This is a genomic window from Terriglobia bacterium, from assembly GCA_020073085.1.
Taxonomy (GTDB): domain Bacteria; phylum Acidobacteriota; class Terriglobia; order JAIQFV01; family JAIQFV01; genus JAIQFV01.
Window position 1 is genome coordinate 66,692 of sequence record JAIQFV010000002.1, and the last position, 230,686, is coordinate 297,377.

201 protein-coding genes and 1 pseudogene (1 of these 202 only partly in view) are annotated in these 230,686 nt (G+C 57.0%); 88 read left to right on the forward strand and 114 right to left on the reverse strand.

Annotated elements, in window-relative coordinates:
- Positions 1-124 precede the first annotated feature (124 nt).
- The 5 genes from LAO21_02700 (at position 125) to LAO21_02720 (ending at position 8,604) form a co-directional block, all read left to right on the forward strand.
- Complete coding sequence (locus tag LAO21_02700; GenBank protein ID MBZ5551602.1) at positions 125-2,302, forward strand: histidine kinase; 2,178 nt, start codon at positions 125-127, stop codon at positions 2,300-2,302.
- Between the two features lie 162 nt (positions 2,303-2,464).
- Positions 2,465-3,226, forward strand: a complete 762-nt coding sequence (locus tag LAO21_02705; GenBank protein MBZ5551603.1) for a response regulator — start codon at positions 2,465-2,467, stop codon at positions 3,224-3,226.
- Between the two features lie 215 nt (positions 3,227-3,441).
- The gene (locus LAO21_02710; GenBank protein ID MBZ5551604.1) at positions 3,442-5,673 is read left to right on the forward strand and encodes an insulinase family protein; all 2,232 of its coding nucleotides are present in this window, start codon (positions 3,442-3,444) and stop codon (positions 5,671-5,673) included.
- Between the two features lie 145 nt (positions 5,674-5,818).
- Positions 5,819-7,300, forward strand: coding sequence for an insulinase family protein (locus LAO21_02715; protein ID MBZ5551605.1), 1,482 nt, complete (start codon positions 5,819-5,821; stop codon positions 7,298-7,300).
- A gap of 401 nt (positions 7,301-7,701) precedes the next feature.
- Positions 7,702-8,604 (forward strand): hypothetical protein, encoded by a 903-nt coding sequence (locus LAO21_02720; GenBank protein ID MBZ5551606.1) that lies wholly within the window; start codon positions 7,702-7,704, stop codon positions 8,602-8,604.
- Between the two features lie 111 nt (positions 8,605-8,715).
- Here LAO21_02720 and rsmI read toward each other — a convergent pair whose 3' ends face one another.
- The 3 genes from rsmI to LAO21_02735 all read right to left on the reverse strand — a co-directional run bounded on the left by rsmI (position 8,716) and on the right by LAO21_02735 (position 11,465).
- The gene (rsmI, locus tag LAO21_02725) at positions 8,716-9,606 is read right to left on the reverse strand and encodes a 16S rRNA (cytidine(1402)-2'-O)-methyltransferase (GenBank protein MBZ5551607.1); all 891 of its coding nucleotides are present in this window, start codon (positions 9,604-9,606) and stop codon (positions 8,716-8,718) included.
- Between the two features lie 64 nt (positions 9,607-9,670).
- A complete protein-coding gene (locus tag LAO21_02730) occupies positions 9,671-10,516 on the reverse strand; it encodes an NAD+ synthase (GenBank protein ID MBZ5551608.1) in 846 nt (281 codons plus the stop codon).
- Between the two features lie 85 nt (positions 10,517-10,601).
- A complete protein-coding gene (locus tag LAO21_02735; protein MBZ5551609.1) occupies positions 10,602-11,465 on the reverse strand; it encodes a carbon-nitrogen hydrolase in 864 nt (287 codons plus the stop codon).
- 250 nt (positions 11,466-11,715) lie between these two features.
- Between LAO21_02735 and LAO21_02740 the strand changes: the two genes are divergently transcribed.
- The 6 genes from LAO21_02740 (at position 11,716) to LAO21_02765 (ending at position 19,190) form a co-directional block, all read left to right on the forward strand.
- Positions 11,716-12,573 (forward strand): hypothetical protein, encoded by an 858-nt coding sequence (locus LAO21_02740; protein ID MBZ5551610.1) that lies wholly within the window; start codon positions 11,716-11,718, stop codon positions 12,571-12,573.
- A 129-nt stretch (positions 12,574-12,702) separates the two neighbouring features.
- Entirely contained in the window at positions 12,703-15,666 is a 2,964-nt protein-coding gene (gene ileS, locus LAO21_02745; GenBank protein MBZ5551611.1) for an isoleucine--tRNA ligase, read from the forward strand.
- Entirely contained in the window at positions 15,666-16,184 is a 519-nt protein-coding gene (gene lspA, locus LAO21_02750; GenBank protein ID MBZ5551612.1) for a signal peptidase II, read from the forward strand. The genes ileS and lspA overlap by 1 nt, the downstream gene beginning before the upstream one ends.
- 203 nt (positions 16,185-16,387) lie before the next feature.
- On the forward strand, positions 16,388-17,200 hold the full coding sequence (gene lgt / locus LAO21_02755) for a prolipoprotein diacylglyceryl transferase (GenBank protein MBZ5551613.1): 813 nt from the start codon (positions 16,388-16,390) through the stop codon (positions 17,198-17,200).
- Positions 17,178-18,140 carry an RluA family pseudouridine synthase gene (locus LAO21_02760; protein ID MBZ5551614.1) on the forward strand — a complete coding sequence of 321 codons (963 nt, stop codon included), beginning with the start codon at positions 17,178-17,180 and terminating at the stop codon, positions 18,138-18,140. The genes lgt and LAO21_02760 overlap by 23 nt, the downstream gene beginning before the upstream one ends.
- A gap of 78 nt (positions 18,141-18,218) precedes the next feature.
- Positions 18,219-19,190 (forward strand): VWA domain-containing protein, encoded by a 972-nt coding sequence (locus tag LAO21_02765; protein ID MBZ5551615.1) that lies wholly within the window; start codon positions 18,219-18,221, stop codon positions 19,188-19,190.
- Positions 19,191-19,435: 245 nt separating this feature from the next.
- Here LAO21_02765 and LAO21_02770 read toward each other — a convergent pair whose 3' ends face one another.
- Together LAO21_02770 and LAO21_02775 are read right to left on the reverse strand one after the other, a co-directional pair.
- On the reverse strand, positions 19,436-19,693 hold the full coding sequence (locus LAO21_02770; protein MBZ5551616.1) for a type II toxin-antitoxin system RelE/ParE family toxin: 258 nt from the start codon (positions 19,691-19,693) through the stop codon (positions 19,436-19,438).
- Complete coding sequence (locus LAO21_02775) at positions 19,632-19,937, reverse strand: ribbon-helix-helix domain-containing protein (GenBank protein MBZ5551617.1); 306 nt, start codon at positions 19,935-19,937, stop codon at positions 19,632-19,634. The genes LAO21_02770 and LAO21_02775 overlap by 62 nt, the downstream gene beginning before the upstream one ends.
- A gap of 753 nt (positions 19,938-20,690) precedes the next feature.
- Between LAO21_02775 and LAO21_02780 the strand changes: the two genes are divergently transcribed.
- Both LAO21_02780 and LAO21_02785 read left to right on the forward strand, forming a co-directional pair.
- On the forward strand, positions 20,691-22,370 hold the full coding sequence (locus tag LAO21_02780; protein MBZ5551618.1) for a B12-binding domain-containing radical SAM protein: 1,680 nt from the start codon (positions 20,691-20,693) through the stop codon (positions 22,368-22,370).
- A 451-nt stretch (positions 22,371-22,821) separates the two neighbouring features.
- Positions 22,822-23,373 (forward strand): YceI family protein, encoded by a 552-nt coding sequence (locus LAO21_02785; protein MBZ5551619.1) that lies wholly within the window; start codon positions 22,822-22,824, stop codon positions 23,371-23,373.
- Positions 23,374-24,631: 1,258 nt separating this feature from the next.
- On the opposite strand, the gene LAO21_02790 is transcribed toward LAO21_02785, so the two are convergent.
- On the reverse strand, positions 24,632-24,823 hold the full coding sequence (locus LAO21_02790) for a hypothetical protein (GenBank protein ID MBZ5551620.1): 192 nt from the start codon (positions 24,821-24,823) through the stop codon (positions 24,632-24,634).
- A gap of 64 nt (positions 24,824-24,887) precedes the next feature.
- Here LAO21_02790 and LAO21_02795 point away from each other — a divergent pair, with 64 nt between their 5' ends.
- Both LAO21_02795 and LAO21_02800 read left to right on the forward strand, forming a co-directional pair.
- Positions 24,888-25,235: a type II toxin-antitoxin system RelE/ParE family toxin gene (locus tag LAO21_02795; protein MBZ5551621.1), complete on the forward strand. Its 348-nt coding sequence runs from the start codon at positions 24,888-24,890 to the stop codon at positions 25,233-25,235.
- 3 nt (positions 25,236-25,238) lie between these two features.
- A complete protein-coding gene (locus LAO21_02800) occupies positions 25,239-25,601 on the forward strand; it encodes a helix-turn-helix domain-containing protein (GenBank protein MBZ5551622.1) in 363 nt (120 codons plus the stop codon).
- A 60-nt stretch (positions 25,602-25,661) separates the two neighbouring features.
- On the opposite strand, the gene LAO21_02805 is transcribed toward LAO21_02800, so the two are convergent.
- Positions 25,662-26,831, reverse strand: a complete 1,170-nt coding sequence (locus tag LAO21_02805; protein MBZ5551623.1) for a hypothetical protein — start codon at positions 26,829-26,831, stop codon at positions 25,662-25,664.
- 386 nt (positions 26,832-27,217) lie between these two features.
- Between LAO21_02805 and LAO21_02810 the strand changes: the two genes are divergently transcribed.
- The 18 genes from LAO21_02810 (at position 27,218) to LAO21_02895 (ending at position 49,702) form a co-directional block, all read left to right on the forward strand.
- Complete coding sequence (locus LAO21_02810) at positions 27,218-27,895, forward strand: phosphoribosylanthranilate isomerase (protein MBZ5551624.1); 678 nt, start codon at positions 27,218-27,220, stop codon at positions 27,893-27,895.
- Positions 27,896-27,899: 4 nt separating this feature from the next.
- On the forward strand, positions 27,900-28,634 hold the full coding sequence (locus tag LAO21_02815; GenBank protein ID MBZ5551625.1) for a hypothetical protein: 735 nt from the start codon (positions 27,900-27,902) through the stop codon (positions 28,632-28,634).
- A gap of 605 nt (positions 28,635-29,239) precedes the next feature.
- Positions 29,240-30,427, forward strand: a complete 1,188-nt coding sequence (locus LAO21_02820) for a Fic family protein (protein MBZ5551626.1) — start codon at positions 29,240-29,242, stop codon at positions 30,425-30,427.
- Between the two features lie 161 nt (positions 30,428-30,588).
- A complete protein-coding gene (locus LAO21_02825; GenBank protein MBZ5551627.1) occupies positions 30,589-32,043 on the forward strand; it encodes a serine/threonine protein kinase in 1,455 nt (484 codons plus the stop codon).
- Positions 32,044-32,123: 80 nt separating this feature from the next.
- Positions 32,124-32,318 carry a hypothetical protein gene (locus tag LAO21_02830; protein ID MBZ5551628.1) on the forward strand — a complete coding sequence of 65 codons (195 nt, stop codon included), beginning with the start codon at positions 32,124-32,126 and terminating at the stop codon, positions 32,316-32,318.
- A gap of 485 nt (positions 32,319-32,803) precedes the next feature.
- Entirely contained in the window at positions 32,804-33,436 is a 633-nt protein-coding gene (locus tag LAO21_02835; GenBank protein MBZ5551629.1) for a redox-sensing transcriptional repressor Rex, read from the forward strand.
- Positions 33,437-33,463: 27 nt separating this feature from the next.
- On the forward strand, positions 33,464-33,937 hold the full coding sequence (locus LAO21_02840; protein MBZ5551630.1) for an NAD(P)H-dependent oxidoreductase subunit E: 474 nt from the start codon (positions 33,464-33,466) through the stop codon (positions 33,935-33,937).
- Positions 33,927-37,199, forward strand: a complete 3,273-nt coding sequence (locus tag LAO21_02845; GenBank protein MBZ5551631.1) for an FAD-dependent oxidoreductase — start codon at positions 33,927-33,929, stop codon at positions 37,197-37,199. Before LAO21_02840 ends, LAO21_02845 begins: the two co-directional genes overlap by 11 nt.
- 88 nt (positions 37,200-37,287) lie before the next feature.
- Positions 37,288-39,009, forward strand: coding sequence for a [FeFe] hydrogenase, group A (locus LAO21_02850; GenBank protein ID MBZ5551632.1), 1,722 nt, complete (start codon positions 37,288-37,290; stop codon positions 39,007-39,009).
- A gap of 85 nt (positions 39,010-39,094) precedes the next feature.
- Positions 39,095-39,517, forward strand: a complete 423-nt coding sequence (locus LAO21_02855) for a response regulator (protein ID MBZ5551633.1) — start codon at positions 39,095-39,097, stop codon at positions 39,515-39,517.
- Between the two features lie 27 nt (positions 39,518-39,544).
- Entirely contained in the window at positions 39,545-41,548 is a 2,004-nt protein-coding gene (locus LAO21_02860; GenBank protein ID MBZ5551634.1) for a 4Fe-4S binding protein, read from the forward strand.
- Between the two features lie 19 nt (positions 41,549-41,567).
- A complete protein-coding gene (locus LAO21_02865) occupies positions 41,568-41,957 on the forward strand; it encodes a response regulator (GenBank protein ID MBZ5551635.1) in 390 nt (129 codons plus the stop codon).
- A 35-nt stretch (positions 41,958-41,992) separates the two neighbouring features.
- Complete coding sequence (locus LAO21_02870; protein MBZ5551636.1) at positions 41,993-43,147, forward strand: response regulator; 1,155 nt, start codon at positions 41,993-41,995, stop codon at positions 43,145-43,147.
- Between the two features lie 124 nt (positions 43,148-43,271).
- On the forward strand, positions 43,272-44,354 hold the full coding sequence (gene hydE, locus LAO21_02875) for a [FeFe] hydrogenase H-cluster radical SAM maturase HydE (GenBank protein MBZ5551637.1): 1,083 nt from the start codon (positions 43,272-43,274) through the stop codon (positions 44,352-44,354).
- The gene (gene hydG, locus LAO21_02880; protein ID MBZ5551638.1) at positions 44,355-45,779 is read left to right on the forward strand and encodes a [FeFe] hydrogenase H-cluster radical SAM maturase HydG; all 1,425 of its coding nucleotides are present in this window, start codon (positions 44,355-44,357) and stop codon (positions 45,777-45,779) included.
- Between the two features lie 37 nt (positions 45,780-45,816).
- Complete coding sequence (locus LAO21_02885) at positions 45,817-47,229, forward strand: aspartate ammonia-lyase (protein ID MBZ5551639.1); 1,413 nt, start codon at positions 45,817-45,819, stop codon at positions 47,227-47,229.
- Positions 47,226-48,449 (forward strand): [FeFe] hydrogenase H-cluster maturation GTPase HydF, encoded by a 1,224-nt coding sequence (hydF, locus tag LAO21_02890; protein MBZ5551640.1) that lies wholly within the window; start codon positions 47,226-47,228, stop codon positions 48,447-48,449. Before LAO21_02885 ends, hydF begins: the two co-directional genes overlap by 4 nt.
- 389 nt (positions 48,450-48,838) lie before the next feature.
- The gene (locus LAO21_02895; GenBank protein MBZ5551641.1) at positions 48,839-49,702 is read left to right on the forward strand and encodes a hypothetical protein; all 864 of its coding nucleotides are present in this window, start codon (positions 48,839-48,841) and stop codon (positions 49,700-49,702) included.
- A gap of 143 nt (positions 49,703-49,845) precedes the next feature.
- Here the strand turns inward: LAO21_02895 and LAO21_02900 are convergent, their stop codons facing one another.
- Positions 49,846-51,132: an amidohydrolase family protein gene (locus LAO21_02900; GenBank protein MBZ5551642.1), complete on the reverse strand. Its 1,287-nt coding sequence runs from the start codon at positions 51,130-51,132 to the stop codon at positions 49,846-49,848.
- 339 nt (positions 51,133-51,471) lie between these two features.
- Between LAO21_02900 and LAO21_02905 the strand changes: the two genes are divergently transcribed.
- The 12 genes from LAO21_02905 (at position 51,472) to LAO21_02960 (ending at position 62,351) form a co-directional block, all read left to right on the forward strand.
- Complete coding sequence (locus LAO21_02905; GenBank protein ID MBZ5551643.1) at positions 51,472-51,801, forward strand: PadR family transcriptional regulator; 330 nt, start codon at positions 51,472-51,474, stop codon at positions 51,799-51,801.
- Positions 51,802-51,973: 172 nt separating this feature from the next.
- A complete protein-coding gene (locus LAO21_02910) occupies positions 51,974-54,643 on the forward strand; it encodes an ABC transporter permease (protein MBZ5551644.1) in 2,670 nt (889 codons plus the stop codon).
- Between the two features lie 363 nt (positions 54,644-55,006).
- Positions 55,007-55,399 (forward strand): metalloregulator ArsR/SmtB family transcription factor, encoded by a 393-nt coding sequence (locus LAO21_02915; protein ID MBZ5551645.1) that lies wholly within the window; start codon positions 55,007-55,009, stop codon positions 55,397-55,399.
- A gap of 101 nt (positions 55,400-55,500) precedes the next feature.
- Positions 55,501-56,583 carry an ACR3 family arsenite efflux transporter gene (arsB, locus tag LAO21_02920; protein ID MBZ5551646.1) on the forward strand — a complete coding sequence of 361 codons (1,083 nt, stop codon included), beginning with the start codon at positions 55,501-55,503 and terminating at the stop codon, positions 56,581-56,583.
- A gap of 9 nt (positions 56,584-56,592) precedes the next feature.
- On the forward strand, positions 56,593-57,006 hold the full coding sequence (locus LAO21_02925; GenBank protein ID MBZ5551647.1) for an arsenate reductase ArsC: 414 nt from the start codon (positions 56,593-56,595) through the stop codon (positions 57,004-57,006).
- 27 nt (positions 57,007-57,033) lie between these two features.
- On the forward strand, positions 57,034-57,492 hold the full coding sequence (locus tag LAO21_02930) for a glycine cleavage system protein H (GenBank protein MBZ5551648.1): 459 nt from the start codon (positions 57,034-57,036) through the stop codon (positions 57,490-57,492).
- Positions 57,489-57,923: a putative zinc-binding protein gene (locus tag LAO21_02935; protein ID MBZ5551649.1), complete on the forward strand. Its 435-nt coding sequence runs from the start codon at positions 57,489-57,491 to the stop codon at positions 57,921-57,923. The genes LAO21_02930 and LAO21_02935 overlap by 4 nt, the downstream gene beginning before the upstream one ends.
- Positions 57,916-58,632, forward strand: coding sequence for a putative zinc-binding protein (locus tag LAO21_02940; protein ID MBZ5551650.1), 717 nt, complete (start codon positions 57,916-57,918; stop codon positions 58,630-58,632). Before LAO21_02935 ends, LAO21_02940 begins: the two co-directional genes overlap by 8 nt.
- On the forward strand, positions 58,629-59,102 hold the full coding sequence (locus LAO21_02945) for an OsmC family protein (GenBank protein MBZ5551651.1): 474 nt from the start codon (positions 58,629-58,631) through the stop codon (positions 59,100-59,102). The genes LAO21_02940 and LAO21_02945 overlap by 4 nt, the downstream gene beginning before the upstream one ends.
- Before the next feature lie 32 nt (positions 59,103-59,134).
- The gene (locus LAO21_02950) at positions 59,135-60,460 is read left to right on the forward strand and encodes an efflux RND transporter periplasmic adaptor subunit (protein MBZ5551652.1); all 1,326 of its coding nucleotides are present in this window, start codon (positions 59,135-59,137) and stop codon (positions 60,458-60,460) included.
- Positions 60,461-60,463: 3 nt separating this feature from the next.
- Positions 60,464-61,669 (forward strand): ABC transporter permease, encoded by a 1,206-nt coding sequence (locus tag LAO21_02955; protein ID MBZ5551653.1) that lies wholly within the window; start codon positions 60,464-60,466, stop codon positions 61,667-61,669.
- Positions 61,670-61,673: 4 nt separating this feature from the next.
- A complete protein-coding gene (locus tag LAO21_02960) occupies positions 61,674-62,351 on the forward strand; it encodes an ABC transporter ATP-binding protein (GenBank protein ID MBZ5551654.1) in 678 nt (225 codons plus the stop codon).
- A 132-nt stretch (positions 62,352-62,483) separates the two neighbouring features.
- On the opposite strand, the gene LAO21_02965 is transcribed toward LAO21_02960, so the two are convergent.
- From LAO21_02965 to LAO21_03000, 8 genes are all read right to left on the reverse strand, one after another.
- The gene (locus LAO21_02965) at positions 62,484-63,416 is read right to left on the reverse strand and encodes a metal ABC transporter substrate-binding protein (protein MBZ5551655.1); all 933 of its coding nucleotides are present in this window, start codon (positions 63,414-63,416) and stop codon (positions 62,484-62,486) included.
- A gap of 44 nt (positions 63,417-63,460) precedes the next feature.
- Positions 63,461-63,808 carry a metalloregulator ArsR/SmtB family transcription factor gene (locus LAO21_02970; protein MBZ5551656.1) on the reverse strand — a complete coding sequence of 116 codons (348 nt, stop codon included), beginning with the start codon at positions 63,806-63,808 and terminating at the stop codon, positions 63,461-63,463.
- A gap of 46 nt (positions 63,809-63,854) precedes the next feature.
- Positions 63,855-65,093, reverse strand: a complete 1,239-nt coding sequence (locus LAO21_02975; protein MBZ5551657.1) for a PLP-dependent aspartate aminotransferase family protein — start codon at positions 65,091-65,093, stop codon at positions 63,855-63,857.
- Between the two features lie 20 nt (positions 65,094-65,113).
- On the reverse strand, positions 65,114-65,578 hold the full coding sequence (locus LAO21_02980) for an Hsp20/alpha crystallin family protein (GenBank protein ID MBZ5551658.1): 465 nt from the start codon (positions 65,576-65,578) through the stop codon (positions 65,114-65,116).
- Between the two features lie 71 nt (positions 65,579-65,649).
- Positions 65,650-66,021, reverse strand: coding sequence for a NifB/NifX family molybdenum-iron cluster-binding protein (locus tag LAO21_02985; GenBank protein ID MBZ5551659.1), 372 nt, complete (start codon positions 66,019-66,021; stop codon positions 65,650-65,652).
- Between the two features lie 183 nt (positions 66,022-66,204).
- Positions 66,205-67,575, reverse strand: coding sequence for a sigma 54-interacting transcriptional regulator (locus tag LAO21_02990; protein MBZ5551660.1), 1,371 nt, complete (start codon positions 67,573-67,575; stop codon positions 66,205-66,207).
- Between the two features lie 211 nt (positions 67,576-67,786).
- Positions 67,787-68,668 (reverse strand): dienelactone hydrolase family protein, encoded by an 882-nt coding sequence (locus LAO21_02995; protein ID MBZ5551661.1) that lies wholly within the window; start codon positions 68,666-68,668, stop codon positions 67,787-67,789.
- 309 nt (positions 68,669-68,977) lie between these two features.
- Positions 68,978-69,961, reverse strand: coding sequence for a VWA domain-containing protein (locus LAO21_03000; protein MBZ5551662.1), 984 nt, complete (start codon positions 69,959-69,961; stop codon positions 68,978-68,980).
- 355 nt (positions 69,962-70,316) lie between these two features.
- On the opposite strand from LAO21_03000, the gene LAO21_03005 reads away from it, so the two are divergent.
- Positions 70,317-71,384, forward strand: a complete 1,068-nt coding sequence (locus LAO21_03005; GenBank protein ID MBZ5551663.1) for a VWA domain-containing protein — start codon at positions 70,317-70,319, stop codon at positions 71,382-71,384.
- A gap of 524 nt (positions 71,385-71,908) precedes the next feature.
- On the opposite strand, the gene LAO21_03010 is transcribed toward LAO21_03005, so the two are convergent.
- Positions 71,909-74,890 carry an ATP-dependent helicase gene (locus tag LAO21_03010; protein MBZ5551664.1) on the reverse strand — a complete coding sequence of 994 codons (2,982 nt, stop codon included), beginning with the start codon at positions 74,888-74,890 and terminating at the stop codon, positions 71,909-71,911.
- A 457-nt stretch (positions 74,891-75,347) separates the two neighbouring features.
- Between LAO21_03010 and LAO21_03015 the strand changes: the two genes are divergently transcribed.
- The 3 genes from LAO21_03015 (at position 75,348) to LAO21_03025 (ending at position 77,600) form a co-directional block, all read left to right on the forward strand.
- Positions 75,348-76,097, forward strand: coding sequence for a YebC/PmpR family DNA-binding transcriptional regulator (locus tag LAO21_03015; protein MBZ5551665.1), 750 nt, complete (start codon positions 75,348-75,350; stop codon positions 76,095-76,097).
- Positions 76,098-76,286: 189 nt separating this feature from the next.
- The gene (gene ruvC, locus LAO21_03020) at positions 76,287-76,808 is read left to right on the forward strand and encodes a crossover junction endodeoxyribonuclease RuvC (GenBank protein MBZ5551666.1); all 522 of its coding nucleotides are present in this window, start codon (positions 76,287-76,289) and stop codon (positions 76,806-76,808) included.
- A gap of 81 nt (positions 76,809-76,889) precedes the next feature.
- Positions 76,890-77,600: a hypothetical protein gene (locus tag LAO21_03025; protein MBZ5551667.1), complete on the forward strand. Its 711-nt coding sequence runs from the start codon at positions 76,890-76,892 to the stop codon at positions 77,598-77,600.
- A gap of 44 nt (positions 77,601-77,644) precedes the next feature.
- Here the strand turns inward: LAO21_03025 and LAO21_03030 are convergent, their stop codons facing one another.
- From LAO21_03030 to LAO21_03040, 3 genes are all read right to left on the reverse strand, one after another.
- The gene (locus tag LAO21_03030; protein MBZ5551668.1) at positions 77,645-78,070 is read right to left on the reverse strand and encodes a hypothetical protein; all 426 of its coding nucleotides are present in this window, start codon (positions 78,068-78,070) and stop codon (positions 77,645-77,647) included.
- 27 nt (positions 78,071-78,097) lie between these two features.
- Entirely contained in the window at positions 78,098-79,825 is a 1,728-nt protein-coding gene (locus LAO21_03035; GenBank protein ID MBZ5551669.1) for a proline--tRNA ligase, read from the reverse strand.
- A 266-nt stretch (positions 79,826-80,091) separates the two neighbouring features.
- Positions 80,092-80,901: a hypothetical protein gene (locus tag LAO21_03040; GenBank protein ID MBZ5551670.1), complete on the reverse strand. Its 810-nt coding sequence runs from the start codon at positions 80,899-80,901 to the stop codon at positions 80,092-80,094.
- Positions 80,902-81,155: 254 nt separating this feature from the next.
- On the opposite strand from LAO21_03040, the gene LAO21_03045 reads away from it, so the two are divergent.
- From LAO21_03045 to LAO21_03065, 5 genes are all read left to right on the forward strand, one after another.
- A complete protein-coding gene (locus tag LAO21_03045; protein MBZ5551671.1) occupies positions 81,156-81,791 on the forward strand; it encodes an RNA polymerase sigma factor in 636 nt (211 codons plus the stop codon).
- A 5-nt stretch (positions 81,792-81,796) separates the two neighbouring features.
- Positions 81,797-82,540, forward strand: coding sequence for a hypothetical protein (locus LAO21_03050; protein ID MBZ5551672.1), 744 nt, complete (start codon positions 81,797-81,799; stop codon positions 82,538-82,540).
- A complete protein-coding gene (locus tag LAO21_03055; GenBank protein MBZ5551673.1) occupies positions 82,527-84,323 on the forward strand; it encodes a hypothetical protein in 1,797 nt (598 codons plus the stop codon). Before LAO21_03050 ends, LAO21_03055 begins: the two co-directional genes overlap by 14 nt.
- A gap of 294 nt (positions 84,324-84,617) precedes the next feature.
- The gene (locus LAO21_03060; GenBank protein ID MBZ5551674.1) at positions 84,618-85,259 is read left to right on the forward strand and encodes a CDP-alcohol phosphatidyltransferase family protein; all 642 of its coding nucleotides are present in this window, start codon (positions 84,618-84,620) and stop codon (positions 85,257-85,259) included.
- A 30-nt stretch (positions 85,260-85,289) separates the two neighbouring features.
- Complete coding sequence (locus LAO21_03065) at positions 85,290-86,375, forward strand: AI-2E family transporter (protein ID MBZ5551675.1); 1,086 nt, start codon at positions 85,290-85,292, stop codon at positions 86,373-86,375.
- A 229-nt stretch (positions 86,376-86,604) separates the two neighbouring features.
- On the opposite strand, the gene LAO21_03070 is transcribed toward LAO21_03065, so the two are convergent.
- Complete coding sequence (locus LAO21_03070) at positions 86,605-87,369, reverse strand: class I SAM-dependent methyltransferase (protein MBZ5551676.1); 765 nt, start codon at positions 87,367-87,369, stop codon at positions 86,605-86,607.
- A gap of 120 nt (positions 87,370-87,489) precedes the next feature.
- Between LAO21_03070 and LAO21_03075 the strand changes: the two genes are divergently transcribed.
- Positions 87,490-88,245, forward strand: a complete 756-nt coding sequence (locus LAO21_03075) for an HAD-IA family hydrolase (protein MBZ5551677.1) — start codon at positions 87,490-87,492, stop codon at positions 88,243-88,245.
- Positions 88,246-88,264: 19 nt separating this feature from the next.
- Complete coding sequence (locus LAO21_03080) at positions 88,265-88,531, forward strand: hypothetical protein (GenBank protein ID MBZ5551678.1); 267 nt, start codon at positions 88,265-88,267, stop codon at positions 88,529-88,531.
- Positions 88,532-88,688: 157 nt separating this feature from the next.
- Here LAO21_03080 and gltX read toward each other — a convergent pair whose 3' ends face one another.
- The 10 genes from gltX to LAO21_03130 all read right to left on the reverse strand — a co-directional run bounded on the left by gltX (position 88,689) and on the right by LAO21_03130 (position 105,520).
- Positions 88,689-90,128, reverse strand: a complete 1,440-nt coding sequence (gltX, locus tag LAO21_03085) for a glutamate--tRNA ligase (protein MBZ5551679.1) — start codon at positions 90,126-90,128, stop codon at positions 88,689-88,691.
- 216 nt (positions 90,129-90,344) lie between these two features.
- On the reverse strand, positions 90,345-92,699 hold the full coding sequence (locus LAO21_03090) for a carbohydrate binding family 9 domain-containing protein (GenBank protein ID MBZ5551680.1): 2,355 nt from the start codon (positions 92,697-92,699) through the stop codon (positions 90,345-90,347).
- Between the two features lie 536 nt (positions 92,700-93,235).
- Positions 93,236-96,439 (reverse strand): choice-of-anchor D domain-containing protein, encoded by a 3,204-nt coding sequence (locus LAO21_03095; protein ID MBZ5551681.1) that lies wholly within the window; start codon positions 96,437-96,439, stop codon positions 93,236-93,238.
- Positions 96,440-97,234: 795 nt separating this feature from the next.
- On the reverse strand, positions 97,235-99,256 hold the full coding sequence (locus tag LAO21_03100) for a hypothetical protein (GenBank protein ID MBZ5551682.1): 2,022 nt from the start codon (positions 99,254-99,256) through the stop codon (positions 97,235-97,237).
- 45 nt (positions 99,257-99,301) lie between these two features.
- The gene (locus LAO21_03105) at positions 99,302-100,138 is read right to left on the reverse strand and encodes an OmpA family protein (GenBank protein MBZ5551683.1); all 837 of its coding nucleotides are present in this window, start codon (positions 100,136-100,138) and stop codon (positions 99,302-99,304) included.
- Positions 100,139-100,184: 46 nt separating this feature from the next.
- Positions 100,185-101,027, reverse strand: a complete 843-nt coding sequence (locus LAO21_03110) for an OmpA family protein (protein ID MBZ5551684.1) — start codon at positions 101,025-101,027, stop codon at positions 100,185-100,187.
- A gap of 19 nt (positions 101,028-101,046) precedes the next feature.
- Entirely contained in the window at positions 101,047-101,220 is a 174-nt protein-coding gene (locus tag LAO21_03115) for a tetratricopeptide repeat protein (GenBank protein MBZ5551685.1), read from the reverse strand.
- 81 nt (positions 101,221-101,301) lie between these two features.
- The gene (locus LAO21_03120) at positions 101,302-101,559 is read right to left on the reverse strand and encodes a hypothetical protein (protein ID MBZ5551686.1); all 258 of its coding nucleotides are present in this window, start codon (positions 101,557-101,559) and stop codon (positions 101,302-101,304) included.
- 475 nt (positions 101,560-102,034) lie between these two features.
- The gene (locus LAO21_03125) at positions 102,035-103,330 is read right to left on the reverse strand and encodes a radical SAM protein (GenBank protein ID MBZ5551687.1); all 1,296 of its coding nucleotides are present in this window, start codon (positions 103,328-103,330) and stop codon (positions 102,035-102,037) included.
- A 105-nt stretch (positions 103,331-103,435) separates the two neighbouring features.
- A complete protein-coding gene (locus LAO21_03130; protein MBZ5551688.1) occupies positions 103,436-105,520 on the reverse strand; it encodes a radical SAM protein in 2,085 nt (694 codons plus the stop codon).
- Between the two features lie 903 nt (positions 105,521-106,423).
- On the opposite strand from LAO21_03130, the gene rsgA reads away from it, so the two are divergent.
- Together rsgA and LAO21_03140 are read left to right on the forward strand one after the other, a co-directional pair.
- Entirely contained in the window at positions 106,424-107,488 is a 1,065-nt protein-coding gene (gene rsgA / locus LAO21_03135; protein ID MBZ5551689.1) for a ribosome small subunit-dependent GTPase A, read from the forward strand.
- 288 nt (positions 107,489-107,776) lie between these two features.
- On the forward strand, positions 107,777-108,406 hold the full coding sequence (locus tag LAO21_03140; GenBank protein MBZ5551690.1) for a DUF1579 domain-containing protein: 630 nt from the start codon (positions 107,777-107,779) through the stop codon (positions 108,404-108,406).
- 114 nt (positions 108,407-108,520) lie between these two features.
- Here the strand turns inward: LAO21_03140 and gyrA are convergent, their stop codons facing one another.
- The 4 genes from gyrA to dnaA form a co-directional block, all read right to left on the reverse strand.
- The gene (gene gyrA / locus LAO21_03145; GenBank protein MBZ5551691.1) at positions 108,521-111,037 is read right to left on the reverse strand and encodes a DNA gyrase subunit A; all 2,517 of its coding nucleotides are present in this window, start codon (positions 111,035-111,037) and stop codon (positions 108,521-108,523) included.
- Positions 111,038-111,114: 77 nt separating this feature from the next.
- Positions 111,115-113,592, reverse strand: coding sequence for a DNA topoisomerase (ATP-hydrolyzing) subunit B (gyrB, locus tag LAO21_03150; protein ID MBZ5551692.1), 2,478 nt, complete (start codon positions 113,590-113,592; stop codon positions 111,115-111,117).
- Positions 113,593-113,765: 173 nt separating this feature from the next.
- A complete protein-coding gene (gene dnaN, locus LAO21_03155; GenBank protein ID MBZ5551693.1) occupies positions 113,766-114,881 on the reverse strand; it encodes a DNA polymerase III subunit beta in 1,116 nt (371 codons plus the stop codon).
- Positions 114,882-115,143: 262 nt separating this feature from the next.
- On the reverse strand, positions 115,144-116,478 hold the full coding sequence (gene dnaA, locus LAO21_03160; protein MBZ5551694.1) for a chromosomal replication initiator protein DnaA: 1,335 nt from the start codon (positions 116,476-116,478) through the stop codon (positions 115,144-115,146).
- A 361-nt stretch (positions 116,479-116,839) separates the two neighbouring features.
- Here dnaA and hemE point away from each other — a divergent pair, with 361 nt between their 5' ends.
- The 7 genes from hemE to cobA all read left to right on the forward strand — a co-directional run bounded on the left by hemE (position 116,840) and on the right by cobA (position 125,775).
- A complete protein-coding gene (hemE, locus tag LAO21_03165) occupies positions 116,840-117,892 on the forward strand; it encodes a uroporphyrinogen decarboxylase (GenBank protein MBZ5551695.1) in 1,053 nt (350 codons plus the stop codon).
- A gap of 80 nt (positions 117,893-117,972) precedes the next feature.
- A complete protein-coding gene (gene hemN, locus LAO21_03170) occupies positions 117,973-119,388 on the forward strand; it encodes an oxygen-independent coproporphyrinogen III oxidase (GenBank protein MBZ5551696.1) in 1,416 nt (471 codons plus the stop codon).
- 59 nt (positions 119,389-119,447) lie between these two features.
- The gene (gene hemH, locus LAO21_03175) at positions 119,448-120,443 is read left to right on the forward strand and encodes a ferrochelatase (GenBank protein ID MBZ5551697.1); all 996 of its coding nucleotides are present in this window, start codon (positions 119,448-119,450) and stop codon (positions 120,441-120,443) included.
- A 16-nt stretch (positions 120,444-120,459) separates the two neighbouring features.
- Positions 120,460-121,923: a protoporphyrinogen oxidase gene (gene hemG, locus LAO21_03180; protein ID MBZ5551698.1), complete on the forward strand. Its 1,464-nt coding sequence runs from the start codon at positions 120,460-120,462 to the stop codon at positions 121,921-121,923.
- Positions 121,924-122,374: 451 nt separating this feature from the next.
- Positions 122,375-124,345 carry a nitrite/sulfite reductase gene (locus LAO21_03185; GenBank protein ID MBZ5551699.1) on the forward strand — a complete coding sequence of 657 codons (1,971 nt, stop codon included), beginning with the start codon at positions 122,375-122,377 and terminating at the stop codon, positions 124,343-124,345.
- A 30-nt stretch (positions 124,346-124,375) separates the two neighbouring features.
- Positions 124,376-124,954, forward strand: coding sequence for a bifunctional precorrin-2 dehydrogenase/sirohydrochlorin ferrochelatase (locus LAO21_03190; GenBank protein MBZ5551700.1), 579 nt, complete (start codon positions 124,376-124,378; stop codon positions 124,952-124,954).
- The gene (cobA, locus tag LAO21_03195) at positions 124,951-125,775 is read left to right on the forward strand and encodes a uroporphyrinogen-III C-methyltransferase (protein MBZ5551701.1); all 825 of its coding nucleotides are present in this window, start codon (positions 124,951-124,953) and stop codon (positions 125,773-125,775) included. The genes LAO21_03190 and cobA overlap by 4 nt, the downstream gene beginning before the upstream one ends.
- Here the strand turns inward: cobA and LAO21_03200 are convergent.
- The 7 genes from LAO21_03200 to LAO21_03230 all read right to left on the reverse strand — a co-directional run bounded on the left by LAO21_03200 (position 125,759) and on the right by LAO21_03230 (position 134,807).
- Entirely contained in the window at positions 125,759-126,034 is a 276-nt protein-coding gene (locus LAO21_03200; GenBank protein MBZ5551702.1) for a MoaD/ThiS family protein, read from the reverse strand. The genes cobA and LAO21_03200 overlap by 17 nt on opposite strands.
- 316 nt (positions 126,035-126,350) lie before the next feature.
- Positions 126,351-127,589, reverse strand: coding sequence for a threonine synthase (thrC, locus tag LAO21_03205; protein MBZ5551703.1), 1,239 nt, complete (start codon positions 127,587-127,589; stop codon positions 126,351-126,353).
- 381 nt (positions 127,590-127,970) lie between these two features.
- Positions 127,971-129,095 carry a hypothetical protein gene (locus LAO21_03210; GenBank protein MBZ5551704.1) on the reverse strand — a complete coding sequence of 375 codons (1,125 nt, stop codon included), beginning with the start codon at positions 129,093-129,095 and terminating at the stop codon, positions 127,971-127,973.
- A 511-nt stretch (positions 129,096-129,606) separates the two neighbouring features.
- A complete protein-coding gene (locus LAO21_03215) occupies positions 129,607-130,593 on the reverse strand; it encodes a site-specific DNA-methyltransferase (GenBank protein ID MBZ5551705.1) in 987 nt (328 codons plus the stop codon).
- Positions 130,594-130,778: 185 nt separating this feature from the next.
- Positions 130,779-131,507: a hypothetical protein gene (locus tag LAO21_03220; protein MBZ5551706.1), complete on the reverse strand. Its 729-nt coding sequence runs from the start codon at positions 131,505-131,507 to the stop codon at positions 130,779-130,781.
- A gap of 262 nt (positions 131,508-131,769) precedes the next feature.
- Positions 131,770-133,176 carry an MBL fold metallo-hydrolase gene (locus LAO21_03225; GenBank protein ID MBZ5551707.1) on the reverse strand — a complete coding sequence of 469 codons (1,407 nt, stop codon included), beginning with the start codon at positions 133,174-133,176 and terminating at the stop codon, positions 131,770-131,772.
- 254 nt (positions 133,177-133,430) lie between these two features.
- Positions 133,431-134,807, reverse strand: a complete 1,377-nt coding sequence (locus LAO21_03230) for a hypothetical protein (protein ID MBZ5551708.1) — start codon at positions 134,805-134,807, stop codon at positions 133,431-133,433.
- Positions 134,808-135,085: 278 nt separating this feature from the next.
- Between LAO21_03230 and LAO21_03235 the strand changes: the two genes are divergently transcribed.
- The gene (locus tag LAO21_03235; protein ID MBZ5551709.1) at positions 135,086-136,675 is read left to right on the forward strand and encodes a S41 family peptidase; all 1,590 of its coding nucleotides are present in this window, start codon (positions 135,086-135,088) and stop codon (positions 136,673-136,675) included.
- 233 nt (positions 136,676-136,908) lie between these two features.
- Here the strand turns inward: LAO21_03235 and LAO21_03240 are convergent, their stop codons facing one another.
- The 5 genes from LAO21_03240 to LAO21_03260 all read right to left on the reverse strand — a co-directional run bounded on the left by LAO21_03240 (position 136,909) and on the right by LAO21_03260 (position 146,060).
- On the reverse strand, positions 136,909-139,359 hold the full coding sequence (locus LAO21_03240; protein ID MBZ5551710.1) for a prolyl oligopeptidase family serine peptidase: 2,451 nt from the start codon (positions 139,357-139,359) through the stop codon (positions 136,909-136,911).
- Between the two features lie 116 nt (positions 139,360-139,475).
- The gene (locus tag LAO21_03245) at positions 139,476-142,721 is read right to left on the reverse strand and encodes a hypothetical protein (GenBank protein ID MBZ5551711.1); all 3,246 of its coding nucleotides are present in this window, start codon (positions 142,719-142,721) and stop codon (positions 139,476-139,478) included.
- A 151-nt stretch (positions 142,722-142,872) separates the two neighbouring features.
- The gene (locus tag LAO21_03250) at positions 142,873-143,343 is read right to left on the reverse strand and encodes a CoA-binding protein (protein MBZ5551712.1); all 471 of its coding nucleotides are present in this window, start codon (positions 143,341-143,343) and stop codon (positions 142,873-142,875) included.
- Positions 143,344-143,432: 89 nt separating this feature from the next.
- A complete protein-coding gene (locus LAO21_03255) occupies positions 143,433-143,852 on the reverse strand; it encodes a DUF3052 domain-containing protein (GenBank protein MBZ5551713.1) in 420 nt (139 codons plus the stop codon).
- A 240-nt stretch (positions 143,853-144,092) separates the two neighbouring features.
- Positions 144,093-146,060, reverse strand: coding sequence for a S9 family peptidase (locus LAO21_03260; protein MBZ5551714.1), 1,968 nt, complete (start codon positions 146,058-146,060; stop codon positions 144,093-144,095).
- 337 nt (positions 146,061-146,397) lie between these two features.
- Here LAO21_03260 and LAO21_03265 point away from each other — a divergent pair, with 337 nt between their 5' ends.
- Complete coding sequence (locus LAO21_03265) at positions 146,398-147,738, forward strand: amino acid permease (GenBank protein ID MBZ5551715.1); 1,341 nt, start codon at positions 146,398-146,400, stop codon at positions 147,736-147,738.
- Between the two features lie 550 nt (positions 147,739-148,288).
- On the opposite strand, the gene LAO21_03270 is transcribed toward LAO21_03265, so the two are convergent.
- From LAO21_03270 to LAO21_03285, 4 genes are all read right to left on the reverse strand, one after another.
- Positions 148,289-148,459, reverse strand: coding sequence for a hypothetical protein (locus LAO21_03270; GenBank protein MBZ5551716.1), 171 nt, complete (start codon positions 148,457-148,459; stop codon positions 148,289-148,291).
- 76 nt (positions 148,460-148,535) lie between these two features.
- Positions 148,536-149,240, reverse strand: a complete 705-nt coding sequence (locus tag LAO21_03275; GenBank protein MBZ5551717.1) for a CPBP family intramembrane metalloprotease — start codon at positions 149,238-149,240, stop codon at positions 148,536-148,538.
- Positions 149,241-149,264: 24 nt separating this feature from the next.
- On the reverse strand, positions 149,265-151,049 hold the full coding sequence (locus tag LAO21_03280; protein ID MBZ5551718.1) for a hypothetical protein: 1,785 nt from the start codon (positions 151,047-151,049) through the stop codon (positions 149,265-149,267).
- Between the two features lie 34 nt (positions 151,050-151,083).
- The gene (locus LAO21_03285; GenBank protein ID MBZ5551719.1) at positions 151,084-151,230 is read right to left on the reverse strand and encodes a hypothetical protein; all 147 of its coding nucleotides are present in this window, start codon (positions 151,228-151,230) and stop codon (positions 151,084-151,086) included.
- Positions 151,231-151,477: 247 nt separating this feature from the next.
- Between LAO21_03285 and LAO21_03290 the strand changes: the two genes are divergently transcribed.
- A complete protein-coding gene (locus LAO21_03290; protein ID MBZ5551720.1) occupies positions 151,478-152,629 on the forward strand; it encodes an AAA family ATPase in 1,152 nt (383 codons plus the stop codon).
- 179 nt (positions 152,630-152,808) lie between these two features.
- Here LAO21_03290 and LAO21_03295 read toward each other — a convergent pair whose 3' ends face one another.
- From LAO21_03295 to LAO21_03405, 23 genes are all read right to left on the reverse strand, one after another.
- Positions 152,809-153,054: a hypothetical protein gene (locus tag LAO21_03295; GenBank protein ID MBZ5551721.1), complete on the reverse strand. Its 246-nt coding sequence runs from the start codon at positions 153,052-153,054 to the stop codon at positions 152,809-152,811.
- A gap of 620 nt (positions 153,055-153,674) precedes the next feature.
- Positions 153,675-154,619 carry a hypothetical protein gene (locus LAO21_03300; GenBank protein ID MBZ5551722.1) on the reverse strand — a complete coding sequence of 315 codons (945 nt, stop codon included), beginning with the start codon at positions 154,617-154,619 and terminating at the stop codon, positions 153,675-153,677.
- Positions 154,620-154,641: 22 nt separating this feature from the next.
- Positions 154,642-155,121 (reverse strand): hypothetical protein, encoded by a 480-nt coding sequence (locus tag LAO21_03305; GenBank protein ID MBZ5551723.1) that lies wholly within the window; start codon positions 155,119-155,121, stop codon positions 154,642-154,644.
- A 131-nt stretch (positions 155,122-155,252) separates the two neighbouring features.
- Positions 155,253-156,362 carry a hypothetical protein gene (locus LAO21_03310; GenBank protein MBZ5551724.1) on the reverse strand — a complete coding sequence of 370 codons (1,110 nt, stop codon included), beginning with the start codon at positions 156,360-156,362 and terminating at the stop codon, positions 155,253-155,255.
- On the reverse strand, positions 156,359-157,006 hold the full coding sequence (locus LAO21_03315; GenBank protein ID MBZ5551725.1) for a class I SAM-dependent methyltransferase: 648 nt from the start codon (positions 157,004-157,006) through the stop codon (positions 156,359-156,361). The genes LAO21_03310 and LAO21_03315 overlap by 4 nt, the downstream gene beginning before the upstream one ends.
- 6 nt (positions 157,007-157,012) lie before the next feature.
- Positions 157,013-157,327: a hypothetical protein gene (locus LAO21_03320; protein ID MBZ5551726.1), complete on the reverse strand. Its 315-nt coding sequence runs from the start codon at positions 157,325-157,327 to the stop codon at positions 157,013-157,015.
- Positions 157,328-157,605: 278 nt separating this feature from the next.
- The gene (locus LAO21_03325) at positions 157,606-158,016 is read right to left on the reverse strand and encodes a hypothetical protein (GenBank protein ID MBZ5551727.1); all 411 of its coding nucleotides are present in this window, start codon (positions 158,014-158,016) and stop codon (positions 157,606-157,608) included.
- Between the two features lie 75 nt (positions 158,017-158,091).
- Positions 158,092-158,580 (reverse strand): YcxB family protein, encoded by a 489-nt coding sequence (locus LAO21_03330; GenBank protein ID MBZ5551728.1) that lies wholly within the window; start codon positions 158,578-158,580, stop codon positions 158,092-158,094.
- A 641-nt stretch (positions 158,581-159,221) separates the two neighbouring features.
- On the reverse strand, positions 159,222-159,374 hold the full coding sequence (locus LAO21_03335) for a hypothetical protein (GenBank protein MBZ5551729.1): 153 nt from the start codon (positions 159,372-159,374) through the stop codon (positions 159,222-159,224).
- A 23-nt stretch (positions 159,375-159,397) separates the two neighbouring features.
- Positions 159,398-160,165, reverse strand: coding sequence for a class I SAM-dependent methyltransferase (locus LAO21_03340; GenBank protein ID MBZ5551730.1), 768 nt, complete (start codon positions 160,163-160,165; stop codon positions 159,398-159,400).
- Positions 160,166-160,310: 145 nt separating this feature from the next.
- Positions 160,311-161,960 (reverse strand): hypothetical protein, encoded by a 1,650-nt coding sequence (locus tag LAO21_03345; GenBank protein MBZ5551731.1) that lies wholly within the window; start codon positions 161,958-161,960, stop codon positions 160,311-160,313.
- Between the two features lie 16 nt (positions 161,961-161,976).
- Entirely contained in the window at positions 161,977-162,414 is a 438-nt protein-coding gene (locus LAO21_03350) for an SRPBCC family protein (protein MBZ5551732.1), read from the reverse strand.
- Positions 162,415-162,558: 144 nt separating this feature from the next.
- The gene (locus tag LAO21_03355; GenBank protein ID MBZ5551733.1) at positions 162,559-162,936 is read right to left on the reverse strand and encodes a type II toxin-antitoxin system VapC family toxin; all 378 of its coding nucleotides are present in this window, start codon (positions 162,934-162,936) and stop codon (positions 162,559-162,561) included.
- The gene (locus LAO21_03360) at positions 162,933-163,139 is read right to left on the reverse strand and encodes an AbrB/MazE/SpoVT family DNA-binding domain-containing protein (protein ID MBZ5551734.1); all 207 of its coding nucleotides are present in this window, start codon (positions 163,137-163,139) and stop codon (positions 162,933-162,935) included. The genes LAO21_03355 and LAO21_03360 overlap by 4 nt, the downstream gene beginning before the upstream one ends.
- Before the next feature lie 98 nt (positions 163,140-163,237).
- Entirely contained in the window at positions 163,238-163,699 is a 462-nt protein-coding gene (locus tag LAO21_03365) for a carboxypeptidase-like regulatory domain-containing protein (protein MBZ5551735.1), read from the reverse strand.
- A gap of 164 nt (positions 163,700-163,863) precedes the next feature.
- Entirely contained in the window at positions 163,864-164,346 is a 483-nt protein-coding gene (locus LAO21_03370; protein ID MBZ5551736.1) for a VOC family protein, read from the reverse strand.
- 178 nt (positions 164,347-164,524) lie between these two features.
- Entirely contained in the window at positions 164,525-164,950 is a 426-nt protein-coding gene (locus tag LAO21_03375; protein ID MBZ5551737.1) for a DUF1801 domain-containing protein, read from the reverse strand.
- Positions 164,951-165,054: 104 nt separating this feature from the next.
- Positions 165,055-165,912: a subclass B3 metallo-beta-lactamase gene (bla, locus tag LAO21_03380; GenBank protein MBZ5551738.1), complete on the reverse strand. Its 858-nt coding sequence runs from the start codon at positions 165,910-165,912 to the stop codon at positions 165,055-165,057.
- Positions 165,913-166,108: 196 nt separating this feature from the next.
- A complete protein-coding gene (locus tag LAO21_03385; GenBank protein MBZ5551739.1) occupies positions 166,109-166,888 on the reverse strand; it encodes a class I SAM-dependent methyltransferase in 780 nt (259 codons plus the stop codon).
- A gap of 101 nt (positions 166,889-166,989) precedes the next feature.
- The gene (locus LAO21_03390) at positions 166,990-167,379 is read right to left on the reverse strand and encodes a hypothetical protein (GenBank protein MBZ5551740.1); all 390 of its coding nucleotides are present in this window, start codon (positions 167,377-167,379) and stop codon (positions 166,990-166,992) included.
- Between the two features lie 129 nt (positions 167,380-167,508).
- Positions 167,509-168,036 carry a hypothetical protein gene (locus tag LAO21_03395; protein MBZ5551741.1) on the reverse strand — a complete coding sequence of 176 codons (528 nt, stop codon included), beginning with the start codon at positions 168,034-168,036 and terminating at the stop codon, positions 167,509-167,511.
- A 100-nt stretch (positions 168,037-168,136) separates the two neighbouring features.
- A complete protein-coding gene (locus tag LAO21_03400) occupies positions 168,137-168,757 on the reverse strand; it encodes an alpha/beta hydrolase (protein MBZ5551742.1) in 621 nt (206 codons plus the stop codon).
- A 429-nt stretch (positions 168,758-169,186) separates the two neighbouring features.
- Complete coding sequence (locus LAO21_03405) at positions 169,187-169,870, reverse strand: hypothetical protein (GenBank protein MBZ5551743.1); 684 nt, start codon at positions 169,868-169,870, stop codon at positions 169,187-169,189.
- A gap of 42 nt (positions 169,871-169,912) precedes the next feature.
- Between LAO21_03405 and LAO21_03410 the strand changes: the two genes are divergently transcribed.
- On the forward strand, positions 169,913-170,131 hold the full coding sequence (locus LAO21_03410) for a type II toxin-antitoxin system RelE/ParE family toxin (GenBank protein MBZ5551744.1): 219 nt from the start codon (positions 169,913-169,915) through the stop codon (positions 170,129-170,131).
- Positions 170,132-170,209: 78 nt separating this feature from the next.
- Here the strand turns inward: LAO21_03410 and LAO21_03415 are convergent, their stop codons facing one another.
- From LAO21_03415 to LAO21_03460, 10 genes are all read right to left on the reverse strand, one after another.
- Entirely contained in the window at positions 170,210-170,575 is a 366-nt protein-coding gene (locus LAO21_03415) for a transcriptional regulator (protein ID MBZ5551745.1), read from the reverse strand.
- Between the two features lie 9 nt (positions 170,576-170,584).
- Positions 170,585-170,878, reverse strand: a complete 294-nt coding sequence (locus LAO21_03420; protein ID MBZ5551746.1) for a type II toxin-antitoxin system HigB family toxin — start codon at positions 170,876-170,878, stop codon at positions 170,585-170,587.
- Positions 170,879-170,909: 31 nt separating this feature from the next.
- Positions 170,910-171,290, reverse strand: a complete 381-nt coding sequence (locus tag LAO21_03425) for a hypothetical protein (protein ID MBZ5551747.1) — start codon at positions 171,288-171,290, stop codon at positions 170,910-170,912.
- Positions 171,291-171,618: 328 nt separating this feature from the next.
- On the reverse strand, positions 171,619-173,256 hold the full coding sequence (locus LAO21_03430) for a hypothetical protein (GenBank protein MBZ5551748.1): 1,638 nt from the start codon (positions 173,254-173,256) through the stop codon (positions 171,619-171,621).
- Positions 173,257-173,279: 23 nt separating this feature from the next.
- Positions 173,280-173,543 (reverse strand): hypothetical protein, encoded by a 264-nt coding sequence (locus LAO21_03435; GenBank protein ID MBZ5551749.1) that lies wholly within the window; start codon positions 173,541-173,543, stop codon positions 173,280-173,282.
- Positions 173,544-173,602: 59 nt separating this feature from the next.
- Positions 173,603-174,307, reverse strand: a complete 705-nt coding sequence (locus LAO21_03440; protein ID MBZ5551750.1) for an ankyrin repeat domain-containing protein — start codon at positions 174,305-174,307, stop codon at positions 173,603-173,605.
- Positions 174,308-174,504: 197 nt separating this feature from the next.
- Positions 174,505-174,951, reverse strand: a complete 447-nt coding sequence (locus tag LAO21_03445; GenBank protein MBZ5551751.1) for a hypothetical protein — start codon at positions 174,949-174,951, stop codon at positions 174,505-174,507.
- A gap of 194 nt (positions 174,952-175,145) precedes the next feature.
- Complete coding sequence (locus tag LAO21_03450; GenBank protein ID MBZ5551752.1) at positions 175,146-176,069, reverse strand: alpha/beta hydrolase; 924 nt, start codon at positions 176,067-176,069, stop codon at positions 175,146-175,148.
- A gap of 130 nt (positions 176,070-176,199) precedes the next feature.
- On the reverse strand, positions 176,200-176,559 hold the full coding sequence (gene mazF, locus LAO21_03455; GenBank protein ID MBZ5551753.1) for an endoribonuclease MazF: 360 nt from the start codon (positions 176,557-176,559) through the stop codon (positions 176,200-176,202).
- Positions 176,553-176,795, reverse strand: a complete 243-nt coding sequence (locus LAO21_03460; protein MBZ5551754.1) for an AbrB/MazE/SpoVT family DNA-binding domain-containing protein — start codon at positions 176,793-176,795, stop codon at positions 176,553-176,555. Before LAO21_03460 ends, mazF begins: the two co-directional genes overlap by 7 nt.
- 510 nt (positions 176,796-177,305) lie before the next feature.
- Between LAO21_03460 and asnA the strand changes: the two genes are divergently transcribed.
- Complete coding sequence (gene asnA / locus LAO21_03465; protein MBZ5551755.1) at positions 177,306-178,445, forward strand: aspartate--ammonia ligase; 1,140 nt, start codon at positions 177,306-177,308, stop codon at positions 178,443-178,445.
- Between the two features lie 161 nt (positions 178,446-178,606).
- A complete protein-coding gene (locus LAO21_03470) occupies positions 178,607-178,954 on the forward strand; it encodes a hypothetical protein (GenBank protein ID MBZ5551756.1) in 348 nt (115 codons plus the stop codon).
- 16 nt (positions 178,955-178,970) lie between these two features.
- Here the strand turns inward: LAO21_03470 and LAO21_03475 are convergent, their stop codons facing one another.
- Both LAO21_03475 and LAO21_03480 read right to left on the reverse strand, forming a co-directional pair.
- A complete protein-coding gene (locus tag LAO21_03475) occupies positions 178,971-180,542 on the reverse strand; it encodes a glycosyltransferase family 39 protein (protein MBZ5551757.1) in 1,572 nt (523 codons plus the stop codon).
- A complete protein-coding gene (locus tag LAO21_03480; protein MBZ5551758.1) occupies positions 180,539-182,410 on the reverse strand; it encodes a metallophosphoesterase in 1,872 nt (623 codons plus the stop codon). The genes LAO21_03475 and LAO21_03480 overlap by 4 nt, the downstream gene beginning before the upstream one ends.
- 235 nt (positions 182,411-182,645) lie before the next feature.
- Between LAO21_03480 and LAO21_03485 the strand changes: the two genes are divergently transcribed.
- Positions 182,646-183,128 (forward strand): adenosine-specific kinase, encoded by a 483-nt coding sequence (locus LAO21_03485; protein ID MBZ5551759.1) that lies wholly within the window; start codon positions 182,646-182,648, stop codon positions 183,126-183,128.
- Positions 183,129-183,215: 87 nt separating this feature from the next.
- On the opposite strand, the gene LAO21_03490 is transcribed toward LAO21_03485, so the two are convergent.
- The 7 genes from LAO21_03490 to LAO21_03520 all read right to left on the reverse strand — a co-directional run bounded on the left by LAO21_03490 (position 183,216) and on the right by LAO21_03520 (position 187,909).
- The gene (locus tag LAO21_03490; protein ID MBZ5551760.1) at positions 183,216-183,635 is read right to left on the reverse strand and encodes a hypothetical protein; all 420 of its coding nucleotides are present in this window, start codon (positions 183,633-183,635) and stop codon (positions 183,216-183,218) included.
- Positions 183,636-183,683: 48 nt separating this feature from the next.
- On the reverse strand, positions 183,684-184,091 hold the full coding sequence (locus tag LAO21_03495) for a response regulator (protein MBZ5551761.1): 408 nt from the start codon (positions 184,089-184,091) through the stop codon (positions 183,684-183,686).
- Positions 184,092-184,343: 252 nt separating this feature from the next.
- Positions 184,344-184,853: a UPF0158 family protein gene (locus tag LAO21_03500; GenBank protein MBZ5551762.1), complete on the reverse strand. Its 510-nt coding sequence runs from the start codon at positions 184,851-184,853 to the stop codon at positions 184,344-184,346.
- 160 nt (positions 184,854-185,013) lie between these two features.
- Complete coding sequence (locus tag LAO21_03505; protein ID MBZ5551763.1) at positions 185,014-186,861, reverse strand: M2 family metallopeptidase; 1,848 nt, start codon at positions 186,859-186,861, stop codon at positions 185,014-185,016.
- 302 nt (positions 186,862-187,163) lie between these two features.
- Positions 187,164-187,319: a hypothetical protein gene (locus LAO21_03510; protein MBZ5551764.1), complete on the reverse strand. Its 156-nt coding sequence runs from the start codon at positions 187,317-187,319 to the stop codon at positions 187,164-187,166.
- A gap of 33 nt (positions 187,320-187,352) precedes the next feature.
- On the reverse strand, positions 187,353-187,682 hold the full coding sequence (locus LAO21_03515; protein MBZ5551765.1) for a type II toxin-antitoxin system PemK/MazF family toxin: 330 nt from the start codon (positions 187,680-187,682) through the stop codon (positions 187,353-187,355).
- Positions 187,679-187,909 (reverse strand): ribbon-helix-helix domain-containing protein, encoded by a 231-nt coding sequence (locus LAO21_03520; GenBank protein ID MBZ5551766.1) that lies wholly within the window; start codon positions 187,907-187,909, stop codon positions 187,679-187,681. The genes LAO21_03515 and LAO21_03520 overlap by 4 nt, the downstream gene beginning before the upstream one ends.
- 349 nt (positions 187,910-188,258) lie before the next feature.
- On the opposite strand from LAO21_03520, the gene LAO21_03525 reads away from it, so the two are divergent.
- A complete protein-coding gene (locus tag LAO21_03525) occupies positions 188,259-189,263 on the forward strand; it encodes a ketoacyl-ACP synthase III (protein MBZ5551767.1) in 1,005 nt (334 codons plus the stop codon).
- 73 nt (positions 189,264-189,336) lie between these two features.
- Here LAO21_03525 and thiO read toward each other — a convergent pair whose 3' ends face one another.
- A complete protein-coding gene (gene thiO, locus LAO21_03530) occupies positions 189,337-190,491 on the reverse strand; it encodes a glycine oxidase ThiO (protein ID MBZ5551768.1) in 1,155 nt (384 codons plus the stop codon).
- 271 nt (positions 190,492-190,762) lie between these two features.
- On the opposite strand from thiO, the gene LAO21_03535 reads away from it, so the two are divergent.
- The gene (locus LAO21_03535) at positions 190,763-191,341 is read left to right on the forward strand and encodes a peptidylprolyl isomerase (GenBank protein ID MBZ5551769.1); all 579 of its coding nucleotides are present in this window, start codon (positions 190,763-190,765) and stop codon (positions 191,339-191,341) included.
- Positions 191,342-191,379: 38 nt separating this feature from the next.
- Here the strand turns inward: LAO21_03535 and LAO21_03540 are convergent, their stop codons facing one another.
- The 5 genes from LAO21_03540 to LAO21_03560 form a co-directional block, all read right to left on the reverse strand.
- Positions 191,380-192,117, reverse strand: a complete 738-nt coding sequence (locus LAO21_03540) for an HAD family hydrolase (protein MBZ5551770.1) — start codon at positions 192,115-192,117, stop codon at positions 191,380-191,382.
- A gap of 176 nt (positions 192,118-192,293) precedes the next feature.
- On the reverse strand, positions 192,294-192,608 hold the full coding sequence (locus tag LAO21_03545) for a (2Fe-2S) ferredoxin domain-containing protein (GenBank protein ID MBZ5551771.1): 315 nt from the start codon (positions 192,606-192,608) through the stop codon (positions 192,294-192,296).
- Positions 192,609-192,634: 26 nt separating this feature from the next.
- The gene (locus LAO21_03550) at positions 192,635-193,186 is read right to left on the reverse strand and encodes a hypothetical protein (protein ID MBZ5551772.1); all 552 of its coding nucleotides are present in this window, start codon (positions 193,184-193,186) and stop codon (positions 192,635-192,637) included.
- A gap of 23 nt (positions 193,187-193,209) precedes the next feature.
- Positions 193,210-194,250: an esterase family protein gene (locus LAO21_03555; GenBank protein MBZ5551773.1), complete on the reverse strand. Its 1,041-nt coding sequence runs from the start codon at positions 194,248-194,250 to the stop codon at positions 193,210-193,212.
- Between the two features lie 172 nt (positions 194,251-194,422).
- On the reverse strand, positions 194,423-195,013 hold the full coding sequence (locus LAO21_03560; protein MBZ5551774.1) for a hydrolase: 591 nt from the start codon (positions 195,011-195,013) through the stop codon (positions 194,423-194,425).
- Positions 195,014-195,202: 189 nt separating this feature from the next.
- Here LAO21_03560 and LAO21_03565 point away from each other — a divergent pair, with 189 nt between their 5' ends.
- From LAO21_03565 to LAO21_03575, 3 genes are read left to right on the forward strand one after another with little or no spacing between them, the layout of a single operon-like run.
- On the forward strand, positions 195,203-196,021 hold the full coding sequence (locus LAO21_03565) for a prephenate dehydrogenase (protein MBZ5551775.1): 819 nt from the start codon (positions 195,203-195,205) through the stop codon (positions 196,019-196,021).
- A 41-nt stretch (positions 196,022-196,062) separates the two neighbouring features.
- Complete coding sequence (locus tag LAO21_03570; GenBank protein MBZ5551776.1) at positions 196,063-196,809, forward strand: DUF2461 domain-containing protein; 747 nt, start codon at positions 196,063-196,065, stop codon at positions 196,807-196,809.
- A 29-nt stretch (positions 196,810-196,838) separates the two neighbouring features.
- Positions 196,839-198,281, forward strand: a complete 1,443-nt coding sequence (locus LAO21_03575; protein ID MBZ5551777.1) for a M20/M25/M40 family metallo-hydrolase — start codon at positions 196,839-196,841, stop codon at positions 198,279-198,281.
- A gap of 21 nt (positions 198,282-198,302) precedes the next feature.
- On the opposite strand, the gene LAO21_03580 is transcribed toward LAO21_03575, so the two are convergent.
- Positions 198,303-198,782 (reverse strand): PaaI family thioesterase, encoded by a 480-nt coding sequence (locus LAO21_03580; GenBank protein MBZ5551778.1) that lies wholly within the window; start codon positions 198,780-198,782, stop codon positions 198,303-198,305.
- Positions 198,783-198,967: 185 nt separating this feature from the next.
- On the opposite strand from LAO21_03580, the gene LAO21_03585 reads away from it, so the two are divergent.
- The 9 genes and pseudogenes from LAO21_03585 (at position 198,968) to LAO21_03625 (ending at position 208,840) form a co-directional block, all read left to right on the forward strand.
- Positions 198,968-199,963 (forward strand): TIGR01777 family oxidoreductase, encoded by a 996-nt coding sequence (locus tag LAO21_03585; GenBank protein ID MBZ5551779.1) that lies wholly within the window; start codon positions 198,968-198,970, stop codon positions 199,961-199,963.
- 51 nt (positions 199,964-200,014) lie between these two features.
- Positions 200,015-200,431 carry a thiol-disulfide oxidoreductase DCC family protein gene (locus LAO21_03590; protein ID MBZ5551780.1) on the forward strand — a complete coding sequence of 139 codons (417 nt, stop codon included), beginning with the start codon at positions 200,015-200,017 and terminating at the stop codon, positions 200,429-200,431.
- A gap of 85 nt (positions 200,432-200,516) precedes the next feature.
- Positions 200,517-201,371, forward strand: coding sequence for a CPBP family intramembrane metalloprotease (locus tag LAO21_03595; protein ID MBZ5551781.1), 855 nt, complete (start codon positions 200,517-200,519; stop codon positions 201,369-201,371).
- A 237-nt stretch (positions 201,372-201,608) separates the two neighbouring features.
- Entirely contained in the window at positions 201,609-203,669 is a 2,061-nt protein-coding gene (locus LAO21_03600) for a S9 family peptidase (GenBank protein MBZ5551782.1), read from the forward strand.
- Positions 203,670-203,691: 22 nt separating this feature from the next.
- The gene (locus LAO21_03605) at positions 203,692-205,377 is read left to right on the forward strand and encodes a D-aminoacylase (GenBank protein ID MBZ5551783.1); all 1,686 of its coding nucleotides are present in this window, start codon (positions 203,692-203,694) and stop codon (positions 205,375-205,377) included.
- A gap of 133 nt (positions 205,378-205,510) precedes the next feature.
- Positions 205,511-206,023, forward strand: a complete 513-nt coding sequence (locus LAO21_03610; GenBank protein ID MBZ5551784.1) for a DinB family protein — start codon at positions 205,511-205,513, stop codon at positions 206,021-206,023.
- Positions 206,024-206,113: 90 nt separating this feature from the next.
- A pseudogene (locus LAO21_03615) lies at positions 206,114-206,245 on the forward strand (hypothetical protein).
- Positions 206,246-206,289: 44 nt separating this feature from the next.
- Positions 206,290-207,024 (forward strand): anti-sigma factor, encoded by a 735-nt coding sequence (locus LAO21_03620; GenBank protein ID MBZ5551785.1) that lies wholly within the window; start codon positions 206,290-206,292, stop codon positions 207,022-207,024.
- 388 nt (positions 207,025-207,412) lie between these two features.
- Positions 207,413-208,840 (forward strand): hypothetical protein, encoded by a 1,428-nt coding sequence (locus LAO21_03625; protein ID MBZ5551786.1) that lies wholly within the window; start codon positions 207,413-207,415, stop codon positions 208,838-208,840.
- Positions 208,841-208,949: 109 nt separating this feature from the next.
- Here LAO21_03625 and mutY read toward each other — a convergent pair whose 3' ends face one another.
- The 3 genes from mutY to LAO21_03640 form a co-directional block, all read right to left on the reverse strand.
- A complete protein-coding gene (gene mutY, locus LAO21_03630; protein MBZ5551787.1) occupies positions 208,950-210,080 on the reverse strand; it encodes an A/G-specific adenine glycosylase in 1,131 nt (376 codons plus the stop codon).
- Between the two features lie 362 nt (positions 210,081-210,442).
- Positions 210,443-210,721 carry a hypothetical protein gene (locus tag LAO21_03635; protein ID MBZ5551788.1) on the reverse strand — a complete coding sequence of 93 codons (279 nt, stop codon included), beginning with the start codon at positions 210,719-210,721 and terminating at the stop codon, positions 210,443-210,445.
- A 792-nt stretch (positions 210,722-211,513) separates the two neighbouring features.
- Complete coding sequence (locus LAO21_03640) at positions 211,514-212,224, reverse strand: SDR family oxidoreductase (protein MBZ5551789.1); 711 nt, start codon at positions 212,222-212,224, stop codon at positions 211,514-211,516.
- Between the two features lie 560 nt (positions 212,225-212,784).
- Here LAO21_03640 and LAO21_03645 point away from each other — a divergent pair.
- Positions 212,785-213,429: an alpha/beta fold hydrolase gene (locus tag LAO21_03645; GenBank protein MBZ5551790.1), complete on the forward strand. Its 645-nt coding sequence runs from the start codon at positions 212,785-212,787 to the stop codon at positions 213,427-213,429.
- A 113-nt stretch (positions 213,430-213,542) separates the two neighbouring features.
- Here the strand turns inward: LAO21_03645 and LAO21_03650 are convergent, their stop codons facing one another.
- From LAO21_03650 to LAO21_03675, 6 genes are all read right to left on the reverse strand, one after another.
- A complete protein-coding gene (locus tag LAO21_03650) occupies positions 213,543-214,625 on the reverse strand; it encodes a hypothetical protein (GenBank protein MBZ5551791.1) in 1,083 nt (360 codons plus the stop codon).
- A gap of 267 nt (positions 214,626-214,892) precedes the next feature.
- Positions 214,893-216,095, reverse strand: a complete 1,203-nt coding sequence (locus LAO21_03655; GenBank protein MBZ5551792.1) for a hypothetical protein — start codon at positions 216,093-216,095, stop codon at positions 214,893-214,895.
- Positions 216,096-216,105: 10 nt separating this feature from the next.
- Entirely contained in the window at positions 216,106-216,447 is a 342-nt protein-coding gene (locus tag LAO21_03660; GenBank protein MBZ5551793.1) for a hypothetical protein, read from the reverse strand.
- A 497-nt stretch (positions 216,448-216,944) separates the two neighbouring features.
- Positions 216,945-218,048, reverse strand: a complete 1,104-nt coding sequence (locus LAO21_03665) for a hypothetical protein (protein MBZ5551794.1) — start codon at positions 218,046-218,048, stop codon at positions 216,945-216,947.
- 262 nt (positions 218,049-218,310) lie between these two features.
- Positions 218,311-219,522: a hypothetical protein gene (locus tag LAO21_03670; protein ID MBZ5551795.1), complete on the reverse strand. Its 1,212-nt coding sequence runs from the start codon at positions 219,520-219,522 to the stop codon at positions 218,311-218,313.
- Positions 219,523-219,540: 18 nt separating this feature from the next.
- The gene (locus LAO21_03675) at positions 219,541-224,511 is read right to left on the reverse strand and encodes a hypothetical protein (protein MBZ5551796.1); all 4,971 of its coding nucleotides are present in this window, start codon (positions 224,509-224,511) and stop codon (positions 219,541-219,543) included.
- Between the two features lie 862 nt (positions 224,512-225,373).
- Here LAO21_03675 and LAO21_03680 point away from each other — a divergent pair.
- Positions 225,374-225,955, forward strand: a complete 582-nt coding sequence (locus LAO21_03680) for a DsbA family protein (GenBank protein ID MBZ5551797.1) — start codon at positions 225,374-225,376, stop codon at positions 225,953-225,955.
- A gap of 64 nt (positions 225,956-226,019) precedes the next feature.
- Here the strand turns inward: LAO21_03680 and LAO21_03685 are convergent, their stop codons facing one another.
- From LAO21_03685 to hemC, 5 genes are all read right to left on the reverse strand, one after another.
- Positions 226,020-226,205 (reverse strand): hypothetical protein, encoded by a 186-nt coding sequence (locus tag LAO21_03685; protein MBZ5551798.1) that lies wholly within the window; start codon positions 226,203-226,205, stop codon positions 226,020-226,022.
- A 501-nt stretch (positions 226,206-226,706) separates the two neighbouring features.
- Positions 226,707-228,011 (reverse strand): glutamate-1-semialdehyde 2,1-aminomutase, encoded by a 1,305-nt coding sequence (gene hemL / locus LAO21_03690; GenBank protein ID MBZ5551799.1) that lies wholly within the window; start codon positions 228,009-228,011, stop codon positions 226,707-226,709.
- Positions 227,993-228,970, reverse strand: coding sequence for a porphobilinogen synthase (gene hemB, locus LAO21_03695; GenBank protein ID MBZ5551800.1), 978 nt, complete (start codon positions 228,968-228,970; stop codon positions 227,993-227,995). Before hemB ends, hemL begins: the two co-directional genes overlap by 19 nt.
- Before the next feature lie 18 nt (positions 228,971-228,988).
- Positions 228,989-229,789 carry a uroporphyrinogen-III synthase gene (locus LAO21_03700; GenBank protein MBZ5551801.1) on the reverse strand — a complete coding sequence of 267 codons (801 nt, stop codon included), beginning with the start codon at positions 229,787-229,789 and terminating at the stop codon, positions 228,989-228,991.
- A 69-nt stretch (positions 229,790-229,858) separates the two neighbouring features.
- Positions 229,859-230,686, reverse strand: partial view of a hydroxymethylbilane synthase gene (gene hemC / locus LAO21_03705; protein MBZ5551802.1) — the 3' portion only. Its footprint extends 123 nt past the window's final position; only the last 828 of its 951 coding nucleotides appear in the window; its start codon lies beyond the right edge, outside the window; it ends in the stop codon at positions 229,859-229,861.

Here is a 230,686-nt window from a genome sequence, read left to right on the forward strand (position 1 = left end):
GTTTGAGAAACAATTTGCCGGATTCGCCGATAAACGTCCCCTGAACGACCGGCCAGTGGTAGATTTATAATATCGGAAAAAGCGTTGCCACCCCGGCACTAGAACGACCCATGAAGGCAAACCGATGAACGAATTATCCATTCTTCCCGCAGGTTTGTTGTTTCTGGCAGCGATGGCCTGTCTTGGGCTGGGGGTGGCCATTTATCGTCGCACGGAACGAAGCACAGAGATGACCGTTCTGCTCCTCATGCTGGTCAGTCTCATCGGCCTCTATCTGACCCTCGGCACAAACAGTGTCTTGTATGGCGCATTGCGCCTCATCGACATCAAGACTCATTACGTCCTGCTCGTCTCGGGAGACCTGTGGCGCTTAGTGTTCTTTGCGCTCCTCGGTCATTTCCTCGCATTATCCTACCGGCGGCTGGTTTGCGATACGGAAGGGATTTCCCGCGGGGATTGGCCGATCCTGCAAAGCTCCCCGGATCCGCGGATGGCCTATGGTCTCTTGCTATTTTTTACTTATGGCGCCGCCCTGTTCGCCATCGCCGTCTATACCCAGTCATTCATTGAGAACTTGCGAAACTTTCAAAGCTGGCGGGGGGCCAGCCTCCCCGAACCACCCAGTTTTGTGACTGGTTTCTTCACTGGTTTCAGCAGTACCCTGTGGCTCGTTATTCAAATTCAGATCCTCTCCTCGATCTATCGGCACTTGCCGGAAGGCCATAAGAAATCGCGTTTCGCCCGCTGGATTTTTGAGGAATACGCATCCCCCACCAAGTGGGGCTTGATCCAGCTTCACCTTTCTGAACGACCCCCCACGGATTCCAAGGCCCGGGGACAGACGGACCCTGCGGCCAAAGTCTATACCAGCCCCGACGAGTGGAAGGCCTTTTTGACGCTGGTGATCGGCACTCTCGTTGGGGTGATCCTGAGTGCGTATCGAAGTGAAGGCAACCTGCTCCGTCAGAAATTCGAGCTCCTTTTCAACCTCCTGTTGCTCCTCGTGGTGTTACCCCTGATTTATTACAAGACCCGATTCATCTTCTTCGACGTCCTCATCAAGCGGGGAGTCCTCGCCGTGGTCTTGCTCGTCTCGGGCGGCTTCTACTTCATCGGGTTTCTTTATCCCCTGGCTGAGGTCATGGACACGCGGATCGCCAGGGCGGGTTCGTTCACGGTGGGGGTGGGCGGCGTTGTCTTTGTCTTGTTCTGGACCCTGCTTTCCAACCGCATGAATGCCATGATGGACCGCTGGCTCTTCCGACGGCCTGACTATCCTCAATCCATCCTTGAGATCAACACGGGGATGAGGCGGTTCACCAATCGTCACACCCTGGTCGACTATGTGACTCACCGTCTTCAAACCATCTTGAGCGCAGCGTACGTCCAACTGGTTGCTTCCTCCATCTCTGACTCCCTCAACGGCACTGACATTCCCGTTGACCCTGTGTCTAACCTGGCGGCGGCCTCCGATGAATTTCATGAGCGGGGGGCCTCGGTGGAAGTGGAGACCTCAGAACGTCATTTTGGATGTCTCATCTTCGGCAAGCGTCCGCGGGGACTACAATACCAAAGCGAGGACTTGAATTTCCTGATGACCATCAGCAGTCAGTTGGCCGGAATGCTTCAGAATCTTGAACTGCACGAGGAACAGGAGGCCCAAGCCCGCCGGGAGCAGGCATTGCGAGAGTTGGCGGCCCAGGCTGAGGTTAAGGCGTTGCGGGCCCAGATCAACCCGCATTTTCTCTTCAATGCCCTCAACACACTTGCTGAACTCGTCCAAGAGGATCCTTCCGCTGCGGAGGCCACGATTCTGAATCTTTCCAAGGTCTTTCGTTTTGCGCTCGATTCGACCCACCGCGAGAAGGTCCCCCTGGGCGAGGAGATCGAATTTGTGCAGTCCTATCTCGAGGTCGAACGTGTCCGCTTTGAGGACAAGTTGAATTACGAAATCACTGTACCGGACGAGCTGAGATCCGTTCCCATCCCTGCGATGCTCATCCAGCCTCTTGTGGAAAACGCCGTCAGGCACGGAATCTCTCACAAGCTGGATGGCGGAACCATCCGTATTGGTGCGAGCCTCCAGGAAGGTAAGATCAGGTTCGACATCGAGGACAACGGGGTGGGATTCCGGCCGGAGGTGACGCTGCGGGGAAATCATCGTAGTATAGGCCTGTCCAACGTCCGCCAGCGTCTCGAGACATTGTATGGTCCCGGCCATTTCGCGATCTCATCGACCCCGGGCGTGGGAACCACAGTCCGACTCGAGTTAGAGTTGGAAAAGCAGTTTCATCACGAGTGAGGCCTCTCCGGGGGTGGACTTGTTCCTGCGGTCTCCCCGCCCTGCCCTTGCGGCGGCCGGAAATGTCCTAGGAGGATGGAATCTTGAACTCATCCAGAGAGCGAGGGGCCGATCCCCCGTGGTGGCCTTGTCAATCGCGTCTCGTGAAGGAAGGAAAGAATCATGCGGCTCCTGTTAGTCGATGATGAAAGGAGAGCGCGCAACCGTTTGCGTCAGCTGGTGGCCGGGCTGCCCGGGGTTGAGATCATGGGGGAAGCCGGCGACGGCATTACCGCCCTGGAAATTATCGCCAGGGGAAAGCCGGATGTCGTGTTGCTGGACGTCCAAATGCCGGGACTCAACGGCATCGAGATGGTGGGCGAATTAAGGGGGCCTCATGTTCCCTTGATCATTTTTGTCACCGCTTATGACCGTTACGCCCTTCAGGCGTTTGAAGTCAGTGCCGTGGATTACCTGCTCAAGCCCGTTTCGACAGATCGGCTGCAGACGGCATTGTCGAAGGCGGGCGATCACCTGCAGGCACGGGCTCTTCCCGCTTTTGCCCTCGAGCAGATGACTCGCCTTATGACCACCCTGGAATCGAGCCGGCGGCTGTCGGTTGAACGTGTGGTGGGAAGACGCGGAGCCAAGCTCCAGGTCATCCCGGTCGAAAGCGTTCAAGCCTTCGTGGCCGACAACGAACTGGTTTTCGCACTGACTGAGAACGACCGCGTGCCCGTCAATCACACGCTCAGAGAACTCGAGGGCAGATTGGATCCGGGTCACTTTGTGCGGGTGCATAAGCAGACGATCGTCAACCTGCTCCAGATCGTGGAGGTCGAACCCATGTTCAAAGGCGGGGCGGTCGCGAGACTGCGGTCCGGCAGGCGCATCGACATCAGCCGCCGTTATGCCGCCGGATTAAGAGAGAAACTGGGCGGGTAAGAATTGCGTATAACCAGCAAGGATGCCCCTCCTCACCCGTCCTGAAAGGCCCGGCCAGGTATTTTGGAATGAGAGAGGGTCCCCCGAAGTCGACCGACTTCGGAAGTTGCGGTCCTGCTGGGGCGTCGTGAATCTGTGGCATCGTACCGAGTCAAGAGTGCACCGCACGCTGCTGGAAGCATTCTCTTGCAGTCATTCACTTTCCGGAGGGTTCTATGAAAAGGTTTTCGAGTATTACCGCGCATGCCGCCGCGACAGTTCTTGCCCTGGTGATGATCTCATCGGGGCTGGGGGCGCAAGGGCTGAAGGGGCTGGAGACACGGGTCACGAGGCATACCCTCAAGAATGGCATGAAGGTCTTGCTGATGGAACGCCACGCCAATCCGACGATCGCGTTTCATGTTTACTATGATGTGGGTTCGGTCGACGAGGAGATTGGAAAGACCGGACTGGCCCATTTGTTCGAGCACATGGCCTTCAAAGGAACCCCGACCCTGGGGACAAAGGATTACGCCAAGGAGAAGCTGCTCTTCCCCAGGATCGATGACCTGGAAGCCCGATTGACTGCCGCGCGGGACCGGGGTGAGGACGCGGCCAAGATCAAAGCGATATCCGACGAACTGGAAAAAGTCCAGAAGGAAGCCGACGCTTTCGTGGTCTCCAATGAGGTAGGCCAGCTTTATGAAAAAAATGGCGGGACCGGCCTCAATGCCAACACGGGACGCGACGCCACCGAGTATTATGTCAGTTTCCCCGCCAACAAGTCGGAACTCTGGGCGGCCGTGGAATCGGACCGCATGGCCCACACCGTCTTCCGGCAATTCTACAAGGAGCGGGACGTGGTGATGGAAGAGCGCCGACGCTCCGTGGACACCAACCCGATCGGGAAACTGTTTGAAAAGTTCCTCGTGAATTCCTTCGAAGCCCATCCTTATGGTTTGCATGCCGGTTGGGGGTGGCCTTCGGACCTGATGCACCTGACAAGGCAGGACGGGGAGGAATTCTTCCGAAAGTATTATTCCCCGTCCAGTACGACCATCGCAATTGTGGGGGACTTCCATAGCGCGGACATGATCCGCCTGGTGGAGAATTATTTCGGTTCCATCCCTTCATCCCCCAAGCCGCCGCGCATTCATACCGTGGAGTTACCCCAGCAAGGCGAGCGACGGGTCGAGGTCGAATTTGACACCAATCCTTATCTCTTTCTCGGCTGGCATCGTCCCGACGCCCGGGACAAAGACGATGTGGTCCTCGACGTTATCCAGGACCTTCTATCGTCCGGACGAACCTCGCGGTTATACCGCAGCCTCGTGCTGGAGAAGAAGATTGCCGCCGCGGCTCAGGCCCTTTCCAATACTCCTCTCATTTACGGAAAATATCCCACCCTCTTTCTGGTCGTGGGCGTTCCTTTGGCCGGCCATACCACCGGGGAGGTGGAAAAAGGGATTGAGGAGGAACTCGACAAGTTGAAGACTTCGCCCGTAACCCCCCGGGAATTGCAGAAAGTCGTCAACCAGATTGATGCGCAACTGATTCGCAACTTGCGCTCGAACTCGGGGATGGCTTCTTTGTTGGCCCAGACAGAAGTGATCCAGGGGGATTGGAAGGAGATCATTGCCTATCGAGAGAAGCTGCAGAAGGTAACCCCCGCTGACGTGCAGCGAGTCGCCCAGGACATTTTCAAGAAGGGCAACCGCACCGTCGCTTACCACGTGCCGGTAAAAGCGGAGAAGGCCGCGGAAGGACCGGCCACTCCGGCGGCTCCGGCAAGCGCTGAATCCGTGGCTCGGGCCAAGCAGATTGTTGCCGAGGTGACAAAAGCCAAAGGGGGCCTTGAGGCTTTAAAGTCAGTAAAGGATGTCTTGACCAAAGCGACTGCGAAGGTGACGTCACCCATGGGGGAACAGGAGGTGACTGTGACCGGCAGCATTCTTTATCCGGACAAATTCAGGCTGGAGATCACCGTGCCCCAGGGGACCATCACACAGGCGACCAACGGTACCATGGGGTGGATCCAGTTCGGCCCGAATACCCAGGAGATGCCACCGGCTTCATTGGCCAGCTTTAAGGATGCCCTGAAGCATGATTCCATCCAGATCATCATGAGTCTGAATGATCCCAACACGAAAGTTCAAGCCCTTGATGACGAACCCGTCGAAGAAAAACCCACCGACGTGGTCCTGGCTACCGATGCCGAGGGAGCGCAAACCAAGCTGCTCTTTGATAAGTCGAGCCACCTCCTGCTCAAAATGTCTTATTCCTCAAAAAATCAATTCGGCGCGGACGCCGCCGTTGAAGATTTTTTCTCAGACTATCGGGTGGTGAAAGGAATTGCAGTGCCGTTCCATCATGTGCAGAACCAGAACGGGAAGAAACTCAACGAATCCAGGACGACCGATTTGGAGATCAACAAGGGCATCGATGCAAAGGTATTTGAAAAACCGTAGCCCGGAGCGCCTGCAATCCGCCGCCACCGAATCCTTGCAGAATCCCTGCACAGAAAAGCGTGGCCCGGTTTGTTCGACTCAACGTTTCCAATAGGAGTCCACCCTGACTATTCGATTGGAGTTGAAACTTATGAGGAGAGATCCCATGGCATTCTTAAAGAAAGTTTTGATTGGATTCACTCTTGCCGGCCTGCTGGTTGGGGGAACGGTTCTTGCCCAGGGCAGCAAGGCTGCAGCGGCCCCCGTGGGCCAAGGCGCAAAACAGACGCCGCCGTCCACGTTTCATCGCAAGGATCCCCGCACCATGAAGTTTGGGGAATTGAAGTTTATTCCTCCCAAACCCGAGCGGGTGACCCTGGAAAACGGGATGACAGTGTTTCTGTTGGAGGATCACGAGTTGCCCACTGTGGACGCCGTTGCGGTCATTCGTACCGGGTCGATCTATGAACCCGCAGAAAAGCTGGGGTTGGCTTCGCTGACGGGGACGGTGATGCGCTCCGGAGGAACCAAAAACGTTTCCGCAGACAAGCTCGATGAAGAACTCGAGTACCTTGCCGCTTCCCTTGAGACGTCGATCTCAGCGGAAGAGGGCACAGCTTCCCTCTCCTTGATGAAAAAAGACCTCGACCGGGGGCTCCAACTCTTGGCCGATGTGCTCCGCAACCCGGCCTTCACGGAGGACCGGTTGACCGTGGCTAAGAATCAGCTCAAGGAAGCCATTCGCCGCCGAAACGACATCCCCTCACAACTGACGGGAATTGAGTTCAACAAATTGCTTTACGGGCCCGATCATCCCCTGGCCCGCATTCCCACCGCTGAAACCGTTGACCGCATTACCCGCGAGGACCTGGTCCAGTTTCATCAGAAGTATTTTCATCCCAACACGATGGTCCTGGGGGTAACCGGCGATTTCAATACCTCCGAAATGCTTGCAAAGCTCCGGGAGACATTCAAAGGCTGGGAGAAAGTGGACGTCTCCTACCCGCCGGTGGAAGCGGTAAAGCTCGGGTTCAAGAAGTCTGTCAACCTGATCGAACGTCCGATCGATCAAACGAATGTTCGCCTGGGGCAGCTGGGAATCAAATTGAACGATCCCGACTTCTTCCCGCTCAGCGTCATGAACTCCATCCTCGGCAGTGGATTCCACTCGCGGCTGGTCAACGAAATCCGAACCAAGATGGGCCTGGCTTACAGCGTGGGGAGCACCCTCAATCCGGGTGTGCGTGATTATGGCGACTTCTGGATTCAATTTGAAACCAAGCCTGAGACCACGCTCAAGGCGATGACCGCGGCGCTGCTCGAGGTTCGGAGAATACAGGAACAACCGGTCAGCCAGGAAGAGCTGGATACCGCCAAGGACATTGTGCTGAACTCCTTTGTCTTCCGATTCTCCAACAGCGCCCAGATTGTTTCCCGCCGCGTGGATTATTTCTACTATGGCTTGCCGGACGACTTCCTGGAAACCTATCGGGATAAGATCGCCCGGGTCACCCGCGAAGATGTCCAGCGTGTGGCGAGGCAGTACCTGCATCCCGATCAGTTCATTATGCTCGCCGTAGGGGATTCCAGGAAATTCGACCAGCCGCTTTCAACCTTGGGAGATGTACACACGATCGCGGTGAAGTGAATGGCGACCAGCGAACTGCGTTTGCGCTTGAATCACGGTCCAGGGGCTCAGAATTCAGATTCACGGCAAGACTTGGAGGGGCGATGCGCCGGGGCGCATGGCCCCCCTGTCGAAGCTTCGCCGGGGCGGGAGCCCCGCTTCTTTGCAGGCCACGGAATCCCGGATCACCTCGTTGGAGCGTTGTTTTGGGTTGCATCTTCACCGTCTTTTGGCTGTTCCGCCCCTCCTGACCCCTCCTTTACCTCGCCGCAATAAATCAGCGAGCTTGTGACTGCAATCACTTCCCCCAAATCGTTCCGTACTAACATAGGTATTCCACGAGGTGATTTAGGTTGCATTCAGAGGCTGGTCGCATTTGAGAAGTGTTTTGCTCCGCTTTCTTAATGGAAATGGAGGTCTCTATGAAATTCAAGCGCTGCCTGCTATTCACCGCTTGCCTGATGGGGATGGTGTGTTTTTTGTCATCGACGCTGATGGTTGGACAAACTGATCCGTCCTGGCGCCTCTGGTATCCCCAGGTTGTCAATGGTGTGATCGGAAATAACACGTATGTCACCTCACTGATTGTCTCCAACCCCTCCAACATCGGCATCGAGGTCGCCCTGGAAGATTTTGATCATAACAGTCCGGACCAGTGGCTGAGGACCTCCTATACGAGCAACTGCAAAGTGGTCGGGACCCATTTCTTCCTTCCGGCCTTTGCGACCTGCCGGTTGGACACGGATGGCGTGGGACCTTACGAAAGCGGTTGGTTGCGCATCTCCGAGGTAACAAAATCCAACAATCTCGGCGGTTATTTGAGCTATACCTATTACCAGGGGGACGCGGTCATCGGCACTCCGCTCTTCACCGTGGGAGTTTCCCCGATGCCAGCCTGCAGCCGGTTCTCCATTCCCGTATTGCGCGACGTTGCCAAGGGAGAGGACACCGCCTTCGCCGTGGTGAACCCCAATGTCTTTTCCATCAATCTGCGCGCTGATCTCTTTGATGTGAAAGGGCTTGTTGATAGCCGCCCCATTTCCCTGCTTCCCCAGGGCCACGTCGCCCAATTTGTGAGCCAGCTCTTTCCATCGGCTCTCGGGAATGCCACTAAATTTGTTGGGAACCTTCTGATTTACGGCCTCGGTGGGAACGACAGTGCCAGCGCTACTGCCTTGATCCAGCGGAAAGACCAGTATGGTGGGGCCACTACGACCTTGCAGGAAGTTCGCTATTCCAAGATGGACAGCGACTATGAAGTGGGAAAAATGGGTCCGTCTCCGGAAGGAAAGCTCATCAGCACTGCGACTGGCCCGAAATTCTGAATTGAACCCCGAGTGGAGATGGGGGAACGGAGGCGTCGAGTGAGCCCGGCCCCTTTCCCCCTCTTCCCGCTCAGATGAATCCCCCAGCGGAAGCCGGGGGGATCTTTCCAATTACTTCTGGGTTTCCAGCTGGCGATACACTTCGCTCTTGGAAATGCCATAGAGGCGGGCCAGTCGCTTCATAGCCTCACGACGTTCCACACCTCCGTTAAGCAAATCGTCAAATTCCTGTTTGAGTTTCTCCGGGGGAGCCGGGGGGAGAGTTTCCGGCAGCGGCTTATCCACGATAAGTGTGATCTCACCCCGGATGATCCGTCCCTTAAGCTGTTCCAGAACGGAAGAAATGTTTCCCCGGACAAATTCCTCATGGACTTTGGTGACTTCGCGGGCGACCACGATATTGCGATCACCCAGCACCTCCCGCATATCCCTGAGGGTGGCGATCAAGCGATGGGGGGCTTCGTAGAAAATGATGGTCCGTTGCGCGGCGCGTGCCTGCCCGAGTGTCGCCAGCCGCTCGCTGCGCTTGGAAGGCAGGAATCCGTGAAAACGGAAGGAATCACTGGGAAGTCCGGAGGCCACAAGCGCGGCGACAAAGGCGGAGACTCCCGGGACGGGGACCACGCGGATGTTGTGTCGAATGGAGAGGGACACCAGCCGATATCCGGGATCGGAGACCCCGGGATTTCCCGCATCGCTGACGAGGGCGATGTTTTCTCCTTCTTCCAGCTGCAGCACCAACTCCGGCGCCTTGGTCATTTCATTGTATTCATGATAGCTGGTGGTGGGCGTCTTAATCCGGTAGGCATTCAAAAGCTTTTGGGTCGTCCGGGTGTCCTCACAGGCGATGAGGTTCGCTTCGCCCAGGATCCGGAGGGCACGGTGGGTGATGTCTTCCAAATTTCCGATGGGTGTCCCGACGACGTAGAGCGTCCCTTTGGGGCGATCCCCATCCAGTTTCTTCGCGAGCGAATTGAGTGGGACCTTCCGGTTGTGATTCATAGGCCAAGGCCGGGGCGTGACATCCGGCGGCAGCTCAATGTCCCGGGGATGGCGTCCACAAGACCTACATTCCCCAGTCGCGCGGATAAAGAAAATCGTGGGTCACGGTCCGCGGTGACAGCTTGCACACCAGCGGGCTGCATCGCTTGAACTGATTCCGGCGCATTAGTTCCAGCACTCGCGTCACAAATTTCGAGTTGAAGCCCATTTCTACCAGCTTTTCCTGAGAAAAACCCAAGTCTACCCGATGATACAGCAATCGATCCACCTCGGCATAACTAAATCCCAGCTCTGCCTCATCGGACTGGCCGACCCACAGGTCGGCGGTCGGCGGCTTCGAAATGATTTTCTCCGGAATGTTCAGGAACGTGGCCAGTTGCCGGATCTCCGTCTTGTACAGGTCGCCGATGGGATTCAGGGCGGAAGCCAAATCGCCGTAAAGCGTCCCGTACCCCAGCAGGAGCTCGGTTTTGTTGCTGGTGCCGAGAACCAGGGCGTGAAGCTCGGCGGAAAAATCATAGAGCACAATCATCCGCGCGCGCGCCAGGACATTTCCCTTGCGGGTGTTATTCAAATCCTGCTTCAGCGACAAAAACCCATCAGCGATGGGGCTGATGTCAATCACCTCGCGCCGGATTCCGAGTTGATCGGCGAGGGCATGTGCATCCGCCAGGGAATCGGGACTGGATGTCCGATACGGCAACAGCACACCGGTCACCTGTGCGGGTCCTAGCGCATGAGCGGCCAGCGCGGCCACCACTGAGGAATCGATGCCCCCGGACAGGCCCAGGACCACGTTTTCGAAGCCGGCCTTATGGAGCTCCTCACGGATGAAGCGGGTTGTAATCTGGGAGGCGAGCGCGCTATTCAATGGGGGCAGGACCCCCACTTGATCTGTGGTGATATCCATGAAGAGTGCCTGCGGCCCACCGGCCGTGGAGCCGCCGGGTCTTGACCGTTCCAGCCTGCTTTGCGCCCCGGCGGCAGAATGCTCTTTAATCGAGCAGAAACTTTTCCCTTGAGATTCGTTCGAGTTCCCGCAATGTCAGCTCCAACTTTTCGTCACGCAACAATGGAACCTGGGCGCGGGCGCGCTTGACCAGATCCAAATCGATCTCGGCGAAAACCAGGTCTTCATCGAATACCTGCCCCCGGGCGACAATGTTCCCATATGGGTCCACGACCAGAGACCCGCCAAAGAAGTTCAGTCCATCTTCAAACCCGACGCGATTGACCGTGACAAAGAAAACCGTATTGAACTGGGCAACCGTACGTGCCAGTAGCTCCCAGCTGGTGGCACTGCCGAGCATGTCGCCGGAGCCGCGGACCCCGCGTCCGGGGCCGGCCAGCGACGCCACAATCATGAGTGCACCCTGATGCGCCAGCAAATAAGAGGTCGAGAAATGCCAGATGTCCTCGCATACGAGGAGACCCAGCCGGCCGAAGCGGGTGTCGACGGTCCTCACGGTGTCACCTGCAGCAAAGAATCTCTTCTCATCGAACATGCCATAGGTAGGCAAATAGATCTTTCGATGGACGTGCTGAACCGTGCCGGCATCCAGGTAAGCCACCGCGTTGTAGTATTTGAAGTCCTGTGACTGCTCTACAAATCCCACGACGCAGGCGGTCTGCGTTTCGTTCGCCGCCAGACGTTTGAGCGGGCCGGCGCAGGCGGGCTCCAGCGCTGCGTCGGACGTCAAATCTCTCAGAAGATAACCGGAGAGGGAGAGTTCGGGAAACACTACCAGCGACGCGCCGGCGGCCGCCGCCCGCGAAATGATCTCCTCATGCCTCCGCGTGTTGGCTTCCACATTGCCCAGCGTGGTGTTGATTTGTGCAAGCGCGATCTTAAATTTCATGTGCGCCGTTCCAAATAGGAAACAAAACTAGCAAAAATGGTAACACACGGCCCTTGGGCAAGCAAACGGGCCGCCACAGGCAGCAAAAAGCAAATTCCAAACTCCAATCCGCCGTGGCGGACAAAATCCAAATAAAGTCCAAATTCCAAACAATTCCCAGAACAGAAATCAGAACCTCATCTGCCCGATTACGTTGTCCTTTTTATTTTTGTTTCCCAAACGAGCATAGCTTTCTATAATGCCTTCCGGAATGACATCCCGTGTGCATTTGCGCTTTCGCGCCCTTTCTTGCTTTTGGATCTGGATCGCCCTCTTAGCCGGGTGGGGGTCGCCCCACCTGGCCCGGGTATGCTGGGCACAGATGATTGGCACAACGCCCAACACGTCAACCCCTGCGGGAGAAGAGGGTGACAAAACGCTTCAGTTCCTGACGCGGCTGGGGGAGCGGCTCACCTCCCAGGAATTGAACATGAAGAAGATCTCGTGTGACGAACAGGTTGCGGTTGAAAGAAGCCGGGAAAAGGGTCAACCGGCGTCAGTCAGAAATCAAAAATTTATTGTGAAGGCCGAGATAAAGCAGCACGGAGAATTTTCAATCGACACCAGCCTGGTGGAGGAGCACTCGCCGGTTGAATCCGGTGATCCGTCCGCCCACCCCGGCGATCGCGAACAGGCCGTCGATGCCTCCTTTCTTGTCCGCGACAGCCTCAGTGCGGCGCCGGAGTTCCTGGGATTGAGTCACCGTGAGATTTATTCTCAACGGTTTCTCGGAAAAGAGCCGTTGGACGGACGAGAGGCGTTCACCGTCGCGTTTCAAACTGTCAAACAGCTCGAGAGCCGGAGAATTACCCTTGCCGGCCGGTCAGTCCCCATGCGAATCGCCGGCCGGGTATGGCTCGATGCCGCGACTGGAATGCTCCTGCGCCTCGAGGTTCAACAAACCAAACTGCCGAAAGGCATCCGCGAATTTTCTTACGATGTCCGCTACGCGCTGGCCCCGGCGCAATCCGCCGCCCCCATCCTCCCCGCGACCGTTCACTTCAGACGTGTTCAAGATGGCGAAACCCTCGTCACCACGCAGACCTTTTCAAACTGCCGGGTCAATTGAAATCGAATCCTTCTCATCTCCGGCGCGATCAGGGGTTGCGCCGCGACTCCTTTTGATCCGTTGGCGGCGCCGTTGAAATCCTAGACAATTTGACATCCCCTCCCTATAATCAGGGTTTCGGCATGCGCGATGGACCAGCTCTGGGTGCAGGTTCTCTTCGGAGGGCCACGCGCAGGAAATCGCGGGATTCAGCCCCCCTTGCGGCGCAAGGGGCGTTTCGTTTATGGAGCTTCCCCATTGGAAAAAGTGCTGGAACTGAAAAAGACGGTGCACCTCCCGAAAACCCCATTTTCGATGAAGGCGAACCTTGCCCAGACAGAGCCCCTGCGTTTAAAGGAATGGGAAGAAACCCGGCTCTACGAGAGGATCCGCGCCGCACGAAAAGGGCGGCCGACCTTTGTCCTGCACGACGGCCCTCCTTACGCCAACGGGCACATCCACCTCGGGACCGCGCTCACTAAGATCATCAAGGACGTCGTCGTGAAATCGCGGACGATGATGGGATTTGACGCCGCCTACCTGCCCGGGTGGGACTGCCACGGCCTGCCTATTGAAACCCGTTTGCTTCAAGAGTATGGGCCCAAGCTCAAGCAAACCAGCACGGTTGAATTCCGCCAGGCCTGCCGGAAATACGCGGAAAAGTTCATCGATATCCAGCGGACCGAGTTCAAGCGGCTGGGGGTGCTCGGGGAATGGGATCATCCCTACAGCTCGATGTCGAATGAGTATCAATCCACCATCGTGAGGAACTTTGCCAAGTTCGTGGAGGAAGGCTTTGTTTACAAGGGGCTGCGGCCGGTCCACTGGTGCATCTATGACGAAACCGCGTTGGCGGAGGCTGAGGTTGAGTATGCCGACCATGCTTCCCCGTCTGTCTACGTGAAGTTCCCGCTCAAAAGTGACCCCGCCTTGATCTCCCCGACGCTGCGAGGCCGGACCGTTTCTGTGGTGATCTGGACGACCACCCCGTGGACCCTTCCGGCGAACATGGCTATTGCTGTCCACCGCGACTTTGAGTATGTCGCAGTTGACCCTGCCGCTGTGCCGGGAAGTTCCTCCGGAGAGGTTTTCATCCTCGCCGAGGCGCTGCTTCCCTCAGTAGCCGAAAAGGTAGGCTGGAAGGAGCCGAGAACCCTCGCAAAGTTCCGGGGTGAAAAACTCGACCATCTCGTCGCGCGCCATCCCTGGATCGACCGCGATTCGATACTGCTGCTGGCCGAACATGTGACGCTCGAAACCGGGACGGGCGCCGTGCACACCGCTCCCGGGCACGGGGAGGAGGACTTCCTGCTGGGCGTGGCCAACCACCTCGAGGTGTACAATCCGGTCGATTCCGTCGGCCGCTTCGACGAAACGGTGGAGCATTTCGCGGGGCAGCAGGTGTTCGAGGCAAACGCCCACATCGTGGAGTTCATGAAGACGCACGGCGTGCTGCTGGCCGAGGAAAAGATTACACACAGCTATCCTCACTGCTGGCGCTGCCATAATCCGGTCATTTTCCGCTCCACCCCCCAGTGGTTCATCCGGATGGATCATCCGATTCAGGGCCTCTCGCTCCGCGACCGCGCCCTGAAGGCCATTCAAGGGGTGAAATGGTATCCCTCCTGGGGCGAAGAACGCATCACCAACATGATCGCCAATCGGCCCGACTGGTGTATCTCGCGCCAGCGCAAGTGGGGCGTTCCGATCGTGGCGTTCTATTGTGGAGGGTGTGACGAAATCCTGATTGACCCGAAAGTGATTCGCCACGTTGCAGAGATCTTTTTGAAGGAAAATGCGGACGCCTGGTATGGACGCGAAGCGAAAGAGTTATTGCCACCCGGCACCCGGTGCCCCCGATGCTCGGGTTCGGACTTTCGCAAGGAAAGCGACATCCTTGACGTGTGGTTCGATTCAGGATCTTCTCATGAAGCCGTGCTGGGCCACCGCCCGGATCTCCCCTGGCCCTCTGATATTTACGCCGAGGGCAGCGATCAGTACCGCGGCTGGTTTCATTCGTCCCTGCTGATCGGCATCGGAACTCATCAAGCCAGCCCGTTCCGCGAGGTGCTCACCACCGGTTGGATGCTCGACGCCGAAGGCCGGACGATGCACAAGTCACTCGGCAACAGCATCGAACCGGATGAGGTCGTCAAGGAGTATGGCGCCGAAATGCTCCGGCTGTGGTTTACTTCGGTCGATGCCCGCGAGGACATTCGATTTTCGTTGGAGGCCGTCTCGCGGCTTGCGGAGAACTACCGGAAAGTCCGGAACACCTTCCGGTATTTCCTGGGCAACCTTTCCGATTTCAATCCGGCCACTGACGCCGTGCCCACTGAGAAGATGGAGGAAGTGGATCAGTGGGTGCTCTCGCGGGCGGCCGAAATCTGTGAGCAGGTCAGGGCGTGGTATGCGACCTATGACTTCCACAAGATTTATCATGAAACGTTTGTCTTTTTCACGGTGGACCTCAGCGCGTTTTACCTCGACATCCTCAAGGACCGCCTGTACACGTCGGCCGCCCGCTCGTTGAAGCGTCGCTCCGCGCAGACCGCCCTGTACCGGTTGGCGGACGCGCTGGCCCGGCTGCTCGCCCCCATTTTGAGTTTCACGTGCGAAGAAATCTGGCAGCACATTCCACGCGGAGACTCGAACACCCGGGACAGTGTTCACCTGCAACTTCTGCCAAGCCGCGAAGAGCTCGTGGGCGGAATCCCCCCGGAGGCCGTGACGCGGCTCAAAAACTGGGAGATGCTGCACGCGCTGCGGGACGATGTGTTGAAATCCCTGGAAGCGGCGCGGCAGTCCAAGTTCATTGGGAACTCCCTGGAAGCAAAGGTCGTGATCATTGCTCCGGACGCCAAGATGAAGGTCCTGGCGGAATACAAAAACTTTCTCCGGACCCTCTTCATCGTCTCGCAGGTTTCCCTGCGCAGTCATGATGAGGCGCCCTTGTCGTCCTTCAATGTGGATGACATCCAGATCGCCGTGGAGAAGGCGGAAGGAGCAAAATGCGAGCGATGCTGGAATTATTCTGTGGCTGTCGGGCAGTCGTCCAAGTACCCCACGGTGTGTGAACGGTGCGTGGAAGCCCTCGACGAAATGGGCTATTGATGCGTTTCCTTTACCTCTTGGTCTCGCTCCTGGTCTTCGTGCTGGACCGCTGGTCGAAGGTCCGGGTGGTCGAACAGGTTTCCCTGGGCGAATCGATCCCGATCATCCGGAATTTCATTCATCTGACTCACAGCCAGAATCCCGGAATTGCTTTCGGACTGTTCGGCCTCAACCCTTCGCCGCTTCAGAACTGGATCCTGATCGGGCTTTCGCTGGTGGCCATTGGAGTGGTCGCCACCCTGGCATGGCGCTATCCGGCTGAGAAGGCGGGGTTGCAGATCGCCTTTGCGCTGATCCTCGGCGGGGCGGCTGGCAACCTGTGGGACCGGATTTTCGACGGGCAGGTCACCGACTTTATCGATGTTTTTGTCCACGATCACCATTGGCCGGTCTTCAACGTCGCCGACAGTGCCATTACCGTCGGCGTGGTGGGGTTGGCGATTGCGCTGTTCTTCTTTGATAAGCACGAAGGCGGTGAAAAAGCGCGCGAGCTGGGAAGGCAGGCTCACCACCCCTGACTGTCCTGGGTTGAGGGGTGCATTCCCTCTGTTCCGGCGGGAATCCGCTCATCACCCAGTCGTTTGAAGGACCTGCGGGGGGGAAAAGGACGATTTGCCGCACCGCCCCGCGGCGCCGTTCGGTGACTGAGCCAACTCGAACGCGTTTCAATGAATCTATCCAACCAGACGGGCGAAGATTGAGCCCTGTCGAAAGCCGGGTCATGTTTCCGATTCTACTGAAGATTGGCAGCCTCACAATTCACACCTACGGGTTTCTTCTCTCCGTGGCGTTTATTGTGGGGTTGTACACCGCCGCCCGCTTCGGTGCGAAGGAAGGGCTCGACAAGAACAAGATAATTGACCTCGGTCTGCTGATTGCGTTTTCCGCACTTCTTGGAGCCAAGGCATTCCTGATCCTCGAGGACTGGTCGTATTACACCGCGCATCCCAGGGAGATTTTTTCACTCGCCTTCCTCCATGCGGGCGGCGTGTTCTACGGGGGATTTCTGTTGGCGGTGGCGGCCGCATTACTTTATCTGGCCCGGCAGCGACTGCGCATCCTGCCGGTGACCGATGCTTTCGCCCCGGGGATCGTGCTGGGCCATGCCATCGGTCGCCTTGGGTGCTTCAGTGCGGGCTGCTGCTGGGGCAAACCGACGCATCTCCCGTGGGCCGTCACCTTCACGAACCCTTACAGCAACGAGGTGGTCGGAGTCCCTTTGAACATCCCGCTGCATCCGACTCAACTGTATGAAGCCGCCGCCAATGTTTGCATCTTCCTGTTTCTGTGGTGGCGTTTCCGGCACAAGAAATTCGACGGCCAGATTTTTTCCCTCTATCTCCTCTGCTATTCCGTGTGGCGCTTCGTGGTGGAGTTCTGGCGCGCCCACGAGGAAACGGGATTGATGTGGGGAGGTGCGATCTCCACCGCTCAATTCATTTCCGTTCTTTGCGCCCTTGCCGCACTGCTGCTTTACTTCTTCCAACACAAGAAGGTCTATGCCCGATCCCATGTTTCAGTACTGCGTGGATGAGGCGGCCGCAGGACAACGGCTCGATAAATTCCTGGCCCTGCAGCTTCCTCATTTGTCGCGCACCAAGGTCAAGGAGGCCATCGACTCCGGCGGCGCCTTGGTGAACGGGGCGGTGGCCAAGCCGTCCCTGACCCTGAAGCCGGAAGACCGCATCTCTTTTCGCCTGGAGGTCAGGAAAGCGGGCGAGGAATCGATGCCCGAGGACCTGCCGCTGGAAATTCTTTATGAAGACGAATTTCTGGCGGTGATCGAAAAGCCGGCAGGCATGGTCGTTCATGCCGGCGCCGGGGTGCGATCGGGAACCCTCGTGAACGCGCTGCGCTTCCATCTTCGGTCGCTGAGTCAGGCCCCGGATGGCATCCGCCCGGGCATCGTCCACCGTCTCGATAAGCTGACTTCCGGCATCATGGTGGTCGCCAAAACGGATGCCGCGCACGCCGCCCTCTCCGAGCAATTCCGGGTGCGGCGAGTTGAGAAAAAGTACCTTGCGCTGGTGCACGGCCGCCTTCCAAGGCGGACGGGAGAAATTGCATTGCCTCTGGCGCGCGACCGGGTTCATCGCACACGGATGACGACGCGGCGGCAGCAGGGGCGGGAGGCGTTGACGCGTTATCGCGTTCTCCGTGAATTTGAGAAATATTCCTTGCTCGAAGTGGAAATCAAAACGGGCCGCACGCACCAGATCCGGGCACATCTCTCGGCCATCGGACATCCCGTGGTCGGCGACCGGACTTATGGCGCGCCGCACCAGATCTGGTGGCCCGGCCAGTCCACGACAACGCCCACGCTCGACCGCCATTTTCTCCATGCCGCCCACCTGGGTTTCGAACATCCCGCGGATCGGCGCCGCATGAGTTTTGACTCGCCGTTGCCACCCTTGCTGGCCGATTTTCTCGCGGCCTGTGAAAAGAGTACGGCCCCGGTCTCTGCTGTCGGTTGACAGGCTAATTTTGGGACGACTATAATCGGGTCCATTCTTAAAATACCCATTTCCATGAAGGGAAAGCCGGGAGAAATGATGACAAGGCGAGCAAGGATCCTATCGGCCATGATGCTGGGATGTCTGGGCGGGGTGATGATCCACTTCGTGTCCTCTGCGGCGGCGTCCCCTCAGGGAAAGGATCAGCCTTCGACGGTCATCAAGATTCCGGTCGACTACGTCTCGGTTTTGTTTACCGTCACCGACCGGAAGAACCATTACGTCACCAACTTGAAACAAAATGATTTCAAAGTGTATGAGGATGACAGGCCGCAGAATATTCTCATCTTCCGGAGTGAGACGGACCTGCCGTTGAAGATTGCCCTGCTGGTGGATGCCAGCGCCTCCATCACCGGAAAGTTGAAATTCGAGCAGGAGGCCGCCATCGAATTCCTTCAGTCGATCCTACGCAAGGGCAGAGATGAAGCCCTGCTCGTCACGTTTGATTCGGGCGTCGAGCTGGTGCAGGATTTCACGGACGACATTGACCTCCTCTCAAAAGGCATCCACAAGATCCGCGCGGGCGGCGGGACGGCCCTTTACGATGCCATCTACCGCACCTGCCAGGAAAAGCTGCTGACCCAGAAGGGCAATTACCGGAAGGTGATTATTGTGATTACGGACGGGGATGATAATCAGAGCAAGATTCAATCCCTCAACGAAGTCGTCGAAATGGCACAACGCGCCGAAGCCTCTGTCTATACCATCAGCACCAACGCCAGCGGCTTCGCGTTGTCGATCAAGGACAACTCGCGCAAGTACGACAAAATCCTCAAGGAGCTGTCGGAGCAATCCGGCGGACGCGCCTTCTTTCCTTTTAAGGCCCAGGACCTCTCGCAATCTTTCGAAGACATTGGCCGCGAGCTGCGCAGCCAGTACAACCTCGCCTATACCTCCACGAATGGCGTGCGGGATGGAAAGTTCCGCGCCATCCGCATTACGGCCGAACAGAAGAACCTGCATGTCCGCGCACGGCGGGGGTATTTCGCCCCCTCCGACCGAAGCAGCTAGATAGCGCGCTCTCGAATTTATATCTGTGCCTTTGCTCTGCTTTCCCCTACCACCTATCATCTATTACCTAAAACCTGCCTTTTCCGCCGGGTGCCGCAGACATGCGTTCTTTGCATGTCTGCGATCAAGACTCGCGCAGTCCTGCGGGCCATGAAATGCTCCCCCCCGCTATTCCTATCACCTACTACCTAACGCCTCCATTGAGGGGACAGTGCACGGGGACTGACCTTCCGAATTATGGATGGTCAATAAGTTGTAGAAGTTCGCCTTGTGATCTCAATAATATCAATGACTCTCCGGACTGGATCGACATCAAAAAAGATCCGGTAGTTTCCTACCCGCCGCCGCCAAGAGTTTGGCTCGCCCTTCAAGCGGGCAATATCACCCATGAACGGGTTGATCCCCATGGATTCAAGGGCGGCACAGATGCGTTCTTGATCTCTAGCGGGAATTTTTCCGAGGCTTTTTTGCGCGCGCTGTGCGATTTTGAGTCGCCAATTCATGCTTGAGTTGTTCCAAGGTTACGTACTGTCCCTTCTGGATCTCCGCCCGGCCCCGGCGAATCGCAGCCAATTCGCGCTTGCTGGGAGTTTCAATGGGGAATCGGCTGTAAAAGGTTCGCAAGTAAGTGCGCAAAGCCTCCCGCATCAGTTCGGAGCGAGTGCGGTTCTCAGCCAGCCGGACCCGCTCAAATTCCTCCAGCATGGCGGGAGGCAACGAAATTGTCATGGTTTGAGTGGTTCTCATAGGGGAGTGTTCATTAATGATTCAATTTCTCACTAAGTTCCGTGAGTATTACTGAGTAAGACTTAATGTTATTCAATTCCCAAGGCCTTGTCAAGGCAGTATGGGGATGACTTTTCCTCTGTTGTTCTTGCTTGCCAACGATGCCATCAAGGAGCCGGCATCTCACTGCGATCGAATATTGATCTGGCGAATCCAAGTCATCTGCACGTTTCAAGAGACGCGGGTGCCGCAGACCCGTGTTCTTTGCATGTCTGCATTTAAGAGTCACGCGGTCGCACTGCCCGTGAAATCCCCGACCCGCTTTTCCTATCACCTATCACCCATCACCTAAAACCTATCCCCCCCGACACTTCCTTTTTCTCCTGACTTTGTGAAATTAGGTACTGCTCCGAACTTAGCCTCGATCTGAGCAACAGCCCGTGGAACTCTGACCCCAAGCTGTGTTAGTATGCTCTTGTCTTCGTATCCTTCCTTTACAGGTCTGGCATTGACAAGGATTCGGTGACCGGATCGGTGCACTGTGGCCTTGACCCTTTTCCTTTGAAGCTATCTTCTCCGTCAGAGAGCAAATCCCTTATAATTTTTTACATCTGCACGAAGGAATTTCGCGGGTCATTGAAGGGATAATCTAGATTAAACGTGCCGAAATGAGGGGATAACGTAGCTGGTAATATTGAGCATTTCGCCCAGCTCAGCTGACCCCAGAGCAACGTTTATGAGGCGGATCCATAGGATTCGCCCAGGAAGGACTCCATGTCCCAGTTGGCTGATTTTCAGAAGCGATCCACACCAGAGGCCGCCGCTGACCCAAGCGAGCTACAAAACTTTCCCCCTCTCGGACCGGCGCTCAAGGTTCTCATGGTTTGGCCGCGCTTCCCGTCCTCGTTCTGGAGCTTTGACGGGATAATGGACCTTGTTCCCATAAAGACCGACCAGCCGCCGCTTGGTTTACTCACTGTAGCGGCGCTCTGTCCAAAGGACTGGACGCTCAGGCTGATCGACCGAAGCTTTGAGGACCTGCTCGACAAGGACATCGCTTGGGCCGACCTCGTCATGGTCAGTGGCATGCGCGTCCAGAAAGATGACATTCGCGAAACCCTGCTCAGGGCCCGGACTCTTGGCAAGCGGACGATGGTCGGGGGGCCCTTTGCGAGCAGTGAACCGGAACTCCTGCTTTCACTGGCGGACCATGTCGTTGTCGGCGAGCCCGATGAGATTTTCCACGAGATCGCCGCCGACGTTGAGCGCGGCTCCGCCAAACGGCTTTACGATATCAAGGACAAGCCGGATATCAGCAAGACGCCGGCCCCTCGATTCAATCTGCTCAAAATCGAGAACTATGCCTCCATGGCAGTTCAATTCTCCCGCGGCTGTCCCTTCCAATGCGAATTCTGCGACATCATCACCATTTACGGTAGGAAGCCCCGAACGAAGCCCTCCAGCCAGTTGCTGGCCGAGCTCGATGCGTTGTATGAACTCGGCTGGCGCGACCAGGTCTTTATCGTCGACGACAATTTTATCGGGAACCACAAACTGGCTCTCGAACTGGCCCTCAAGCTGGGAGAATGGCAGGAATCTCATGGGTATCCCCTCTTGCTATACACCGAGGCATCGATCGATCTCGCTCAGCGGCCCGAACTGATCGAAGCCATGGTGAAGGCCAACTTCTTTTATGTGTTCATCGGGATCGAGAGTCCTTCCCCGGAGTCCCTGACGGAGGTCAAGAAATTTCAAAATCTGCGACGCGATCCTCTCGAGAGCATTCGCTTCATCCAGAGCGAAGGGCTTTGGGTGACGGCGGGATTCATTATCGGTTTCGATTCCGATACCGAGGATATCTTTGAACAGCAAAGAGACTTCATTGAGTGCGCCGCCATCCCCTGGGCCATGGCCGGGTTCTTGCAGGCGCCTCCTACGACTCCGCTTTTTGATCGAATGCTGAAAGAAGGCCGATTGCTCATGGAGAGCACCGCGACGAGCAACTTCGATCCCCCCAATTTTAGAACGCTTCTCCCGTTGCCTGTTTTGGTGGAGGGGTACCGCAACCTCCTCGTCTCCCTGTACAACCCGTCCGCGTTTTACAATCGGGCTTATCGTTCGCTTCTGTACTGGAACGCCCGCAAGTCGCAGAAACCGCCGGAAATTCCGCTTCTGGTGACGCTTGGAATCATTGTTCGCTCAATCGTCCACCAGGGCATCCTCTCCTCCTATCGGAAAGCCTACTGGAAGTTCCTGTTGCGCCTCCTCGTCCGCTGGCCGCTCAACCCGCCGAAGTTCAGCCTGGGATTTGCGATGCTGCTCTCTGGCCACCACTTCATTCGTTATGCAAAGAACCTGGTGGTCCAACTGGACGCCGAACTCGGTAAACTTCGAACCGAAGAAGCAACCCCCGGGATTTCGCTTGAAGACGGTTGCCAGGATTCGTTCGCTTAACGAGCCACTCGATCCGGTGTCGGCAAGGGCCTGAAGCGGGTTGGATCAATGCAGTCGGTCAAGATTCTACAGGCCGGAATCGAGCAACGGCCCATCGAGACTTGGCCGTGGCAAACAGATCATTCAGCGGCCATCTACGGGTGCCGCAGACATGCGTTCTTTGCATGTCTGCGATTGAGAGTCCTGCGGTCTCGTGCCACATGAGAGACCGTCTCCGCTTTTCCTATCACCAATCCCCTATTACCTAAAACCTATCACCCTGACACCTGACACCCGGCACCCGACACCTTTATATTCGGTTCTTGAACTTTGATCTGCTTTTCCCTATCACCTATCCCCTATTACCTATCCCCTAATAAGCCTCCTTGAAGCTCAACTCTCGATCTGAGACAATGCTCCCCTCCTGGCGTCAATACTAAAGATCGTCTCTAATTCACGTGGAGGCTCGACAATGGCTAAGTGGACTTTTGAACCCGGACATACCGCAGCCGAATTCCATGCTCGGCACATGATGGTGACCTATGTCCGCGGACACTTCAAGGATGTGCACGGATCACTAGAATTTGATCCCGAAAATCCGCGGGTAGCTTCTGTCGAAGCCACAATAGACGCCAAAGGAATCTGGACGGGAGAGCCAGCGCGGGATGCCCATCTGCGCAGCGGGGACTTTCTTGATGTGGACCACTATCCCCACATCACTTTCAAAAGCAGTCAAATTGCGCTGGTCGGCGATCACGATTACATCGTCACGGGGGATCTGACCATCCGTGGAGTGACTCATAAAGCCACCCTGAATGTTCGTTATTTAGGTCAGTGGAAAACACCCTGGTGGGAAGATGGCGTGGACAAAGGGCCGAAGACGCGTGCGGGTTTTGTTGCAGAAACCACCATCAATCGCCATGACTTTGGTGTAAGCTGGACCAGCATGTTGGACCGAGGGGGTATCGTCGTAGGAAATGAGGTCCACATCACCATTGATGCCGAGGCAATACTGGAAAGTTAATGATTAATGTAAGGGAAAATGAAGCCATCCGGGCCAGACCGGGATCCAGAACCAACCGGAGGCATTTTGGCGAATGTCCTTTTGTCCCGATGTGCCCCCAAGAAGTCTTCTTGACCCGAATTCTGCCGATGCCAGTGGGTCGTGAGCCGCTCTGCTGAGGCGATGGTTTGCTTTGGTAGCCCCGCCGGGCGTCTTGTGCCCGGCGGGGGCTTTTGCCAGCGGATTTCTACCAGTTAGACCCCACGAACCCAAAGAAGTCGCTTGCTGGTCTCAAATCTCCAATCCCAGATCAATATCCTCTTCGACCACCTCCCTGAAAAGCCCGCGGTCATAATCCGCTCTGACAGCCCCGCTCCCTTTCAATCCCCCCGACGGGAGTTGGGGGACGATTCAATTACCGCCTACCGGGACCTCTCCCTCATTCTGTCTCAATCCTCCCGACGGCAGCCGGGAGATGATTCAGGTACAACCTCCAAAACAAAACCGCCGACCTTTTTGAAGTAGCTTCGTGGCCCTATTGCCGGGGATCAGGACATTTTTCCAAGTCAACCGCAGGCAAGCAGGGGGAATGGTCAGTCCCCGCTTTAGCGACACGCGGGATTTGAATGATCCACCAGCTGCCGTTGGTGGCATTCTCAAGTCGGACCTGGTCTGTCGGTAGGCTGAACCTGAATAATCCACTCCGCCGGGGCGGACCGGTGGTGGGATTACAATCCTCGCATGATGGGCGATTAGCGGCCTAATTTAAAGGAAAGTGGATGGGTCGCCGGGGTGCCGCAGGCATGTGTTCTGTGCATGCCTGCGTCTGCCAGAGTCCTGAAGACCGCCGCTGGGCGGAGCAGCGCCTTCAGGGACCGTTCTTCGCTGACATGAAAAAAACACATGTCCGCGGCACCCGCTGTTTTCTTGGATTGGAATTTGGAAAGGGCTGACCCGGGGTGTTTTCGTTGCCGCAGTGGTCTTTTTCGTGAGTGTGGCAGGGCTATAGATATCTTCTAAACCGCAAACAAAAGCCCCCCCCGCAAAAAACCGCGGGGAGGCTACCAAAGCTCGCTTTGATTGGGTTTTGGAATTTGGTTTTCATTTGGAATTTGGCGGTTTGGAATTTGCTTCTCAAGTTGAGCCCCCCAAACCTCCTGTGCTATCTTCTCTTCGCAACATCGGTCGGCGAACGCGTGTTTCCTCTGCACGGACCGGTACCATTCCCCTTGTCGGCCCATACCCATCAAACACTCGGTGAGGGGTACTTCTTTCCATCTCATTGGTTGAGTGTCAGTAATTCACCAATGGAGTTGTGCCCGGTAGCCTCAAGACCATGACACCCGAAGAAAAAGCCCGCGAGATCATCGACAAGCTGCCGGCAGATGCGGCGGGGCATTTCAAGATAAAGAAAACGTAAATCTCTGCGCCTCTCGCGGTGTTGCTGTGCGCGAAGCAAAGAAGCAGTCATGAAGGCGCCTGAAGTGAAAGCTCGGTTGGAAAACCCTATACATCATTTTTGATGTTGACCAAGCATGGAATTCAGCGTAGGGTTTTATGTATCCACTTCCGGAAACTGCCCCGTCCGGGATTTCCTGGAAGGTTTGAAAGCGCGTGATCCTGAGGATTTTGCAGCTGTGTTGGCTGGATTGGATAAGCTCCGTAACCGCGTCAACCATCGGCCGCCCCTGTCGAAGCCCCTGGGAGACGGTCTGTTCGAGTTGCGGCACGTGGGGAAGCTGAACACTCGGGTGATTTATTTTTTCACGAAGGGCCGGCGTATCGTAGTGGTCCATGGCATTCGCAACAAAAGGCAAGAAATTGCGATGCGGGACCGGGCCGTCGCGTTTGCGCGTATGCGCGACTGGCTGTCGAGACAGTAAACCATGAAAAAAACCAATTTCGATATCTATCTGGAAAGGCAGTTGAAAGACCGGGGGTTTGCCGAGCGCTTCCGCAGGGCAGGGGAAGCCTGGGACGTCGCCCTCCAGATTGCCTCACTTCGGAAAGGGGCCGGATTGTCACAGAAAGATCTGGCAAAGCGATTGAGGACGTCGCAGCAGCAAATCAGTCGGTTGGAGTCGCCATGCTACGAGGGACACTCGCTCAGCATGCTGCGGCGCGTTGCCACTGCACTGAGCGCCGAGCTACACGTGATTTTGAAGGCGACCGAGCCTCCGGCGGCCTTGGCAGTAGCAGAAGCGCGCGCCAGTTACGCACGACGGAGAAAGCGATCCAAGGGAATTTGATCGGAGCAGGTAGTGTCTTGTCTTGAGACTGTGAGGATTGGTGGTTTGGAATTTGGAAATCTATTTTGAATTTGGTTTTTTATTTGGAATTTGGATATTGGAATTTGCTTTTCCTTTGTGACTCCCATGAATGATGACTTGACACGAATTCTGGAGAGCAAACGCGCCTTGCGACGAAAGCTTGCTTCCCTCCCCGTGGCCGAAAAGCTGCGGATGCTCGATGACCTTCGCCAATGCACACTCATCCTTCGGCTGTTTCGTGGAGATCAAACTTTCCACCCTGGCCCACAGCTTGGACTCCTGACCCCTCAGATTGTCCAAGTGCTGTTCCCTGGCGAGGGCTGCCTCATGTTCGCGGCGAGCCTTCTCTATGGCGCGTTTGTCGGCCTCGAGTCGGCTTCTCTCCTCAAAGCAGGCCTTGGCCGATTGAAGAAGAGCGCCCACGGTTCTGCGGGGTGGTTGATCCATGAGGGCCCCCGACGAACGCTCTCGGATGAACCGCAGGAGGATTGCGGAGACCGCGGAATGATCCCCGTTCACGATCAGGGACGCGATGACTTCGTCCTTTTCCCGGGCAGGAAGGCGGGCTACCCACTCCGTGACTTCTTTCGGATGATACTCGGCTTTCCTTAACTGCGGGCTTGACTGGGCGGCGACGTCCAACAGGTCACGATCAATTCGCAGGAATTCGGCCAATGCCTCTGCCGTGGCGCTGAGTTCTCCGAGCCCCCTCGGCACGGGTGGCTCCAATTCCTCGTCATCTACTTCCCTGTTCTGGACGCAAAGCAGCCAACCCAGGTAGAGCGCCCGCAGGTCACCGCGGGCCAATTCGGCGCGCACCGCAAACAAAGCCGAGGAAGGCTCTTCCTCATCATCCCATTCGCCTCCTTCGTCGTCGGATACGAAGGAAAGGATAACTCGACCGGCCTTCTGACGAACGAATGCGCTGTCTCCAACGCAGTATTGTTGTGCGGTCTCGGGATCGAGGAGCTTGGAAGGCAGGCGCAGTTTGAGGATGTGCGTGCGCCAGTTGGCGAAGTAGAGGAACGCGTCGAAGTACTTCTCCATCCAGGCTTCTGGGTCGCCCTTGAAGTCTCCCCAATGGTATTCGTTGACGAAGCTGGTCCGGGAGATGCGAGCGCGGGTGGAATAGCATCGCAGTTTCTCCATTTCCTCGTCGCTGAGCGGCCGGTCAATGGCTTGGAATTCGTAATATTGATACTCGCTCATGAGGGTTGCCCTTCCGGTGTTTGTGACAGCCCAGGAGTGTACGAGGGTGTTAACGCAAAAACGACCCACCCCTGGGGATCAATAGATGAGTCAGCAATCCGGCGGTGTCAAGAGACCATTGTTCGTTTTGTGAAACTCTGAAGGGGTTTCGGGATCATCATCGCATTACGTAACCCCTTCAGGTTGAGACCTGCATGGAAATGAACACTGACCCAGGGTAGCCCCGAAGGTCGGGGCAACCTTGGGCTGTAGTATATAACCCCTTCGGGGTAGGGTGGCGCTTTCATTCTTGACCCTTTCATTGTTCTTACTCCACTCAACTTTGTCGCCCGCAGATAAGTATGTTATTGTTTCGGCGAACATTGGAGCCACCGAGGACGCGCGCGATGAGAGTCAAAATATGTGGAATCCGAGACCTCCAGGAGGCACGCCTGGCCCTGTCTTATGGCGCGGACGCCCTCGGATTCCTGGTTGGTCTCAGCTATCGCACTGAAGACGAACTCGAATTGCAAACAGCGCAGGACCTCATTTCAAAAACTCCCCCGTTTGTATCGACGGTCCTTGTGACGCACCAGGTGGATCTGGAATGGGTTGCTCGAGCATGCCAGCAGAGCGGATGCAGCATTGTGCAGTTGCACGGCGATTTTGCTTTGGCGCAAATTCCGGACCTGCGTCACATGGTTCCCAACGTGCGGATCATCAAGGCTGTCAATGTTGTGGACGAAAGCGCGATCACACGCGCCGTGGCGGCGGCACAGCAGGCAGATGCCGTCTTGCTAGACTCCCGCACAGCTACACGGATCGGCGGGACCGGACACACCCACGACTGGACGATCAGCGCCCGTATCGTAAAGGCTGTCGAAAAGCCTGTTATCCTGGCGGGAGGACTGAACCCGGAGAACGTCGGGAAGGCCATTGAGGTGGTTCATCCCTTTGCCGTGGATGTCAACAGCGGTGTCGAGTTTCCCGATGGCTCGAAATCCCCCCAGAAGATCGAGGACTTTATCCACATGGCGAAGAAGACCGCAACAAACGTGGGGATTCAGCCGTCATTGGAAGGTTGATTGAATGTTTAGCGCCTTCTCCTTCGGCAAAATCATCAAGACAATTCTACCCGGCGCCATCCTCACCGTGGCGCTACTGCTTCTTGCCGAGGGCGCCTGGGGACTTTTGCGGCCGGGGACCGGATTTTTACTCTGGAAAGTGCCCAAAGACTGGATCACGCCCGTGACCGCAGCGCTGATTCCATTGAGCCTGATTCTGGGGTTCTCCCTAAACACCTTTGCATGGATGACTTTGAATCGCCACATGCGTGCCCGCAGCGATGCCATGCTTCGGAATACGGTCTTTGCTGCCATGCGCAAGAAACTTTCCGAAGGGTTATGGGCGGATTCCTCGGAGTATTTTGAAAAGGTCGGCCGTCCGTTCGAAAAGGAATTGTATCCGGACAGGCCACCCTTGGAGTACTACTACCTGCCGCTGGTTTCCATTACGAATCTGAATTATTTATGGGAGAGCTATTTTTGCTGGTATGAGTTTGATATCAATACGGCCTGCGCTCTCATGGTCTCCGCCTTGGCAGCAGGATTCCTGCTCTCGGTGAAGCTCCGGCCGTCTGCTTATCTGCTTTGTGGGGTGGTCCTGCTTTTGGTGGTCGGCTGCGCCTTGTGCCTCGTGTTGACCCGTGCCGCGGTCAAGAACCTCGTTTCTTATGAGAGAAACCTGGTCCTGCTGATCACATCATCTTTGGCGAAAGCCGCGAAGAACGCTCAATCCCCGCCCACCAGTGACACGGTTGCCTGACGGCCCCGCTTTGATTGATAAAATTCTCGGGTCAGGCTTCCGCAATTACACAATAACTGCCGATCGGTCACAAAAGCTCTGGTGCGGGGAGGCGGGTGGATCGTTCTATTGGTGTTTTATCTGGCGGGGGAGTGCTGCGGCCTCACCATGAAAGAGTTGCGCGAGGCAGCGCGGCGGTTTCAGCAGCAAATGGAGAGGAATGCGGACTTGGCGGCCCGCTTCGCCCAAGCTGTCTCCACTTTGTGGAATGTGGACGGGCTGTTGCCGAAATCGAATCGCTGGGTCGGGGGACCCGGCCTACAACGCAAGATCATGGGCTTAAGTTGTAGGCCCCCCCGATGAGTCATCGGGGCCTCACTGGGTGCACACGAGTTTGAGCAACAGCCCGTGCAAGCCTGACCCTAATTTTCATGAGCCAGTGGTAGGTAATGTAGGGGAAGACTCTCTCTGCTGGGAAATGACTGGGAAATGTACTGGAAATGAAACGTGTCTTGTGGAGAGAATGTTTTTGTCCTCAGCCGCGCTAAGTACTTTATTTTAAGATAGAAAGAATAAATGTGCATTGGTGTTGACTTGGAAATGAAATTGTTTATATCCTGTATTCGATGATTCGTTACGAAATTCCAAGGCAATGGATTGCATATGACCGTGCGGCCCTCGTGACCGAGCTTGCAACGGCAAAGGCAGCCGTGCTTGCCTTGACCGCCATTCCGTTTCAAAGAAGCTGGGCTGAACAGCTCCAAGTCATCCAACTCAAGCGTGAGGTCGCCGGAACTTCCCGAATTGAAGGAGCGGAATTCACTGAGAAAGAACTGGATGAGGCGTTGAAACAAACGCCACAGCAACTCCACACGCGTTCACAGCGGCAAGCCGCCGCAGCGGTTGCGACGTATCGATGGATTGCCAAGCTGCAAAATGACCGCCCCATGGATGCGGAACTCATCTGTGAGATGCATCGCAGAATCATCACGGGGGCCGATGACGATCATTGTCCGCCCGGAAAACTACGGGGTCGGGACGAGAATGTAAATTTTGGAACCCCCAGACATCGAGGCGCAGAAGGTGGCAGTGAGTGTGAATCGGCATTCAGGGAATTCTGTCAAGCCGTGCAACACGAGTTTCGCGACCATGATCCGTTGATACAAGCCTTGGCGCTCCATTATCATTTTGCAGCGATGCATCCGTTTTTGGATGGCAATGGCCGCACCGCGCGCGCCCTGGAGGCGCTGATGCTGCAACGGGCAGGGCTGAGGGACACACTCTTTATCGCCATGTCCAATTATTACTACGAAGAAAAGAACAGCTACTTGTCGGCGCTCGCTGCCGTCCGGGCCGACGGGCACGATCTTACGGTGTTTTTGAAATTCGGTTTGCGCGGGATTGAATCTCAGTGCCAGCGGCTGATGAGGGAAATCAGAACTCACGTCCAAAAGGCGCTATTCCGTAACATGATGTTTGATTTGTTTAGACGACTCCGGACACCCCGTAGACGCGTCATGGCGGAACGGCATTTGGAGATACTCAAATTGCTGTTGGACTCCGAGTCTCTCACGCCGAGTGAATTGACGGCCAAGACTTCGTCGGTTTATCAATCGCTGGCCAATCCTGGCAAGGCACTTATCAGAGATTTGAATTATCTGATCCGTTTGGGAGCGGCAGAAGTAAAAAGGGGTGACGATAATCGCATTCACATCTCCGCTCATCTCGAATGGCCCACTGAAATCACTGAGACAGAATTCTTCGATCGCGTCAGGCACATGCCCAAGGCAAGAACGCATAGCTTTTTGGATTAGCCCTGCCCAACCACCCGAAACGAACTATCCAGAAAGATAACAGCATGGTGCCAGGCTTCAATAATCAATAAGTATAACGATGGCGCCACCTCCGGTGGTACCATCCACGCTTCCACTGAAGACGTAGAAGCCAGACAGGCCTTCGTGCGACGGGTATCCTCATGAATGATCAAGGACAATTGATCGCTGGACGATATCGGCTGCTGAGCCTTCTCGGGGAGGGGGCTTACAGCTCCGCCCATCTGGCCCAGGATACTGCCTTGAGCCGGCAGGTTATCATAAAAATTGCTACTCAACTGGATGAAACAGGCGCGGCAAAACTTCAAAAAGAGGCAGCGGCCTTGTCGAGAATTCGGCATCCCCGAGTTGCTCAAATTCTGGATTCCGGCCGCCTGGATGATGGCCGCTGCTACCTGGTCCTCGACTGGATCGAAGGGGACCCCCTCGATAAGATTCTTGTCAGGGGGACGCTGACTCTCCCGCAGGCACTCACTTTACTCCGGGCCATCACCGAGGCTCTTGCCGCAGCCCATGCCGTAGGAATCATCCACCGCGATATCAAACCCTCGAACGTCATCGTACCCGCTGGAACAGATGGACCGGCCTTCTCAGAAGCGTGTCTTGTGGATTTTGGGGCACTGGGGGAGTTGATGCGTCCCTCAGGAGGTCAGGCCCTGACACAAACGGGGCAGTTTTATGGCACTCCAACCTATATGTCGCCTGAGCAATTGCGCGCTCAACCGCAATCAGCGGCCACGGATGTCTACGGCCTGGGCGTGCTGCTTTATGAAATGCTCATTGGATATCCCCCTTTCAACCCAAAGACACAGGACACATTCGCGTTCCTGGTCAAAATCATGAATGAAGAAGTGTCCATTCCGGCGGAGAAACACATTCCCACCGAGGTGAGTTTGTTTTTGATTCGTTGCCTCAGTAAGAATCCAAGCAAAAGGCCACAGTCAGCCGCAGAAGTTCTTAGAGAAATCGAAGGCCTTCTTCAAACCAGTGGGATACCGCCGGTTGACATTGAACCACCGAGAGAAGGCCGTCCCGGTACGAGCGAAACGAGCAGCCGAAATTGGCCTGGTGTGCTTTTGGTTATCGGCATATTAATCGGGGCGCTGGGTGCTGTTGTCCTAGGATGGATGAATCGGGGAAAGTTGTCTGCCGGCTATGGGATCCTTGCCGGATTATTGATTGGATTGGGAGGACTGGCCCTCAGCTTCTTTGTCCGCAAGTCTCTTGAGCAGCGACGGCCCGAGGTAGAGCGACAGGCTACTCGAGTGCTGCTGGGAACAAAGGTCCGGAACATTCTGAGCGCCAGCCTTGCCCTGGACGTTGAGGACCTCATTTCAAAATGCCGTCGAATCGATGAAAAGATCCTGGGAGAAACGATCGTCAAGATGGTTCGAGAATACGAATCAGCCAAAGAATCAAAGGACAAACAATCCGCCCTGATGAATGTCGCTCAACTCCTCGAGAAGCTGATGCCTCGCTTATCACCCTGGTACATCCGCCATGAAAAACTCATCGCTTTTCTCATTTCCTTCGTCGGGATTGTTTCAGGACTCGTCACCGCAGCGGTCAGCCTCGCCAAGATCATCAAGGCTCCCTGACTCCGAGGGAGAGTCCCGAATTCTCTTTCTGGCCGTTCGATGGCTGGGAGATCCCAGAGGACCGATCTCTGGTGGCGGAAGTGTACCCGTCGCTTTGGATGCGGCGTTTTCCGACCGAAGATCGCAACAAAGATCAACAGGCCGCCTATGCGGTGTCGGCATGGCTGCTCCGTGCCGACCCAGATGGCTCTTTGCAGCAATTCCTCAAACCTCCGCTTAAACCGGTGGAATGCGCCGTAGCCCAAATCGAGGGTTGGATTCTGGGTGTGCTTTGAAAACAAGCGAATTCGAGAAAGGAGATGAATCCAGTGGGGGCCCCCGCCCCACAAGATTCATGAAATTCTCTATCTACCCCCCCCCCCCCCACACGGGGGTGGGTCCCTTTTCGATGATCACTGGCCCTTCAGGTGGGTCCTTTTTACATTATCAAAATCACCTTTCCGTGTTCGTGGGCATCCACAAGGATTTCAGACCCTGGGCTGTTGAAGAAATCCCTTTCAGGGATTTGGCTCATTCAGAATGATAGACCATTAACTTAGTGCCACTCGGTATTGTCCCTAACTATTACAAAGGCCTGCCTTACTGTACTTAGCCCTTCTCATGTGCGCTGGGAGGATCCTCTTCCAACCCTCAATTCAAAGCACTTGACTCACGGCTAAAACTGTATATCCATGAATATTCACATACTGAAATATTTTTGTTGCAATTAGATGTGAAATTAATCACAATGCTACGAGAGTCACGGAGGAGGCCAGGTGTTGTGAAGATCATATCCCATCGAACAGTCGGCCGGCTTATCCTCTACTCGCGCGCCTTGAAAGATCTCACCGAACAGAATCAAACACATGTGCATTCCCACGACCTGGCCAGCCGGGCACGAGTGACCGCCGCCCAGGTGCGCCGAGACCTCATGGTTCTCGGGTACACGGGTACTCCCGCTCATGGTTACGAAGTTCGAAAACTCAGTGAGCATATTGAGAGCTTCGCGTTCCCTCCCACGGAGCAGCGGGTCGCTTTGGCTGGCGTGGGCAACATCGGGAGGGCCCTGTTGAAATACTTCTCCGGCCGCCAGCACGCCCTGACGATCGCGGCCTCGTTTGAAAAGAACCCCGAAAAGTACGACCGGCTGATCGGAGGATGTCCCTGCTACTCGATCGAGAAAGCAGAGAAGGTCATTCGTGACCTGGGGATCACGGTGGGAATCATCGCCGTCCCTGCGGAGGAGGCACAGTTTGTTACCAACCTGTTTGTGGCTTCGGGGATCCGCGGAATCCTGAATTTTGCCCGCAAGCCGCTTCAGGTTCCTCTTCATGTCTATGTGGAGGACATTGATTTTGCCCTCTCCATGGACAAAGTCGCTTATTTCGCACGCCAGTCGCTCAAGTCAGACTGAGGATCTTTAGACCAAGGAGAACATCGCATGAGTGCCGTCGAGTCTGTTTTGGAAAAGCATCCCCGGGCAGGACGTGATGCCCTGATTCCCATCCTCCAGGAAGTGCAGGAGGAACAGGGGTACTTGTCGCGAGAGGCGATCGCCTGCATCAGCAAGCATCTCAAACTGCCTACCACCAAGATCTACGGGGTGGCGACCTTCTACAACCAATTCCGATTTCAGCCCAAGGGAAAGTTCCACTTCATGGTCTGCCGCGGCACCGCCTGCCATGTCAAGGGATCGGCCCGGGGGCTTGAAATGGCGCAGAAATACTTGAAATTGAAGCCGGGGCAAACCTCTCGAGACCTGCTCTTCAGCCTGGAGGTGGTCGCCTGCATGGGGGCCTGTGGCCTCTCGCCGGTGGTGAACTTGAATGGCGAGTTTTATGCCAAGGTGACCCCTCAGAAGCTCGTCAAGATCATCCATGAATGTCGAGACAGGGAGAACAGGAATGAGCGCTAATTCGGGAGATGTCACGATGAACGCACCGGGTAAGTGCTGGACTGATTTCACAGAACTCTCAAACGATCTAATGGGAGCACTGAACGCAGCGCCCTTTGCCGACGCTTGCGCCAAGGGGCCTCAGGAGTTGGCCGCTACGCTCTCCGCGTTGCGACGCGAGGTCGTCTCCAGCCCGGTCATTTTCGTGGGGGCGGGAACCTGTGGGTTAGGGGCGGGCGCGGGCAAGACCCTGGCCTCCATCCGCGAGTTCCTCGGTCAAAGCAAACTCACCGCTGAGGTGGTCGAGGTCGGGTGCAATGGGATGTGTTCCGATGAGCCCATAGTGGATATTCAGCTCCCCGGTCGCCCCCGAGTGAGCTTCGGCGGGGTCACGGCGGAGAAGGTGCGGCATTTGCTCGGGGCGATGCTCAAGGAGGGCCGAGTCCCGATGGAGCCGGTTTTGGGCCAGTACCGGGCTGCTTCCACTCAACCCTGGGAGGGAGTGCCCTTTCTCGATGAGCATCCGTTCTTGAAGCGGCAGGTCCGGGTGGTGCTGGCGTCGAGTGGGATTATCGATCCCGGAAACATCGCCGAGTACATCGCCCGCGGCGGCTACTCGGCAGCCGCCAAGGTATTGCGCATGCAGACTCCAGACCAGGTGTGTGACCTGGTCGAACGAAGCGGCCTTCGGGGGCGCGGCGGGGGGGGCTTCCCCACCGGAAAGAAATGGAAATTCGCCCGAGGCGCAGCTGCTGACCAGAAATACCTCATCTGCAATGCCGACGAAGGCGATCCCGGGGCGTTCATGGACAGGGCCGTTTGCGAAAGCGATCCGCATCGGCTGTTGGAGGGCATATTGATCGCGGCCTACGCCATTGGTGCGACCAAGGCCTATATCTACATCCGCGCAGAGTACCCGCTGGCGGTCAAGCGTCTCACGGCGGCCATCGCCCAGGCGCGCGCTCACGGGCTACTCGGCCAGGACATTTTGAAGAGTGGTGTGGATCTGGACATCCGGCTCAAGATGGGGGCCGGAGCATTTGTTTGTGGAGAAGAGACGGCGCTGATCCACTCCATCGAGGGCAAGCGTGGGATGCCCCGGCCGCGGCCGCCCTTTCCTGCGGTCCAGGGCCTGTTTGGCAAGCCCACGGTCATCAACAATGTTGAGACGCTGGCGAATCTGGCGCTCATTTTGGATCGGGGCGCCGATTGGTACGCCGCGATGGGAACCCAGGGCAGCAAGGGGACGAAGGTATTCGCGCTGTCGGGCATGGTCAGGCGGACCGGGCTGGTGGAAATCCCCATGGGCACGCCGTTGCGGGAGGTTGTCTTCGACATCGGAGGGGGCATTCCCAACCACAAGCGCTGTAAGGCGGTGCAGATTGGCGGTCCTTCAGGCGGGTGCGTGCCTGAGTCGCACCTGGACATTCCGACGGACTACGAAGCGTTGAAGAATTTTGGCACCATCATGGGCTCAGGGGGACTGGTGGTCGTCGATGAGTCTACGTGCATGGTCGATTTCGCCAAGTTTTTCATGGAATTCATTCAGAGCGAGAGTTGTGGAAAGTGTATTCCTTGTCGGGAAGGCACGCGCCGCATGCTTGAAATTCTCGAGGCGGTGACGCGACCTCGGCATAAAGAAGAGGACTTGGACGCCCTTCTGCGTATGCAGGGGATCATGCATCTCCAGAAGCTGGGTGAAACCATCAAGGCGACCAGCTTGTGCGGGCTCGGCCAGACGGCTGCGAATCCCGTACTGAGCACGCTCAAATGGTTCCGGGACGAGTATGAAGCCCATGTCTACGAGCGCCGCTGCCCATCGGGATCGTGCAAAGAGCTGGTCGGTGCACCGTGTCAGAGCGGATGTCCTGCTGGGACGGAGGTGTGGCGCTACGTGGCGCACATCGCTCGCGGAGAGTATGTCGAGGCCTACCGGACCATCCGGGAAGCCAATCCTTTCCCGTCCGCATGCGCGCGTGTTTGTGACCATCCGTGTGAATCCGTGTGCCGTGCGGGCGCCACGGGAGGACAGCCGATATCCATCCGGGCGCTCAAGCGTTTTGTGGTGGATACGGTGGATCCTGCCGACGGGAGATCAATCCCGGCAGTTCGATCTGACGCCGCCCGGATTGCCATCATCGGAGCCGGGCCGGCGGGCCTGACCGCGGCAAACTCCCTCTCACTGCTCGGGCATTATGTGACGGTGTTTGAACGCGAAGCGCATGCGGGGGGGATGTTAACGTCGGCGATTCCGGCTTATCGTTTGCCTCGCGAGGTGCTCAACAAAGAGATTGCAGCCTTAATGAATGATCACATCGAGATGCGCTATGGCCAGGCCCTGGGACGCGATTTCACCCTCGACAAGCTGTTTGAAGACGGTTTCAAGGCTGTCTTTGTGGCGACCGGTTCTCATCGCAGCAAGAAACTTGGATTGCCGGGTGAGGAAGCCGCGGGGATTCTGCCGGGGATAGGATTCCTCAAGGCGTACAACTTGCAGAACAAGTCGCTGGCCCAGGGACACGTGGGGATCGTCGGCGGTGGAAATTCCGCCATTGATGCGGCTCGTGCGGCCATCCGTCAATCGGGGGTGGAAAGCGTCACGGTCTACTATCGCCGGTCGCGTCAGGAAATGCCCGCCTATCCCTATGAGATCGAGAGCGGCATCGAGGAAGGCATCGTGATCGAGGAATTGGTGGCCCCCGTGGCCGTTCACACCAAGGACGGGCGTTTGACGGGCATGCGGTTCGTTCGCAACAAGCTCGGTGAACGCGACGATTCGGGCCGTCAGAGCCCGGTGGCTGTCCCGGGCACTGAATTCGATGTCAAGCTCGACACCCTGATCGTTGCGATCAGCGAGGAGCCGGAAAGGGCCGGACTCGAGGGGGTGGGCAAGTCTTCCCGGGGACCGGTTGCCATCAACACCGAGTCGTACACCACGGACCGGCCGGGGGTGTTCGCCGGCGGAGACATTGTGAGCGGTCCCAACACGGTGATTGCCGCCATCGCTGCAGGCAAACACGCGGCAACGATGATCGACCGCTATGTGACCGGCAAAGTGATGAAGGTAATTCTCAAGGTGAAGCTGCCCACGGTGTACGTGGAGCCGGTCGGCACCGGCGATGATGACGGCGCTGAGATTTTTCGGCTGGAGGTCCCCATGCGGCCCGTGGCTCAGCGCAAGAGATGCTTTGCTGAAGTGGAGATGTGTCCAGCCGAAAAAGACGTGTTGGTGGAAGCACGCCGCTGTTTGCGCTGCGACCTGGACTTTACTCAGCCGAATTGACCCCGGCCCCCGGCTGCGCGTTGGCCGGCAACTCCGGGCGCACAAAACCTGAACTGCACGCAACGAAGCGGTAACGACCGAGGTGACTATGATCGAATTGGAAGTGGATGGTCGAAAGATTGAAGCCAAAGAAGGAGAAACCATTCTCTCGGCTTTAAAGCGGGAAGGAATCCAGGTCCCCACCCTGTGCCATCTGGAAGGGTTGACGCCCAGCGGGGCCTGCCGCCTCTGTGTTGTCGAGCTGGAGGGAATGCCCAACTTCGTGCCCGCGTGTTCATATCCGGTGGCGGCAGGAGCGCGGATTCGGACGCGCAGCCCGAAGGTGCTGGAGGCGCGCCGCATGATCGTCGAACTGCTGCTGGGCAATCATCCGGACGACTGCCTTTACTGCGCCCGGAGTGGAAAATGCGATCTGCAGCGGTTGTCTCAGACCCTGGGCATCCAGCAACGGGTGTATCGCGGCAAGCGGATTGTCCGGGAGAAGGATGTTTCCAGTCCTTCGATTGTGCGCGACCCCGAGAAATGCATTCTCTGTGGTCGATGCGTCCGGGTCTGCGAGGAGATTCAGGGCGTTTCAGCGATCGATTTTGTGGGCCGGGGTTGCAAGACGTTTATCGGAACCGCATTCGAGCAAGGGCTGAATCTTTCCAGCTGCGTCAACTGTGGGCAGTGCATCCTGGCTTGCCCGACGGGCGCCTTGACGGAGCATTCCAGTGTACGCGAGGTCATTTCAGCCATTACCGACCCGAACCGGCTGGTGGTAGTCCAGCATGCGCCGGCGGTGTCGGTCAGTCTGGCGGAGGAGTTCGGACTCGAGGCAGGCCATGATGTCGACGGAAAAATGGTGGCGGCCCTCCGCCGCATCGGGTTTAACCGCGTGTTCGACACTTCATTTACAGCCGATCTGACCATCATGGAGGAGGCGTCGGAGTTGGCGGACCGGATCGGACACGGAGGAGTGCTTCCGATGCTGACCAGTTGTTCTCCGGGATGGATCAAGTTCGTGGAGCAGTTCTACCCGGACTTCATCCCGAACCTCTCCACCTGCAAGAGTCCGCAGCAGATGATGGGCGCGGTTGTGAAAAGCTTTTTTGCCCAGCACAAGGGCATCGATCCCTCCCGGATCGTGAGCGTCTCCATCATGCCGTGCACCGCCAAAAAGTTCGAAGCCACCCGCCCGGAAATGGCTCCGAACCTCATCCCGGATGTGGACTACGTGCTGACGACCCGGGAGCTGGGTCAGATGCTGCGCATGTTCGGCGTTGATCTGATGGCCATGAATCCCGAGGTGGCCGACACGCCGTTCGGCGAGCGCTCTTCCGCCGGGAAGATCTTCGGTGCAAGCGGCGGGGTCATGGAAGCTGCGGTCCGTACCGCCCACTACCTCTTGACCGGCCAGGAACTGGCCCGGCTGGAGGTTCAGCCCCTGCGCGGCATGAAGGGGGCGAAGGAGATCCACACCAGGATCGGAGAGTTGGAAGTCGGCGCAGCCGTTGTCAGTGGATTGGGGAATGCCCGCAAGCTGCTGGATCAAGTCCGGGCAGGACGGAAGGATCTCCAGTTTATTGAGGTCATGACCTGTCCGGGCGGATGCATCAACGGGGGAGGCCAGCCGATCGGCGCCGATCCGGACGCCATCCGCGCTCGAATGCAGGCGCTCTACAAAATTGACCAGCACGAGGAAATCCGCGTCAGCCATAAGAACCCGTGGGTGATCCGTCTGTATGACGAATTCCTCGGTAAGCCGCTCGGCGAGACGAGCCATCAGTTGCTTCACACCCATTACGCCGAGCGTGAAGTTCTGATTTAGAGGCGGGGGGCCGGTCTCTTGGGGAGGCAGCTCGCCCGGGAGTGAGGCCATCCGCTTACGAATTCAAACGATTAAGGGAGTGGTTATGAATGCCAAGAAAAGAATCCTCGTGGTGGACGATGATCCGGACACCCTTGAACAGGTCACAGCGATCCTCTCTGCCGCGGGTTACGAAATCGTGGCGGCGGAGGGTCGCGTGGCAGCGGAGGAAGCCATGCTGAAGGCCCGGCCCGACCTCGCCATTTTCGATCTGATGATGGAAGAGAAGGATTCCGGGTTCGTCCTCAGCTACCAGATCAAGAAGCTCTACCCGGACACCCCGGTCATCATGCTGACCTCGGTCACGGGAGCCACGGGACTGTCGTTCGCCACCCAGTACTCGGAGGCCCAGTCCTGGACCAAAGTGGACAAGATGCTGGACAAGCCGGTCCGCTCCGAACAATTGCAGGCGGAAGTCCGGCGCCTGCTCCATGAGGTCGACGTGGAGGAGTTTTCCACCCATCCCTAAGGATTTATTCTGGCGAGGCTCAAAAGCATGCAAACTGAGTGTTATGTACAAACCATCAAGGAACGCTGCCGGGTTTGTTATACCTGCGTGCGGGAGTGCCCAGCCAAGGCCATTGGAATCTCCGATGGCCAGGCCCGGGTGATTCCGGAACGCTGCATCGCCTGCGGCAACTGCGTCCGTGTTTGCAGCCAGGGGGCGAAGAGGGTCCTTGATCAAACGGAGCAAGTTACTCATCTGCTCGCCTCAAACCAAAAGGTCGCCGCCCTCGTGGCGCCCAGCTTCCCGGCTGAATTCGAGGAGTGCGAGTACGAAAGTGTGGTCGGGGTGTTACGGTCGCTGGGCTTCTCTTACGTCCATGAAGTGGGGTTTGGCGCAGACCTGGTTGCGCGCAGCTATCGCGAGCTGTTGGAGAGCGATCTTGACGGCCATCACATTGCCTCGACCTGCCCCGCGCTTGTCAGCTATGTGGAACGGTATTATCCCGACCTCGTACCCCGGTTGGCCCCGATTGTCTCGCCGATGCTGGCACAGGCACGAGTAATCCACCGCCTCTATGGCGAAGACGTGCCGGTGGTATTCATCGGCCCCTGCATTGCCAAGAAGGGTGAAGCGGCCATCGAGGAATTAGAAGGCGAGGTCGCCGCGGTGCTGACCTTCCATGAACTTCGCCACATGATGGCCGAAGCCGGCGTCTCCCCTGACCGGGTCGAACCGAGCGATTTTGATCCACCCTGGAGCGGTCCCGGCGGTTTGTTTCCGATCAGCCGGGGAATGCTCCAGGCGGCCGATATCACCGAAGACCTGATGCACTCAGAGATTATGTCGACCCATGGCCGGACGGAGTTCGTCGAGGCGATTCATGCGGTCGACTCGAACAGCCTGGATGTCCGTCTGCTGGAGATTCTGTGCTGCAATGGATGCATCATGGGGGCCGGCATGAGCGCCAACACGACGATGTTTCGACGCCGCAATCGTGTCGGTCGCTATGTGGAACAGCATTGGACCGACTTCCGAAAAGAACAGTGGAGCCGGGATATGGCCCGTTTTGCCGACCTCGACCTGAGCCGCGGGTTCCAGTCTTATGACCAGCGGGTTTCTCAGCCCTCCCATGAAGAGGTGGTCACCATTCTTGCCCGAATGGGCAAACTCAGGCCCGAGGACGAACTCAACTGCGGGGCATGTGGTTATGATTCCTGTGTCCAGCATGCCATTGCCATTCACCGGCGGCTGGCCGAGACGGAGATGTGCCTGCCTTACACTATTGAGAAACTGCGCTTGACGGTCAAGGAACTTGCCGTCTCGCACCAGCAGTTGATCAGCACGCAGGAGGCCTTGATGCACTCGGAGAGGCTGGCGAGCATGGGCCAGCTCGCCGCGGGAGTGGCCCACGAGGTCAACAACCCGCTGGGCGTCGTCCTCATGTATTCCCATATGTTGCTGGAGCAAGTGGAGCAGCACCCGGAATGGCGCGATGACCTGTCCATGATCGTTGAACAGGCCGACCGCTGCAAGAAGATCGTCGTCCGCCTCCTGCATTTCGCACGACAGAACAAGGTGGTACTCCGGACCGTCGATCTGTGCAAGCTGATCCAGCGCGCCGTCAAGGCTTATCCTGTTCCGGCCAACGTGCGCGTGAAGGTGGAGCCGACCGTCACTAACCCCAAGGTGGGGCTTGATCCGGACCAGATCAACCAGGTCCTCACCAATCTTTTCAGCAATGCCTGCGATGCCATGCCGGAGGGGGGGACTCTGACCATCGGCATCGACGGAAATGACGACAAGATCTGGTTTTCAGTCCGCGACACCGGGATCGGGATTCCCCGGGAAAATCTCACCAAGATTTTTGAACCTTTCTTCACCACGAAACAGATTGGCAAGGGGACGGGGCTCGGGCTCGCGGTGACCTACGGAATTGTCAAAATGCACCGGGGCGACATCGAGGCCGTCTCTAACAGCGATCCGGCGGCCGGCCCGACCGGAACGACTTTCACCGTCAGACTCCCCCGGAAGGGTCCGGAGGAGCAGCTCTGACATTTCAGACGAGAGTGCCATGGCACACATACTGTTGGTGGATGACGACGAGGACCTGATTGAAATAAACAAAATGGTGCTGGCGCGGCGAGGCCACACGGTGACGGTCGCCTACTCCGCGGAGGAGGCCCGTCAGCGTGCCCAGGCGAACCCTCCGGATGCCGCCGTGTTGGACATCGTGATGGAAGACATCGCCGTCGGGTTCGACCTGGCCCGCCACCTCCATGAGCAATACCCGCAGCTTCAAATCATCGTGCTCACCGGCATCCGCCGTGAGATGCGCCCCGGTTTTGATCTCGAACCGATGGAGCGGGGGCTGGCGGGAGTGAAGTTCCTGGAGAAGCCGGTGAAGCCGCGTGTGCTCGTCGATGAAGTGGAAAAGCTGCTGGCCGCGAAGCAGGCGGTCTAGCCCAACCTTGTGGAAAGGATGCACGACCACGAACTATGCCCGCGCTGTCGAGCAAAGAGAACAAAGTGGATGTGCTGCACATCCTCGTCGTGGATGATGAGTTCGGTATGCGTCAAGGCGCCGAGCGGGCCTTGCGCGAGCTCAGTCTGGACTTCCCGGACATCAACGGGGAGGTCCGGTTTGCCACCCGGGCGGCAGCCAACGGCAAGGAACTGGAAGAAAGACTGGCTTCCGGGCAGGTCGATATTCTGCTCCTCGATCACAAGTTGCCGGACACGACCGGACTGGAGATCCTGGAGCGGCTCCGCAAACGATCGCTCGACCTGTTGATCATCATGATCACCGCTTATGCTTCCCTGGAAACAGCAGTCGCCGCTACGCGAAGCGGCGCCTTCGACTTCCTGGCCAAGCCGTTTACCCCTGAAGAGCTGCGAGGCGCGGTTCGCAAAGCCGCCCGCCACCTCATCCTTCAACGCAAGGCCCGGCGGCTGGCTGAAGAAAAGCGGCAGGTGCGGTTCCAGTTCATCTCGGTGTTGGCCCATGAAATGAAGGCTCCGCTCGCTGCTATCGAGGGATACCTCCAGATGATTCGCGAACGCGCGGTCGGAGAGAATCTTGAATCCTATGATCGAATGCTGGATCGCTGCCTCCTGCGGACCGACGGGATGCGTAAGCTGATTGCCGATTTGCTGGACCTCACCGCGATCGAATCCGGGCAAAGGAAACGAAACCTGGCCACCGTGGCGCTTGGCGAAGTCGCCCGCCAAGCGGTGGAGAATGCCAAGGTCGAGGCGCAGCAACGGGATATCCGGATCGAGGTGGAAGTGCCGGACGGACTCACTCTCGACGCAGACCGAACAGAAATGGATATCATCTTCAACAACCTTATCTCCAACGCGGTCAAATACAACCGCGACCACGGACGTGTCAAGGTAACGGCCGGCACGGTCGCAGAGATGGTTCGCCTCCAAGTCGAAGACACCGGGATCGGAATGACCGGGGAAGAGAGCAAGCGCCTGTTCAATGATTTTGGGCGGATCAAGAATGAAAAGACGCGCCACATCCTGGGAAGCGGACTGGGTCTTTCCACCGTCAAGAAACTCGTCACATTCTATGGAGGCGAAATCGTCGTTAAAAGCCAGCCCGACGCGGGCAGCACCTTCACCGTGACGCTGCGGCGCAAACCTTAGTTTCTTCCCCGGGGCTTCGCTTCAGGGACTATTCATCCCGCGCTGGGGATGTAAGAGCGATCCCGGGGCTGCATTGAAAAAGAGCGGGCGCCCGGCCGTTCATAAAGAATTGACTGAAGAAAATATGAATCGCGACGAAATACTCCATTGGCTGCACGAACAGGATCCGGCCCAGCTGCAAATCCTCTGGGCCCGAGCCGATTCGTCGCGCCAGGAGCATGTCGGCGATGCGGTCCATCTTCGCGGACTGATCGAGTTCTCGAACTACTGCCGGAGCCGCTGCCATTATTGCGGGATGCGGGCGGATCGTCGTTCGCTCGAGCGATACCGGATGACCGCACCCGAAATCCTCGCGTCGGCCCGTGATGCGGTCGCGCGCGGATACGGGGCCATTGTGATGCAGTCGGGCGAGGACCCCGGCCTGGATGCAGAATGGCTGGCTCAAATCATCGAAACCATCAAACGCGAGACCCCGCTGGCGGTCACGTTGAGTTGTGGGGAACGATCGCACGACGAACTGGCGCGCTGGCGGAAGGCCGGGGCAGACCGCTATTTTCTCCGCTTCGAGACTTCGTCGAAAACCCTGTGGAAGTCCATTCATCCACCCCTGACCAAGGATTCGCCACACCGGTTGGAGATTCTGAGAGGGATCAAAGAGCTCGGCTACGAAACCGGGAGCGGCATCATGGTGGGAATTCCCGGACAGACATGGGCCTCCCTGGTCGAAGACATTGAGTGGTTTAGACGACTGGATCTGGACATGATCGGCAGCGGACCTTTCATTCCACACGGGGAGACTCCTTTGGGGCAAACCTCCCGTCGGGCCCCGCAGCATGTGATCTCCGATCAGGTGCCGGACACAGAACTGATGACATACAAGGTTATGGCCCTCACGCGCCTCGCTTGCCCGCGCGCCAACATTCCCACGACCACCGCCCTGGCCACCCTCAATCGCGAGCACGGATCGAAGCTTGGCCTCGAACGCGGAGCCAACGTGATGATGGTCAATCTCACGCCGCCCCGCTATCGCGCCTTTTATGAGATCTATCCTGCCAAGGCTTGCATCGGGGAGTTGCCTCAAGACCAGAACCATCGGGTGTCAACCCTGCTGGCGAGTCTGGGCCGATACGCCGGCGGCGGGCCCGGCACATCACCGAACTTTCAACTGCAGCGAAGCGCTGAAGCGCGAGCAGTCACGAGGTCATGAATGAGTGGATTGCCCGGAATGAAAACGAGTGAGGGTGCCGTTGATTTCATCAACGACAACCTCCTCACGTCTTTGCTCACCGGACCCCGCGCCGGCAGCAAAGAGGTCAAGGACACGATTGCCAAGAGCCTGGCCAAGCAGCCGCTCACCCTCGAGGAGACGGCCATCCTGCTTCGCGCCGACGAACCCGAGTTGCTCGAGGAGATTTTCCATGCCGCCCGAACACTCAAGGAAACCGTTTACGGGAACCGGGTTGTGCTCTTTGCCCCGCTCTACATTGGGAACCATTGCGTCAACGATTGTTCTTATTGCGCCTTCCAGCGCAGCAATCCCCTGGCGGTGCGACGCACGCTCACGCCGTCGGAAGTCGCGGAACAGGTTCTTTCCCTGGAGGCGAACGGTCATAAGCGCCTCATCCTCGTCTTTGGAGAACATCCCAGCTACGATGCACAGTTCATTGCCGATCAGGTCCGTACGGTTTATGCCACGCGGAACGGGCACGGGGAGATCCGCCGGGTCAATGTGAACGCCGCGCCGATGGACCATGAAGGATACCGCCTCATCAAAGCGGCGGGTATCGGCACCTATCAGGTGTTCCAGGAGACGTACCATCATGACACCTACGCCCGGGTGCACCCGCCTCACACCCGCAAAGGCAATTACCTTTACCGCCTGGACGCGCTGAGTCGGGCCTTGGAATCCGGCTGTGACGATGTGGGGATTGGAGCACTCTTTGGTTTGGATGACTGGCGGTTTGAGGTTTTGGGGTTGGTGGCGCATGCCGTTCATCTCCGCACTCGCTACGGAGTGGGCCCGCACACGATCAGCTTTCCACGATTGAGACCGGCCTGCGGAGTGACCCCGGGCGGTGTCTCGCCGGTCAGTGACGACGATTTCAAAAGAGTGATCGCTGTTCTGCGGCTGGCCGTGCCTTACACGGGACTTATTCTCACAGCCCGGGAGAATGCCGATTTACGAAGGGAGCTCCTGGCGTTTGGCGTCTCCCAGATCGACGCGGGAACCCGGATTGAGATCGGCGGCTATACGGAAACGGGCGACGCGCAGGTGATGGAACGCGAGCAGTTTGAACTGGGCGATGTCCGGCCTTTGGATGCGGTCATCCGCGAATTGTTGCAGGACGGATACCTGCCGAGCTTCTGCACGTCTTGTTACCGGCTCGGGCGGACGGGCGAGCATTTCATGGAGTTCGCGATCCCGGGATTCATCAAACAGTTCTGCACGCCGAATGCATTGACCACCCTGCAGGAGTACCTGGTGGATTATGCCTCGACCGAAACGCGCGCTGCCGGAGAGGCATTGCTCCAGCAGGAATTGTATAGGCTCGAAGAGGGTCCGCTGAAGACAACACTCATGGACCGGCTTCGACAGATCAGGGAATCTGCAAAGCGCGACCTTTACTTTTGAGGAATTCAGGAACTGTCTCCTGAATCCAGGCGGTGGTATGGGAACTTGTCGAATTGAAGAGGACTTGCTGGGGACCCGGGAAGTGCCGGGGGATGCCCTGCATGGGATTTACACCGAACGGGCGCTCGAGAACTTTCCCCTGGCGTGCCGACCGGTCAACCCGGCCCTCATCCAAGCCTACGGCGCAGTGAAACTCGCCTGCGCACGGACCAATCACGAGTTGGGCTCATGGGATGACGCCAAGGCACGCGCTATAGAGACGGCATGCAAGGAAATGATGGAGGGCCGACTGAACTGGTCGATCGTCGTCGATGCGCTTCAGGGCGGGGCGGGCACCTCGATGAACATGAATGTGAACGAGGTTCTGGCCAATCGGTCGCTGCAATTGCTGGGAAAGCCCTTGGGCGATTATCACACGGTCTCGCCGGTTGAGGACATCAACCTCCACCAATCCACCAACGATACCTTCCCCACCGCGCTGAAGGTGGCAGCCATCCGCCTTCTCCGGGGCCTTCAGACCGAGGTCATTGCCTTGCTCGAAGAGTTCCAACGCAAGGAAAAGCAACTGGCGCATGTGGTCAAAATGGGTCGGACGGAAATGCAGGATGCCGTGCTGATCACCCTGGGCCGTGAAATGGGCGCGTATGGCGAGGCGTTCGCCCGCGATCGGTGGCGCATTTACAAGTGCGAAGAACGTTTGCGCGCCGTGAATTTGGGCGGGACTGCGATTGGAACTGGGCTCTCGGCGCCGCGACAATATATTTTCCGCGTCAATGAACAGCTTCGGGAAATTACCGGCCTCGGTCTGGCGAGGGCGGATAACCTGGTCGAGTGCACGCAAAATGCCGATGTCTTCGTCGAAGTGAGCGGCATTCTGAAGGCCAACGCGACCAACTTGTTGAAGGTGGCCACGGACCTGCGCCTCCTGTCTTCGGGACCGGATGCCGGCCTAGGGGAAATCCGCCTGCCTGCACGGCAAGCCGGATCGTCCATTATGCCCGGGAAGGTCAATCCAGTTATTCCAGAAGCCGTCTCGCAGGCAGCGATCGTCGTCATGGCAAATGACCAGGCCATCGCTCACGCCTGCTCGATGGGAAATCTCGAGCTGAACGCGTTTCTGCCGTTGATCGCGGATGCCCTCCTGGGGAGCCTGGATCTGCTGCGAAACGCCTGCCGGATCTTCCGGGAATACTGCGTGGCGGGGATTGAGGCGGATGAAGCACGTTGCCGGGCTCATGTCGAAGGGGCAACGGCCACACTGACGGCGCTCGTGGAGTTGCTTGGCTATGAGCAGGCGCAGTCGGTGGCAGCGATGGCCCGCGCGGAACGCAAGGGGATTCGTGAAATTGTTCTGGAGAAGGGCCTCTTGTCATCTGAGGAATTTGATCGCCTTGTCTCGCCTCAGAGCGTGATTCGACTCGGCTCGCCACCACCCGCGGAGGCGTCATGAAAGATACGCCCAAAGGAATGCGCCTTCATATTGGCTTGTTCGGCCGGAGAAACGTCGGCAAGTCCTCGCTCCTCAACGCCCTCACCCGTCAGCATGTTTCCATCGTTTCCGACGTGCCCGGCACAACCACTGATCCAGTTGAAAAGCCGATGGAGCTTCTTCCGCTTGGGCCGGTATTGTTCATCGACACCGCCGGCATCGACGACGTTGGCGCGCTGGGGAAGATGCGCGCCGAGCGAACGCACCTTGTTTTTGAACGAACAGATTTGGGGATTCTGGTCGCTGAGGAAGACCGTTGGGGGAAATTTGAAGAGAGTATCCTGGAGGAGTTGTCCACCCGGCGGGTTCCCGTCATTGTAGTGTTCAACAAAACCGATATCGCTGTGCCGCGCCCTGACGTTCTCCATCAGCTTCGTTCCCGCAAGGTGCCTTCCATCGAGACTGTAGCAACGCAGGAAAAAGGGTTGCTGGCTCTGCGGGAAGCGTTGATCCGGTTTGCCCCCGAGGATTTCATCAACATGCCGGGGGTTCTCGGTGACCTGATTCCACCCGGTGAGTTGGTGGTGCTGGTGGTGCCGATTGACCTGGAAGCGCCGCGTGGAAGACTCATTCTTCCGCAGGTCCAGGCCATCCGCGATGTGCTCGACAACGATTCCTACTGCATGGTGGTGAAAGAGCGGGAACTTCGCGACGCGTTGGACCGTCTCAAGCGGCCGCCGGCCCTCGTGGTGACCGACTCTCAGGTCTTCTTGAAGGTGGCCGCCGACACGCCCGTCGAGGTGCCGCTGACCTCCTTTTCCATTCTGTTCGCACGGCTGAGGGGAGACCTGGATGAGTTCGTGCGGGGTGTCAAGTCCGTCGACCGGCTCCGCAACGGCGATCGCATTCTCGTTCTGGAAGCCTGCACCCATCATCCTATAGGCGAGGACATCGGACGAGTCAAGATTCCCCGGTGGCTCCGCCAATACACCGGCTTGGATCTGGAGTTTGAACATCTTCAAGGTCACGATTTTCCGCACGACTTGAGTCCCTACCGGATGGTCGTTCACTGCGGCTCCTGCATGCTGAACCGGCGCGAAGTAATGTCGCGGATTCTGCGTTGTCGCGAAGCCGGCGTTCCAATCACCAACTACGGCGTGGCCATCACCTATTCCCTGGGCGCCCTCGACCGCGCGCTCTCCCCGTTCCCTGCTTACCGGAATTTGCCTGTCTATTCTTAGTTGTGTTTTTAGATTCCAGAATCCTCTCCGAACTCCATTAGAGTGTTTCCTGATCCGGGGGTTTTGACCGCGAGGGTTTCTTGACCCGGGGTGCCGCAGGCATGTGTTCTTGGCATGCCTGCGTCGGCCAGTGCTCTGAATGCCGCCGTGGGGAATGATCCCATGTGGAATTTGCTTGCGGCTTAGCGGGGAGGAGTAGCGGTCTCAGGGGCCCGTCTTCGCAGACATACAAAAAGCGCATATCTGCGGCACCCGCGCACACCCCACCCCCCGGGGGCTGTGATCCTCCTGGGGTTGCAACCTGACTCACAGTGCCTTCGTATTATGTTATGTCAAAAATTCAGATCTGGCCTTGCTGTCCGATGGATGGCAGTTTCAGGGGAGGAGTCATGAGAAAATTGACTTTGTTACGCGTACATGTGTTTTTGGCGCTCTGCTGCGCCGCTGGCATCGCCCCGGGTGCGGGGAAACTCACGGGTGCGCCCGCAAGTCAGCAGCAAAGCGGGGTGGATCGGACTCTGCCTTCGGCAAAAGAGATTGTGGCGCGATACGACGAGGCCTTGGGCGGACGCGAGGCGATTCTGCGGCACAAGTCCAGCACGACCCGTGGCACTCTGGAGATCCACAGAGAAAATCGCGTGGTGACGGTGCCGTTCGTGTTTTACGCCCGCGCGCCCTATCTCCGGCTGGAAAAATTCACGCTGCCGGGGAACGGCGGAGAATCGCTGCACGGCTTTGACGGCGAGAACGCATGGAGCCTCGATCAGCACGGCAATGCGCAGGTTGTCACGGGAGATGAACGCGAGTCGGTCAAACGCGACGCCGACTTCTATTATCCGATCAACGAACTCGCCTGGTTCAAGTCGATGGAGACGGTCGGGACGGAGGATTTTGAGGGCCGGCCCTGCTACCGCCTGCACGGAATCAACAACTGGAACAAATCCAACGATCATTTCTATGACCGGCAGACCGGATTACTGGCGGGCTACGAATTCAATTCCGAATGGCGCGGCGGTCCGGGCCTGACGCGTAATGTATTCTCCGACTACCAAAAGGTGGACGGGGTCCTTGTCTCCATGAAACAAGTGGTCCAGGTCAAACCGAAGAGCGGGGGCGAATGGACGGTCGAGACGGTGGTGACGTTGACGTCGGTCACTTTCGATGATGTTGATCCGGGGGTTCTCACGCCCCCACAAGCGGTGCGCGATCTGCTGGCTAAAGGCAACCCCACGCCGAAGACCGAACCTGATTAATCGCCGGGGTCAGATTGAATCAGGTTGTTGTTCAAACGCAAGGACACCCGGTGGGGCACCGGGCCAACACCACAACCACAGATGGCTGAGGCTTGGCCCTCACAAATCGTTGGATCGTCAAACGGTTCCTGAGCTCTTTATCTTCACAGGCCATAAAGCCGGCGGGCATTTTCGCGCAGCACCATACGAGCGAGCTCCGTAGCGCGCTCGCGCGAAATCTCCCCATCGCGCATCATCCCCGTGAGCGCGAGGGCCAGTGCCTGCCGCCCAGTGCGCGCGGCGATCCACCCGGATTCTTCCCAACCCAACTGGTCACTGTAAGGGTAGGCATCGGTTCCGAACATGACTTTTTCCGGCACCCCCTCAAGCCAGCGGCGAATGTCGGCCGCCAACGCCGTCGGGGGCAGCTGCAGATCCTCGGCCGAGAAGTCGAGGTAGGCATTGGGCTTCTCGAGGAGAGCGGTGATTTCCCGCGTAAAGGGCCAGCCGCCATGGATCATGACAAAGTTCGTCTTTCGCAGTTCCGGATCTTCCAAGACCGATTCGAGTAGCAGCGGATTGGTTCCCGCCACTTCGAAGTAGCTCCCCCCTCCCGCCGCCGTGTGGAGGTGGACCGCCATCCCCAGCCTCCCGCACTCCGCCGCGATGTACCGGAACAGATAATCCTGAAGCGCTTTGTATTCGGTGTCCGGCGGCGTCCCCCGGCCGGCATACTGCGCGTAAATGCGCTCCGCCGCCGCCCGGTCCGCGTGGTCAAACTCGAGGGAACGCAAGTAGGCGGCCTCAAACTTCTCAGCCAGGGCCCCGCCCTGCCGCTGCCGCTCGAGGGTGGGCGTTACCACGCGCGTCAGGTACTCGGAGAGTGTCGCCGGTAGCACCTTCAACCCGGACTCCTCGAGATACCGCTGCCGCAGGACATCCTCCAGTGGAAAAAAGGCCTTGCGGTCTGGGTTTTGCTGCGCCAGGCGGGAGTTGTCGAGCGGAAAGATCAGCGCATCGGCGTAAGGCACCCAGCGGAAGCGCGGCGGCTGGATGCTGGGGCCCATCGCCACCCGGTTGGCGAACATAATGTCTACCCCGATCTGGTCCAACACCCACGCGGGATAGGATTCGCCTTTCTCGCGCATGACGGAGGCTTTACGCTCCGCAGAGCCATAGAGCTGCTTCTCGGCCTCCAGCACCGCCGGCGAGTTGGGTCGCAAATTGAGCGGGTCCGAAGAGGGCTCCAGGTTTTCAACGGGAAGCGCATCGAACTCGCGGTCCGGTGGACCGTTCCGCACCACGCGCACCGGATGGGCGTGATTATCGATCGCACGAATCTGCTGGATCTCCGCCCAGAGCGCCGGATCGGCGGCGGGCTCGTGCTCGCGATTGCATCCCGACCACAGCACGGCTCCGGCCAACAGCATCGCACTACAGACTGGTTTCATGCATGTTGGCATTGTCTGCCCTCCCATAACAAGTCGGACTGGTGGGGTAAAATCTTTTCTCTCTTCACGGGTCATAAAGCCGGACAGCCCTGGCTTTATCCAAACCAGAGAATTATAGCGCCGTGAACAAGGCCATGTCCCGCCATGTATAAGGTATCGGGCGGGATTGTCAACCCCGTGCTTTCAAGCCCCAGTCCGGCTCTGCCCTATCCTCAGGCCGGACCCCCCTTGCCTTTTACAGGATGAAAATCGGAATTCGCGCAGGGAGTTGAAAATTACCCCTTGATTACTGACAGGAGAGAGGGTAGTATGCGCCCTCGATAACTGAGGGGAGTGAAAATGAGCAAACCAACCGATTTGGTCCAGGGCACGTTGGACCTCCTGATTCTCAAGACCATCGCGCTTGAACCCATGCACGGGTGGGGAATCGCCCAGCGAATCAGGCAGGTTTCGAAGGAGGTCCTCCAAGTGAACCAGGGAGCGCTGTATCCCGCGCTCCACCGCCTGGAGCAGAGTGGGTGGATCAGGGCAAAGTGGGGTGAGTCGGACAACAATCGTCATGCCAAGTTTTATTCCCTCACGCCGGCGGGGCGCAAGTATTTGGAGTCCGAACAGGCCAATTGGGAGAGGCTCTCCACGGCTATTGGGCTTGTACTGGAAACATCGTGAGGTGGGAGGGAAGGTGTCAGGTGTCGGGTATTAGGTGATAGGTAATAGGTGGTAGGAATCAAAGAGAAGGTGCTCCGCCAAGCAATATGACTGACCGCTGACGGCTGATGCGTAGCCGCTGAGGACTGAAAGCTGATGGCTGACAGCTGAAAGGTAAGGACTCGCAACTTCTATGCGCTGGATATACAAATTGCCTCTTCGGTTCCGGTCGCTGCTGAGAAACAGACGCGTGGAGCAGGAGCTCGCGGACGAGCTCCGGTTTCACCTGGAGAATCTGATTGAGAACAAGGTTGGAAAGGGGATGGCCCCGGAGGAAGCCCGTCACTCGGCCATGCGCGAGCTGGGTGGAATCGATCAAATCAAAGAGGAGTGCCGCGACGTGCGCCGGGTGAACTATATCGAGCATTTCGTGCAGGATGTGCGCTACGGCCTTCGGATGCTGGCGAAGGATCCCGGGTTCACCGCAGTCGCAGTTTTGACCCTGGCGCTCGGCATCGGTGCCAACACGGCCATGTTCAGCGTGATAGAGGGCGCCGTGTTGGCCCCGCTCGGTTACTTCCAGCCGGACCGCCTGGTGATGGTGTGGGAGAACAATCCGCGCTTTCCACGCGTGTGGGTTTCATATCTTAACTTCCTGGATTGGCAGCGCAGTGCTCGCTCATTCCAGCAAATGGCAGCGTTCAGGGAAGAAGGGGTTGATCTCACCGCTCCCGGCACGCCTGCACATCTTAATGGTAAGGAAATCTCCTCCGGTTTCTTCAGCACGCTGGGCACGGAACTGACTCTCGGACGTGAATTCTCGCCTGAGGAAGACCGGCACGGTGGAACGCCAGTCGTCATCATCAGCAATCGTTTGTGGAGAAATCGGTTCGAGGGCAACCCTGAGGCGCTCGGCAAGTCCGTTACCCTGGATGGAGTCGATTGCACCATCGTCGGAGTCACCGCACGAGGGTTTCGTCTCGAAGGCGACGCCGATGTTTACACGCCGCTGGGTCGGAGCGACCCATTGATCCTCAACGATCGCGCGAGCCACGGCGGCATCTTCTCCGTTGCGCGCCTGGAGCCTGGGGTGACCGTGTCTCAGAGTCAGGCGGAGATGAATACGATCCAGAATGGTCTGGATCAGCTCTATCCCGATGCCAATCGAGACCTGGGGATTTACATCGAGCCCCTCAAGCAGGTAGTCGTGGGGAACGTCCGCGGAATGCTTCTGCTGTTGTCGGGAGCCGTGGGGTTGGTCTTGCTGATCGCCTGCGCCAACGTCGCCAATCTCCTGCTTGCGCGCTCGGCGGCTCGCGCGCGGGAGTTTGCGGTTCGCTCGGCGCTGGGAGCGAATCGCGCACGCTTGGTGCGGCAGCTGCTGACGGAAAGTGTGCTCCTCTCGGTCGCCGGTGCCGGCCTGGGGCTCCTGATTGCAATGGTGGGAGTGAGGTCGGGGCTGGCGGCGGTCCCGGGAATATTGCCGCGCAGCGAAAACATTGGTGTGAACGCTCGCGTCCTACTTTTTACCTTGGTTGTGTCGATTGCTGTCGGGATTCTGTTTGGCCTTGCGCCTGCGCTGAAAAGTTGGAACGCTGATCTGCAACCCTCACTGAAGGAGGGAGGCCGCGGCTCGACGATCGCACATCATCGCGCTCAAAGCAGTCTCGTGATTGTCCAAATGGCCTTGAGTCTCGTTCTGCTGGTGGGTGCGGGCCTATTGTTCCGAACGATCCGCCACTTGTGGAATGTCAATGCCGGCTTCGACACACAGCACCTCATCACGTTCAAGGTCGGAGTTTCGCCTTCGGTGACGAAGACGGCCTCAAGCACTCGAATTGCCTATCAGCAGTTGATCGATCGTATTCGGAATATTCCCGGCGTGCAGGCGGCGGATTTTACCGCCGCCGTTCCACTGAGTGGTCAGGGCGGAACTATGCCCTTCTGGATTGGCTCGCCGAAGCCCGCTTCGCTTCAGGGGGCCCCGCGGCTGGTGATGTTCCTTACGGGCCCGGATTACCTCCGAACGATGGGGATACCGCTGCTTCGAGGCCGCTCTTTCACTCCCGCAGACACCACCCAGTCCCCTTGCGTCATGGTCATCGACAGCGTTTTCGCCCACATGTATTTTCCAGATAGTGACCCGCTGGGTCAGACACTATCAGCTGGATTTTCACCTGTGGGCCCTTGCCGGATTGTCGGCGTGGTGGGCCATGTAAAACAATGGGCGCTAAACGACTCCAGTACGGACGTCCAGAATCAGGCGTACTTTCCGCTCTACCAAGATCCGGACCCGTGGGTGCCGCTCAACTATCCCGACACAACGATCATCGCTCGCACGCCGATCGAACCCGTCACTGTGATGCCCGCAATCAAGGCGGCGGTCTACGGAGCAGGCAGCGACCAGCCGGTCTTTAATGTCCAAACCATGCAACAGATTGTTTCGGAGTCGATGTCGTCGCATCGATTTCCGATGATCCTGCTCGGGCTTTTTGGGGGCTTGGCGTTGCTGCTGGCGTCCATCGGAATGTACGGCGTGATTTCCTATTCCGTCACCCTGCGTGCACACGAGATTGGGGTTCGGATGGCACTCGGCGCAGAAAAGCGGCAAATTTTCCGGATGCTCATTGGACAGGGCCTTCGGTTGGCGCTTGCCGGCCTTGCGATCGGGGCACCCGTTGCTTTGATCCTGACCCGAATCCTCTCCAGCTTCTCTCGTCTCCTCTACGGAGTAGGCGGGACCGATCCGGCGACCTATGGTGGAGTTTGTCTTGTGCTTGGAATCGCGGCCTTTTTTGCCTGCTACATACCTGCGCGACGGGCCATACGCGTCGATCCGATGGTGGCGCTGAGGGACGAATAGGGATCAGGTGTCAGGTGCTGGGTGATAGGTAATAGGTGGTAGGAAGCAATGAGAAGAGGGTCCGCCAACCATTGAGGCTGCCGGCTGAAAGCTGATGGCTGAAAACTAAAGCCTGGTGACTCCTATACGCTGAATATCACTTGCTCCGGCCATTCAGCCGAATTGAACCTCCACCACGGCGCTCACTCCGGCGAGAATGGGGCTTGATCCTCCTTCCCCCGCGTTCAATCGACAATTGAACATTTAGGCCTGATCCTGCCTTCCTGTTATTCCCTCAACAAGAGGAGAGCTGAATGGGAAACACTCTTCTTTACATTGTCTCCTTAATCTGTTATATGGATATACGTATATATGGAGATACCAATGAAAGAGACGATCAAAACCTTCAAGGCGCTTTCCGATGAGACCCGCCTGCGAATCCTGCACCTCCTGATCGAGGCCGGGGAGATTTGCGTGTGCGATATGGAGACCGTGCTGGGATGCCCCCAGGCCAAGGTGTCGCGGCACTTGACCATCCTCAAGAACGCCGGCCTCGTGGACGACCGCCGGGAAGGACTCTGGGTTTTGTACTCCTTGGTCAAACCTGCGGACTCCACCCATGCCGCCATCCTCAAAATGCTTCGAGAGACCGGCGGCGGTGAGCTTTTTTCTCTCGATAAGAAAAAATTGCTGCAAGCGATCCAACAGGGACGGTGCAAGACCTTCGGGGTGATTAAACCGGAGAAGTTGCCCAGATCTATGGCGCGACAGAACTAGAAGGAGCGCCCCCGAAGAACGGTCAACAAAATCGGTCTCAAAAAAGATTTGCCGAGCGTGCGACGCAGGGGCATGAGAAACCCATCAAGGACACATACGCTATGAAGAACGCGACAACATCTCGCCTTTCATTTCTTGATCGATATCTGACTGCCTGGATTTTTGCCGCCATGATCGTGGGAGTTTCCGCCGGGTCGGTGTTTCCCGGGATCGTACCGTTTCTGGACCGATTCAGTGTCGGAACCACGTCGATCCCCATCGCGCTGGGCCTGATTCTGATGATGTATCCGCCGTTGGCGAAAGTGCGCTACGAAGAACTCGGAGAAGTGTTTCGGAACAAGAAGATTTTAGGTCTTTCGCTCGTCCAGAACTGGTTGATCGGCCCGGTCCTGATGTTTGGGCTGGCAGTTCTCTTCCTGCGACACTATCCCGAATACATGGCCGGTCTCATCATGATTGGCCTGGCGCGCTGCATCGCCATGGTGATCGTATGGAACGAACTGGCGAAAGGCGACACGCAATACGCCGCCGGCTTGGTCGCCTTCAATTCGGTCTTCCAGGTGTTGTTCTACTCCGTGTACGCCTGGATTTTCGTCACGAAGCTGCCGGAATGGTTCGGCTTGCGCGGATCGGTCGTGAATGTCTCCATCCGCGACATCGCCCACAGCGTGTTTATCTACCTGGGCATCCCGTTCCTGGCGGGCCTGATCACACGGTTTGCCCTGGTGCGGGCGCGGGGCAAAGAGTGGTACGAGCGAAAGTTCATTCCGCGCATCAGTCCCATCACGCTCGTCGCGTTGCTGTTCACCATCGTGGTGATGTTCTCGCTGAAGGGCGAATACATCGTTCGGCTGCCTCTGGATGTTGTTCGCATTGCCATTCCGTTGCTCATCTACTTTGTGGTGATGTTTCTGGTCTCGTTTTACATGGGCCACAAGCTGGGCGCGGATTATTCCAAGACGGCCACGCTTTCCTTCACGGCCGCCAGCAACAACTTTGAGTTGGCGATCGCCGTCGCCGTGGCGGTGTTTGGCATCAACTCGGGAGCGGCGTTTGCAGCCGTGATTGGGCCGCTTGTGGAGGTGCCCGTGCTGATCAGCCTCGTAAACGTTGCGCTGTATTTCCAGCGGCGATATTACGGCGAGCCCGTGGTAAATGCTGAATCGGTTCAAGTTTCCAGGTGAGGCAGGTCAATGCGTAAAGAGAGAATCTTGTTCCTCTGCACCGGGAATTCCGCTCGCAGCCAGATGGCGGAAGGCTTGCTCCGGCACATGGCGGGTGACCGGTATGAAGTCTTCAGCGCCGGGACGCGCCCAACCGGCTTGAATCCGACCGCCCTTCAAGTGATGCGTGAAATTGGAATCGACATTTCCGGCCATCGTTCGAAACACGTCGATGAATTTTCCGGTCAAGCCTTCGATTGCGTGTTCACCGTGTGCGACAACGCCAGGGAAGCCTGCCCTTTCTTTCCCGGCGGCGGCAAACGCATTCATCACAGCTTCGAAGATCCGGCGGCCGCGCCTCCGGAGCGGCAGTTGGAAGTGTTCCGGCGGGTGCGCGATGAGATCGCCGCACGCCTGAGGGAGTTTGTTCGTGACGGCGAGTAGACCGTTAAACTGCTGGAGGGAGGCTAAATGTCAGAGTACCTTCAAACAACGGTAGATAAGTTCACATTTCGAGTGGCCAAGGATCGCCTTTACACTCCCAACGGCCTGTGGGTCATGTTTGTGCAGGCTCAAGGACCTCCTCGCCTTCGAATCGGGATTACAGATTTCCTGCAACAGCACAGTGGCGATGTGGCCTTTGTGACTGCCAGGCCGCAGGGGACGAATCTCAAAGCAGGGGATGAGTTTGCCGACATGGAGACGATGAAGATCACGCTGGGACTTCCTTCGCCCATCACCGGCACCATCGTCGAGATCAGTCCGGCCCTCGAACTCAAACCCGAGGTCGTCAACCAGGATCCCTATGGGGAAGGCTGGATGGCGGTGATCGAAGCCACGGACTGGGAGGCGGATCGGGCCCAACTGCTTGAAGCGCCGGCGTATCTCGAAGTCATGAAAGCGCTGGCGGAAAAGGAGCTGGAGTCATGAAAGATGAGAAACAACACGTGGTGGTCGTTCCATGCAGCGGCATCGGCAAATCGTTGGGCACGGTGACCCGCGAGGCGGCCTATGAGCTATGTGACACCTTGCGTCCCGTCGACACCCGCTTGGTGGCACTCTCGAAACTGGTTCTCGGAGACGAAGAAGCCCGCGAGCGCGTGCGTACCAATCCGGCCGTCACGATCGATGGCTGCAAGCAGATGTGTGCTTCGAAGCTGGTAAAACACAGTGGCGGCATGGTGGCCCAGGAAATCGCGGTGTTTGACGCTTTCCGAAACCACAAAGGTCTCAAGCCGGAAGGGATTGCCGAATTGAATGCGGAAGGCAGGCAGCTGGCGCGCATTATCGCTGAAGAGATCGCGGCCCAGGTCGATGCAATCATCCAGACAGGGAACAAAGAAGGGGGACACCATGCCTAGGCTGCCCGAGCGGAAAGTGGGAATTGTCGCCTGTTCTTGCGAAGAGCTGGCCGAGGGCACGGTAACGCGGCTGGCGGCGTTGAAAGTGCTTCACGAATTGCGTCCGGGTAAGACCGTGACGATTTGTTTGCCTTTGTTTCTCGCGGGCGGCGAGGGAGACCGGGCCTTCGCGCGATTTCATCCGACCATTACCCTCGACGGATGTGATCTTCGCTGCGCGGCTCGAGGAACTGAGATGCATTCGGGCAAACCTGCGGCGAGCATCGTGGTCAACGACATTGTCGCCGAGCATGGGCTGAGCAAGGTCGAAGGGCGTCGTCAACTGAATGCGTCCGGCAGAGAGGCAGTTAATCTGGCCGCCCAGCGACTCACGGAACTGGTCGATAAGATCCTCGGCCCCCCAGCGCTCATAGTTCTCAATAATGCCGTCGCTGAGGCGGGGCCTCAACAAGCCCAGTCTGTCGGATGCACCTGCGGATCCGGCAACCCGACCCAAAAAATCTGTATCGATGGCAAAACGGTTGAATTGCTGGCCCTGCCGCTGATCTTCAAGCATTTACATCAGATCGGACGCAGTCCCGAAGCGGCGGCGGAGGAACTGCTGGAGGCGGTGAAAATCTACAACTCTGTACCGCCTGAACAGGAGAAGGCTTACCGCGAAGCGATGGTCCGCGAGTACGCCGCGTTCTGTCAGGAGGCGAAGCCATGAGCCGGACGGCGACTTATCACACCATGGTTCAATGGACAGGCAAGCATTGGGGCCACCTGGAACTAGGGAATGGTCCGGAAATGAAGTTTTCCGCTCCTCCCGATGCGCAAGGCCATGCCGGAGTACTGACACCTGAAGATGCGTTCGTGGCCGCGGCGAACACCTGCGTGATGTTGATGTTCATCTGGGCGGCGGAGCGGTTCCATCTCAACCTGCTGTCTTACGAGTGCCGCACGGAAGGCACCAAGCTGATAGAACTCGACCGCACCGAGATTTTCACGCGTTTGCTTTTCCGGCCCGTGATTCGGGTGGCGTGTGATCCCGGCCAAAGGGAACTCATTGAGGCCAGAACACGGCGCGCGTTGCAGGCAGCACAGAAATACAGCCTGGTCGCTAATTCGGTCAAGTCCGAACTCGTTATGGATCCGGAAATCATGGTCACCGAGGGCGTCGCAGCGGAAGCTCATTGACACGCTGCTGAAATGAACGAGGGGGAAGTCCTATGGAAAAACTCGAAGTGCCGGTCAGAACACGTGCCCTTCCGGCACGGCATTTGCCGGTTGGAATTTCCGCACGAAACAGAAAACTATGGCTGCTGGGCGCGGGCGGAATTGTTTTGGTCCTCATAATTTTCGTTCTTCTTCCGCCGAAGGTGCCCGTCACCCAGATGTCCATAGAAACGGTGCGTGATGAAGCCGCCGGTACTGGTTTCGTCCGCGCTAAGGTCTCGATTGGAGTGGGTGCCAAGATCAACGGTGTTGTGCTGAAGGTGTACGTAGACCAAGGCGATGTGGTGAAGAAAGGCCAACTCCTGGCTGAGCTCCACAACCAGGACTTTCAAAGTCAGGTGGGACAGGCTGCGAGTCTGGCCCAGGTACAACAGGCCGCCGTCCGTTCTGCGCGAGCGAACCTTTCGGCCAGCCAGGCCCGCCTTCAGGCGAGCATCAGCGCTGCGGCCAGGTCTCAGGCAGGACTGCGACTCGCTGAAATCAGCTATCGCCGCACCAAGTCGCTGAACGACAGTGGCGTGGTTTCAAAGGAGTCCCTGGACTTCGCCGAAACGGCCTACGATCAAGCGAAGGAGGACGTTCGGAACTCGCAATCGCTTCAGGACTCGGCACAAGAGCTGGTGAAATCGGCAGAGGCGGATGTCGCGGCTTCCGAAGAGGGAGTTGCCGGTTCCGAAGCGGGTGTCCGCCTGCAGCGCGCAAACCTGCAGTACACCATCGTTACGAGTCCGGTGGACGGGTACGTCGTTTCCCGCGACCTGGAGGAAGGAGCGACCGTCGTCCCGGGGCTTTCAATCTTCACGGTGGCTCAGGCCGGCGTCATCTGGGTGTCGGCGAACATTGACGAACGGGAAATCGACGGACTGAAGGTCGGGCAACTGGCGGCCATCACCTTGCGTTCGGCGCCAAGCCGTAAGATTCCGGGTGTAGTTGCACGCATTGCAAAGCAGGCCGACCCGGTGACTGAGGAGGTCATAGTGGATGTTGCGTTTCTTCAGCAACCCCTCGACCTGAAACTGAATGAAACAGCCGAGGTGCACATCCTGAAGTCCGAGAAAGTTGGAGTCAGGACTCTTCCCACAACGGCGATTGTGTCCGACCGGGAGGGACCGGCTGTTTGGACTGTGACGGACGGCAAGCTTCAGCTGCGCCGCGTATCGCTCGGGACCAGGGACAAGCGCGGGCTCGTCGAGGTTCTTAACGGTCTCTCGAATTCCGACGAGGTTCTTGTTCAGCCGAACCCGGCGGGCGTTCCACCCGTGCCGGGGAAGCGCGTGCGCACAAGCCAGGTGGAAACGCCCGTTGCCGGGGTGAGGTGAGCCGTGAATCTTGCAGTTCGTGACATTCGGCGCCACAAGACGCGCTTTCTGCTGACTTGCATCGGGTTAGGACTTCTCCTCACCGTCGTGATGGCGATGAGCGGCATCTATCGCGGCCTGATTGGAGACGCCATTAAGGTGGTTAAGTCGACCCCGGCCCAGATCTGGGTCGTTCAGAAAGACACGCGCGGTCCATTCGCGGAAAGCTCGCGGTTGCCGGAAGACATCGAGCATTCCATTGCGGCTGTCAAAGGGGTCCGACGGGCGTCTCCGCTCTCGTTCCAGTACGTGCAAATTCCACGGGGAGGCAAACCCATTCGTCTGTTCCTCGTCGGGTACAAGCTCGGGGGAATTGGCGGTGCACGGGTCATCGTGGCCGGCCGCACCATCACCAAGAAACACTATGAAATCGTGACTGATCTCAAATCCGGGTATGTGGTGGGAGATACGATCCGTCTCGGACTGGAAGATTACACGGTCGTCGGCCTCACCCGAGGAATGACGTCGCCCTCCGGAGATCCCTCCGCGTTCGTTTCCTTAGCCGACGCGCAAATCATCCAGTTTCAGCTGGACAATGACGCGATACGCAACAATCGCGAGCGGGTCGTCGCGACCTACGCGCAGTTGGCCAGCATGAATCCCTTGATGCGCGACAAGGCGACCGCAAAGGCCTTGGCGGCCGCGGAGAATCCTCATTTCGCCAATGCCATCGTTGCGGAACTAGACGACCCTTCCAGGGCTTCCGAGGTCGCCAACTACGTCCGCCGGTGGAACCACTACCAAGTGTTCTCGGCTGACCAGGAACAGGAACTGCTTCTCAAGGGTTTCATCGAGAAATCTCAAAAACAGCTCTGGCTCTTTCGCACAATCCTTGTCATTGTTTCCGGCGTCATCATCGCCCTCATCATTTACACCCTGACCATGGACAAACTCCGTGAGATTGCGACGCTGAAGATTATTGGCGCCGCCGATCGCACAATCGTGAACATGATCCTGCAGCAGTCCCTGCTCCTGGGAATGATCGGTTTTGCCGTGGGCTACGCGCTGATTAGGCGCACTTACACGCTGTATCCGCGAACAGTGCTTCTCGAACCGCTCGACATGGCCGTCCTGTTTGCCATTGTAGTGGTCATTTGCGTACTGGCGAGCATCCTCGGGATATGGCGGGCGCTGAAGGTTGATCCGGCGACGGCACTGAGCGGGGGATAAGCACATGGAAGTCGTACGTATTGAGAACCTGACGAAAGTTTACGGCCACGGCGACGCTCAGACGGTCGCCCTGGTGGATGCCAATCTCAGCGTGCACAAGGGCGAACTGGTCGCCCTGCTGGGGCCCAGCGGGTCCGGCAAAACGACTCTGTTGACCTCGATTTGCTGCATCAATGAACCCACGCAGGGACGAATTGAACTTGACGGAGTTTGCGTCTACGACGACGGCTGGACGGGCGTGGACGTCCGCGCCGTTCGCCGGCAGAAGATGGGTGTCATTTTCCAGGCCTACAATCTGATCCCGTTCCTGACGGTTCTCGAGAACGTAGTCCTCATTCTTACCTTGAACGGAATCGGGCAGGACGAAGCTCAGGGCCGGGCTCTCGACCTACTCGACTACCTGGAAATCGGCCACCGCTGGCACCACTACCCGAGTGAAATTTCCGGAGGTGAGCAACAGCGCGTGGCGATTGCGCGTGCGCTGGCCAATAACCCCAAGGTTCTACTCGCCGACGAACCAACCGCAGCCCTGGACACCGAGCGGGGAAAGATCGTCATGACTTTGCTGCGCAAATTGAGTCGCGAGAAAGAAGCCGCCGTCATCGTCGTGACGCATGACGCGCGCATGATCGAAGGATTCGACCGTGTCTACCACATCGCGGACGGCAGGATACAGACCTGAAACCAGGACAGCCTGGTAATGGTGGCGTGAATTCCGGCGGACCCCGACACCCTCATCTATCTGAAGGTTGGGCTGAGTGACAGCGCCTGCGTCGGAACGCTTTTATTCTTTCCCTTTACCCCTTTTATTCGTTCAGTCTTTGGCGGTCTCCAAAAGCGCCTTGATCATATTGTCGATCAGTGATGCGTAAGTGTGGCCTCCAGGGAGCTGTTGTATCGAAGAGGGAACTTCGATGATCTTGGCTTTGACCCTCTCCCGAAAGGCACGCTCATACTCCCGGGGGGTGTTGGGGTCGATGATCACGACCTGCACTTTAGAACGAGCCATTTGGTCGGCCAGGGCCTCGGGCGAGAGCAGCTGTCCCGGGGTACCCTTGCAGGCGATAAAAGTCGGTCCACCCATCTGTGAGAAATTCTGCCAACCGCATTGGGTGGTGAACACGCGGAGGCCCTTCAAGGGCTTCATCGCTAACTGCCACTGAGCGATCTTGTCATCAAGTTCCTTGCTGAAAGCAGCGGCGTTCGCGAGGAAAAAGGCGCGATCACGAGGCCTCAGGTCAGTGAGCGCGGAGGCAACATTCTTTGCAATGACCGCTCCATTGTGCGGGTTGAGCCAGAAGAAGGGATCTCCGGGCATGAAGGAGACGTCGAAGTAGTCGAAACAGCCCGAGGTGGGCACATTGATCCGCCGGGCGCCCCGCGACACGTCAATCCAAAGCGGACGCCGGGAGGGGACTCCATGCTCCTTCTGCCAAAGCTTCACGCTGTCATAAATCGCGGCAGATTCATTAAAGAAGCCTGTCCAGACGATGGCGTCGGCCTGCATCAACCGTCGTCCCACTGCCGGTTCCACCTTGAGATCTGATCTGAGGATACAACCCTGGAAAAGGCTGAACGTATCGACGTGGTCACCCCCCACGGCCCGGACGATTGCTTCGATGTCCGCCTCCGTGATCGCCACCTGAATCCTTCCTTGCGCCGCCATCAGTGGCAGGCTGGAAATGACCAGCATCCCCGTCATAGCCACAGTGACGAGAAGAACCTGACTCCAACTGAATCGACTCATACCTTTCCTCCTCCCAGGATTAAACAACGGGTTCCAAGAGCCGCCTAAAAGGCTGCAACTCGAAAGCCCAGTCTCCCCGCTTTCGCCCTCAATTTCCTTGCCGAAGAATCGATGACGGCGTCGATCAGGATCAGAATCCCCGGGTCCAAGAGGGAATAATGAACGCTCGTACCCTCAGATTTCCTTCCCAGCACTGCGGCGTCGGCGAGGATCTTCAGGTGTTTACTGATATTGGGCTGTTTGGCGTTCAAGGCCTCCGCCACCTGCCCTACTGTTTTCTCGCCACTCCCGAGCAAGCGAAGAATCCTCAACCGCATGGGTGTGGCGAGAAGGCGCAATCGATTCGAAGCCTCCTCAATGAAATCCCCTGAAAAGGTACATTGGCTCATCATTGAATTGCCCCCCTCCTCGAGATCCGACCAGCCCTTTGCCGCTCTATTAAAGGCGGCTTCCTTGCGGTCCCAGGACAATTCCATTCAACGCCTGGTCCAAATCTTCCTTAATATCTTCAAAGTCCTCGCATCCGACCGAGATTCGCACTAACTCGTCGGTGATGCCTGCTTTCTGGCGCTCTTCTCTCGGAATGGAGGCGTGGGTCATCGAGGCCGGATGTTCGATCAGGGATTCCACCCCTCCGAGGGAAACCGCCAGTGTGAATAAGCGGACATGGTTCATCACGATCTTTCCACCTTCGAGTCCCCCCGTCACACCCATGGCGATCATGGTGCCGAACCCATCCATCTGCTTCCGGGCAATTTCGTGTTGTGGATGCTCCGGCAACCCTGGATAGCTCACCCAGCGGACCTTGGGATGTTGCTTCAGGAATGGCGCAAGCTTCATGGCATTCTCCTGCGCCCGCTCGACGCGCAATGGAAGAGTTTGGACGCCCCGCAAAACGAGCCATGCCTGATGAGGATCCATCGTCCCCCCAAACAGGTTGAGCACGGGTTTGATCTGCTTATAAAGCTCGTCATCCCGTGCAATGATCATTCCCCCCACCACATCACTGTGCCCGTTGATGAACTTCGTCAGACTATGGATCACAACCTCTGCCCCGTGCTCCAATGGGCGCTGCAGGAAAGGACTCGCGAAAGTGTTATCGACAACCAGAACGGCCCCATGGCGATGGGCGATTTCGGCGGCTCCGGCAAGATCCGTGATCTTCATGGTGGGATTGGCTGGCGTTTCAATAAAGACGACCCGGGTGTTGAAGCGAATTGCGTCGGCGAGTTCCTTTAGGTCGGAGGTGTCGACAAACGTGGATTCCACGCCAAAACGTGAGAAAACTGTCTCGAGCAAGACGCGGGTCTGGCCGTACACACTCGCCGTACTGACGACATGCGCGCCCGTCGAAGTCAGGGACGCGAAGACCGTGGCTATGGCGGCCATTCCGGTGGCGGTCGCCAACCCCTTGAATCCGTTTTCGAGAGCGCAGACATTTTCCTCGAGGGCGTTCACGGTCGGGTTTCCCATCCGGGTGTAAAAGTAACCCGGTCTCGATCCGGAGAACCGCGCTGCCCCCTCTTCGGCAGAAGGAAACGAGAATGTGGAGCTTTGAAAAATAGGGACAGAGACCTCGCCGAATTCGGAACACTTGAAATGGCCGGCATGAATGGCCTTCGTGGAGATGCGCGATGAACCTTTTTTCACTGGAGAATCTAAGATGCCAGTTTTCATTGATCGCTCCTCGTTGCAGTTTATTTGGCGATTTCCGCATGGATACGGAGCAGCCCGTTCTTATACTCGGCAGTGACGGTTTCCGGATCAATGTGTCGGGGGAATCGGACGGATTGCTCGATTGGGCCGTGCGTGAAACCATAGGAAATGGTCTTCGGACTTCCGGGCACATGACCTTCCGCGGATGCGGTTGAGATCAGGATCTGATCGGGAGATGCTTGTATGTCTAATTCCGAGGGCCTGGCTCCTGCGACGTCTGCCTCGATGACGAATTGAGAGTTCAATTCAAAGAGATTGATCGCCGGATGATTCTTCTGTTCCACAAGAGAGGAGAAGGGATCTTCCGAGCGACCAACTCGTAGACTCTTCCTGGTGAGCTGTCGATCGTCAATCGCGACGGCACTCCTGGATTCCGATCTGCTTGCTTCATCCGAAAAAGACGTGACCGTTCTGACGTTCACCCTGACTGTTGATGTGCTATTCATGAACATCTCCTCATTAAGCGCTTGAAAGGTCATTCAGGAATTTCTGCCATGAACCTGGAAGCCGAACCTCTTCAGGTGAGTTTCGGCCGGCCTTCCGGCATGGGGATGATTGGGCAAGGGCTCTGTTGCTCCCTCAAAGGATGAAAGGCGTTTTTACCAAACAGGGAAACCACGTCTGCCAGCAGCCCGGAAAAATCCGGATCCACACGGATACCCCTCCACTGCAGCAGCTGTTTCAAGTCCTTCCCGATCGCCCCGCATAACAAAACCTCCACCCGATTTGAAAGCAGGATTTGGACGCGGTCGTCCGCTCCCTGCTTCGAAAGCCACCGTTCGCCGACCTGTGAGGCCCTCTGTGCATCGACCCACCAAAAAGTGAGGTGACGACAAAAGTCGAACGTCGGGGCGACTCGGCCCTTGAACTCGGGCACAGCTAAAAGCATATGCCCTCCTCAGCATTCTTTAAGGCAAGTGCGGGGCCAATCCTGCAAAGGGGGGATTCTATTGATTTATCAAAGGTTAAAGACGAAAGGCAAGAAGGACAGGTTTGTAGAGGATTGCAAAATGCAGCTGTTGACGGGGGGACTGGGTCGCGACTTGCAATGTGGCTGAATCAAGAAGGGACTTCAGACCTTCCCACTTTGGTTCTGGCGGCGCTTCAGTTTGCGCCACAGGGTGGTCTTATGGATGCCAAGGTCGCGAGCGGCTGCCGCATGATTTCCGTTATGGCGCTTCAGTGCCTCCTGGACCAAAGACAATTCCATCTCGCGGAGATTGGCAGACCCCATTCTGGTTCCCTTTGTCATTCCTTTTCGGACACCTGATGGCAAGTCCTCCAGGCAAATGATATCGCGGCGGCAAAGGACAAAAGCATGCTCCAGGGCGTTCTGTAACTCACGAATATTTCCAGGCCATTCATAAGTCATCAGGCATCGCATCGCCTCGGTGTCCGGCGTCTGGATGTTTCTCCGGTAACGGCGATTCAACTTGTTGATAAAGTGCTGGATGAGCAGGGGGATGTCCTCTCTTCGATCCTTCAGCGGAGGCAGCGCAATCTGAACCACATCCAGCCGGTAATAAAGGTCCTCGCGAAAGTGGCCCTCCCGAACCTCATTTCGGAGATCCTTGTGCGTCGCCGCAACAAAACGCGCGTCGGTGTGGAGAGAATCGTTCGAGCCCAATGGCTCAAACGTTCTCTCCTGAAGGACTCTCAGAAGTTTCACTTGCATCGCTGGAGAGATATCGCCAATTTCGTCCAGGAACAAGGTTCCTCCCTGGGCCGCCGAAAGCCGGCCGGGTTTGTCGGCGTTTGCGCCGGTAAAGGCCCCCTCCTTGTATCCAAACAACTCGGATTCCAACAGGCTGTCGGGAAGTGCGCCACAGTTCAGGGTCACGAGCGGCCCTGTAGAGCGATGACTCAGATTGTGAAGGGCCTTCGCCAGGAGTTCTTTCCCTGTGCCGCTCTCACCCGTCAACAGGACGTTGCAGTCGCTTTGGGCAATTTGGGGGAGCAACTCAAAAATCCCCTGCATCTTGGAATTCTTGGATAACATCTCATGAAAACTATACTTATGTTCGGCTTCCCGGCGAAGCTCCTCTTCGGCCGACAGGTCTCTGAAAGTCTCCACTCCTCCAATGATGTTGCCACGTTCATTCTTCAATACCGCAGTGCTCACGCTAATGGGGACGCGCATGCCCTGGGCGGAAAGGATCTGCACGGGTTTATTCACCACAGGCCGGGCAAACCGCATGGTCTCCTTTAACGCGCATTCACCTTCACAAATCTCCGCCTTGAGTACCTCCCAGCAGGGTTTTCCCAACGCCTCCCTCTGTTTGACGCCTGTGATAATCTCAGCGGCCCGGTTAAAGGACGTAATGAGAAATTCCTTATCGACCGTGAATACCCCGTCATTAATCGAATCGAGAATGATTTTGAACCTTGAGGGATGGAAAAATTCCGTATCGGCTTGGACCTTGCCTTCGACAGATGGACTCATTCTGCAGCCTCCAGCATTGCAACATGCAACCCTTGTGAAAGAATACACGAATGGGATGAAATGCGCAAGCCAAAGGGTCGGTCATGTCGTTTCATGGCCTTAGCGGACCCTATCGAACCCCTCGCAATTCCCGAGACGCAAGGGAACGAGGGTCGCACCGGAGTTCACGTCCCGAGACCGAAACTCTTCCCAATCAAAGATGGAAACACAGTCAAGGCCGGTCCGGTTCTTTTTTATGCCCAGGTCTGACATATTCATCAAGGAACCGGAAGACATCGGACTCCCATTGGGGAACGGCGTTGTACACCAGATTGTGCCCCTCTTCCCGTGTTTGGCCGACAGGCGGGTAGATCTTCAGAGCGTAAGGTTTGTGCTGGCGTTCGAGGTCGGCGGCGAGGTCGCGGCCAGCAGCCGTGCTGTAATCGTTGGCGGCTTGAATGAGCAGGATGGGGGTGGCTGTCTTGCGGACGGCGGTCAGCAGGCGATCGCGCAGTTCGGGGGTGGCTTCCCAGGAACCCGCAGCGGCAGCGAAGGTCACCGCGGCGCGGACGGCGGGGTCGCGCTCGGCGGCGAGCAGGGTGAGTTGCCCGCCGAACGAATGCCCTGCGATGGCGATCCGGTGTGGGTCCACCGCGTGCACGGTTTTCAAGAAGGACAAAGCAGCAAGGACATCGTCGAGATGATCCGTCGTCAGTAGAATGTATTGCAGGTGCTTTCGAGCTTCGTCTCCATGCGCAGCCTTCTCACGCTGCAGCAGATCCTGAATGAAGGGTCCCTGTTCCGCAGAAAGGCCCTGCCCGCGTCGGAAGAGATAAAGGAAGGCGTACCCATGTCTGACGAAGAGGGGGCCGAGTCTTTCGGCGGCCTCCTTCATCGTGAGCCCGGCGGTATGCTCTGGGTCAGCCCCGCCAGAACCGTGATTGAACAATACAGCAGGAAATGGGCCAGGACCCGCCGGCGTCCAGAGGAAGGCCTTGAGTTGAAGAGGTCCGCTGCGGATCTCAACCGTTTGTAAAGCGATGGGCGGCGACGACTGGCCAGCCGCAACGCCCGAAAGCAGCAACGCGAACATGCAGAGCCGTAATCTTCTCATTGGCGCAGGGATCCCCCGTCGGCTTGACTATAAAATGGACGTGGAGGCCTGACAAGACATTAAGAGAGCCCGGCTGCTAAATTCCTCATCAGTCTATTTTCAGTGGTGCCGCATATCATCAATTGGACACAGATGGACGCCGATCGAAACGGAATAAACCGGGGCGGAACTTTCAAAGTACAAATTCCAGGCAAGAGTTCTTAGGCAAAGGGATTGTCCCAAGAACCTCATTGAAGGCGCAGGCAACCCGCAGGGATTGCTCGCTCCGAGCGTGGCTGGCAACGAGAGGGGGGGTCTTCGAGTGAGGGGCTAATCGCGCGAGGCGTAATAGCCCTTGCGGGCGACGATCTTCACATCACGGCGTTCGCACCGGACATTGATTTTTCGAAACGAACCGTCCCGTGAGGTGTTGGCCGGCGCGTAACCCAGCCGATATTGCTGGTGAAGCTCGGTCTTGATCTGCTCAAACGTCTTTCTCAAATCTTCCATGCTGCGCGGGTAATAGGCCTTTCCTCCGGTATCTTCCGCCAGTTTGTTCAGCACCCCCACGTTGCCGCTGAATTGTGGCTGGCCATAGCCGATGCTGAACCGCACAGAACGCGCCGGCTGAAAGTAGATGGGATAAATAATGGTGTTCGCCTTTTGGGCGGCAGCCAGCGCGTCGTTCAATTTATACCTGCTTCCCTCATCCTCCCCATCGGTCACCAGCACCATCACCTTCCGGCCGGCCTCGCTGCGAAGCTTATCATCGCCCGCCAGCACGATCGCGTCGTAGAGGTGGGTCCCTCCGACATTCGTATGGAACGGGCCGGGATAACCGCCCGATCGTATGCGCGTGCTCTTGATCGCCTTTTCCAGGACGGGCAGATTGTCCGTCAGATCCTCATCCAGGTCGACGCTCAAATCAAAATTGATGACCAGGCTTAAGTCCCCTTTGCGCATCACGGCATGAAGGAACTCGATGGCGCCCTCCTGCTCGAATGAAAGGATATTCTGGGCGTCGATGCTGCCGCTGGTGTCGATCATCATGGCTATGGTCAAAGGGACAGTGGTCTCCTTGTCGAAGAAGGTAATCTCCTGCGCCTTGCCGTCCTCCTCGACCTTGATTTCATTGCGGTTCAGATCGCTGATGAGTCCCCCATGTTTGTCCTTGGCAACAAAAAACACATTCACCACGTCCACAGGAACCTTAATGACGGGCCCCTGCATCTGATTAGGTGTGGATTTCTCCTGAGCGGTGGAGAGGTGCGCGACCGCGGCCAGGGATCCCAAAGTGAGAAGGGCAACGGCCATGGCCCCGGATGCGGTCACACGGCCTAACGTGCCTGGGGTGGGGCGAGTATTCAAAGGCAGATCCCTTCTTCCGCGGAACCTTTTTTGTTCTGCGAGCCATTAGATGGAGGTGGCGCGCAATTGGTTTGCTTATAATCTTATGCTAGCACGACCATTTGCCATTCCACACCATAAAAGTTATACTAAGAGCCAAGGCCAACGCCACCCACGCCATTGGAAATGCCACTGGCCCCTCGCTCAAAGCCCGTCGTTGCCGCGAAGACCAGGGCTCCAGTGGAAGGGCTCCGAGAACGGTGAGGTCGATATGGTGATGCGTTCTCACAGGAGTTTAAAACCCCAAACCAATCATATTTTTATGAGAAGACTAATCGGAATCCTGGCCGCCGTCCTGTTGAGTGGGATGCTGACATTTGCCCAGAGCAAGGCGCCTCCGGCCCCTGAAACGAAACCGGAGCAATTGAAGATTCCCTCGATCGTGGTCAACGTGGAGAAAGTGGTCGTCCCAGTCACGGTCAAGGACAGCAAGGGTCATTTGATCAACGACCTGAAAAAAACAGATTTTGAGGTCCTGGAGGACGGCGTGCCGCAGGAGATCTCGGATTTCACCACCGATCCCCGGGCCCTCAGCGCGGTCATCCTGGTGGACACCGCCATGACCGGACGCGCCGAACGACTCCTCGGGGAGACCCTGCGTTCGCTCACCGAATCGTTTAGCGAGTTTGATGCTCTCGCCGTGTACACCTTCGAAGACCGGGTGGACAAGCTGGTGGGATTCGGAAACAACCGAGACATCGCGTACACCAAATTGAAGAGGATCGTGGACGTGAGCGGCTCCAACCCCTCGGTTCCAGGCGGTCCCATTTTCAGCGGCGGGCCGCCCTCCATTAATGGACGCCCTATGGATGTGGGTCCCCCGCCCAACTATGGCTCCCTGAAACCCGCCCTGAAACGAATCACGGACGCCATCTTCGCTGCGGCGATGGCGCTGAAGGATCAGCCCAAAGACCGGAGAAAAATCATTCTCGTGATTTCAGACGGCAACGACACGGGAAAGAATGAGTCAAGTTATCAGGATACACTTCATCTCCTGCTGGATCGCGAGATCGCCGTCTACGGGATCAGCAACGACGAGTTTCCCCTTCTGCGTCATGCCGAAGTGACCAATGTGTTGCCGAGGTTTACCGCCGATACCGGGGGAAGCATGTTCTATTCTTTCAAACGCGAGACCCTCGAAAACATTTATCCCGCCCTTACTGAGGAGGTCCGCAACCAGTACGAGCTGACTTACTCACCCAAGCGGCACACCGATGATTCCGTCTTTAAATCAATTGAGGTCAAAGTGGATCGCCCCGGCGTCCGCGTCATCGCGAGGCAGGGTTACTACGCGGTGTCCGTCGTGCCCCTGACCCCGGAGGCCAAATAAGATTCCCTCCGACGTCACTCATGCATTTTTTAATCGCCCCATACAACGTCGTGAAGACTTGTGATTCTGTTGCACGCGAGGCATGAACCGGCAACGACGCTCGCCCTTCCCAGAGCAGTTCGAGCATGCACTTCTCAATTGAAATCGCGATAAAAAAAATTTATTTGAGTTCCGCTGCGTCCGATTTTTTTCGCGACACTCTATTTTTTTCTTGACATTGAATTGCCTAGACACTATACAATGAAGCAATTCCTGTATTTGCCGCAAGATCTAGTAAGCGGCAAGCAGGACGAATCCTAGAATTGGAGGGAATCGCATGAAGAAAAGCGCAACCAAGAAAGCACCGAAGAAAAAGGCAGCAAAAAAGAAGAAGAGATAAGCTTCTTCTCGGAAGAGTTATTGATTTGAATGTGGGGAATATCGAATGATATTCCCCATTTTTGTTTTTAGAAACGGCACGCGATCGCTCTGTGGCACGGCGGCCGGGCCTCCTCCGGCTTCCCTCTCGTTTAATGAGGGGTGAATTACCCTCCTTCAAAAGCAGGACAGACCGGCAGGAAATCACATTGAGGACAGAAAAAATTCCGACGAGGCGGAAATGAACGGCGCCGGATTTCGCGGGCGATTTCGAGGATCGCGTCTCGATCCAACTCCAACTGCGCGGCGGTGCGCTCGGTGGTGACCATCTCTCCGTTCTCGAGATTGTAGAACGACAGGCTTGCCGGCCACAGGTGAAAGGATTCGCGGCATGCCAGCGCGTACACGGAAAGCTGCAGACTTCGATCCGCTTCCTTCTGGTCTTTTGGCCGGCCTGTTTTGTAATCGACGAGCTCCAGCCGTCCTACGGCGTCTTGGTTCATCTGGTCGATCCGGCCCATGAGGATGACGTCGTCCATCGGAAACTGGAATTGCTTCTCCTGTCCCCACACGGAGACGTTCAGGTGAATGTTCTTTTCGTAAAACCGGCGTAGCTGTTCCAGTGCGCTCGATCGATACCGGCCCTCCTGGTACTCATCTTCAAAACCCACGTGTCGCCAGCGGTCGTCGAGATACTCCTCCAGCCTCTCCACCGGGAACTCCCCCTCTTCCTGTTTCCAATCGAAGAATTTCCGCACACACTCATGCAGGATGGAACCCACGGTCAACGCGGCGCTGGGTCCCCCGGAGAGCTTGTAGACGTGCCCGAACTTGTATTGCATCGGACACGTCTTATAGGTTTCCATCGAAGAGGCGCTCAGCTTCAATTCATCTCCAGAGACGCCGGGCGCGACAGCAGGAGCAGGCGCATTGCGGAGGGCCCAGAACGGAAGCCGGGAATTCGCCACCGACGCTTCCTCGGCCAGCGGGTCCAGTGAGAGTTCATTGGCCAGATCTTCCCCTGAAGGATTCACCGAGCGGACTTTCAAATCGGCGCCGGCTCCCACGCCATCGCGCTGAATGTCGCTCACGAACTCAGAGAGCTTCCACCGGGGCTTGGTGACCGCCGTTAAGATCAGGTTCTCCTGCGCGCGTGTCATGGCAACATAGCCCAGCCGACGCTCCTCGTGGATATGGGCCCCGGCTGGGAGCAGGCCTTCCTTTCTCAGAACCTCGGGGAAAGGCAGCAACGTGGACCGCTGCCTTGCCGGAAAGTAATTCTGAGTCAGGCGAAGCACGAACACGACAGGAAATTCCATTCCCTTGGCAGCATGAACGGTCATCAGGCGGACGGCGTCGGTCTCCAGGGACTTGTCTGTTTCCTCCGAAATGCCGCCGCCGGCTTCGAGGTAATAGTCGAAGTACTCCAGGAATTCCTTGAGTCGATCGCCGGGATATTTCTTCTGCCATTCTTCCACAAACTTCAGGACGCGCCGCACCGGCTTTTCCACTTCTTCCTCGCGAAAGGACTTCACATCACCCAGATCGGATTGCCGGGGCGCATCGCCTCCCTGAAGTTCCGCGGCACAGACTCTCACGGCGGACAGTGCCGTTCGCCTCAACAGGGATTTCCGCATGGATTCCACCCACGCGACAAAGGGGTCGAGTTTTGCCCTCAATCCGCCTGACGCTTCATCGTGCACGCTCGCTTGGATCGCTTCATACAGGGTCGGATGTCCGGCCCCCTCACGCCCGTTAGAGCGGGTCGTCCGGTCCGCCACCAGCATGAACTCCTCTTCCGTTAAATTCCACCTTGGCAATGCGAGCGTGCGGCCGCAGCAGATGTTGTCGCCCGGTTTTGCAAGGAAACGCATCGTCGCCAGGAGATCGCGAACTGCGGGATGCAGAAGCACCGATAAACCGACCACCCGGAAGGGGAGGCCGCGACGCCGCAATGCCTTGACCAGCAGTTCCCGATGGGCATGCGCACGATAGAGCACGGCCATGTCGTGAAATGCCCTTCCCGCGCCGTGCAACCGCTCGATTTCAGCTGCTACCGTGAGCGCCTCATCGTCCGGCTCCGGCGCAATGAGCAGCGACACCGGTTCTCCTTCCTCTTTTTCCGTCCACAGATTCTTCTCCGGGTCGAAGCGATCGGGATTGACCGCGATCAGTTGGTTGGCCCGGCGTAGAATTCGCCGCGTCGAGCGGTAATTCCGAGTCAGCTTCAACTGGCGGAATCCCGGAAATTTTCGGGCAAACAGAGTGAAGCTTTCCGAAGAGGCGCCCCGGAATCGATAAATCCCTTGATCGTCGTCGCCCACCACGGTGATGTTCTGATGCGATCGTGCGAGCAGGTGGAGCAGCTCAATCTGGGCGACGTTCGTATCCTGAAATTCATCCACCAGGATGGCGCGGTATCGATCCTCGTAGACCTGTCGGATCTCCGGAAACTCCTGCAACATCCGTACTGCCGACGCGATGACATCTCCGAACGTTTGCGCCCCGGCATCCGCAAGCAGTTGGGAAGCGACCTGGTATACCCGCGCGATTTCTCGCTCCCGTTTCAACTGGGCGTCCGCTTCAGCAGATGACACCCGGCCAGCCTCTACCTCGCCATGGAGTTGGGCCTCGAGGCGCTCCACATAAGCCTCGTAGTCCGCGACGCTCACTAGTTCATCGTGGGCCCTGGACATGAACTCAATGAGATTGTTCAGAAACTTTCCCGGCTCGGCGTTCTTCCAGAACACTTCAAGCTGAAGGCTTTCCAGGTGACGCCGCAACAGAATCCAGAAATCAATATTGTCGAGCAGTTGAGCTCTTTGGCTTTGCCGGAGTCGCACCGACTGCTCTTCAATCAACTTCAACGCAAAGGCGTGAAAGGTAAGCACCTCGACTTCCCCGCTTGACCCGTTCCCCAGGCGTTGCCGGATCCGGCTGGCCATGACCTCGGTTGCCCGTTCAGTAAAGGTGAGCGCCAACACGTTCTCAGGATGCAGCCCTGCCACGGCATGGAGCAAAAACGCGATCCGTTCGGTGATCACCCGCGTCTTTCCAGTGCCGGCGCCCGCGATGATCAGTAACGGGCCGCCCGGGTGGGTGACCGCCGCTTCTTGCTCGGAATTGAGTCGAATCTCTGGAGATGACATGTTCTCCTTGTGCCCTTCTCTTGCGGGCGTACCGGAGGACCCGGTCCTCCTGCTTCGTTCTCAAAGGAATCGAAGGTAAAATATAATCGGTTGCGCCCCGACGCACAATTCAAATATCCCTTCTGAACTCGACGCGCCGACCCCTCCACCGGGAATCTTCCCTCACGCAAGGGCTTACGGTTGCCCCTTCATTCGGCGCAGGCCGCGCTGTCTCTCCGTTTCTTTACAATGTTTCAGGGAACATGATAGAATTTCGTGTAATTTGAGCGTTGTTTTTGTTCTCATTTCCCGCATCCCGATGGATCCGCACGGACTCTCCGGATCGGAATTGGCGGATCAACTCTGCGACGTTGACACCGGATCAGCGAGTCTGAGGCAAGGAACAGTCGATCTCGCTTTCATCATCAGCACGATCAATTCGCGAAACAACCGAGAGCAGAATTAAGGAGTTTCTGTCATGTCAGGGCATTCAAAGTGGCATTCGATCAAGCATAAGAAGGGCGCCGCAGATGCCAAGCGCGGACGCATCTTTACAAAGCTCATCAAGGAAATCACTGTCGCTGCCCGTGTTGGGGGAGGCGACCCGGATGGGAACCCGCGGTTGCGCACGGCCATTCTCGCGGGAAAGGCCGAAAACATGCCCGCCGACAACATCAAGCGGGCCATCCAGAAGGGCACCGGCGAGCTGCCCGGCGCCCAGTATGAAGAAATCACTTACGAAGGATACGGCCCGGGTGGGGTTGCCATCATCGTAGACGCCATGAGTGACAATAAGAACCGGACCGTGTCGGAGATGAGACACCTCTTCAGCAAACACGGGGGAAATCTCGGTGAAGCTAATTCGGTGGCGTGGATGTTCCACAAGAAAGGCTATTTGATTGTGGAGAAGGCGAAGGCCAGCGAAGACCGCCTGATGGAGGTGGGGCTGGACGCGGGGATCGAAGATATCCGGGATGACGGTGACAACCTGGAAGTCCTGACCGCCCCCGAGAGTTTTGACGCGGTGTTGAAGGCCATCAAATCCGCGGGCATCGAGCCGGCGACGGCCGAAGTGTCAAAGGTCCCACAGAACTACATCAAGCTCGACAGCAAACACGCGGCCCAGATGCTGCGGCTCATGGAAGAGCTGGAAGACCATGAAGACGTCCAGAAGGTCTACGCGAATTTTGACATTGAAGAAAAAGACCTGGAGGCGGTGGCCGGATAGTCTCCGGAACTGAGCCCATCGGGCGGTGTATCCGGAAGGGTCGCGCTGGGGAACCTGGATCTTGAGGACCTTTCCCCTGGGCAAGTGCCGGGTGGCAACTCCCGGGAATGCCCCCGCAGAATTCCGGGGCCTCCAGCAAGGATCGGATGGATCTGCACAAAAATCCGGCGGGACGATCAGCCTGATCACATGCGAATTCTCGGCATCGATTGCGGCAGCGAACGAACCGGTTTCGGCGTTATTGATTCTGACGGGGACCTCCACCAGGTTGTTACCTTTGGTGCAGTCGAGACCTCTTCCAAACAGTCTTTTCCCAGACGCCTTCAGAAAATCCATGCGGGGCTCGCCTCGCTCATCCATCAATTTTCTCCCGATGAAGTTGCGGTCGAAGAGGTGTTCTATGCCTCCAATGTGAAGAGTGCCTTGAAGCTGGGGCACGTGCGCGGCGTTGCGCTTCTCGCCGCCACTGAGGCCGGCATTCCCATCAGCGAATACTCCGCGTTGGAAGTCAAGTCCAGCGTCGTGGGGTATGGGCGTGCGGAGAAAAGGCAAGTTCAAGAAATGGTGAAGGTCCTGCTGCGGCTCCGCGAAATCCCTCAACCGGATGATGCTGCCGACGCGCTGGCCCTCAGCATTTGCCACGTCCATCACCGTGCCACTCAAATCCGAATAGAGGAGAGTCTCGCCGCCGAGACCAAGCGGCATGGCTGAGAGGGATTGACACCAGCCAGCCTGATGGAGAAGGGACCTGCACGCTCCGGACGCATTTTGACGACCACTCTAAAACGAACCATGACCAGGATCCGGAAATATCCCCGGTTGCCATGGGTGGGGCTCCTGTTGGCTCTGGCCCTTGCGCCTGCCCTCAGGGGACGTGCCGCCGAAAAGTCCTCTCCCGACGGGCCGGAGACCTCCCCCACGTCGATTCTTTTCTCCAAAGAGCTTCAGCAAGGGCAGTATGAACGCTTCAAGATATCGATTGATCAACAGGGACGGGGAAAGTTTGAGGCCAAACCCCGCGACGGCGAGTTAATGGCGCGGGATCTGCAAGTGAGCCCGGACACGATGCGACGGCTCCTCGCCTCCTTCGAGGCCGCCCAATTCCTTTCATCGACTCGTGAGTACGAGAGCCCTGCCAAGGTGGCTGACATGGGGATGAAGACCATCGCGTTGGAGCAGAATGGACGCTCCCGGGAGGTCCGCTTCAATTATACCTTCGACAAGAACATGGCCACGATTGCGGACCTTTTTGGTGGCCTGGTGACCACGCAACTTCGCCTCGCGTCGTTGGAAAACGCCAAGAAATACGACAAGCTCGGGCTGCCCGACGAGCTCAATGCCCTGCAGGCTGAATTGAACAACCACTGGTTGGTTGACGCCGAACTGCTGATTCCTGTCCTCACCGAAATTGCAAACAACCGCGCCTTTTTCAATGTCGTACAACGCAAGGCCCACCAATTGATCCTGCAGATCGAGTCCGCCACCCCCTCGGCGAGGAAATGACCCTGCCCTCTCGTAAGAGAGCTTTCCCATGCCGTTCCAAGGCGCTACTGAAGAACGGGTTTTGTCACGCGTGGAGAGAACCGCCACAGATAGGACTTCCCCAAGGGGAAGTCCACCAGCACGGCATACTGCACCTCTATGGTGACCTGGGCCGCGGTCCTCGTAAAGTGGATGTTCGCTTCCTTCATCGGCAGTTTCAGTTCCTTGGCTTTAATCATGAGTGCCCGCCGGATCTTTCCTTCATCCCGGTTCCCGGCCCCAGCTTCCTTGGCTTCGTAATCCATGGCGTCGATAAATTCATTGGAGGAGATGTAAGGCGGAAGAAATTTCACTCCCAGATAAATGATTGCGCCTAGGACGACAACCCAAAAAATGAACGCCCCAGTTCCGCCTCGTTGGCTGCCCCTTCGTCCCATCGATGCCGTTTCCCCTTCAAATTGAAGATCGCCGGTCCGGGTTTCTGATTTCATCTCATCGGCCCTTCTTCGACCCATGGGTCATCCCTTCGTGGGGGGCATACTCGCCTCCAGCGAAGCCCGTACCGCTGTTATAACCGCATCCAACGCCACGTCGACCGATTCGCGCGTTGCCCGGGTATAGATCTCGGCTTTGCCCTCTTTGAGTTTCTTGGGCCCCAGGGTCACCCGCAAGGGGATCCCGATCAAGTCGTTGTCCTTGAATTTTACCCCGGGCCGCTCCTCCCGGTCATCAAACAGGACGTCGACTCCCGCTGCCTCCAAGGCGGCGGAAATCCGCTCCCCCGCCCGGACGGACTCCGGATCGCTCATGTTGACGACATTCACTATCACGGAGAACGGGGCGATAGAGGCGGGCAGGATCATCCCGTTCTCATCATGATTCTGTTCGATGGCCGCGGCGAGGATTCGTTCGACCCCAATGCCGTAACAGCCCATGATCATGGGGACGGCCTCCCCTTTCTCGTTCAACACGGTGGCTTTCATGGTCCGGGAGTACCGGACTCCGAGCTTGAAGATCTGGCCGACCTCGAGCCCCTTCCACATCTTGATGGGATGTCCGCAGTTGAAGCACAGATCGCCCTCCTCGACCAACCGCACCTGCTGATATTCGCCCTTGAAGTCCCGGTCCACGACGACCCCGCGAATGTGAAAATCATCGTCGTTGGCGCCCGTCGTCATATTCTTCCGGCCGCGCAGGGCCTCATCGACAATGATGCGATTCCGGCTTACCCCCACGGGACCCAGCGAGCCGGCGTTGGCGCCCATGGCCGCCAGAATTTGGCCGGGATGGGCCGGATAGAATCTCGCCTCCGGTCCAAACAACCGCGCCAGGGCAGCTTCGTTGACGGAATGGTCGCCGCGAACGCAGACCAGAACGGGTTGTTCGTCCACCATGTAAATCAGCGTCTTAATCTGCCTCCGGGCCTCGGCCCCGCCGGGATAGGCCTCTAGAGCCGCGATCGTTCGAATGCCCGGCGTCGGAAACTTCTCGGGGTGGGCGGGCGCCGCCAGATCCTCAACGACAGGAGCCTTGCTGATCGCCATTTCACGGTTGGCCCCATAATCGCAGTGCTCACAATGGACTATCAGATCTTCGCCGGCGTCGATAAGCGCCGAGAACTCGTGGGAGTCTTTGCCTCCCATCGCCCCCGTGTCGGCCTTCACCGCAATGTAGCGGAGGCCGCAGCGATCATAGATCCGGCTGTAGGCCTGGTATTGATGCTGGTAGGTCTCATCGAGAGACTCCCACGAGGTGTGGAAGGAGTAGGCGTCCTTCATGGTGAATTGCCGCACGCGCAACAGTCCGCCCTTCGGACGCGCCTCATCGCGGAACTTGGTTTGAATTTGATACCAGGTCTGCGGCAGTTGCTTGTAGCTCCGGAGCTCATGACGGGCAATATCGGTGATGACCTCCTCATGGGTCATGCCGAGACACAGGTCCCTCCCCGCGCGGTCCTTCAGGCGGAACATGTTGTCTCCCATGATCTCCCAGCGCCCGGATTCCTCCCATAGTTCACGGGGATGAAGGACCGGCAGGAAAAACTCCTGACCGCCCACGCGATTCATCTCTTCCCGGATGATTTGGGAGATTTTGAGGACCGACCGTTGCGCCAGCGGGAGGTAGGAATAAATGCCCGCAGCCAGTTGACGGATATAACCCGCCCGCAGCAGGAGTTGGTGGCTGATGCTTTCTGCTTCAGCCGGCATCTCTCTCAGTGTCGGTATAAAGGTCTCACTCCAGCGCAAGGCAGGTTTCTCCTCTCAGGCAAGAAGGATGGGCAACGGTGGAATCCGGATTCAACTTCCTCACGAAACGTCTCCACAAAAACAGGCGTCAAATGTTCAGTGAAAGGACGCCCTTTGTCAAGGCGAATTGCGGGCGGGAAATTCATCTCTGCCGTGTTACCTCAACAAATCCTCAAACTGCCTGAACAGAAGACAGTCGGGATTTGCCTGCCTCAAGACGAGTCTCTTCTTTCGCGCCTCCCCCGGCAGTCGTCCAATTGCCCCTTCTAACCGGTTTTCACTTTCATCGAAGAATAATCCAAGTGCGAGCCAAGAACACTGTGGGGGATGGAGTAGACGACCAGAAGGAGCATGGCGGCGGCTATGATCGCTCCCGTCCGCTGTTTCTTCCGATTCGCAAGCAGGGCCAGCAGCCAGCCTGCCAGGGCCAGCAAAGTTTTGTTATCGGTCAGGTCGTATCCGAATGGAACTCCCGTCCAGTACTCCCCGAAGGCGTAATGCTGTACGATAGGCCCGAGGATCATGCCCCCCAGAACAAGGAATGCCACCGTGAGCCAGGCGATCATTTTGTACCCCGCCGTCCTGTAAACGGCCTTCAATCCAGCCGCCGTCGACGTCCACATCGCCAGGAACATACAGGTCACATGTGGGATCAAGACCGTGAGTGGCACGCTCCCACGGAAACGAATCTTGATGGGGGAGTCGCTTCCGATCGTCTCCTGCCCCGTCGGTGACAACAGGGTAATGGTGTACTCCAGCCATCCCGCCGGAGGCTGGTGAGGAAGGGTGCCGATGAGATCATCCTTTTCACGCCCCATGGAAACCGTCTGCCACTTCTCGCCCGTCCCCAGCCGGCGGAAGGAAAGGCTCCCTTCGATGGAAGGATCCAATTGTTTGAGGCGAATTTCGCAGTCACCGGGTCCGCCATAACTCCTCGGCAAACGATAGGAAAAACTCTGATTTTTGAAGGTCACCTTGCCTCGCGCGGGATAGCTCGGGCCGGTCACGCGCTGGTAGTACGCGGATGCCAAGGTGATTAGCAGTGCCAGGAGGTATGGGACAGATGATCGATTCATAAAACGGAGGTGCGCATATGAGTCATAAAATCAGCAGAACATCCCCCATTCCCAGGGGATATTCCCGCCGATCCTTGAAAAAGAACACCGTGCGAGCGACTATATACGACCCTTCCTAATTCTTTAAGTTATTTTACTCTCACATTTTTCCAACGACTTGACTACCTGCTCCGTCTAAGCAATGGAAAGCAAGCAAGGCAAAGGCGAGCCGATTTGCCGGATCGAACGAACAGCAAGGCCGTGAGGAGGCTGGCTTGCTCCTGGAAAATGTGCTAAGAGTTCAGCCCTCGACAAAGGAGAGCGCCTTGCCAGGTTCTTACAACTCGGCCCTTCGAGCCGATGCCGAGCCGGATCTCGTGGAGGGTTGCAAGGACGGCAGCCTGCCAGCCTACGAGCGCCTGTACTTGTCTCACGGACCTCGCATGAAGAGCATTGCGCTAAACCTGCTTGGAAATACTTCGGATGCGGAGGATGCGGTGCAGGAGGCCTTTTTGAAGATTTATCGCAGCGTGGCGGAATTTCGTGGAAAATCCGCCTTTACCACCTGGATTTACCGCATCCTCGTCAACACCTGCCACGACATGCGGCGCTCAAGCCATTTCAAACAGGAAATGCGCAGACTGGATCCTGATACCCAGGAACCGGGGGAAGCCCTGATGCAGACCGTCGATCATCCCATGCGGCTGGCGCTGGAAAAATGCCTGGATGATCTAAGCCCGCGAAACCGCACCGTGTTTCTGCTGTTCGAAGTGGAGGGGTTCAAGCATTCGGAGATCGCTGAAATCATGGGAATCCCGGAGGGCACCTCCAAGAATTCATTGTTTGACGCCAAGCGGGAGCTCCGGCGAATGTTGAAGGATTCCCCGCGACCCTTGAGGTCCACTCTATGATTCCGATGGAATGCAGCGATTTGGAATATGTTCTGCGCCAGCAGGATCCTGAACGGATGGAAGCGTTGGTCGAACATGCCCGGCTCTGTGTTTCCTGCCGCGAAGAGCTGAACCGATGGAATGAGATTTCAGCGGCGGCAGCTTCTCTTCGAAAGAGCTGGGATTCTCCCCACTTGTGGCTGAAGATTCAGGACAGCCTGGTCGCGGAATCACAGAACGCCCCAAGCGGGTCAAAATGGCATTTCCAGGCGATTCTTCAAAGCCTCGCTGAAAACTGGCAAGCCGCCGCTGCAGTGGCAGCCCTGGTGCTGATTTCCAGCTTCAGCGTGGGTCTGCTGTGGCGACATCCACAGACCCCCGCTCCAACCTTGCTGCAACGGTCCGGGAACGTCGCGCCCCAGCCCTCTTCCGAGGAGACGCCTCCATCGGAAGGGAGTTCCACCCCGCAGAAGCGGTTGTTGACGGAACAAGCACTCATCGAGATTGAGAGCACCGAGGCCGCTTACGTCCGCTCGCTCGACAGGCTGGCGCAGCAAGTCCAACCCGAACTGCAAAGCCCGACCTCCCCGCTGATGATGAACTACCGGGAGAAGCTGCTTCTGATTGACAGCGCCATCGCTGAATGTCGCGGTCAGATTGAGATGAACCCTTACAACGGTCACTTGCGCAGGGAATTGCTCGCCATGTACCAGGAAAAACATCGCACACTTCAGGACTTGCTTACCGGGGGAACCCATGAACAGCAATAAGGTCGCACATGCAAAGACGTGTTTGAGCTCGCTCGTTCCGCACCTGGTATCCGCAGGGAAGATTTTTTTCCTGGCCGTTCTAGGAGTTCTTCTCTTCGCGCCACTCGCTCTGGCGGCCAGCCGTGAGCCCCGGGAAGAATTTTCAAGGGACTTCCAGAAGACGGTGCCGCTGCCCCCCGGACAAACCCTTCGGGTGGATCACAAGCTGGGTGATGTCCTGATCCGCACCCATCACCAGAGCGATGTGGTTATTTATGCCAGCATCCGTGTCTCGGCCAACGACCTGTCAGAAGCCACCCGCTTCGGGAATCAGATCCAGATTGACGTCGAACAGGCGCCCTCCGGTGTTTCCATCATGACCCGGTATCCCAACGAACAAGGCGGCCTTCTCTTTGGTCAACACAACGTCTCTTATTCCGTGAACTTCGATATCCTGATGCCGGATACCGCGCCACTGACCATCAAGAATCGCTTTGGAAGCGTCACGGTGTCGAACCTCAATGCCAATGCCGATATCAGCAATGCCAACGGAAAACTGCTGTTCAGTGATGGGCGAGGCACCCAGCGCCTGGAAAACTCCTTTGGAGGGGTCGAGGTGACCGGGAACAACGGAGAGGTGACCATTAACAATTCGAACGGCTATGTCACGGTGACCCGGGTGGATGGCGTGTTGACCTTGCACAACCGTTTCGGGAAGGTGACCGTCAGCGGCATCACACGCCAGTCAACCATCAGCAACAGCAATGGCAGCATTGATCTCACTGATGCGGCCGCCGCCGTGAGGATTTCCAATTCATTTGGGCGGGTCACCGTGACCCGGGCCGGCGGGGATCTGTTTGTGAGAAACCAGAATGGTGCAGTGGAAGCCCGCACGGTAGCCGGTGCAGCCGATCTCGGCACAACCTTTGGATCCATTACGGCCGACGCTGTCCGCAAGAAGCTGATCTCGAATTCGACAAACAGCAAAGTGACCGCAACGAGGATTGGTGAAACGGCCACGGTGCAGAACACCTTCGGCCTGGTTTCGCTGCAGCATATCGGCGGGCGCGCTGACGTCGAGAATTCGAATGGCGCTGTCGAGGTCAGCGACATCGGCGGTGATGCAAAGATCAAAACCAGTTTCGGTGCGCTCGGGGGCTCCTTGATTCGGGGCAATGCCACCGTCAGGAACAACAACGGATCCATCACCCTGAACGAAATCACCGGCCTGGCCGATGTGCATGGCTCATTCGGAAAAGTCACGTTGACGCACATCCACAAGGGCACCCGGCTTGTGAGCGGCAACGGCAGTGTCCTGCTGACGGATGTCGGAGGTGAAGCGTATGTCAAAACGAGCTTCGGACTAGTGAAAGCCAGTGACATCAACGGGCCGATCACCGTCGAGAATTCCAACGGCGGGGTGGAGGCCGCAACGATTAAAGGCAATGCCAGCGTGCGGTCATCCTTCTCTCCGATCATTCTCAAAGGGATCATGGGAAGCATTGAGGTTGACAATCAGAATGGTTCCGTCGAAGTGACGGCCGGTGGGCCCGGGGCCCCACATTGCAGCAACATTTCGCTCTCCACCACCTTCTCTCCGCTCCGGATAACGCTTCCCGGAACTGCCAGTTTCAAGGTTGAAGCCCGCACTTCTTTTGGAAAGGTCTCAAGCGAGCTGCCCTTGAGTGTGACCGGGAGCCTCGGCGAGAGTTCCGTGTCCGGGAAGCTGGGCAATGGAGACTGTGAGCTGAAATTGACCAACAGCAACGGAAACATTCAAATTCTGAAGTCTGCCGGAAAGTAGTGTGGGTTGTGCTGAATGAGCGCCGTTCCGGTCTTTCGGGCGCCAGGCCCGGGACCGTATGTGTCAGTCTTGGATTGAGGATCCTCCACTCCTGAGACCCCTCCTGTGACCGCCAAAGTGCTTCCGCTGTTGTGGCGCCCGAATCCCCCCTTCGGTTTCATCCTCGACCCCCGACCCGTTATCATTTGACTTTGATTTTTACACCTGTGTATATTGGCGGCGAGCGTTCCCCAGGAGGCCCCTGCCGATGGCGCTGAACGCAGCGATCCGGGTCAATCTCAAATGACAAACCGCATGAAAGCAAGACTGATCGCGTCGGAGACGGATCAGCTCTTCACGCTCTCGAATCAACTCACCGTGGCTCGGATGGCCATGGTTCCGATCTTCGTGCTGCTGGTGATGTACGGGATGATCGGGTGGGGTCTGCTCGTCTTTCTCCTTGCCGGAGTGACCGATATGTTGGACGGCTGGCTGGCGCGGTGGCTGCACCAGCGGACGGTGCTGGGCACCTATCTCGATCCCATCGCGGACAAGATGCTGCTGACCGCCTCCTTTGTCACGCTCTCAATTCAATCCGTCCCCATCAAGAATCACATCCCTTTTTGGGCCACGGCGCTCTTTATCAGCCGCGACATCATCATCGTTGTCAGCGCCCTGATCATTTACATCGCCACCGGATTCCGCAATTTTCGCCCGTCGGTATATGGAAAAATCACGACGCTCCTGCAGTTGGCCGCGGTTCTGACAACGATCGGGTTCAGTTATCTGGGCTATCGTTCTTTCATCGCCCGGGGCACGGTGTACGCGGCAGTCGCGGCCACGGCATTTTCCGGCTTTCACTACGTCATCCTCATGCGCCAGCGCCTGAGAGAAGAGAGCGCTGCAGCGGTCGCCCAGCAGCCTGAGGATGTGGAGTTGCATCGCCGTGTGAGCTAGCCCGGGAAGGATGAGCCAGACTTGACACCCTTGACGCCCCCCTCAGAAGCGCTCACCCTCACGCAGCGCGTCCTCATCGTTTTGTTGCTGATCCTGGGTTTCGGCCTGACGATCTGGCTGGTCCGTCCGGTCATTTCCCCGCTGGTGATCTCTCTGCTCCTCGCCTATGTCCTGAACCCCGTCGTGGAAAAACTGGAGGGTGTGCTGGCCTCGCGGCTCTTTGCCCTGATCTTAATGAGCTTGTTCATCATCGGGTTCGTGGCCGTGTTCGCCATTTTCCTCGTCCCGCTCTTTGCCGATCAACTCACTCTCACGGTTCAGCGGATCCCCGTCGCCCTGAACAAACTGGTGGCGCAGATCGACCCTCTCCTCAACCGGCTGCGGGCCAATTATCCTCTTTTCTTCCGGCAGTTCTTCGGCCCGTCGGTGGCTAGCGTCAAGAGTTCGATCCCCCTGCTCTCGACTCCGACTGTCAAGATTTTTTCCTCGGGCGCGACCGACCTCTTTTCGGTCTTCCTGAATGCCTTGAAACTCTTGTTTGTTCCTGTCTTCACCTTTTATCTGCTCTATGATTTCCCGAATATCGGTCACAAGATTTATCAGGCCATACCGCATCGTCGAAAGCTCTTTTTCACGGAGCGGTTCTATGAGATTGACCAGGCACTGAGGCGGTTCGTTCACGGACAACTGCTGATTGCAGTCATCTATGCCGCGATCTACTCAGTGGGCCTGACCCTGCTCAACATTCAGGTGGGGCTCTTTCTTGGCGTCCTGGCCGGTCTGGCAAACCTGGTCCCTTATCTCGGCACTGTGGTGGGGCTCTTCTTCGCCATTATTCTCTCTACCTTTGATGGTTTCAGCTGGTTGCGGATCGCCGGGATCCTGGGGGTGTTCGGTTTTGCGCAGGCCCTGGATGGCTCCGTGCTGACTCCGAAGATTCTTGGCAACAAGGTGGGACTTCATCCCCTCGTCATGTTGGTCGGCATCATCGCGTTTGGAAAACTCTTCGGCCTATTGGGGATTGCCGTCGCCGTGCCCGCCATGGCGACCTTCGCCGTGTTCCTCCGCGCTTTTTACCATGAATATCTGACCTCTGACTTCTATCATAGAACGTGAATGGTGGAAAATAGTTGTCAGTTCTCAGTTGCCCGAGGAGACAATTGGAAGTACGAAGCCAGAGGCAAGAAGCTGGAGGATACAGGAAGATCCTTAACTTTGAACCTTGAACTTTGAACCTTGGACTTTGGACCTTGGACTTTGGACCTTGGACTTGGGACCTTGGACTTGGGACCTTGGACTTGGGACCTTGGACTTTGGACCTTGGACTTGGGACTTTGAACTGCCCTTACAAATCCTTCCTCCATGCTTCGGTTTCCGAAAGGTATTCACGTCTGGCTTTGTGGGCAGCGAGAGCGGCGAAGAGCGCCTCGCGGGCCGGACGCTCAATGCCCATGTGAGAAAGGCCGCGCACGAAGATCCGTGCCGAGCCGCGTAAATCAGACTCCCGGAAAAGCTTCTGCCATTCGGAATAAGAATAGGCCGCACGGACGCTGGCGTGGAAAGTCTCCCGCATTTTTCCCGGATATTTCCTGCCAAACCAACGGCTATGCCACCAAGCCGACAGCACGGACGGTCGGCGCAGATCGCGCACCAGCAGGGCTCCATCGCTTTTCACAACACGAGCCACCTCGTTGAGCAGGGCAAGAGGATCCTCCATCCGATGCAGGACCTCATTACAGAGGACCCCATCAAAGTATTCCGATTTGAATTTGGTGTGGCGCAGGTCCGTGGCCTGAAAGAAGACACGACCCTGAAGTCCTGCTCGCTCTGCCGCCTCGGTCGCGGATGCAATCTTCTCTGCAGAACGATCGATGCTGAGAATGGTCACTTCCGGACACCGGCTTGCCAGCTCGATGGCCAGGTGCCCCTCTCCGGTCCCGATATCGAGCAGCACACCCTGATGCATTCCCAATCGGATCGCATGGTCAACGCACGGGGTATCGCGTTGGGCGAGCAATTCCTCTCCCCCCGGATCCGTGGAATCCGTGGCTTCCTCGGCCGCAATCCCGATCTCAGGCATGGGAACCCGTTGTGAATCCAGCCATGACATGTTTGGATTCTAGTTCATCGCCGAAAAAAACAGAAGGAGGCATGTGTCGCCAAGACGTTCCAACAGCACCTTCCAACGGCGCGCGTTGACGCCCGTGCTTCGGCAAGTTAAAATCACGTGATGATCTCTGTCAGGACTCCAATTGACTTTCCCCGGATCGGTCTTCTTATTTTTGATCTCGATGGCACGCTGATTGATTCCAAGGAGGACCTTGCGAACAGCGCCAACCACATGCGGGTGGCGGTGGGACTGCCTCCTTTGGATCCCGGAACCATTTTTTCCTATGTCGGGGATGGCGCGCGGTTGCTGGTCCAGCGGCTGCTGGATCACTCTGCAGACGATGCCGTTGTCGATCGCGGTTTGCAGATCTTCCTCAATTTCTATCGGGATCACATGCTCGACCATACGGTGCTCTATCCCGGAGTCCGGGAAGGACTCAAAGCCTTATCCCTCTTCTCGGACGGGGCACGACGCACTTTCGTGGTGCTCACCAATAAACCCGTCCGGTTTTCACGCCTGATTCTTGAAGGCCTGGGGGTGTCTGATTTTTTCCGGTCTATTTACGGAGGGAACAGCTTTGAGCAGAAAAAACCCGATCCGATGGGCGTCCACACGATCCTGGATGAAACCGCCCTGCCCCCGCGCGCCGCACTGATGGTGGGAGATTCGGATGTGGACGTTATGACGGGACGAAATGCCGGGGTTGCAACATGTGGTGTGACTTACGGCCTCGGTTCGGAAAAAATGATGCAGACGCCTCCCGATTTTTACGTTGACGACCTGCGTGAACTGGCCGCCTTGCTGAACGGGCAGGCCCTGCCCGCAGATCAGCACCGTGCCGGCACGTATACTCCAACCACGAATCTCGGCTTTTGATTCGAGAAAAGGCATTCTCATGGAAGAAAGGGATTTTTTCACCGAAAAGGACGAAGTCAAGCAGGCGCAGTTGAATTGTCCTTCATGCCACACGATGGAAACCTATGACATCCGCTGGAGGCGGCGCACCAAAAAGAAATCCCTCCCTCCTTATGCCAACGAAGAAGACCGGATGCGCTTCGCTAAAGCGCGGGATTACCTCGTCCGAGTGGACGACGTCCTCTCCTGCAAACGGTGCCGAAAGCGCCTGGAAATCACCAGCCTTCAGTCCGTTATTTTGCTGTAGTAACGACTTCAGTCGTTACCTCGGAGCTCGAACGAACACGTAGTAACGACTTCAGTCGTTACCTCGGAGCTTGAACGAGCACGTAGTAACGACTTCAGTCGTTACCTCGGAGCTTGAACGAGCACGTAACGACTAAAGTCGTTACTACCCCTATCTTCTAATGATGGAAGGTCAGCGTGGAGATTCTCTCGAGACGCGTAGTGGTGCGTTCTCTCCCCAGCTGGACCATGATGTGGAAAAGCGGCGGCCCCACGGCCCGGCCGGTCAGCAACACCCTGGCGGCGTTGATGAGCAATCCGGCCTTCACCTGCTTTTCTTCCGCCAGCGCCCGCAGGGCCTGTTCGCTGGTTTCCAACGTGAAGGGATCCAGGGTCTTGAGCCGGGAGGCCAGCAGCGGCATCAATTCTTTTAAGTCAGGGTCCTTCAGATTCTTCTTGGCGGCAGCCTCATCAATCTCGTATACATCCGTAAAGAACGCCTGCCCGCTCTCCGCAAAATCATTGATCGAATGCATGCGCGACTTCAGCATGTCGAGGGTGGAGAGGAAATACTGTTTTTGCACCCCGCTGAACTCCTCGCGCCAGAGATGTTTGGCTTCGAGCGCTTTTTGCGCCAGCGGGGCCAGCCGTTCGGCCGAGGACGCCCCGATGTATTGCCGGTTCAGCCAATCCAGTTTCTGGATATCGAACACGGCATTGGACTGGTTGATCTTGTCGAGCGAAAAACGCTCGATCAATTCATCGGTCGACATGACCTCGGTGTTGTCGCCGGGCGACCAGCCCAGAAGCGCCAGAAAGTTACGGAACGCTTCCGGAAGATACCCCATGTCGCGATACGCGGTCACCGAAGTGGTTCCGTGACGCTTGCTCAGCTTCGCCTTGTCCGGGCCCAGGATCAGCGGCAGGTGCGCAAATTCGGGTACCTCGGCGCCGAAAGCCCGGTAGAGGAGGATTTGCTTGGGGGTGTTTGAGACGTGGTCGGCGCCCCGCACCACATGCGTGATGCGCATCTCCATGTCGTCGACGACAACCGAAAGATGATAGGTGGGATGATTCTTTGAGTTCAGCAACACAAAATCTTCAATCTGCTCATGGGCCACTTCGATCCTTCCAAAGACGTGGTCCGGAAACTCGATACTCCCTGATTCCGGGACCTTGAATCGAAGGGCGCGGGGGACGCCCGCCGCCTCATTCGCTTCGATCTGTGCTAGCGACAGCCGGCGGCAAATTCCTTCATACTTGTAATTTCTTTTTTCCTTCATCGCCAGGTCACGGCGCTCTTTCAAACTCTCTGGCGTGCAATAGCAATAATAAGCATGGCCGCTTTCGAGAAGCTCCTGGGCCGCCTTCCGGTAGCGTTCCGTGCGCTCGGACTGAAAGAAGGGCCCTTCATCCCAATCGAGTCCCAACCACCGCATGCCCTCCAGGATGCCTTCGACCATCTCCGGAGAGCTTCGTTCAACATCCGTATCCTCGATGCGCAGGATGAACTTTCCTCCCTGGTGCCGCGCAAACAGCCAGTCGAACAGCGCGGTGCGTGCTCCCCCCACGTGCAGATAGCCGGTGGGAGATGGAGCGAATCGGACGCGCACTTCCACACCCTTCGCTGAATGTGAACTCAAAGGACTTTCTCCCTCTTGCCCGAGTGAAAACAAAAGCTCCAAATTCTACTGGAAGTTGCCCGGGAAGGCAAAATGAAAGCGCACCTCCCACCGCCGAGACGCGGGGTCGCGGAGTTGTAAGAAGGCCGAAATAAGAACCAACGCTTCAGAATTCACAAGACATATGCGCTTGGGATGTCTCCCTATTCTCAATCAAAATGAAAACAGGTATGAAAGCTTGAGGAAGATCTCTTTACCCCGGCGCGTGGGGTCGTTGGGTGTGAATCGATCGCTGTTGTATCCGATAAACAGCGCGGAGCGCGCATTGAAATCGTAGGCCAGCAGTGAATTGATCGCAAGCCGTTTCTGGCCGAACGCCAACGAAAAATCTGAAATATGGGGATCGAAGACAAAGCGTTTGGGATCAATCTCTGAGGAGTATTGCGCCAGGAGGCGCGCCCGCCACTTCCGCGTAAGATTTCCTGAAACATGCCAGATGAGGGAAGCCCGGTTCTGGAACGGCGCGCCATTCAGAAACCGCTCCTGGTACACATTGGTGCTCAGACTGGTACGGAATCGATCGCCTATCTTCCAATTGACTGTCACATACCAGTTCCGTGTTCTTCCTTGAAAGTTAAAGGGGAAGTTGACAAAGCGAAATCGATTTTCGAGCTCAAAGCTGAAGGAGAACTGACGATTCTCGTTTGAAGAGAGCTCGACGACATACTTGGGATTGACATAGATGCGCGTTGAACCGTCCGGCAAAGGGAGATGGTCCGGGGTAAATCTATTGAACCGTACCCGGTCGTAGGACCAATCGAGCCCCGCACTCCAGAAGTTCTTGAACTGGGCGCTGATACTGAAGTCTGCGCCGGAATCATCCACGCGTCCATCCTGCAGATGGGTGAAATCGTAGTTGGGCTCGATAAAGAGCTGCCGGATACCGTAGCGATTGATGAACGGCTTGTACACGATCCAGGCTGAGCCCCCCCAGCGGTTCGTTTCCGGCTCAAATCCGATCTGTTCGACGTCGAACTTCTCTCCCAGTGATTTCAGGTGCAGATGATATTCCCACTGCTTGGAGTTATAGGCGAACTGGGAGTCCTCGGCGATCCGTTTGCCCAGCGAGCCGCGAAATCGGGGAGAGGAGCTCACGGCAAGTTGTGTGCTCCAGGTGATGTGGTCTCCAAACAGAAAATTGGCGTCGACCCCGGTGGCACGCTCGGAAAACGACGCCGTGGTGTTCTGCTGGTCCCGATTGACCGTGATAAATCCAATGGATGACTTCTTGAGGATATCCCGGGCCACGCGCAAGACAAAAAAATTCGCCGCGGGGGCATCGAAATTGTTGGGAGAGGCCGGATTCGATGGATTGACATTGTCTGGGTCGAAGAAGTTCCGCTCCACCGTCCCCGCGTCAAGAAAGCCGATCTTGTAGGCTCCCATCTTCCCGGTGATCTTGGCTCCAGCCAGGATTCTCTGGGGTTCGCCATCGGGCAAAGCGGCGCCAATGCGGCGGGTAAAGAACAGGTTCAGCGGGGTTTTGAAATTGTCCATCCCCTCGTTAAAGAACTGCCGTTTCTCCGGGAAGAACAATTCGAAGCGCGAGACGGTGAGGTTGAACTCATCGGCCTCCGCCTGCGAGAAATCGGGGTTCACCGTGGCATCAAGCACCAGGTTTGAAGTCAGCCCGTATTTCACGTCGAGCCCGGCACTGCCCAACTTGGCGTAATGTCCGTCGGCCCGTCCGAAGTTGGTGAAGCGAGACGTGATCGAGGGGAGCACATCCAGGGCATGTCCTGGCTCGATATCGTGCAAGCCTTCCACAACGCCTGATTTGGAAGGTCGCATCGCTTCGTCGAATCGTGCCACGAAGACCCATCGGGAGTCCTCGTTTCTCCGGACGATGGAGCGACCGAGATTGATCCCCCACTCCTGCGTTGAAGTGCGCGGAAAACGAAGAATCTTGAAGGGAATGGCAACCTCCGCGGTCCACCCCTCCCCGTCAATCGTGGTCGCGTCCTCCCACACCGCATTCCATGTCGAATCGTACATCTCGAAACCCTTCAAACCGCTTTGTTCGAGCACGGTGGCGTCATATTGGACGCCGCGCGCGTTGATGCTGAAAAAATAACCGCTCTTGAGATCATGAAAGGTGTCCAGGAGGATATCCACGCTGTCGGAATTCGTCCGCGCATCATGGGCATCAAAGCGGGCGACGATCTTCCCCGCGTCACGATCAAAGCAACGAAAACCGAAATAGATTTTCTTGTCATCGTAGAAAATCCGGACTTCGGTGCGTTCACTCGCGGGCTTCCCTTCATCCGGATCGGTCTGCGTGAAGGAGGTGATCGGGGCGATCTGCTGCCACACCGGCTCGTCGAGCCGGCCATCGATCACCACTCTTTCATTCAGTTTTTCGATATGGATGACCGGGACCGAGGCCCGCGTTTCCTTAAGATTCTGCGGTTGAGCCAGAAACTGGGGGGAAAAGGGGACTGTACCCAGGAGGAGCAGCAAGGGGCAGAACTTCTTCACTTTCGAGTACGGGGCGATCTTGTTCAGCATGGATCGAGTGGTTTGGGTTCCGTTCTTTGCCGGAAAAGGATGACCCGCGAACTTGAACCGGCGCCATCAGGCAGAGGGGTGAAGATCAATCGTGGATACAAAAGACCAGGATTGGCGCGCGGCGATGATTTACCCCAGCGAGAACCTGAGCGGATAACCCATGGGCAGAATCGACCTCTTCCCGGGGTCTGCCTCTTGTGGTTACGCTGCGCAAGGCGGCCTCTTCAACCCGGAAGACCCCCGCAGACCGCCCATTCTACCGAAGAACTTTCGTTCTGAAAACCTTGGAGAGATTTCTTCCTGGTCGGGTTTCTCGACGCTGCAATGAAGGATTCCTGGGCAGAGTTTCCAGACGGGCGCAGATTGGAGATCCAGGATGATTGGCAGTCGCCTATGACTGGTCCTACCTATGATTGAGAATTCGTCACCGTCCCTGATGACATTGCAAGGGCGAAAGGTGGACCAGCCAAAGGCGGTCTTCGATCCAGTCCTCGACCCAAGCAACTCCCGGGTTGGGTCGACGGAGTTCATTGCCTCTAAAAGTCGATGACGATCGTGCCATCGAAGCCGCACGTGTCCACGTTGAACCAAATGACCTTGCGTTCCTCTTTACCGGCGATGGTCGCCTCGACTTTGAGCTGGTAAACGCCCGGCACCAACTGAGTCGGGTTGGACACCGCTCCCCACTCGCGATGGAACTGGAACGAGGCGCACGCCGTACCCGGCGTCGCAGTCACCGTCTGGAGGGGTACGTTCCTTGTCTCGTCCACTTCGTTGGCAAATCCAAACGCGCCTCCGAATCGCTTCAGTTCAATCTCGTGGACCTGGGGCATGGGCACGCCTCCCTGGGTCACCAGGACACGGGCTCCGGTCCGGACGCCTTCACCGCAAAGGTCGCGCGTCTGGCTGCTCGTCGCGCCGGTGGCCGGATTGGACACAAAGGTGACGGTGATGTTGGCAGTACGTTCCCGCGCTGAGGCGGTCGGTGCAAAGACCCCGTTCAGGTCACCCGAGCCGGCCTCATGTCCGGGCTCCAGCGTGATGGGAAAGGCGGGCAGTCCAGACAACGAGAAGTCGCCGGCGTTCGTGCCGCCAATGGCAATGTTGGTGATCGTAAGATTACACGTGCCCGTATTGGATATGACAAACGGCCGGGTGGAATGACAGGTTCCCAGGCTCTGGACAACGGTTGGCAAGAACCTTAGATTCGGCGACAGGCCCAAGGCGCCGGATCCACCCTGCCCCGTTGCTGGCACGGAAACCGAGGGAGTCGACGGGTCATCGCTTGGAACTGTCAGCATTGCCGTTTGAGGTCCGACACCCGTTGGGGTGAAGGTCACCTCAAAAGGAAAGCAGAAATCAGGGCTGATCACGACCGGATACCCGCCGGACGGCGTCGTGACAGCGAACTGGGGGTTCGAAGAGGTCACGGGCCCCGCCGAGAGGCTGGCATTGCCGGTATTGCAGACCTTAAGCGTCGAGCGGCCGGCACTCCCGTCACAGATGCTCCCGAAGGCCACTCCCGAAGGGATCTGGATTTGGGGGACATCGCCCACAAGAAATTTGCTGAAGAAAACATCGATCGCGGCCGACGGGGGTGTGATCTCGGGAGGGGACTTCGCAGAAGCAAATGAAGTGAAGAATCGTCCTGCGGCACATGCGTTGCCGTTGTAGTCACCATACTTCGGGGAACCTCCGCCGGTGTTGCAGGTCTCCCCTGCTGGGCACACGGTCGAAGAGAAATCACAGCGGGTTTGTGACCCCGGGCAGTTGGGCTGCGTATTGTCACAACAGACGCCGGCGAGCTGCGGCTGAGTGGAACACGACTCCGAATCACCGGTGCTCCGTGGAGCCGCGCCCCAGCCCGAGGCACACTCGGGGTCGAGGACCTTCGAGATCTTGAACTCGGGGCCGGCAACAAGGTTGCCGAGCGCGTCCAGGCGCGCCCTGCCTCCGAAGTATTCCGTCAGGTCGTTGGCCGCGGGGGTTGCGGCACGCCGGTCATACCACGACACGAATGCCTCGCCGCCAGTCGTGCTTACCCATGGCATGAACCGCCGCCCGACGGCCGTGGCATTAATGGTGACGACTCGAGCGGGCAACCACGTCCGGCCGCCATCGAGTGAATCGCGCACAAGGATGTTCTCGTTTCCGGCCACCGTGTTTTGCGCGTAAGCGACGTAGACGTGGTTCGCGTTGGTGTCATCCACTGCCACCATGTGACTGGAGAGCACATTGCCGTTATTGCATCGGTCCAGACCCGAGACCGGACACGTGACGTCAGTGACGGCAGTCACGGTCACCGGAAAGCCCAACTGGGGAGCAAGGCCGGCGCCGCAGGAACTGAATTTATGCAGGCGGATGTTGCCACCCTGACGGTAGATCACGTAGACAAACCCGTCCTGCCCGACACCAACCCGCGGCACGAAGGCGCCGATCTCGACGTCGAAAGGGGCAGTCCAGTTGGCCCCGCTGTCCTGGGAACAGATGATAGAGGGGTCCTGCCCTGTAGAGTTGAAGTTTCGCCACACCGAGTAGACCTGATCTCCTCCGCCCGGTGCGGCGTTGACGCGATCGGCAGCAATGTGCTCCTGGTCGGGAAAGCACGAGTTGACGCCGGTATTGGGGCAGCTCAGCGCGTTGGTCAGAAATGGGAAGGTCTGGCCGTTATTGGTGGACCGGTCCATTCCCGTACAGGTGGTGGTGGCGGTGCAGCCCGTGTTGATCCCGGCCAAATAGAAGTTGCCGCTCTGTCCCCAGGCGAGCGATGGATCGCCATCGCCGAACCCTGCGGCCCCGTTAAAAGCAAACGTCTGACCGCCGTCGTTTGAAGTTCTGAACAGGCGTTGTCGGGCGACCACGATGTTCCGGCCATTGGGCGAGACAGCGATTTCAAGCTCGCCATTTCCTCCCTGGAACAGGCGGGTGAGCGGCGGATCCTGGAGCGGCCACTGCGGCGCAAGGGTTGGAGTCTCCTTCGCGGCTGACTGCCGAATCCCCCCTGACGCTGCTCCCGCTGTGGAGTTGTGCGACGAGGTGAAGTCTTGCGCGTCATGGGGCGTGAGGAGCGCCGATCCGGGGGGCACGTTTGCACCCCGCCGGAGTTCTTCGAGCTCCTGCCCAGTGCGTTGGGGTGTCCCCTCGGTCTTGAACTTGAGAGACTGCCCCATGGCTTCCACTTCGCTGATGAGCGTCGCGCTGGCGGCTGAGGGCAGGAACGCCTCTGCGCGGACCACGAGATTGCCCACCGCGACGGCCGTGGTGATCCGCAGCACCACCTTGTCGGCGAACAGAGGACCTCCACTAGGCTGTTGGCGAGGCTCGGTGTGGCGTCGCTGGAGCCCTGGCCAGCCGCCGATGTCCAGGAATGTCGGCTTAGAGTTGTTTTCCGTCGCGATGTCCCGGAGCTCACGGAGCGCCTCCGCATGGTCCGTCCGAGGCACCGCAGTGATCTGGACACGGGCCGTGGGCCGGCCACGGGCATGCTCGCCGGCCGGCACATTCACCAGTTCATCCACATTCGCATATCGCTTGGGAGGGATTGACCAGCCCGCCGGGTAGCGGATGGAGATGCCCTGCGCTTTGATCTCCAATTGATTCGGGAGCGCCGGCTGGGCAAGGACGCCAGAACTCCAACCCGCCAGCATGAATCCCGCGAGGGCTGTGTACCCTAAAAATGGAACCGCGGCGCGCACCGCATGTGCCCGCCAAAGAGCACTGAATCTTTGCATCGTAGCCATTGCACACCTCCACAAGGGAATGTTTTGGTTGGGTAATTACTCAACGCGAATTTCAATTTTGGATTCTCTGCCAGGCGTCATTGTATCCACAACACAGCCTACCTCCGAACGCGGTTGCTCGGTCTTCAGCGGCTGAGCTTTCCTCCCGTGGCAGGCATCACTTAAATGCCCTGCAGGGGGTTTGCTCAATGCCGGACGTTTGTCCAACTCTCGCAACCGTAGAAGTCGACCGACAGGAGTGACCAGTGATTCTTGGAAATCGCCGTTCAAATAGGCAACGCAGGAGAGCGGGTTGGGCAATTCTCATTAATTGCCCACTGAGTCGCGCCCTCGAAGTGCCTCTATCATGTTTCGCCACGCATGGATAAAGGCGTTCGAGACCCTTTTGGGCCTCGAAAGTCAGGTTCAATTCAGTGATGCGGGTTAAGTAATCTCCCTCATGAGAAAAGTCAACACAATTTCGCTTCTTACGGTGTTTTCACAAGCTCCTGCGATATGTTTCACGATCACTTTTCGATGAACCTGCCCAAAGTTGGATCCAACGAAAGACCAAGGCTAGGCGCTGGGTGGTGGGTGGCTGGGAAAGGGAAGTCTTGTCGAGGCCTGTCTAATATCCTGACAATGAAAGCAGATAGAGATGCAGTTCGCTTGGATGGTATGATCGGTCTGCCTTTAAGCAGATGAGCGCTCGTGCGGGCTTCCTATGAAAGCCCTCGTTGTTGAGGGTTTGGAACCCGGAGTGGCAAATCGGTCGCACCCAAGGGCGCCGGGCTCACCCTTGAGGGCCACTGGACTTCATCTCCGGGCGACCTCCATGTTCAATTGCCACTGAAAGGTCTCTTCTTCAGTGGTCTTAGAGCACTTGCCCTCCCGGGTGACGGTGTGCTTCCCGTGCCCGGAGGCCGACCGTATCCCATCGCCAGAAGAATTCTCGGAATCTTTATGCCAGCCCGAACCGCCGGAAGGCGTGGTGACGCTGTCCTCGACCGGGTGAGGGGAGAAGCTGCGTTTCAAAGTGTCGCTCGTTTCTGTCGGCCCGGTGGACCGGATCTGCCTGCCAGTGGCGGTTTCGACCCCCCTTCTGGACTTGGCTGTCTTGGTCTCCTCCCAGGTCAGATCGATTCGTGGGAAGTTGAAATAGACTCGCTTGATCTTCTTCGTTTGGGCATCGAAGTAGATGACAACTTCATGCTTCTGATTGGCCTCATCGGGGTTGGGCTGTGCGCTGGTCACTGTTCTCTTCAATTCGACTTCACCTTCGGTGAGGAGGGGTGGTTTTCCTAAGTCTCCGGCGTAGTTATATGAGGTATGGTTCTCGGCCCCGGAATAGGAACCGACGCTGGTGTCTTTCACGGTGACTCGCCAGCGCAATTCCCCAGTGCTGCGGACGTAGTTCGACACAATGCTGTCTTTGTCGAGGGCGAGGTTGACCTGGACCCGGAGATCCTTCGTCCGGTTCTCTTTGGAGATCTTGGTATAACCGGGCGGAGCCTCGCGGCAGTCCTCGGTGTGCTCTTCGTGCAAAGTTCCGGTCAGCATTGCAGAAAAAGTGGGAGGCGTGACCTTCACTACCCCCTTGCCGGTGACGCCCTCGTTGTAGCCCATGGGCTGGTAGTTGGCAATGAACGTCACCGACTTGTCCTTGTTCCCGGCGTGATACGTTGTGGTGGCCTGCCCCTGCTCGTTGGTCGCGATCTCGCCCAGCGGGGTGACCTTGCCATCATTCAGCCCCTGGATGCTTAAGTGAATCTTGCGGCCGGAGAACGGTTCCTGGCCCCCGTCCGGGTCCGTCTTGAAAAGCGTGAAGCGTACCTTCGTCTCCGCTCCCGGCAGGAGCGTGGTCTGGTCGGGCTTCACCTCGAGCTTCAGACCCTTGATCTTGATGATGAGAATCTGTTCGATCCGCTTCTCGCCTCGTCCGAGCACGTGTACCGTGATCCTCTCAGAGCCCGGATCGGTTCCCTTTTCGAGTGTGTACTCGGCCTCAATTGTGCCGTCTTTCGTCGTCCTGATCTGGTCAAAACTCCCCCCGTCGATCGGCAAGTCTGCGATCCATTCGCTGGCCTTCAAGTGCCGGATCGTGCCTCGGTCTTTTGGGGACGTTTTGGCCTGGATATAGACATTTGTTCCCTCCCCACTTCGACCCCGGCAATCGGTCACCTTCGCCCAGATCTTGGCCTTGCGCTCGCCGGGCTCCGGCGATACCCATGATGGATCCACACTTGACTCGAGTTTCGGCTCCCGAAGCGTGCGAAAGTGGGTGCTCTCGTACTTCTCTATGAGTTTTGCCAGATTCCCGTACTGAAGCACGTTGATCTGGAGGGCGCTGGTGATGTTGGGCATCTCGGTGTTGTACAGGGCTGCGATCGTGCCCCCGCGGTCCGCTGCCCCGAGGTGGGAGCCGACCCAGTAGTTGGGGTGGAGGGAGGAGTCCCTCACCCCGTCGGGACCACGGGCCGTTATCACACTGACGACGATCCGGAGGCTGTACTCGCCGGGCTCATCGTAGTTGAAGCTGTTTTCTACCTTTTCCGTTTGGGGATTGTCGTCATAGAACACTGTCTTTTCATCCAGGATCAAGTCTACATCGCCGGCGAATTTACTCAGCTGATCCATGACGATCTTCGACAGTTCATCCGTCCACTGTTCGTCCGTTTGAAAATGTCCTTTGTCCTGGTTCAGCTGTTCCTCGGTGCCTTTGACAAAGGCGAACTTTATGTACACCTTCGGCTTCGAGCAGGGCTCTGCTTCAGCTGCCGTAGCAGCGCCAAGTAGAAAAAACACCATTGCCGCAAGGGCAAGCACTCGCCTCACCATACGGACCTCCCCCTTTGCACACGTCCTCTTGTGCGCCTGCTTCGTTCACCGCTCCACCAGTTCCACCCTCCGGTTTTTTGCCTTGCCTTCCTCGGTCTTGTTCGATGCCACCGGGGTAAGCGAAGCGACGCCCATCGGCTTGAGGCGCGTCCCCGCGATCCCGTGCTTGCCCACCAGCGCATTGACCACCGAGGCCGCGCGGTCCTGCGACAGCTTCATGTTGTGCTCGAAGGTGCCGGTATTGTCGGTGTGGCCGACGATGAAGACGTTGAGCGTGGTGTTGTTCTTCAGCAGCTTCGCCATCTCGCTGAGCGCCGGCTCGGACTCGGGCTTGATCTCCGACTTGTCGACGTCGAAATAGATTCCATACACGGCGGCGTGTCCGGTGGCGGTAATGTCAGTCAGCCAGGAGGCTGCATTGGCCTGGATGGTCTGATCCATGGCCTGGCGTTCGGTGATGTGTAGCGTGTAGCAGTTGCCACCATTCCAGGGCTGTGCGCGGACCCAGATTTCCTTCCCTTCCTTGATGATCTTCCCGATCGTCGAAGACTTACCGGAGGTATACAGCACTGTGCCGCCCGCCTTGCGAATGGCGTTCTCAAAGTTGCGGATGATCTCGATCTCGCTGGCACCTTCGACGCCCTTCTTATTGCAGTAACTGAGATAGTAGTACTCTCCCTCGACCATTTCCTTCTTGTCTTTCAGCTCATACGTGTAGGCGTCGAACTTCTTGTGCTCGTAGTTATCCATGTAGTACCCCGGCCAACGTGAGAACAATGGGTAATCCTTGCTCCCCTTCTTGTCCTCCTGGGCCCACATGGCCGCCGCCGCGAAAAGCAATAGCACGGTGACGGCTGCTGCAGTAAAGATGCTCCTTTTCATGACGTGGCCTCCCTTCGGCTTCATGGTTTAACCTGCCTTCAACCTCTTACCGCTTCACCAATTCCACGCGACGGTTCTTGGCCTTGCCGTCCTCGGTGTCGTTGGAAGCCACCGGGGCCAGCGAAGCAACGCCCGTCGACTTGAGGCGTGCCGCCGCGATCCCGTGCTTGGTGACCAGTGCGCTGACCACCGACGCCGCGCGATCCTGCGAGAGCTTCATGTTGTGTTCGAAGGTGCCAGTATTATCGGTGTGCCCGACGATGAATACGTTGAGCGCCGCGTTGTTCTTCAGCAGCTTCGCCATCTCGGTGAGCGCCGGCTCAGACTCGGGCTTGATCTCCGCCTTGTCCGTGTCGAAACAAATCCCATAGACCGCGGCATGCCCGGTGGCGGTAATGTCGCTGGCCAGCACCTCGGCCGTGGCCTTCATCTCCTGAGCCATTTCCTTGGCCTTAACGGTGGTGACCCAGTAACGGTCGGTGCCGGTGGTCACGAAAATCCACTGCGACCCCTTGCGCGCCGTGACCGCAGGGTCGCCGTCGTACGTCCCGGAAAACTCGATGGTGTAGCCCGCCGGCCGTAAGGCCGATTCAGCATTGCGAACCACCTTCAGGCGGCTGTACGATTCCGCGGCACACTCGTAGTAATTGTGGAGCTTCTCCCCTTCGATCATTTGAGTCTTGTTCCCGGGGCCGATCGCAATCTTTACCGCGTCCCATTCGTTCCGCTCACAGCTATAGATGTAGCAACCGGACACCCTGCTCAGAAGCGGAGAGTCGCTGCAGCCTTTTTTGTCCGGCTTCGCCGCCTGGCCCAAGAGGAGCGCTGGAGCAAGCAGCGAAATGAACACCATCACCCAACCGAGTGTGAAGCGCTTAGCCGTTTTCATGGATCCTCCTTTTCATCGTCTAACGAGTTCGAGGCGCCCACAATGAGTCGCCTAGATTCAGGTGGTTGACGGCCCTGTTCGGATCGATGGTTTTCACTTCCTCGAACGCGGTCACTGCGTCCTGATGATTCCCCGCTTGCTGCAGGAAAAACCCGTAATCGTCCAGAGCCGTGATGAAATCTTTTTTCTCCAACTCCTTGGACTTCCAGGCCCTGACCCAGATTCCGGGGCGATTGAGCTTGTGTTCTTCCCAATCTTCATAGCGATCAGCCCCCTACGATTTCCAGACAACCTGCCCGGCTTTGAGCCCGACCAACACGGGATAACCGAAGGAACCGTTCTCTTCTTTCACGCGTACGGCCAGTGTGTCTGCCCCCGCCCGCGGGAATCCAGGGCAGTCAAAGACTTTTTCATATTCGGAGTCTTCAGATTGACCCCAGGCGATTAAAGGGAGATAAAAAGCCGCCCCTGCGACGCCTGCCGTGGCGAGGACGCGGCTGCAGATCGAGAATGTGGGCCTTGGGATTGGCATCTTCGTTTGCCTGGAGTAGGCTTAAAGAAACCCCTGAGGCCTGTGAGTTGGCAACAGGGAAATCTGGCGAGTTTCAGACTCGGGGAAAATTTGGAGAGATAAAAGTCAGAATGCCCAGGATGAAATGTTTCTTGTGTTCCTGCAAAACGAGGCACACCCCGAAAGGGCATTTTGAAAACATGTGAATTATGTCACAATCAGATGATGACGGCAAGATAAAACAAACGGCTTCTGGTTCCATGAGGTATCACGACGACTCGAAAGGGGGATCGTTCCGCCAGGGCGAACGCGGCCGCTCTGGTGAGATTCTTGCATTACTTCTAATGTTTCAATAAGGTGGAGAAATCCTTCTTGCCGAGAGCTGTGAGGCAGACGTCCTCGTCTGCCTTCATGGATTTTTGGCTCGAGCAGAATTATTGGGGGTAAAAAAAGGGCAGCCCAGGGCGGGCTGCCCATTCACCTGCAAACGCCGTTTTCAGGCTTGAGCCACGGCGGTCGTCGCGCCGTTCAGGCTGAAGCCGTGCAAGGCCTGCTTGATGATCCACCGCAGGACGGTCTGGTTGTTGTAGTAATGCCCCAGGACGTACTGGCAGGTCGACAGGCAATGCTTGCCGCAGTCCTTTTTCATCTCATCGAGCTGTTTGACGTCGAACTTCTGATTTTCGACGGTTCCCCAATCGTACTGTGCAGAGTACATCGGGAAGCAGGGCGCCAGCGTGCCATCCGTCCGAATCACGCAGGAGTTGTGCCCCGCGCGACAATTCCAGGACTCAACCTTGCCCCGCATGAAATCTTTCATCCGCCCCAGGTGCGCCTTGGAATTCACCATGATGTAACCCTGCTTGTTCTTCTCGATCAAATGGTCCAGCAGGGCGTCGACCTTGGGAAAATCCTCGGGCCGCAGGTATGTTTCGTTCTCCTGCATATGCTTGAAATGCGACTGCTCCAGCATCGGGGTCTCGTTGATGTGATAATCGGTGGAGATCCCATGGTCGTGCGCAATTTCGGTCAATTCCTTGATGTCGTCCATGTTGTTCCGGCAGATGTTCATGTTGAAGACGACCATGTAGCCGTACCGCCGCTGCATCTTCACCATGTAATCGAAATTGGCTCGGATGGGCTTGAGCGCCTTGGGCAATCCCGGCTTCTCGTCGACACAATCGACCGCGAAATTGATGGCCGCGACGCCCGAATCGCCAATCCAATCGCATACCTCCGGCCTCAACAATCGACCGTTGGTGGGGAGGTAGACGAAGAATCCGCGTTTCGTTCCGTAGTACACCACCTTGTGGATGAATTGCGGACGCAGCAGCGGCTCGCCTCCCATGATGGCAATGACGCGGCAACCCACGGAATGCAGCCAATCGATGGAGCGCTTGGCGGTGTCTTCGGTCATTCCCTTGACGCTGTTGTCGAACGCCCAGCAGTAGTGGCAGTCGAGGTTGCATTTCCACTCAGTGAACAGGTACGACAATAAGGGGCGAAACTCGTCCGCCATCACGCGCGATTGAACATAGGGGACAAACCACCGGCGAAAGGCCCGGGTCCCGTTGTTGGCGTGATACACGAATCCCGACCGCTTCATGTCGGTGGTCCCTTTGGTCATGGGAAAGACCGGCTCCGGCAGGGCCTGTGGCTCCGGAGAAGGCGGCAGGAGAGTGGTCCGCACGGATGCCTTTTGCAGGAACTCCTGCAATGGCACATCAACACGAAACGCGCGTGTGGATTCGGTAAATTCGGGTGTGGATTCGATTGGGGCCGGTTGTGACATTCTGCAATCTCCTTTCCTCATTCAAAAACGAGGTTACGGGGAATCTTTAAGGATCCCGGAAAATGAAATACTGCCCGCCGTTATTGCCGTCTTTGCGGAACACGCCTACTGCGGAGGCGCGTCCTTCTGCGGCTCAATGCCATATTTGTTCAGTAACTGGACGATCTTCGGTACCTCGGGGACGGGTTCATTCAAAATGTGCTGTCGGTAGAGCTTCGCCATCCGCTCGTTTTCCTGCTGCTGTTTCAATCGCTCTCGCGCCGCCCGCAGTTTTTCTTCGCGCGCGGTCTTGGCAATTCCCCTTTCCTCGAGATCGTGCTGGACCTCGGTGGTGATGAGACCCTCTTTGAGGACAAGGGAATGGTCACTGCTGTCGAGGCTAACGCTCTTACCGCCGGCAAAGATCTCGTGGCGTCCATGTTCTTCGTACCACTTCGTCAACGTGGCCGTCATGTGCATCTTCTCCACGATATTGCGCCAGCCGACGCCGGTGTTGTAAGCACAGAACGAAATCTCGCCTTCCTGCGTCGCGTACGGAATGATGCACCGCTCCGTGCGGCGGAAGTCGTAATTGAACAGGTCCTGGAACCACATTCCGGCAATGAACAGGATGTTCCAGCGGTCCCGGCGGCGTCTTTCGATATCTTCCATGGTCCGGTCGGCTCCCACTTTGCCGTAGTCCCTTCCGCTCGCTCCAAAGCCTTTGTCGAATTTCTTCAACAGATCGAACACCGAGAAATGCGTCGTCGCTTTGAAAGGGTCGTAGTTCCGCATCACGGCGAGTGCCATTCCCAGGATTGAAACGAATTTGCTCCGCGCTCCATCGTTGACCCTGGCGACATCGCGGGCCAGGCGGTCGGTATTGAGAAACGAAGTGAGCGGGGCGGCCTCTTTTGTTTCCTTGTCAATCATCACCGCCATCCCGACGCCGCAATTGGGGTGGCAACCACAGCTCAACTGACCCCAGTCCGCCCCGGGACCGTGAACCAGATCAGCCCAATCCGCAAACGTGCTGATAAAGGAGAGCGGGAACCAGTCGCGGGTGGGCTCGCCCAGGCCCGTTTGCTTCTTCACATCGTGGGCCAGGTGCGAAAGCGTGTAACGTTGCGCCTGGCGCCGTTCATCGGAGATGTCCTCATCGCGGCCGGTGAAGGAAACCGGCTGGAAGGAGCAGAAGGAGACCCGCTTGGGGTTGTCCAGCGCGAATTGGATGATGCGTCCCACCTGTTCGTTGTTAATGCCATTGACAATGGTGGTCACGGGCACAATTTCGATACCCGCTTTGTGGAGGTTTTCAATGGCACGGAGTTTAACGTCAAATAAGTTCCCCACCTTGCGATGTTCATTGGCCGCGTTTCCAATCCCGTCAAACTGGAGGTAAGCATATCGAAGGCCCGCTTCCGCGGCCTGGCGGCAAAATTCCTCACTCTTGGCGAACTCGATCCCGTTCGTCGCTGCCTGGACACTGTTGTACCCCACCTTGCGCGCATACCGGACGGCATCGATGAAATACGGCGACAGGGTCGGCTCACCTCCCGAAAACTGGACGCTCATTTGGCGCCGCGGCTTGAGGGAGATGGCGTTATCGAGCAGCCGTTGGATCTCCTCCCAACTCAGTTCATGTACGAAACCCACCTGATTGGCGTCCATGAAGCAGGGATCACACATCATGTTGCAGCGGTTGGTCAGATCAATCGTGAGGACCGCACCCCGGCCATAACGGATCGTGCTGGTCCCGTGATTGTGCAACTTCTCATCATTGTGGGAGACGATATCGCTGCCGGGATAAGCCTGTTCCAGGTGCTTGAAGAACTCGGCGTCAATCGACATCACGTCTTCAAAATGTCCGTGTTTGGGGCAGTCCTTGATCATCAGGATCTGACCGTCACGCTCCACAATCTGCGCCTTGATTTCACCCACCCTTTCATTCAGCAGAATATCTTTGGGGATCTTGCCATCCACGATCTGCTTGCGAACCTCGGGCACACACTTGGGGCAGAGCGAATCGGTGGTTCGCGGCCATCCCAGGGGCGGTTTGACTTTTTGATAGGACTTCAGGAGGGGGCGATCCGACCACTTCGGTGTGAACGCCGGGTTCGGCTTAATGCGGTTCAGCCTATCGAATACACTCCACGCCCCACCGGCTAAATAAGTCAAGCCTTTCTCCACATACTTTATTGGCTTGTGCATGTTTTTCTTAACACTCCTTTATCTATGGCGGACAAACCTAGGCGACATCTACCCACCTCGTGCTTGGTTGCCGCAATGAGAACTGGTTTCCGTCTCAACCAAACGGCACGAACCGCCAACGTCATGTTTGGGTTAGGCGTGATGAAATGGTCATCCCGCCCGCGCTTGGCCGATCTCATGCCAAAAGGACAGCGAGTTTTGCCTTTATCAGGCCCGAATATCACAGGTAAATCGAATATATGTCAAGTTTTTTTCGCTGAATGGGCACTATTAACCCCCCAATGTTTCACCGATGAAACGCCTGCTGATTACGCAATATATTGTGTTCATTCAATGAGATAGCCCAAGGTGGCCTAATCTTGCATAACTGAGGCCAGAAAAAGGGCACCATGAAAACCCCTTTCAGGTGCCTGAAATCGCTGTTGAATGGCAGGCAGATCTTCCCCTTGACGAATCAATCCGTTGGAGGCGATTTGTGCCTTCAGAGGCAATCGTGACGCATAGGAAAGGAGTTCGTTCGGATTGGCTTCGGAGTTGCCAATGTAATGAAAATGAAATTGACCTTTGTCCGCTCAAAGGGGGTTGACGGTATCAGTGAGTGGGTTATACTAACCTCCGCACCGGGCAATTGCCCGGTGCTACTTTCCTCAAGGAGGAGCCTATGTCTGCAGTCTCTGTCGTCAGGGGTAGGTCTGCCTCCGTCTCGCTGATTTAAGGCAAGGAGTTTTGCGCCTGGATGCCCAGCATCCATCGAGACTTTCGGCGCCCGTTCTTCTTCCGCAGACCTTCCCCTTCTACCAATATCAACCTCGATTCGTGGCGATTGATTCGCTGCGCAAGAACTTCATTCCCGTGCCTTTCGGTCAAGAAAGGCCGGAGCCAACAAGAAGAGGAGAGACTTGCATGCAATTGGCGGAACTGGGATGGAATCCCTATTTTCAGGGTCATTTTATGGAAGAACAATCGAACGGCTGTGTACCCGCACGCGTGTCGGAGGAGAGCAAGGGGCTATACCGGGTGATGGTCGAAGAGGGTGAACTCCTCGCGCAAATTACGGGGAGGGTCCGTTATCGCGCCGAAGAGCGGAGCGATTTTCCAGCGGTGGGTGACTGGGTCGTCATCGCGCCGCGCCCGTCAGAAGGGCGCGCCCTCATTACCGCGATTCTGCCGCGGCGCACCCTGCTTTCGCGGAAGGTGGCCGGGCAAGCGATCGACGAGCAGATCCTGGCGACGAATCTCGACATCGTGTTCATCGTCACCTCGCTCAACCAGGAGTTCAAACTCCGGCGCATCGAGCGATATCTGACGCTGGTGTGGCAGAGCGGGGCCCAACCCGTCGTGCTCCTGAACAAGGCCGACCTTTGTCCGGATGCCGGCGATCTTTGCCCGGGGGCGGAGCGGGTCGCGCCGGGAGCACCGGTGCATGCGATGAGCGCCGCGACCGGGGAAGGGCTTTCATCGGTGCGGCAGTATCTGGGAGCAGGACGGACGGCCGCGTTTATCGGCTCCTCGGGAGTCGGGAAGAGCACCATCATCAACGCGCTCCTGGGCGACCCACTCCAACACGTCCAGTCCGTCCGGCCTTCAGATGATCGCGGGCGGCACACGACCACGTCACGTCAAATGCTCGTGCTGCCGGACGGTGGCATCGTGGTGGACACTCCGGGAATGCGTGAGTTGCAGCTGTGGGAGAGCGCCGTTGGAATTTCACAAGCTTTCGAGGATCTCGAAGCCTTGGCGCAACAATGCCGGTTTCGCGACTGCCAGCACCGTGGTGAACCCGGTTGCGCCATCCCGCATGCCCTCGCGGACGGCACCCTCGATCGCGCGCGCCTGGAGAATTATCGGAAGATGCAGGCGGAGCTGCGGTTTCTCGATACCAAGACCGATCCCGAGGCGCGACGGGCGGTCAAGGAGCGCTGGAAGAAACTCTGCAAGGCACAGAAGAGGGGCCCCAAGAAATACTAGGGGTGCGGGCCCCCTTTTCATGGTTCCTGTTTAGGATACCTTGATCTGCCGTTTCGTCCGCGTTCATCGGTGTTCGTCCGCGCCCAACTGGATTCTTCAGTATCTTTGCGTTGACGGGATCCGGAAACTCGTCTTAAAATCCCGTTCACCCTGATACTTTAGTACCAACACAACCCCGGCGCACCGCCAGCTCCAGTTGGGAATCTCATTGCTCCGGGGATTGTGGTCGTTTCTGATTTCGACTCAAAAAACGTTTGAACAACTCTACCAGAGGACAGGAGGAACTCTATGAAGTTTGCAAGAGTATTCTTGACTTTGATTCTCGTCGTGATTTTTGCCGGCTTGGTTTTCGGCACGGACCAGGAAAAGAAGCCGGCGGCCAAGACCGCCGCGAAACCGGCGATGGACGAAAAGGCCGCGATGGCGATGATGGAAAAGCTGGCCACCCCCTCGGAGGGACACAAGAAGCTTGATATGCTGGTCGGCACCTGGCATGTGAAGAACACCATGTGGATGGATCCTTCCAAGCCGCCGATGGTTTCCGAAGGAACCTCGGAGCACAAATGGGTCCTGGGAGGCCGGTTTCTCGAGCAGCGCTTCGAAGGGACTTTTATGAACATGCCCTTCTCGGGGCTTGGGTACACCGGTTACGACAACTACAAGAAGAAGTATGTGAGCGTGTGGATGGATTCGGCAGGCACGTCAATACTGAACACGACCGGTTCTTTCGATGCCGCAGGCAAAGTTCTCACGACGACCGGCAAGATGGATGATTTCACGACCGGAAAGGTGATGACTGTCCGCGAGAAGATGACCCTTGCCGGCAAGGACGAGGTCCTTTTCGAAATGTATGGCCCCAATCCCACGGGCAAAGAGTACCGGATGATGGAGATCCAGTACACCCGCAAGGGGCAATAGAGGGCCCGGAAATTAGGGGACCGTCGCCGTGAGATCAGGGGACGACCCACCTCCTATTCCGAGGACTGAATTTGGATGAGCGGCGAAGCCCAGGGACAGGCCTTATCCTTGTCCCTATTCCCCGTTCCCATTCCCTTCCTCGGCGTTCTTTTCAATCAGCGAGCAGGCGGCGACGCGGTCTTCGGCCTCGAGGTCGATCAAGCGGACCCCCTGGGTGGAGCGCCCGGCTTCGCGGATCTGCGACGAGTCGGTGCGGATGATTTTTCCCTGCGCCGTGATCAACATGACCTCGGAATCTTCTTCGACACACAGCGCGCCGACCACCTTGCCATTGCGCTCGGTCGTCTTGACGTTGATGACTCCCTTGCCGCCACGGGCCGTGAGGCGATACTCCTCAATCCCCGTTCGCTTTCCGTAACCGCGCTCGGTGACTGAGAGCACCAGTCCCTTCTCGCCAAACGTCGCCATCGAGACCACAAAGTCGCCCTTGCCGAGTCTCATGGCGCGGACGCCATGCGCCTGGCGCCCCATGTCGCGCACCTCAGCTTCAGGGAAGCGGATGGCCTTGCCGTCGTGCGTCGCGAGGAACACAACCTGTTTCCCGTCCGTCAGCTTGCACCCGATCAACTCGTCGTTGGAATCGAGGTTGATGGCGATAATGCCGCGCGCCATCGGGTTCGCAAAGGCCGACAGCGGCGTCTTCTTGATGACGCCGAGCTGCGTCGCCATGACGATGAACTGCTTGTCGTTGTCCTCCGCGTCCAGCTTCAGCACCGGCAGCACGGCCGACACTTTTTCCCCGGCGGTGAGGTTGACGAGGTTGACGATCGACTTTCCCTTCCCGGCCGTGCCGACATCCGGGATCTCGTACACCTTCAGCCAATACACCCTGCCTTTGTTCGTGAAGATGAGCAGGTAGGAGTGCGTGGAGGCAATGAAAAGGTGCTCGACGAAGTCCTCCTCGCGCGTCCGCATCCCGATGCGCCCCTTGCCGCCGCGGGTCTGGGTCCGATAGATCGCGGTCGGCGTGCGCTTCAGGTAGCCGGTATGGGTGAGCGTGATGGCGACATCCTCCTGCGCAATCAGATCTTCCAGCGTGATTTCGGCCTGCTCGTCGATGATCAGGGTCCGGCGGACGTCGCCGTAGATCCTTTTAATCTCCTGAAGCTCATCGACCACCACGCCGCGCAGCTTTTTCTCGCTTGCCAGGATGCTTTGAAGCTTCTCGATCAGCTTGATCAACTCTTCGTATTCCGCCTGGATCTTCCCGCGCTCAAGGCCGGTCAACCGCTGCAAGGTCATTTCCAGGATGGCCTGGGCCTGGCGCTCGCTCAGCTTGAAGCGGGCCATCAACCCCTCGCGCGCCTCCTTGGGGGTGGCGCTGGCGCGGATCAGTTTGATGACGGCATCGATATTATCGAGCGCAATCTTCAGCCCTTCGAGGATATGGGCGCGCTCCTCGGCTTTCCGAAGCTCAAACTGCGTCCGCCGGCGGACCACCATGACCCGGTGGTCGATGAAGTACTGAATCATGTCCTTCAGATTCAGCACGCGCGGCCGGCCATTGACGATCGACAGCATGATCACGCCGAAGGAGCTCTGCATCGGCGTCTGCTTGTAAAGATTGTTGAGGATCACCTCCGCCGGCTCGCCCCGGCGCAACTCCACCACGATCCGCATCCCTTCGCGGTCGGATTCGTCGCGCAAATCGCTGATGCCATCGATTTTCTTTTCCTGCACCAGTTCGGCGATCTTCTCAATGAGCTTGGCCTTGTTGACCTGGTACGGGATCTCGGTGATGACGATGGCGTCTTTGTCCTTGGTCAGATGTTCAATGGCAGCGCGCGCGCGCATGATCAGTGATCCGCGGCCGGTCGCGTAAGCGTTCTTGATGCCTTCCTTGCCGTAGATGAAGCCGCCCGTCGGAAAATCAGGTCCCGGGATTTTTTTCATTAATTGGGGGACGGTGGTTTCAGGATCTTCGATGAGCGCCACGGTCGCATCCACAATTTCCACCAGGTTGTGCGGGGGGATGTTGGTTGCCATGCCGACGGCAATGCCGGAGCTTCCATTCACCAGGAGGTTCGGCAGCCGGGCGGGCAAGCACAGCGGCTCTTGGAGCGACTCGTCATAATTGGGCGTGAAATCGACGGTTTCCTTGTCGATATCCTCGAGCATCACCTGGGCGATGCGCGGCAGGCGCGCCTCGGTATACCGCATCGCCGCCGGGGGATCCCCGTCGATGGAACCGAAGTTCCCCTGCCCGTCGACCAGGGGATAGCGCATGGAGAACTCCTGGGCCATGCGCACCAGGGTGTCGTAAATGGCGGCGTCGCCATGGGGGTGGTAGTTGCCCATCACCTCGCCCACAATCTTGGCGCACTTGCGGTAAGGCTTGTTCGAGGCCAACCCCATTTCGTTCATCCCATAGAGGATGCGCCGATGCACGGGTTTCAGCCCGTCGCGCACATCGGGAAGGGCGCGCCCGATGATGACCGACATGGCGTAATCCAGGTAGCTGCGCCGCATCTCGTCTTCGATGTTGACGGGGATGCGGTTACCCAGATGGAGCGGTTGCTGGACGGGAGGTTGAGGCTTGCCTTGATCCTTGGGTGGTTGTTCCGTGGACATGAAAGATTAATGGTTCCCCTGGATTTGAATTCACCGCAAAGACCGCCGAGATCTCGGCGCTTCCGCGGTGGCTTTTCTTAAATATCCAAATTCTTCACATCGAGCGCGTTCTGCTCGATGAATTGCCGGCGCGGCTCGACTTCGTCGCCCATGAGGATCGTAAAGATCTCATCGCTCTCCGGCTCATCCTCGATGCGCACCTGAAGCAACGTCCGGGTTTCCGGGTTGATGGTCGTCTCCCAGAGCTGTTCCGGATTCATTTCTCCCAACCCTTTGTACCGCTGGATGGTGAATTCCTTTTTGCCTTGCGTCAGGATGAAGTCGACGAGCTCCCTCGTCGTGGCAATCTCGGTCTTCTCCTTTTCCTCTTCCACCACGAAGGGAGGCGTGTTGTACTCCGCCACCAGCTTGGTCAGTTGCACGATGCGGCGGTATTCCGGCAGGGAAATGAAATCCCAGCCGATGTGCGTGGCCTCGCTGCTATTCAGATTTGTAACAACCAGTTCGAACAGATCGTGTTCTTCATCGCGCCCGACCGTGCTGTCGAATCCCATCATCGAAAGTTTCTGCGACAGCTTCTCCAGCCGTTTCTCATCGGAAAGCGCCTGGCGCGAATCCACCTGGTTTTCCACCAGCAGCTCCACCACCCGCGTGTCCCGGATGCGTTTGCCGATCCGGTCCATGAAGCGATAGTACTCATCCATGTTGCCGAGAAAAGAGGTCAGCGCACGACTACTCAGTTCTTTGTTGGTCTGAGGGATGATCACTTTCTTGTTTTCGACGGCCTGCTTCATGATCACCTTGGTGAGTTCCTTTTCGTCCTTGATGTACTGCTCGCTCTTCCCCTTCTTGATCTTGAACAGGGGCGGCTGCGCGATGTACACGTGGCCGCGCTTGATGAGTTCCGGCATTTGGCGGAAGAAAAAGGTCAGCAACAGGGTCCGGATATGGGACCCGTCGACGTCGGCGTCGGTCATGAGGATGACCTTGTGGTAGCGCAGCTTCGAGACATCAAAACCCGATTCGTCCCCGTCGCCCTTGCCCACGCCCGTGCCGAGCGCCGTTATCATGGCCCGGATCTCCTCGTGAGCCAGCATCTTGTCGTAGCGCGCCTTTTCGACGTTCAGGATTTTTCCTTTGAGCGGAAGGATGGCCTGCGTGGCGCGGTCCCTCCCCTGCTTGGCGCTGCCGCCGGCGGAGTCGCCCTCCACCAGGAATAATTCACAAAATTCCGGGTTCCGCTCCTGGCAATCCGCGAGCTTTCCGGGCAGCGACCCGCTATCCAGGGCGCCTTTGCGCCGCGTCAGGTCCCGGGCCTTGCGCGCCGCCTCGCGCGCACGGGCCGCGTCAATGGCCTTCCCCACCACCTTGCGCGCCACGGGCGGGTTTTTGTCGAAATAGTCCATCAGGCGCTCATACAGGAAGGAGTCCACGACGCCCTTGATATCGCTGTTCAGCTTTCCCTTGGTTTGTCCCTCGAACTGCGGCTGCGGGAGCTTGACGCTGATGACACCCACCAACCCTTCCCGCACGTCATCTCCCTGCACACCCTCCTTCACTTCCTTGAACAGCCCGCTCGAGCCGCCGTAATTGTTGATCGCCTTCGTCAAGGCGGACCGGAACCCCGACAAGTGCGTGCCGCCATCAATCGTGTTGATGTTGTTGGCGAACGAGTACACGTTCTCGGCGTAGCCGTCGTTGTACTGAATCGCCACCTCAATGTTGACCCGGTCCTTGGTCCCGTCTTCTTTCTCGCTGCCAAACTCGCGATCTGCCTCGAAGTAGATGGGCTTGTCGTGAAGGACGGACTTGTTCTTGTTGAGTTGCTTGACGAACTCCGCGATGCCGCCCGTGAACTTGAACTCATGCTTCTTTTCAGAGCGCTCGTCGGTGATCGTAATGACCAGTCCCTTGTTCAGGAAGGCCAGTTCACGCAACCGCTGCGACAGGGTGTCGAAGTTGAATTCCACGGTGTCAAAGATCTCGGTGTCGGGATGGAACGTGACGCGGGTCCCCTGCTTCTGTGATTTGCCCATTTTCTTGAGCGGGGCTTGCGGTTTCCCGCGTTCATACGATTGCTGGTAAACATATCCGTCGCGCCAGATTTCCAGGTCGAGCATCTCGCTCAAGGCGTTGACCACCGAAACGCCGACCCCATGCAGCCCGCCCGAAACCTTGTAGCTGTTGGAATCAAACTTGCCGCCGGCATGGAGCTTGGTCATCACCACCTCTGCCGCCGACACTTTTTCGGTGGGATGCTCATCGACCGGGATGCCGCGTCCGTTATCCACCACGGTCACTGAGTTGTCCACGTGAATGGTGACGTCCACGCGGGTGCAATATCCCGCCAGCGCCTCGTCGATGGAGTTGTCGATGACTTCGTAAGCCAGATGATGCAGGCCCATCTCGCCCGTGGAGCCGATATACATGGCGGGGCGCATCCGGACGGCCTCCAGGCCCTCCAGGACCTTGATGCTATCCGCATCGTAGTGCCCCGAGCTTCCATTTGGTCTTCGCTCGGACACAATATTTTCGTGGTTGCTGCCTTTAGTCATGAACGATTCAATCCTCGCTTCTAAGGTTCCGCTTAGAAAAGAAAAACCGACCCCCGGGGGAGTCGGTCTATTTCTCCAGAAACTCGCTGACCCATCCAATCCTGAATTCTCTAATCGTGATCTCCCGCTGAAGCCCCTTCACCCGCTTGATTCCTCCCGCCGCCACCCTGCTTTCAAATCCGCATCGGCATCACAATGTAGCGGTAGTTGACGCCATCCTCGCTGAGCGGCCGAAGAAGCCCGGCGCTCTGCTCATCCTTGAACTCAAAGCTCACCTTGTCCTCGCTGATGACCGACAGAAAGTCCAAGAGGTATTGTCCATTGAACCCCAGCTCGAGCGGCGCACCGGAATAGTCGACTTCCAGTTCGTCATGTGCCTCGCCGTAGTCGGCGTGGCTGGAGGAGATCTCCAGTTTCTGTTCTCCGATATTCAGCTTGACGGCATGCGACCGTTCATCCGAGAGGAGGGACACGCGGCGCAAGGCCGCCAGAAACTCCTCCCGGCCCATGGAAATACTCTTCTCATTCTCTCGCGGCAGGACCGCTTCGTAATTGGGAAACTGTCCCGACAACATGCGGGAAACAAGCAGCCGGTTCCCCAATTTGAAGAAGAGATGATTCTCGTCCTTCCCCATCTCCACTGCCGATTTCTCGTCGGCTTCCCCCAACAACCGGGTCAACTCGGCCATCGCCTTCTTCGGGATGAGGGCGCGCAACTCGGTGTTCAGCCCCGTGAACTCGTGGTTTTGTTCGATATGCGCAAGGCGATGCCCATCGGTCGACACCATGGTCATGCTGTTGGGCTTCAGCAACAAGAGCGCCCCGTTGAGGGTATAGCGGGATTCCTCCGCACTGATGGCAAAAATAGTGCAGTCAATCATCCGGGCCAGCATCCGCGCCGGGATGGTGACCAGGGGATGCTTGAACTCCGCCATCGCCGGAAAATTATCCGTCGCCGTCCCAACCAGCTTGAAGGAGGACTTCTGACAGGTCACGGTGGCCCAGTTGTTCTCCTGCCCCTTGAATTTGATGTCGGCGTCGGGCATCGCCCGCACGATGTCAAAAAAGCGCTTGGCCGGGACCGTGATCGCCCCCGGAGATTTCAACTTGGTGTCACAGCCGGTCTTGATTCCAATCTCAAGGTCCGTGGCGACGATCGACAGCCGATCCCCCTCCGCTTCCAGCATCACATTCTGCAGGATCGGAATGGTCGCCTTTTTCTCCACCACCCCTTGAGTAAAGGTCAACTCTTTGAGCAGATCAAATTTCTTAACCGTGAATTCGATCATGAAGGTTTCCTCGGTGACTGAGACGGTTTCGACTTCTGCCAAAGTAAATCAATTAATCAGGGTATAAAGTAATGATGATGATAACGCCTGTTGAAATCTGAATAACCCCGCTTCACCCGATTCCGCTTGCCCCTTCCCTGCTTCGGCAGAATAGAAATCTGTGGCTTCGCTGTGTTCCCCTGTGACAAACGGTCCTTCTTTTCTCCTTCCCGAGTTTTCTACAGGGTTTCTCTATCACCTCCTGTGAGAAAGACCGACCACCCTATTGGAAAGAAGCGGTTAGCTTGTTGATCAATCTGTTTAAATCCTTGTCGCTCTTCCGCAGTTCCTCGATTTTGTGAATGGAGTGAAGCACCGTGGTGTGGTGCTTCCCATTAAATTCGCGGCCGATTTCCGGCAGGGAGGCGCTGGTCAACTGTTTGGCCAGGAACATGGCAATCTGGCGCGGATAAGAGATGCTCTTCGAATTGTTCTTCGACTTCAGGTCCGAAACCTTCAAGCCGAACTGCTCGGAGACGGCCTTCTGAATCATCTCGATCGTGATGCGCTTTTCCTGCGAGTCGAGAATGCTCCTCAAGACCTGCTGCGCCACCTCAACATTGATTTCCAAGTCCTTGAGTTGACAGTAGGCAACGAGACGAATCAGCGATCCTTCCAGCTCGCGAATGTTCGACTTGATCTTGCTGGCAATAAACAGCGCGACGTTATCGGGGATCTTCACCTTCTCCGACTCGGCCTTCTTCTGGAGGATGGCGATCTTGGTCTCGAGGTCCGGGGGCTGGATGTCGGCGATCAACCCCCACTCAAAACGCGACTTCAGCCGCTCTTCAATGGTCGGAATATCCTTGGGCGGGCAGTCACTCGAGATCACGATCTGCTTCTGGTTGTCGTAGAGCGCATTGAAGAGGTGAAAGAATTCCTCCTGGGTGCGCTCCTTCCCGGCAATGAACTGGACGTCGTCAATCAGCAAAGCGTCCACGTTCCGGTATTTTTCGCGGAAGGACACCATCTTGTCATAGCGCAACGAGGAGATGACGTCGTTAGTGAATTTCTCCGTGGAGGCATAAGTGAGACGAGACTTGCTGTTATGCCGTTTGATCATATGACCGATGGCATGCATCAGGTGGGTCTTGCCCAATCCGACGCCGCCATAGATGAACAGGGGGTTGTATGCCTTGGAGGGTGATTCGGCCACCGCCCGGGCCGCCGCATGGGCGAATTGGTTGCTGGAACCCACCACGAAGGTGTCGAAGGTGTATTTCGGGTTGAGTTGGTGATCAATCGAATCAAAATCGAGGGCGGCTTGCTGGGGAAAACGAGCCAGGCGAGTCGCCTTACCCGCCGCTTCTCCCCCGGACGACGCTGGTTGAACCAAGAATTCGAAACGGGCAATCTGTGCCCCAATCTCAACCACGGAGCGGTTGATTTCGTCCATCAGATTTTCGAGGATCCACTCCCTGAAGATCTCGTTCGGAACATCCACAAAAGCGACAGAGTCTTTTACCTGGCTCAAGCGCGTCGGTTTAAGCCAGGTATCAAAATTTTGGGGATCAACGCGATTTTCAAGGGATGAAAGGATCTTTTGCCATACATTCATATATAAGGATTTAGCTGATTTATTTTTCACAAAGTTTTCCACAGCCTGTGGAAAACTACTGTTCGTGGTTACTCACGGTATGGCTTGAGTAGGGCCTTTAAAATTTCAAAAAATTATAGCATATTGGATGCCCTGCCGCAATGAATCTTTCGGCAAAAAACGAGGGATTTTGATGTGAAAAACAGCGTTCGGAAGAGCCGCCCTGGGGGACGGGCGGAAGGGTTCAAGTTCACGAGGGGGATCGGCAAATCAGCTTTTCGAGACCTGCTGAATCTGATATCATTCGCAATTCTCTGTGGGTCGATTCAGTCGCCAGTGGGCGACAACAACTCGAGCGGGACGCCAGGGGGACAACGCTGTGATGGGGAATGATCGTTTTCTTCGCGCCTGCCGGCGGGAGCCCGTGGATCGGGTGCCGGTTTGGCTGATGCGGCAGGCGGGGCGCTATATGCGCGAGTATCGTGAAATCCGCCGCAACATCCCCTTCATGGAGCTGGTCAAGGATGTTGAGCTGGCCACCAGGATCTCCCTCCAGCCGTACCGGCGGTTTCAAATGGATGCTGTCATCCTGTTCTCGGACATCCTGGTGCCGGTCCAAGCCATGGGCTTGGATGTCTCCATTCCGGAGGGCGGGCCTAAGATCGCCAACCCGGTGCGCACTTCCCAGGATGTCAAAGAACTCAGGGTCCCGGACCCCACAAGTTCGACGAAATTCGTCCTGGAAATCCTGGAAAGGCTGCGCAAGGAGCTCCGAGACGAAGCCCCGCTCATTGGTTTTGCCGGCGCACCGTTCACCTTGGCGAGCTATATGATCGAAGGTGGCGGGTCGCGCAACTTCGCCGTGATCAAGGCGATGCTTTACAGCCAGCCAGCGACGTTGCATGCTTTGCTCGATAAAATTGCCGCGACCGTTTCGCTTTATGTGCGGGCCCAGATCAATGCGGGCGCGCAGGCGATTCAACTTTTCGATACCTGGGCCGGAGAATTGTCGGCGGCGCAGTACCGGGAATTTGCCCTCCCTTATACGCAGAGGATCTTCGAGTCCATCGGAAATCTGGGCGTGCCGCGCCTCCTTTTTGTGAATGGTTGTGGAGCCTTACTGGAGGCCATGGCGGAGTCCGGAGCCGATGTCCTGAGCGTGGACTGGCGCGTGGATCTCGGTGAGGTTCGCGCGCGGCTCGACTCCACCATCGCCTTGCAGGGCAACGTTGATCCCTGCGTTCTCTTGTCCACACCCGGGGCCGTCGAGCACGAAGCCAAGCAGGCGATCTTCAAGGGGGGTGGACGAGGGCACATTCTCAACCTGGGCCATGGCATCCTGCCGACCACCCCGGAGGAAAACGTAGCGACCTTCGTGGAGACAGCGAAAAAGATCTTTATGGTGCAGCCGAGTCAGGTCGTAAAGCAGCCGTGAACGGCGTGGAACCGGCCCCTGTAGAGACGTCTCTACAGGACGCCGCAACAAAAGAACTAGAAAGAGCGAGGAACAGGTTTTTGGACGAGAAATTGGAAATACGATTTAGAGATCAGCAGGTCGCTTTTCCACTGCAGCTGCTGGAAAAGTACAACGTCCCCGGGCCGCGCTACACCAGTTATCCGACGGCGCCGGAATGGAAGGACGATTTCGGGCCCAGTGACATGGAGAAGACGCTGGAGGCCTCCAACGCCGGCGCCCATCCGCGGCCGATCTCTTTGTACATGCATCTGCCCTTTTGCGACTCGTTGTGCCTTTTTTGCGGATGCAACGTGGTGATCCAAAAAAATCATGACGGGGCGACGCCCTATCTCGACCGCTTGAAGCGGGAGATCAATGCCTTTGCCCGGCACGTCAGTTCCCAGCGGGAGGTGATCCAGTTCCACTGGGGCGGGGGGACGCCGACCTACATGTCACCCGCGCAGCTGGAGGATCTGTTTCTGTTCACCCGGGAGCGGTTTCGATTTGCGTCCCACGCCGAGATCGGGGTCGAAGTGGATCCGCGGGTCACAACGGAAGAACATGTGCGGACTTTGCGCCGGCTGGGATTCAATCGCATTTCGATGGGGGTCCAGGATTTCACTCCGCTCGTCCAGAAGACGATCCATCGAATCCAGTCCTACGAGCTCACCCGCCAGCTCGTGGAACAATGCCGGGCTGCCGGTTACGAGTCGATCAATATCGACTTGATTTACGGCCTGCCACACCAGACCGGCGATTCATTCGCTGAATCGGTCGACAAGGTGATTGAAATCAACCCCGACCGCATTGCGATGTTCAGTTATGCGCATGTCCCGTGGTTGAAGAAGCAGCAGGGCTCCTTTGCTCAATTCATCCCGGATGGGCGCGACAAATTCAAGATCTTTCGCAGCGGGGTCGAGCGCTTCACGGCCGCCGGATACGATTATATCGGCTTCGATCATTTTGCCCGGCCCAACGACGAACTGTGCATCGCCCAGCGGGACCGGACCCTGCATCGGAATTTTCAGGGATACACCACCAAGGCGGGCGCCGACCTGTTTGGCCTGGGGGTCAGCTCCATCAGCGGCATCGATCGGACCTATGCGCAAAACTACCGCGATCTCGAGTCCTATTCCGGAGCCATCGACCAGGACCGCCTGGCCATCATGCGGGGAATGCGGTTGACGGAGGACGACGTCGTCCGCCGCACGGTGATCAACAGGATTCTGTGCCATTGCGTACTTCACAAATCTGAAATCGAGTCTGAATTCAACCTGGACTTCGACACCTACTTCGCCGGAGAGCAGCCCCGACTCCGGGAACTGGCGGACGACGGCCTGCTGGAATTGAACGGGGACACGATCGCGGTGACGCTGACCGGCAGGATCTTCATTCGGATCGTAGGTATGGCGTTCGACAAATACCTGCGCGAGAAAAAAGATTCGGCCAAGCCGCTGTTCTCAAAGACCCTGTAGATCGAGCCGGCTGCCCGCGCCTGGGCCAGTCTGCTCCGCAGTATCCGGCCATCTCATTCATGAAACCACCCCGCATCGGCGTCCTCCTCTTCAATCTCGGCGGTCCGGAATCCCTCGAGGACGTCAAGCCGTTTCTGTATAACCTCTTCTCCGATCCCGATATCATTCGAATCAAGAGTGATTGGTTGCGCAAATCGGTGGCCTGGTTTATTGCGACCACACGCCGGAAGAAGTCGTCCGGGTATTACGCCCAAATCGGCGGCGGTTCCCCCTTGCGCCGGATTACCGAGGACCAGGCCGCGGCGCTGGAGAGGAAGCTGGCAAATGAGGGGCTCAACGTGAGGGCCTTCGTCGGCATGCGCTGCTGGCGACCCACCATCGACGAGGCACTGGAAACCATCCAGCGCGATGAAATCACGCATCTCGTCGTTTTGCCGCTTTTTCCTCAATTCTCAGTGACCACCAGCGGTTCCTGCATCAACTATTTCAACGCCCGGCTCCGGCAGAACGACCCCGGTGAAAGCCTTCGGGCGAGTTACGTGACACGCTGGTACAACGAGCCTCTTTATATTGAAGCGATGGCGGAACTGGTTCGCGCGGAGATCGAACAGTTCCCCGAGGCCGACCCGAAGGCCACCTACGTGATTTATAGCGCCCACTCGATTCCCCAGCGGTACGTTGAAGAAGGGGACCCGTATCTCGACCAGACCCGGCATACGGTGGACCTGATCAACGAGAGGCTGGGCCTCAAGGGCCCCTGGACGTTGTCTTTTCAATCGAAGGTGGGCCCGGTGAAGTGGCTCGAGCCCAGCACTGAGGAAGTGATCCAAACCTTGGGGCGCCGCGGCACACAACAGGTCCTGGTCGTTCCCGTCAGTTTTGTTTCTGACCACATCGAGACGCTTTACGAAATCGACATTCAGTACCGCGAGACGGCGCGCCAGGCGGGCATTCCCCATTTTCGTCGCGCCGCCGCCCTCAACCTGAATTCAAATTTTATCGCCGCTCTGGCGGCGATTGTGAAAGAACAGGTTGCCCACTTGAAAGTGGCGTGATTCTCCATTATCCATTATGACAACGTCCTCCTCATCGACCGCAGCCCGATCCCCGAAAATCATCATCCTCGGCGCAGGCATCTCCGGGCTGACGTGCGCCTACCGGCTCCACCAAGCCGGGTTCGACGTCGAAGTGTTAGACCGGGAGACCGCGCCCGGTGGGGTCATGCAAACCCGGGTGATCGATGGTTTCCTCACCGAAGGCGGGCCGAACAGTTTTCAGTCCAGCGAGGAGGTGCTGTCGTTGATTCACGATGTCGGACTGGACGGGGAGCTGCTGGAAGCGGATGCACAGATGCCGCGATACATTTTCTTTTGCGGCCGGCTGCACCGGGCGCCCATGGGACCCGGCGCGCTCGTATTCACGAAGCTGCTCTCGGCCGGCGCCAAGGTGAAGTTGGTTCGTGAACCCTGGGCCCCCCGCAATCCGGATGGACATGAAGAATCCATCCGGGAATTTGTCACGCGGCGGCTGGGCCGGGAGCTGCACGACGTCATGCTGGCCCCGTTGGTCTCCGGCATCTACGCCGGGGATACGGCGAAACTGAGCATGCAAAGCGTGTTTCCGCTTCTGGTCGAGCTGGAGGCGAAGTATGGCGGGTTGCTCAAGGGGTTCATGAAGCACATGAAGGCGGAGCGCAAGAAGCGTGAGGCAGCGGGTAAACCCAAAATCCGGCGGACCTTGTGCTCATTCAAGAACGGCTTGAAAACATTTCCCGCGAGAATTGCCGATCAACTGGGCGCTCGCGTGCATTTGAACTGCGAGGTCCGATCCGTCCGCGCGAGCGCCGGGGGCGGGTTCACCCTCGAAGTCCGCGAAAACGGCGGCGCGCAGCAATACAGGAGTGACCGCCTGGTTCTTGCCACTCCGGTATTCGAGACAGCTGAACACTTGAAGAATCTCGCGGCAGGCCTCTCTGCAGACCCCTGGCCAAAAACGCTGAGTGCGGAGTTCACTCAGGCGTCCATGGGGCTGGCTTCCATTGAACTGCCGCCACTGGCGGGAGTGTGTCTGGCGTGGAAGAAATCCGATGTTCCGCACAACCTCAACGGATTTGGGTTTCTGATCCCGCGCACGGAGGGGATTCGTTTACTCGGATGTATCTGGAGCTCGTCGCTCTATCCTCGCCGCGCACCCGAGGGTTGGGTCCTGTTAACTAATTTCATCGGGGGCGCCACAGATCCCGGCATCCTTTCCCTCAGCGAAGGACAGCTCGTCGATGCCGTCCGCAATGACCTCCGGACCATTCTGGGAATTTCCGCCGCTCCCCGCGTGGTGACGGTCAACCGGTACGATCATGCCATCCCCCAGTACAATCTGGGGCATAAGGCCCGCATCGATGCGGCACGCCGCGCCATCGCTCAAATCCCGGGCGTCTACCTTGCCGGAAATTACCTCAGCGGAGTCTCGGTCGGCGATTGCATCAAGCAGGCACATGAAACGGTCAAACAAATCTTGTCTGCAGACAAACGCCAATGAACGGGGACATCGCCGTGTGGACACAAAAATACAAATCGATCATTGACATCCCCCTCGTGTTTGTCGTAAAAAGCTAATTCTCAATTTGCTGACGATTATGCATCCACTCTTTCAGCGTTGTTCTTGCCCTGCGACCCCTTGCTGTTGGGGCCACGAAGCCATGGCGATGTGTTGTTGGTCGCCACTTCAAAGGGCGGATGCGGTCGGGCATTGTGGAGGGGAGAGATAAGAGCAGGCCCCTCACAAGGAAATCGAATCAGCAAGAAGGATTTCAAAGAGAAACGCTGAATTAGATTCGGACCCCAAGATCAAGCCCTTCGAAGACAGATAAACTTCGAAGGGCTTTTTATTTTCTGCTGTGGTTTGTGCTGTGGGGCAGACGTCTCGTCTGCCCATTTCAAGTAGCCAAGTAGGGCGACCAATCTGGCCGCCCTACAAGAGGAAATCATTTATGAGCAACGCACAAAAACAAGCACGGACACGGAACGCAGTAACTCCCGAGCAAGAGGCCGAAATCGCCCGGCTCGTCGGCGAAATCGACCGCCTGGAAAGAGCTCACAGCGATCCCGATGACTTCAAACGCTTTCGCCTGGAAAACGGCATTTATGGGATTCGCGGGGTTTCGGACCAGCACATGGTCCGCGTGAAGGTCCGGTTTGGGAAGCTCGATGCGGCGCAGCTTGAAACCCTGGCTGAGATCGCGGAGCGTTTTACGCCGAGCCACAAGGTCCATCTCACCACGCGGCAGGATGTTCAATTTCATTATATCCGGAGGCGGGATCTCCCGGCCGTCCTCACGCTCCTGGCGGAGAGCGGCCTGACCACGAGGGAGGCCTGCGGAAACACGGTCCGAAACGTCACCGCCTGCCCTTTTGCCGGCATCTCGGCGACGGAGGTGTTTGATGTGCGCCCGTATGCCGAGGCGGTTTCGCTGTATTTTTTGAGGAATCCCTTGAACCAGAATCTCCCGCGAAAATTCAAGATTGCCTTTGAGGGATGCACAGAAGATCACGCCCGGACCCCGATTCATGACTTCGGCGCAGTGGCGGCGACGCGAGGGGCGAATGGGTCGAGCGAACGGGGCTTTCGAATCTACCTCGGGGGCGGCTTGGGCGCGCAGCCGGCATCGGCACAGCGGCTCGAGGAGTTCACTCCGGGACACCTGTTGATTGCGACCGCGGAGGCCGTCCTGCGGGTATTCGATCGCTTTGGAGAACGGCGGGAGGACCGCTCGCACCGCATGCGCGCCCGGCTGAAATTTCTCATCCGGGAGTGGGGATGGGAGAAGTTTCGTGAAGCGGTCCTCAAAGAGCGGAGGGTTGTTTCGCTGACGCAATCGGGACGTGCGGCCATTCCGTTCAACCTGGAAGAGGAACAACCGCCCCTCGGAGAGATCGAATTCAAAAGGGTGATTGAGGACGGGGTCTCGGGTCGCCTCACTGCCGGCATTCAGGACAGGGGCAGACGGGACGTCAGCGCCTCGGCCAGCCGGAGTTTGTTTGACCGTGAGCGCCGGTTCCTGAAGTGGCAAGGCTCGAATGTCATTCCCCAAAAGCAGAAAGGCTGGAGCGCCGTGATCGTGCGGTCGCCGCTCGGGGATCTAACCGTGACGAACCTGCGCCACATCGCCCGCACGGCTCAACGGTTTTGCGGAGGCCGGCTCCAGGTGGCCATCTCCCAGAACCTGATGTTGCGGTGGGTCCCGAATGCCGCAGTCCGGTTGGTGTACGACCAACTTGAAGCAGCCGGACTGGCGCACGGCGGAGCGCACCAGTTGGCCGATATCACGCGCTGCCCCGGCGCCGATACATGCCAGATTGCGATCACGCATTCGCGCGGACTGGCGGAGGCCCTGGCGCCCCTGGTTGAAAGGGACCTGGGGGAATTTCCTGAACTCGAACAACTTTCAATCAAAATCTCCGGCTGCATGAATTCCTGCGGCCAACATCACATCGCCGACATCGGATTTTATGGCGCCAGCGAAAACGTGAAGGGGCACGAACTGCCCAAATACGTCGTGATGCTGGGAGGCCGGACGCGCGAAGGGTTGGCGGAATTTGCCGTCCCTATCGCACAGATCCCGGCGAGACGGGTACCCGAGGCTACACGTGAGCTGTTGCTCTTCTACCGGGAAAACAAGCAAGAGAACGAGCTGTTTCGCGACTTTGTCGACCGTCTCGGCAAAGCGAGTTTTCGCGCGCTGCTGGCCAAGTATCAGGAGGTTTCATCTTACGAAAAGGATACAGCGCTGTTTCGTGACCTTGGCGCAGAGGAGGAGTTCAAGGTGGTGATGGGTGTCGGAGAGTGCGCCGGGAATTCAGTTCCAAGTTCAAAGTCCAAAGTTCAAAGTCCGCCGCCGGGGGAGTTCGTTGGAAAACATGAAGGTGAGAGTTCTGGACAAAATTCTGCGGACATCCTCTGAAACGATGCAGACAGCATGGGAGAGATCATCATGAGCGATCTATATCCTGTTTTTCTCCGACTTCAGAACCGCCGGGCCCTGGTGGTGGGTGGGGGCACGATGGCGGCCCTGCGCACCAGGCAACTGCTGGCGGCGGGCGCCGCCGTGACCGTGATCTCCCCCACGGTCAATGCCAGTCTGGATGAACTCGCCGAAGCCGGCCGCATTGAACTCATCGATCGGCCCTTTGCGCGAAGCGATGTCAGCAAGGGCTATTTCATCGTGATTGGCGCCACAGGTGATCCTGCGACGGAGGTTGCTTTGGCCAAAGAAGCGGAACGGCTCGGCCTTTTGTACAACGTGGTGGACGACGTCGAACATTCCAACTTCTATACGCCGGCTTTGGTGGAGCGGGGGGATCTTAAAATCGCCATCTCCACCAACGGGCTGAGTCCGGTGCTCGCCCGGCAGCTGCGACAGGAAATCGAGGCAGCCATTCCGTCCGTGACCGGGGAATGGATCAAGCAATTGGGGCAACTGCGGCAGAGGTTGAAGTTCGAGATCCCGGTGGATTTCGAGACCCGGAAGCAAATCATTCAAGAAGTGATCGAGAAGACGATTCAAAGATGAGCACGGTTGAAGACAATTCAGGAAGGGTACTCATCGTGGGCGCCGGACCGGGCGCCAGCGATCTGATCACCTTGAGAGGCCTGCGCGCCCTGCGGCAAGCAGACGTCGTCTTCTATGACGCACTGGTCAGCCCTCAATTGCTTTTGGAAGCAGACGAGAGAGCAGAAAGAATTTTTGTCGGAAAAAGGTGCGGGCGTCATGCCATGGACCAAAGAGAAATCAGCCGGTGGATGGTCTCCGAGGCTCGTGCGGGAAAGACGGTGGTGCGGCTCAAGGGAGGAGATCCACTGGTTTTTGGGCGCGGGGGCGAAGAGGCGCTGGCGTGTGAAGAAGCAGCTGTCGAGTTCGAACTGATCCCGGGTGTGTCATCGGCCCTCGGCGCGGCAAGCTACGCGGGCATTCCGCTGACTCATCGCGGCATCGCATCCTCGGTAGCGTTCATTACCGCCCGTGAGGGTCGGGAAGAGGATACCGGCGAGAACAAACTGGCCAGCCTCGCCAAGGCCGCGGACACGCTGGTCATCTTCATGGGTGGCTCGCGATTGCGCTCGATCGTCGAGTCATTAATTGGCGCAGGGCTGTCGGCATCGACGCCCGTGGCCGTGATCAGCGAGGCCACACTTCAAAATCAACACACGATTGTGGCGACGTTAAGCACGATCGCGGCGCAAGTTGCCGAGGCCTGCTTGACTACACCCATGCTGATCATCGTGGGCGAAGTGGCGCAACTCAGCACGGCGCTCAACTGGTTTGAACGGCAGCGGCGGGCTGTGCCCGCAATTGAGCCCGACGCCCCCGCTGAACTTATCCACCCGCAATAGCCGGAATGATGGAGACTTCTGCCCCTTCGGGGATTGACGTCGCAAGGTTATTCAGAAAGCGAACATCCTCACCGTTAATGTAAACGTTGATGAAGCGCCGCAGCTGGCCGCCTTCGTCGCAAAGCCGGCCGCGAAACCCGGGGTATCGTTCTTCAAGTCTGTCGATGATATCTTTGACCGTCGCAGCATCGACCTCCACGGCATCGGCATTCCCCGCAAAGCGCTTCAACGGCGTGGGGATGAGTATTCGGTGTGACATTGAGTAACTCCTTCCGGAGAGCTATCAGCCGTCAGCTCTCAGTCTTCAGCAATCATTCATTCGAATTCCTCAGTCTACATTCTGAACTCCGAACTCCGCATTCCGCAATTCATAGAGCTGTCAGCTTTCAGCCGTCAACTATCAGCGAGCAAGGATTCTAGTTCTGCGATCCGAACTCTGCATTCCGAAATCCATGGGGCTTTCAGCTCTCAGCATTCAGCAAGCATCGATTCGAATTCCACGGTCGTATGCCGCAGTCCGAAATCCGCAATCCACAATGGGTACTCCGCAATTCGAAATCCGCATTCCCAAATTTTTAGGCGACTGCCCATAATTCAGAGATGGTCTGTTCAAACTGGCCAAAGCGGGGCTCAATGACGACGGGCGGTTCGAGTTGAACGGCTTCCTGTGTCTTCAGGCCATTACCGGTTATGGCGAGCACGGTGAGATCCTCCGGTCGAATGCGGCCTTGGTCGAAGAGCTTCCGGGTCACTGCAACCGTGACCCCGCCCGCCGTTTCCGTAAAAATACCTTCCGTTTCTGCCAGCAACCGAATCCCCGCCACGATTTCCTCGTCGGTCACATCCTCGGCCCAGCCGCCGCTGCGGGCGATCACGTCAGCGGCATGATATCCGTCAGCCGGATTTCCGATGGCCAGGGACTTGGCGATGGTGTTGGGCTTGACGGGACGGATGTCGTTGGAGCCGCGCTTCACCGCATCGACAATGGGATTACATCCGCTGGCCTGGGCGCCGTAAACCCTTGTCCGGGCCTCACCTTCGAGAAGGCCGAGCCGTTCGAATTCCTTCAAGGCCTTGTGGATTTTGGAAATGAGAGATCCCCCGGCCATGGGCACCACAACTGCATCGGGGGCGCGCCAGCCCAACTGCTCGGCGATTTCGTGCCCAAAGGTCTTTGAGCCTTCGCCATAAAAGGGGCGCAGATTGACGTTCACAAATCCCCAGGGGAAGCGGTCGGCGATTTCGCTGCACAGGCGGTTCACGTCGTCATAGTTTCCCCGGATGCGGATGACACGCGAGCCATAGATGGATGTCGCGGTGACCTTGCTCTTTTCCAGGTTCTCGGGGATGAGGATATAAGCCGGCAAATTGGCCAGCGCCGCATTGGCGGCCACGGAGTTGGCGAGGTTTCCGGTTGAAGCGCAGCCCACAGCTTCCAGCCCGAATTCGCGGGCCTTGTTGATGGCCACGGCCGTGACGCGGTCCTTGAAAGAAAGCGTGGGCGCATTCACGCTGTCGTTCTTGATATAGAGATTCCTGGCGCCGAAGATCCGGCCCAGCCGGTCGGCGCGAATCAGCGGTGTTCCGCCGGTGGCCAGGCCCACCTGCGGGTCTTCTTCGATCGGCAACAGCTCGCGGAAGCGCCACATGTTCTTTTCACGCGACTGGATCGTTTCGCGTGTAAGCGAGCGGGATATCCCCTCGTAATCGTAAACCACCTCCAAGGGGGCAAAGCACTCCTCACATCCGGCGCGAAGCCCCTTGGGATACTGTTTTCCGCATTCGCGGCATTTCAATCCAATGACAAAACTCATGGCAGGTACTCCTTCCTTCTGACTGACTTCCGGGAGCACTCTCCCGGTCCTTCGAATGAACGGTGGGCCTCAGGGGGACCTGCGCGGGCTGGAGCCAATAAAATAAATCCCGCGCTAAACTCGCGCGGGGTTTGAAATCTGGTCCGGCTGTTTAGCAGTTTTTTACGTGGAGCAAGTCACCCTAAATCGCCACGTCCGATCGGTTGCCGATAAAACGAAAAGCCCCGCGCTAAATAGCACGGGGCTTTCAGTATCCCTTGACGATTTAGCACATGTTTAACGTGGAGCAATTGGCCTTAAATCACCACGTCAAGCAATAACATAGCCAAATTACCGGAAACAGTTTCAGGTGTCAATGAGAAATCAAGCGTGTGAAGAAATTCACCGGACGGATCGATGCGCTTGGGGCAACGCTTTCTCCAACTCCCCATACAGATGGAGTACGGGGTCGCTCGATGTGCGCAGGGCATCGACAAGCACCGCACGGTCTTCACCTTCGGAGGAGGTCATCGAGTTGATCAGATTATGCACGTGCAGAAACCATCCGACAGGGCTGGACCTTTGCACATCGGAATCGCCCAGGAACTCCACATAACTGCTTACGACATGTTGCCGTGTGTGACCGCGCGGGAGGATCTCCAGCAACCCAAAGTACAAGACACACTTTTGATGAAAGTGGTCCACTTCATACTTACTCTCTTCCGTGTCCCAGTCGGCCAACGCATTCAGAAACTCGCCCAACTGCAATTGCCATTCCGATTCTTGTTTTTCAGCATCACCACGCAACTCGCCTTTCGACGTGAAGCGAAGCTTCTTATATTCGGAAAGAAGTTGTTTCGCCGGCGCTGTTTGCCAATAGCGATACTCCTGAGCTGCGCCCTCCGTCCTTTCGGGCCGCGTTTCCTCCACCAGAATGGGTAGAACGGTGCTCACCCCTGAAGCCCTGCTGCGAAGGTCCTGGTTGAAGTATTCTATCGATTGTAACTCTCTAGACTGTTGCTCCTTGGCCAAAGAGGTATCAGCACACCGTGGGCCGGTCAGATTCTTAACAAGGTAAGCCCGAAAGACCCGAAGCAATTCATCCACAAGGACACCTTGTTTCTTTGAAGTATCGATTAACCTGCCCACCTCCTTGACCACAGAGTTCCCCCGCATTGAGTAGGAAAAGGACCGATCATCCGGAGACACTCTGGCAACTCCGAGGGTAAACGCGCGCAACAGGACCTCAAGCTGAGGGGGGGACAAACTTAAAGAGGCGATCGCATCCGCGGCCGGCGCCACTTGAGTAGGAGAGAACAGATCCATCAGGAAGGATTCTGCAAAGTGAATATGATCATTCAGGCTCTTCTCTTTTGCCGTAAACCCTGATTGCACTATTTCTCTGAGCGTTTCATGGAAATCGGAAAAATCATAAACGAGAGGTTCTTCACAATTGAGGGGAGGGAGTTGGTGGATTCTGATTTCGCCAAAGAGCTCGCGAGCCTTTCCCCGGTCTACCGACAACATTGCCTTTACCGCCCTGCATTGGAGCGACAAAGCATCCAGGTTAAGATCAAGGGCCTTTGCAAGATATCCAGAACGTGTGTCGGTGAGGCTTCCCGCCAAAGCTCTTCGACGAATCGGGGACGAGGAATGCGCTCCCCATCGAAAAGCTTCCTCCAAGAGTTCGCGCTTCCATGCTGATTGTTTAATCCGGTCTGATTGGGCGATTCGAAGAAGTGCATCGGCAGCGAATTCAGGCGGAGCATTTCGCGCAGAATCCACCAGGGCTTCGATCTCGACTGGACGCCCGGGGCGGTCGCCGCCAATCCTTCCCTTGGCTTGTTGATCGCTGACTTGGGGGGATTTAGAAGCCTGCTGGTCCCCTGTCGGGGTTACCGCAGAGAAGTGGCGATGAGAACCCGCAAGGATTAAGACGAGGAGGAGAGGCCATCTAAGATTTGAGCGCATACGAGGTTGCCTTATTCTTCATGCACGGGTGAATAATTGAAACAATGCCCATGCAGAGGGTGACTGTTCAAAAGAGTGACCGGGTCTTATCTCGAATGCGCCGCTTCGCAAAATCAAAGTAATGCGGATCAATCTCTACTCCAATGCTGTTCCTACCTGTCTTGGCCGCTGCCAGCGTGGTACTGCCGGTCCCGAGAAACGGGTCAAGCACTGTATCTCCGACAAAGCTGAACATCCGTATCAGGCGCTCGGCGAGCTCTAGCGGAAAGGGAGCGGGGTGGTCACGTGTGGAAGCCCCGGTGAGTCCCGACCAAATCTGCTGAAACCACCTCTTGTGATCTTCGACAGAGATGAGGCTTAAAATCCGAGTGGCCACGTCGGGGGTCCTGTAGCCGCCGGGTTTCCGTTCCATGAGAATAAACTCGATGTCGTTCTTAATGATTGCATTGGGCTCGTAAGGCTTACCAAGGAAACCCGATCCGTTCTCCACCTCGTAGGCTGCGTTTGATATCTTGTACCAGATGATTGGAGCGAGGTTGTCATAGCCAATCTTGCGGCAGTGTTCCTGAATGGAGGCGTGTAACGGTACCACGGTGTGCCGGCCGCTTTTCTTGCGCCTTGAGAGGCAGACGTCGCCAACCACGCAGATCAACCGCCCACCGGGAGCTAAGGCGCGGAAGCAGTGTTCCCATACCCGATCAAGCTCGGTCAAAAAATCCTCGTAGCCTTGAACGAACCCCAATTGTCCATCTGTGTTGCGGTACTCTTTGAGCGTCCAGTAGGGCGGCGAGGTAACGACCAGGTGGATGCTGTTGGGTTTTAGGATAGAAAGCCCGCGGGCATCGCCGAGCAAAAGCTGATGTGTGGATGGAACCTGCTGGACGGCGCTATCGATCAAACCAATCAAATTTGGGTCTTTTGCAATGCGAGGAATCTCCGTCTGTGGGTCATCGAGCTCTCCGATGTCTTTTGGCACGAAGCGGGAAAGATCTAGCGGTATTGCCTCATCAATTTCGAGCTCGATTTCTTTGCTTGCGATGACGTTTCGGGCCATATTTTATTATAACTACGAATTTCAGCTTTGAATACGCATTACGCTAGAGTCTTTCTCGCACACATCGCAAAAAACGCGATTTGTGCGCCACCCGGCGCAACACGCGAGGGACTTTCTCGCACACATCGTTCGCCGCGGCGAACGCGATGTATGCGCCACCCGGAGACTTGAATTGCGGCGAGGATTCAGTAGCGTTGAAAGAACAGGGAGAATCGTTCGAGCGAGTTGGCGAACCTCTCCCGCAGGGCACGAGTCAAAGGAAAATCATTGAAATCCTTCGAAAGCGGCTGGATTTGGCCGCCTGCATCAACTTTGAAGATACCATACGGACCAAAGGCGGGTCGTCCAAAACGGGTTAGAGTTTCGGAGTTGCTGAATCCTGTGAGGTCGGCGAACAGGAGATACACCCCATCCTTCCGGAACCCTTCGTATAAGGGTTTGCCCCTCACCTCAACGCCATCAACGGTGACTGTTCCGCCTGTATCCCGAATCAAGACTTCGTCTCCTTTCAAAGGGAGAATGCTCGCCGGTATTTCGAGCGGAACATTGGGAGGGAGAGCGGTCTCTTTGGGAAGAGGGGTGTCGGACAGATCTCTCAGCACTTTGAGTTTATACCATGTCCAAATCGCATCTTCAGACGACGAGGGTACACTGGTTTGATCTTGCAGCTTGACGACCAGAACGGCGCTAGACCACATCGCTTGATCAAGACTATCCACTTCAGCATAGTTCGGCAGCGGACTTGTCATTTCCACCGACGTTGCCCCTTTCTCTTTCGCCAACCGGACATGTCTCTGAAGACGAGTTTCATCCCTCTTGTCAGGCTGTGCGTAAAGGCGCAACTGCTCCGTTGCAGCAATTGGCAGAAAAGAGACAAGAGCCAGAACGACCAGCTTGTAAGTCATGTTTTTCATGTCGCCCTCAGGACCGAACCCCGGGTGGCGCTATCCTATCGAGTCTTTATCGCACACATCGCAAAAAAACGCGATGTATGCGCCACCCAACCGGAGGACAAGCAGATTGAGGGGTGCACACCCCGATCTATCGGGGTGTGCGCATTTTTGGAGAAGGGTTTCACTTCTTGAATACGACACCTGGTCTATAGTGTTCGCAGGCATGCCAACAGCGCATGCCTGCGGCACCCCGCTTCAGACAATCCACCCCGCACGAATTGTCCTAGAACATTTCCTTGAGGTCGAAGGTCTGCAAGTATTCCGGCAACACCGTCTTCCATTTGAGCTGGGCCGAAATTTTTTCGCTCAGAGATTTTCGTGCGGCATCTTCGCCGTGGGTAATGAACACAGCGCGCGGGGGCAGCTTCAGGTTCGACAGCCAGCGCAATTCCTCGTTGTAATCTGCGTGGGCCGAGACATATTCGATCGATTCGATATGAGCGCGCACCACGACGCACTGGCCGTGGATCTTGGTTTCCCTGGCCCCATCCTTGAGGTACCGGCCCAGCGTTCCTTCCGCCTGGTAACCCACGAACAACACGGTGTTCGCGGGGTCGCTGACGCGATGTCGCAGATGGTGCATGACTCGCCCCCCGGTGCACATCCCGCTCGAGGCGATAATTACTTTCGGCACCTCGTTCGTGTTGAGGGCCTTCGACTCCTCCGCGCTCCGGATAAAGGTGACATCGTGCGTTCCCAGCGGATCGATGCCGTGTTGTTCCAGAGTCGTCATCTCCAGGTCATGCTCTTCGGGATGAGCCAGGAGCACGCGGGTGACACTCGAAGCCATCGGGCTGTCGACAAAGACCGGGATGTCGGGGATCACCTTCTCCTCTTCCATGGCGCGCAGGATATATAGCAGTTCCTGGGTCCGGCCCACGGCGAACGACGGGATGATCACCGTGCCGCCGCGCTTGAAGGTCGATTTGATGACCTCGGCCAGCTTGAGTTTCGGATCCGTCCCGTCATGTAATCGATCGCCGTAGGTCGATTCCACCACCATCAGGTCGGCCTTCTCGATGGGGGTGGGATCGGGCGTGATGGGCTGGTCGTAGCGCCCCAGGTCCCCGGAGAACAGCAGGTTCAATGGCGCCTCACCCGGTTCGTGAATGTCGAGCGAGACCAAGCACGAACCCAGGATGTGTCCGGCCGGATAAAGCGTGAAGGAAAAGTTCTTGGAAATCTGTGTCGCAGTTCGGTATTTCACGCCCCGCAGAAAACGCAGGGCGGTCCGCGCTTCCTCTTCGGTATAAAGCGGTAACGCCGGCTTGTGCTTGGTATACGCCTCCTTGTTGGCATAGAGGGCATCTTCTTCCTGGATCTTTCCGGAGTCGGGCCACAGGATGCCGCACAGATCCACGGTCGTTTCACTGGCGTAGACCTTTCCATCAAAGCCAGTTTTCGCGAGACGCGGGAAGAACCCGGAATGGTCGAGGTGGGCATGGGTGAGGATGATGGAATCCAGTTTCTCGCCGTCAATGGGCAAGGGTTCCCAGTTTCGATCCCGCAGGGCGTGGGGTCCCTGAAACAGACCGCAATCGACCATCAGGCGCTCGCCATCGTGAAAGGTCAGGAGATACTTGGAGCCGGTAACGCAGCCGGTGGCGCCAAGAAATTGAAGGACAGGCATGAAAGTATCCTCAGTTATGGTTCTGACGGGTCAAACATGTACGAGAATGGCTTGATCTTGGATGATCCTGTTGCCGAAGCCAGAAGTCAGAGGCCAGAGGCCAGAAGCCAGAGGCCAGAAGCCAGAGGCCAGAAGGCAGAAGCCAGAAGCCAGAAGGTAGAAATCGAAAACCGGAATCCGAAATCCGGAAACCAAAAGTAGGAAACCAGAGAACAGAAGGGAATGACGTTCTAGAATGTTCTGCATCCTTAAGATCACCTGTTATTCTCTTCTACTTCTGATTTCTGACCTCTGACTTCCGCCTTCTGGCGACTGGCTTCCGCCTTCTGGCTTCCGGGTAACAGTCCCAACCGGCGCATTTCTTTCAAAACGGCCGTGGAGGAACCTTCCAGCCACAGGGAATAGAACCGTTCCTGGGTCATCTGGGAAAACACGCGGTTTCTAAAGTCGTTGAAGCGACGCCCGTGCAAATCGGATTCGCTCATCTTCAACTCGGTGCGGGCAATCTCGCCCAGTTTTTCAACGGCAAAGCGGGCGGCTGTGATGGAAAGGACGAAATCCCCATCCGAAAGATTATTGATCGTGGCCTCGGGGGATATCGGGCCCGGCAATTCCATCTTGGCTGTTGTGGAGGTGCCTGCCGCAGGGAGGGCCGTCATTCTTAACACGCCATATTCGACCGGATCGACATGCGCCAGCATGGCCGCCGCCTCTAGCCAGTCGACAATTTTGCCCGAGGGTTCGAAGCCGGGTGTCCCATGGGCTGCTGCAATTGCGATTACCAACCTTGGGGGAAGCTTCCGGTGGAGCGCCTCGGCGATCCCGAGAATGTGGTGGGCGCCGGTCCCCGCGATCACGAGTTCCGGCAGTTCGCTGTCGTCGCTCCTCCATTGGAAGACGAGCGTTTTCATCGCGTCGTGCCAGATGGGCGCGGCGATCACGAAATCATTGTTCAGGATCATCCCGGGGTACTGGGCACGGTAATTGGCCGCAAGCGAAAGGGCACTGCGCAGGTTGAACGCCTCGTGGATGACCAAACCGCCCGGATACGAGTGATGGCCCTCGAAGTTGCCTCCCGGCGCCCCCCAAAAGCGTTGCGGTGAACGTCGCGGATCTGCGACGGGAGGAAAGACTCCATCGAGCACCCCCCTCTCCGGAAAGCGGTCGTCCTGGGCTTTGACATATCCGCGTGCAATAAATGCATTGCAGACCTCCTGCTTGCTCTCCGGCGTCGGCCATTCCCGGTAGAATGTCGGGGCGGGATTGTCGAGCAGTTCGAGCACCTGCTTGCGGAGTTCGGGGGTGGCAATCGTAATGGCATTGGCGCGCAGGTATCGAAAAGCCCCCATGACAAGGCGCGAACGGCTCGCGATTTCCTCAGCGCGGCGATTGCCGGCCGAAAGGTCGTCCCGGCCCTGGTCTGCAGCCAGGGTGGGTGGCGGCACTCCGAGTCCCGATAAAACCAACGCACCCAACAAGAGAACTTCAGCAAGAGGGGTCGTGGGAGTAAGAAAGCCGGTACGAAAGGGGCCCCGGCGAGCAACCTTTTGCGTTTTGAATGGCTTCCAATGATTACACGGATCCCCCCTCGATGGGGGATCCAGGCGAAGACGAGCATTAAGGGAAGACATGAATGGTTTCACTTAAGGTTCCGAGTGTAATTCAATTTTGTAAAAAAATTAACCGTAAAGATCACAGGGGCGTCCATTCGAGTTCTTCCGATAACGTTTCACGGAGCGCTGGTTGCCTCTCTTTGGCAGTCCTTGCATTGGGATCATTTCCTGAAACACAGAGTCTCTTCACCGAGGGTCCGGAAATGCTTCAAATGTGAAAACAGTCACGAGCAAAACCTTGGGTTGAAACAGAAGCGGTTGTGTTATACTTCCCGGCCTCAGGAGAACGATTCCGTATGCGAAAAGGCGCCACGACAAGCTTATTCAGCGGTTTGATTCTTTTTTCTGCGTTGATGGGAGGGGTCCTCGGGCCCCGCCTGAATGCGACCGCAAAAGATCCCCCCGATTCGACCAACCAGGTGGTCAAACAGTTTTCCGAGGTGATGAACCTCATCGAACAGAACTATGCCGAACCGGTTGACCCTGAGCGCACGGTGTACAGCGCCATCAATGGGATGCTGCGGACGTTAGACCCGCACTCTGTGTTCTTTGATCCCAAGCGTTATGCGGAGCTGCGGGAAGAGCAGCAGGGAAAGTACTACGGAGTCGGTATGACCATTGGCACCCTCGATGGCAGGACAAAAGTCCTGAGCCTGGTGGTGGGCGCCCCTGCGTTCCGGGCGGGTCTGCGTCCCGGCGACGTTCTGGTCAGCGTGAATGGGGTCCCTTCGGACAAGCTGGCGACCTCGGAGGTCTCCAAGCTGCTGCGCGGCGCCAAGGGAACCCTGGCGAGGATTGAAGTGGAGCGAGAGGGTTCAACCGACCTGCTGAAGTTTGAAGTCACTCGGGATGAAATCCCGCGCCCGTCGATCGAATTCGCATACCGCCTCAAGGACAATGTCGGATACATCCGCATCAAGAGCTTCAGTGAGACGACCGACCGGGAACTCGCCGCGAAATTGAAGGAGATCAACGAGCCCACGCTCCAGGGATTGATTCTGGATCTTCGCGACAATGGTGGCGGAATTCTCAACGAAGGGATCCGCGTGGCCGATACCTTCCTTGAGAAGGGCCAGTTGGTGGTTTATACAAAGGGGCGAAATTCACCCGAGCGCCGGTTTACTGCCCCCAATGGCAGCGGGTCTCAAAGATATCCTCTGGTCGTCTTGATCAATCAGGACACCGCAAGCGCCGCCGAGATTGTGGCCGGGGCTCTGCAAGATCATGACCGGGGGCTCATCATCGGCGAGACGAGTTTTGGCAAAGGCCTGGTCCAGACGGTCTATCCGCTGGATCAACAGACTGGCCTGGCTCTGACGGTTGCTCACTGGTATACCCCCAGCGGACGACTCATCCAGCGGGATTATTCACATCTCTCCTTGTTTGACTATTACAACGGGAAGGACCGCGACGACATCAAGCCCACGGAGATCAAAATGACCGACAGCGGGCGCCAGGTGTTCGGCGGCGGCGGCATTCGTCCCGACGTGAAGGTCCTGGACAGGAAGTACAGCGCTTTTGAGAGTGCGCTCCTTCAGAGCGCGATGTTCTTTAACTATACGCCGCACTATCTGGCGATGCACTCCCATCCTTCGAAGACCATGCTCCTGGATGACGTCGCGGTCAACGATTTCCGCCAGTATCTGAACGAACAGAAGTTCCCCTACAGTGAAGCGGATTTCATGGCGAGCCTGGATTTCATCAAACAGCAGCTGAAGTACTATATCCTCACCTCCGAGTATGGACAGGTCGAGGCGACCCGGTTCACGCTGGATGATGACGTCGAAATCCAGAAGGCCATCCAGTTGATGCCGCAGGCCAGAGAACTCGCCGCCAACGCCAAGCGGGTGGTCGCCCAGCGGATGAAGACGAGCGAGAAACAGTAGAACGAGAATTCAGTTCAATAGCCGGTCAACGGCACAAAAGAAATCGGCCAACACAGCCTGTGTTGGCCGATTTCTTTTGTGTAGGGCGAGCAGTCTGCTCGCCCTACCTGCTTGGTGACGATGATTAAATACAGTGATCTTTTCTTGAAGCCTGGAGACGATAAGCGGCTCTGCCGCTCATTATTGCGGTAAGCCTCCGGCTTACCGTCGCACGCCTTCAACCCCCTCTTTCCTTACTTCGCGTCCTGCACGTACTTGTTAAAGAAAGTAATCATCTCGTAGAGCACATCTTCGATGGACTCCCGCGCCTGATAGCCATGGGCCTCAAACGGGAGTTGCACGTAACGAACGGTCCCGCCGTTTCCCTTGATAGCGGCGTACATGCGCTCGGACTGGATCGGGAAAGTGCCCGAGTTGTTGTCGGCCATGCCGTGGATCAGGAGGATAGGGTCCTTGATGTTGTTGGCATAGACGAAGGGTGAAACCTTGAAGTACATCTCCGGGGCTTCCCAGAAGTTGCGCCGTTCACTTTGAAAACCGAATGGAGTCAGGGTCCGGTTGTAAGCCCCACTGCGGGCAATCCCCGCCTTAAACAGCCGGGAGTGCGCCAGGAGGTTGGCCGTCATGAAGGCCCCGTAGCTGTGTCCTCCCACCCCGACGCGATTGCGGTCTGTGACCCCCATCTCGACGGCCTTGTCGATGGCCGCCTGAGCACTCGCCACGATTTGCTCGATATAAGTATTATTCATCGTTTCAGGATCACCGATGACGGGCATGGTGGCGCCATCGAGCACGGCATATCCCTGCGTCAGGAAAAACAGGTGGGTGTAGCCCACAAAGATTGAAAAACGATTCGCGGACCCGGACACTTGCCCCGCCGTCGCGGGATCGTTGTATTCGAGCGGGTACGCCCATACGACGGTCGGCAATCGGGTGCCTTCCTTGTAGCCCGCCGGCAGATAAAGCGTGAAGGAAAGCTCCACGCCATCGTTGCGTTTATATTTGACAAGCTGTTTCTTGATCCCCAGCAACTGGGGGGTGGGGTCGGGAAAGTGAGTGAACGCTTTTTTGTCATTGCCTTGCGCGGTGTGGACAAAAAAGTTCGGCGCCTCAGAAGGGGATTCGTAGCGGGTCAGGAATTTGCCCGCATCCGGAGTGAGTACGGAGACCACCGATTCGTAGCTCTTCTCATCGCACCGGAACAGCCGCTCCGCTTTCAAGGTCTTCAGATCAAACCGGTCCAGGAAAGGCCGGTCACCTCCCGGAGAAGCGCCGGCGCCGCTGAGGAAAATGGAATCCCCTTCCTGCATCAGGACGGGACGACCGCTCGGGAGCATGCGCATCACAGGTTCACCGGGGTCTTTATAGCGGTCCTGAATGGACCGGTCCCAGACCAGTTTCGGGGTTTCCGCCGGATGGTCGGCATCAAGCATGAAGGTGCGAACCCAGCGGCGATTCCGGTCGTAATCGCTCAAGAAGAGCAGTCCTCCCTTCTCGCCCCAAACCAGCCCGCGAGATCTGGGCCCTCCGCCTCCCCCAAATCGTTGCGTCAGTTTAATCACCTCTGTGGGTTGGTCCTTGAAGGGAGCCCGGAGCATCAGGACGCGGTCTCGAAACTCCGCCTTGATCTTCGGATTGCCCCCGTCCATCGCCTCCACCCAGACCAGCGTGGCCGGTTCATTCGGCCTCCATTGATCATTGCGGGGTCCAACGGGAACGCCATCGACAGGGATTTGATCCTCGAGGGGACGATCGACCAGCTTGAACACGACTTGCCCAGCCCGGTTCCACACCACAATCTCCTTCGGCAAATCGCCAGCCGGGAACAGGTAGGAATAAGGCCTGTGAGTGCGCGTCACGGCGAACATTTTCCCGTCCGGCGAGATCGAGACATTGGCGAACAGCCCCGGCTTGCCCAACGGCGTGGCCTTCCCCGAGGCCACGTCCAAAAGAGCGACCTGCGACGTGCAGTAATAATCGAAGAGGTCCTCATCATGCGGACTTTGGAGCAGGTCTTCGTAGGTGCGAATGGGGGCGGCCTTGCCGGAACTTTCCTGAACGATGGGCCCTTGCGGAACTGCCGGTTCCTCAGGTGGTTTACCTCGGCCGGCCGGGATGGTCAGGACCAGGAGAGCCTTATTGTCAGGCATCCATTGGATAGGATCGCCATACGCCGCATTGAGCGTAATCCCCGCCATTTTGTGAACGGCTCCAGTCGCCCCGTCGCCGACCCACAAGTCAATGCCGTCCGGCGTGGTATTTGAAAAGGCGAAATGTCTTCCATCGCCCGACCATTCGGGCATGCTGAGGTAAGCATTGGGAGGAACCGCAATCTTGATTTCCTTGCCGGTGTCAATCCACTTCAGGGTGTATGCCACATGCCGGGTCGGATGATGTGGGCCATTGGTTTTCGGATTCAAGCGCAGCCCGGCGATGCGCAGCATGGGTTGTGAAAGGTCCGAAATCGGCGGATAGCGGAGTGTCGTGACCAGAAGGACGCGGTCCTTAGCCGGGCTGACCAGAAGCGTCGGCGTGGGAGGCGCGTTCAGAACATCGAGAACTTCCTTGGGGGGCTTCTGATAAACGTCAACCGCATAGGCCGCGCCCGCCAGGAGCAGGAGCATCAGCAAAGCGAGCGACGCAATCAGAATGGAAGATCGTTTTGACGGATTACAACGGGTCATGGAAAAGTCCTTTCGCCTGAAAATAATGGCTGGTCCGGTCCGGGATAAGGCAGATATGGAGCGCGAACTTCTCGCTCGTCATTACGGGAGGAATACCCGCGCTCCACGGAACTCGACTACTCGACGCCCCCGCGGCCGCGAGGCGTGGCGGGCGTGGTCACCACATCCGGGTTGACGTAGGGCAACCCGGCTTCGCTAATCATCTTGTTCAAGGAAGTTAGATTGTCTTTTGCTTTCTTGATCATGTCGTTCGCCTCACTCAACAGCTTCGATGCCGTGTCAAGGTCTTCCCGGTCTTGGGCCGAAGGAGCCGCGGTGACGCTTTGCAGTGACGAGAACAGCCGCTGCAGGCGCTGGGGAATGCGCGGAGGTTCATAGGTCAGCGGCGGACCCGCGTTCCCCAGGGGATCGGTTCGATCCACGGCAAACTTGTCGAAGGCGGCATCGGCATCTTTGCTCAGCGCCTCTGCCGCTTTCACGATGTTTTCGGGCGCCTTGGGATCTTTCATCTTTTTGAATTCCTCCAGGTTCGTCTTCAATGCCGTCCGCAGGCGCACCAGATACTTTTGCCCGGTATCGGCCGACGCCAGGAGTTTGGAGACTTCCATCTGCATATCGAACTGCGCCTTGCGGTCAGAGGCTGAAACCTGGATTCGGGGATCTTCCTCCACTTTCACCGTAGTGGTCGCAGACTTGTCCCCGAGCGATACCTTCACGTCGTATTCACCCGGCAGGACGCGCGCGCCGGTCCCGCGGCCGAAGCCGAAGAAACCTGCCGCCGCGGCCTCCTGCGCACGCTCCAGTTCCTCGGGTGTGGGAGGAACCGGCGGATTGGTGCGAAGATCCCAGTTTGCCCGGTTGAGACCTTGCTCCTTCGGATTCCGGTAGATCTCTCGAATCGTCTTGCCACTCTTATCACTGATGGTGATGCGGACCTGCTCCTTTTCGCCCGGTTTGTTCTTGAGGTAATAAGTGAGAAGGGCGCCGTAGGGCGGATTGGGGGCCATAAACCACTCATGTCCCGTGCTGCCTTTGTTCCCGTACATCCGGTACTCGACGGCCGTCCGGGGTTCAAAGACGTAGAGATCGGAACTGACCACGCTGTCGGAAGCTTTTTCGATGGGGGTGACATCATCCAGGATGTAGATCGAGCGACCGTGCGTTGCGAGAATGAGGTCGTTATCGCGCGGGTGAATCTGAATGTCGTCTACCGGAACGGTGGGGAAGCCGGAAAGCTTCAATGGCTCCCAACTGCCGCCGCGATTCATGGAAATGAAAGCACCGAACTCGGTTCCCAGGAACAGTACATTCGCATTGCGCGGATGTTCCCGGACTACGTGCACGCCGCCGGTATTCGGAAGGTTGGCCGCGATCGACTTCCAGTGCTCGCCATAGTCGGTCGACATGTAAACGTAGGTGTTGAAATCTCCCATGCGATGTCCGTCGAAGGTGGCGTACCCGGTGCCCTCGGCTGACTTGGAGGCCGCAACCCGGCTCACGTAGGTTCCTTTGGGAAGGCCGGGTACCTTGTCGGCGACGTTTTTCCAGGTCTTCCCGCCATCGCGTGTGATCTGAAGATTGCCGTCGTCACTGCCGTAAAGAAGCACATTGGCGTTGAGGGGGGACTCGGCGATGGTCGTCGCGGTTGGATACCATTGGACGCCATCGTTGCGCGAAAGGGTGTCCCGTTCCTTGCTCGGAACCACCCCGAAGATGCCTAGTTTGCTGCGATCCACCCCGGTGGTGAGATCTCCGCCTAACGGGGTCCAGGTTTCGCCGCGATTGGTGGATTTGAACAGGAAGTTCCCGCCATAGTAAAGGGTGTTGTGGTCGAACGCGGAAATCAGCACCGGCGAATTCCAGTTGAAGCGGTAAGGCGGCTCGCCCTCTTTCATCTGAGGCCGGATGGACTTGCTTTCGGTCGTTCGGAGGTCGAGGCGAGACAGGTTGCCGTCCTGGGATTCAGCATAAACCGTGTTCGGATCCACCGGGTCATTGGCAGTGTAAAATCCATCGCCGCCGCCGACACGGAACCAGTCATCGTTAGTGATGCCGGCCGAAAAGAGCGTGGCGCTCGGCCCGCACCAGCTTCCATTGTCCTGCAGGCCCCCGCACACGCGATACGGCTTCTGCATGTCAAAGGACACCTCATAAAATTGGCCCAGCGGGTAAGTATTAATGAAATCCCAAGTCACCCCGCGATCGTAGGTCTGGTGAATGCCCCCGTCACTGCCCACCCACATGTGACTGGAATTGGCTGGATCGATCCACATGGCGTGATAATCGCCGTGGATGCGCTGGACGAGATTGCTGCGAAACGTTTTGCCTCCATCTTCGGTGAAGTACATGGGCGCGCCGAGCAACCAGACGCGCTGGTCGTTGTTGGGATCGACGTGCACCTGACTGTAATACATCGGCCGCGGATTGGTCTCACTCATCTTCGTCCACGTTTCGCCCTTGTCATTGCTGCGATAGATGCCCCCGGCCTTCTGATTTTCAAACAGGGCGTACACGATGTTGGGATTAAAGCGATAGATTCCGATTCCGATCCGTCCGGTGTCGCCTTCCGAGGGCAAACCCTTCGTCAGTTTTGTCCAGGTCGCGCCCCCGTCGACGGTCTTGTAGAGACCGCTTCCGGGGCCGCCGCCATTGAAGCCAAACACCGTGCGGCGGCGTTGGTACATCGCAGCGTAGAGCGTGTTCGGGCTTTGCGGGTCCATCGCGAGGTCGATCGCCCCGGTGTCTTCATTCACGAACAGGGACTGAGTCCAGGTCTTTCCTCCATCCGCGGTCTTAAACACCCCGCGTTCCTTGTTTGCTCCCCAGAGGTTTCCTGTCGCAGCCACGTAAACCGTGTTGGGATCCTGAGGGTTGATCACCACCCGCCCGATGGCCTTTGTCTCTTTCAGCCCCACGGGGCTCCAGGTCTTTCCGGCATCCATGGTCCTGTAAACCCCGTTCCCCCACGAAGAACTCTGCCGGTTGTTCGCTTCGCCCGTCCCGACGTAGAGGATGCTGGGATCGGAAGGGGAAATGGCGATGTCGCCAATGGTGGAGACCGCTTCGTTGTCAAAGACCGGCTCCCAGGTCGTGCCGTTGTTGACGGTCTTAAGGATGCCGCCCGACGCCGTGGCCACGTACACAGTGGACGGATTGTTCTCGACGACGGCAAAGTCATCAATGCGGCCACCCATAATGGCCGGTCCAATGGAGCGAGGTTTGAGGTTCTTGAAGAACGATGCATCCAGCTTCGGTGCACTGGCGGCCGTTTTTTCCTGCGCAAATGTGAACGCCGAGCCGGCGGAAAGGCCCAGAACGATCCCCCAGATCAGGAATGAAAGGAAGCGAGACCTTGTCCTCACGTGAATTCCTCCTTGATGTGTGGCTGAGAAAGTTAACTGCAGGTGAACCCAAAGGTGTAGCCTTCAAAGACGCAGAAAGAAGCCGAGTCGTTACGCGGTTCACCAGGACGTCACATCCACGGTCCCGCCAGGCGGTGATCCTGTCGGAAAGCTAGCCACGCATTCCGCCGGTCAACCGCACGATCCAGCCCATGCACTTATGCCCGAAATCCACGGGGGCACAGAACATCATCGGGCAACCCCCCGAGATGACGGCGATATGGTGTTCGTGGCAAAACTCGCTGGCTGCCTTGGAAACACTTCCCTGGCCCATGGAACGATGAATCCAAACTCGCGGGATATGAAGCTCCGCACACTCGCGAACAAGCTGCTCAGTCACCCGCGGTGGCGTGACAATCACAACTCCGTCAACGGCTACGGGAAGTGACTTGAGGTCGGGATAACAGGTCGTGTCCTCCACGGTGGTGGCGTTGGGGTTCACGGGAAAAACCTGGAATCCGGAATCCCGTAGTTTACGGAAAATGAAATTGGCCGCTTCATTCTTTGAATGGCGGGAGACCCCCGCGACAGCGATCTTCTTCTGGGCGAGGAAGTCGTCGACGTTCTCTTTGACGGAAGACATGGCGGACCTCCACAAGGGGTAGAACGAAAGGGGTATAAGGGACGTGTTCATATTACATTTTGATCAAACGAAAGTTAACGGGACGCCCATCACTTCGACGGACGCGGACGATCTTTTACGCGAATCACAAAGCGGAGCCCCGACCACACTTCGTCAATGGCGCAGACCTTGGTGTCCACGAGACCGGCGGCCAGGCCGATTTTTTGCACAATCCCCTCTGCCAGGTCCGTCGATACCCCCGAAGTCTTCTTGGGCCATCCCACCCAGAGCATTCCGTTGGAGACCAGGTTTTCAGCCAGGCGCGGAAAATTTCTATTCAGATCCGCCTGGGATTTCGTGAAAAACAAAATGAGATCAATCGATTTCCTCGCTGCAGTGGAGATGGTAACGCCGGGGGGCAGTTTCCCCAATGTATCTTCGAAGTGATCCGGCGAGTTGATCATCGCGACCTTGAAATTCTCTTTGATGCCGAGCTTCTTTGCCAGCGGAGTTCCTGAGTATCCGGCCATAAGGTCATTTCTTAAATTGGTCTCAAAATGGGGTGCCGCAGGCATGGTGTTCTTTGCCATGCCTGCGAACAAATCCTTCGAAATTTGGAAGTCAGGGACAGACACCTTTTCTCAAAACACTTTGCAGGAATGAAACCAAAGCCGGTGTGTGTCCCGATTGTTTCATAGAGCAATCTCTTGGGATGGGGTGCCGCGGGCATGGCGCTTTTTGCCATGCCTGCGAACGAATCCCTCGAATATCTACAAGTTCTCTATCTTCACCGGCTCCACCGGGTCGGCCAATTCAAACCCGAACACGCGAGAGAAGAAATACAACTCCGCATCCAGTGCCCGCTTGATGTTTTCGGCGCGACGAAACCCGTGCTGTTCGCCTTCAAATGGTAGATAGGCCACCGGCAACCCTTTCCGGCGGAGGGTTTCGAACATCATTTCGGACTGGTTGGGGAGGACGATCTTATCCTCGAGACCTTGAAAAAGAATGATCGGGCAGGACAGGCGGTCGATGAAATGGATGGGCGATCGGTCGTGATAGATTTCCTCTTTCGCGGGAAAAGAGCCCAGCAGACTATGGGAGTAGCGCGACTCAAATTTGTGTGTATCCTCGTCCATGACCTTCAGATCGCTGATGCCGTAATAGCTGGCCCCCGCCTTGAAGGTGTTGCGAAAGGTCAGGGCGCATAGGGTGGTATAACCCCCGGCGCTTCCGCCGTCAATGGCGAGACGTTGTCCATCGACCTCGCCGCGCACGACAAGATCGCGCGCCCCGTTCACGCAGTCGTCCACATCGACAATCCCCCATTGACCATTCAGCCGCTGACGGTAGGCGCGCCCATATCCGGTGCTGCCCCCGTAATTCACGTCCAAAACGGCAAACCCGCGGCTCGTCCAATATTGAATCCCCAGATTCAGAACGGCGGTCGTGGCCGCCGTCGGTCCTCCATGACTTTTCACAAGGAGCGGAGGCTTTTCACCCGGCGGCGCGGTGAAGTCGCGATTCTTAGGGGGATAGTAAAAAGCATAGGCCGCGAGTCCATGTTCCGTTGGGAACTCGATCGCCTGGGGGATGGATAGGTAGTCTGGATCAATCTTGATGTGGCTTGAACGCTGTAAAACCTCCACGTGATGCGTAGCAAGATCAAGGTGGACAATCGATGAGCCTTCGACATGCGAGCCGGCCCAGAACACCGCCTTTCCCGGAGCAGCCCTCAAATAACGGATATCGGTAAAAGGGATGTTGATGGGATCAAGTCGCCTGGCTCTCGTATCCAGCGTGCCGAGGCGCCAGTTTCCATCCTTATTGAACGTGCAGATAATGCGATTGGCAGATTCGATGGCGTAGGTCGAGAACCGGAAGAGCCACTGGGGCAAGCCGAATTCAGCGGACATCTCGCACATTGGTTCAATACGATCGTCGCGCCAGCGGTAGAGATTCCACCATCCAGTCCGGTCGGAGACAAAGTAGAGCGAGCCATCCGGCGACCACTCCGGCTGGAAGATCGATTCTTCCACACCGCCGGCGATCCGGCGTTTATGACCCAATGACCCGTCTGGATTGACCTCCGCTACCCACAATTCTGTTCCGTCCCAGGGCATGTTCGGGTGGTTCCAGGAAAGCCAGGCCAGGCGGGTCCCGTCGGGACTAAGGCGCGGAGAGGAATAGAAATCATTGCCGGAAACGAGCACCTGATCGCCGGAAATCACGATGGCCCCACCCGTCCCCGCAGTGTGAACCAACCGTTTTGTTCCTTGGGCGACAATGGAATTCTCCGCCTCCCGGCCTTCCACGGTGTGGTCTTCACGCACGCATATCAAGCGGTTCCGTCGGAAGTCGATGACACCGTCGGCATAGCGCATATCGACGGCCGGCGTGAGTGGGCGCGCGGCCTCCCCGGGCCGTTGCCTGTAAAGTTGTTGATCTGCAAAATTTGAAAAATAGATATTTCCGTTGGCGACGACGTAGGCGCCTCCTCCGTATTCATGGACCCGAGTCCGGACGTTGAAGGGCGGAGGAGTCACATCCGTTTTTGTTCCATCGGAAGATCTTTTCACCAGGACCTGGCGTCCGGCTTCGGTGGGGCGGCTCTCAATCCAGTAGATGTCCTCGCCATCCAGCGTGATTTCACCGAGCCCGACCGTGCCTGCGACGATGAGATCCGAGGTGATCGGGGATTTCCAGGAGCCATAGGGAGCGACTTTGGTTCCAATCATTCCAGAGGTCCTCTCGTCATCGACTTCACCGGCTTTGTGCCTCGGCGGTGAGGGTCCTTCCCAGTCAGACCAGGATGCTTTGACGCGCTTTCGTCTCTGTTTGGCTCGAGTTTACAGCTCTTTATCGCATGACCCGAGGAATTGGAGCAAGGGCAAATTCCTTCTCCCGGGAATATTGATGCGGCCCTGATGGAATCAGGTACAATAAGCGACTTCAAAAAGTTTGTGGTGACGGGGCAGGATGTTCAACTCCGAGCGGGATAGAAAAGAAGCGGGTATGCGCGCGTCGCATCGGCTGCCGCCGGGGCAGTCGTTGACGTAGAAAAGGTTTCCTCGAATGCCCCAATTAACCCGAACTCTGGGCTTCCGCGATCTCACGCTCATCACCATCGGGTCCGTCATCGGATCGGGGATTTTTCTTGTTCCCGGGCCAGTGATCAGGCAAGTCGGGGGGTCGATGGGGGTGGCGCTGATGGTATGGCTGGTGGGCGGGATTCTCTCGCTGCTGGGCGCCCTGACTTACGGCGAACTGAGCGCGATGAACCCGTCGGCGGGCGGCCTGTATGTCTACATCCGCGACTGTTTCGGGAAGTTCTTTGCATTCATGTTTGGCTGGACGCTCTTCTTTGTCACCAGCAGTGGAACCAACGCCACGCTCGCCGTCGCCTTCAGCGCCTACCTGGGCGAGATTGTTCCCTTGACCCCTGTAATGGCAAAGCTGATTGCCGCCGCGATGCTCCTGGTTGTCATGGCGGTCAATGTGTGGGGCACTCGCCGCAGTGCCGACCTGACCAACTGGACGACCGCGGTCAAAGTGGCGGCGATTCTCGGAATGAGCATCGCGCTGATGTGGCTCGGCCACGGGTTTGTCGGATCAAGGCCCTACCTCTGGCCATTGCATTTTTCCTGGCCACTTGCCTCCGGCTTTGGCGTGGCGATGGTCAGTGTTCTCTGGGCGTATGAAGGCTGGCAGTTCGGTACCTATAGCGCCGCCGAAACACTGCATCCTCAGCGCGATTTTCCCCGGTCATTGACGATCGGCACTGGGGCGCTGATTGGTCTGTACATGTTGGCCAATGTGGCGTACCTGGCGGGGATCGGTCCGGTGGCCGTGGCCCGGTCCGACAGTGTGGCGGCCGCTTCGATGGCTGCCATCTTCACGCCGGCGGCTGCAAAACTGGTGGCGCTGGCGATTCTGATTTCCATCTTCAGCGCCACCAATGTCACGGTCCTCACCGCCACGCGGGTTTATTATGCGATGGCCAGCGACGGAATCTTCTTCAAACGGCTGGCCGAAGTGCACCCCCGGTTCGGGACGCCCGCGTTCGCCATTGTCACGAGCTCCGTATGGTCCATTGTTCTGGCCTTGAGCGGCACCTTTGAGCAACTCCTCACCTACGTCATTTTTATTGCCTGGATTTTCTACGCCCTAGCAGCGGCGTCGATTTTTGTTTATCGAAGGCGCCAGCCGAATGCATCTCGCCCTTACCGTGTCCCCGGATATCCCTGGACGCCCCTGCTGTTCATTTTGGCGGCCGCGGCTTTGGTAGGAAATACGATATTTGCGGAACCGCTCAACGCGTTGGTTGGTTTGGGCATCGTGCTGTTGGGCGCCCCAGCGTATTTGATCTGGCAGTCGCGAAGCAAGAAGGCCAAGGCGGTCATTCCGTCGCCGTGACTCGGGACCAGAGAGACCGGGCACGATGGATGAGGGAACATCCCGAACTCTTAAATTGACCCAATCCCTGAGAGGGATTCATTCATTAGCCCAGGGTTGCCCCTTGGGCAACCCTGGGTCAGAAATCATTGTCGAACTCTCCAAACCCTGAAAGGGTTCGATAGAATGGATTACTCCCACACTCGAGAATGGAAGGATGCGACCCCCCGCAATCCTATTGAACAGTAATGGAACTTCATCGAACTTCTCGAGCATCTTGGTTAAGTGCCCGGTTCATTTCTGGTCGGAGGCTCATTCCAAGTCGGCGGTTCAATTCCAAGTCGGCGGTTCAATTCCAATCCAAGGTTTATTTCCAATCAGAGGCCCGGAGGGCCGGCAGAATGTAGCCCCGTCTGAGCCCCGGAGGGGTGAAAGAATCCCCTCATTTCTCCCTTCTTCTTTTCACTCATTCTAGAAGTTGCTTAGGATGGAATTCAACCGGCGCGGTTGCGAGATGAGGCTCGCATGGTGAAAGCGGCAACCCGCGACCCCGTCAGGGTTGAACGAAGTGTTAGACAGGAGGGTTGTTCCTGGATTTCGCAATGAAGAAACTTCCAATGGCGAAGAATGCAGCACCAACACCAACAAATGCCACCTGTTTGCTGAAGAGATAGGCTGCAAAGAATGCGACACCGGCGATCAGGAAAAGGATGCCACTCAGTTTCAATTGCTCAGGTTTCATAGATGAAATCTCCGAATCTTGCGGCCTAGCGAAAGTAATCAACTGGCGCAGCCGGGCCCGCGAGTTGAACGAGGGGTCAGGCTGGTGCGACGGTTGGAAGCTTCCGCAGCAACGCCATGAACAGGGCCCGTAGATCGATAAGGGCATGCACCAAAATGGGAAACAGCAAGCTACCGGTGGCTATATAAAGCCCGCCAAGGACCAATCCAATAAAGGCCGTTTCGAGTACCCCTTTAACCCCTTGCCCGAGATGGGCCAAGCCGAAAACCGCCGATGATGCCAGCAAGCCCCACCCGAGAGGAAGCCCCCAAGGCGACGCCTGGAGGTATCGAAGGAGGTATCCGCGATAGATTATCTCCTCACAAACTCCTGCTGAAATGGCGACCCCACTGAAAAGGGCCATTTCCAGGAGACTGTTCGGCAGCAGGTAGTCCATTTTTTCGTATGGGATGAGCAAACGCTGGCGAATGCCGCGATGGACTAGCGCCAGGAAAGGAGGTAACAGGATCCCAAGGATTAACGGGATCATAAGGCCTATGACAGCCTCGTGAGGCACATGACTTAGGAACGGGATCTTCACCAACGGAGCAGCGTACAATTGCCGGAGGGGTATGCGCCAGATGACCAAGAGTGAGACGATCCACAGCCCGGTGATAATGCGTAGATAACTCCAAATTTTTACCTGCGGGTGAATTGATTCGCGCAGTTGACGCGCTTCCCAAAAATCCCAGATAGGAAATCCAAACAATAGAAGCGCAGGAATCAAATGGGAGATGATCATTTTTCTGTTTTCATCCGCTGTGTCCTACTTCTGGTTGAGCAGGGCATTCGCAATCTGCACCATGGCCCGGAGTTTTGTCTCTTTGTCTTTGATTCCCTCGGCCCGGGCCATGGCGTCATCGATATTCAGCCTCGCCAAGGTGCTAAGAAGCATTGAAAAGAGAGGCTGAGGAGAGCGGAACGTGGTTGCCACGCCGGCCGGAGGTTTCGGATTCGATTTCCTCTCCTCCTCTTCCTGGGCCAATTGATCGGCCAGTTTGAGAGCCTCCTTCAAGATTTGTTGAGCTCGATCCTGGTCGAACAGCAGAAATCCCCCTGCGATCAGTCCGTCGCATTCGGCTTGATCATAAGGATCCGGGAGTTTTTCTGTGGCCGAAGCGGCTTCATTGAGGAGGCTTTTGGCTTGTTCCGGGTCCTTCTTGGATAGAGCCATGGCCGTTGAAGCCATCGCCTTGACGCGCGAGGGGCCCGGCGGGATGGTCTTCAGGAGAGCTTGCGCTGCCTCGGGATCTTCCCTCGCCAGCTGGGCGGCCAGGGCCACCTGGTTGACGCTCTCCATACGCGCTTGCTCGGCCGCCCGCCTGGCACTGAAATCGATCGGCGGTTTCGTCGGAGCTCCCACCGCATCCCTGTGAATGAGGGTCATTCTGGAGTAGGTGGGCATGGTCGATGCCGGCGGCGGCCCGGAAGGGCTCGGGGTGCTGCTGTTGTCCGGGGTTTGAGTGGAGGGTTTGGCCGGAGGGGCCGTTGAATATTCGCTCATTGAACCCACCTCTCTCCCCGGACTCTTGGGAAGCAGGGCTCGACTGGCTGAGAACTTTTCTTCAAGGCCTTTGGCACGCTCCGGGTCCATCCGTCGAACCAGCGGGAGCACTTTCGACATGGCATATTCTCGAACCCCGTCGTACGACGTTTTGGTATTCCCGTCGAAAATTTCCCATTGTACATCCAAGTCGGGCGGATGGTCCCCCATGTCGTCAATGGCGTTGAGAATAATCCCCACCGCCTGGGATGTGAGCGCCCGGTTCAAATCGAACAGGCTTGAAGCCATATCAATGAAGTCGACGAAGGCGGGAGCGTTCGTGACGGGCTTGTCAAATTGATGAATCGCTTCAATGTAGAGAGTTTCTGCGAGTTCAGGCCTCTTTTTCTGGAGGGCCACCGCCATCGGGACGATCAGGGACTTCAAACAATCACCGTGTGCCATTTCCTCCCGGACAATCCCAAAGGCCCGCTCGGGATCCTTGTCGGCCAGACGGACGACCATGAAACCGAGTGCCCCTAGCCCTATGTTCACCTGACTTACGGACCCGGGCATCGATTCAATGCGAAGTGCCAGCTCAAGCGCTTTTTCCGGGTCATAGCCGTAAACCATTCGGGCAATATTGCTTTGGTTCATGGCACGCACAGTGGCGTTTTCCGAGCCTTGGAGCTCCTGGGCTGCATTAAAGGCCTGCTCGTAAATGAGTATCCCCTGCTTGCGGTCTATTCCTGCCATGGAGCGCGCAATGTCCAGCAACAGGGCCATCTTTACGCGTGGCTCGCTCTGTAATGCTTCCTGATAGCATCGGTTCAGAAGGTTCTGGGCCTTCTTTTTTCTCTCCGCGATGGGGTCGGCCTTAGTGGAGGGCTGGGCGGTTTTGACGTCGCCTTGCTTCACAGTCGATGGGGAGGTTTGACTCGGGGCTTTTTCAACGGACTGTAGAATGGCCCGATCTTCACTTACAGCGGTAAATGCAGGTTCTGGGAAGATCAATCCCGCAGAACAAAGGAGGGCAAGCGTTGACACCATTGCATGCCGGTTTTTCATAGAGCCTCCTGGGGTGTGCATGGAAACTAAAGTTCTAAAGGGTAAGACGACAATCCCGCCCAAAAAGTCCGGCCAAAATCTGTCCCGTCATCAGGTAGGGGACGCGTTCAGCGCGGTAGGCCGCATCTCCAGTATCCATTTTCCCGGCCCACGTGGGACGGCGGAGTCTTGATGCTTCCATCGTGAAGCCTCCCGGAATATCACGCTCGGGTGTTAATCGCAAGCGATTTGGCCGCACGCGCAACAGACTTATAGGAAATGGAGGGTGCCCCTTAAGACGGAAACACAGAATGGATAAAGATGCGCCCACATCAAATTGGTCAACGACGCCCGCCGGAGGACAATTCTCTGGCAAACACAGTAACATAACTGATAAGATTTCCGACAACAAGGACACAGAACAAATTGGATAGTGTGGCGGGAAAGCGATGATTGTAACTCATATCAAACTTAAGAACTGGCGTAACTTCCGTTCGGTCGATGTTGAACTGAGCGAACGGATTTTTCTCGCTGGACCCAATGCTTCAGGCAAGTCCAATTTCCTAGACGCCTTCCGGTTTTTACGTGACATTGCCAAGCCTGGTGGAGGATTGCAGAAAGCCGTCACCGACCGTGGTGGCTTATCGAAACTGAGGTGCTTAGCGGCGCGTGAGCACCCTAATGTGGAAATGGAGGTTCACCTCTCCGAAGTTTCGAATCAGGAAGCTGGATGGAGGTACGCGATTGGAATTAAACAAGAGTCGCGTGGGTACCGGCAACCTTTTTTGGCATATGAGCAAGTCTGGCACCAAGGAGACAAAATATTGACGCGTCCGGATAAGGATGATGTCACAGACCCGCTACGCCGCACCCAGACACATCTTGAGCAAATTGGGGCAAACAGCCAGTTCAGAGATATTGCGAAGTTCTTTGAATCGGTACTCTATTTGCATCTAGTACCGCAGTTGGTTCGCCATCCAGAAATATACGCGGGGCCAGGGAATTCCGAAGACCCCTTCGGTCGAAGCTTCCTTGAACGAGTGGTCAAGACACCCCAGAAAGTCCGGCGTTCTCGACTGAAAAAGATCGAAAAGGCCTTGTTTTTGGCAGTCCCACAGATTAAAGGGCTGACAGATGTGAAGGACGAAAGCGGTATTCCTCACCTTGAGGCAGTCTACGAGCACTGGCGCCCCAAAGGCGCCAAGCAAAGAGAAGACCAGTTCTCCGACGGGACGTTGCGCCTAATTGGTTTGTTGTGGTCGTTGCTCGAAAGTGAGTCTCTCCTGTTGCTGGAAGAGCCCGAACTATCGCTGAACTCTGGGATTGTCCGGAAACTGCCTGCTCTTTTGCATCGGGTCCAGAGACAGAAGAAGAGGCAGATTATCCTGAGCACCCACAGCGCGGACTTGCTTTCAGATAAAGGTATTGGGGGAGAAGAAGTGCTTCTGTTGACTCCCAGCGTCGAAGGTACGAGAGTTGATCCTGCCGCGTCAATTAAGGAAGTAAGAGCGCTCCTTGAAGCGGGGCTTAGCATTGCAGAGGCCGCACTGCCCCGCACGGTGCCATCCGCCGTTCAGCAATTGCCCCTTAAATTTGAATGATGTCACCCATCCCGATCCAACTTGCTGTGGAGGACGACCTCAGTGAGGGGGTCCTTATCAAGCTTCTTTGCAAAACGGGGCGCCCTTATGCGATAGGCACGTGCTATAACGGTAGTGGGTTCGGGTACTTGCGTAGAACAATTCGCGGGTTCAACAATGCCGCAAAGGGAACACCATTTCTAGTATTGACTGACCTCGATCAGATCGAATGTGCGCCAGATCTCATTGAGACTTGGTTGCATGAACCCCTCCATCCGAACCTCTTGTTTCGAGTCGCCGTCAAAGAGGTTGAAGCCTGGCTGCTCGCTGATCAGGTAGGGCTCGCCAGATTCCTGGGCATCAACAAGACCCTGATTCCCGAGAGTGTGGATGAAATTGTAGATCCGAAAAAGTGCCTCATCGATCTGGCCAGAAGATCCCCCCATCGAAATCTCCGAGGAGACATTGTCCCCCCGTCTGGAAGTACACGACAGATCGGTCCCAATTACAATGGGCAGTTGGTTGCCTTCGTGCAAAACCGGTGGAACATATCGGCTGCTGAGCGGTCCTCGCCGAGCCTTAGGCGTACAGTGACTGCTGTGACCCGATTTGTCCCAACGTGGGACCACGTTTAGATCTGAGAATAGTGGTGCAGCCTCTTAGACCCCCATCATGCGAGTCCTACGCCCTTACTGCGGCTAGCTCGCCCGTGGTGAGGATAGCATGCGTGAAGTTGGAACCGTTTAACTCGTGCGCAGCATGCATTCTGTCCATGCTGAAAGCCGCTGTCGTGGCCCCTACTGGCGTTACATGAGAGCCGAGCTCCATGGCAAAACGGAGGTGGATTCAATGCGAGCCGCCTGATTCATCGTCTTGTTAACCGGCTTTTTTGGCTAAATGACAGGCATCGCTTTTCCGTCAAGACGGCTTCCGCGCGGAGCGTTTGTGTGAATTCTACCGACAACATGGGCTCGCATCTCCTTTATCCATTTTCCCTGACCATGTCTGACAACGTCCTGGAATTGAAGCTTGAAAGGATCAGACCCCCGGTCATCGTGTCGAGACCTCATCGGGGGATCGCGGCGACAACTTTGTCGATGGCTTCCTCCAGCGTGCCCTGCCCGTTGAGATAGGGGATCCAGTACTTTTCGATGGGCTCACGATACTTGGGCCACGCCCTCGTGAAGAGGTCTTCCGATGTGGGAACGTAATTCGCGACGCCCCGCTCGGCAAGGAACCGGCGCGTGAGTTCACTCGACGTTGCGAAGAGGATTGCATGCCACAGCTCGCGCGGCGCATCCAAACCGCGCTGCTTCGTAGCAACTGTGATCGCAGCTGCGACCGTTCCCCTGGCAGGACTGACCACCGCGTGTGAACTCTCGTGCAAGAGCATTTCGAGCGCGCGTAGCCCTTGGTAGCCGGGGTCGCGGCACGACATCGTGGTAATCACGCCGCCCGACCGGCCGGTGATCGTGTAGGCGCCGTAAGGGCCGGCAAAGGGCGTGATGTAAGCGCGAACGCGTTCCGGCCACGCCGTACGATACACCGCTTCATGTGCCCGAACGAGGCCCCCTCCCGCTTCACGCAGCATGGCGGCCGCGTAACCGAGGAAAAATCGATTCGCCTGGTCGTCGGCCACCCACCAGTGCCGGCGATAGACGGGAGCAGCAAGGGTCAGCGCCTCCTTGAGAGGGGCGTCGATAAGCGGCTCGGCAGCATCATCTGCGACCTGTGTGAGGGCGTCGGTGGTGATGACCATCGGATTCGCGAATGTCATGTCGCCGTGCCCGCCGCCGGCGGTGCGGTATGCCTTCACGGCCTCGTTCCACGCTGCCTGCTCTTCTGGGGACACGTCAGGTAGTGCGCGCGGCGTGGAGCGCATCGCGTCCGCGATCAGAGTCTGATGAAGACTCATCCAAAAGCTACTGTGCAGGAAAAAGATTGCGGGGGTCGCATCTCCATTATCCACGTTTCCGGCCGCTGTGGGATGGTGGAGTCTTGATGCTTCCACCGCAGAGGCGCGGACTGGCTCCTCATCTCGTTAGCCGGTTCCTCTCGCGCGTCGACAGGCATTGCTTTTCAGTCAAGACAGGTTCCGCGCGCAGCGTCTGTGTGAAGCCAACGGCGCCAAAGGTGATCTCGCTTGAGGCGGGCCAGTTGAGCTGAACCCTCCAACGGTAATACGGTCGGTCGAGGTACACCTTCTGATCCTGAACCAGTTCGCGTTCGACATGGTCGATCGACACGGGATGGAGTGAGACCTGAAAGCCCGAACGCCCCCAGTCGATTGCAATCTTCGGATCCGTGACCCCGTGGAACACGAGGGTTGCCGGCGCCACGCGGAACTGTCCAGCTTCGCCGACACCGCAAATCCATTCGACAATAAAATCGATGTCGAACGCCAGATCGCTGGTCCAGTCCGCCTCGTCCGGATCCCCGGCTCGAAGCTCGATCCCCCAGAGGTGACAGTCGTGCCAGGAGAGTCGATCGAAATCTGCTTCCGTCCAGTTCATGGCACTCTTCCCTAACGCAGAGTCCAGGCTGCCGTCTTCCCCCAGCCCGGTAAGTAATGATCAGGTTGCCCCCAGGCGGTCCGCGTCAGCAACTTGCTGATCACTCCATTTTCCACGCCAGGCATGATGATTTACGGCGCCTTCCTCACGATGAATACCAAGTCAGCAATGTCTGCTGGCCTTGATTTATCCGGCTCCACGAATGCGACCGGTTTATGCACGATCCCAGCGCTCTCCAAATGGTCCATGAAGTCCCACATGAGCTCGTGGTACACGATGACCAGCGCCTGCTTGTCATCGCGGAAACCGAATTCTTTGCTGAGAGAGCTGAGCCTGAGAAGATCGGGGACGCTTTCGGCGATCCGTCCTGCAATGGCTTGACTCAACTGGTACAGGGGATCACTGCCATCGGCTTTGATGATCGGAACCGTGAAGCGCCCTGTTTGGTCGAAGAGGTCAAACGGGCCGAAGACTTTCCGGGCGTGCTCATCCTCCACACGTCCTTTTTCAACATAGTCGTCGAACATCCGGAGGAAAGTCTTTATGTCAGCAACGAACGGCATCATCTTTGGGATGGCCCGTTCGGTCCAGTTTACCTTCAGAGAAACTCCCTTGTCCGAAACGGAATTTGTTCCCATCGCGAAGGCGCGCGGCGGATACACTGCCCACACCTCGCCGGCCCAAAGGGGCGTTTCGGCTGTAATCTCCCGTCGTCCTAACAACCCGCGCGATCTGAACTGTTCCCAAACCAGGTCGTCCAGGACATAAGAGAAGAGAATCGTGTAGGCATTCTTCTTGCGCCCCAGGGCGTCCAGAGTATTGACCAACCTGACGATTTCGGGCTCCAGCCGTCGACTCAGCGCGGGCACTACTGCCTGGGTGGCTCCCCTCAGCCGCTCCGACATCTGAGCATCAAGGATAGGGAGCGCCGTTTTGAGAACAGTTTTCTCTTCCTCCAGCAACCGCCATGTCTTGAGCAGCTCGATCTGGCTTTCAACGAACCGAACACCCGAGGCCCGAAGCTGGTCTCTTGTTATTCCCTTGACGCAAGCCAGCAAAATCTCGCCATTATTATCGAGTCTTGTTATCTGTTGCGGGCTCTGTCCGGATGAAGTCACGAATTGCGAAAAATCAAAGTCGTCAAACCTGACGATCTTGGACTTGGCTGATTCTTGAGCGAATGCGACACTGCCCGATATCAAACAGCAGAGGACCAGCGCCAGCCCAGGCACTCTTCTCATTGGTGTCCACCTCCATTCAACTTGCGTCCGCCTTTGCAGCTAAAGCGCCCAACTCTATTTCGGTCAGCCCGGTGCGTCTTTCCTCGGAGCTCCAGGATCAGACGAGCCGCCGGGCTTGCGCCACTCCATGAAAAGAAAATACGGAATGCGCTTTCCGTTCGAACCCACTCCGACGTCGGCGACGAAAAGCACGGATGCGTAATACTCATCAGCAACCTGCCGTCGGGCACAAGGATACGCCAGATTTCCTCGATGGCACCGGGGTAATCCTCCACGTCCATTAACACCATCGACGCCAGGACGATCTCGAAGGAGGCGGGCGCAATCGGCTCAAGCGAGCTGGCGTTTGCACAGATGTATTCAATCTGAAGGCCCGCCGCCCGCGCTGTCTGCTCCGCCGTGGCGACGAGCTGCGCGCTGCCATCAACGCCGACCACCTTGGCGCCCCGGACCGCGAGCTCCCGGCTGTAACCTCCCTCTCCGCAACCGAGGTCGAGGATGTGCGCGCCCTTTACATCGCCCAGCCACTCGAGAGTGAGGGGCAGAAGGAAGTAAATCCGGTAGTCATTTTGGTCGGCGTGCCGCACCCAGTCTTTCGCCACGGCATCCCAAGAGAGGGTCGAGCTGTCTTCGATTTTTTTCATAGCGTCTTACTCGGGTTTCTCAGCTTCATCCAGCAAGGCAATCGCCTTATCCGCATTACTCTTGAAAACGAGCAACCGGGTTCGTGCGCCAAAGCCTAATCCGGGATTCCAGCCACCGAGATCATCTCCGGATTCAAACACCTCTATTCCATTTGAATTAAGAAATGACTTTGCCAGATCAGCATCCTGACGATAGTTGAAGCTGGCGACGACAACAAGCTCCTCTGACAGCTCGCGATCGGTCAACTCGTTAGAGGATTCAATGTCAGTATTGTCCATCTCAGAGTCCGGCTGATCTGCCGGAGATTGAATCTTCGGCATCTGGTCGACCAACCAAGTCCCACAGATCGGGCATTTTGTAATGCCGTCCACATATTCGCTCGGAGTATCAGAACCCTCGAGGTCTGGACATTCTGGATTTGGACAAAACAATTTTGGTTCCTTTCTAAGTGAAAGTCGAGTCAGCCTCGGAGGCAGTGATCCTATGGATGCACGAGGCAGTGTTGCGACTCAGCCATGGATCGAAGCCATTTCCACACGGTGATGGGGCTGCCTGCCGGGTCGTCCACTTGGCCAGGAGGTCGGAGTCCGGTACTCGGCTACTTCGGCTTCGTGCGAACCTTGAACGTGCGCTCGACCTCTGCCGGAGCAACTTTCCACGGTGCGCCGTCCTTCTCCCGGACGAGCTTCAACTCCTGGATCTCAGCCCGGCCTCCGTACGGGGCATCGATGACCACCTTGCCTTTCAGTGTCGCTTTCCATGGTTCACCACCATCCGGCTCCAACTTGTATCCTTTGACCGGCCGAAGCTCCAGTTGCTTCAGATACCGCCACACGGTATCGGCGTCCTTGCCCTCGTCTCCCGTAGAGGCTTCCAGCACCACCCTGCCGTTGATCGACACCTCGAACTTAACGAAGCGAAGAGCAAAGGCAGGTTGACTACAGCAGGGCAAGATGCCCGCTGCAAGGACTATCGTACGCAGGCGACGAGTCACGCGACGCTCCCCCATTTGTGCCCTCGTTCGGCTAATGATTTGCCGTCGAGCGGCGGGCGCCGAAGGCGACCGTCTGCTGCAACGGTTTTGTTAGGCGACCTTTGCCTCATGTGCCCTGGCCTTGCCTACGATGAACTCACAAATGCCCGTGTCGATATCCGTCGTCGGGATCGTGATGAATTGGGCGCGTGAAAGAAAGACGAGAAGGAACTCTGGAAACGACCATATCCCGGTCACTGCACTCCACGCCAGTTCAGACGTTCCCGCGTCGGAGCACATCCGGAACGACTCCTCCCCCAATTCTAAGGTCGCCTCGGGCACGCGCATCCGCCGCAGACGACCCAACGAGGCCCGGTAATGGATCCCATACAAGGCGCCAGAGAAGGCGACGGCCAAAGCAAGCACTGCACCAAGAAGACCCACCACCCACGAGCGATCCCCGTTCCAGAGCAATCCAACAAAGGATGCGAGAACCAGCAGGAACGCCGCGACGAAGCGCCAGCCAATCGTGCGCCACCAAAAAAGTCTGACGGCTTTACGGATGAGCGCTTCTGTGTAGTGCAGCTTGATTGGAGTCATTTCTCCCCCCCTCACATGGTTCACCTAACAATAAATGGATGGATCCTCATATTCTCCGGAACATTGGTTTTCAATCCGCCTACTGCGCCGTCGATTCGGCGAGTATTACTGCGCTAATTATTTCAATATCGACCGTCTGCGAATCACGGCCGAACCGTAGTTAGGACCTTAGCTTACATCATGGGGTGACATCTCGATACCGTGCAGTCAAGGAGACCCGAGCTGAAACTTCCCATTCAATTGGGCATTTCTTAAGATGAAACTCTGCTTAAGTGAACTGTTGATATACTAGACAACGAAGCAACTCTTTCACCCCTCCGGGGCTCAAGACATTTTTGGACACTTACCCCGCCCTCGCCCCGCAAAAAGAAAAATCGCGGGGCTCAGACGGGGCTACAATCTGGCGGCCCTCCGGGCCTCTACAATCTGACGGCCCTCCGGGCCTCTACAATCTGACGGCCCTCCGGGCCTCTACAATCTGACGGCCCTCCGGGCCTCTACAATCTGGCGGCCCTCCGGGCCTCTACAATCTGACGGCCCTCCGGGCCTCTACAATCTGGCGGCCCGGGCCTCTACAATTTGGCGGTCCTACGGGCCTCTGACTGGAAGGGTGCTGCTGCAAGTCCTTCACGACTGACTGATCAGGACGCCAAGACGAAGAACAATACGACGACCGCAACCGTATCGATGAACCCGCGGGCCAGGATGCAAGCCCACAGATTCCTACCCAACACGAGATAGGCGGTCCGCATAATCAGTCCTGCTACTCCCGAATCCACGACTCTTGCATGCACGCCCACGCGGCAACCAGCCCAGTTTAGTTGGCTCGCTGTCCGATCAGCAACGGCTGATAGAAGATGTCATCCATCCGCCGGCACGACGTGAACCCGGCCGCGGCCATGAGTTCAAGCAGCCGCGGGATCCCGATCGCATAGTACCGGGTTACGGTTCGAACCCGCTCGATGGGGCCATAAGCCATCTGTTCCTCGATGACGAACGTTACGTCGTAATGCGTTCGATTGATCCAGCGCCACTGCTGCCACAGATGAAAGACCTGCTCACCACGCCGGCGCTCGCCGTATTTGTGTTGCGTCGTGCCGACGTGGTCGATGCGATCATAGTCCCGCACAGAGCACACGCACACGCCACCCTCGATGAGCACCGCCTGGAATTCGGAGAAAGCGGCGGCGATGTCGGCGTCCGTCAGCAGATGCGGCAGTGAGTTGTCGCAGCAGAGCACGGCGTCGAAGCGATCGTTCACCGTCGCCCCGACGGCACGCATATCCGCAACGCCCGCGTCCAGTGAGAGTCCTCGAGCGGCCGCCTCACGGGTAAGCCGTGCAATCGCCTGAGGAGACAGATCGCGGGCAGTGACCCGGAATCCCCGTGCCGCAAGCGGCAACGCCTGCGTACCGATACCCGCCGCGGCGTCGAGCACACGGGGTGATGCGCCAGCGGACTGGTGAAGACCCTCGCGTATGACCCGAGCCAGGGCGTCGCCCTGACGGGCCATGCTTTCGTTCCAGTCGGGGAAGATCAGATCATAATAAGGGACGAGATCGTCGTAGAACTTTTCTGTGGACATGTGTCCTGCCGCCTCGACTCATCTAACGCGCGGCGTTCATCCCCGAACCTCCTTTGCGCTTTTGTCTCGTAGTGTGAAGGTGCGATCCCTGTGTATGGCATACACGGCGGCGAGGCCGCGGGAAACCCCTCCCGTGTGCCGCACATCAGTGTTTCCGCGACTCGAATTGACGAGCCTCTTCGAGCGGGACGAGCCTCGTGCCGTTATCGGCAACCCCAAGAAGCCCCCGATAGAATGAGTGGGCCTGGGACTCGTCGCCGCTCGCGCGTGCCGCCCGCGCAGCCCCCAGCAGGCTATTGAAGCGCCTCGGGTATGGATCCAGTGACCGCTTGTAGGCTGCGAGCGCCTCCACGGGATGCTTCTGCTCCAGAAGAAGGTCTCCCAAGAGTTCAAAAGCGGGTAAAGTGGGGGCGGGAGTCACGGCGGGCTTGGGGGTTGAAACCTCAAGCTCGGCAGCCTGTCGCAACAGCGCCACGCTTGATTCGCTGTCTCCGCTTGCGTGCGCGAGCCATGCCCCTACCTCAAGACGAAGAATTCGAATTTGGCGCGCAAAGAGATCCTCGCCTGTCTTGCCGGCTGAAGTTTCGAGCTCCTCCAGACGCCTGGCGGCCCGTTGAGCCTCGTCGACCTTTCCCAAGTGCGCCGCCCCGAGACCGCGGGCAAACCACGTGACAGCCTCTGGCCACGTAAAACGGTCCCAGTTAAGGATCGGGGGGTCGCGGGGAACCAGCATTGCCGCTTCGCTCCAGGCCCGTCGCTCCAAGGCATATCGCGCCTGGGTGGAAGCCAGGTGAAAGGCTGTTTTGAAGGTGGGTTCCAGTTGTGCCATTCCTCGCAATCGTTTCAACTGCTCAGCGGCTTCATTGCCCGCACCTTTCTGCAGATAGGCATAGATGAGGTATTCAATGGCGTGTGGAAACTCGTCCCAAACGAACTCCCCATGGTCGCCGGCGGGATATTTCAGGGCGGCCTCCGCAGCTTGCAGGTTTCCCCGTATCACTCGGTCCCAGTCTCCGAGGCGGGTATAAATGTGGGTCGGCATGTGAAGCGCATGGGGGTTGTGGGGAGCGACCGTCTCATACTTGCGGACGATCTCCAGCGATTCTCTCTCCCGGCCTGGCACATCATTGGCATGTATCAAGTAGTGCATGGCCCCCGGGTGCTCAGGGTTCTGCTTGTACACCGCCAGGAGTAGCCTGGCAGCGCGCTCGGAGTGCTCGCGCGAGACGCTATCGGAAGGTGCGGTGGCGAGAAGCGCCAGTGCGTAGAAGGACGCCGCCTCGGGGTCATGCGGGTATGCGAGGTACACCGCTTCCATTGCCTCCTCCCACCGACGGATTCGCTGCCAATAATCGGACGACGCGGGCTCGCGGAAGAACGCCTCCGCGGCAGCCACGAAGAGGCGCTCCCGCTTCGTGGGCGGCTCCAGCGCCTTTGCCTTCTCCACTTCATTCCATCCGTGTCGGAGGTCCTCGGAACTCGGCCGCGTGGGCCAGAGCGGTTGAAACAGAGTCATCGCGATCCCCCAGTGCGCCATCGCACACCGCGGATCGGCCCTGGCGACCTGCTCGAATACTTCCCTGGCCTGCGGGTAGGTCATGTGGTGAAGCAACAAGGTCGCTCGATTGAATTCCACCTGTGCTTGTTTGGAGCAGGAGACCGGGAAGTTTACCGTCCCCAGGTCGTGCCGAGCGTGCGGCGGTACCTGAGTTGCCCCGGATGGGACGCTGGCAAACAGGACCAGCGCCAACACCACGGCAGAGCGCCAAAGGGAACGATAGAGCCTGGAATGCATTGCTGGGTTCCTTAGGTTAGTGTTCTTCGATCCCTTTGGGATAACGATCCGCCACAAGATTCAGCCGGACGTTGTGCTCAAGAAGCGCTTTGAGGCCCGCGAGCACCAAAGAGAACCCTTGAGTCGAGTCGGTCACCTGTTTCACGAGTTCGTCCCCGTCGCCCGTAAAGCCGGCGTGCGTGATACTGACGAACGTTGTGCCATCCTTTTGGGGCGCAAACAGCCATTCCACGGTGGTGGGACTCGTGTGTCCCGGCCACTCGAAGACAATGCGCTGGTTCGGTTCGATAATCTTCGCAGTCACCGGGATCGAGATGCCATACATTTCCCAGTCCCATTGAACCTGCTTGCCCGCCTCGAGCCTTCCGCTGCTTTTGGTGAACCAGAATTTCGTCGTGATGTCCGGGTTGACCACGGCCTCGAACACCTCGGCGACCGGCTTGCGGATAAGCATCCCGGTCTTCGCAATCGGCAACTGCTTAAGCTGGAGATTGTCCATACTGACTCCTTTGAGCAGATAACGAACAGCGCGTCATCCGACGGCGCGTTCTTGTTCCTTGCGCCGGTCGGGTGGACGCGCGGGATAGACCGTGAGAGATTAGGGTTTTCGTTTCCGATACTGGACGCCCGCCAGCCCCTTAAAGTCTGCATCTTGTGTCCACAGAGTCGCATCGTGCACCCGCGCAGTGGCCAAAATAATGCTGTCTGCCATCGGCAATTTGGCCTCGTGGCTGATCCGGGCCGCTTCCAAAGCAGTGCGGGAGTCAAGATCAACCACGGTGCCTTGCTGCATAACCGCCACGGCCTGCAGTGCTTGACCTTCGTCTCGCTGTGTAAGGACTCGTTTGAAAACTCCGTAGAGCGTCAAGGAAGGCACCAGAAGGTCTTCTGTCTGTTCGATGGCGGAAGCGAAGAAGGAGGCGTTGGGACCATTGGCAAAGTACTCCAGCCACGCACTCGAGTCGACAACATTCATAGCCGATCCGCCTCTCGCTCCACTTTGGCGTCGATTCCTTTCAGAAAACCTCGCATTTCCTTGATGGGCCGAAGGGGGATCAGTTCGATTCGGTTACCATACGCGATGGCCTGGATCTTTTGCCCCGGGGATAGACTCAACTGCTCCCGAATCAATCGGGGGATGACCACCTGAAACTTCGGTGAAATCGTGACTGTTCCCATGAGACCTCCATCGATTGACAATCCGTAATACGAATATGGTATCGATACTGATTTCGGGTGTCAATAATCATTCCCGACCGATTGGGCGGTACCGATGGCTATCGGCCGAGGGGCATTAAAAGATCGACTTGGCCCGGTTTCGCATCTTTTGAAACGATTATAGTGCCCACGACCGACTGCCAACCGTTCGCAGTCGCTTTGAATGAGTAACTACCCGAAGGCAAGGATCCCATCTTGAATCTCCCTTGTTGGTCAGCAAGAACACCTCTGATCTTTGTTACAGTACCCGGGCCTCGAATCTCAAAAATAACCTCAACCCATGCCGGCCACTCGCCCCCTTCAGAACGGATAATACCGCCAATCCTCCGGACAATGATCGGCTCCGGCGTCTCTGCGATGATATGTTCGATGGGTGATTTTACAAAGCCAGCATACCTCCCGCCAAATTCACGGTCGCCAAAACGGGAATAGCCGGCTCCAACACCGGTATTGCCGTGACGGAAACATCCACCGAGTCCCAACAGGAACAAGACTAGCACCGCACTCAGCCACCTTGACATGACTTTGCTCTCGTCCGCCTAACGACCAACGCGTCATCCGGGACTCCGCTCTTTGGGCTGGTCGGGTGCATGCGCGGTTTGATGTCGCCACTCGACGCCAGCCAGCCTTATCCCCGGGGGATCGTGTCACCCTGGGCCAGGCTTTCCGGATCGAGACGGAATCGTCACTTGGCCGGGGGCACTGCCGGCGCGAGAGGCGTTCTGGAGTACATACCAACCGGATGGCCAGCCGGATCGAGGACGAGGGCGATGGCGCCGGTGCCGTCCGGCAGGTTGAAGGGGAACCCGGGGACGACGGTTCCCCCCAGCTCCTTCGACTTCTTGCAGCTGGCCTGGATGTCGGTCACCTGAACATAGACCACTCCGTTGAACCCGCTGATCTTGCCTTCCGCAACTCGCAGCGTCCCGATCGCCGCGCCACCCGCGACAATCTCGACCGCCTGATCAGTTCCCTGCACCGGGGTAAATTTCCAATCGAAGAGCTTGCCGTAGAACTCCTTGGATTGCGGTAGATTGGTCGTGGTGATGTCGAACCAGGCGATACGGCCGGGGCCGACGTCCGCCGGGGCCGACTTGGGGGGACTTGACTGAAGCTGTCCGGTCATGAGAGTTAGGGCTACGGTCATGGCCAAAATCGCATTTCGCATCGGTGTTCTCCTTATAGTCCATCTAACGGATTGGAGCGGCGCGGCATGCCGATGTTGTGATACGGACCCACCTTTGATCAATTCGCGGATGAATTCCGCTGACTATGTTGTACTTGGATTTCTCAACGCTCGATGACGAAATTGCAGCCGTCCTCGCCACGTCCGCCAGAGCGACGGGTCAGCTCGTGTGCGCGCTTTTACGTTGGGCTTCTTTAAAAGCCTTGGCAAAGATCTTCTTGAGAACCTCTGCATTCACATCGCTCAGCGATTTAAGATACAGGCATCCTTTGCCCCTTTTGTACTTCCCGAGCTTGGAAAGTTCATCCTCAACTTTATTCAGTCCGCCCATCAAATAGATGCTGATGTTCTGTTTTCTGGGCGCGAAGCCGATCATGACAGTGTCTCCTTCTCGTCCGCTCTCATAAACATAGTGATATGTTCCAAACCCGATGATGGCGCTTCCCCACAGGACAGGTTCACATTTCGAGACCTTCTGCATGATTTCAAGAATGGCAAAGCAATCGGCTCGCAAAGGATCGTCTTTGATTTTGTTCAAGAAAGCCGTCACACTGCTCTTTGTCGGTTTGGTTTTGTTTTCTGCCATGGAGTAATCCTTTCTCAGGGCCTGACGGCCTGGCGCTCAGCCGCCCGTCGGTCTGCAGCGCCTTGTTAACCCGCACGGGGCGTCGCCTATCGGGCGATCGCACTCTATGGAACCTCAACGGCTTTTTGCTTCGCCCAGATCGCTCGAAAGGCTTGCTCTCTTTGGGTCACGTACTTCTTGTAGCCCTCGGGATCGATGAATGCCGTCAGGACGCCTTCTTTCAGCCGCGCGTATTTGGTTTCCATGTCGAAGTAGCTGCCGTGGGCGCCGAGAAAGTAATGGCAAGGCAAGGATCTCAGTACTCGGAACGTGCGTTCATAGTCTTGGGCGATCCGAGGATAGAGGGAGTTGGCGACGAGTTTGTACCCGTCGTTCACGTTCGGGCTGCCAATGATTACAACGTTGTAAGTCTTCCCGCCTTCCCTCACCTTCATCGTCCATGTCGTGCAGCCCTTTGTGTGTCCGGGGGTGAGATGCGCGACGAGCACCGCATTTCCAAGCTTCACTATATCGCCGTCATGCAGGACGCGGTCTACCTTCGTGGCCGCGTAGAGAGAGGTCGCCGCGTTGCCATATTGAAAATCACCCTTGCCTCCCGATTCGACCACAGGGACATCGGCGTCCATCACCATGTACTTGGCCCCGGTGATCTGTTTGATCAACGCGCTGCCTGCATCGTGGTCAAAGTGCGCATGGCTGATCAAAAGGATCTTGATGTCATTGAAATTAAATCCCAGCTTCTCGACGCTGGCTCGAAGGAGCGGAACGTTGGCTTCGAGATCACTATTGATAAGGATGTGCCCCTTCGGAGTCGTGATCAAATAGTTCGCGAGGCCTTTGCTTCCGACATAGTACAGGTTTTGAGCGATGCGGAACGGGGGAAAGGGCTCAGTCCACTCCGGGTCGTTCTGCGCGATCGAGTTGCCAGCGAAAGCGAAGACCGCCAGCAACGTCCCTAACAGAACGTTCGTTACACGGGACCGGTTGTAGTGTTGGGTCACGTTTTACACCTCCACGCGGCCGAAACCCTCTCGTTTGCGGAGTTCGTCGGCTGCGTCGTTGATTACTGCGGCCTGACGTCGAAGCGCAGCGGCAAGCACAGTACAACCAACGCGGCGAAGCCGGCACCGAAAAGTGTTCATCCACCGCCGCGGGTGTTTAGGCCGCCGCGCGAAACTGAACCACAAGTTCGGGGCCGGTCCCGTAGGCCTCGCCGCCGTAGCCGCCCCATCGACCGATGATCTCAAACCCGTGCCCCGTGATGAGACGCTCAAATTCCCCAGGGAAGTAGCACCGCATTGCCAAGTTGAAAACAACGGTCTCCGCCAACTCGCCTCCATTGCGAACACGATAGATCAAATCCGGGTAAATGACCAGATTCTCCGGGTCGACCTTCCCCTTCCGATGGTGACAAGTTACGACCTCGGTACCCGTGGCGACCTCCCAGTCAAGAACCTCCACGGGATCCGACCAGGCGCGAACAAGCGCTTCGCGATTCGGGTACCGTGGGTTGAAGACGTTGAGTATACACGTGGCGCCCGCCGAAAGATGGGTCCCAATACCATGGAACAACCCGGCCACGTCTTCATCGGTTACCAGATTCTGCAGCACGCGGTACGGGGCGATGATCAGATCGAATGTCCTCCCCAAATCCAATTGGGTGATGTCGCCGAGTTCCACGACGGCCCGATGGGGAGGGATCGCTGCCTCTGACAGCTTTGCACGGCAGATCGACAACATCGCCTCCGAGAGTTCGATCCCATGAATGAAGCGGCAGAAACGGGACAGGGGCAGAGTGACCCGGCCTGTCCCGCACCCCAGATCGAGGACACTGGCGTTCTCATGGCTGAGGCGCGAGACATAAAAAGGGACGTCGTTCAGCGGCTCCCGATCTAAGTCATAAAACCTGGCAACTTCAGCCCTGGGATCTCGGGTCATAGAGTCTCGTCAGCCTAACGTCCAGCGTGTCACCTGACGGCGTGCTTTTGCTCTTTGAGCCGGTCGAGTGCACGCTCGGGTTAGCCTGATACGACGAGCCATTACTCCACACGCCCAAGCTGTTCCAGGACTTGTGCCAGACCCTCTTCGGCTGTCTCGCTCCCGCCGAGCAAGATCGCCTTTCGGAAATATGGCTCAGCTTCCGCGGGTTTGTCCAAGACCGCATCAAGGAAGCGCCCAATCGACTCGTGTGCCTCAATGCTGCTCGGTTCATATTCCAACGCCGTATGGTAACTCATAAGGGCATCCTCGGGCGAATAAGGAGCTTCTTCGTCACTCAGCTGGATCAGGTCACCACGCAGGATCCATAGGCGCGCCGACTGCGGGAAAATCTTGAGACCCTCTTCGATCATATGCAGAGCAGTTGGTGTGGCCTTCCCGTGGACGGCCACATCTGCGCGGATGGCTTCGATCAATTCGATCTCGGTCATGGCTTTGAACAGCCTAATGTCAGAGTTGACCGGGCGCGGCGACTACCTTCAACCGTCGATTCAATCAGTCTAGTTGAGAAACCCGCTCCCCGCGCTCCGGTCCAACGATTGGTTCGGCGTGAGCGAAAGCTAGCCCCGGGCCTCCTTGGCGCGCCTTGACCACTGCCAAAGGCCACCCGTAATCTCGGCGGGCAAGCGATAGCCCAGCTGTCGGGCGAGCATGACAATCTGACCGCGATGATGACCTTCATGAGCGACGAAATAGGTTAGGACATGCCCGACGTCGAGGGGAAGGTTTCGCCAGATATACGACGAGGAGGCGGGGATCACGCCGCCTCGGTCACAACCGAGCGTCAGCAAACTGAGAATGCCGCGGCTGCTGTGACTCAGTGCTGGAATCAGCTCCTTCGGTCCAACCTGGTGTCGATTGACGGCTCGCGGCACCGCGATGCCGTGTTCCTTGCCTAACGTCTTGATCCACATGCACCGCGCATTGTGGATGTGCCCGGCAATCATCCGCACGGTTCGTCGGGGCGCCCCCGGCACGGTGGCTCCCCATAGCTCGGAGGGTAAATGCTCGAAGAGGAAGACGGTGACGCGGTTGTTGGTTCTCCACGCGGCAAGCAGCATATCCCGCTGGTCAAGTGCAGATTGCATCACAACTCTCCCAGAGTGATCGAACTGACGCCGAACGACGGGTGCACGCGCGGGTTAGGCTCTTGAATTCCCCGCGCTGTCATTGCGCCAAGGGTAACTCTTAGGGTCGCTCGCTCTTTATCGCCAGGGGTCGGACATCTTTAACAAGTGCCGCTAAGAATTCCTCGCGATGCGTGACGATCGCAAAATGACCCGCATGCTCAATGAGAATGAGTTTCTTCTTCGGCGCTTTCACGACATTATAATATTCCACCGCTACCGATGTGGGCGTGACCATGTCTTCTTTGCCCTGAATCACGAAAAACGGCACCTTGAATGTATTGGCGGTGGTTGGCAACTCGGTGGCCAGCATCGCACTAAGCGTGGTGCGCCCGGAGTAGCTCATGCCGTCGCCCAGCGTTTTCATATACTCTTCAGTAAACTCCGGATTTGATCGAACAATCTGCCCCAGTTCTTCAAACCACCTGCCATCATCGGGTGACATATAGGGGTTGCGCATCCTCCACCAGGAAAAATACTGCGCCGCGTTGGTTGGGTCCGGCGTGCCAATCGCCTGCAATTGCTCTACCCTCATGCGGTCATCATCGGCGCGTGCTTTGGCGAGAAGAAAATCGAACTGCGCTTGAATGTTGGCCCGCCAGCTTCCTACCTGTCCCGTGCCAATATAGGCGGCAAACAAATCCGGACGGCAAAGAAGACTGCGCGTCACCTGGCCCGCCATGCACGATCAATAGGACGGGATTGGCGCGACTCGCACCGCGAATTGTGATCCACTGCTCGATGCCACCCAGGGTGACAAAGCGTGTTTCTTGAATTGCCGGGGCAATTGGGATTCCTAAATGGGCGGCCTGCGCGGCATTCGACAGCCCTAGACCGGTTACAATCAGTAGCAAACTAAGACTTTTATTAATTTGAGGGAACGACATGCGGTGGATCTCTCCATTACCTTGGGAATATCAGGATGCGCGGGAATGCTCATGTTTTTCAGTGCCTCGGGTTGCACATTCCTTTCGCAAGACGCGTTTAATTGGTGCCTGTCGCCACTTTCGCAAGGCGGCGGGCTCGTTCGCCTAAAGGCTTGACGATGAGCCGCACGCCTTTTCCGCCGGCTCCATCGCTTGGCTGGGCAGCGTGTTCATAAGCCAGGGATTCAGCGGCCAAGCCTAGCTTCATATTTTTTGAAGAGAGTAATGACATCCTTATGCACATTTGAGGCGTACGAATGCTTGCTCGTTTCGAATAGTTCGCGGGGAGAACTTCCTCCGTAAATGTTCGCCCTGCTAGTCAGATCGGCTCCCGATGCAATTAGAAAATCCACGATTTCGGCCAAATTCCATGGAACAACTTGCCTGTATGACTCCACTCCGTTGGTACCCGCATAATGCAGGAGCGTCGCGCTGTGGCCGTACTGTGATCTCTCGCGAGTCAACTCAGGGGTTTCTCCAATGAGTCCCTTCAATAAGGACAGATTTCCAGAAAGCATTGTGTTAACGGCTTTCTCGAACTGCACATTCGACCGTCTGTTAGCGATAGAATCCACGTCATTCCAGTCCTTGAATCCGTATTCCCTGGCGATGGTGGTTCTTCCATCGTCGATACTGAAAACATGGTTCAGGATCCATTCATCAGGTTTTCCAACCCAATCCGGGTGCCAAGAACCGATCTGAAAACAGACCGAATCATCTCGATTGTGATGGGCTTCCGTCAGCCTGTCTGCCTGAAGCTCGAGCTGTCTTCTCACCGGCAACGAATAGAAACCCCCAGTGAATACGTCCGCGTATAGGTTACGTATCTTCTGAACCTTTGGATCCACATACATGTAATCGTTGCTCATCCGGTTTCCTCGGCCTTGGAAATGTTGCCGTTTGCCGCTGCCATGGAGTTGGAAGACCTACCCCCCAGGATTCGAAAGCACATTGCGAATCGGATTCAACACCTCAGCAACGAAGCACGGCCATTCAGCTGTGAAAAGCTGTCCGGCCAGGACAAATTCCGTATTCGTCACCGCGATTACCGCATCCTGTATGCAATCCATGACGACGAAGGCTCGATCGTTATCGTGAAGCTCGGTCACCGTCGTGAAGTGCACCGATGAACGACGTCGGTCTAAGGTCTGGCGCGTCACCCGCCCGGCGAGCTTGTGTTTCTCGCGCCGGTCGGGTCCACGCGCGGGTTAGGCGGCGACGTAGGGTTGAATGAGTATTTCGGCCGGAATGTCGAGACCTGCGTGCAATCGCCTTATCATCTCCAATGACAAGGGCCGCCTGCGGTTGAGGACCTCCGCCACCCGCGCCCTGCTTCCTATGTAAGGCTCAATATCACGACGGGACAACCCCCGACTTTCCATGTAATAACGGATCGCTTCGATGGGATCCGGGGCGGGGATGGAGTAATGCTGTCGTTCATAAGCCTCCACCAGCGTCGTTAACACTTCCAAACGATCTCCCGAGGGGGTGTTTGGCGTCGAGTCAAAGAGACGCTTAATCTCCCCCAGTGCAGCGGTGTAATCAGCCTCGGTTTTGATAGGACGGACGTTCATACCCTCTCCTCAAATCAAGCTTCCATCAATCTTGTCGCACTCCGAATGGGTCCCAACAAACCGGATGTAAACAATACCAAACTGATACTGTACCGCCACCACCAGGCGGTATTGGTTGCCCTTAATATTGAACACGACCCGGTTCTTAGCGAGGATGCTGGCGTTACGATATACGCTCTTGAGGTCCGCTGGTGATTTCCATGTGGCATGTACGGCATCTTGATACCAAGCCTGCAACGCCTGCCGTGCATGGGGATGCCTTTCCCAGAAGCGTCGCAAGGTCTTGAGAGCAATCACTCGCACGAGAATATTGTATGCTGCTCCCAAATGGGGATCAAGGGGAATGACAGCCTTTTCCACGCCACTCCTTCAACAGATTCTCCTGTGCCTTTTGTTTCGCCAGGGCTCCCCCCAGAAAGATTTCAATCCGCTTATCGAGTGCCCGGACCAGGCATTCCTCCGTAAACCCGGCGTCCTGCTGATAACTTTTCGACATCGGCCCCGCCTTGCCCGCACGGTAATATTCCCTGAGCTTACTGCGATGCTTCGTGAAGTTCGCCTTGACGTGTTCCCTGACGACTGAATGGAGGTACTCATGCACGCCACCATTACTGCCAGGGCTTTCGAGGGTGTAATAATAATTCTCGTACCTCTCGGGCACGTTCGCCAGCGTTGCCGCCATCATCTGCCGGGCCTTGAGCCTGACCGGGTGCATGGCTTTCCCCGGAACCTGCTTGTCGTAGCCCGTCGCATTGAGAAACGCAAATACGCGAATCCTTTCATAGCACCCTAGTCACGCCTCCCACTGCCTAACGACCTTGGCGTTCAGCTGCGGCGCCGGTGCGCGAATGCGCACGCGGCTCAGTAGCCGATCTTGCCGCAGCCGGGCCGCGAGGCGCCGTCAGCTGCAATGCGTTGTTCGCCGGTTCGTCTTTCAAGTACGTCCACTTTCGAGCCAGCATTTCGACCGTGATGGCTGCGACCATGCTCGTACACAGGCTTCACGCTAGCCAGCCAAGCCGGAATCGCGGGCGCGTGGGGAATCAGGGCCGCGTGTAGGTGATCCGGCAGACAGGCACCTGGAACACGTCGAAGCCGACGACAGGCACGGTTCCATTCCCCTGGAGCGCCTTGTTCAGCCGGTCCAGGGGGATTCCACCGCGGAAGACGGGAACCCGGCCGGTGTGGACCCTCGAGAGCTCCTCGAGGATCTCCTGGCGCGATGTCCAATTGCCCATGCTTTGCGTCGTCGCATCGGCCCAGGCCTTGAGTCCAGGGGCCAGCTCGACGAGGTCGAGCACCGGAGCCTCGCCCGCGTAGAAGACGCCCTCGACCTGGGCTGTGAAATCATCGGGATCCGGTGCGCCGCGGTAGTAGCGGAAGGAGTTCACCTCCTTGGCGTTCCGGAGGGGGGCTAAATCGGCCTCCGTGAGCGTCGCGGCGGTGACCTGTCCGAGATTGGCGCAGGTCTGCTCGGGCCCGCCCCAGATATGCCGCTGCTTCCCGGCGGAGAAGCTTCCGGCGTCGTCGAGATTGACCAGCGCCGATCCCGTGCCGTCGAGCGTCGCGTGCTGCGATCCGGGATAGTAGCAGAACGCCCCTTCGCCCCGGATGTAGTACTTCTCGTATTTGAGCCGGAGCAGCGACTCGAAGGTCTTCCGCGCCCGAGCCTTGTTTTCGGGGGAGGCATCGTTCCAAAGATACCGGGTCAGCAGGGTGATGCCCTTGCCTTCGCGCAGCGTCCAGGCGTGCCACTCGTCGAGACCGCCCGTGGCGTCCGGATGGGGTTCCGCCATCACCTCGAGCGTGGTCTGGAACATCCGGTCCTTGTGGCGCAGGGGAAACTCGGGATAGCGATCGTTGCCCTGGTCGTCGACGAACGCCTTGGCGATCGAGCTGGTGTTGTGGAGGTCTCTCTTCGTCAGCTTCCCGCCATGGCGGAACCGCGGTCCCCAGTACCCGGTCTTGGGATCCTGGCTCTCATAGACCCACTGGAGCAGCGTGCGCTTCCACTCGGGCGAGAAGGCGTACAGGTGGTTCCTCTCGACGAGGTTCCCTTCCCTGGTGTACGAAAGAAGGTCGCGGATGAAATGGAAGGAGCTCTCGGGAAGCTTCGAGGCGACCCATCCGATATGGCCGAGGTCGTCGAGATAGACCTGGAGCTCCTCGGGCGTGTCGATCCGGTCGAAGAACTTCAGAGGATACCTGAGCTGCAGGGGGCGGCCCGTCTCCTTCGAGAGCTTCTCCAGGTGCTCCAGGACGTTTCCTGTCGGACCCTCCCAGGTGCAGTAAGGGCAGGAATCGTCCATGAACGCTCCGGTCCGGGGATTCTGGAGGCTCAGGTAGAAGTCCATTTCCTCGTTCTTGTCCGCGAACTTCGGCACCTTGACGAGGCCCTTCCGCGTCTTGAGCTGCTCATGCAGCCTTTCGATGCTCGACACGGCCTTCGCGTACTGCCCATGGTCGAGCAGGTAGATGATCCCGACCATCTTGAACTCGAACTCGGCCATGTAGTAACCCTCTTCCTGACACTCCTTGTTCAGGCGGAACAGGTCGGGGATCCGCGAGGCGCTGTGGCCCCAGAGCCCCAGGATCAGGAGCAGGGTGGTGATCGAGAGACCGAGGGTGGCCTTGGCGAGGTTCCTCCTGGTGCGTCGGGGGTTCCGGGCGGCAGACGGCACTAAAACGCCTCCTTGAGCTTGATCTATTTCTGGACGTCCTCGTCGGCGTTCAGGGCGAAGCCGGTGACGAGGTCGAACTCCTGCTTGTCGTTCCTGGGATCGGGATTGAAGTAGAACGCGCTGTTGGCGCCGAGCGTCCAGCTGGTCTCGTCGTCGTAGCCGATGATCGGCTGCACGCCGAAGCCCCGGCGCTCCGCCTCGTCCGCTGCCATGGCCGCGGAGGGCAGGCCCGCGAGGAGCAGGGCCAGGAGCCGGGGAGGGATCGAATGGGGCGGGGAATCGGGCATGTGCGCCTTCCTCAGGGGTTCCGGGGCCTCAGGGATGCTTCTTCGGGCCTGGCTTCCGCTTAGCCGGACCCTCCGATGAGCAAGGTTCGAATCCACTCACTCGTCACCGCCTGACTCACCTGTTTACCACGCCCGTCTTTGTCGGTCGGGTTGGCGCCGCGTTCCAGCAGGAGCCTGATGATGCCCGTCTGCTGCTGGCGAGCGTGCTCAGAACCGCTCCCTCCTCGCCCAGTGGTTTGAACGGCAAGGTGCAGGGGCGTCGAGCCGGACTTGTTCGGCGCCCTCGGGTTGGCGCCGCCATCCAACAGAGCCCGGACTGCTGGCAACGACCGGGTTCGCACCGCTCGGTGCAGGGGCGCCACGCCGCTCTTGTCCAAGGCATTGGGGTCTGCGCCAACCGACAAGAGGTACTCGATCGTCTCCGCCTGTGCCGACGGTTCCCAGTGGTTGGCGTCCGCCGCGTAGTGAAGGGGTTGGGCGCCGCGGCGATTCTTCGCGTGCCAATCCGCCCCGTGTGCGACGAGAAGCATGGCGATCGGACGCCGAAACGCGGCGGCAGCCATATGGAGAGCCGTGTCGCCGGCGTAAAGGTAGTGGGCGATTTCGGTGAAAAAAAAGTCGGGTGCCCCATGGCGAGCAGCGCCAACCTCAGCCGGCGCTGTAGCAAGAGTGGGACTGGCCGCCAGTCGGCGGGACACTTCGTCGATCTCGCCGTTCACGACATGTCGAACGAACTCAAGAAACACCGACTCCACCTTTCGCATCGGTTTCTCTTCCGGCTAACGTCTGGCGCGTCACCCGGCCGACGCACTTTGGCTTCTCGCGCCAGCCGGGTGCACACGCGGGTCGTTAGCCGACCTTGGTTCCTAGCAGGGCTCCTTGTTCCAACTTCAAGCGTTCATAGTGCCGACGGGCGTATTCCAACACAGCCTCAGTCGGAAAATTAAGAAGCGACGTGTGCTCAGAAAAATCCCCTTTTTTTCCAGGCCTCCATTACTGGTCGGTAACTCGCCACATGAGAAAAAAGCATAAGCAGGCATTCCGGCACTTTGGGCTCTTCAAGAAGATCACCGTGGGCTGTCACTAGTTGCGCCATCTCTTCGTTCAGAGGCATAAACACAGTAGTCATCCATTCTCGCCACGCTGTTGCCTCAACCGCCGTGGGGTGATCGGAACTTCCCCAAAAGGATCTTCCCGGCCGGTATTTTCCCCGGAACGCTTCCCACACGCGGGTCGATGCTTCAGACAACGACAAAAGAGGACCATACAGATCGCGAAGCTGTCGTTCTATCCGGTCGAGGCGCGACTTTCTTTGGGCCAAACGCAAGTTATTCCAATAGGTGGCCAGATAGCCGATCACCGCGAGCAGTATCGTAACGGATAGTGTCCCTACCTGTCTCCAATCCATCGAAACTCCATGTCCTCTCTTGTCCGGCTAACGCCGCCGCTGAGGTGCGGCGGCTATCAAGATTCTCCAGTGTAGCGCCGACCCGAGTCTTCCTCCAGGCCGCCGCCAGCTCAAGCGGTTGGTGAGCCGCCCCCCACAAGCGCACTTCCTATTTGAGATTCCAACACTGTTCCTTCTGATCAGCGGCATAGCACTCATTTCGAGATCATCCCGATCGTGCCCAGCCACGTCTCCACCAACTGAGGCCACCGCGTGATCGGGAGCTTCGTGCGTCGTAACCCAAATGCGTGCCCGCCTTGCGCGTACAGATGCATCTCGACGGGCACTTTGGCCTTCTTAAGAGCGCGATAGTAGACGAGGGAGTGCTCGACGGGGTCGACTCGGTCGTCCTCCGCTTGCAGCAAGAAGGTGGGCGGCGTCTCGCGTGTCACGTGAATATTTGGATTCAACTTGAACTCGTCATGCCCCCACAAATGGCCGGGATAAAGCGCCACCGCGAAATCGGGACGACAGCTCTCCTTGTCGGCCGCGTCGACGGCGGGATAGAGACGCGGCTCATACTGCGTACTCATCGCGGCCACCATGTGCCCGCCGGCCGAGAATCCGAGCACGCCGATCTTGTGCGGATCGATGTGCCAATCGGCGGCATGGAAACGCACGAGGCCGACGGTCCTCTGCGCGTCCTCCAGCGCCATCCGGCTGCTTCGATACGGCCCAAATTTCGTTTCTGGCACTCGATATTTCAACAGTACACACGTGACTCCGATGGAAGTCAGCCAGTCGCAGACCTCCGTGCCTTCCAAATCGATGGCAAGGATCTCGTATCCCCCGCCGGGGAATACGACGACTGCGGCCCCCGTATTCTTTCCGCTGGGCGAGTAGACCGTCATCGTCGGCCTCGATACGTTGCGCACCGCGATCACATGCTTACCGCCGATCCACTCGTCTTTGTCGATCGTCGCATCTTCCGCGAGATTCTTGTCAGCTCCCGGACCCGGCGGTACTCCCGGCCAAATTGGCGCCTGCTTATGCCCGGCAGAAGGCTGCCAAGAATCCGCTGGGGCGCTCCCGCTTCCAAACGCAAGCACAACAAGGAGAGCAAAGATCAAAGGTTTCATCATTACCGAGCAGCTCCTTCCAAAATATTTCTCAAGCCAGTCATAGGTGCGGCAAACGACCAGCGCGTCACCCGGCGGCGCGCTTGTGTTCTATGCGCCGGCCGGGTGACGCGCGGGTTAGGCCCTTCTCTCAGATGGTCTGCTCCGCACGCAGGAGGGCACCCAGCTTTCCAAGCACTTCACCAACGACGCTTCCAGGGAGCTTGCATATCAGGCTCGCTTGGCGCGCGCGCCAGTCCAAGCACTTGACTTGGTCCGAAAGCACGGCCCCGGATATATTCAGACCTTCCGGGAGAATGACTTCGAAGGGATAACCTTTCACCTGGCTGGTAATAGGGCAGAGAAGCGCAAGACCCACCTTGCCATTGTATGCGCGCGGTGAAAGAACCACCGCAGGCCGTCGGCCAGCCTGCTCATGTCCAGCTTGGGGATTCAACGTAATCCACACGGCATCCCCCTGCGCCGGCACGAAAGCGGTGGGGGTTACCATGACTCACGTCCTGTCGCGCTTCCGGTATCCACCTCCCCGTGCAAATTACGCCGCCTCACTTTGGCAAGCAGTTGATTCAAGGAATAATCGGGTACGGCCAAGGGCGTCACAACCAACTTGCCCTTTTCGAGCGTCACCTCAACCAACGACCCCTGGGCTATCCGTGAGTCAGAAGCCAAAGACTTGGGTATGCGGAGAGCAAGACTGTTTCCCCATTTACGAACTGTAACACGCATCTGCCACCTCCCAAAATGTATCTACAATGAAGATACATCCAGAAAATCTTTTATGCAAGTCGGATGAGGGGTTATGTCGTACGACAAATCCTTCGTCTCGCCTCACCTAAATGGGTCTAACGAATGAATAACCCGTATTCTCCCGCGAAGACGCTTGCAGGTATCGTTCCCGCTTCAGGCCGAAAAACCTCCCGCGTGCTTGCACCCCGTGTCGGTCTCAGAGAATCGAGGGAGGTTCCAGCAGACACACGCACGCAACAACGCCGAACCGTGTGAAATCCACGAGAACAAGCACCTGGTGTCTGCACGACCCCGTATCCGGAAGGATTATCTTGAATTAGGACGCCTCGGGTTGTAAGATTGCCCGTGCTGGTTGCCCTCATCCTTCGGCTTGGCAGCCCACGAGCCGACCTTCCCTGATGGCGAGACGGGCAATGCTGCTCAATCGATTTCCTCTCGAATAGTGTCTTCCTCAGCAGAGCACTCTTACATAAAGGAGACTTAATTAATATGACCACTGCAACAGACAAGAAAGCGGATCTGGCAGGCCCGGGAATCGGCAATTATGAAGATCTGGAGAAAATTCTCCCCAGTGATTACCGATCGCTGCTGGATCCGAAGGAAACGCAGAGAGCCATCTTTGCCGTAAAGAATTACATCGAGGAGAACCTGTGCAAGGAACTCAACCTGATGATGGTCCAGGTTCCCCTGATTGTGGACGTGGAGAGCGGCGTGAACGACATGCTCGACCGCGACGGTTCGCGCACCCCCATTCAATTCCACATTTCGAACGACTACGGCAAGCATCCCATTGACGCCCAGGTGGTGCAGGCCGCGACCAAGTGGAAGCGCGTCGCCCTGAAACAGTTCGGGATGAAGGTGGGCGAAGGGCTCTGCACCGACATGCGCGCGGTGCGCAAGGATTACTTCCTGGACCACGATCACAGCTGCTATGTGGACCAGTGGGATTGGGAGCGCGTGATTACGGCCGAGCATCGCAACCTGAATTTTCTGAAAGGCATTGTCCGCGGAATCTGGAAAGTCCTGAAGGGCGCCGAAGTGCATGCCCAAAAATTGTTCCCGCAACTGAAGACCGACAAGTACCCCGACCTTCCTGACGAACTCAAGTTCCTGCATGCCGAAGAGATCCTGGACATGTATCCCGACATGCCGCGCAAGCAGCGAGAGACAGCCATTCTGCAAAAGTACCCGGCCGTTTTCATCATCGGGATCGGTTGGACGCTCAAGGACGGCTACCCGCATGAGATGCGAGCCGCGGACTACGACGACTGGGTCACCGAAACGGTGTCCGAGAGCGGCCAGCCCATGCACGGCCTCAACGGCGACATCCTGGTCTGGAATCCGGTGACCAAGCGACGCCACGAACTGACCTCCATGGGGATCCGCGTCAATCCTCAAACGCTCCAGAAGCAGTTGGAGATGACCGGTCTGACGGATTTCCTCAAGTTCCCCTACCACCAGGCCATCATGAAGAGCGAGATTCCTCTCAGCATCGGAGGCGGCATCGGGCAGTCACGAACCCAGATGCTCTTGCTCAAGAAAGCACACCTGGGTGAGGTCAGCGTCACTGTGTGGCCGAAGATCCTGAAGGAGATGTGCCACAAAAAGAGCATCCACGTGCTCGAATAGTCAAATGGGTAGGACCGCAAGAGACGCTGAGATCGCAGATTGGGAATCGAAATCTTGAAGATGAATCCCCTTCTGCGATCTCAGCGTCTCTTGCGGCTCGAATTTCGTACTCCAGTATTCCGATATCTAAATCTTCATTTCTTGTATTCAGGGGTGGCGCAATGTGGTTGAACATCGTTGTGGCTGTGGTTTGTCTCGGAGTCGGTTTTGCAGGAGGGTTCTGGTTTTACCGTTCCACGATGGAGTCGGAGCGGGAACGAGGCAACCTGGCCAAGAAGATTTCAGCCCTGCCTTACATCCTCCTCGATTTCATGAACAATTCGAGGTTCAATGCGCTCACCCCGGACGACAAACTCGAATTCATCACCGACTTCTTCCGTCAGGAACTTAAAGCCCTGAATGTCGCGGCCTACACCACAACGCAGGCAGCCTTGGATGATTTTTATCAGCGAAAGAAGTTGAATCCGAAGCCCGCCAAACCGAGCGCCAAAGAACAGGCCGTCGGCTAAACCGACACCCCTCCAATCAGTCGGAATCCTTCTTCTTTACGACAGTGGCCATGCTGCCATCAAACAAGGGAAATGAAGCGCGGGGCACGAAGGAAGAATTTCCTGAATTGAGGTACTGGTTCACCGCGGAGGCGTTCAGGGTCAGCGAGGACGCTCCCTGGTCGCCGGTTTTGGTGATGATGTAATCACAGGAGCGGACGACTGAAAAGTCCGACTCATTGCCAAGCGGAATGAAATCGGCGGAGATATTCTGAAAAGCGGCGTAGCACCTCAAGGTCTGGTTATTATAGCGGTACACAAACGGGACAACACCGATGCGGAGCAGCCGTTGCGATGGGCCGGTGGAGCGAGAGTCCCCCTCGATCCAACCGAGTAATTGGCGAATACCCCAGTCTTCCCGGTGAGGGATTGTTTCACTGAAGAGGGCGCCGTCCCACATCTTCCATTCGTATCCCGCGACCTGAAACTGAGACACGCCTCCGTGTCGGGGCATGCCAAATTGCGATGCGAAAAAAAACAGGAATGACGCTGCCACGGTGAGTGAGACCAGAACACGCCGTATCGTCGCCGATTGAGTCAGAAGCCAATCGGCAACGAGAAAGGCGATGGCAGGGGCACACGGGATGAAATGCCGGACGTCTTTGTTGGAGATGACAAAAGTAAGCAGGAGGTAGCCTCCAGCAAGCCACACCAGGAGCGCTTGTTTCGCCTCGTTGGCTTGCTTCCAGTTTCGAACCCACGACACCAATAAAAGCACTCCCAGCAACGGGTGGAGATAATAATTGACCAGGGCATTGGGATAGAAGAGGGCCGCCGCCAGATTCCATCCCATTGGATCGTGCTCGACGATTGCCTGCTGGCGATTCAGTTCATAGAGCGCTTTCACATCTCCCCAGTGAGGCACATACCACGTGGCCGCGATGGCAACAGCAACTGCCGCTCCTGAAAATCCCCAAAGGAGGCGCCTTGACGAAAGATGGGGCGGGTTTCTCAAGAAGACAAAGAGGGTGGGAAAAAAGACGTAAATTGGAAAACTCTCCTTCACTAACAGCCCCATCGCGGCGACGAGACCCAGGGCGATGGAGGTTCTTCCCCGGGTGAAATTCTCTGAGCACAGGAGCAGGTAAATGAAGACGGTGACGAGCGCCATGAGTGCCAGTTCCAGTGAAACCTCCCGGACAAACGAGGCCACGATAGTCATGCTCAGGGTGAGAGTCAGGGCGAGCAGTCCCGTGGCAGGTGAAAGAAATCGTTTGCCCATGCAGTATGCGGCGACTGCAAAGAGGGTCATCCAAAAAAGATTTGCCGCCGCCGCCCAATCAATCGAGGGCCGGGTCAGGGCGAACTGGATCGCAATAAGGAGGTGCGGCAGGGGGGGATAGGACACCAGACGGTGGCTGAGAAACACCTCGCGAAATCCGCGCAGGGAGAGGCTGGAGAGAGGCCGGGAAAACTCGAGGGCGGTGTAAATCTCCCCCGCCGTATCGGGACCCGGGGGACGGGAGTTACGACTGAGCCACAGCAGCGCACTGCTTCCAAAGAAAACGATCAACCCCAGGAGGATCCAGGCATGAATTCGTGGCTTCATGGAAGGGTTGCGGTATCAAACACATTGCCATCCAGATCAATGGCGGAAAGAGTCACTTTAGCCTTGTCCACCTTGATGAGAACATAATGGTTGATCATGGCATGTTTCTTGACGGCATAGCCCCAGGGGACCTTCGTGTCTCGAGGGTAAAAGGGGGCTCCGGCGCCTCCGCTGATGATCTGGGTCACCGGGCGTTGCATGGCTTTATCCACCGAATGATCGATGATCACCCGGGAGTAACTGTGTTCATGGCCAAACAGCAGGGCGGTCACCCGGTATTCATTGACGAGCTTCATGAACCGGTCGCGCATGGCGGCCACGTCACTCAGGGGCAAGGAAGCGTTATTGAGGCCATTCCACCACATGGCATCCTTCACATGGCCACCCGTGGGAAAGGCCATGTCGTGACCACAGACGAAAATATGCTCCACTCCGCGCTTCCGGGCGGCGGCCAGATCCTCAGCCAGCCATTTCATCTGGTTCTCCATGATATATCCGTTGCGGTTGCCGCCGAGCAGCTTCCAGGGGAGGTAGCGATCTTCTTTTTGGGACCCCACCGTGAACCAGTAATCCATGTTCAACATGACAAAATGAGAATTACCGTAGTCAAATGAGTACACCGTGCCGCGGTAACTCGGACCGGTGACTCCGTCGCGCACCTCCGGCGCCGGAAAATCGTCTTCAGGGTTCGCGAAGTGACGGGCAAATTCGTTTTCCGAGTTGACGGTGCCCAGCTTATCGCGACTGTACGTGTTTTTGGCAGCATCACGAAAGAAATCAGCCAGGGTTTCGTGATTTCCAATGCCCTCATAGATGGGAATCAGGTGACCCACCGGTTCGGAGATCAGCTTCCAGGTGTTCAGCATCTGGTCGAAGGATTCGACGCTGGAGGTATAGCCGGCAATGAGGTCGCCGCCAAACAGAACCAGGCCGGCGCCACGGCGATAGCTGTCGATCAACAATCGCTGGGTGACCTCGGCGTTGACGCCTCCGAAGTCTGAAAACCCGCCTTCGGGCGAGGGTCTCCCGTCAGACATGAAGGCAAACTGAAATTTTTGACTCCGGTTCGGGGCCGCATGAAATCTATAAATCCGGCTCAAGGTGACTGGCGATCCCCCGGAAGGCTCAAGGATGAGGACCTGATAGCGATAAGACGATCCCGCGCCCAGCCCGGTAATCTTTATTCTGTGATCCGTCTCCGGCGATGATTTCCCCGCGAACCGTTTCATAGGGGCAGGGGATTTCCCGGCAAACAGGTCCACGGCGCCGCGTGAGGGGCGGTCGGTTGTCCAGAAGATGACGGCGGAGTCGGAGGTGACCTGGTCGACGAAAGGGCCATAAAGGATCGTCGTGCGTTTTTCGTAATGGCCGGCCCGGGCGAAATAGTGAAATCGCGATTCGAAATACTTCGGTCCCGAAGTCCGCGGATCAAAAATCTCCAGACGATAAAAAACATCGGCCTCGTGGGCGGGACTGGTGTTGGAATGCTGCTCGTCCGTCTCGGTCTGCTTGAGATCGAAGTTGAGGCGATGCATCGTCCCCAGCTCCTGTTGAGGTTCGCGCGCAGTCAACTGGAAAAAAGGAGTATCCAGGGGGATGTCGGGATTCAACTGGCCTATGAAGGCCCGGGTGCGGGGCGTGGGGACCATGGTCTCAAAAACAACGGTCACCTGGCCGTCCTGGCGGAGCTCCACCTCGGGGACCGCTTTCAGAATGCGACCATCCTGCTCAAAGGGTTTCATGTCAGCGAGCGATTGGGGCAACGGCGGCTTCACGACCGTTTGACTGGAGAGGGGAAATGAAAAGGCGCAAAAAAGCAGGACCATCAAGCCGAACCGCCGGGCGGCGGGGGCGTTTCCATCTTGCATGAGAAACTCCTGGAGACCTGAGAAGGTCCGGGGACAGTAATGAAGACACAGGGCAAATTGCAGGCGGATTCTATCAGTTTGCCGGAGCGATTTACAGGGTGAGAATTGTCTACATATTTTATCGCCGGGAGCAATGTGGCATACTATGCAAAAATCTGTTGAATGCTGCTGAGAGCACAAGAAACCAACACCAATCGTTGCGCACCATTCCGGAGTGACAAAGGAGGGCAAGTCCATGGAGCTGGATGTTTATCGGGTGGAAATTCCAGAGGGCTGCAACGTCATCATCGGGCACACCCATTTCATTAAGACGGCGGAGGATTTGTACGAGATCATGGTCAGTGCGGTGCCGCAGGTCAAATTCGGGATCGCGTTCTGCGAAGCCAGCGGACCGTGCCTCATCCGGGTCGAAGGAAATGATGAGGCGCTGAAATCAAGCGCGGCCCGGAATGCCCAGGGCATCGGCGCCGGGCACAGCTTCATCCTTTTGATGCGAGACGCCTATCCCATCAATGTCTTGAATGCCATAAAGTCCTGCCAGGAAGTGTGCACCATCTTTTGCGCCACTGCCAACCCCGTGGAGGTCGTGATCTTCAAGAGCGCGCAGGGCCGGGGGGTCCTGGGAGTGGTGGACGGCTCTGCGCCCAAGGGAATCGAAGATGCTGCCGCACGCAGCGCCCGCAAGGAAATGCTGCGCAAGTTTGGATACAAGCTCTGAAAGAATGGAAGGGGGCTGAACCGCGGAGCCGCGAAGGGCAAGGAGGCGTTAAGATCCGAAGCCTGTCAAAACCGGATCGGCCGGTTCTCACGCAGCCACATGGCAATCAAATTCGTTCTTCTCGCAGACCTGTCGAAGCGCCATGACCAGCGCGTCCTCGTCCCCCGTGGGGAAGGGAGAGGGTGCAATGACACTGCCTTGCTGGAGGGTGTGCCCTTCCATCTGTTCCAAGATCGTTTTCGTGGGGCTGCATGGGATAACAATGCAGTTCGGCGACACCTCTTCCAGGTAAACGAGCGCCGATCCAAGTTCAGTGGGGCTATCGAGCGACAGAACAGCAATGTCAAAATCAATCTTTGCAAGATTGCGGAAAAGACCATCCTCTCGCGGGGTAACGTGAAACGTGGAACAATGATGGCACGCACACAGGTCCATCCAGTGCTCCATAAAAGCCTCATCGTGCGAAACCAGGAGCACCTGGATGCGACGATCTCCCGGCTTAAACATTTGGATCCCTCCTGCAGCAAAACACGAATTTAATGCTAGGACTTCTGTTCAGACCGTCTGGGCCTTCGCAATCTCGACGTCCGGGCGGCGATGAAGCACGAGGGCATAAATGCGCCCAAATTCCTTCCAGTCGACCGGGCGGACAATGTAATCGAACACTCCATGCCGGAGGCAGGCCAGATAAAAGGGCACGTCGTCGATGGGTGAAATGACAACGACCGGGGTCGGACGGCGGTTATTGCGGACCGCATCGAGCACAGCGCAATACTCCTCGTTGGGCGTGTCGATTCCCATGAAGACGGCATCGAAGTCGTTGCTCCGGGACAGCCGCTGCAAAGCGCCATGGGGGGTCTGGACAAATTCTACGAGCGAGTGGGAGTCGTCCGCCAACGTCGCTATTTTCTCTTGTTCAGCGACGGTGGCATCAATCACCAGGATATGGGGGCTGTTGCTCATCGCACACCACCTCGTCAGCGATTGCCTGTAAAAAGGAGGCACAATCCGGCAAGGGAAGTAAAAGGACCTCTTCACGCGCAAGAGATTCCTACCTACGTGGCAGCAGCGGTGGGGCTTCCCAAAAAGTCTCAAAAAATAAATACTACTTGGGATGGCAAATGTCAAGTGGACCTGAACCTGAAAACAGGTTTCAAAGAGATTTGTCCACGTGTGGGTCCAGAATTCCTGGCGTTCGATTCGGTCGAGATGGGATCAATGGTCCCCTTTGGCCGGCGGACTTGAAGATTCCTTGGTATCTCGATGATAGGCAATTTGGTTCTCGCCCAGCCAGTCGATGGCTATTTTCTCAAACGCCTTCTCACGAAATTCATACCATTTCTCGGCAATGCCGCGCTGATGAATGGCATCTTTGAAAATCCGGAACGCGCCGCTTCCGTGGATCCTGGACAAGAGGTCATTGCGAAGTTCGGGATCGGCGAGCGAGAGGCAGAAGTTCTCCATGATGGCCCACTCATGAATCTCGAACTTGGAGGGGAGTTCGAGGTAATCTCCAGAATTCAGGACCTCCCGCTTCTTTTCGATGAGCTCCTTTTGCCATGGAGGAACATCGTCATGACCCAGCTCGTCGGGGAGATCATAGATTTCCTCGTCAACCAGCGTGATGAGCTCGCCAGTCCTTTTGTTGAGGAACGCGGTGTGGGAGTCGTCGAGAACGTCCATTTCATTTATGACCGCCTGCAGGGAAACCATGGGAGTCGTCATGCATCACCTCCAAAGCGCGTGCACCTCAACATCAAATGAAACGACAGACATCACTCTATTTGATCATCATCAAGAAGATCAGCTGAAACAAGTTGAATACGTATAGAATTCCGCTACATGCCGTGCGGGAGGGTCACCCGCACGGTCCTCGCTCACCCGCTCATTGTCCCATCGCCTTGTTCTGTTCATCCAGCCATTGCTTCAGGGGGGCGAAATAGTCGAGGATGGCCGACGCGTCCATCCGATCTTCCCCCGTGAGGGCCTTGAGTTCCTGCGGCCAGGGAAGGCTCTGGCCCATTTCCATCATCCGGATCAGTTTGGCGCCGGCCTTCTTGTTACCGTAAATTGAGCAACGGTTCAACGGGCCGGAGTAACCCGCTTCGCGGCATAAAGCGCGATGAAATTGGAACTGGAGAATGGTGGCCAGGAAGTACCGCGCGTAAGGAGTGTTGTCGGCGACGTGATACTTGGCGCCGGCGTCAAAGTCATTTTCAGAGCGGGGTGAAGGAGGAGCAATGCCCTGGTATTTCAGGCGCAAATCCCACCACCCTTGGTTGTAGTCGGCCGCGCCGATCTCTCCGGAGAAGACTTTCCAGCGCCACTGATCGACAAGATATCCAAAGGGGAGGAAGGCCACCTTGTCGAGCGCCAACTGGAGCAGCAGTCCGATGTCGGCGCTTGTGTCCGGTACCCGGTCGATCAATCCGATTTGCTTCAGGTATTCCGGCGTGACCGAAAGGGCCACGGCATCGCCGATGGCCTCATGAAAGCCGTCATTGGCGCCGCTCTGAAACAGAGGCGGCTGAGGGGCATACGCCATCTGATAATAATTGTGACCCAACTCGTGATGGACCGTGGCGAAGTCCTCGTCGGTAATCTCGATGCACATTTTCAAGCGGACGTCCTTTTGATTGTCAATGTCCCAGGCGCTCGCGTGGCAGACCACGTCCCGGTCCCGGGGCTTTGTAAAGAGGGATCGCTCCCAGAAGGTGTCGGGGAGCACCGGGAATCCCAGCGAAGTGAAAAACCCTTCACCATAACGGACCATCTGGCGGGCGTCGGTGTTCCGCTGCTTGAGAATCTCAGTCAAACTGTACCCGGGGTCGCTGTGGGCGGGCTTCAAAAGCGGATAGATGTTCCCCCATGTCTGGCTCCACATATTCCCCAGCAAGTGCGCGGGAATAGGCCCTTGGAGCGGCACCAACTGGGGCCCGTAGTGTTGCGCCAGCTTCAAACGAGTGTAGGTATGGAGAGATTCGTAAAGGGGTTTGACCTGTTGCCAGAGGCGCTCCATCTCGGCCGCAAAGGCCTCCGGGCTCATATCGTAATTCGAGCGCCACATCGCCCCCACATCTTTGAACCCCATCTCGCGCGCACCCTTGTTCGCCAGTTCCACGAACCGCACATAGCGGGGCCGGTACGGCGGCGAAACCTTGTGCCATCCCAGCCAGATCTGCTTCAATTCTTCGGGATTGCGGCTGGTGGCGAGGATGCGCTCCATGTCATTCAAGCTGAGGCATTTCCCTTTCTCGCCCTCGGGACAGTACTTTCCTTTTCCGTAGTCACTTTTCATGGAGACGGCGATCTTTGTCAATTCCTCCCGTTCGGCTGGATTACTGGGCGCGGGCAAGGTCAGGGCGAGGCGAAGCAATTTGAATTTGCGTTCGGCGCTGGCGGAAAGCTTCAAGCCCTCAAACTTTCTCGCGTCCTTTGCTAACCGGGTGACTGCAGCGATCAGCTCTTGATTGGCCTGGGCGGAGAGGACCTCGGTATCATCCGTGATGAAGTTGCTGTTGACCCAATCGGCGCGACTCGCCTGGATCGACAGGGCGGACACTCGTGTCTCGGCTTCCTTGATGAAATTTTCTGCCTCGGCCACAGTGGGTTTAGCCTGGTTCGTCTTCGGCGACGGGACCTGGGCAAACGAGGATCCTGCAATGAGAAGGAAAAGAAATAATAGGATTGACGGATGGGGATGAAGACCTGTTGTGGATCGGGACGATTTCATTAGTAGCCTCCGGTTCTCATGAGTTCGTTGCTGGATACAAAAAAGCCAAACAGGGATTTCCAGACGATCGTATTCACGCCAAACACCCCTGGATCTCCGACATTCAAAAAAATCCTTGCACAAAGACGGGGACTAATCAAGCGGAACGATACGAAGAGCAACGCCACTCCTACCAGGAGATCTATCCGGGGGGGAGCGCAGCCGCGTAAGCAAGGAGGATAGTTCGATGAGTGTGGCGGGGATCCATAGATCAGGGGCTGTGCCTCCTGGCGCGGGCACGCGGCCCCACGAAGAGGAAGCGCTCACTTGATGGAGATCACCTCGCCCTTCGTGATCATCTGTAAATCCGCAGGGCTCAGCTTGAGGACGGCGCACGCAAGGCCGAACGCCTTCAAGGCGTCCTGAACTCTTTGGGCGCTGGGACTGAGATGTTTAGACGTGATCTCCTTAGGCTCCATGGTGCGACCCTTGTCGCATGTGTCTTATTGGCTTCAGTTGGAAATATCCAAACTCATGGCAAGAGCCTGATTCAGGAGTTGAATCTTTGCCGGCGATAGAGTGCCAATGAAGTTTGTCAAAACCGTCTTGGACAGACTGACCAGTTCATCACAGTGGATACTGCTTGGGTGCTTTAAGCCCTCGTCCACCCCGACAGGGACCTGAGTGGATAATCCGTCATAAGCGGAGTAGAGGGGCGCGCAGAGCACGGTTGAAAAGCGCGAGTCGATCACTACCTGCCGGCTGACAACCACAAAGACCCTGAACCGTCGGGGATCCTTGGATGACGGATGAGCCACTCGGAAAAGATCAGCCCGTTTCAAATCGACACCTGATAAGCGAGAACCTCCTCGGCTTCTTCGTTGAGTCGGCCGGAGTGCCGATTAATAATATCCAGATCCTTCGCGTCTTGGGCGTCACGGAGTTTTTGAGCAATGAACGCCCTCACAGCGGTCTCGATGAAGGCTGACCGGTTCTTGTACTGCTTCGAAAACCTCTCGATCGATTTCAGGGCGTCTTCTGATAGGGTGATAGATGTCTTGACTTTCATACTACTAAGATACTCCAATTGGAATACGATGCCAAGTCCTATGAAGCGCACGAGAGAAACCGGTAAATGTATCAAGGGTGCGAAAGGCACAACGTCGCGGCACATCTTCGGATGCGGACTTTTGAGAAATTCCTTGCACCACGGCATTCAAAACTGATACAAATCCCGTTTTGGCGTCCCATGGGAATGAAGCTTGACCTGTCAGCCTTCAGTTTGACACAGGGGCTACTCGACGGCATACCCCCGGCGACCCGCGCACGGAACGCTGGACACGGCATCGGAATTCTCACCACGATGAACCTGCGACGCCACCACTCATTTCGAATTCATTCATGAGGTCTATCGAACCATGTCCACGCCATCTTACCGCGTAAAGATATCCGGCCTGGGGACCTATGTCCCCGACCGCCTGCTCACGAATGCCGACCTTGAAAGAATGGTCGAGACGAACAACGAATGGATCATGGAGCGGACGGGGATTCGCGAGCGCCACATCGTTGAAAAGGGTACCGCAACGTCCGACCTGGGGGCTCGAGCCGTCGAGTGCCTCCTTCGGCACATGCACCTCACTCCCGATGACATCGAGCTCATCGTGGTGGGGACGGTCACGCCGGACATGTTCTTTCCCTCGACCGCCTGCTTGGTTCAGACCAAGGTGGGCGCTACCAAGACCTGGGGCTTCGACCTGTCCGGGGCATGCTGCGGGTTTCTGTATGCCCTGACGGCGGGGGCGCAGTTCATCCGGTCCGGAGCGCACCGGCGGGTGGTCGTTGTGGGCGCCGACGTGATGTCGTCCATCATCGATTATAAGGATCGCAACACCTGTGTGCTGTTTGGCGACGGGGCCGGCGCGGTGATGTTGGAGCGGGTGGAAGACGGGGAGGATTTTGGCATCATCGATTTTGCGCACGAGGTGGATGGATCGGGAGGGCCTTATCTATACATGCCAGCGGGCGGCAGCTTGAACCCTTCCTCCCATGAAACAGTGGACAAGAACATGCACGTGGTCCATCAGGATGGCAAGCAGGTGTTCAAATATGCCGTCCGCAAAATGGCTGAGATTTCAGAAACGGTCTTGAAGCGGAACAATTTCGCCTCAAGTGATGTGAAACTCCTGATCCCCCACCAGGCCAACATGCGGATCATTCAGGCCACCGCTGATCGCCTTAAACTTCCGCCGGAACGGGTCATGCTGAACATCAGCAAATACGGGAACACCACGGCGGCCACCATTCCCCTGGGCATGGCCGATGCCATCGCCGAGGGACGTCTGAAAAAAGGCGACCTCGCCCTCCTGGTCAGTGTCGGGGCGGGTTACACGGTGGGGGCGGTGCTGGTCCGGTGGGCGTTCTGAGAGAATTGATGAATCGAGCGTGTGCGAAACCCTCCTCTTATCCGCGTTCTTCCGTGTTAGTCCGCGTCCTTAATTACTTCTCCTTCAGCTGAAATCGCTCGACACTGAACGGCGCCAGATCCACCGTCGTCTGACCATTCGCAATCAGGTCAGAAATGGCAGTAGCCGTGATGGGAGTCAGCAGGATGCCATTTCGAAAGTGCCCGGTGGCGTAAACCAGCCCCTCGCAGGATGATCGCCCCAGGATCGGGAAATGATCCCGGGTGTTCGGGCGCAAACCTGACCAGGCTTCCACAAATTCACAGGAGGCGATGGGGGGCGCGAAGTCGATCGCCCGGGCAAGAATTCGTTGCATGGCGTCGACGGTGTTGGTCTTGCTGTAACCGACATCCTCCATCGTACCGCCGAGCAGCAATCGTCCCTCTGGAAAGACCGCGACGTATCCCCCTTCGTACCTCAGCGTATGCCGCAGCAAGGCATGTCCGCCACTCCCGGATTGCGGGCTTTTCACGGCCACGATCTGGCCGCGGGTTGGATACACCGGAATGGACTCCCCGGTCCCCGTATCGATTTCAGGTGACCAGGCCCCGGCGGCCAGGACCGTCACTCCAGTGGAAAACTTTTTTCCTTGGGCCTCAACCCCAACAACCCGACCGCCTTCGTGGGTCAACCGATGGACCGAGGTTCCCGTCCGAATTTCCACGCCCCGATTCTTAAGGGCGGTATAAAGGACAGCCAGCCACGCGCGGTTATCCAATTGGTGATCGCCGGGATAGAAGAGGGCAAGCGGGATGGAGGGTGAAAGGGCCGGCTCCGCGCCCAGCAGTTCCCTTCCCTGCAACCTTTCCACAGCAAAGCCCATTTTCCGCTGCCACTCGAAGCGCGAAACAAGGGCCTTCGCCTCATGTTCACCCAGGGCCAGGAACAGCGCCCCCTCATCGCGATAATTTACGCTCATCCCGGTTTCCGATTCGATTTCGCGGAGGAAAGCGGGGTAGATTTCGCGGCTCGCAATCGCCAGTCGCAGCAGAGGCGTGTCCTCCTCGGCCTCGGTGTAAGGCGCCAACATTCCCGCGGAAGCATAAGAGGCTTCGCGCCCGGGTTCGTTTCGCTCAAGGACGAGCACCTCCAATTTCTTCTGGGCCAGTTTCCAGGCGATGGACATGCCGATGATGCCGGCACCGACGATAATGACATCCCAACTCTTCTGATTCGTTTGACTCCCCATGAAATCCTTCTTTCGTTGATGGACCTGCTTTCTGTAAGCACTTTAAGAGATTCCGGCGCTTGAATCAACCCGGGACTTTGGCAGGGGGCGCGGGATGAAATCTAAAGACCTGATTTTGCCGTTTTCACAAAATGACAGTGTTATAATCCCCGGGTAGCTTTGGATTCTGAAACTGCTGATCCGGAAGCCAAAACAATCAAACCTTATCAAAGGACCTGTTATGACAAAACTGCTGGTGTGTCTGTTGGCAATGATGATTGGAATGATTTTGATGACCTCACCACTTGCTGCGCAGGGGACAAAGTCTGCAAAACCGCGTAAGCCCGGTGTGTACGCCGTGTTTGATACCACGATGGGAACGTTTGTATGCGAACTGTACGAGAAGGCAACCCCCGAGACGGTTGCCAATTTTGTCGGCTTGGTCGAGGGGACCAAGGAGTGGAGAAACCCCCGCGGCGAAGTCAAGAATGGCGTCCCCTACTACAACGGCACGATCTTTCACCGCGTCATCAAGGATTTCATGATCCAGGGGGGTGATATCACCGGGACGGGAACATTCAGCCCAGTTCCCAAATTCAGGGACGAGATTGTTGACACCCTGAAATTTGACCGGTCCGGTCTATTGGCCATGGCCAATTCGGGGCCCAACACGAACGGTTCCCAGTTTTTCATTACGGTTCGCGATACGCCTCATCTCAATGGTCTGCATACCATCTTTGGTCGCGTGATCGAAGGATATGACGTCGTTGACAAGATCTCCAAGGTTTCTGTGAATTCCAGCAGCAAGCCGTTGAACAATGTGGTGATCAACAAGATCACGATTGACCGCGTGGCGAAGGCAGCGAAATAGACGAAAGATCCGGGGCGCTCCGATGGGTTGGAGCGCCCCTACAGGGTTTCCAGGACTTCAGGGATTTTCCGGAATTCACTGACCACGGGCACGCCTCTCCCCTTGCGTTGCAATTCCCTTCTGGAGTACTTCGTGATCCCGGTAAACAACAGGGCATGCATCCCGGCGCCTTGCGCGCCCCGGATGTCGGTGCGAATGAGATCGCCGACGTGCACCGCTTCCTCCGGGTGAGCGCGAAGCTTTCGAAGCGCCAGGTGAAAATTGTCGATATGGGGTTTGGTGCGGCCCACCTCGTCCGAAAAGATACAATGCCTGAAGTAAGGAAGCATTCCATCCCTGGCGAGAATCTCTCGCAGGACCCGGCCGGGCGTGATGCCCGTATCACAAATGATGGCCAGCCGGTAGCGTTCGGCGAGCCGCGGGATCGTCTCTCGAACACCCCCGATGAGCCGCGGGGGCGCCATTCGAGTGAAGTCCTCATAGGCCTTTGACAACTGACGCAAGTCGCGTCGGCTGTGGGAAATCTTCAGCTGGTCCAGGACCACCTGGAGGCGTTGTTCGGTGGTAAAGGATCGATGGTGCCGCTGCCACCAGTCGTCGAAGAGAGCGTTGGCATAATCCCAGGCGCGACGACGTTCGGTGGGGGAAGCCGCCTCGCCTCGTCCTGCGAGGAATTCCGCCATAAGCCTTCGACGGGCGCGCTTCCTTTTCTCGGTTGCGGTCTTGGTGTCGCGATAGAGCGTCATCCAGAAATCAAAGGTGATGGCCTTCAACATGGTCAAGGTTAAATTCGGAGAGAAGTCCTTGCCGACTCAGGGACGGGGTTTCTGATCCGGCTTCCGGTCGAATCGCGATGCAAGGGGAACCATCGGCTTGTTCAGCGGGAGGGGGATCCTGAGGGACAGAGGGCACAGGATGCAGCGGCGCCTTCCATAGGCTCTTGAACTCTCCGCTAATCCTTCATTCTGAGTCGTTCCACCACTTCACCCCGAAGGATATGTCGCTCGATGATTTCGGCAGCGTCTTCCTTCGTCTTCACCTGATACCAGATCCCTTCAGAATAAATGACCACGGTCGGCCCCTGAAGGCACTGGTCGAGGCAGCCGGCCGCATTCACGCGGACTCTCCCCTTCAATCCATGCCGTGCGACCTCTGATTTGAAAAACTCCCGGAGCGCTTCACTTCCCTTATCGGCACAGCAACCCTTGGGATGGCCGGGTGGACGTTTGTTCACGCAAACGAAAACATGATGTTCGTAATGAGGCATGCGCGTCCCGGAAATCAATCGCCGGGCTATTTCGTGATGAACGACTTTGTCAACCGGCGGTTGCCATAGTTGACGATCAGGTCGAACCCTTGTCCGGTCGAGGCGAGTTCGATCTTCATATGGTCGAACACGGTGTCAACGGTCGAGAATGAAACATCCTTCTTATAGACGAGGTTTCCCTTGGGCGCCGGCGAAAAAATGTTTCCCGGCTTGACGAACGTCGGGCCGTCGAATTGCACCACCGAAAGGGTCATCGGCTTCACGTCTTCGCCGGGAATGATGACCAGGGCAAACTGGCCGGGGTTTAGTTTCGTCCCTTCGAAGGTCAGTGGAATTTTTGTGTCGAGCTGTGCGAAAGGCCAGGTACGTTCTCCGTAGTAAGTCCCTTTGGTGCCGTGTTCAATGTACGAAAACGTGACTTCTCCCCAGGGAAAATTCAAGTAGGAAACGGCCACAGCATCTTTAATCGTAGCCAGATCCAGGCTGGCGGCCTGAAGGGTCGTCTGTTCACGCGTCTGTGCGGAACCCACGTTCACCAGGCATGCCAGGAGAAACAGTAGCGCGGCAAGTCTTTTCATAGGCGAAAGCTCCATCGGTTTGATCATTTTGATTTATGCGGCAGCGATTCGGCGGAGATCGATTTGGAACCGCCCTGAAACGAGTCGGAAACAAATTTCAGGGAACGCGGGATCACGGATCGGGCGTAATCCCAACCGTGGTTGCCGGGGAAAATGTGGAACTCGTGAGGAATGTGGCTCGCCGTCAGGGCGCGGTCCAGAGTTTCAGCTCCCACGTTGAACCCGAATCGATCCTGGTCACCGCAATCGAAGTAGATCTTTAACGGGGGAGGCTTCTTGTAGTTCTCCGCCAGCAGTATGGGATTGTTGTGCCCCCAGAATTCCTTGTTGATAGGGTTTCCAAAGACGCGTTCCGCCAGCTGCAGCCGGTACTGCATGCGGCGATCGGCGCTCGATTCCTGCGGGATTTCTTCCAGGACGGCGGCGCTGTGCGCTGCGGCGACAGAAAAGACATCGGGATGTTTCATGCCCAGCGTCAGGGATCCGAATCCGCCCATGGAGACCCCCAGGATCCCGCGCGCATCGCGCCGGGCAATCGTCCGGTAGTCCGCATCGATTTTGGGTACCAGTTCGTTGACAATGAAATCCTCGTATCGCGATTTGCCATCGAACGAATTGATGAAGAAACTGGAACCCCCATTGGGCATCACCACAATCATTTCCCCGATGTCGTGCTCCGTTTCCATTTTCTCGAAAATAGCACTGACCCCGTTGCGCTCCCAGTCGTTTTCGTTTCCAAACTGACCGTGCAAAAAGTAGAGGACGGGATAGCGGCGGGTGGGATCGGCCTGATAGGAGGCCGGAAGTTCCACGGCGTAATTCTCTTCCCGCCCGAGGGCATTGGAACTCAGCGCCTTGTGTTCAATGAGGCGGTCACTGGAAACGAAGGAACGCGCTTGCGGGTTGAGAGGTGCCTGGCTCTGGGTGGGGGGCTGTGAAAACCCGATGGAACCTGCCAGCAGGAGCACGGCCATGAAGCGAGGGGTGGCGAAGATCCCCCGGCCCCATGCCGTCGCACAAAGATTCATGGACAGAGATCTCACCCCCCAGCGAAGAACTCTCATGATTGGCCCGACCCTCTCCTTTTGGTGAAGGCGCAGTATAGGCGAAACCACGCCCGGGTGCAAGATTGGATCATCCGGCGTTACAAAGTTTTACATGGGAAAGGCAGTTCGGGTGCGGCCGGACGCGCTGAAGGCAGTCGCTCGAGGACAAGTCCGGCGCGACGGAGGTGTCCTACTTCAGGTAGGATAACATCGCCTTGAACTCAGGGGTGCCGCTGCGTCCCAGCAGTTCATAAATAATCATCTCGGTCGAGCTGAGCAGCCCGCCGGCTTCTTTCATCCGGTCAAGGCCAATCCTCCAGTTGAAGTCGCTGCGCGACGAGGTCGCATCGGAGGCCACCTGCACCTTGAATCCTTCCTCGACGGCGCCCAGCGCGGTCTGAGCCACGCAAATGTGGCTTTCAATTCCCGCGACCAGCAAGGTGTTTCGACGGGGCTTGAGCTGCTTGATGGTGTCCCGGAAGACCGGATTGTTGAAACACCCAAACTCAGTCTTGTCGATGGGGTGAAGATCGGGCGGGAGCGCCTCCCGGATGGCTTGGACGGTCTCTCCCAATCCGCGCGGATACTGTTGCGTCAGCAGGATGGGGACATTTAGAATCTTTGCACACTCAATGAGCAGCTTTGTATTGCGGAGGACCCGTTCGCTTTCAAAGACCGCGGGAAGCAGTTTTTCCTGGAGGTCGACGACGATCAGGGCGCAGCGATCTTTTTCCAGCAGGGCAGGTCCTCTTTCAAAGACCATGGGAACAGGGTTTTCCATAGCGGTTTCTTCCTTGTCACTTGATGCCTGCATTGTAATGAAAGGTGCTGGCTCATGGAAAGACATTCTTCGATTCTCGGTTTTCCATTGGCCACCCCTGTTGAGTAGTTTTTTGACTTGTGTTATACCCCATGAGAACGAGACGAACACAGAATCCTGAAATAAACCGCATGGGAAGCAGAGGGGCCTATGGACGATACCAATTTTGTGGGTGTGTTCGGTTATGGTCGATTCGGCAAATTTCTTTGTGACGAGCTCCGACGGGCCGGTTCCGGGAATGTTCGAATTCGGGTATATGATCCGGTTGCGACACGTGATGCACAAGCTGCGCCCAAGTTTGCCGAGACCTGGTCCGCGCGGGCGACCGGCAAGGCGAAGGCCATTATTGAGTTTGTCTCCGCGCCCGAAGCCGCCCGAGGCGCCATCGTTGTGTTTGCGGTTCCGATTTCAGAGCTGAAAGCGGCGGTCCTGGCGGCCGCACCCTTCATGAGTGAAGGCGCCATCGTCATGGACGCTTGCTCGGTCAAGATAAAGCCGCTTGAAGTCATGAAGCTGCTGCTGCCCTCGAATGTCGAGATCCTGGGGGCACATCCGCTCTTCGGCCCCGATAGTGCGCAAGCCAACCGGGGCATTCGCGGCTTAAAGGTGGTGCTCTGTCCGGTCCGTATCACCGCAGAGCATGCTGCAACGATCCGTGGATTCCTGGAGAAGGCTGGACTGAAGGTGATCGAGACGACCCCCGAAGCGCACGATCGTGCCATGGCCGAATCGCAGGCACTGTTCCACCTGATTGCCCGCGCGGTCCAGGAACTCGAGTCCGAAAAGCCGGCGTCGCAGGAGATCATCACGCCCGGCCCGTCGCGGTTGTTCGAAGATCTGAAAATCCTTCAAAACGACACGGTCCAGTTGTTTCTGGACATTCAGCGGGAGAACCCGTTTGCCCGGGAGATTCGCCAGAAATTCATCGATCGCCTGGCGGAGATCAATCGCGATTTGAACCAGGAGTGACAGGCGGAACACCCGGGCTCTATCTGAGGAGAGCTGACAAAATGTTTCAGGCGAATTCGTTTGCGGGCTTTAACCGGGACACGTTTGTTCTCTTCCGCGATCTCGCGGATCCCGTGAAGAACAACCGGCTCTGGTTTGATGCGAACCGCTGGCGTTATGAGGAGGACGTGGTGGGGAGGTTCAAGGCGCTTCTGGGCGCCTTGAAACCCTGGGTGCGAAAGCTAAATCCCCAATTCGACTGCAGCGGGAAAACCAATGGAAACTTTTCCCGCATCAACCGTGACATCCGCTTCAGCAAGGACAAATCCCCGTACAAGTTGAATTACTACCTCTACTTTTTCGACCAGCGCCGGGCCCGTGACAGTGACGGGCGCCTTTACGTGGGGGCGAGCGGCGAAGGACTCACCGTCGGTTTTTCGATTTACGGCGAATGGCGGCGCAAAACCGGCGATGTGCTGGAAACTGTCTTGAAAAAACGCCTCCCGCGGGAAGGCGCGTTGCTGCAGGATTACCTGGGGCGGCGCGCCCTGGGCCGGCGTTACGACGGGTATTGGTACTCGATGGATCATAAGGAATGGACCCAGCACCGCGGTCTGCCCAAAGATTCCGAAGACTGGGACCGGCTGCTCGCCTGGGTTGTGCGCCGGAAGATCAAGCCCCGGGCTGCCTGTTCCGATTCGGTACTGGGCGAGATTCAGGGGATCTTCGAAGAACTGTATCCGCTCTACGTTTTTTCCGCTTCTTCCGAACGGGGATGGCGGCGCACGTTTGATCGACTTGCAAAGTGACGAGATGCTGGTTTGGTCCGAAGGTACTTGTGATCACGCCACCGCTTAGATTTTCGACGACCGCGCAGACGCGGGTCCGGCTATGGACCGCGAGACTGCTGGCCGTCTGCCTTTCCTGTTCCCCCTTGTTCGCCCAACCCAGGCCAATCGATTGGCCAAAGACGCAGGATGAAGCGGTCCTGATTTTGCAGAACCTGATCCGGCTCGATACGTCGAACCCGCCGGGTCAGGAGGTCCTTGCGGCCCAACAGCTGAAGAGGATTTTCGATGAGGCGGGCATAGAGTCTTCTGTCTATGAATCGGCGCCCGGTCGCGGCAATCTTGTAGCACGGCTCAAGGGCGACGGGAGCAAGAAGCCGGTTCTGCTGCTGGGCCACCTCGATGTGGTCGGCGTCGAGCGCGATCACTGGACCGTGGATCCCTTCGGGGGCGAAATCAAGGGGGGCCGCCTCTACGGACGTGGAGCGGCCGACATGAAGGGACTCGTGGTGGCAGAGGTCATGACCCTGCTGTTGGCCAAGAGGTCAGGCCTTCCCCTGCACCGCGACCTCATCTTTGCCGGAGTGGCAGATGAAGAGTCCAGCAGTGAATACGGCATCCAATATATGATCCGGAAGCACTGGCCGGAGATCGAAGCCGAGTTCTCCTTCAACGAAGGCGGGCGAATCGAGTCCTCTCCCACCACGGGAAAGGTGGAGTGGGTCGGAATTCAGACCACGGAAAAACGCCCGTACAACCTCCATGTCATTGCCCACGGAACGAGCGCGCATGCTTCCCTGGAGACCCCGGACAGTCCGATTTACACCCTGGCACGAGCCCTGGTTCGCCTCTCCGAATATCAGCCGCCTCTGAAACTGAATGAGACCACCCGAAAATACGTGGAGGAGATCGGCGAACTCGAGCATCTGCCCGGCGACTGGTACGAAGAATCCCACAAGGTGAGATCCGGAGCTGGGCCTTCTGCGCACGACGACGGGCCCGGCCAGAGCCTCGCGCTATATGCCACGCTGCACGACACCATCTCCCCCACGGTGCTGGCGGGCGGCTACCGCTCGAATGTCATACCCGCCGAGGCGGAGGTGAATCTCAATTGTCGGCTGCTGCCGGACACCGACATCGTGGAGTTCGTGGATACGCTCAAGAAGGTCATCCATGAGGAGCAGGTGGAAATAAAATATCAATCGGACTCCCGTCCGCGCACTTCTCCCACGCCCTATGCCACGGCGGCCTTCAAGGCCTATGAAAAGGTGGTGAAGAAAACACTGGGGGCAACGATTCCCCTCATTCCCATCATGGGGACGGGCGCGACCGATTCTTCATTTTTGCGTGCCCACGGGATGTCCAGCTACGGCATAGATCCATTCTTAGAGGATCAGCCCTCCAACGCGCATGGAAATGACGAGTCGATTTCGCTCAAGGGATATCGCGATGGAGTGAAGTTTCTGTTTGAGGTGATCGAGCAGTTGCAGTGATGGTTGGGGTGAGGCAGGGGTTCAATCTTCGACCAGAAATTTCCAGTCCCCCGGCTGATAGGCCATCTGTTTGTCAAACTCGAGGGATGCCTGGCGGGTCATGGGAAAGAACTTCCCCGAGGCGCGGGCAAAAACCTCCCCGGCCTCGCTGTGGACCTCCCCCGCGGAGATCAGGTAGCGCGACTTCTTTTCTTTGAGGCGGGCCGTGACGGTCAAGGGTTGGGGGGTTGGCGCCGGATTCACAAATCGCACTGTCAGTTCCGCCGACACGAAATAGCACCGCCGTTCAATGCAGGCGGCCCAGCCCAGAGCTTCATCCAACAAACTGCACAGAATTCCGCCGTGCACCACGCCGGGATACCCCATCTGCTCGATCCCCGCGGTCAGATGCGTTCTCACCACACCCGCTTCACAATACCACCGGACGCCCAGGGCAGCCCGATTGTGTTTGTGGTCGCCGCACACGACACAGGTGTCATAGCTGGGAAGATAGCGCTTCATGATTGCCCGCCAACGTGGAATGCTCGCCCTACTTTTGGCCGGGGAGTGTATCATGAAACTCACCCGCCCCTTAGACATCGCCAGTTTTGCCGAGATCGAAGGTGGCCGGAGAATCAGGCCGAGGCATCGAGGGCGGGACTGGGGTTAACCAAGACGGTTTCATTGAAGGAGTAAGGGGATTAGCGATGAAGGTTCTAATTCCAGGCGGGTCCGGACAGGTCGGAACGGTGCTGGCGCGTGCATTTCATGCGGATGGTCATGAGGTGGTTGTTCTAAGCCGCCATCCGGAGCCCGCGCCCTGGAACGTCATTCCCTGGGACGCGCGGAGTTCAGGTGGGTGGGCGTCCGAGGTGGACGGTCCGGACGTGGTGATCAATCTGACCGGACGCAGCGTGAACTGCCGCTACAATGCAGGGAATCGGAAGGCGATCCTGGACTCCCGCATTGACTCCACACGGGTATTGGGGCAGGTGATTGCCGGATCAGCAAGGCCACCGCGAGTTTGGCTGCAGGCAAGCACTGCCACGATTTATGCTCATCGTTATGATGGCGCAAACGACGAGAGGTCGGGAATCTCGGGCGGCCAGGAACCGAACGCCCCCGAGACCTGGCGGTTCAGCATCGAAGTGGCCCGGGAGTGGGAACGTGCTCTTGACGAGGCAGTGGTGCCCCGCACGCGAAAGGTAAAGCTTCGATCGGCTATGATTATGAGTCCAGACTGGGGCGGAGTATTCGACGTTTTACTAAGCCTCGTCCGGCACGGCCTTGGCGGACGCGCCGGAAACGGGCGTCAATACGTCTCCTGGATTCACTGCGAGGATTTTGTGCAAGTTGTCTATTGGCTCATTGAACATGAAGGGGTCGAGGGCGCCGTCAATGTGGCCGCTCCAAACCCATTGCCGAATTCGGAGTTCATGCGTTCGCTGCGGGATGCCTGGGGCATCCCGTTCGGACTTCCTGCGACGGAATGGATGTTGGAGATCGGAACGCGGATCCTGAGATCGGAAACCGAATTGGTTCTCAAGAGTCGCCGCGTCGTCCCCGGCAAGCTTCTTGATGAGGGGTTCTCGTTCAAATTTCCGGACTGGACGACAGCGGCCCGCAACCTGTGCGGCCAATGGCGTCAAATGGACAAGGGGAACCGGTCCAGGGAGCAGCAACACCATCGGGCCGGCAGCTAACCTGAAACCCGCCCGGTCAAGATGTAAGACTATCCAGCGCTTTGAGCGGACATGCAAAGAAATCCGGGAGACGAATCATCCATCATTCTGTTCGATGGAATCTGTAATTTCTGTAACGGTTCAGTCCGATTTATCATCAATCGGGACCCACAAAGGCATTTCAAATTTGCTCCATTACAGTCGTCTGCCGGTCAGTCCATGCTCGAGAGGCACAACCTTAGCCCGGGTTCTCTTGAAACTTTTATCTTGATCCAAGAGGGAAAGACTTACGGTCGCTCCACGGCGGCGCTGAGAATAGCAAGGCAGCTCAAAGGGTTCTGGCCTGCCTTGTATGTATTGATTCTGGTTCCCCGAGCCCTCCGTGATTCCCTATACAACATTCTGGCAAGAAACAGGTACAAGCTGTTCGGGAGGCGAGAAACATGCATGATTCCCTCCCCGGAGTTGAGGGATCGCTTTATGATCTGAGCGCCCCAGAATCGAGTTTCCATAGCTCCACGCATTGATTCCATGAGCGCATCAACGGCGTGTATCACAACCCAGAATTTCTTTCATGAGTTTCTTCTTCAATTCCGCCAATGAAATTCGACCGGAGTTCCGGGCGATATTGTTCTATGTGTTCGCCTTTCTGGTGCTGGTCGTTTCGCAGACGGTGGTGACGCTGGCCGGGGTGGGGGACGGTACAGTCTATCAAGCCCTCGTCTATCCGCTCGAAGCGATCGGGGTATTTGGCGTGAGCGTGATTGCCTTTCACGAGTTCGATCACCGGTCTTCGGCTCCTCTCGGATTTCGGAGCAGGAGAACGGGGATTCTTCTTTTGGAAGGCAGCGTGGGCGGCATCGTGGCTATTGCCGTGGTTTTCTTCGGAGTCTGGTTTCCGGTGCGAAAGGCGAGTGCGCTGGCCATCCGTCCCAATGCCGTCCTGCATCGCGAGTTTCTACTTTGGCTGTTTATTTTTTTCTTTGCTGCGGCTGTGGAAGAAATGGGATTTCGCGGATATCCCTTTGTGGCGCTCCGCGCGTCGTTGAGAAGATGGGGTGCTTCCATGATCCTGTCCCTTCTGTTTGTGGCGAGCCACCCCAATTTCTATCACTCCCCGGTGGCAATAGTTTCCACATTTTTAGGAGGTATTGTTTTCACACAGCTTTTTGTTCTGGCGGAATGCCTTTGGCTCCCGATCGGTTTTCATTTTGGGTGGAACATTGGCCAGGCGCTGGTATTTCCCCTCCACAGCCGAACCGCAACACTCGTGACCGTCTCAAACTTCGATCCGGCGGCGTTGGGTTTGACGGAAGGAGCAGAGCAATCGTGGTGTGCGGCGGTTGTGTTACTGATGCTGGCAATAGCGACCGAGGTTCTGCTGCGAAGGAAAGTTCGGCTGAGCGAACAAGTCAGGGAGACTGTATGATCATTCATCTTCCCCAGGATTGAGCCCCATCAATATTCAATGCATCACTCAGCTTCGTGCGGTGGCGCCGGGATCAATCTGAGAATTTTCATTCAACGGCAATCCGAATCCAGCTATAATTCTTGTTTTGCTTTCTCAAAATCCTGAATCCAATCCGTGATTTCCGTAAGGATCTCATATGAAGATCTCTTGTTGTTCTCCCCGATCTTATCGCGTCCAACCCCCGGAGGCTTCTTTATGAACCGAAAATGGGTCGTATTTTTTTTCCTGTGTCTCCTGTACATCGTTGTGGCAGCTCCAATCGCCGCGGCGCCGCGCGCTTTCACCCTTGATGATGTCTACAAAATCAAACCGGTGCGCGAGCCGCAAATTTCCCCCGATGGAAAGTGGGTGGCGTATGTGGTCAGTGTCCCGAGCCTTGAGAAGAATCGTGCCAACGCTGATATCTGGCTGGTTCCGAGCGGAGGCGGCGAGGCCCGACAACTGACGACTTCCGATAAACGGGATGATACCCCGCGATGGTCGCCCGACGGCAAGCAACTCGCCTTCATCTCAACGCGGGGCGGAGACCCCCAGATCTATCTCCTGGATATCGCCGGGGGAGAGGCGCGCCCTCTGACTTCCATTCACGGGGGCGCTGACGGCGAGGTCTGGTCTCCGGATGGAAAGTGGCTGGCCTTTTCCGCGTCCATCTATCCCGAGTGTTACTCGACCGATTATAAGAAGCTGGATGACTGCAACAAAAAGAAGGATGAAGAACACGAGAAGAATCCGGTGAAGGCACGCGTGATCACGCGCCTGCTCTACCGGCACTGGAATGCTTACACCGACGACAAGCGCTCGCACCTCTTCATCGTGCCCGCCGTCGGCGGAGACCCCATCGATATGACACCGGGAGATTACGAGACGCCGACCTTCGCCGTCGGAGGCGGCGGCGATTATGCGTTCTCACCCGATTCCAGGGAGCTGGCGTATGTGTCCAACCATGAAAAGAACGAGGAGTCTTCGACCAACTCCGATATCTTTGTCGTTCCCATCGGCGGAGATCCCTCCAAAGAGGCAGTGAAGATTTCGACCAGCCCGGGGGCCGATACCAGCCCGGTGTACTCCCCTGACGGACGTTACATGGCCTGGAAGACCCAGGCGCGCAACGGGTATGAAAGCGATCTGATTCGCCTCGCTCTGTACAACCGCCAGACGAAAGCCATCAAAATCATCTCCGACCAGTGGGATGACTGGATTGAACAAGTCCTGTGGGCGCCCGATTCGAAATCGGTGTTCTTCACGACTGACTATCACGGCAATGTGCCGCTGATGAGCGTTTCGGTCAATGGCGGACCGGTGAAGACGGTGCTGAGCGAAACCGGCTGGCACGAGGGGGTCGACGTCTCGTCCGATGGAAAATGCGTGGTCATGGCCTGGCGGGACGTGGCTCACCCCGCCGAAATCTTTCGTGCGGATGCCGATGGAAAGAACTTTCACCCCCTGACCCATGTCAACGATGCGCTGCTTGTGGAATGGGGTCTTAACAATGCTGAGGAGCATTGGGTGACCTCCAAAGATGGCGCGAAGATCCAGCTCTTCATCGTCAAGCCGTTCCAGTTTGAGGCGACCAAGACCTATCCCACGGTGCTCATCATCCATGGAGGCCCGCAGCAGATGTTTGGCAATGCCTTCCGCGCGGAGTACCAGATTTATGCTCAAGCCGGGTTCGTCGCGGCTTTCTCCAATCCGCGGGGTTCGCCGGGCTATGGCCAGAAGTTTGTCGAAGAGATCTCCGGCGATTACAGCGGGAAAGTGTATGACGACCTCATGAAAGTCGCCGATTACCTGGAGACGCTCCCTTACGTGGACAAGTCCCGGATCGGCGCGACCGGGGGCAGCTTCGGCGGGTTTATGGTGAATTGGATTGAGGGTCACACCGACCGGTTCAAAGCCCTCATCTCCCATGCCGGCCCTTCCGATCAGATTTCTTTCTTCGGGACCACCGAAGAGCTATGGTTCCCGACCTGGGATCTTAAAGGCACGCCATGGACGAACTGGGACCATTACGTGCAAATGTCGCCAGTGAAATATGCGCCCAATTTCAAGACCCCGCTCCTCATCACCCACGGGGAGATGGACTACCGCGTCTTGATCGGGCAGGGAGAGGAGATGTTCACCGCCCTTCAGAAGATGGGAGTGGAATCCAAATTCATCCGGATTCCCGACGAAGGGCACTGGATCCTCAAGCCCCAGAACTCAAAGTTCTGGTACGAACAGCAGTTGGACTGGATGAAACAACACCTGATGAAATAGGAGTCCGCAAGGGACATTCCAGATGCAAAGACAATTCTTCGCCGTTGCCATTGCTGTTGTGCTTTTCTTCTGTTCCGCCTGTTCACGCAAGCCGGATTACGACGTGTTGATCGTGAATGGGACGGTCGTGGATGGAAGCGGATCCCCGGGCGTCCGTGCCGACGTTGCAATCCAGGGTGACCGCATCGTCAAGGTGGGTGACCTGAAGAATTCCCACGCCCACAAAACCATCGACGCGACCGGCCTCGTCGTGGCGCCCGGGTTCATCGACATGCTGGGGCAATCCGAGTTGATCGGCCTGGTAGACCCGCGGGTGCCTTCAAAGATCCATCAGGGCATCACGACGGAGATCACGGGCGAAGGGGAATCGATTGCCCCGTTAAATGATGCCCTGATCAAAATCATGCAGCCCCTCCTGGAACATTACAAACTCACGGTCGATTGGCGGACGCTGGAGGAGTATTTCGCGCGTTTCAAAAAACAAGGGATGGCGATCAATCTGGGTTCATTTATTGGTGCGACCCAGGTGCGCGAGTATGTGCTCGACTCGGAAAACCGTGCCCCCACGAAAGAGGAGCTGGAAGAGATGAAATCCCAGGTCGCTGTAGGGATGCAGCGGGGAGCGCTGGGGGTTTCAACTTCGCTCATTTATTCCCCGGCAATCTATGCGAAGACCGACGAACTGGTCGCGCTCGCTCAAGTGGCGGCCCGGTATGGCGGGATCTATGCTTCGCACATTCGCAATGAAGGCGACCATATCTTCGAGGCGCTGGATGAAGCATTCCAGATCGGCCGGGAGGCAGGAATCAGAGTGGAGATTTGGCACCTCAAGGTGGCAGGCCGGGACATGTGGGGAAAGATGCCGGAGGTCTTGCAGAAGATCGAGAGTGCGCGTGCCCAGGGCGTTGATGTCGGGGCCGACCAGTACCCCTACATTGCGGCGGCAACCAGCCTGGCGGCCTGCATGCCCCCCTGGGCCCATGAAGGGGGCAACGAGAAACTGATCGAGCGGTTGAAAGACAAAAAGCTTCGGGCCCGCATCAAGAAGGAGCTTCCGCTTCGCAGTGACAAGTGGGAAAGTGAATGGTTCGACGTGGGCGGGGCCCCGGGAATACTCATCTCGTCGGTCTTGAATCCCAAGTTGAAGGGGTATGAAGGCAAGCGGCTCGATGAAATCGCCAAAATCCGGGGTGATTCGGATCCCATGGACACGCTCATGAACTTCATCATTGAAGACAACGCGCAAACCGGCGCCATCTACTTCTCGATGAGTGAAGAGGACGTCCGAGCCGCATTGAAGATTCCTTGGGTCGCCGTGGATTGCGATTATGGCGCCTCTAATCCCACCGGCGTTCTGGCTGACGAAAAACCCCATCCACGTGCGTACGGAACGTTCCCCCGGATCCTTGGGAAATACGTGCGCGAAGAAAAAGTCCTGCCGCTCGAAGTAGCCATCGAGAAAATGACCTCCGTCGCCGCGCGACGCGTGGGGCTGAGGGACCGCGGTTTGATCAAGGAAGGCAACTTCGCCGACCTCACCCTGTTTGATCCCGGGCGCGTGTCGGACAGGGCGACCTTTGAGAATCCCCATCAGTTCCCGGTCGGCATCGAATATGTCCTGGTGAACGGGCGGCTGGAATTGGAACATGGAGAACAAAATGCCACGCTGGCGGGCCAGCCCCTGCGGGGACCGGGTTACAAGCCATAAATTCATGTGGCCCCAGGGCAGAACCCGGTGGGTTGAAGGATGGGACCCTGCGGGGCGGTCCTTTGAGAACCGCACAAAGATGCACTTTCCCGCCCCCGTGGACGGGACACCTTGTTTTTCGAAAGGAATCTTAATGACACTCCAGGAAATCAAGCTTCTTTTCGCTTACAACGCCTGGGCGAGCGACCGGATCTTTGAAGCCCTCGCTCCCCTGCCGGTGGAGGATTATTTCAAGGACCTGAAGGGCAGCCACGGCGGCATCCATGGAACCCTGACGCATTTGGTGGGGGCTGAAAAGATCTGGCTGTCTCGATGGGCGGGCAGTCCGGATGCGACTATGTTGAAGGCCGAGGAATTCACAACACTGGCCGACCTCCACGCCGCCTGGGAGAAGGTGGGCCGGGAGACAGCGGTTCTTGTGGCAAAGATGAACGACAAGAAATTGCAGGAGACCCTGAGCATCACCACCAGCAAGGGAATCCAATACACCCAGACCTACCAGCAGATGTTTCAGCATCTGGTGAACCATTCCACTTATCATCGGGGCCAGATTGCCGCGATGATGCGGCAGGTGGGGGCGACGCCGACGGCAACGGATCTCATCGCCTTTTATCGTCAAGTGGGCGGGGCCGTGGCGGGGCGATAGATCCTGGGCAGCGCGTCCCGCCGTGAGGCCATCCCAGGGGGTAGATCGTGCGGTCCGTTTTCAGATGGTCCACCCCGCAGATCGCGCCGCATGAAATCCAATAAGGTCTATGATCGGTACTCCCGACTCGTCTATAACCTGGCGCGCAAGATATTGCGTGACGACTCAGAGGCCGACGAAGTGCTCCAGGACGTGTTCTGGCAGTTTAGGAAGAGCGTTTCTCAAATTGATTTGGAAAAATGGACTGCAAAGAGAGCAAAGAGGTCATGGGGTTGTACGTGGTCGGCGCGTTGGCCCTCGAAGAGGCCCGGGAGCTCGAAGCGCATCTCAAGCAATGCCCCGCGTGCAAGGTCGAACGGGCGGCCGATGACCAGGCTTATGCCTTGCTGCCATTGGCCCTGGACGGTCCAGCCCCTCCCGACTCCGCACGCCGTTCTCTTCTCGAGCGATTGGAGAAGGAGGAATCGACTCGCCAGGGTGCAGTCCACGGCCTGGATTTCTTTTTCCGCCCGGCGTTTGCCTGTGCCCTCCTTGCGTTTGCGGTGCTGGTGATCGCTTGGGTCGGATTTCAGGAGCACCAAAGATACTCCCGTCAAATAGCGGCAGCCCGCGCTGAAATCGGAACATTGAAATCCCAAATAGAACTCTCGCAAGCACAGCTGGCCCTGATTCAATCCCCGGATACTACAGTGCTCGCCCTGACAGGGCAAGCGGTTCGTCCGGAGGCGGTTGGAAAGGTGTTTTGGAACAAATCGAAGAAGATCTGGCTGGTGTATACCTTTCAATTGCCGTCTCCCCCGTCGGGCAAGGCCTACGAGCTCTGGTTTCTCACCAAAAAGAGTCCTGTCCAGGCGGGAATGCTTTTCTCCGACTCCCAGGGATACGGCTTTATGCAGATTTCCATTCCTGAAGGGGTCGAGCCCGTCAGTGCTGCAGTTTCCCTCGAGCCGGAACAGGGGGTCTCCTCTCCCACTGGCGCCATCTACCTCGCGGGCGCTTGATCAGGGAGACTCCACCCGGCTAATTATCCCCTTGAACCCAGGCATTTCAAACGCAGGACGATGGAGATCACGATTTGTTCTCAATGGTAAGTTGCTCAAACAATTGACCCTTCGCTGGAAGGCCGAAACAGGCTGATTCATGCCTGGAGTTTTTACTTGAGAATTCTTCCGAAGTGGATTAAAACAATTCTACCTGCGAAGGGTGGTCTTGCGATTCAAGGGTAGCGTTGATTCCGCACGACCTCGAGGAGGCAACCTTTGAAATCGCTACGAATTTCCCCGTGATGAGTCCCCCTCCAGCTCGACATTCCAAGCGATGACTCTTCGATTCAATGCCGGAGCCTGAAGCAATTTCAGCATGGGCTATTTTTCAGACCAAGGAGAAAGCATGAGTTTCAAAAGATGGAAGATCGTTATTTTTGTTGTTAGCATGGTTGTTCTGCTTCTTTCGGCAACTGCCCGCAATCATGCGCAACAGACGGATTTCTTTATACCTCAAGTCGTGGACGGGGGCGGATTTCGCACGCTGTTCACGGTGACCAACCTCTCCGCCTCGACCGGGGCCCCGTTTACGATTCAAGCGACACTTGATCCCGCTTTCGGTGGCGGCCCGGCGGCGATCCTGAGCATTCCAGGCCAGACGGGCGGGCAGGCAAGTGGCACCCTGACCGTCTCGCCGGGCGGACAAATCACACTTTCCACGGTGGGAGCGGCCGGCGGTGTGAAGGTGGGTTGGGCGAAGATCAGTTCTTCTTCATCGGTGGGGGTCTCTGCCGTATTTCTGGTGGTGGATGGGAATGGCAATGTGACAAGTGCGGCAGGAATTTTGCCACAGCCGTCCCAGTCGACATTTACCGTCATCGGGATGATCAAATCCAGTGCAAAGACCGGCGTGGCGGTGTTGAATCCGTCGAACGTCGATGCCCATGCCACATTCAAATTGCTTGACACCAATGGAGCTCAAGTCTCCACTGATAAGACAATAACGATTCCCGGCCTGACCAAGATCGCACAGTTCTTCGATGAGGGATCACTTTTTGTCGGCGTCACGAATTTTGACGGCTCTGTGGCCATTTCAAGTGACGCCCCATTGCAAGTGTTGAGCCTGCGGCTGGATTTTCCCAGTGGAAACGTTGCCACCCTCCCGAACCTTCCCGGACGCACGGGGGCTCCACTACAACATGCGGATGCGACCTTCAGCTGGATTGATGCCACGCCGGCGGGGGGTGGAGGCCGGATCCCCCTGGGAACCACTCCGAATAGCACAGACGTGAATGGGAAGACCACAACAATTGCCTTCCCTTTCTCCATCACGATGTATGGGAAGACTTACGGCAATACCCCGTTCGATCAGATGACGATTGCTGAAGATGGTTGGGTGAGCATGGGATCTGGCTTTGCCGCCACACCGACGGCCTTGCCCAGTGCGACTCTTCCTCCAGCCCTGGTGGCCCCGTTCTTTGCCGACTTCCATTACGACAGCACGAACGCCAACGTGGGCGTGTTCAGTCGAGTCGATGGCACGCAGCCAAACCGCCGCTTTGCCATTGAGTGGGTCGACGTCAGTTTCGTCAATTCGTCCCTGGGAACCACGGCCCGTTTCGAAGTGGTTTTCTTCGAAGGGACCAGTGACATCAAGTTCCAATACCAGGTTGTCGGGAACAACCCGGGTGGCGCTGGCATTGTAGTCGGAATCCAGGATGACACGCGGACCCAGGCCGTCTCCGTGGACCGTTCCAGCAACCCTCCCGGGGCGAACAAGGCGAAGACATTTCAGTACTTCGGAGGTTCCAGCTACACCCTGGTTCAGAACTAGCGGCGGGCTCGCCCCGTTGGAGTTGTGGAAGAAACACTTTATCGCGGCCGTAGGAAGCCCTTTCAGCGGGTTTCTGCGGCCGCATTCCTTTGTGTGCCTGCATCCTGGTTCAGCGGTTCTGGAGTGCCGACAGGATCTTCAAAGACGTGGAATCGAAGAGGTGATTCTTGAGAGCCCGTACCGTGATCCAACGACAGGGCAGGTGGGTGCACTGGAGATCCCCGGAGGCGGCGTTCCACTGCGCTTCAAATGCCTGCACGGTGATCCGGCGAAAAGTGATGTTCTGCTGGAAGCGACACAGGGGTCGGCCTATGATGAATTCCTTCCCAAAACGGTTTTGAAGGGAGCGGCGAAAGAAGGCGGAGGATCTTCTCCCGTCCCGCTTCCCCTCTCCTTTCGAAGGCATATCAAATTGGGGAAACTCCCAGAAATCACGCATGAGCTCCTCGTCGCGCCTCTGAACAAGGAGGACGCGATTCCGACTGTCGCGAATGACTGCGGTGTACCGCCGGAGGTATTGAGCGGTCTTCATCCGGCGAGGTTTCGGAATGCTGTTCTCCACATTCAGGTGGCGCGCGCGGCACATCGATTTCAGAGGACACAAACCACATCGGGGCTGGCGCGGCAAACACACCAGGGCACCCAGTTCCATCATTCCCTGGTTGAAATCGGAAGGTGAACTCCGGGGGATCAATTGTCCGGCCAGGGACCAAAGGTACTTCTGATGAGAGGCGCTCTTGACCTCTCCGCGCAGGGCCATCACCCGGGCCAGAACACGCTCTACGTTTCCGTCAACAACAGGATATCTTTGCCCGTAAGCAATCGAGAGAATGGCCCCCGCAGTGTATCGCCCAATACCCGGGAGCGAGTGCACGTCCTCATAGCGCTGTGGAAATTTTCCACCAAATCGATTCACGATGATCCTGGCGGCCCGATGGAGATTTCGGGCGCGGCTGTAATATCCCATGCCGGCCCACCTCGCGAGAACGCTCGGCGGCGATGCCGCCGCGAGCCGCTGGATCGTCGGAAACTTCTGAAGGAAGGCCGGGTAGTAGCGCAGCACAGTGACCACCTGCGTTTGCTGGAGCATGATCTCGGACACCCAGATATGATAGGGGTCGCGGGTTCGCCGCCAGGGCAGGTCGCGGTGCTCCTTGCGGTACCAGGAGAGCAGCCGCTTGCGAAAATAGGCGAGGGAGAAGGAGGAGTTTGAGGGAACCGTGCCGGGCTTTCTGGACAATAGATCACCTGCTTCTGTCGAAAATGACAGGAGGGTCCTCTTCAGGATCCTGAGAATATTCTAACGCGATTGTGTTTGGAGAACAAAGGAGGGGAGTGAATTGCGGAAGCCGCGATCGATCAGCAGGACAAGAATCCAAGACCGACTGAGGACGAAATCCTCCTGGACCGCCACCTGCGCTCGGCGGGAATGTCCGCAATGCTCACGCCGGTGGTTTACGGAACAGCAGTCATGCTACAATGCGAGCCGGACACACTTCCCGGCTTAAGGGGGTGAAATTCCACAAAGAAAAATCCCTCCATCCTGGACCTCTTCACACGAGAGAGTGCGCCCGACTGGAATGTCTGCATGGGCATCAAGGATCACAGGCCACTCCACCCCCGATAAAACCAGAGGATCCCCAGTAAGGCCGTCAAGGTGACGCCCAAGGTGCGGGACCAGTGCAGATAGGGGGAAAGCCGCTCCACCCGTTCCGCGAGTTCCTCCTGGTCGCGGACGAGATATTCTTCGCCCTCGAACAGGAATATCCGCCCTTCCTCGTGCATGCCGAGGACCCCCCGGTAGATTGAAAGGGAGACCCAGATCGCTCCAATCATCCCCCAAAGTGAAAAAACCCACAGGAGAAGCGCTGAACTTTTCATGGCAACCTCCTGGCTGGTGATGCCTCAAAGAATCTTGGACAAACGTGGCGTTGTCCCGCCGACGTTCGATCGCAAATAAAACCACAAATGGGGAGAGGATAAAAGGAAGCCGCTGCTCACGGACACGGTTGCAATATCACACCGCACTATTCTAATCGTTCAACAGGCCACTTCAGGGGGCAGCGGGCTCCTCGAGCCCGTCCAAATGAGAGCCAGCCGACACCCTCATTCGAACAAGAAGAAGATATCAGGGATTGGATTTATTCGTGTGATGGAAATCACCTGAAGCCCCGAAAAACAAGCTTTCGATCGGACCCACTTCTAAGGAGGATTAGATGGCAAGGCTCGAAGGTTCGTTCAAACGGAATTGCCGGCACTCCTTACCATCTCGCTCCAGCAGCAGAGCGCCATTCATTCTTCCGGTCTAGAGAATGCCTCAAGACCCTCCTACTCAAGAGTTGGCAACAAGGGGAGCTTCATTGGTTTGGGGTGAACCGGGAAGGGGACAGGGCAAGGGTCCTGGGAAAGGGGTGGACTCCGTCAGGCATGGAGAACTTCAATACACCCCCCGGGAAAAGCAGGCCCGGCGCAGAGCGGCAGCTGAACCCTGATTGCCGCCGGGCCGGAAACAGGAGACGGACCGTCTACACGGTGCTCCATCCACATTCTAACGCAGAAGGAAGGGCAAATGAAGAAATGGATCGGCAATAAAATCTACTTGTGAAACGCGGCACAATCCATGGGCAAATCAACCCTTTTGGCGCCCCGCTGACTCGTCGCCGGAGGCACCCCTCATTTTCTGGGCGGCTTGGAGGGACGGAGCTCGACCCGGCTGGGCAGGCTTCGTGGGTTATGCCGCAGCAGATCGAGGACGGCTTCGGCAATATCTTCGGGCTGGAGTTGCCACTCCCTGGTGGCATCGGCGGCGTCTCCTCCAAATTCCGTGTTGACACTGCCCGGCATGATGTAACTCACGCGGATGTTGTCGTAACGGACCTCCTGCATGAGGGCCTCGCTGAACCCGATCAATCCGAACTTGGAGGCATTATAAGCAGCTGCCTTCGGAAAGGCGTTCTTCCCGGCCAGGCTTCCGATATTGATGATCCAGCCTCCGGACTTCTTCATCAGGGGGAGCGCCTCATGACAGCAGTAAAACATCCCCGAGAGATTGGTTTCAATGACCTCCTGCCAATGCTCGGGGGAGAGATTCTCGACCAGCTCAAAGATCCCGACGCCGGCATTGTTGACCAGGATGTGCAGCCCTCCATAGGCGGCGGCCGCATCGGCAATCATCTCGGCGACCATGTCGGGCTGGCGCACATCACAGACAGAACCGTGGATTCGGTCGGCGGCCGATTTCTTCAATTCTTCGATGGCTCGCGTCACCGCATCCCGATGACGTGCCGCAATGGTCACCGACGCCCCTTCGCGGAGCAGCGCTTCGGTAATGGCTCGCCCGATCCCTTTGGTCCCGCCCGTCACCACTGCTGACTTGCCGTCCAATAGACCCACGGTCCCCTCCTTGGATAATCCAGACTTCCGAGGTCTCAAGACTTCGGAAATCCGGGGGGTGCTTCAAGATGTAATATCTGCGGGATTGATCTTTGCACGAATCAAGTACATTTTTCAAATAGAAGACAAACGAGTATTGCTCTATCCTGATGACGCAATGCTCGAGCCACATGGTTCATTATTGATATTGGTCTCAGGCCTCTTTGCAAAGCGCCCCACTTATGCAAATTAGTCCTGTTGGTTCGGGCTCATCCGGGTGAGGAGATTGAAAGTCATAGCCGGGATAGGGATAGTCCCCTTTGAGGGGACTTGTCTTAATACAGCCCGCCGGTTCACCAGCGGAAACAGCGAGCTAGAAGGCGTACCCCGATTCATCGGGGTTGGTGGGGGATGGGCGGTCGTTAACGGCCGACCCGGGTATGAGGTCAGCCCCGATGAATCGGGGTGAAAAACCGGGAGGGGTAGGCTTACCCGCCGGTAAACCAGCGGGCTGTACTCATTCAAGCCCGGCGAGCCGGGCTGTAATTCAATGTCTTTCGTTCGCAACCGCCATGCATCTATTGATCCCCTCCCCTAACGGCCAGTTGGAAGCTCTCTTGACCGAACCGAACATCTCCCCGCGTGAATGGGGGTGTGTGCTTTGTCATCCCCACCCGCAGTTTGGCGGAAGCATGCACACCAAAGCAATATTCCGCTCGGCGCGGGCTCTCCAGTCATTGGGGATGGTGACGCTTCAATTCAACTTTCGGGGAGTAGGTCAAAGCACAGGCGCATTTGACGAGGGGCGAGGGGAGAAGGACGACGTCCGTGCCGCGATTGACTTTCTGCAGATGCGTTTTCCAAAGGCGAAACTCGCCCTGCTCGGTTTTTCTTTTGGCGCCTGGGTGGGGCTTCAGGTGGGCGTAGAGGATGAGAGGATCGAGCAACTCATCGGCTTGGGAATCCCGTTCAGCATCTCCTCATTTTCATTCCTGAAAGCGAGTGTAAAGGCCAAACTGATCGTGCAAGGCTCGCGCGACGAATTTGGGTGCCGGGACGTCATCGAGACATGGTACGAAACCTTGTCGGAACCGAAGAAGCTCGTCCTTATCGAAGAAGCGACCCATTTGTTTGAGGGAAAAATCCACGAGCTCCAGAAATCCATGGTGGAGTACTTCAGGGAGCGTTACGCAATGAACGCCGTCAATCCAATATGAGAGTGAAACCTCCGGTTAGGGGACACAAACTCGGATCGCTCGTGGAATGTGCCACCCCGGCTCCTATTCAAGTCCCCTCTCTGTGTAGTCCGCGTTCCTCTGTGTCCAATGTCCTATTTCCGGAAATTCTCCAGGGCCAAGGTACGGTTGAGGGCGACACGCGTGAACACCAGTGACTCCGCCAACTGGCCGGCGATGTAGCGATCGATCCGGAAGGGGAATTTGACGGTCGCGCCCGAGTCTCCAGTCTTGGCTGCAGGCTTTGCCGAAAACGGCTCGGGGCTCGCCAGGGGGACGTCTCGGTAGTCAGAAAACTCAAAGACCTCGGTGAGCGCGACGGGTTGATTTGAAAACGGATCGGTCGCCGTATCGTAATCAAATTCCATGCGCGTGACCAGCGAGGTGGCGTCGTCGATGTAATAGCGCGTCGATTTCCCCGGCGAGCTGCCTTGAGGACCATGACCGTTTCCGGGTGAATCATCGACTTCAATCACCTTCCTGTTCCTGGCTGCCTCAAAGGCTGGAGTGGGATGGGCCCGGTCGCGGTGGCCATTTGCATTCCCGTTTCCGTTGTCGTTGCCGTTATCGGCAGCTCCGTTGGCGCCCTGGCCTTGTGCGGTAAACCTGTCGGTGAGGTCGGCAAGGTTCTTGCCATGCTTGCGGAAGTTGAACAGCGCCTCCAGGGAATGTTCGGTTTGGGATTCAATGAAGCGCTGGACATGGCCTGCCGCCTTGGTGCTGAGGGGGCCGGCCGAGTGCCACTGGTCGTTGCCATCGGTTCCCTCGCGCGTGAGGATCCTCTCGGGAGAGCGAGGATTGACAAAAGAGGACTGTGGCGCAGTGGACCCGTCTGGAGATGCCTCGGGTGCCTTGAACATGAGTCGCTGAAGCTTGTCGCCCTTGGCGCCACCTCCCGCAGGATCGGCCTGGTGAATCACGGTCACCGGAAACGTCTGCTGCGATTGCTGCATCTCGTTATCGTAGCGATAAATGGTCACAGTTCCAGTGGCGACCCACGTCTTGACTGCGCCCTTCTGCCAGCCATCTCCATGCGCCTTGGCTGCCCGATCCGCATGTGCTGAAGGGGAATTGCCCTGGGCCCAACAGGTCATGGAGGCAAACAGCAACAGGGCAATGATGCCCACGAATTGAGCATTGACTCTGATCGGCTTCCTAAAGGGTTTCTTATTTGTCATGTCCCACCTCGGCGGAAATCTGTACCTTGTCTTCTTTCTTTATTGCCCGAGTGTTTGTTTGCGTTGGGCAGCCTCAACGAAGCTACTGATCGCTGTACAATGCGGCCTCATCTCGACAGAAAGCAGGTTCCATCACACGGATTCCCGGGTGCAATCAGATTGCAAAGAACGCGAATGATATGGTCCGATTGTGTATTCTGATTCCACCCAAGCAAGTGTGCAGTGGTTGGCATTGTAATAATTCGCCAGCTCATGTTTGGAGCAGACTCATTCCAGTTTTGTAGGTGCCATTCGGATCTCTCTCTCCAAAGACAAAGCATGCGTCAGAAGGTTATACCTGAAAATTTCCTTGCCATTGGACAACATCAAGCCTTTATTAGATATTGAAAAGAACCCTCCGCGATACGGTCCCAATTCGCCCTGCAACTCTTTGGTCTTTGTTTTCGAGGCCTTAGCCGCTTCGATTTGCACTCGGTCGACAAGTTTCCCATCAGAAACCGTGTAGATTTCGTACTCCACAGGTTTAGTCTGTGGCCCAACTGCGGGTATGGACCTATTTGGCACGAATACAATCATGCCTCCATCAGGGCTGAGGTATGATTCCCCGAAAGGGAAGGTATTTATCTTCTTTGAAGTTTTCTTTGATCCGAGATCATAAGTGAATAAGTAACAGTCCAGAGTGGCACCCTCACCTTTGCAAGCGTGTAGTAATATCTTCTCATTTTGCAGGTCGTCAGGGCCTACTCGGCGATTCCCTTCAGCAAGGCCATTCAGTGGCAGTGTGTCAAGGATCGCGAAGTTTGAAAGACTAACAGTCACGAGGTTCCGGCCGGGTCCATATGCGTATAATAGACTTGAATCATCGGAATACAGGGGATGCGATATCGTCCCATTACCCCCAACCCAATATTCTGAGGGAGTATGCAGGGATCCATATGTTTCACCACTCAGAATAATTGTCTTGTTCTTCCACTCCATAGGATCCTTCTGACTAGTGGTCTCTGAATAATCCATCGCAATCGTCTTGCCATCGGGGGAGATAAACAGTTTTCCCAATGAGTCTCTTGAAATAACGGGGAGCTTACGAAGGACCTTCTTTTTGTTTACATCAACCACCCACCATCTGTACTGGTTCTCCCCAGGATAATAGTCTTGAACAAACAAGCGCCCATGCCCTTCGTCCCCAACGTAGTCGACTATTCGACCAATCATAGAGAAATCCACATCTCCGATTACCGAAATTTCACCAGTGGCAATGTCCAGTGACTTGATTCGACAAGTGTGGTCGTGCACATTTCTTGTTAATTCATATTCGCCTAGCCTTCCAAAGGGATTCTCATCGACTATGTAGACTTCATTGCGATCCCTAAACACGCGTATAGGAGACGCAAGGATGGTCATATTGTTCCCCAAGCTCAGCGAGACTATCATCGCGCCAAATACAACTCTCACGAGATGGTGTCTAAGCATATGGGACCTCCTAGAATGGTGGATGATCCGAAATGAACTTAACTTTATCTGCGTAACATATTCCGCCGGATTGCTTCGAACAAAAGGAATCGTTCCTCAAAAATACCGCACGTTCACTGTCGTAAGTGTAGTATCTTCCCCCGTTAAACCGTTGCCATGATTGCATCTGCAGTTGGTCAACTGTGAAATTGTTGCTAAATTTGACAAGATCGCTTTTCGCGATATTGTACTTTTCTTCAATCGTAGTCAATCCCTGAGCAATGTTCTTCTTCCAATCAAAAATCTCCTGCATTGAATCCGGAGGAGGGTTTGTTAGCTGCATTATTCCAAATCCTTCATCAAAAGTATGCAACGGCTGTCCTATTTCAGTCTGATTCTTACAATTTAGAGTACTCAGGAATTTAATTGATGGGCGGACAAATAACGGGGTCGGACCAAGCTAAATATTCTTAACAAAGAAGATAGCATCTAAAAGAGGGCTTTTTTGACGCTTAAGGCACCCTTTTTGCCCCGACAATTGTCCTGCTAAACCGCTTCATGCTCCAGCAACAGTCCACCGTCTTGGTGGGGCCTCAGCTTGATTGCAAGCCCCCCACCAACCCGTGGACGGGGTTGAAATGGCTTGAGTTTGTGGGACGCACCGGCCAAAGCGCTTGCGGGCTTCAAAGAGGGACCCGATCCAAGCTCGCCAGTAAGCTCCCGCCATGGTCAATTCCTTCCGGATCCATGTTGGCAAAGGGGGCTATTTTAGGGCCAAAAAAGCACTTCTAAGACCCCAATCCTATCCTTTTTTGTAATCATCCACAACCGTTTCAATCACTTGACTTGGTCCGACCCCGCACTTGCAAGCTACTTCCGGAAATTCTCCGGCGCCAAGGTACGGTTGAGGGCGACGCGCGTGAAAACGAGCGATTCCGCCAACTGGCCGGCGATGTAGCGATCGATTCGGAACGGGAATTTAACGGTCGCGCCCGAGTCTGCGGCCTTGGCCGCCGGCTTTGCAGAAAACGGCTCAGGGCTTGCGAGGGGGACGTCACGGTAGTCCGAAAACTCATAGACCTCGGTGAGCGCGACCGGTTGATTTGAGAACGGATCGGTCGCCGTGTCGTAATCAAATTCCATGCGGGTGACTAGTGAAGTGGCGTCGTCGATGTAATAGCGCGTCGATTGCCCCGGCGAGCCGCCTTGGGGACCATGACCGTTTCCGGATGAATCGGCGACTTCAATGACCTTCCTTTTCCTGGCGGCCTCAAAGGCTGGAGTGGGATGGGCTCGATCACGATGTCCATTGGCATTCCCGTTTCCATTGTCGTTGCCGTTATCCTCGGCTCGGTTGGCGCCCTGGCCCTGTGCAGTAAAGCGGTCGGTGAGGTCTGCAAGGTTCTTCCCATGCTTCCGGAAGTTGGACAGGGCCTCGAGTGACCGTTCGGTTTGGGATTCAATGAAGCGCTGGACAGGGCCTGCCGCTTTGGTACTGAGCGGGCCGGCCGAATGCCACTGGTCGGTGCCGTCGGTCCCCTCGCGCGTGAGGATCCTCTCGGGAGAGCGAGGATTGACAAAAGAGGATTGTGGCGCAGTGGACCCGTCTGGAGATGCCTCGGGTGCCTTGAAAGTGAGCCGCTGGAGCTTATCGCCCCTGGAACCTCCTCCTGCAGGATCAGCCTGGTGAATCACGGTCACCGGAAACGTCTGCTGCGATTGCTGAATGTCGCTATTCCCCACGGACGGATCTGAAACATATCGATAGATGGTCATCGTCCCCTGAGCCACCCACGTCTTGACCGCGCCCTTCTGCCAGCCGTCTCCGTGCGCCATGGCTGCTCGATCCGCATGTGCCACGGCAGAGTTGCCCTGGGCCAAACAGGTCATGGACGCGGACAGTAAGAGAGCAATGATACCCACAAAGTAACGGCTCGCTCTGATCACCCTTATAAAAGTTTTTTGATTTCTCATGTTCCACCTCGGTGGAATACTGTATGCGAAGCTCTTTCCCTTCTTGCTGGGTGCTTGTTGCCTTTCAACAGTCGTAACGAAGTGGCTGACCCCACCTCATCCCCATGGAGCAATTCTCTTTGAATCTGCAGAGACATCGTCCTAGCCTCTCAGTGGAACTCCATTCCTCAGAGGACCCGGACACATGGCTCCCAACGCCATGTGTGCGCCACCCCGCCCAACCGAAAGATGCGAAGAAGTGACTGCAGGCGATTAAGCCTCCCTACTTGTTTTGAGCTGGTTTCATAATCTTCGATTTCCGAATCTCGTCTTGAACAGACTTATCAGCACAGATGTCACTGTGGTCATACTTATTGACACAAGGCGATGTATCTTTGGAGAGGAGCTGTTCAAACTTCTTCCTGACTTCTGGGTTGTCCATATTCCCCAGCGTTCTAACAACCTGATATCGAATGTCCCGATCGTCTTGGCTATTCTCAAGCACTCGAAACAGGGGTTGCAAATCGATGGATCGCCCAAGGTCAACAAGCGGAAGGACCGCCCACATTAATTTATCCCGGACTAAGAAAGGTCGACTCGGATCTGCTGCGATTTGCACAAGTTCATTCAGTCCCTGATCATCGAGATGCTCTCTGCTTTGCTGAAGCCTCTGTTTTTTCAAGGCTGGGATGGCGGGCAATGACACACTGTCCGGCCATACTGCCACGGCATCCGCAGAAGCGCCTATTGCAATCACCTCGGGGGTCTGAGGATTCTTTAAAAGCTTCAAAGAGAAATGCGCCAACTCCCGCATTTGTTCCTGGCGATCTTGAATGGTGCCGATTTCAAGATACCGTTGAAGGACGTTCACCTCCTGGTGTTTATCGTCGATCGGAAAAAAGGACGAAGCGCCGAAGAGGGGCTTCCCTTGATTCAACTTGTCGCCTCCCAGCCACATGATCAAACCGCCGGGATCCTCAAAAATGGCTGGAAACAGACGAAAAATCCCCTCTTGACCATCGGCAATCTCCGGATAATTCTCCTCCTGTCGAGGTGCATTTGTCGGCAGTTTTCCTGTCTTCCGAAGCTCCTCGAAATCCTTGTGGGGATCCCATCCTGCCGGGGGGATAGAGCGAAGCATCACCCAAGGAAGAATTACGGCTTGAATCTCAGTGCCCGGCAAGATTCTGGAACCTTTAACCACCTCTTCGACCCGGAGATGTAAGACCTTGACTCCGCTGATATTGGCTAATGTGTGGTTATAGACTTTAACTCCCTGTGCGATTGCGCTGCTCTTGACTTGGCACACAACGATTAGTGTGGCATTTTGAGCAAACGAGAAGTCCATTACAGCGGAAGAGTTGAAGAACCATAAATCACTTACAGCATAAGGGTTAACGAGCCTTGAATCACCCGCCCGGGCAGATTGGGAATCTGCATAAAGCGGCCAACAAACAAGGACAAATAAAATCACAAAAACCTTGGCTTTCAACATAATCCCTCCGTGCGCACTCTACCGTGGTAGTATGGCTGTCAGGTAAGCTGTTTCATTCTCCCTGAAGGATAATTGTGTGCTGAGAACTAACGGAGTAGCTCCATCGGTCGCGAAACCACTGAATACTTTCTGCATTATTCCCGCGGTTGCATGATGATTCGCGTCCCCGTCAAACGCCACTCCCGCAAATCGATTGTCCCCATTTTGAGTAACCTGACTTTGGGAATTACTGTTCGGAACCAAACCCAGAACATGTCCGATTTCATGGGCGGCAACGTTTGCGATGCCGTTTGCGATCAAATCGTTTGACGCTCTCAGCCCTGATCCGTTGATCAAGGGGAGCTGATTGATAAAAACACCCCTAGGCGCAAGCGCATCACCTCCAAAGATGGCAGGTAAGAAGTCCAAGTCGTTAACAACCGCATCTCCCACTGTAACTGTTTCGGTGTCAGAAAACCTTCGAGGCGGTGAGAAATTCCCATTCGAGTCTTTCAGCGCTGAAATATCCATCGTCACAACGGCATCAGAGCCGGCGTCTGGCGTCCCCCATCCCGGAGGTTGCGAGAGCATTACCACCACGTTCGCGGCGCTAAAGAGCGATTGCACCCTTGCGACAACTGCGGCCTCGATAGAAGCTACATCAGCATCTGAGAGAGCCAGACCCGCGCCGGGAAAACTCCCCTTCATGAAACTAATCGCGTCAGGGAGAAATCTCAAGTACAGCCTCATGGGACCAACTTGAACGAAGGGTTTCTCCTGAGTCTTGTAGTTTTTGAGAAATGTATGATCTGGAAGGTATGCTGCGGCCAACACAACACCTGGGGTTGAGTTGCCCGTGACTAATCCTGTCTGATTGACAAAGGCGGTGTCTTGGCCATTTTGGACTGTGGCGGCAAGCGTGAGCGTAGAGAAGGTTGTGCCTTGAGGAAATTGGGCCAACGAATTTCCTTGGGCGTCGGTCGGTATGAGCTGGCGAGTTCCCCCCGAGTTCAAAGAAATGATGGAAGGAGAAATGAACGTCGTCTGACTTGGGTCAGCAACATTCACTCTCACACGCGCTTGAGCGGCCGCCACTTGGGCTGGCGAATCGTGGGACGGGAAGAAATCCGGCAGAATTCCAGCGGTGCCACGAAAGTCAGCGGTGTAAATAGTTGTTCCTGAAGGCCTAAGAGGAACAGATTGGCTTAGGTCGCAGGGTGTAAAGTCCAACAATTCATCCCCGCAATCATACGGAGGGTCATTGACATCATCAGTAATATGAACGTGGCTAATCCTGATGGGGTTGCCCTGGCTCGTGGAAACAGTCCAAGATAGGGTTGTGGAGGAACCTTCGATGATGGTTTGAGGGGTGGCCGTAAGCGTCGCATTAAGTCCGGGCGTGACATTCACACACGTGGCACCGGGCGAGAAACTGAAGCCGCCGAGGAAGGTCATGTTGACCAGGCCGGCACAGATCTGCGTATCCTGGGGGAGACTGACCACGTTGATCGTGTCGGTGCAGACCCCCGGCTGGCTGCAATCCTCCGGCGCGCTGGACAGGAATCCGAGGAGTGGGCGGGTGAACTGGAGGCTCTTGCTCGTAGGAGTAATAAAACCGATCGTCATGTTCACCGACAAGGCGCAAGGCTCCGGAGTACAGTAACACACTTGTACGTCGGAGATGGAGTTGCACGCCAACTGAAATCCCAAACTGGTATAGATGCGCACCCTAATGCCAATGAAACCGACCGTCAGATTGATGGGGTGGCCGATTTTAATATTATGGAGGCAACTGGTGTCGAACCAACTGTTGCCGCACTGAATGAAGGGAAGGCCGATCTGGAACGAGGCGACGTCAATTTCCGTGGGGGCGCAGGCGCCCGAGCAAGACCCGTAATTGTCCAGGATGATGGGTGTGTTGTTGCGCACCTGCTTGTCAAACGATGTGTTGCGGCTGGTCAGTTTGCCCGCTTGGATCTGAATCCCCTGGGCGCTGGTGAGAGGGCCAACCTGGATTTCGACCGAACTGTCTCCGGCGGCGTTCGAGGCAATGATATGAGCAATTCCCGGAGCCACGTTGGGATCCACCGTGAGGAGTCCGACGACGATCTCGTAGCCCTCCGGCGCTTGCGAGACACTTTGCAGTTGCACCATGCCTCTTAGTATATGGATGCCGGAATTATCCGCATGGATATCAGCGTTGGCCAGGTTGTTTCCCGTCAAATGAAAGTAGTACACCCCTCCCGCGTTGGGCGTGGCAGGAGCGACCGAATCGATCGTCGGCTTGCTCGCTGCATCCAGAACCCGAAAAATGACATTGGTGATGCCGTACTGCGGAACAGTCACAGTGAATAAATAGGTTCCCGTGGGAGTCCCGTTGGCAACGACGGTGACTTGAAGTTGTGTGTCGCTGACGTTCGAGACAGTGCTGATGGCCAGAGTTGAGTCCGTGGTGACCATCGCCTGGGTCAAATTGCTTCCCGTCAAAGTGAACGTCTGAGTGGCCCCGGTAAGCATAGACGTCGGTGAAATGGACGTGACCACGGGCTGGCCTTGCGGGTTCACCGCAGTCACGGAGAAGTTCACGATCTGGCTTCCCCCGAGCGTCTTGACGGTGATTGGAACGCTTTGAACCGGCGCATCGTTGGCGATTGCCACGAGAGCTGAGATTTGTGTTGCGGTGACCGTGGGCGGAGGCGAAATCGAAAATGCGACGTGACTGGAGGATGGAACTGAAAGCGTCGCACCGGTGAGATTGGAACCGGCAATGACAATTTCAAAATCATGTTGTCCTTGCTTGCCGGAAGATGGGGTGATGGTCGCGAGGCTCGGCGGCAAGGCCACACCAATGACCAGATTGGCGGAAACATCCCCAAACCACACCCCATTTTGCGCCATCTGCCATAGAAAATTGTAAGTTCCAGGTGTTGTGGGTGCAGTGACATTAAAGGAGAAAGTCTTGCTTGCTCCTGGGGGGACCGATTCACCAGCCGCCAGCACCACGCGGCTCGGACCCCAGGTCGTGTTGTTCGCAGGGTTTTGAGAGCCCAGCTGGTAGTTTCCTGCCGCATTCCAGGTGGTCGTTCCGGTGTTGGTCAAGGTCACTGAGACGGCGTAGAGGCCACCCGGAACCATTACCGTCGGAACGGATTGGCTGACGAATTGGGCATTGTTGACCATCACATTCAGCGAGCCCGAAGCAGTCCCGCATGGAGTGCTTATATGAAAGGGCTGGAGCCCAGCCGGGACGTCAGTGGCCAAGGAGACGGTGGCGGTGACGGGGCTGCCGTCATACCAGGGATCCGGGGAGTAACTGGGGAATGTGATCCCCGCAGCGTCGCTCCATATCGTCAGTGGACCGCACAATCGCGTCCCCGTGATAGAATACGTGGTGGTCGTCCCTGCCACGACAGGCCCTATCGTATTGGGCACAATCGCCAGGTCCGGGGGATTGGGACATCGGATCGAGATCGCAGCCGACTGGTCGGCCCATGGGATGGCAGGAAGCAGTGAATCCCTCAATCCAGTATACGCATAATCTCCGATCGCTGTGCACCTCGAAGCGAAAAGAGGGGCCTGAGCTAACTGACCCGCTGATTCATTGGAGGCCCAGCTAAACACCGGCCAGCCGTAAGTGTACTCCGGCCCGAGTCCATTCAAAAGATAGCGGCTGTCGGCCGTGACACTTCCCATGTTGCCCGCTGACATGGTGAAGGTGCCCGGCGGAACCATTGAGGCTGGCGAAATTGTGAGGGTATTGGGGTAGGGTATCGGTGGGTTTATTGTAAGGCTGACCGGCGGTGACAGCATCACCCAGGTGCTGGCATCAGCGTTCTTGATGGCCCGATAGGTGTAAGTGCCTGTGCCGTCGTTGTGATTGACCGTCACTTTGACTTTCCCCTGGCTGTCGAGCTGCTTCTCCCATCGGGCCACGGTCACCACATTCCCCGGATTGCCCGACCATTCGTATTGCAAGCTCAACCACAGGTTGGCCCCATTGCCCACCGTCAGCCAGTAATCTCCGTTGCCGGCATTCTGGGAAGTTGGCGAGAAACTCATGGAGGTAGGCTGGGGGTAAACCGAAGGCGTGCTCTGATTCAGCGTGGAGGCGCCGAACCAGCCCACACCCTCTCGCACCATCCGCCACTGGAAGTTGTAGGTGTTGGGGGTGGAAGGGGCTGTGATTGCAAACGTAAAGGTCTTGTTCGCTCCCGGCACAACGCTCTCACCTGTCGCCAGCGTCACCCGGCTCAAGCCCCACGTCGTGTTGCTGGCAGGGTTCTGTGACCCCAACCGATAGCTTTGGCTTTCACTCCACGTTGTAGTGCCGCTGTTGCGCATCGTTACCGACACGGTATAAGTGCGCCCAGCCTCCAAAGGCGAGGGCAATGTGGTTTGACTTATGAAGCCGGCATTATCCACCATTGAGTTGACCGTGATGCGCGTGGTGGCTGTCGTGGAGTCGCCGCTACTATTGTAGACCGTGAGCGTGTAAGTCGTAGTGGCGGTCGGGGTGACCCACATCCAGCCGCTCGGGCTGACGTACTGGCCGTTGATCTTGGCTGAAGAAACATTCTCGCCGTCCCAGTTCAAGTAGGTTCCATCTCCCCGGTTGATGGTGGATTGATCAGGGTAAAAATAGCTGACCGAAGGGGGAGCAGGCCGAGGATAGAGCGTCAGCGGGGTGGAAATGTTGGTCCAGGCGCCGTTCGGTCCATTGTTCGAATTGCGAATTCCGGTGAAGGTGTAACTGCCGGCGAAGGAATCACTGTCGTAATAGTTGTCAACACAACCATCCGCCCCAAACGTGACCCCGTAGTCGGTTTCATACGGGACGCCGTCCCAGTAGTACTTCAGATCGACCGTCATGTTGGCCCCGCCGCCAGCACAGAACCTCACCGTACCGGGCATGGTGAGACTGGGGGTGCTCGCCGACAGTGAAGTGGGATTGGGCGCAGCGGCATTCATCAGAAGTGGAGAGGCGAGCAGCAGACTGAGAAGGCAAAGCATGAGAAGAGAAATCAGGTCTGGTCTCCATGTCGTTCTTCCGGCGCCAGGCGAATCTCCAGCGGAGGAATCACTCTCTGATGAATTCTCATTTACAGAAATCCAGGGTGGACAGTCTCGAGTCCCGACTTGCTGTGCTTCAAGATTCTCGGATGCGCCGTTCCCACCCAAGATGACAGAGCCCTGCCGGGGCGAATTGATTCGAGGTGCCGGTGCTGACATAAGAGCCTCCTCCGGGGAAAGAGGAAAAAGGGATGAAAGGAACAACATCCTAAATTTGAACCTGGGGTCGCTCGTGGTGACGAGTTTGAAGGGGGAAGAACACGAGCGCTTTAATCGATAACATAGAGCGGGGGGTGGGGGCGTCAAGAGTTATTTGCAAAAACTTTCACAAAGTAACGCTCACGTTTGGTTCCGATTTCAGTTTTTCTGAGGATGAATAGAAACAGAATTCAGACGAGAGGCTTCAACTATCTTCTGCGCCGTGCGCGGACTCCGATGATACGGAGTGTGATGACTTGTCCACTCTTTGTGGAAGACTGCTTGTTATGGCAGTAGGGGCGCATCGCCATGCGCCCCCCGGACGTTGGACATTCGCGGTTCATGTATCAGCGTAAAGAATCAGGTTTTTCGAAGAATTCGGGGCGCATGGCTATGCGCCCCTACGAGGGATGATGGACATTTTGGTAAGATGCCTAGTGACGTTCGTGTCCGAAGGCCGATTGACTCGACGCGTGCACCCCGATAGGTCGGGGCATGCACCACCCCGGCCGAAGTTTGAAGATGAGAGGAACGTGCCATGAGTGACAGAATCCCCATGATTGTGTTTTCAGATTATCTTTGACCGTGGTGCTACAACGCCGCGGTGCGGCTGCGAATCATCCAGAGAGAGTTTCAGGACTCTATTGAGATGATCGAGAAGTTCTTCCCGTTGCGGCGAGGTGTGGAAAACCATGCCGAATTCACGGAATATATCATTGAGCATCGTCACGCCGCCAGCGAGCAATTGAAGTCCGATGCCGAAGTGACCGATCCTCCCGCCTTCTCCATTCCTCCCCTGGGGACCCGTTATCCGCGCTCCTCGATGCCGGCTTTGGAGGCTGCAGCCTTTGTCCAACGGAATTATCCGGATCGTTTTGACGCCTTCGACCTGGCTCTATTTCAGGCATTCTTCACCCGTACTGAGGACATCAGCAACATCGATTTCCTGGTTCGCCTGGCGTTTGACTACAACATCAGCATGGAGACCCTGCGGGAGGCCCTGGAATCCAGGCAATTCAGAGAAACCGTAATGAAGGATTTTCGAGTAGCGGCGGAGGAGTTTGGGGTCACGGGAATCCCCACTGTCATTCTCCCGGACCAGTTCCCTATCGTCGGCGCTGTTGCGACCAGCCAGTATCGGGAGGCAGTTCAGCGTGCGATTCGGGAGCGGGTTCATGCGCCGTGAGATGAATCGGAGGTGAAGACGTGAAGGGATATTTTAAAAGGCGTGCGCGGTGCTCGGTATAGGATCACTCTTCCGGGGTTATTTCTGAAATCTCTACATCGAGGCGATGCTCCGTGTCCATGGCCTCAATTTCATGCCGGCGCGCCTCGGCGTCCTCCCGCGTCTTGAACCGCTCGGTACGCGTAGCAATGCCGAGGTTCTTGCTGATCTTGGGATAGACGTTCAATTCGTAACGATCAATCTCAGTCATGGGTAAGGTGTAAGCCGATGGGGCTCCAAAGCCACAATCGGAGTCTATTGTAGTTTCTCAATCACATGAGTGATTCACCCTGCACTGCTGCCCTGTAAGGGCAGTCTCCAATAACCCAGGGCACCGCCCTGGGAAGGACGACCATTATCGGGTCTCGGTTTGCCCTGAAAGGGCAATCTGATAGAGGTGCAGCTGGGCGCACGAGAATTTTTTAATCGTCCACGGGCCCCCAAGATTCATCTACGATCTGCCTATTAAGGAAACCCGCCCAGGCGGGTTTGTGTGCTATGGGCGATATGATCCCCCAGGGCGCTGCCCCGGGCTCTTGAAGATTGCCCTTGCAGGGCAAGAGAACAGGCATGACCTTGTTTCCTCACACAAATCCCGGGGACGCCAATTACCGCTTTTTTATGCTCACGATTTCCGGATGCGTCAAGCCTTGAGGCGGTTCTCTTATTTTGCGCTTCCACTTATTGAGCCCCTGCAACCTCTTGGGTCGCCTTAATACATCTTTTCCAGGATCTGTTCCGCGGCGTCCGCCGTCTTGCTGAGATCATCGATCGTGTGTGCGGAGGAGAGGAACATGGCCTCAAACTGCGAGGGGGCGATGAAAATCCCGCGACGCAGCATTTCGTGGAAGAACTTGGCGTACGCCCTGGTATCGGAGGTTTTGGCGGAGGCGTAATCGACGACCGGCTTGCCGGTAAAGAAGACGGTCAGCATGGAGCCGATGTGGTTAATAGTGATCGGCCAGTTGCGCCGTTTGACGGTAGTTCGCAAGGCTTCCACGAAGCGATGTGTCGTCTCATCAAGCGTCTTGTGGAAACCGGGCATCCGCAATTGGCGGAACATCTCGATGCCCGCGCGCATGGCCAGCGGGTTTCCGGACAGCGTTCCGGCCTGGTAGACCGGCCCCAGCGGCGCCACCAGCGACATCACATCGCTGCGGCCGCCGTAAGCGCCCACCGGCAGTCCCCCACCGATGATCTTCCCCAGAGTGGTCAGATCGGGACGGACTCCCACAAATTCCTGGGCCCCGCCAAGGGCCAGGCGAAACCCGGTAATCACCTCGTCAAATATCAGCAGCGCCTCGTACTCGCGGGTCACTTCGCGCAAGCCTGACAGAAACGCGTCATGGGGAAGAACGACACCCATGTTGGCCGGGATAGGTTCCACGATGACGGCGGCGATGTCTTTGCCCTCTGTTTCAAAGATTTTTCGTACCGCATTGAGATTGTTGTACGGCACGTTCAAGGTCAGGGCGGCCAACTCCTCGGGCACACCCGGGCTCGCGGAAATCCCCAGCGTGGCAAGTCCTGAGCCGGCCTTCGACAAGAAACTATCCCCGTGTCCGTGGTAGCACCCTTCGAATTTCAGAATCTTCTTCCGTTTGGTGAAAGCGCGCGCCAACCGGACGGCGCTCATGGTGGCCTCGGTGCCGGAGTTGACGAAACGCACCAGGTCGATGGACGGCATCGCCGTCTTCACCAGGTTCGCGAGCTCGACTTCCAGGGGGGTAGGAGCTCCATAGCTGGTTCCGTGCGTCACTTGCTCCTGGATGGCGCGGACGATGGCGGGGTGGGCATGCCCCAAAATCAACGGACCATACGATCCGACAAAGTCGATATACTCGTAGTCTTCCACGTCGACGATCCTTGAACCGTGCGCCCGTTTGACGAAGAAGGGCTCGCCGCCCACCGCCTGGAAGGCCCGCACGGGACTGTCCACGCCGCCGGGGATCGACTTGCGGGCTTCCGTGAACCAGAATTTCGAACTCTGTAACGCTTTCACTTTTCCTTCAGCCATTTTGCGGCATCCTTTGCGAAGTAAGTCAAAATCAGATCAGCGCCGGCGCGCTTGATGGACGTCAGAAGCTCCAACACCACGCGGCGCTCGTCGAGCCAGCGATTGCGGACCGCTGCCTTTACCATGGAGTATTCGCCGCTGACATTATAAGCCGCGACGGGAACGTTGACGGCGTTCCGCACCTCACGAATGATGTCGAGGTAAGGCAGCGCCGGCTTCACCATGACGATATCCGCGCCTTCTTCAAGGTCGTTCAGAACCTCCTTGATCGCCTCGATCCGATTGGCCGGATCCATCTGGTACGAGCGCCGGTCGCCGAACTGGGGGGCGCTTTCAGCAGCTTCACGAAAGGGGCCGTAGAAACCCGAACAGTACTTGGCGGCGTAAGAAAGAATGGGGACGTTCGCGAAATCGTTTTCGTCGAGGATCTCCCGGATCGCCTTCACCCGGCCATCCATCATGTCGGAGGGCGCCACGATATCAGCGCCCGCCTGGGCGTGAGAGAGGGCCTCATCCGCCAACAACTTCAACGTCGGATCATTTGCCACATCGCCGTTTTCAATCACGCCGCAATGACCGTGGCTCGTATATTCGCACAGGCAGACGTCGGTGATGACAATCAAGTTGATTCGGGCTTTCTTGATGGCGCGAATGGCCTGCTGCACCATCCCCTGCTCCATCGACGCGTGGCTGCCGACCTCGTCCTTGGCCTCGGGAATTCCAAAAAGGATGACCGCCGGGATGCCCAACCGCGCCACCTCCCGGCATTCCCGGACGATTTCGTCCACCGACATTTGATACACGCCGGGCATGGAACGAATTTCTTTTTTTACTTTCTTTCCCGGAACCACAAACAACGGATAGATGAAGTCCCGGGGTGAGAGCGCGGTCTCCCGAACCATGCTGCGAATCAATTCGTTGCGCCGCAGCCGCCGCGGTCGATGAATCGGAAAAGGCATAAACACGACCTCCGGAATTTAAAGAGATTGATAAAAACGAATGATCGCCGCCGTGAGATCGGCGAGCGTGGATGGGCTCGCTTCGATGGCGACGTCCACACCCTGTTCCCGCAGCGCGGCGGAGGTGGTCGGGCCGATTGAGGCCGCATGAAAATGTTCCTTGATGGCGGCAAGCGGCTCACTCCCCACCCAGAGAACGAATTGTTGAACCGCCGAGGGAGAGGCAAAGGTGATGACGTCGATCTCTCCCCTTCGGATTCGTTCGATCCAGGTCGAGGACTTGCTTTCCCCCGGCTGGGTCCGGTACACCACAACCTCGAGAACCTCTGCCCCCCGGGCGCGCAGCTCGCGAGGCAGTTCCTCCCGCGCCAGGTCCCCACGCGGCAATAAAATCCTCTTCCGGAGCAAATCAGGCCCCAGGGTCTCGAGTATCCCCTCGGCGCTGAAATTATCCGGAACCGCATCGACCCGGATGCCCAACTCCTCGAGCCGGCGGGCCGTCGCCGCGCCGACGGCATAGACTTGGTGCGTATTCAAAACCGGACTCTTCTTCTGACGAAGGCCTCTCCCTGTCCATTTGTCAACCGCATTCACGCTGGTGAAGATCAACAGATCGAACCTGGCCAGCTGATCCATCGCACGGTCGACCAGGGCCCAGGAAGGTGGATCGGCGATCTGAATCAGGGGGAGGGTGATGACCTGGGCTCCCAGCGCTTCCAGTTGTGCCGCGAACTCCGCCGCCTGCTCGCGAGCCCGCGTGATGACGATAGATCGGTTCGCGAGGGGGCGACTTTTTGCGGGGGTCAGAGATTGATTCATGGTTGTTCCCGGATGAGCCCGTTCGTTCCTGAGGATGCTTCAGACCGAACAGGCCAGTGGGGTTTCCAATCATACCGCGGGCAGTTCCGATGCCGCGGATCGTCGAATCGCGTCCAGAATCTTATCTGCACCAGCCTGGAGAAGCCTCCTGGCCAGGGTAGAGCCGAGGGAGGATGCCTCCGATTCCCTTCCCTCGATTCGATCCCGCAAATAAATCTTTCCATCGATCGACATCACGCACGCCTCCAGGATAAAGCGCCCCTCTTCGACTCGAGCCCACGCCCCGATGGGGACCTGGCATCCTCCCTCGAGCTCCCGCAGCAGGGTTCGCTCTGATTCCACTGCCGACCGGGTGGGCGAGTGATTGAGACGGCCCACCAGCTGGAGAAGTTGCGGGTCGTCGTCGCGGCATTCGACTCCCACCGCCCCTTGGGCGACCGCCGGCAAGGCGATGTCGGTAGAAAGGGTCTCTGTAATGCGGGAGGACCAGCCCAATCGGTGCAGTCCTGCCCGGGCGAGCACAATGGCATCGTAAAGGCCCTCGTCCAGCTTTCTTACCCGGGTGTTTAAATTTCCCCGGAGCGTCAGGATTTCAAAATCGGACCGAAAATGTTTTAGAAGCGCCTGGCGGCGAAGGCTGCTGGTTCCGATCCGGGCGCCGGAGGGGAGCTCGGCGAGTTTTTTTCCAGCACGACTGAGAAGGGCGTCGCGCACGTCCTCACGCTCGCAGACCGCGGCGATGGCCAGTCCTTTCGGAATCTCGGTGGGGACATCCTTCATGCTGTGCACGGCGATGTCGACCTCCCGGGACAACAGGGCATCTTCAATTTCCTTAATGAACACGCCTTTGCCGCTCAACTGGGCGACCGGGGCGCTGGTATCGCGGTCGCCTTCAGT

Coding starts and splice junctions, on each gene's coding strand:
- LAO21_02700 (MBZ5551602.1), top strand. CDS start 125: ATGAACGAATTATCCATTCTTCCCGCAGGTTTGTTGTTTCTGGCAGCG.
- LAO21_02705 (MBZ5551603.1), top strand. CDS start 2,465: ATGCGGCTCCTGTTAGTCGATGATGAAAGGAGAGCGCGCAACCGTTTG.
- LAO21_02710 (MBZ5551604.1), top strand. CDS start 3,442: ATGAAAAGGTTTTCGAGTATTACCGCGCATGCCGCCGCGACAGTTCTT.
- LAO21_02715 (MBZ5551605.1), top strand. CDS start 5,819: ATGGCATTCTTAAAGAAAGTTTTGATTGGATTCACTCTTGCCGGCCTG.
- LAO21_02720 (MBZ5551606.1), top strand. CDS start 7,702: ATGAAATTCAAGCGCTGCCTGCTATTCACCGCTTGCCTGATGGGGATG.
- rsmI (MBZ5551607.1), bottom strand. CDS start 9,606: ATGAATCACAACCGGAAGGTCCCACTCAATTCGCTCGCGAAGAAACTG.
- LAO21_02730 (MBZ5551608.1), bottom strand. CDS start 10,516: ATGGATATCACCACAGATCAAGTGGGGGTCCTGCCCCCATTGAATAGC.
- LAO21_02735 (MBZ5551609.1), bottom strand. CDS start 11,465: ATGAAATTTAAGATCGCGCTTGCACAAATCAACACCACGCTGGGCAAT.
- LAO21_02740 (MBZ5551610.1), top strand. CDS start 11,716: ATGACATCCCGTGTGCATTTGCGCTTTCGCGCCCTTTCTTGCTTTTGG.
- ileS (MBZ5551611.1), top strand. CDS start 12,703: ATGGACCAGCTCTGGGTGCAGGTTCTCTTCGGAGGGCCACGCGCAGGA.
- lspA (MBZ5551612.1), top strand. CDS start 15,666: ATGCGTTTCCTTTACCTCTTGGTCTCGCTCCTGGTCTTCGTGCTGGAC.
- lgt (MBZ5551613.1), top strand. CDS start 16,388: ATGTTTCCGATTCTACTGAAGATTGGCAGCCTCACAATTCACACCTAC.
- LAO21_02760 (MBZ5551614.1), top strand. CDS start 17,178: ATGTTTCAGTACTGCGTGGATGAGGCGGCCGCAGGACAACGGCTCGAT.
- LAO21_02765 (MBZ5551615.1), top strand. CDS start 18,219: ATGACAAGGCGAGCAAGGATCCTATCGGCCATGATGCTGGGATGTCTG.
- LAO21_02770 (MBZ5551616.1), bottom strand. CDS start 19,693: ATGAATTGGCGACTCAAAATCGCACAGCGCGCGCAAAAAAGCCTCGGA.
- LAO21_02775 (MBZ5551617.1), bottom strand. CDS start 19,937: ATGAGAACCACTCAAACCATGACAATTTCGTTGCCTCCCGCCATGCTG.
- LAO21_02780 (MBZ5551618.1), top strand. CDS start 20,691: ATGTCCCAGTTGGCTGATTTTCAGAAGCGATCCACACCAGAGGCCGCC.
- LAO21_02785 (MBZ5551619.1), top strand. CDS start 22,822: ATGGCTAAGTGGACTTTTGAACCCGGACATACCGCAGCCGAATTCCAT.
- LAO21_02790 (MBZ5551620.1), bottom strand. CDS start 24,823: ATGACTGCTTCTTTGCTTCGCGCACAGCAACACCGCGAGAGGCGCAGA.
- LAO21_02795 (MBZ5551621.1), top strand. CDS start 24,888: ATGGAATTCAGCGTAGGGTTTTATGTATCCACTTCCGGAAACTGCCCC.
- LAO21_02800 (MBZ5551622.1), top strand. CDS start 25,239: ATGAAAAAAACCAATTTCGATATCTATCTGGAAAGGCAGTTGAAAGAC.
- LAO21_02805 (MBZ5551623.1), bottom strand. CDS start 26,831: ATGAGCGAGTATCAATATTACGAATTCCAAGCCATTGACCGGCCGCTC.
- LAO21_02810 (MBZ5551624.1), top strand. CDS start 27,218: ATGAGAGTCAAAATATGTGGAATCCGAGACCTCCAGGAGGCACGCCTG.
- LAO21_02815 (MBZ5551625.1), top strand. CDS start 27,900: ATGTTTAGCGCCTTCTCCTTCGGCAAAATCATCAAGACAATTCTACCC.
- LAO21_02820 (MBZ5551626.1), top strand. CDS start 29,240: ATGATTCGTTACGAAATTCCAAGGCAATGGATTGCATATGACCGTGCG.
- LAO21_02825 (MBZ5551627.1), top strand. CDS start 30,589: ATGAATGATCAAGGACAATTGATCGCTGGACGATATCGGCTGCTGAGC.
- LAO21_02840 (MBZ5551630.1), top strand. CDS start 33,464: ATGAGTGCCGTCGAGTCTGTTTTGGAAAAGCATCCCCGGGCAGGACGT.
- LAO21_02845 (MBZ5551631.1), top strand. CDS start 33,927: ATGAGCGCTAATTCGGGAGATGTCACGATGAACGCACCGGGTAAGTGC.
- LAO21_02850 (MBZ5551632.1), top strand. CDS start 37,288: ATGATCGAATTGGAAGTGGATGGTCGAAAGATTGAAGCCAAAGAAGGA.
- LAO21_02855 (MBZ5551633.1), top strand. CDS start 39,095: ATGAATGCCAAGAAAAGAATCCTCGTGGTGGACGATGATCCGGACACC.
- LAO21_02860 (MBZ5551634.1), top strand. CDS start 39,545: ATGCAAACTGAGTGTTATGTACAAACCATCAAGGAACGCTGCCGGGTT.
- LAO21_02865 (MBZ5551635.1), top strand. CDS start 41,568: ATGGCACACATACTGTTGGTGGATGACGACGAGGACCTGATTGAAATA.
- LAO21_02870 (MBZ5551636.1), top strand. CDS start 41,993: ATGCCCGCGCTGTCGAGCAAAGAGAACAAAGTGGATGTGCTGCACATC.
- hydE (MBZ5551637.1), top strand. CDS start 43,272: ATGAATCGCGACGAAATACTCCATTGGCTGCACGAACAGGATCCGGCC.
- hydG (MBZ5551638.1), top strand. CDS start 44,355: ATGAGTGGATTGCCCGGAATGAAAACGAGTGAGGGTGCCGTTGATTTC.
- LAO21_02885 (MBZ5551639.1), top strand. CDS start 45,817: ATGGGAACTTGTCGAATTGAAGAGGACTTGCTGGGGACCCGGGAAGTG.
- hydF (MBZ5551640.1), top strand. CDS start 47,226: ATGAAAGATACGCCCAAAGGAATGCGCCTTCATATTGGCTTGTTCGGC.
- LAO21_02895 (MBZ5551641.1), top strand. CDS start 48,839: ATGAGAAAATTGACTTTGTTACGCGTACATGTGTTTTTGGCGCTCTGC.
- LAO21_02900 (MBZ5551642.1), bottom strand. CDS start 51,132: ATGAAACCAGTCTGTAGTGCGATGCTGTTGGCCGGAGCCGTGCTGTGG.
- LAO21_02905 (MBZ5551643.1), top strand. CDS start 51,472: ATGAGCAAACCAACCGATTTGGTCCAGGGCACGTTGGACCTCCTGATT.
- LAO21_02910 (MBZ5551644.1), top strand. CDS start 51,974: ATGCGCTGGATATACAAATTGCCTCTTCGGTTCCGGTCGCTGCTGAGA.
- LAO21_02915 (MBZ5551645.1), top strand. CDS start 55,007: ATGAAAGAGACGATCAAAACCTTCAAGGCGCTTTCCGATGAGACCCGC.
- arsB (MBZ5551646.1), top strand. CDS start 55,501: ATGAAGAACGCGACAACATCTCGCCTTTCATTTCTTGATCGATATCTG.
- LAO21_02925 (MBZ5551647.1), top strand. CDS start 56,593: ATGCGTAAAGAGAGAATCTTGTTCCTCTGCACCGGGAATTCCGCTCGC.
- LAO21_02930 (MBZ5551648.1), top strand. CDS start 57,034: ATGTCAGAGTACCTTCAAACAACGGTAGATAAGTTCACATTTCGAGTG.
- LAO21_02935 (MBZ5551649.1), top strand. CDS start 57,489: ATGAAAGATGAGAAACAACACGTGGTGGTCGTTCCATGCAGCGGCATC.
- LAO21_02940 (MBZ5551650.1), top strand. CDS start 57,916: ATGCCTAGGCTGCCCGAGCGGAAAGTGGGAATTGTCGCCTGTTCTTGC.
- LAO21_02945 (MBZ5551651.1), top strand. CDS start 58,629: ATGAGCCGGACGGCGACTTATCACACCATGGTTCAATGGACAGGCAAG.
- LAO21_02950 (MBZ5551652.1), top strand. CDS start 59,135: ATGGAAAAACTCGAAGTGCCGGTCAGAACACGTGCCCTTCCGGCACGG.
- LAO21_02960 (MBZ5551654.1), top strand. CDS start 61,674: ATGGAAGTCGTACGTATTGAGAACCTGACGAAAGTTTACGGCCACGGC.
- LAO21_02965 (MBZ5551655.1), bottom strand. CDS start 63,416: ATGAGTCGATTCAGTTGGAGTCAGGTTCTTCTCGTCACTGTGGCTATG.
- LAO21_02970 (MBZ5551656.1), bottom strand. CDS start 63,808: ATGATGAGCCAATGTACCTTTTCAGGGGATTTCATTGAGGAGGCTTCG.
- LAO21_02975 (MBZ5551657.1), bottom strand. CDS start 65,093: ATGAAAACTGGCATCTTAGATTCTCCAGTGAAAAAAGGTTCATCGCGC.
- LAO21_02980 (MBZ5551658.1), bottom strand. CDS start 65,578: ATGAATAGCACATCAACAGTCAGGGTGAACGTCAGAACGGTCACGTCT.
- LAO21_02985 (MBZ5551659.1), bottom strand. CDS start 66,021: ATGCTTTTAGCTGTGCCCGAGTTCAAGGGCCGAGTCGCCCCGACGTTC.
- LAO21_02990 (MBZ5551660.1), bottom strand. CDS start 67,575: ATGAGTCCATCTGTCGAAGGCAAGGTCCAAGCCGATACGGAATTTTTC.
- LAO21_02995 (MBZ5551661.1), bottom strand. CDS start 68,668: ATGAGAAGATTACGGCTCTGCATGTTCGCGTTGCTGCTTTCGGGCGTT.
- LAO21_03000 (MBZ5551662.1), bottom strand. CDS start 69,961: ATGGCCGTTGCCCTTCTCACTTTGGGATCCCTGGCCGCGGTCGCGCAC.
- LAO21_03005 (MBZ5551663.1), top strand. CDS start 70,317: ATGAGAAGACTAATCGGAATCCTGGCCGCCGTCCTGTTGAGTGGGATG.
- LAO21_03010 (MBZ5551664.1), bottom strand. CDS start 74,890: ATGTCATCTCCAGAGATTCGACTCAATTCCGAGCAAGAAGCGGCGGTC.
- LAO21_03015 (MBZ5551665.1), top strand. CDS start 75,348: ATGTCAGGGCATTCAAAGTGGCATTCGATCAAGCATAAGAAGGGCGCC.
- ruvC (MBZ5551666.1), top strand. CDS start 76,287: ATGCGAATTCTCGGCATCGATTGCGGCAGCGAACGAACCGGTTTCGGC.
- LAO21_03025 (MBZ5551667.1), top strand. CDS start 76,890: ATGACCAGGATCCGGAAATATCCCCGGTTGCCATGGGTGGGGCTCCTG.
- LAO21_03030 (MBZ5551668.1), bottom strand. CDS start 78,070: ATGAAATCAGAAACCCGGACCGGCGATCTTCAATTTGAAGGGGAAACG.
- LAO21_03040 (MBZ5551670.1), bottom strand. CDS start 80,901: ATGAATCGATCATCTGTCCCATACCTCCTGGCACTGCTAATCACCTTG.
- LAO21_03050 (MBZ5551672.1), top strand. CDS start 81,797: ATGGAATGCAGCGATTTGGAATATGTTCTGCGCCAGCAGGATCCTGAA.
- LAO21_03055 (MBZ5551673.1), top strand. CDS start 82,527: ATGAACAGCAATAAGGTCGCACATGCAAAGACGTGTTTGAGCTCGCTC.
- LAO21_03060 (MBZ5551674.1), top strand. CDS start 84,618: ATGAAAGCAAGACTGATCGCGTCGGAGACGGATCAGCTCTTCACGCTC.
- LAO21_03070 (MBZ5551676.1), bottom strand. CDS start 87,369: ATGTCATGGCTGGATTCACAACGGGTTCCCATGCCTGAGATCGGGATT.
- LAO21_03075 (MBZ5551677.1), top strand. CDS start 87,490: ATGATCTCTGTCAGGACTCCAATTGACTTTCCCCGGATCGGTCTTCTT.
- LAO21_03080 (MBZ5551678.1), top strand. CDS start 88,265: ATGGAAGAAAGGGATTTTTTCACCGAAAAGGACGAAGTCAAGCAGGCG.
- LAO21_03090 (MBZ5551680.1), bottom strand. CDS start 92,699: ATGCTGAACAAGATCGCCCCGTACTCGAAAGTGAAGAAGTTCTGCCCC.
- LAO21_03095 (MBZ5551681.1), bottom strand. CDS start 96,439: ATGGCTACGATGCAAAGATTCAGTGCTCTTTGGCGGGCACATGCGGTG.
- LAO21_03100 (MBZ5551682.1), bottom strand. CDS start 99,256: ATGGTGAGGCGAGTGCTTGCCCTTGCGGCAATGGTGTTTTTTCTACTT.
- LAO21_03105 (MBZ5551683.1), bottom strand. CDS start 100,138: ATGAAAAGGAGCATCTTTACTGCAGCAGCCGTCACCGTGCTATTGCTT.
- LAO21_03110 (MBZ5551684.1), bottom strand. CDS start 101,027: ATGAAAACGGCTAAGCGCTTCACACTCGGTTGGGTGATGGTGTTCATT.
- LAO21_03120 (MBZ5551686.1), bottom strand. CDS start 101,559: ATGCCAATCCCAAGGCCCACATTCTCGATCTGCAGCCGCGTCCTCGCC.
- LAO21_03125 (MBZ5551687.1), bottom strand. CDS start 103,330: ATGTCACAACCGGCCCCAATCGAATCCACACCCGAATTTACCGAATCC.
- LAO21_03130 (MBZ5551688.1), bottom strand. CDS start 105,520: ATGCACAAGCCAATAAAGTATGTGGAGAAAGGCTTGACTTATTTAGCC.
- rsgA (MBZ5551689.1), top strand. CDS start 106,424: ATGCAATTGGCGGAACTGGGATGGAATCCCTATTTTCAGGGTCATTTT.
- LAO21_03140 (MBZ5551690.1), top strand. CDS start 107,777: ATGAAGTTTGCAAGAGTATTCTTGACTTTGATTCTCGTCGTGATTTTT.
- gyrA (MBZ5551691.1), bottom strand. CDS start 111,037: ATGTCCACGGAACAACCACCCAAGGATCAAGGCAAGCCTCAACCTCCC.
- gyrB (MBZ5551692.1), bottom strand. CDS start 113,592: ATGACTAAAGGCAGCAACCACGAAAATATTGTGTCCGAGCGAAGACCA.
- dnaN (MBZ5551693.1), bottom strand. CDS start 114,881: ATGATCGAATTCACGGTTAAGAAATTTGATCTGCTCAAAGAGTTGACC.
- dnaA (MBZ5551694.1), bottom strand. CDS start 116,478: ATGAATGTATGGCAAAAGATCCTTTCATCCCTTGAAAATCGCGTTGAT.
- hemE (MBZ5551695.1), top strand. CDS start 116,840: ATGGGGAATGATCGTTTTCTTCGCGCCTGCCGGCGGGAGCCCGTGGAT.
- hemH (MBZ5551697.1), top strand. CDS start 119,448: ATGAAACCACCCCGCATCGGCGTCCTCCTCTTCAATCTCGGCGGTCCG.
- hemG (MBZ5551698.1), top strand. CDS start 120,460: ATGACAACGTCCTCCTCATCGACCGCAGCCCGATCCCCGAAAATCATC.
- LAO21_03185 (MBZ5551699.1), top strand. CDS start 122,375: ATGAGCAACGCACAAAAACAAGCACGGACACGGAACGCAGTAACTCCC.
- LAO21_03190 (MBZ5551700.1), top strand. CDS start 124,376: ATGAGCGATCTATATCCTGTTTTTCTCCGACTTCAGAACCGCCGGGCC.
- cobA (MBZ5551701.1), top strand. CDS start 124,951: ATGAGCACGGTTGAAGACAATTCAGGAAGGGTACTCATCGTGGGCGCC.
- LAO21_03200 (MBZ5551702.1), bottom strand. CDS start 126,034: ATGTCACACCGAATACTCATCCCCACGCCGTTGAAGCGCTTTGCGGGG.
- thrC (MBZ5551703.1), bottom strand. CDS start 127,589: ATGAGTTTTGTCATTGGATTGAAATGCCGCGAATGCGGAAAACAGTAT.
- LAO21_03210 (MBZ5551704.1), bottom strand. CDS start 129,095: ATGTTGTCGGTAGACCGGGGAAAGGCTCGCGAGCTCTTTGGCGAAATC.
- LAO21_03215 (MBZ5551705.1), bottom strand. CDS start 130,593: ATGGCCCGAAACGTCATCGCAAGCAAAGAAATCGAGCTCGAAATTGAT.
- LAO21_03220 (MBZ5551706.1), bottom strand. CDS start 131,507: ATGAAAAACATGACTTACAAGCTGGTCGTTCTGGCTCTTGTCTCTTTT.
- LAO21_03225 (MBZ5551707.1), bottom strand. CDS start 133,176: ATGCCTGTCCTTCAATTTCTTGGCGCCACCGGCTGCGTTACCGGCTCC.
- LAO21_03230 (MBZ5551708.1), bottom strand. CDS start 134,807: ATGTCTTCCCTTAATGCTCGTCTTCGCCTGGATCCCCCATCGAGGGGG.
- LAO21_03235 (MBZ5551709.1), top strand. CDS start 135,086: ATGCGAAAAGGCGCCACGACAAGCTTATTCAGCGGTTTGATTCTTTTT.
- LAO21_03240 (MBZ5551710.1), bottom strand. CDS start 139,359: ATGACCCGTTGTAATCCGTCAAAACGATCTTCCATTCTGATTGCGTCG.
- LAO21_03250 (MBZ5551712.1), bottom strand. CDS start 143,343: ATGTCTTCCGTCAAAGAGAACGTCGACGACTTCCTCGCCCAGAAGAAG.
- LAO21_03255 (MBZ5551713.1), bottom strand. CDS start 143,852: ATGGCCGGATACTCAGGAACTCCGCTGGCAAAGAAGCTCGGCATCAAA.
- LAO21_03260 (MBZ5551714.1), bottom strand. CDS start 146,060: ATGATTGGAACCAAAGTCGCTCCCTATGGCTCCTGGAAATCCCCGATC.
- LAO21_03265 (MBZ5551715.1), top strand. CDS start 146,398: ATGCCCCAATTAACCCGAACTCTGGGCTTCCGCGATCTCACGCTCATC.
- LAO21_03270 (MBZ5551716.1), bottom strand. CDS start 148,459: ATGAAACCTGAGCAATTGAAACTGAGTGGCATCCTTTTCCTGATCGCC.
- LAO21_03275 (MBZ5551717.1), bottom strand. CDS start 149,240: ATGATCATCTCCCATTTGATTCCTGCGCTTCTATTGTTTGGATTTCCT.
- LAO21_03280 (MBZ5551718.1), bottom strand. CDS start 151,049: ATGAAAAACCGGCATGCAATGGTGTCAACGCTTGCCCTCCTTTGTTCT.
- LAO21_03285 (MBZ5551719.1), bottom strand. CDS start 151,230: ATGGAAGCATCAAGACTCCGCCGTCCCACGTGGGCCGGGAAAATGGAT.
- LAO21_03290 (MBZ5551720.1), top strand. CDS start 151,478: ATGATTGTAACTCATATCAAACTTAAGAACTGGCGTAACTTCCGTTCG.
- LAO21_03295 (MBZ5551721.1), bottom strand. CDS start 153,054: ATGGGGGGATCTTCTGGCCAGATCGATGAGGCACTTTTTCGGATCTAC.
- LAO21_03305 (MBZ5551723.1), bottom strand. CDS start 155,121: ATGAACTGGACGGAAGCAGATTTCGATCGACTCTCCTGGCACGACTGT.
- LAO21_03310 (MBZ5551724.1), bottom strand. CDS start 156,362: ATGAGAAGAGTGCCTGGGCTGGCGCTGGTCCTCTGCTGTTTGATATCG.
- LAO21_03315 (MBZ5551725.1), bottom strand. CDS start 157,006: ATGAAAAAAATCGAAGACAGCTCGACCCTCTCTTGGGATGCCGTGGCG.
- LAO21_03320 (MBZ5551726.1), bottom strand. CDS start 157,327: ATGCCGAAGATTCAATCTCCGGCAGATCAGCCGGACTCTGAGATGGAC.
- LAO21_03325 (MBZ5551727.1), bottom strand. CDS start 158,016: ATGGGGGAGCGTCGCGTGACTCGTCGCCTGCGTACGATAGTCCTTGCA.
- LAO21_03330 (MBZ5551728.1), bottom strand. CDS start 158,580: ATGACTCCAATCAAGCTGCACTACACAGAAGCGCTCATCCGTAAAGCC.
- LAO21_03340 (MBZ5551730.1), bottom strand. CDS start 160,165: ATGTCCACAGAAAAGTTCTACGACGATCTCGTCCCTTATTATGATCTG.
- LAO21_03345 (MBZ5551731.1), bottom strand. CDS start 161,960: ATGCATTCCAGGCTCTATCGTTCCCTTTGGCGCTCTGCCGTGGTGTTG.
- LAO21_03350 (MBZ5551732.1), bottom strand. CDS start 162,414: ATGCTTATCCGCAAGCCGGTCGCCGAGGTGTTCGAGGCCGTGGTCAAC.
- LAO21_03355 (MBZ5551733.1), bottom strand. CDS start 162,936: ATGAATGTTGTCGACTCGAGTGCGTGGCTGGAGTACTTTGCCAATGGT.
- LAO21_03360 (MBZ5551734.1), bottom strand. CDS start 163,139: ATGGGAACAGTCACGATTTCACCGAAGTTTCAGGTGGTCATCCCCCGA.
- LAO21_03365 (MBZ5551735.1), bottom strand. CDS start 163,699: ATGTCAAGGTGGCTGAGTGCGGTGCTAGTCTTGTTCCTGTTGGGACTC.
- LAO21_03370 (MBZ5551736.1), bottom strand. CDS start 164,346: ATGCGAAATGCGATTTTGGCCATGACCGTAGCCCTAACTCTCATGACC.
- LAO21_03375 (MBZ5551737.1), bottom strand. CDS start 164,950: ATGGCAGAAAACAAAACCAAACCGACAAAGAGCAGTGTGACGGCTTTC.
- LAO21_03385 (MBZ5551739.1), bottom strand. CDS start 166,888: ATGACCCGAGATCCCAGGGCTGAAGTTGCCAGGTTTTATGACTTAGAT.
- LAO21_03390 (MBZ5551740.1), bottom strand. CDS start 167,379: ATGACCGAGATCGAATTGATCGAAGCCATCCGCGCAGATGTGGCCGTC.
- LAO21_03395 (MBZ5551741.1), bottom strand. CDS start 168,036: ATGCAATCTGCACTTGACCAGCGGGATATGCTGCTTGCCGCGTGGAGA.
- LAO21_03400 (MBZ5551742.1), bottom strand. CDS start 168,757: ATGGCGGGCCAGGTGACGCGCAGTCTTCTTTGCCGTCCGGATTTGTTT.
- LAO21_03405 (MBZ5551743.1), bottom strand. CDS start 169,870: ATGAGCAACGATTACATGTATGTGGATCCAAAGGTTCAGAAGATACGT.
- LAO21_03410 (MBZ5551744.1), top strand. CDS start 169,913: ATGGAGTTGGAAGACCTACCCCCCAGGATTCGAAAGCACATTGCGAAT.
- LAO21_03415 (MBZ5551745.1), bottom strand. CDS start 170,575: ATGAACGTCCGTCCTATCAAAACCGAGGCTGATTACACCGCTGCACTG.
- LAO21_03425 (MBZ5551747.1), bottom strand. CDS start 171,290: ATGCACCCGGTCAGGCTCAAGGCCCGGCAGATGATGGCGGCAACGCTG.
- LAO21_03435 (MBZ5551749.1), bottom strand. CDS start 173,543: ATGCCCGATTCCCCGCCCCATTCGATCCCTCCCCGGCTCCTGGCCCTG.
- LAO21_03440 (MBZ5551750.1), bottom strand. CDS start 174,307: ATGCGAAAGGTGGAGTCGGTGTTTCTTGAGTTCGTTCGACATGTCGTG.
- LAO21_03445 (MBZ5551751.1), bottom strand. CDS start 174,951: ATGGATTGGAGACAGGTAGGGACACTATCCGTTACGATACTGCTCGCG.
- LAO21_03450 (MBZ5551752.1), bottom strand. CDS start 176,069: ATGAAACCTTTGATCTTTGCTCTCCTTGTTGTGCTTGCGTTTGGAAGC.
- mazF (MBZ5551753.1), bottom strand. CDS start 176,559: ATGGTAACCCCCACCGCTTTCGTGCCGGCGCAGGGGGATGCCGTGTGG.
- LAO21_03460 (MBZ5551754.1), bottom strand. CDS start 176,795: ATGCGTGTTACAGTTCGTAAATGGGGAAACAGTCTTGCTCTCCGCATA.
- asnA (MBZ5551755.1), top strand. CDS start 177,306: ATGACCACTGCAACAGACAAGAAAGCGGATCTGGCAGGCCCGGGAATC.
- LAO21_03470 (MBZ5551756.1), top strand. CDS start 178,607: ATGTGGTTGAACATCGTTGTGGCTGTGGTTTGTCTCGGAGTCGGTTTT.
- LAO21_03475 (MBZ5551757.1), bottom strand. CDS start 180,542: ATGAAGCCACGAATTCATGCCTGGATCCTCCTGGGGTTGATCGTTTTC.
- LAO21_03480 (MBZ5551758.1), bottom strand. CDS start 182,410: ATGCAAGATGGAAACGCCCCCGCCGCCCGGCGGTTCGGCTTGATGGTC.
- LAO21_03485 (MBZ5551759.1), top strand. CDS start 182,646: ATGGAGCTGGATGTTTATCGGGTGGAAATTCCAGAGGGCTGCAACGTC.
- LAO21_03490 (MBZ5551760.1), bottom strand. CDS start 183,635: ATGTTTAAGCCGGGAGATCGTCGCATCCAGGTGCTCCTGGTTTCGCAC.
- LAO21_03495 (MBZ5551761.1), bottom strand. CDS start 184,091: ATGAGCAACAGCCCCCATATCCTGGTGATTGATGCCACCGTCGCTGAA.
- LAO21_03500 (MBZ5551762.1), bottom strand. CDS start 184,853: ATGACGACTCCCATGGTTTCCCTGCAGGCGGTCATAAATGAAATGGAC.
- LAO21_03505 (MBZ5551763.1), bottom strand. CDS start 186,861: ATGAAATCGTCCCGATCCACAACAGGTCTTCATCCCCATCCGTCAATC.
- LAO21_03510 (MBZ5551764.1), bottom strand. CDS start 187,319: ATGGAGCCTAAGGAGATCACGTCTAAACATCTCAGTCCCAGCGCCCAA.
- LAO21_03520 (MBZ5551766.1), bottom strand. CDS start 187,909: ATGAAAGTCAAGACATCTATCACCCTATCAGAAGACGCCCTGAAATCG.
- LAO21_03525 (MBZ5551767.1), top strand. CDS start 188,259: ATGTCCACGCCATCTTACCGCGTAAAGATATCCGGCCTGGGGACCTAT.
- thiO (MBZ5551768.1), bottom strand. CDS start 190,491: ATGGGGAGTCAAACGAATCAGAAGAGTTGGGATGTCATTATCGTCGGT.
- LAO21_03535 (MBZ5551769.1), top strand. CDS start 190,763: ATGACCTCACCACTTGCTGCGCAGGGGACAAAGTCTGCAAAACCGCGT.
- LAO21_03540 (MBZ5551770.1), bottom strand. CDS start 192,117: ATGTTGAAGGCCATCACCTTTGATTTCTGGATGACGCTCTATCGCGAC.
- LAO21_03545 (MBZ5551771.1), bottom strand. CDS start 192,608: ATGCCTCATTACGAACATCATGTTTTCGTTTGCGTGAACAAACGTCCA.
- LAO21_03550 (MBZ5551772.1), bottom strand. CDS start 193,186: ATGAAAAGACTTGCCGCGCTACTGTTTCTCCTGGCATGCCTGGTGAAC.
- LAO21_03555 (MBZ5551773.1), bottom strand. CDS start 194,250: ATGAGAGTTCTTCGCTGGGGGGTGAGATCTCTGTCCATGAATCTTTGT.
- LAO21_03560 (MBZ5551774.1), bottom strand. CDS start 195,013: ATGGAAAACCCTGTTCCCATGGTCTTTGAAAGAGGACCTGCCCTGCTG.
- LAO21_03565 (MBZ5551775.1), top strand. CDS start 195,203: ATGGACGATACCAATTTTGTGGGTGTGTTCGGTTATGGTCGATTCGGC.
- LAO21_03570 (MBZ5551776.1), top strand. CDS start 196,063: ATGTTTCAGGCGAATTCGTTTGCGGGCTTTAACCGGGACACGTTTGTT.
- LAO21_03580 (MBZ5551778.1), bottom strand. CDS start 198,782: ATGAAGCGCTATCTTCCCAGCTATGACACCTGTGTCGTGTGCGGCGAC.
- LAO21_03585 (MBZ5551779.1), top strand. CDS start 198,968: ATGAAGGTTCTAATTCCAGGCGGGTCCGGACAGGTCGGAACGGTGCTG.
- LAO21_03590 (MBZ5551780.1), top strand. CDS start 200,015: ATGCAAAGAAATCCGGGAGACGAATCATCCATCATTCTGTTCGATGGA.
- LAO21_03595 (MBZ5551781.1), top strand. CDS start 200,517: ATGAGTTTCTTCTTCAATTCCGCCAATGAAATTCGACCGGAGTTCCGG.
- LAO21_03600 (MBZ5551782.1), top strand. CDS start 201,609: ATGAACCGAAAATGGGTCGTATTTTTTTTCCTGTGTCTCCTGTACATC.
- LAO21_03605 (MBZ5551783.1), top strand. CDS start 203,692: ATGCAAAGACAATTCTTCGCCGTTGCCATTGCTGTTGTGCTTTTCTTC.
- LAO21_03610 (MBZ5551784.1), top strand. CDS start 205,511: ATGACACTCCAGGAAATCAAGCTTCTTTTCGCTTACAACGCCTGGGCG.
- LAO21_03620 (MBZ5551785.1), top strand. CDS start 206,290: ATGGGGTTGTACGTGGTCGGCGCGTTGGCCCTCGAAGAGGCCCGGGAG.
- LAO21_03625 (MBZ5551786.1), top strand. CDS start 207,413: ATGAGTTTCAAAAGATGGAAGATCGTTATTTTTGTTGTTAGCATGGTT.
- LAO21_03635 (MBZ5551788.1), bottom strand. CDS start 210,721: ATGAAAAGTTCAGCGCTTCTCCTGTGGGTTTTTTCACTTTGGGGGATG.
- LAO21_03645 (MBZ5551790.1), top strand. CDS start 212,785: ATGCATCTATTGATCCCCTCCCCTAACGGCCAGTTGGAAGCTCTCTTG.
- LAO21_03650 (MBZ5551791.1), bottom strand. CDS start 214,625: ATGACAAATAAGAAACCCTTTAGGAAGCCGATCAGAGTCAATGCTCAA.
- LAO21_03655 (MBZ5551792.1), bottom strand. CDS start 216,095: ATGCTTAGACACCATCTCGTGAGAGTTGTATTTGGCGCGATGATAGTC.
- LAO21_03665 (MBZ5551794.1), bottom strand. CDS start 218,048: ATGAGAAATCAAAAAACTTTTATAAGGGTGATCAGAGCGAGCCGTTAC.
- LAO21_03670 (MBZ5551795.1), bottom strand. CDS start 219,522: ATGTTGAAAGCCAAGGTTTTTGTGATTTTATTTGTCCTTGTTTGTTGG.
- LAO21_03675 (MBZ5551796.1), bottom strand. CDS start 224,511: ATGCTTTGCCTTCTCAGTCTGCTGCTCGCCTCTCCACTTCTGATGAAT.
- LAO21_03685 (MBZ5551798.1), bottom strand. CDS start 226,205: ATGACTGAGATTGATCGTTACGAATTGAACGTCTATCCCAAGATCAGC.
- hemL (MBZ5551799.1), bottom strand. CDS start 228,011: ATGGCTGAAGGAAAAGTGAAAGCGTTACAGAGTTCGAAATTCTGGTTC.
- hemB (MBZ5551800.1), bottom strand. CDS start 228,970: ATGCCTTTTCCGATTCATCGACCGCGGCGGCTGCGGCGCAACGAATTG.
- LAO21_03700 (MBZ5551801.1), bottom strand. CDS start 229,789: ATGAATCAATCTCTGACCCCCGCAAAAAGTCGCCCCCTCGCGAACCGA.